The organism is Pseudoalteromonas sp. OOF1S-7, from assembly GCF_022347765.1.
GTDB lineage: Bacteria > Pseudomonadota > Gammaproteobacteria > Enterobacterales > Alteromonadaceae > Pseudoalteromonas.
The window spans coordinates 1-230686 of record NZ_JAKRFZ010000002.1 but is presented as its reverse complement, the minus strand read 5'-3'; the positions used below and the strand labels follow the sequence as shown (position 1 = coordinate 230686).

Here is a 230686-nt window from a genome sequence, read left to right as displayed (position 1 = left end):
ATTTAATAAGTCGAAACATTAAAATTAAAAAAAGGACCTTTGTATTACTCGGTTGTATCTCTGGCCTTGCCAATGCATTGGTGCTTGCCCTTATCAACAACGTGGCAGAAAATATATCTGATATCCACAAAGAGAACCATGTATTTTACTATCTGGTGCTGTTTACCCTGACTGTGCTGATCTACGGGTTAACTCAGCAGAGGCTGATGACCAAAGCCGCAAGAATGGTCGAAAAAGCCATTGATCATATGCGTGTTGAGCTGTTTGAATCGGTGCGACATACCGAGTTATCAACGCTTGAAAAGATCGGTAAGGAGCGCATTTTTAATACGCTCAGTAAAGAGCTGCAAACCATTTCTCAGTCTGCCCAGCTCTTTGTGATCATCGGTCAGTCGATAAGCCTGGTCTTTTTCACCTCATTGTACATTGCCTATCACTCGGTGATGGCGTTTGTGGTCCTGAGTGTGCTGATCATGCTGGGGGGCAGTATTCATCGGTTACGGGCCAATGAAATTCAACGCAATATGGCGCTGGCATTTCAGAGCGAAAACCAGCTTATCCAGCGATTGTCAGACTTGCTCGACGGTTTTAAGGAAGTAAAACTGAGCGCACCCAGAGCGGACGATCTGGAACATGAGTTTTCGCTCTCGTCGGGCAAAGCGCGGCGTGCGCAAACAGTAACTAAAACCTTGTTTGCAACCGACTTTGTGCTCTCTCAGATTACCTTTTTCGCTGCGACCGGTGCGATGGTGTTTTTTGTACCTGTGTTATCAGATGTTTACCCTGAAGTGGTGATTAAGGTTACCACAGCCTCCTTGTTTTTAATCGGTCCTATTACCAGTATTGTCGGTGGTATTCCGGTATTCACAACTGCCACCGAGGCGGCGCAAAATGTGCTGGCACTGGAAGCAGATCTAAAACGAGAACAAGCCGAAACCTCGCCACCGCGTAATACCCAGATACACCCTATTGATAGCTTTGAAGAATTGAGACTGGAAGGCGCGTACTATCAACACAATCGCAAACCCGGCGACCGACCGTTTTTTGTCGGACCTGTCGATTTGACGGTTAAGCGAGGGCAAATCACTTTTATTACCGGAGGGAACGGCAGCGGCAAAACCACCTTCATTCGCATGTTAACCGGCTTATATGAACTTCAGGCCGGGCAAATCTTTTTGGATGGACGACCGGTTCATGATGCCGACCGGGAGAGCTTCCGCAGCATTTTTACATCGGTTTTTGCAGATTTTCATCTGTTTAAACAACTCTATGGGATCAGGGCTACCTCCCAGGAAGAAATTGACGAATGGCTGGTCTTTTTAGAAATGAACGCTAAGGTCAGCGTTCATGATGGCGAATTCAGCACCATAGACCTCTCGTCAGGGCAAAGGAAGCGCCTGGCGTTGCTGAGTACCATACTGGAGAATCGGCCGATTTATATCTTTGATGAGTGGGCCGCCGATCAGGACCCAATATTCAGACGTAAATTCTATGAACAGGTACTGCCCAGGCTCAAGGCCCGTGGTAATACCGTGATCGCAATTACACATGACGACGCCTATTTCCACCTGGCGGACGTGCATTTGAAGATGGTAGAAGGACAACTAATGGAACATCATGAAGTAGAAACCGATGGAGTGCCGTCATGAATATAATCCTGCCTCCTGATCTGATGCTCATAGGGCTGGCCGGCGCCTGTCTGCTGATCCTCATTGCCAATCTGGTGATGCGGGTACTGCGCCGGTACAAACCGGCATGGCGTAAACGCATATTGTCCTGGCGGTTCAGAGCCGGCCTTACCCTGTTAATTTGTTTGTTCTTAATTGTGGCACTGGTCCCTTTTATTTTTGTCAGGGTCGACTCTGGTGAGGTTGCTGTATTGTGGAAACGTTTTGGTGGAGGTACGTATCTGGAGCAACACTTTAGCGAGGGTACAGTATTGGTGATGCCCTGGGATAAACTGATTATTTATAACGGACGCTTTCAAACTGCTCATGAAAACATTGATGCCATTACCAATGAGGGACTCAGGATCACACTCAATGTTACCGTCAGGTATCGCCCAGTCATCGAACATGTTCCGTATTTGCACCAGCTGGTGGGCCCAAAATATCTCGAAGAAATGGTGTTACCCGAGGTGGCGTCTGCGGTACGTATGATAGTGTCGCGGTATCGGGCTGAGCAGGTCTACAGTCATCAGCGGATCAAAGTGCAAAAGGAGTTGCTGGAAGAAGTGCTGCATGAGTTGCACCTGCAGGAAGAGACTATTTTAGAGCAAACAGGGCATATGAAAAATGGTCATACTCTGGTTAATCTGGACGATATGCTCATAAAGCGGGTAGATGTGCCGGATAAGGTGCACGAGGCAATCATCTCAAAGGTGAACCAAAGCTACCTGAATGAAGAGTATGCAATGCGCCTTGAAGTGGCTAAGAAAGAAGCGCAACGTAAGAAAACCGAAGCGCAAGGTATTGCTGATTTTCAGGAAACGGTAGCCGGCGGAATTTCCGAAACCTACCTGAGATGGCGCGGTATTGAAGCCACTATTGAACTGGCAAAATCAAATAATGCCAAAGTGGTGGTGATAGGCAGTGGCAAAGATGGACTACCCTTGATCCTAAATACCGAAAGCAGCCTGAATGGATCGGTACCCAGCCTGAGTCAGGAGACAACCAATTTGGTTATGGCGGAGGAAGTGACAAAACCTCAGCCTGACTATACTTACAGTGTGATCAAGCCAGGTGAACCTATGACCAAACACCATATGACCTCAGCAAAATCAGGTGAGCCATTACATAAATAACGCAATGGGACAGGCGGGTTAACTCAACGGCAAAGTGCCATTGAGGCCGTCTGCTTGGAGCGTCCGTGTTATATAAGGAGGCCTTTTATTCGAAAAGGCTTTCCTTGTTCACGGCGGCTCGATTGAATTGTATTCAATGACCAGGTTATCTCTGTCGCTATGCAGTATTTGATACAGGGGACAGCTAATCAGTACGATCAAAGTTCAAATGCACATGACGATTTCAAATTCACTTGCGTTTTTCCGTATTCGATACGCGAACAGCTAATCAGCACCATCGAGCTTCGGTTATACATGGTGCTCGCACCATCATTTGGGTCGTAAAGGGGGTTTACATTAATCTTGCACAGGAAGCTGTATGTCCCAGACCTACTTGCAATAGCAAGCACGAACTTACTTGGCAGACACTAAAAATGTGAGTCTGGGCGCCCGCAAAGAAGGACAATAAAGGAAATACACGGAGGAAGGCACATTGAGCAACCTGTGTAACCATTGGGCTGAATTGCGCCACGACAAAGGCTTGTGTGCTAGGAAAGAGCAAAGAGGCCTAATTAAAACATAGCCGGATTTAGCGAGCAATCTCGAACAAAATCAGGGCATCTGGCGTGTTCTGGGTGATACCTGTTTATGGTGGTAACCTTGCTGTTGGGTAAAAATAACCATTACACATCCATATTTTGTTCTTATTTATTGGTTAATCTTTCGGGACGGTCTGAGGGAGCACTGTCTGCTTATGAATCGAACTGTTGTCGGTGGGTAACCACCTGCACGGAGTTGTTCCGTGTGGCTGTATGAGTCCGGATAGGAACATTTCGCGTTTCTGTTCGCCCTAAAGCAAGGGTTCGATAGCTTATTTGGTCTTGATTGAGAGAGTAAATAGAGTAAACAGGTACAGTCTCTGGCCAGGGTAGCCTGAAAAGGTGGTCAGAGTGAAGCGACTGTAATTGAGAGTACTTGTATCAAGGCACATTGGATGTGCCTTTTTTCTTATATGAAGCTCATTCTTTTTAGTCAGTCACTCTTTCAGTAAAGGTCGTTGAGCTGCGAGTCAGACGCCGGGCTACCAAGTCCGCTGAAAGCGTTTGTCAAATTGTTATTCCTGTACTCACCTATTAATAAGCAATCAATTGTCTTTTGACGTTTCCCAAAACCAACCAGACCATCCGCAGGTAGGTCACTCACCTGTCGGTTCAGGCCCGCCATTTAATTTGTAATCAAAAGTTGAGCAATTGTATTAAAATCGCTAATAACAGCGGACAAAAAGCTACTCAACCAGACAAAAGTGTTGTAAATTATTTAGGTGTCTGCACCAAATGATGGCTCATTCGCTCTTGCGTTATAAACTCAAAGAGCATGCCGGCACAACTAACAAGCATAGTTTTATCGTGTCGCGCAAAGGAAGTTGTAACCGCCGAACAACAGGAAAGAGCCGGGTAAACACTCAGGCACTGCCACCTGTCCCATGCATCACCTCCTTACCAGCTGCACCACAGAGTAAACGGGTGAGTGATGTCAGACTCCACATTAGAATACTACAGCCGCAATGCTGTCAGCTTTGCCGAGGCAACTTTTGCGGTGAACATGCAGCCACTGTATGACGAGTTTTTACCCGCCATACCCAAAGGCGGTAAGATCCTTGATGCCGGCTGCGGCTCCGGCCGTGACGCACTGGCGTTTAAAAACCTCGGCTACCGGGTCGATGCCTTCGACGCCTGCGCAGAGCTGGCCAATATCGCCAGCTTCCATCTGGAACAAGCTGTAGGCTGTTTCAGTTTTGATGAACTCAGAGCAACCAGCACCTTTGATGCCATCTGGTGCTGCGCCAGCTTGTTACATGTCCCCATGGCAGAGCTTCCGGAGGTTTTTCAGCGCCTGCAAAACGCACTCAAACCAGAAGGCATCATTTATATTTCTTTCAAATACGGCGAGGGCGAACGCACCACAGATGGCCGCGCATTCACAGACCTCACAGAGCAAAACCTGAACGCCGTACTAGCCCAAAACACCGGCCTTAAAGCCCGCAAAATCTGGCAAACTGGCGACCAACGCCCCGGCCGCGAACACGAACGCTGGCTCAATGCGTTGTTAGAAAGGGTGGGTGGCGAGTCTGGTTAACGTGTAATGTGGTGTAACTTGGAATTTGACCTCAATCAGAACAACCAAACTTAACCTTATGATATAGTAGAAAAGTTTTAGTTATTAGGAACGCCAGTCGGCCCCACAAGCGAAACAATGGATAGGAAACTCTTAAAGACAGGAATTTTATGCGTTTAAAAGAAGCTTTAAGTATTTTATCAAAATCTTCGGCCTATGCGGTTTCAACGGAGAGAAGTAATCAAGAGCTGTCTCTTCTTGATGAAATAAAAGCCCACTTGTACATCAAAATGCCAATAGAAGATAAAGTGAAGAAAATCATTTCGTCATTTGGTGCCAATGATAAAAAATTACTGTTTTTGTGCGGAAGTAGTGGCGACGGTAAATCTGAGTTGCTGACCAAGGTTAAACGCAAAAAGAAATACAGCAAAGGGGTCCGATTTCATTTAGACGCAACTCATAGCTTTGACCCTCAAGGTAGTGCTATCGATACATTAAACCGCGTATTTGATGATTACCAAGCGGGCAGTTATCCATTGGTCGTCGGTATCAACACCGGGATGATAGGTAATTATGCCGAGGAAGGTCGCAATGCATATGTTCGCGAGGCTTTAAAAGCTTATCTAACCGATAAGCGCGCGGAGCTGGATGATATTTATTTCGTAAGTTTTGAAGACTATCCTAAATTCGAAATAAACGAAAATGAGTTCACTTCGGAGTTTGCCAACAGCCTATTAGCACGCATTACCGAAGCAGGTGGGGTAATTTGGAATTTGGTCGAAAAAGAGCGGCAACTAAATGATCCTGATTCGGCAATAGTCTTGGCTAACTACACACTTCTATGTCAGCCATCGGTGCAACAGGTAATCATTGACTTACTCTTCAAAGCGCGTTTGATGCGCGATCAGTTCTTGACAGCGCGCGCACTACTAGATTTTATTCACGAACTATTGCTTGGCGGAGATTACCTGTTTGACAACTTGTTCGCGGGTGGTACCAATGAGCTTGCAAACAAAATAGAACACTTTGATCCAGCTCACTTAAGGACAAAGCAAATAGATAGGTTCATTCTGTCATTTAACCTAAATTTGCCTAATCCAGACTTTGAGCAATTTAAGCAAGCTTTGAAAAGCCTAGGAGTTTCTGAGTTGCAAAGCGGTACTCAGTATCTAAGGCTCTTTTATGTTTTCAAATACGATGCTTTATCAAATAACTTTCATCAGCAGTTTGAAAGCGATTTTAATGAGAGCCTAATTGATAAATACATCGCTATATTCCAGCTGCATAAAGAGTATACAGGCAGTACAGAGCAAAAGTCTAAACTGAAAACCTTTTATCGAGACGTTCTGATCTCTGCTGTTAGGAATTACATTAATCGAAACGCGCCTAAGTTGGGGAAAAAGTATTTTTTACTGTCTGACTTTGGTGACTATCAGATTGCAGCTCCTGCTGAGCTATCTATGGATGTAGCAATGATTCAAAACAGCACAACCACGAGTAGCGCCTTTTTTAACGCCAGATTAAAGCTAAGAGATAAGCAGTTTTGCCTACCGATAAACATAAACTTGCTTGAATTGCTGATTAATATCAATAGTGGGTATCGTCCAAATAAACACGACAAAAACTCAGTGATTTTACTTGATGAGTTGGCGAATGAGGTTATTCAGGCGGCAAAAGCTTCAGAAGAGTTAGTGATTACCGGAGAAGGCAATAAGTATCTGCTAGAGCTGGAAGATGACGAAATCATGGTAAGTGAGGGATAATTCATGCCGCTACAAGACACTCTGAAACCCAAAAACAATAGCGCATCGAGCTTTTCCCCAGCTTCTACAAATAGCTCGAATAACAAATATGACTGGGATACAACAGTTGGCCTTTTCATAAAGTCTTTACACAATATAGAGCTTGCCAAAGGTGTTAAAGAGATTGAACACTTCAGGGATCTCTGCAAGGTACATTTGGCTGAACAACTAGATGGTGAGCCATTTTGGCATGTTATCGAAAAAATATATTTCGAAAATGGTCAAGTGATAAACATAGCACCAGAAATGCAGGCGTTGAAAGTATTAACCCCATCGGAAAGTAAAGCGGGGGATGAACGATTAGCATCAATGTTCGTTGGTCTATTGGGTGATTTCGAGTTAGAGATCAAGCCACAAAGCAACTTGAACTTTTTAGAAAGAAAAATCAAAGAAGTTTTTGACTCCCCGTTTGTCACGCAAGCAAGTCAAAGTAAAAAAGTAGTTAACTCGCCCTATATTCCTGAGCTTGCTGAGCAGTTTCAGAAAGACTTGAGCTTTCTAGTCGGCTACCCTGAACAATTCCAACAGAGTATTAAATCATTTTTAAAGCTGTATGGCTTTTTATATACCGCTCAGCTTGCTTTGAATGTAAATGGCTGGGGGCAAGTACCAGAAATAAAGCCATGTTACTTTATACTCGACAGCGAAAAAGCAAGTAAAGAGCGGACTAAAATACAGCTTCATGGCCTCAAGCAGGTTGTTGAATCAAGCTATGCGTTATTCCCGCTTCTGTCACTAAACGAGAGCTTACAAGATACAAAGCATGCGGTAAAACCATTATGGCAGATCTATCGAGAGCTAGAAGATCAGGATATAGATAAATTAAATAAGTACGCCCATGGATTTCATGAAGACCGAAAACTAACCAGTGAGCTAAAGCCTGCTAATACGCCTAAGGAAGCCATTGAGCTTTTGGTCAGGCTTTTCACTGAGCAGTTTAAAAAAGGGGCTTCTCGAGAAGCTGCGTTCAATAAATTTACATCTGCAACCAGAGAAACCTTTATCAAGCCATTTGAGCAGGGTCGTGGTCGTGCTGGTAGTTACTTGGTATTAAACCAGGATTACTTACTGCTTATTACGAATCTGGCAATTGGTCAGCGCAGCAGGCTACGACTACATGAGTTGTTGCTTGAGTTTCAAAAGCGGGGAATATTTTTTGATAAAAGTAGTGAAGAGTGCTTAATCGAGTTGTTTGAGCGTATGGGGAATGTTGAGCGAATGAGTGACAGCGGGGATGCAGTATATGTCAGAAAAACAATATGAAGACTTTTTAGTTGAACACTTTTGCAATTGGGCTAAAAAAGGTTTTGATGGCGAAACCCGTTTTCAATTTCGTTCGCCAGATGGCGCAAATAGCCAGAAGCTTTACCAAGCGCTAAAAAAGGCCTGCGATAGCTCCATTCGTGTTGTAACAAATGAAGTTGACCAAACATTTAATATAATTGATTTTGGAAGCGCTAAGCTTATTCCTGTTGTTCATAGTGAAGGCACAGATGGATACAGTGAGAATTTTATTTCTCACCTGCGAGACCTGGTATCTACTCAAAATGACAGCCTAAAAGATTGTGCCTTGTTAGTTGTCCATAATTCGTACTTAGATACCCTGATCAACTCTGCGAAAGACTTAGGCGCAAGTGGCGAGGTTTGGCACCCTTCTACCATCAAGCGGTCGTTGAGTGAATTGATCGACGCCAGAGATGAAACCGATAAGGTGTCGCAGTGTTTGTTAAACCACAGGTTTAAGCTCATTGTTGAAGATGGCGCTACTATGTTTGGGTTTGCTGAGCTATTTGATGCACTTGAAGACGGCGTGATCAACTTCGATGAACTTGGCATGTTCCGAGACCCAACTATCGTTGACTGGGACGATACCGCCCAGATAGATAAGCGTTTGTCACATAACCATCAGCTTTTTGAAAACATTAGTGATATTGTCGAAAAGTACCCCCAGGAACTTGTTGAAAAGATGGGGGATTTGGAGCTTAGTGAGAAGTTTGTAAATGATGTTTTTAACGAGACAGACACTTGGAAAGACATAGAGTTTGGTGAAATCCTGGCAGAGCAGCGGGCTAATAAAGAAAACTTATTAGCATTTGAAAAAGAGTCTGCTGGTGGTCTGAGCTTTATTGCAAGAGAAAATAAAAAAGAGCGCCATATCATTATCCAAATCCCTGCTGATAAGCAGGATTTCAGGTTCGAAGCTAGTTTTGTATGCGGCAAAATTCAAAAAAATGAACTGAAGTTACAACACACGAAAGAGCCAATTACATTAGATGTTAACAATCGCTCGGCTAAACGAAGTATCGTGGAGGTTGTTGGTACTTTCACTAATCAGCCTATGTACTTTAGTATTGACTTTAAACGAGAAAAGCCTAAAGAACGCTTCAAATATTGTATTTTGGTGATCCCAGAAGGAGCATTTTACCTCGACGACATAGCAGATACATTTTTATTAGCGCCAAGAAAAGACCTTATTACATTGCAAACCAACGCAGGTAAGTTACAAGTTGCCCAAACAGGAAAACAAGCAACAGTAACCAAACCAAATCAGACCTTTTTGGTGAGTGATGTTCAAACGGTCGACTTTGCACAGTTTGCCAACGAGACAGATACATTGACCTTTGCCATTCAAAGTGGTGAACATATCTTGAATTTTGAGGTCGATGGTGCGGTTTCTTCAGACACCCTAAGTTTGCCTTTTATTCTTGATACGAACTTGTTCAACCGTCTTTATAACGACGACTTTAACGGCTTATACAACAGGGCCAAAGAAAAAGTCGTACTTGATGGCAAGGACTTAACACCAAATGGGGCTCGCAAACATACTCTGAATTGGGAGGCGTGGCTGCAAGACCAGCGAATCCTGGCAAGCAAAGTGGGAAGCCGCCCGGAAGTTAAACTGGACGATCTGTTACCAAGTTTTGGTGCGTTACATACGGCCTACTCCAAGCTGTTTGATTACCTGGATGCAAGAAAATCACTACTGAGTATATGTTCATGGGGCCCCGAGTTACTCGAACTTAGCAGAGTAATTGCAGAATGTTACTTGGCTGAAGTTGAAAAGTTTGAAACCAAGTCACTCCTTAATCCAGAAGCCTCAATGCTGGTCAATATTGGTATTGCCGAGTTTGCTGAACGTGAGTATCTCACGCCTTATCATCCGCTTAACTTAGCCTATTTTGGGCAGCTGGTAGCTGCCTCAAGTGATGAAAATGATACAAGTTTTAGCACCTTACCCACAGCAACTATTAAGCGCTTAAATTCAGAAGGCTTGTTACCTTTTGTTTGGCATGCAAATCAGGGGTTTGCATATAATCAAGCGTTGCCAGAAAACCCAATGTGGTGTGAGTTTGTCACAAATAAAGACGCAAATCTGACCTATGTAAGACCGTTAGTTAGGCAAAAAGCGAACGAGTTTACCAAAGCCTTTGACGTGTTATTTAGTCAAGGTGCCAAAGAAACTCTATACATTAACTCAATCAACAATGGTGATAATACGGCGTTGTTTCTTGGTCTTGTTGACTATTTAAAGAGGCAACCACCAGAGCAGGCAAACCACATTCACGTTAACTTGTATGATAAATCGTTTCAACGTACCTACTTTGATGAGTTTGCAGATGCCCCCAGTTATGATGAGCTAAAAGATATCGCACAACTTGGCAGAGAGAAAGACAAAGCTGATGCTGTGGCGGACATGATAAAGAACCGAATTACTTACAGTAAGTTTAAGCTCAATGAAGAGCATACAGGTTTTAACTATGCGCACATCAGCTTTGTTAGGAACGATACCAAGGTTGAGCCAATCCCTGTCGATGTAATGACAGAGAAAACCGGTGTAGCCTGTCATGGTTTGTTGGCAGGTGAGACGACATACAACGAGCAAGATACCTACTTTACAACGTATGGACTGAGCGATATCAAGATTGACTCGCAAAACAGCCTCAAATTGAGTAGTCACTTTAATAATATGGCTAAGGCGGCATGGAGTGGCCAAAAATACGAAACCAATAATGGCTTGGCGCTGAAAGTAGCGGGGGAGCTATCTGAGTTACTTGAACATGTTTACGAAAATTCAGTTTGGACTGTGATCATAGACCCTAAAGTCACGCTCGACTTTTTTAAAGCGCAAAAAGATGCTGTGTTGATCCATTACTCTGATAATTTCTCCAACTCAGCCAATTACGATGCCATTACGGTAACCAAGCGCCGTGACCTTTACGATCAAGTCTTGTCGCAAGGTGTTAAAGGACTGATTGACGAGTTCAATGCGTTTAATGGCGAGTGGTTACTAAAAATGATCACCTGCAACGAAAATGAGCGAAAAGAGAAAAAGAGCATTATTGGTGCATACAAATTTGTAAATTGTTTACTGTATCAAAGTGATATTACTTGGGTACCAATGAGTGTTGCTGAAATGATCCGAGTAGCAGGCAATATTGGTCTTAAAATGAGAGGAAGTGACTTTTCTAGGCTTGAGCATGGGTTTACTAGTGGTGAAATCTCTGATGACGTTTTATTTGTAGGCTTTAAAGGCCAAGCCATGTACTTGCTCCCGCTAGAGGTGAAAATTGGCCAAAAGCGCACCCATAATAAAGGTATTCAACAAGCGAAAGAATTAAAGCGTTACTTAGTTGAAAGCCTGTTTGGTCGCAAAGACTTAGCAGGACACTTGTATCGTGGTTTATTTGTACGCCAAATCCTTATGCAAATTGATAAGTTTGAACTCTATAAGGTTTACAAAGAAAATGATTTCAAAAACATTCATAAGAACCGTGAATGGTGGTTACAAGGCGATTATCAAATAGAGAATATAAGTGATTACCCACAAGGCTTTATGATGGCATTTTTTGAAAATGCTGATTACGCGAAAGAAGAGTTCAGCCTTGAAGATGATATTCTGAAAATTAGTTTACCAAGTGCTAATTTAAATAAATTTATTAGTACGCCGCTACAACAGCTATTAGCTAATATCGAGAGCGCCAGTCTGTGTTATGTACCAGAAAAATATATTTTGACTGGTAAAACTCAGATAGTAATTTCGGAACCGGTGGAAGATGCTACTACTCCGACCCCACCAAAAAGCGTTTGTAACCTAGCAATAGAACAAGCCTTTAAAGGAGAAAGAGAACAAACTAAAGCCCCAGTTGTTAAAGTTGAACCAGCGAAAGATTTAGAAGTAGTTCTTGGTCATACCATACCTAATAACGAAATTGTAACTTGGCAACCGACGAACTCGGCTAAAACCAAAAATACAAACTTTGGTGTTATTGGCACTATGGGAACAGGTAAAACACAATGCGTGAAGTCCTTAGTAAGTCAGCTGATATTTAACCAAAATGATAATTTAGATAATAAGCCAATAGACTTATTGATATTTGATTACAATTCGGATTATGTGGATGAACAATTCACTAAAGCAGTTAACGCCGAAGTTTACGATCTATTAAAGTTGCCTTATAACCCTTTATCTTTATTCGGTGATACGCCTATGTTGCCGCTTTATACAGCAGGAGCATTTGCTGAGACAATCGATAAAGTTTTTCACTTAGGAAATAGACAAAAATTACGATTAGAAAATCTAATATTAGAGTGTTACGAATTGGCAGGTATACAACCTGAAGACAAATCTACATGGTTACGACCGGCCCCCACAATTGAAGATTTATGGCAGCTATTTTTAAGTCAAGAAAAGGTTGAAGAAGATACCTTATATGCTGCGCTTGCAAAATTAGCTCGGTTTAAAATTTTCGAGAGTGATCCGGCGAACACGATCAGCCTTTTCGAGTTTGTGAAGGGCGTTAAAGTAATAAAATTAGAGAGCCCTGCGAAAGAAGTACAGAACCTAGTGGTTGCGTTGACATTGGATCTGTTTTATAGCCAGATGCAGAAGTATGGTCATTCGAAAAGTCTGAATGGCAAGCGTCAAATTAATAAAATGATTCTAGTTGATGAGGCTGATAACTTTATGTCTCAAAACTTTAAGAGCTTAAAAAATATCTTAAAAGAAGGCCGAAAGTATGGTGTTGGTGTCATTTTGTCTACCCAAGACATTACCCACTTTAAAACGAAAGAGAATGACTATGCACTTTATATATTTGGGTGGGTTGTGCACCAGGTAGGCAAAATCTCAAATGAAGAAGTAAAGGCTATCTTCAACATATCAAAAAAAGAAGAACAAGAAGTGTTAATGAATACAATCAGGAAACTAGAAATACACACAAGTTTATATGTTGATGGTGGTAAACAAATCAAAAGGATCAGAGATAAAGCGTTTTGGGAGTGGTTAAATGACGCCCAATGAGTTACGTGCAGCAGTACTTGGTGTTAAACGTTGGAGCCGTGCTGATCAGCGTGCGCCCAACAAGCCACTTATGATGGCTTATGCGTTAGCAAACTACATTAATGGTCATGGCCAAATGTTCAGTTATGAAGATGAAGTAGATAAAGACTTATATCTTTTACTAAAACGCTTTGGCCCTGCTCGAAAAGTTGTTCATCCAGAATACCCGTTTTGGCGTTTAATCAACGATGGGTTTTGGCGCTTAGATAATGCCGAAGAGTGTTTGCCACGAAAAAGTAATACCGATCCACCTAAGTCTGAGTTAATCAAGTATGGGGTAACGGGTGGCTTTAACAATGCGGCTTATCAGCTACTGAAAAATGATACGCAATTAGCAATGGAGCTTTTGCAAACCATTTTAAGTGAAAGCTTTCCTGAAAGTATTATTCCAGAAATCACGGCGCAGCTTGGCTTAGAATTTACGTTTAGGCAAGTTCAAAAACGTGATCCAAATTTTAGGCGCGAAGTTCTAAATGCTTACAATGGCAAATGTGCAATTTGTGGCTTTGACGCTCGATTAAATGATGATTTATTTGCGCTTGAAGCTGCGCATATAAAGTGGAAGCAGTTTCATGGTCCTTGTTCGGTGAATAATGGTTTAGCACTGTGTTCAATTCATCATAAAGCACTAGATAAAGGGGTGATATCTTTTAATGATTCCTATGAGTTATTAATTTCAAGTTCTTTAAATGGAGGAGGGCTGATTGATAGGTACTTTTCTAATTTTGAGGGTAGTAGGCTAAATTTACCTAGAGCAGATAAACTTGCCCCACGTTCAAGTTTTATTGAGTGGCATAATAGTGAGGTATTCATAAAGTGATAATCGAGCTAAGCGCAAAGACTAAACATATTTTGAAAATTCATTCTAAATCATTTAATGAAGTTTTTTGGATGACCGTCGCGGCTTTGTCACCAGTTTTTTTGGCATGGTTATATTTAACTTTGAATGAAAATAAAGTGCCTTTTTCAAAGGTTGTTCTTGAAATTTTTCTTGGGGGACCTATTTTTGCTTATGTAGCAGCTTTGCTCGCTCCATTTTTATTTTTATTAAAGAATTATTTTTCAAATAAGAATAAAGATACTTTGAGTTTTGGTGGGGTTTCTTTAGTTTTAGCAATTCTTGTCACGATAATCTCAGTTTTTTTATTTTCGGATAAGCAAGAAAGCTTATTTGATGAAGCCTCAACCTCAGAAATTAATTCTTTAGTCGTTAAGATGATACCTGAAACTAAGTTATACAAATATGAAGTTCAAGCAAAAGCTAAAATTGAAAAAGAAAAGAAAGATGATCAAAACTTCACTTTCAGAGATATTCTAGCCTTAATTTGTTATGTATTGGCGCTCATTCTATTTTATTACTCAGTTTACATAAAATATAAAGAAGCACCGGATTTAGACCAAGATGCACGAGACAGAAATACATCACTTCAACAGGCGATAGACAAAGAATTTGGTGGTAAATAAGATGAAAATAGAATTAAGCGCATTTAAAATCACACAACAAATAGGTGAGTTCTTCGTCGCCAAGGTTAAAGCTGATGAGCTAGTGAATTTAACCTATTCAGATGTAAGAGAGTTGCAAGAAGAAAGAGAAGTTGAAACTTATCTAGGCATACAAAGGCCTTTAAACGAGAGACGAGCTAAAGAAATACAAGAGTACGTAAAAAATTACGATGCTGCTTTCCCTAGTAGTGTCATTCTTCATGTTGACGAAGAATATATTAACTGGGATCCCAAAGCTAATAAATTAACATTTGAGTTTGAAGAAGATTTAAGCCCTGCAAAAATTTTAGATGGGCAACATCGGATAGCTGGGTTTATGGATCTCAAAACGGGGAAACCAATTCCCGAAGTATGTAACTTTCGAGATGGTAATGAAGAATTACCCTTTGAGTTAATGATTACTGTTTTTGTTGGGTTAGATTTACCTGAGCAGGCGAATATATTTGCAACGGTTAATTTAAAGCAAACAAAAGTGAGTAAAAGCCTTGTTTATGACTTAGAAGCATATACAAAAACGAGAAGTCCACAAAAAACAGCTCATGATCTTGTTGTAGCGTTGGATTTAAATTCTAAAAGCCCTTTTTACGGCCGGATAAAGCGACTTGGTTACAAGAATGATTCAACGGAAAATTTGACACAATCAATGTTAGTTGAAGAATTTGTAAAACTAATATCAAAAGAGCCCATGAAAGACCGAGATGTTCTTATCAGGAAGGAGAAACGATCATTTTCTCAGTTTAGGAAAAGCGAGTTAGAAAAGTTTCCGATAAAAGATGGAAAAGTTTTTCGGGATATGTTTATTGAAGATAAAGATGAGTCTATCTTAATTTCTGCAATGTCATTCTTTAAAGCCGTTGAAGAGAAATGGAGTGCTTCATGGTTACCTACTTCAAGCTCTGTGTTGAATAAAACCGTAGGTGTAAAGGCATTATTCCGTGTCCTGCGTGACTTAATGCAAGAGTATTTAACTGAGAATAAAACGACGGAGCCTGTGAGGTTAAGTTTTTTTGAAAACGCACTTGAAAAAGTACATATCACCGACGAATACTTTTCGCAACTAGAGGCGGTCTCAACCTCAGAAGGGAAAATCTACAACAAAATTATGGAAAGCTATAAAAAGGTATAAATATTTTAAATGACGAGTTATTTTTTTAAAAATGACTCGTCAAAAGTTTAGGTTGTTAAATTAACAGGTTAGTAAAAGAGAGGGGTTCTTTGAGTCCTTTAAGTTTCGATATACCACTTTCAACATGCGCTGCCCAAGCCATCTGTAATTCTTTATCAGAGTACTCAGGGTAGCGCTGTTTAAGTAACAGCTCTGTCACTTGCTGGGTTTTGCCCAGCCAAGTGAATTTATCGAGTTTAAGGCTGCCAGAAAGTTTGTAATCTTGGGCTTTATCAAACACAAAACCATTTTCAACTGAGCGAAAAAAGGCAATGCGGGCGGCAACATTGGGTGTAATGCCTGTATTGGCCTTTAGGGTTTGCAGTTGCTCTTCAACTGATTTTTTAAGCCACATGGTTTGCGGTAGCATTATACGGCCTCCTTAACTTTACTTGCCCAAAAATAACCTTCAGAAAGCCTTGAGCACTTAGTGGTTTGGTCAAACTCAATTTCAAATGCATGCGATACTTTGCTCGCCATAATATCGAAGTAGTCTTTATCTACCTCGGTATCGGTCGAAAGTAAAATGACTTGCTCGCCAGCTTCTGGGAAGTAATGTTTAATCAGTTTATTACGGTGTTTTGAGTCTAAACGACCAAGTGGGGTATCAACCACCACTGGCAGCACTTTGCCTGAAAGTTTGCCAAGCGCCTCTAAAATAGCAAAAGCAAAAATTTGCTTTTCACCTGCCGACATTGATTTACGGTTAATGGTAATGCCATCTTGGTCAACCAAGTTAACATCGAAGGTGGTTGGGTCTATTTGTGCGCTTAGCTTTAAATCTTCTTTACGCGCTAGTTTACGATATGACTTGGCAAAGAGCTCTTCAAGTTGCGTAACACGCAATTGAGTTAACTCGTTAGCAAATTCTGTAAGCGCAGCATTCGTTGCATCAACACGGGTAACAGCTTTAGTAATTGAGCTTTCAGTTTTTTGGCTTACATAGAGTTTTTCTAGGCGTTTTGCATTTTCTAGTGCTTGCTCAACTAGCTTTTTCGCTTTTAAAAGCTGGTTTGTATATTTAGTTTTAAGTGCTGATTTTTGAGCATCTAATTCACGCAATGATGTATATAGGGCACTTAGCTCTTCTTCATCAGGTGCACGTTGAATATTTAAAGAAAGGTTTTCATATTCAGTGGTTGTTGCCTCAAGCTTTTCAGCAAGGTCAGCAATGGTATGTTTTGCGGTGTTTGAATTATCAAGCTGCGCTTTAATAACAGCAAAATCAGAATCTGATATATCAAGCTCTAACACCTCAAGCTCCGCACCTGCGTTTAATTGTGCAAAGTATTTATTTACCTCTTTGTATATACCAGGAGCACTGTTTGAAAATTGCTGTTTCAGTGCGGCTTCTAGGCCTTGCATATTTTGGCCAAGCTGCTCGTTAAACGCGCGTTTGGCTTTTATTTGCTGTTCGTTTTCAAGCTCGTCAATTAAACCTTGCATGGCAGTTGGTGCCAATGCCATTGGGAATTCGCTGTTAAGCTCGTTTAGTATTGAGGTCTTTAATTTGGTTTGCTGTTTTAATAACTCATCGGCACGGGCTTTTTCTTGCGACTTGGTTTTAGCCCAAGCGCCGCCACGCGACTCAATTTTATGCTCGAACAGTTCAATTTGTTTATTGATACCCGCAAGCTCGCTTTGAATACTTGCTTCAAGTTCGCGCTCAGCATTGGCTTGTTTAAGAAGTTGTTTTTTCTCTTCTTCAAGCTCGGCAATTTTACGTACCGTACTGGCCGATGCTTTGTCTTTGGTGATTTGTTTTATGTAAATATCTAAATCGTCACCAAGGCGATTGATTACATCTAGGCCCAGCAGTTTTTGTACAGCTTCTTTTAAATAAGTGCCGGTGTCGTCTTCTGCTAGCTCAGCAATTTTTTCACCGTCAAAAAAGAATAAGTCACCAATACCCGGTGGTACAAGCTCATGTAAAAAGCTTTGTACTTGCTCTGAATTAAGGGTTTGGTCTTGTTTGCCGTTTTCACTTAGCGTAACAATTTCATCGCCATTACTTGCCCAAGTGCGCTCAATAACATAAGCGTTATGTTGGCCTTGGTGTGTATGGGTAAACTCAAGCGTTACCTTGGCTTGGCTTTGATTGTTATCTTTAACTGCTTTTTTGTTTACTTGCTCACTTAAAAAGGCGGCGTAGTCTTTTTTATACACGACATTACCAAGTGCACGGCGACCCAGCAAGGCTAAACGAATGGCCGTTAAAATAGAGGTTTTACCTGCACCGTTTAAACCACCAAATAAAACTATGGGCTTATCGTTAAACTCATCTTTTTTTGGTGTGAGGTCTATATGTGTTGTTTGGTTAAATACACGGAAGTTGTGTAGTGTTAGGCTTTTAAAAATCATGATAAGCCCTCTTTAGCAAGTAACTTGTTGAGTGCTTCAAGCTCTTGTGAGATTTCTTTTACTTCTTTTGATTGGCGCATTTGGTTTTGGCGGCTTTCTAAATGTTCTTCAATAATTTCTTCGGCAGATTCCCAGTCTTGCTGTACTAATCGGCCAAGTTTATTAAATATGCCTGTGCGGCGGGTTAAGCCACTCATTGATGTTTCAAGGTCAATCAGCTTTTTAATCATATGCGGTGAAATACCGTGCTTTGGTGCAATGGTATTTAGTAGCTGGCTCTCTTCGCGGCTAAATTGTGTGGTGTCGTCCATTGTCCAATCAAGGTCATAGCCATACACTTCTTTAAAAATGGTGGGTAAGGAGTCATCCCAATCTGGCTCGTTAGGGTCGTTTAACCATTCGTGGCGCACTGCATGTAACTCTGGAATGGTGATCAGTGCCTGGCCGCTTAAATGCTTTTCGAGTTTTTTTTGAAGTTGCAGTAATACGCGCAACATAAAGCGGCGATATTTAAGCAAGTATGGTCCTGTTGTGTAGTCGTCTAGTAATACTTTTTTACCATCTTCTTTTAGTGTTTTAAACGCTAAACGGCCATTACGGCGAATATGGTTACGGTATTTCTTTTTAAGTGCGGGTGACGTACTACGCGATAAAATATTACGGTATTTAAGGAGAGGCTCCATCCATGTTTCGCCGTTAGCCACTAGGCTTTCCATCGCGCGGTCTTTTGTTACTACGGTACATGTCCAACAGCCAAAACGTGAGTTACCACACGAAGGTGTTGTTTCGTCGATGACTAACGGGCATTCACCTTGGCCAGAAGAGTCTTTGTAAAGGTTCCAAAGCAGTAGGTTTTTACCACCCCATGGGTTTTCCCATTCTAGGTCGTATTTATCTATCCACTTATTACGTGGGCCGTATGGTGTTTCTTCTTGTTTTAAGTGGCATAAGCGTAGAATTTTCCATACATCATCGACGTGCCATGTGTCGATAGGTGTATAAATAAATGCATTTGCAAGTGTGGTATGTACTGCGAGATCAGAGCCATCAATTTTGTGCTTTTTGATCACTTGCGCACGTGATGCACTTTCTTGTGAGCGAGAGCCTAACACAACAATTACTTCATCGTATTGGCTTACTTTTTCGGTAATAAAGGTGCTAACTGGGTCAATCTTCATGCGCTCAGTACACCAACGGAAATTACGTGTTGGTGCTGGGTAGCCTTTACCTAGTAAGTTCGACCAAAAGGTTTGGTCGGTTTTTGGTGTGACCTTGTGTGCTGTAATCGGTAAGTTATCACGCTTAGCGCCATCGTTGATTGCTTTTAGCGAGTTATTTACATGGTCTACAACCACAGGTGTTTCTACGAGTGTATCTGAAGCTACTACAAATACAGGTTTATGACGTTGCTCTTTCTCTAAACCTAATAGCGCCATATAAACGAGCGCCATCACAGCTGATGAGTCTTTACCACCACTGTAGCCAATAACCCATGGGCGAGTATCAGCAAGGTAAACCCGTTGTGTGTCTGCAATAAATTCACTTAAATAACGACCTGAAAACTTTTCACTTTCGATAAAATCTACGTACTCTTCTTCCAAGTCGTGTTGGTGTATTAACTTCATGCGTTTAGTAACTTGTTTTCTTTCTCTAATTCTTCGGGCGTAGGCGTAATTCCGACCTCGCGTTTGATCTGCATTGCTGTTAAGAAAATATTTGATACAGCTTTAGAGAGTCTACCGTGCTGCATTGCGCGGTTTGACCATGCAGAGTTTGATTTTAGCCAATTAATTTTGCCAAGCTTAGCTAATAATTGGTTTTGCTCATTTTCTTCTAGTTTTAAGATGTAGTGACCAACATTCGCTATAGCTTGAAGCCCAATACCGTGTGCACTTAAAAATTCTTGGCGAAACTCTGGTGCTGATAAAGTTTTATTTTGGACTTGTTGCCATTCGGGCATATTGTCGTTCACTTTGTTCCAAAAAGCGACCGCTTTTGTTTTTTCTTCTTCATTAAAGCCTTCTTTTGACCCTTTTCCGAACAGTGTGCGATTTGCTTGCTTTATGCCACTTAAAGTGAAGATCTTATTACTACGGACAGAGACAGATGAACGTTCAAACTCTGTGAAGCCAATAAAAGGTTTTGCATTCATAGCAAGGTAGCGGGCAATCTCTGAAGCTTGATCTCTGTGATCATAAAGCGTGGCTAGAGATGAACTGGGCCTTACCGCGTATTTATTAAGGTCAGCAAACATTTGTTGGCTACGTTTTAAGCCTTCATCGACAAAAAATAAAACCGCAATGTTGTCTTGGCCAAGTTCAGGGTTTTCTTTTATGGCTTCTTCAATAGCTGCACGGCGGTGTTGGCCATCGTTGATAAGTATTTGTGCATCCATAGGTACAGAAAGTGTGCCTAAATTGGGATTTTCTTGTGACTTTTTAAATTCTACTTCAGTACCAACCGACGCAGTAAGAGCTGAAAAAACGTAATCGTCAGGTGAATCTAAAAGGTATCTTGCCATTTCAGGAATGCGGCTTTTATTAAGCGTCCGTTGCGAGCGTAGCTCTGCCGGTACCTCTTCTTCGTCATACATGAAAATTTTTGGAATTATTCGAAGTGGGCAAGTAGCTATATAAAAAGGTTTACCTGCTTGCTGACCACGGACAGCCGGGAAGCTGTAGCAATAATTAGTATCTATTTTGCCCATTTTGCTTTACGTAACAATGAGTGGTACGTAATATTATTACGTACATTACGTTACTTGTCATCATGGATTCTAATTTTATTGATATTAAATCAATAATGGGCTGGTTTTATAGTTTACAAAACCTATTGCATCTAAACTCAACCCCCCAATACTCAAACACTTTTTGCAGAATGTCCCAGTTGGGCCATTCTGCTTTTGGTACGCCTTTGAGCATCTCTGCCAGCTTTTTATCAAAGCGTTGTTGGGCTTTGTGCTCTTTGGTGTCTGGCGTCAGAAAGTCAATTTTGTTGTACAAAGGTTGCAACGGATAGTCGGTGCCGTAGTTAAAGTAGTCTATGTCTTGCTCTAGTAGTTTTACTTTAATTCGCTCTGTGAGTAGCGGGAGTTTTTTGTTGTAGTCGTCGTACTTGAGTAGAGTGACTTTACCCGAGCGCATGTGGATTTTGATGAGGTCTATGTCGTCTAAATCGCCATACAGCTGGGCGGCGCAGCCAACATACACGCGCAAGATGGCGGGCAGTTGGTTTAGGTGGCTTCGTGGCAAAATATAACTATGGCTATCAATGAGTTCGCCTAATTGCAGCTCTGCATAGGCATCATGACAGGCTTGTCCTATTTGGTGTGTGTCAGATACAGAAAAGAGTAACGCTTTGGCTGCGTCAACTGCCTGATTAAAGCTTTCGAAATGGCTTTTAATGTCTCGCATTAATTGGGTTGGTAAGTGGCTTTTGGCCTGGCGTTTACCAAACAAGCTCAGTGCAAAGTACACAAGGAGATCTTGCTTGCGTTTGTCTTTGGCAAGCGCCATGTCTTGTTGGTCGTACTGAGATTGCAATAGTGCAAAGGCTTTGTTGTGACTGCCTATAATAGCGCGCAGTGCATCGCTTTGTTCAAATTCTTCGTTAGCTGGTATGCGGCCATAGTGTAGGCAGTGTTGCCAAAACTCTTCGAATAGTGGCTGGTGTTTTTCAAACAGCGATTGCTTTGTTGCGGTGGGTAAGCTCTTCGGGGTAGGGCGCTGGGTAATATGCTGCCAGTTATGGCTTTGAAATTGTAGCTCCGCGTGATGTTGCTCTTCAAGCTCTGGGCATTTGAATACCGCAATGATCCCTTGGCCAAAGGGCGTTGTTTTTACGTGTAAAGTATCTTCTATAAACTCGCGGATCTGCGCTTGGCTATAGTACTTTTGAAAGGTATTGCGTTTTGTGATCACACCATCCTTAAAAGGCTTGAACTGTTCAAGCACCGAGGAATTGGTTAGCATTACAGATACAACAAGGAGTTTGTTACAGTGCTCAAAGGCCTGGCGCAGGGTATCTACTCGCTCAGGGTAGTCTTCAATCACGTTTAAAACAAAGCCCAAGTTTACAATATCGCTTTTTACTTTATTGCCATTTGGCCGGTGAACCGGGTCCCAGGCGTTAATGTTTAGGCCATGCGCTTCAAGCTCTGTTGTATCATCGCCAAGACCACAACCATAATCTAAGATGCTGTGATCGCCAGCCAAATAGCCAAATTTGGCTAGTTTTTGGAAAGGAGCCGATAATCGATCTCGGTTAATCGCGGTTAGGTGGCGCTGAATGCCATTTGTAGGGGTTTTGGACGCTTGCTGCGCACATTCTTTTGGCTCTTGAACTGCTTGAAGTCTTCCTTGCTCGTCCAGCTTATAGCCTTTTCGCTTTATGAGTTTTTCCCACTGTTGCTTAAAGCCGATAGCTTTAGTGTTTTCATACAGACCAATCGCTTCACCTTCCGCCGTGATGGCTTTGAATGTATCAACATCAGGGTGCGATGGAAGCACGAAGGTTTCCTTACGGTGTAAAATGGGCGGATTTGCAGACTTGGTGTAGTCGGTGCACTTTACGGATTGTGCTATGACATCTACCGTTGTGCTGGCATACAGTGCCGGATAAGCGTAGCGCTCAAAGTCTGGATAATGTAACAAGGTGAACTTAAAGTCTCGTTTAAAGAGTTTGAGCACATTCCAGGGCTGATCCAACTGAAGGAATTCAATCGCCTCAAAAACTAAGCCTTTTACTGGTGCGGGTAAGGTAGTCTCTAACGTACTCTTATGGAGGTAAATAGCGCTGGGTAATATCTTGCCAGTTTTAAGCGTTTTGATTTGCGCCTTGTATTCAGGAAAGCTGAGAGAGGTCGACATGTTCAAAATAGTAATAATAAGCCCTGCCACGTTTTTCAAACTTCAGTTCACCACGCTCGCGGCGATGCATTAGTTCGCAGCCACTGATCTTTAAATGCTTTTGTGTTTGTTTGCTGGTGAGCCAGTGGCCTTTGTGTGTCATGGGTTGCTCCTATGTGTTTTAGCATCATAGCAAAGCCTGCTTAAATTAGTAGCGGGAATAGCGGCCATTTAAAAAGTGAGTGAAGGCGCGCAAACGCTTTGTTTAGGGCAACCGTTTATAGCTTTGCTTCTTTATCTGTTCTGAATTGTTTACCTCTGATCTCTTTACATATACATCACACAACAAGCACGACAGCCGTGCTCTATAAGACCAAAATCTAATGTTACCGGGCTTTTTCCTGTACCTTTTATGTGGTTATATTGTAACCAGCTGTAATTGTGTTGGTGTTGGGTTTGTGGAAACCCAGCTCAGGTCGAACATAAATCTGTCAGGAATATTGATGACTCTGAGCTGGCGAAACCGGTCGCTGAGCAGGTGCTGGATCGTCTGGTTAGCGCTATGTATACCCTTGTAAAAGACGGATGTTTGTTAAGTCCGTGACGATCTCATGTGAACCATCTGGATGGTCAGATGGCTTTTTGGCAATGTCAGGCACTGTGGATGGCATTGCTTTTTTTCATGTTTCAATTTTTGTGGTGATACAAGGCTAGCCATCTTTAATGCCGTTTAAGTGCATACTAAATGAGCGAATAACTGTTTTTTTTGTATAACAGCTGTTATTTAATGGTTAATGCCTTTACCTTCGCGCTGCTGGGCGGTATAACACACTAAACTTATGCAAAAACAAATTTCTATGTCTATTCAGTTGATTAAAAAAGCTGTAAAAGCCTTGTCGGCAAATAGTGAGCTCCAGCCAGATATTCTTTACATTGAAGGATATTTAATGGGGCTGGGTGTTGCGTTGCAGCCCCCTTTGCCAAGCGAATGGCTTGAGCACTTATTTGGTCACTATGAGCTTGAGCACGTCAAGCACCTGGAAGCGGTGATGGATTTTCATACCATCTGCTTTCGCAGGATGCTGCGTGACGAAAATGCTTTGCCTAAGCAATGTGCGATATCTAAAACCGCCCCTGAAGAAAGCCTGGGCGCTGATAAGCCACTGTCTATGTATTGTATGGGCATGTTGCGCGCGCTTACCTGGATCAATACAGAGCATATCAATGCTGAGCAGCGCCAGCAGCTACAGTGGCTTAAAGAGATTTTACGGGGTTTTACCAGCTATGAGCAGGCCAGGCGAGAGTTTGACGACGAGGGCCAGGACTTTGGTAAAGTACTGCTTAAGCAGCGTCGTATGATCCCAACTTATGTGGCCAATACCGCCTACGCAATGCGTTTTGCCGATGATATGGTCGAAGTGTTGGGCGAGTATGGCATCACTGACGAAGAAATGCTGGAGCAGGCGCACGAAGCTTTCAACGAGATGCTCGAAGAAGTCTTAGACCGTGACGATGAAGAGGCGATTGCAGATTACGACCGCCTGGTTATGCGGTTTGAAGAGAATATGATCACCCCCGACTTTGTGACAGAGAACATGGGGGTTTTCTGGAAAATGCACGAGACTCGGCCATACATGATGCTCCGCGCCAAGCGGGCACAACTTAACCTGTATTATGGCAAGCCAGAAATAGCCGCTGATGAGCTTGAGGATTTGCTGCGGTTGAATCCCAACGATAATCAGGGAAACCGGTATCTGCTACTTAATTGTTTTATTGTGATGCAAAACTGGACAAAGCTCAGAGACTTTCTTGGCCAGCTTAGCGAATACTCTACATTTACTCAGGCTGCACATGCACTTATGTTGTATGCCACGGAGGGAGACACAGTACACAGTCGCGAAGCGAAAAAAGCCCTTAAAGACCGAAACAGTTATTTTCATAAGATTGCAACCGGACAGAAAAAAACCAAGTTGTGTCTGGACTCATACTCACCAGGCAGCGAAGAAGAGGTGGAGTACTATCTTGAGGCGGGTGGTAAAAAAGCCTGGCTGAGTGTTGAAGGTAGTTTGTTCTGGTTACGCCAAAAGTAACGGGTTTTATCCATTATGGTTGCTTGGCTTGTTAGATTGCTTACCAAAAAGCCAAAGCCTAAGCGATGGGCCGACCAACCTTTTGAGTATGTTGAAGACAAAAAAATGCTTTGGTGTCCTTGTGTAAAAGGCCCACTTGAAAAAGGCAGCCCTATACTCAAAATGCTTGAAGAAGGGTCATTGACCATGGGGCATGTGCGCAAAGACCCTTATGCGGGCTTGTATGATGCCCGCAACTACGATTGGCGCGAAGACCCCAATAACCGACCTTAGTTTTTCAGTGCCTGCAAATTTAACTTAGTCTCAGGGTCGCCTGTAAGCAGATCCCGTGTCGGTGCACGGGATGACTGCGTGGGTTTTTTGGGCGGGCGAAATTCACCTACCGAATAATTTTGGCTGACCTGACAAACCAGTTTTATTCGTCAGCCTTAGGCAATTGTCTCAGTCTATGCCGTCATCCCGGCTTGTGGGGCAGGGACCTTCGACACAGCCACCACTTAAGGTTCTCATTATTCTTGGCTGTATTTACAGAGTTTCAGGCAACTGCGTGGCTATCGGATAACCGAGTGCCGGGTAATTATATGCTAGACTAGAATGTGAGTAGAGCTTTAACAAGGCATGGCTGTTGCATGGTTAAACGTTTTAATCCATTGATTACTTTGGTTATCACATCATATATGGTGCTGGTGAGTCATGCGTTATGGGCAAAAGAGTTAGTGGTGGCATTCGGGCTGAGTCGCCCACCCTATGTGGATGAGCGCAGCGAAACCGGGATCAGTGTTGAGCTGTTTAAGCAGGCTGCCGGGCAGCTGGATTGGCAATACAAAACGCTCTTTGTGTCCATCAAGCGGATGGAGCGTTTACTTGAGCGGGGCGATATCGATGTGGCGGTAGAAATGTCCCGCGCTCTGCCCGGACTGCACTATTCTGTTCCGTTTATTTCTTACAGCAATTATGCCATACACAGCCGTGATCCCCGGTTTGTGCTGAATTCAATGCAAGAGCTTGCCAGACACAGTATCTGCGCGTGGCAGAACGCATCTGAGCATCTAAAACTTAGTGAAATTGTGGCTGGTAAAGAAGATTATCTCGAATTTTCAAAGCAGCGAAATCAAGTGATTGAGTGGCTTAATGGTAAGTGTGATGTGATCCTGATTGACGATACACTGCTGCGTTGGCACCTGTCTGAACTCAATCAGTCGTCCTCTGTGTACATCAATAATCGATGGGGCAAAGTACTATTACCTTTTGAAAATAATCCGCTGTGGTTTTATGTCGCGTTTAATGATGCACAGCTCAGAGATGCGTTTAACACTAGCCTGAAAGAACTGATCCAGACGGGTCGTTACCAGCAAATTAGAGAATACTGGCATAACGCAGCAACAAAATGAGTGATACTGATATTGCGTGTTTTGCTGATATGATGCCGGTCTTCGACAAAAACACTTCAGTCGCCAAGGAGGCGGATAATGAGAGACTGGAAATCAAACTTGTTACTGACTGCGCTTATATTATTGGCTTTATACCTGAATCGGCAAGCGATTGCAGTGTGGTTGGGGAGCGATTCATTCACAGAACCTGGGATCACTGAACAGGCCGGCGTCAACCCCGGGCAGCCCATAAGTACAGATTCCGGAGCTGGGCATCGGGCCGGTGAGCTGGATGCCAATCACACTGAACACACGGCATGTGGTGCTCCAACGCAATATCGTTGTAACAGCGCAGCGTTGGGCAAGGTCAAAATACAAAGTGCTGCAGGCATTTATACCTGGCAAGATGATAAAGGTATTACGCACTTTGGAGACAGACCTCCGCAACAAGGAGCGACCGAATACCAGTTTAAGTCTAATCAGGCGCTGGACTATTTTGAGCTGGAATTAGACTCAGGTGCCCTGAGCCATGATTTTCGAAATCGTCTCGAAGCCAGGCTGAATGCCGTGTTTCGCACATACGCTGGGATAATTGGCCTGGAAGCAATGCGTAAGGTTAAGTTGCGAATAGTGATTGCCAATAACCGTCGCGCTTACAGCAAAATGCTCGACGTTTTGGGTTCCAGTGCAGCAGGAAATCAAGGAATTTACAAAGCTGCTCATAATATCGCGATGGTCGAGTATCGAAATGAGGCCCAAGCAATGCGCACAGCCATTCATGAAGCGGTGCATGCCATCAATCAGGCGGTGATTGGAAACACGCCGCGCTGGTTTAATGAAGGAACCGCGGAGTATTTTGAGTATATCGAAACCTCCATGAATCTGAGCCAGCTCAAGCCTAATGGTGCCTGGGTGCGAAATAGTTATCTGGTGGGCAGCCTGGTGCATCCACATGGTTTGTTTGAAGCGGCAGGATCCTGGAGGGGTAAGGCCCAAAGCCTGATGTACAGAAGTAGTTGGGTATTTATGTACTATCTAATGAGTTCGCAGCGTGGCCGTTCACAACTTAAACATTATATGCGTCTGGAACAGGAAAACCCCTGTGATCTGCTTGGGTTTGGCCCGGTCCAGTCAATTTTTGAAACCCGGGAAGAGCAGTTTGCCAATAGCTATGCCCAAGTTACGCGACAAAAACTCACCGGACACAGGTTTTAGGGCAGCTATCTGAAGCGCTTGGTTGTTTGAGTCGGTTTTGAGCTGCCGCTTCGTGTGTTTTCCAATTACCAACCCTTATCGCAGGGCGCCGCCTGGCAATCCGTGGGCAACAACTTGTATGTTGTCGGAGGAGTCTCTGAGTGTCAGGTCATGTTATTGTACTGCAAGCTTCTTTTCCGGCAAATCTGCGCCAGATCGTAATCCTGACGCAGATGGCCGGGTGTCAGAGTAACTCGCTTCGTATTATTCTGGCAATAGAGGTGAGATCGGTCTGGCGCTGCATGGCTTCGCTTTTACTGATCCCCTTTATCGCTTCGTAATCATCAAGAAAAAAAGCGGTATCATATCTATTTGAACGGTTGCATTTAACATAAACCAGCACATAGCAATATTGAAAAATTTGGTCTAATGAACGAAAGAAGTCAATGTCGTTGGCACTGATGTTTGGCTTTACCGTCTCGTTAAGTCGATTGAGATACACATGTTTTATGTACACCGAACGGCCATTGCGCGAGTACTTAGCAATATCATGAACCCCTTGATTAAATACAGTTTTAATTTGTACATCGCTCAACGGCACTAAGTTTGATGTAAACATGTCTGTGCCTGACTTATGTGCTGACGTTGCCCATGACTTAAACTGTTCAAACATGCCTTGGCTCCTTCAAGTATTGCTATTCAATAGGTTAGCTGATCAAGTTGCAACTACAGTGACCTCATCGTGATTGAGGCGAGTAAGTGCAACTGTTGTTATGGTGTTAAATAATAGCGTAACTGAATATTAATGTGTTCATCATTTGTAACTTTTTTAACGGGAAACTTACTACCCAACCCAAATTGGCCAGGATAAGCTTGGATTAAGTTATCAAAATGTTTCTTTTTTGAACAGGTATTCTGAATGGACGACCGTCTCTTAGTTTGGCTCTGCAAGGTTGATAAGCGGCTGACTGGCCGGTTTGGCGGGAAGCGGAGGGCTTTGGTGAGGCATGTCATAGTTACTGCGTTAAGGAAACGATGCTTTAAATTCAGTTTGTTCAGGTCCTCCACCGTCACCCTGTACTCATCAACACAAGAGCTGATCACCAACAATGCAACAGGACATCCTTATCCGGATACCCTGAGCCACGCAATTCATCAAACTCCTGCGTTTTGGAGAATTGTTTCTGTGGTCAAAAATTATCTGTGCCCTAAAATTAGTTTATTCATCAGGTGTTGAATTAACCGCCTGCGCTTGGCCTGGTGCATAAGTCATAGCGTCAGCGCAGATGTAAACAGGAGCATTATGAAAACCCGAGGTCGTCCCGATAAAAACGATGAAGATGGCAGAGCACGGCTAGTGCTGGCTGCCAGGCGCTGTTTTACAACGGCACCCTATTCTCATGTGACTACGCGTATGCTGGCACAAGAAGCAGGAGTCGATGCTGCGCTGATCCGCTATTACTTTGAAAACAAAGAAGGCCTTTACAAGGCTATGTTTATGGAGGTCACCGGTGAAGTGATCGCAGGTATTGAGCAAGCGATAGGACAGGATCAGCCGTTTGACTTGGAAGATATTTTTCATATTTTCTATGACGTAATCAAACAATCCCCGGCATTTCCCATTTTGATGTTTAAAGAAATTGTGCTGGAGCAGGGGATTTGCCGGGACTATCTGATAGACAAGCTGCAAAACACTCGCAAACCCTTTTTCTTTGGCATGCTTGCGCAGTTTAAACAGCAGGGGCTTATCAAAGAAGAATTGGATGACAGGTTGCTGATTTTAAACCTGATGGGTTTGTTGATTTTCCCCTGGTACATGCGCGAAGGCATGGCCAAAGCAATGGGTATAGAGTTTAACGATGAGCAGCTGACAAAGATGGCAACTCATAACGCCAATATGTTCAAATATGGCTGCTTTAAAGAGCGAGAATCGCATGAAGATTAACTGGCAACAAAGACGCTGGCTGTTGGTATTACCTGTGCTGGGGATCGTGATTTTAATCGCCCTGGCGTCGGGCAAAAAGCCGCCACAAAAACACAATAATGGTGCAGAGGCTTTGCTGGTCGACACAGCACAAGTCAAAACCACTCGGATAGCGCCCTATGTGACTGGGTTTGGTCGGGTGCGCCCCAAGGAGCGCTGGCAGGCGCTGTCTGAGGTTAGCGGCCGGGTAATTTATCGGCATCCCAAACTGGAAAAAGGCAAAGCACTGAAAGCGGGCACTGTGCTACTGAAAATCGACCCGATCGATTACGAGCTTAAACTGGCTCAGGCACGCTCTGATCTTAACTCGGCTGAGGCCGAATTGTCGCGCACCAGGCTGAACGACGAAAAGCTGTCTTTGTCTTTGCGCCTCGAAGAGCAGCGCCTGAGCGTGTTGCAAAAAGAGTTAAAACGAAAACAGGGGCTGCTTAAGTCGGGCTCTGTGTCGGTTTCTACGGTAGATGCCGAGCAGGCCAATGTCTGGGCACAGGAGCAAAAAGTACTGGATGTGCGTAATGCCGTAAACCAGCATCCCGACAACATGGCAGTGGCCGAGGCCAAAGTAAAACTGGCCCAGGCCCGTCTCAGTGAGGCCGAACGTAAACTGGCAAAAACCACTTTGACCTTGCCGTTTGACGCTCGCATTGCCGACGTAAGCGTTGAAATGCAGCAAGTGGTGGCCGAGCGTGAAAGCCTGGTGACGGCGCACCGTACCGATCTGATGGAGATCCCCGTTCAGGTGGCATTGAGTGACATGCGCCACTTTGGTCAGTACTTGTCGCCGCAACTTATCGAAGGCGAATTCCCGGATGTACAAACCTGGGATCTGGATGCCCAGATCAGTTTGTACATTGGTAACAAGCAGTTTAGCTGGCAGGGCAAACTGAGCAGTGTGGGTGAAAGTATCGACCCCGAAGGCAATACCGTCACTCTGATTGTGGATGTGGCCTTTGACTACAAAGCATTTGAGCCGGGTAAGCGGCCACCACTGATCAGCGACATGTATGTTGAAGCAAAGGTAAAAGGTGCGCCCCGGCCTTTATTGTCGGTGCCATCGCAAGCGCTGCATGGCGACAGGCTTTACCTGCTGGAAGACGGCAAGCTGGCTGTTCGTACTGTAGAAGTGGCATTTGAATCCAATGGTCGCACCGTGATCAGACAGGGCGTCAGCGAAGGTGATGTGGTGGTGCTCAGTGATGTGATCCCGGCTGTACCAGGCCGAGCGCTGCGCACGACTGCTGCCGGGGAGCCGGTGTTATGATTGCCTATTTTGCTCGTCATCCGACAGCGGCCAACCTGCTGATGCTGGCCATTATTGTGCTTGGGCTGAGTGCACTCCCTCAGCTTAAGCGAGAAACTTTTCCTGAGATCGCACCAAGCCAAATTCAGGTGAGCGTGCCATACCCAGGTGCCAACCCGGAAGAATCTGAGCTTGCATTATGTGTGCCGCTTGAAGAAGCCATGGACGGACTCAGTGATATTGAGCAGATCACCTGCGAAGCGCGCGAAAGCATGGCCAAAATGATTGTTGAGATACAAGAAGGTGGCGATATAACCCGGCTGATGTCGGATGTAAAAACCGAAGTCGACGCCATCGACACCTTTCCCGATAAAGCCGAAAGCCCGGTCATTAAAGAGCTTGGCCGCACTGAGTCGTTGATCACGCTGGCTATAAGTGCCGATTTACCTGCGGCTGAGCTAAAAGACTATGCCGAGTCGGTTAAGCGCAAATTACAGCGGCTGCCGGATATCTCTTTGGTAGAGATCCATGGCTTTTCTGACCGCCAGCTGAGAGTTGAATTGTCTCTGGCTTTGCTGCGCCAGTACGGTTTGTCGATTAACGATGTGGTCAGTCACATTGAGCGACAAAATATCAAGCTGCCCGCCGGTAATTTAGAAACCCAGGGTAAAACACTGCAAATTCGTTTTGATCAGCAGGGCGTAACGGCCGAAGAGCTGGGTGAGCTGGTAATAGCCAGCACTCAGTCGGGCGGGCAACTTAAGCTTAAAGACTTAGGTCAGGTGACCGAACGGTTTGAACTGGACGAGGCAAAAGTTGAGTTTAATGGCAAACCGGGTGCTTTGCTGAAAATCAAGAAAACCAAAGCGCAAGATGCACTGGACCTGGTTGAGCAGGTATATGAATTTGTTGAACTGGAACGCCAGCAGATCCCCGCTGGGATAGAGATGGCACTGACTTCCGATCAGGCCAAAATTGTCTCCGACCGGTTGGCTATGCTCACGACGAATTCCTGGCAGGGCTTTTTACTGGTATTTGCTGTGATGTGGCTGTTTTTTACCTGGCGTTATTCGTTCTGGGTATCTATGGGTCTGCCGATATCGTTTCTTGGCGCATTCTGGCTGATGACGGTACTGGGTGTGAGCATCAACATGATCTCTATGGTGGGCATGTTAATGGCCATCGGCATCTTGATGGACGATGCCATTGTGATTGCCGAAAGCATTGCCAGTCATGTTGAGCGTGGCGAAGGCGTGGAAGAGGGGGTGATCAAAGGCGTTAAGCAGGTTGCGCCCGGCGTATTGTCGTCGTTCTTAACCACCGCTTCTGTGTTTGTCGGGCTGGCATTTATTGCGGGCGATATCGGCCAGATCATGAAAGTATTTCCGCAAATGTTACTGGCCGTGCTGGTTGTGAGCCTGGTTGAGGCCTTCCTTATTCTGCCTAATCATTTGCTGCATTCACTGCATAAAAAACAGGATGCGCCGGCATCTGGCTTTAAGGCACGGTTTAACCAGCGCTTTGAACGTTTTCGCACTGAGGTGTTAGTCGACTGGGTGGAACGTGTAGTGACCTATCGCTATGCGGCAGTGGGTGGAGTGCTTGCGCTGTTCTTCCTGAGTATTTCTTTGATGGCAGGGGGCTTTTTGAAGTTTAAAGCCTTTCCTGAGCTGGAAGGCGATATTCTTGAAATGCGCCTGCTGATGCCACAGGGCACGCCTTTGTATGAAACCGAACAGCTGGTTGAGCGTGCCGTGAATGAGCTGAACAAATTGGATGAAGCGTTTACGCCGGAACAACCGGGTCAACAGGCGCTGGTGCAAAACGTGATTGTGGAATACAACAGCAATCAGGATGCCGGTGAGGACGGCACCCATGTGGCGACGGTGCGTGCCGATTTGCTGACGGCTGAAACACGCAATACCAGTTTGCTGTTGTTACAGGACCGCTGGCGCGAAGCGGTTGGTGAAATCCCCGGAGCCCTGGCATTGGCGTTTAAGCAGCCGGCAGTGGGGCCTGCTGGGCGCGCAATTGAGATCCGCTTGTATGGCGACGATCTGGCCATGTTGTCGAGTGCATCATTCGAAATTCAGCAGGCGCTGGCCGAATACGATGGGGTGCAAAACCTGATGGACGACCTGCGTCCGGGTAAAGAAGAATGGCTGGTGCGCCTTCTGCCCGGGGCAATGTCGCTGGGCGTCGATGGCGCAACTATCGCCAATCAGCTGAGAACTGCTTTCTTTGGTCAAAAGGCCGATGAGTTTCAGCGTGGTGATGAAACCATTGAGCTGGACGTCAGGCTGAGAAAAGCAGATAAGTCGTCCTGGTGGCAGTTACAGAATTACCCGATCACCCTGGCCGACGGCAGGCAGATCCCCCTGTCTGCAGTGGCAGAGCTGATCCCCGCGCGGGGCTATGCGCGGATTAACCGGGTTGATGGTCAGCGCTCGGTGACCATAATTGGTGACGTTGACGCGGCTATTGCCAATACCGGTGAGATCATCGCTGCGGTTGAAAAAACCGTGGTGGCGCCTTTACTGGCTAAATATCCGTCGCTGGCTGTAAGCTATGAAGGGGAAGTAAAAGAAGGTGGCAGTACCGGTTCGTCGATTGGCAAGAAGTTTCTGATGGGGCTGGTGGGGGTCTTTATTATTCTGAGCTTTCAGTTCAGAAGCTATATGGAGCCTGTGATGGTCATGCTGGCCATCCCGCTGGCGCTGATCGGTGCGCTGTGGGGCCATGTCTTGCTGGGTTATGATTTTACCATTCCCAGTATGATGGGGTTTGTTTCACTTGCCGGGATCGTTGTGAATGACTCCATTTTGCTGGTGACTTATATTAAAGAGCACCAAAAACAAGGGCTGGATGCACATCAGGCTGCGGTGCAGGCTGCACGGGAGCGATTCAGGGCAGTGTTTATCACTACAGCGACCACCGTAGCTGGTATGTTACCACTGCTTATGGAAACCAGCTTGCAGGCACAGATCTTACAGCCCCTGGTAGTAAGCCTGTTGTTTGGCATTGCGGCGTCGTCTTTGTTGGTGCTGTTTATCCTGCCATGCCTGTATGTGATCCTCGAAGACAGAGGCCTCGCAGCACAACACCATCTGAGTCAATCAGCGGCCAAAGCCTAGTCCGCTTGAGCGCCCCCGAATCTGTGGTTTCGGGAGTGCTTTGTCCTCTATCGTTTTTGGTGAGCTGTGCGTTCCAGACACTGACTTGCCAGGCCCCACTTCCGTCATCCCGTGCTCGACACGGGATCTGTTTACCGGCGACACGGTGAGGCAATTTTATCACAGAGCCTGAAAACCCGATTTTTATCTGCGGTAATTAAGTTGTCTTCTGAATGGTTCCCGGCTCGGAGGCCGGGATGACAAGGGGCTCGGAGGCCGGGATGACAAGGGGCTCGGAGGCCGGGATGACAGTGGTTAGGAACTCAAGATGGTGCATTGAGCTGAGTCAGGCACAACAGGGTCATTAGCACTATAGACAACGAATTTTGATGGGCAGCGTGTTTTAGACACTGACTTGCCAGGCCCCACTTGGGTCATCCCGTGCTCGACACTGGATCTGCTTACCGGCAACACGGTGAGGCAATTTTATCACATAGCCTGAAAACCCGTTTTTTATCTGCGGTAATTAAGTTGTCTTCTGAATGGTTCCCGGCTCGGAGGCCGGGATGACAAGGGGCTCGGAGGCCGGGATGACAAGGGGCTCGGAGGCCGGGATGACTGCGATTAGAAACCTTGAATGGCGCATGGAGCAGAGTCAGGTAAAAGGAATTCAGTAGCACTGTATACAACAAATTTTGTGGGCAGCGTGTTTTAGACACTGACTTGCCAGGCCCCACTTGGGTCATCCCGTGCTCGACACGGGATCTGCTTACCGGCAACACGGTGAGGCAATTTTATCACAGAGCCTGAAAACCCGTTTTTTATCTGCGGTAATTAAGTTGTCTTCTGAATGGTTCCCGGCTCGGAGGCCGGGATGACAAGGGGCTCGGAGGCCGGGATGACAAGGGGCTCGGAGGCCGGGATGACAAGGGGCTCGGAGGCCGGGATGACTGCGATTAGGAACCTTGAATGGCGCATGGAGTAGAGTCAGGTAAAAGGAATTCAGTAGCACTGTATACAACAAATTTTGTGGGCAGCGTGTTTTAGACACTGACTTGCCAGGCCCCACTTGGGTCATCCCGTGCTCGACACGGGATCTGCTTACCGGCAACACGGTGAGGCAATTTTATCACATAGCCTGAAAACCCGTTTTTTATCTGCGGTAATTAAGTTGTCTTCTGAATGGTTCCCGGCTCGGAGGCCGGGATGACAAGGGGCTCGGAGGCCGGGATGACTGCGATTAGGAACCTTGAATGGCGCATGGAGTAGAGTCAGGTAAAAGGAGTTCAGTAGCACTGTATACAACAAATTTTGTGGGCAGCGTGTTTTAGACACTGACTTGCCAGGCCCCACTTGGGTCATCCCGTGCTCGACACGGGATCTGCTTACCGGCAATACAGTGGGCAACTATAGCGTGTCTTAAGTATATTTAATAAGCCTGCATGTTTAATCTGGACTAAGATCCTATTTTGAGAAGAGGAAAAGGATTTTCTAATGCAAGCATATGTTTACATCATGGCTTCGGCTCCCTATGGGACTTTATACGTAGGTGTTACTACGCATCTGAAGAAAAGGGTCTGGCAGCACAAGACTAAAGTCGATTCAACATGTTTTACGGCCAAGTATGAGGTCTTTAACCTTGTATACTTCGAAATTAGCCAAAGCATTCAAAGTGCAATCAAGAGAGAGAAGCAGCTCAAGCGTTGGCGACGAAGTTGGAAAATTGAACTCATTGAAAAAGTGAACCTTGATTGGCGGGATATGTACTATTCAATTTAATCAATGAGTGAACTCTGGAGTTGGCTAGGGGAGTTCAATTGGTTGTTTTTCTATATGGCGATACAAACAAATTGAGACACAGATAAAAGTGATTTGTGTCAGCTTTGATTTTCAGATGTTGCACATACGTACCAACAATCAGCCTACTGAGCTCATTACTCGGTCATCCTGTGCTCGACACGGGATCTGCTTACCGGCGACACGGTGAGGCAACTTTATCTCATAACCTGAAAACCCGTTTTTTATCTGCGGTATTTATGTTGTCTTCTGGATGGTTCCCGGCTCGGAGGCCGGGATGACAAGGGGCTCGGAGGTCGGGATGACAAGGGGCTCGGAGGTCGGGATGACAAGGGGCTCGGAGGCCGGGATGGCGTAAGACTCACTGGCTGCAAAGTTCCACGCGGGGAATATCTTCATAAAATATAATTTCTAAAAAACATATTGACCTAAAGTTATCTTGAGGTTTTATCTTTGCCTTTCTTTCAGCGCAACATAGTGTTGCGACAACCACAAAGGAGAGAATATGAACTTAAATCAGGTTACTTTGAGCGTGAATGATATGGACGAAGCGGTTGAATTTTATCTTAAGCTAGGTTTTACGCAAATTGTCGACACGCCCCACTATGCACGCTTTGTGTGCCCGCATGGCAACGCAACCTTCTCGCTGTCAGTGTGTGAGGACGAGATCCTGCAAAACACCACCATTTATTTTGAACATGAAGCGCTCGAGCAGTGGATTGCAATGATAGAGTCTCGTGGCATTACTTTGTTGCAAGCCCCTACCGACGAGCCTTATCTGTGGCGTGAAGCCATAGTGGCCGATCCATCTGGGAATAAAATCAAGCTCTACTGGGCGGGTGACAACCGTCTGAATCCGCCATGGCGAGTTGAAAAGCGGTATACAGATGGTTAGGGCAGTCACATCATGAGGCTTGTATAAAAGTGAAAAATGTTTTCTACTGGCGCTTTAATGTATTGCCGTAAAAGGAAAAACAACCATGATAGATTTCAGATCCGATACCGTAACCAAACCGTGTAAACCCATGCTTCAGGCTATGGTTGAGGCAGAAGTTGGCGATGATGTCTATGGCGATGACCCAACGGTCAATCAGTTGGAGCAGTTTGCGGCGCAGCGTCATGGATTTGAGGCGGCGGTGTTTGTCAGCTCAGGCACACAAGCTAACTTACTGGCAATACTGGCTCACTGTGAGCGTGGCGATGAGTATTTGTGCGGACAAAGCGCCCATAACTATCGCTATGAAGCCGGTGGTGCGGCGGTACTGGGTTCAGTTCAGCCTCAGCCTGTAGAAAACGAACCGGATGGTAGCCTGGATCTGCAAAAACTGGCAACCTATATCAAACCCGATGACTTCCATTTTGCCCGTACTAAATTGCTAAGCCTGGAAAACACCATTGGCGGCAAAGTGTTGAGCCTGGATTACCTGGCCCAGGCACGCGCGTTTTGCGGTCAACACAAGCTGCAGCTGCATCTTGACGGTGCCCGGGTATATAACGCAGCAGTGGCACTGGAAGTCGACATCCGGGCCATTGCGCAACATTTTGATTCTATGACCATTTGCTTGTCTAAAGGATTGGGGGCACCGATTGGATCTTTGTTACTGGGCAGCGAAGCGCTTATCAGCAAGGCCCGCAGACTAAGAAAAATGTTGGGTGGCGGTATGCGTCAGGCAGGCATACTGGCTGCGGCAGGCAGGTACGCGCTGGAAAATAACGTCGAGCGTTTACGTGAAGATCACGATAATGCGCGTTATCTGGCCGAGCGACTGAACGAACTGACAGGGTTTGACACCTCGGCCTATCCGGTTCAGACCAATCTGGTTTATGTGGATGTTGCAAGTAAGGTGAACATTCATAAGATTGCTAAAGATCTGGTTGAGCAGGGGATCCAGATCACACCTGGATATCAGGGAATGCGCCTGGTGACGCATCTGGGAGTGAGTCGTGCAGATATTGATACGCTGATCAATGCGCTCAAATCGCAATAGCCACAGCCTCACCTATTTTTTCCTGCACAACCCAGCCCGGCTGTTCATCCTGCCTTATCTGTGAGAGTCTGGCAGTATAAGCATCAAAGCAAGGGGATAACAATGAAGACAATCGGATTGATAGGTGGCATGAGCTGGGAGTCAACTCTAAGCTACTACAGTTTGCTTAACGAAGGGGTAAAAGCTGCGCTGGGTGGACTACACTCAGCAAAAATTGTACTCGTCAGTGTTGATTTTGCCGAGATTGAGGCACAGCAACAGCGCGGAGACTGGCAAGGTGCTGCCACACTTTTGGCGGGGGCTGCCCAGTCTGTTGAAGCAGCAGGAGCTGACCTTATTCTGATCTGTACCAATACAATGCACAAGGTTGCCGATGAAATACAGCAGGCCATAGGGGTCCCACTTTTGCATATTGCCGACGCAACCGGACAGGCCCTGGCAAATGATGGGATCAGAAAGGTTGGATTGCTGGGAACACGATTCACTATGCAAGAGGATTTCTATCGCACCCGCCTGGCGGAAAAGTTTGGTTTGGAAGTCTGTGTGCCAGAGGAGTCCGATCAGCAACGCGTAAATGAAGTCATCTATCAGGAGCTATGTCTGGGCAAGGTAACTGACAGTGCACGACAGGATTATAAACGTATCATTCATGCCTTGAAGGAAACGGGCGTTGAGGCCGTTATTCTGGGCTGTACTGAAATCGCTTTGCTTATTGCCGATGCTGATGTAGACATTCCCCTTTATGATACAACCGAGATCCACGTGCAAAGTGCACTCAAAGCATCGCTTACATTGGCATAACAGCGCGTAAACGCTATTTTAAGGGTAAGTGATTGGTTATGTGAGAATAAAGGGATTGGTTATGGCATCTATAGAAAAACAAAAGCTAAGTTTTTATAAACAAAATGGCTTTGTGCGCTTTGAGCAGGCTTTGTCGCAAGATTTGCTACAGCGCCTGAGAGACCTGTCGACCAGATTAGAAATGTCGGCAAAAGAAGACCTGGCAAACGGTGCGCTGCGCAATCAGTACAATTTATCGACTGAATCACAAGAGCCCAGGCTGTTTCGCTACAATGATCTATTGTTTGACGATCCTGAACTGGTTCTGGCGCTACTCGCCAGTCCAACCATGATGGCGATATGCGAGCGCATGGTGGGTCTGGGCTGTGTGCCTATGCAGCTCGATCTGGTGTACAAATATCCACACCCTCACCCCCATATTGCCTGGCACCAAGGTGCACCTCATCCGAGAAATTATCCGTACCTGAATGTGGGTGTGTATCTGGATGATGCGGACCTGGATGATGGTTGTTTAAGGTATATTCCTGACTCTCAACACAAAATTGTGGATATCTACGCACTCTCCAGTGAGTATGGCTGGCATATTCCCGGTGTGGTTCAGCAGCCAGCTAACGCGGGTGACATTCTGGTACAGGATATGATGATACTACACAGCTCTGAGCCAAAAAGAAGTGAGGGCGCGCGTCGAACTATCTACATTGAACTACGCCCTATCGAGGGGATCGCTGAAAGCGCCAAACAAACCGAGCAATGGGCCGAGCTCAGAAAGCAATGGATGGCACATGTCATCAAGAAGGCCGATCCTAAAGATGTCCCCACGGACTGGCTGACTTTTTATGGCGAACCTGAGTACGACCTGGCCACTTTGGTGAACCTGATCAAAGAAAAATGGGAGTCTCCGATCCCGGCCGTCTGGTCTCATCGTAACGTTGAGCATCCGGATTACCCAACGCCAGCAGACTTGCGCTGAGCAGCTACTGTTTCAATCGGTTACACAATGTGGACTGGCCGGGCAAACTTTGTTCTTGTCAATCCGCAGGATTTGTTAACCCTTATCTCAATGGATCCTCTTTGCTTTGTCAGGTCTTCAAGATCTGAGTTTTACACCTAATCTGTTCCAAAACCTCAGAGTGGTGAATTTATATACTCCATAATTCATATTTGATTACTTAATATTCTAATCTATGTAAATTTGATGAATTTTTTATGTTTTATTAAAGATTTCATATTTCAGTTGTGTGACAATGCTTGGGCAAAATTAGTTAAGGAGTAATTATGAAGTTAAAACATCTCGCCTGTATTGTTGCAGTGGCGGCAAGCACGCAAGTCAGTGCTTTTACCCAGTTAGGTGGCGGCGGCGTTATGCCCATAGGCCATGAGTGGTTAACCAGAACCTCAGCCCTAGAGCTGCTGGCACAAGATACTAAGGTAGAAGATGCGAATGATCCTCGCTTAAGCTGGGAGCTGGGCCTTGCGAAGTCCACAGAGCTGAACATCGCGCAAACTGAAGTAGCAAATATTCTTGCCAATCGTCGTAATGACAATACCTATTACTCAGAATACGATGCGATTTTTGCCGCCATTGTCGGCGAGCGCTGGGTAGATATTGCTGGCTTTAACGTCACCAATGCCAGTATTGACCCGACCGGTCCGAATTGTTTTAACGCAGTGGCTCAGGAACCTGCTGAATTGCAGCAAGATCACTTTATGCGTCGTTACGACGATGTCGGCGGGACTGGTGGAGTCGATGCAGCCAGACGCGGACAGGCGCGTTTTATTGACCACTTTGTGAATGCCGCGATAGCGCAGAGCAAGCAGATTAAGGTCTGGGATGGCGGCGGTTATGCAAGCGCCGTAGAGGTCGACCACAACTACTTCCTGTTTGGTCGTGCGGTACACTTGTTCCAGGATTCATTCAGTCCGGAGCATACCGTGCGTCTGCCCGAAGACAATTACGAAAAAGTGTGGCAGGTTAAAGCTTATTTATGCTCTGAAGGTGCAGAGCAACACACGCATGCAACCGGCGATGCTATCAGTTATGAAAGTGGTGATGTGATCTGGCACCCGGGCACACGCACGGATGGCAGTTGGGATGGCTATCGCCCCAGTAATATGAAGCCTGTGGCTCTGGTGGCGCTGGAAGCCAGTAAAGATCTGTGGGCAGCGTTTATCCGCACTATGGCCATGCCGGTTGAGCAACGAGAAAGCTATGCACGTGTACAAGCTCAAATGCTGGTCGACGCCTGGTTATCCTTTGACGAAACGGCGATGCGCCAGTGGTATGACGATGAAAGTCGTCGCGATCACACCTATGTGTTGGCACCGGGTGAATCAGGCAAAGGAAAATCCCTCGAACAGTGTATGGCTGAGCTGAATGTGGGCACAGTGAGTCAACTTGAGCGTGTTGCGCAGCTGGACGAAGAACGTCGCCAGTGTCTTTATAATGTTGAGGCCGTAGAGGGTTATGAAGACGTCAACGATCCGCTGATGGACATGCCATACAACTGGAAATGGAAATCACCATTTTGGAAAACTGCACCTGACGGCTGGACGGCACCTGAGTTACCCGCCGATGCGTCTCAGGCGATGATCCTGAAAAGCGCCGAAACAGGTCTGGCTGTGTCGAGCGAGTCAGGGCTTGAAAATAATGCAAGGTTAAAAGCCAGTGGCGTACAACCGGTCGAGTTTTTGGTGGTTACGGGCAAAGATCAGCAGATGTATTTTCGCAGCCGTTACAATGCTGAATTGTTTCTGAGCTACAGCGCGTCATCAAGTGGTTACGTCAAATTGTGGGATTCTGCAAAAGAGTCCGGATTTACACTGATAGATCAAGGTGGCGTCTGGAATCTCAAGAATACCTATTGGGATCAGTATGTCTGGCTGGATACCAGTACACAACAGCTGCATCTGAACCGCCATGGTAAGGCAAGTAACGACAACGCGAAATGGATGATTGAATACCAATAGTGTTGATGAGTGAGTGCCTGAGTGTCAGGCACTTAAAATATCGTGGATAGTGGTAAAGCAAGCCAATTGCCTGGCTTGCCCAGACATAGCAACTTCTTTTCAGCTAGGGCGCCGCTTGTTCATTAATTGACACGGCAATTTGCGCGCAGGTATCGTCAATGATGTTATCCGTGTAGAGAATATTTGGGTAAAGCTTGGGTGTTGTATGTTGCGCTATTTGCGATGCCAGTTGCGCATTGGCTTGATCGGCGGCCTTACGTATTGAATTTGGATCACCGGGAAGCAGGCAGGCTAACACTTCCTCCGTACCTTGCGTGAGTGTCCATGACAGTAAAAAATACTCTGATTGGCCTCTCACTGTTTCCATTTTTGCGAATTGATCGTTCGCCATTTTTGTAAAGTCGCTGGTATCGGCATACTCGTTATAAACCTTGAAGTTGGCATTGGGGTAGAAGCCCTTGCCGAGATAAGGCCCAAGATTGACGTTATCAGGCTCAACGATCACTATGACTTTGGCCTTGCCATCACCAATCAGACTGTTCAATGTAGATTCGCAGAAGTTCTGATTTGGACTTGTAACATACAGGGCCTGGAGCTGTGCCAGCGTCTCAAACAGGCCATTCCACTGAGCCTGAGTGAATGAAGGGTAATTTTCATTGCCGCTGTCAGTGTCCATATCATGAGACAGATTTAAAATGACCAGCTCTGCATGCTGCGCCGTAAACGCATTTATTTCGTCAACAATATGCTCAATGAGCTGCCCCCTGGACCCTTGCATTGAAGGGCCATGCACCGGAATCGATATTTTGGAATAATGGCCGGTGTAATAGTCGCCACTGCCGATAACAGGGCGAATGTCGAAGTATCTGGCTCCAAATGCCAGTTGCTGACCTATGTTATAAGTTTGAGTCTGAGTATTACATGCATTAGATCCAATAGTACCATGTTGGACTATGCTCATTCCTGAGTCATGTGAGCCGGTAATGCAGATGTCAATGAGTTTTCGGTTGCCTGTCAGCGTTAAACTATCTTGCATCCAATCGGACGCGTTAAAGCTATTCATTGTATCTATTCCTTTATTTTAACGTGTGTTTTTATATATATCTTATTAATGATAATTAAAGGTACAACTTAGCGAGTGAGAAAGTGTCGTTAATAAATTACGAAAGCAAACCCGCGATTATTACTTTCATCACTGGATTGGAATTCATTTTATTGGCTATTGCTTAGCGTATGGGTAACTTATAAACGTAGCCATTATGGGTCACGGAACATAGTTTAAAGTTAAACGGGTACAACACTCTTAGCGTACTCTCCCAAATCTTTTCAACTTTAGAACAAAATCAATGCTTGTCCATTACAGCTTATTACAGCTGTGTCAGGTTAATGCCGATGGTTAGTAAGGGGGATAAAATTTCACTTTCATTGATTTTTAATTTTAATAATAAACTTTGAGCAATCATGGGTTTAGTTTTCTTTCCGGGAAGATTGATAAACGCCATATTAAATTTTTTTAATATTTTTATTTTTTTAACTGGCGGGGATTCAAGAACAGGCTATATTCAGTAACGCTAGGTTCACTTCCTGGCATTATTGAATTCAAATGTAAATCAAGTTAATAAGGAATGTAATCATGAAAAAAGTAATTGAACTTCAAAAGCTTAATGCAAAATCAGGTACTTGTCACCCTTCACAGATTAGTGCTTGGTAAGGCCTGAAATTAGATGCAAGCTAACCAAGCTTTAGTATTGTTTCTAATAAGTTAAGCATTACTAGGTACAGGTTGGATTACTCTAATTATTTACAACAAGGCTTCTTTAAATGAAGCTTTGTTGTATGTTTATATTTTTTTATTTTAAGCTGTATTTTTGTTTTAGGTGGTTTTAATTTAAGGAAGAACATGGGTGATGCAATTGATAAGCGTATATCTGCGAGTGATATGCCACACTTTTTATTCAGTAAATCTGATTTTTTCACTAAGATGCAGTCATATGAAGTAAATGACAATGGATATCTTGATATTGCTGAAGAGACATTAGGGGAAGGGTGGGTGATAAGACGAAGAGAGGCCTGGTATGTCGCTAAGCCTAACGCCGTTGAATTACCCAGGCATGGATTTAAAATTCATCTTTCTTTGATATCTGCCATTACCCCTGAAGCGCTAAAGTGCATTATTCCTGTTCTTGCTGAATTCGGCGTGGCATTTAAATTTCTGGTCGATGCCCATGTTCAGGATTTTTTTAATTCACAGGCTTGCAATAAGGTTGCATGTGGTAAGTTTTTAACAGTATATCCAGCAAATGAAGTTGATTTTAAAGCACTTCTTGAAGCACTCTACACTGTGACTGGCGCATATTATGGGCCTTATATCTTAAGTGATCGCGCGTATAAAGAGAGCCGATGTCTCTTCTATCGCTATGGTGCGTTTATTGGCAATAAAGATTGTGATGTTACCGGGGCTTCGACCCCTGTTGTCATAAATGAATCGACAGGAGAAACCGACCATCGCTTGCCATACTACCAGCTGCCCGAAGGAATTGCGGACCCATTCCCTTGTCATACTGAAGATTCTGGTTCTGAGCTGCTGAATCAGCGCTATGAGGTGATAGATGCGCTGGCAAGTCACTCCAGTAAAGGGGGCGTATATCTTGCCAGAGATACACAATCTGGTTTGACGGTCGTGATAAAAGAAGCACGCCCGCATATTAATCGGAGCCTGTTAAATACGCATGATGCCATTTCAGGCTTGACGCACGAGGCTTACATATTACAACGACTTGAACAAACCGGTGTTACACCAAGAGTTGTTGAGGTGTTCAAAGAATGGCAGCATCAGTTTTTAGTGCTGGAGCATATTCCTTTTGAGACCCTCAACTATAGTGACTGGGAAAACCATAATGTATTGATAAATGCTCACAAGGAGCAGGCGTATAAACTCTGTCAACGTTACCTGTTACTACTAACCAATATCATTAAAGCGGTTGAACAAGTTCACCGGGCTGGTGTAATCGTTGGCGATATTGCGCCTCAAAATATCCTGGTACACCCTGACACTCTGGAGATCAGGTTAATTGATCTGGAAGGGGCATATGATCAATTTGATGGAAAATTTTATGCCAGGATCTCGAGCCGGGGCTTTACCGAGTACGATAAGAACAAATCCAGAAAGCCCACTTTCGGTGAGGACTGGCAAGCTGTTAGTGTGTTGTGCATACATCTATTGCATCCGGTTTGTCCGCTTTTCGCTATGAATCCTGCTGTCAAAGATACGTATTTAGCCGCGCTAGTAAAAAGCCATGGTTTGCCCGAGTGCATTATCGACATTGCTGCGCTGTTGCAGTCTGCAAAAATCGATAAAGCAAAACAGGTAATAGAAGCCACTCTGGAGCAGTTAAATCGGCCAGCTTATCAGTCAGACTTATTTAAAGGAGAAAGGTTGAGTCTGGACGAAAGCGACTGTACGAAGTTGCTGAAAGAGATGGTAGATGGTCTGGCCTTTTTTATGGAAAACCCAGTTGGGGAAAGTATTTTCCCTGTTGACTACCGGGCATTAAATACGCACCACTTTAGCGTATCTTACGGTCTGTTTGGCATTATCTATTTTCTCAAAACGCGTACAAATATTGTCACTGAGCCAGTATTGAAAAAAGCCATCAATGGGTTAAAGGCTCAGGATATGGAAAATATGCCCCCGGGTCTTTATTCTGGTCTGTCAGGTATTGCCTGGGTAATGTATGAGTGTGGTAATCATTCAGATGCGATTGGTTTGATGAGGCAGGTACTTCAAAGTGAGCTTCGTAAACATGCCTGTGACTTGTTTTACGGTGCAGCCGGGTGGGGACTGGCATGTCTGCAATTTTACGGTAAAACTCAATTACCGGAGTTTTTAGCGGGGGCGATAGAGGCTGCGGATATAATCACCCGTCAGCTAAATGAGCATCAGGGCACTTTGTATTATAAGAATCTTGATGGTCAGCCGTACTCTGGTCTGCTCCATGGTAATGCGGGTATTGCTCTGTTCTTTTTACGTTTGTACCAAATCACACAAAATGAGGAAGACTTGCGACGTGCGACGTGCTGTCTGCAATTTGAAATTGACAGAGGTGAGCGCATTAATAACGAGCTGGTATGGCGAAAAAACTATAATGAAAAAACAACGTATCCCTACTTTCAGTTTGGCTCTGCCGGGCTGGGTTGTGTGCTGATTCGTTTTTATAGTGTGACTCAGGAGCAAAGATATCTGACACTTGCGAAAGAGATAGCGTTGGCAACGCAAGGCAAGTTTTGTATCTACCCTGGCGCCTTTATTGGCATGAGCGGTATAGGCACGTTTTTTCTGGATTTATATCAGGCAACCGGAGAAGCCCGGTACCATCAGGAGGCGCATTCAATTGCTTACCGGATAAGCCTTTATCAGTGCGCCGTTGGAGAAGGTGTTGCATTTCCCGGAGATAAACTAGCCGGGCTTACAACAGATTATGCAACCGGGACTGCTGGCGTGGGCTTGTTTCTATCCCGGCTGTTAGCGCAAGGACAAGGGGGCGAACTGTTTCTTGACCCTGATTTTTCATGTCAGGAAACCACGCAGAAGACGACTAAGACACAACTGGATCCAATATAACCATGCTTAATAACTATATTGATATTAGTCAGCAAGCGGGCTCGAAAGTGTTCGACTGTATGGTTGATGCATTGGACAGTGCGTTTGACTTTATGCACACCAAACAATCTCAGGATTTTACCGGTGGTGCATTTGTTCCACTGTATGATTTAACGACCCAGTTTTATCAAACTCATTTTCAGTGCATATATCAACACTACGTTCCATTGTACTTTTCACTGTGGAAGCTAAGAGTCAGGGATACGATCGGGCTGGACAACACCCATCAGGATGGTGGCATTCATTACTTTGCAAACAATGGTTATCAATCCAGAATGATCACGCTCTGGACTGCGCTCTATAAAGATTCTATGCCGAGCTTGTCTGCCAGTGATCTTGGGTTATTTGTGGTTGACAGTGAAAACCCTAAACATTTTCAAATCTATGAACAAATGGCAAGGACCAATACGCATTTTTACCGCAGTCGCGCTGGTGTACTAAGGGACATAAGGCAACTTGGCAATTTAACCGTTGGTTATGATGAAAATGCACTCGAGCGACAAGTTTATGACTATATGAAAGGGACGACGATACAATTTAATAGTCACCTGCTGCATGGGACGAATAGTATTGTTGAGCAGATGCCACTGAGCCTAAGTGAATATGACCGCTTCAGAGTTGCATTAACCAGCGTCTGGATCCACCAGGATGACTTCAATCACGCGATTTTAGATATGCATCAGGAAGACTATGCACAACTATACCTAGCTGGTATTGCGCAAAAGGAACGGGCTGAAATAAGGCGTCAGCAGGTACCGCTTTGCCAAAAGGAGATAGGGCGTTTGGAGGCCATCTCCCAGTTGGCGCGCCATCACTTAAGTAACAAGGTACCAGGGAGAATAGGCTGATGATCCCACTTAGTGCTGATATTACTGACGCATCTCACTTTTATGGAAATACCACTTTAACTGATTTATCTTGCTCGTATGATGGTCTTTATTATTTATTGAGCTCAGATCAGTCTGGCTGTGCGAATGTATACCGAGTTGCCACTGAAGCCAACGGTGTAGAACAGTTAACTCACTCAAGAGCTCAGCCAACCTTTGCCATAAGTTACTTTCCAAAAGACTATCGATTTTTATATCGTCAGGACCAAAGCGGTGATGAGCTTGATCACATCTGGGTGTGTGAGTGCGATGGGTATTGTCGGGATCTGACCCCTGGTGAAGGCCTCAAAGCCAGCTTCTTACAGTGGAGCGAAAGCGGTGACCATTTTTGGTTGTTGAATAATCAGCGAGAAGCCAGTGTATATGATGTTTACTGCTATTGTGTGGACGACTATACAAATCATCGTGTATTTACCAACGTCGACGAGGTAAACGTCTGTGGCATCAGTCGCGACGGTATGTGGCTGGCGTGTGAAAAAGAGTTAAGCAGTCGGGCAAATCAATTGGTGTTTTATTGTTTAAACACACCGGCAAGTCAGCGTTGTAATTACCAGCCCCGCTATCGGGTGGGCGAAATCGAAGCCCAGGCGCGGCACATGATAATGAGCTTTTCCCCGGATAGTCAAAGCGTGTTTTATACAAGCGATCAAGATTGTGAGTATAAGAACCTATGGATATTAGATTTGGTGACGGGAAAAACGGCTAACTATATGCAACTTGGCTGGGATGTGACGGCGTTTTATTTTTCGCCATCGGGCCATTATCAGATCTGTGAAGTGAACCGTGACGCTAACACCTATACCCGGGTAACAGACACCAACACGCAGACCCTCTGTGCTTTTCCCCGGACGGAGGGCTCCGCTTACGGATTGTGCTTTTCACCCGATGAAAGTCTGGTCGGCTATTATACTCAAAGCTGTACTTGCCCTGCCAGTTTGCATATCTGCCATATTGATGGAAGTCATAAACGCCTCATTCAGGCACAGAACCCTAAACTACCTCAGCAACGCCTTGTCCGTGCTCAAGTGGTTAATTATTCGAGTTTTGACGGATTATCGATTCCGGCTTTATTGTATCGCCCCTGTGAGGCCAGCGCAGATGCGCCCGTAGCAGCCATGCTCTGGATACATGGAGGACCCGGCGATCAGTCACAGCAGACGTTCGATCCAGTGATCCAACATTTGGTGAGTAACGGTTATGCCGTGTTAGCGGTAAACCATAGAGGTTCCAGTGGTTATGGAAAAACTTTTTTTCATATGGCAGACAGACAACACGGTAACCTTGATTTAGAAGATTGCCTGTACGCCAAACAGTATCTGAGTGGATTAGAGTGGGTGGACGGTGAGCGTGTTGGCATTATGGGTTGTAGCTATGGCGGCTTTTTAGCCCTTGCAGCATTGACCTTTAAGCCCGATGTTTTCGCGCTGGCGATTGATATATTTGGTGTAACAAATTGGTTGCGCACTTTAAACAGTATTCCGCCCTGGATGGGGGGCGTTCGTAAACGAATTTATGATGTGATGGGAAATCCTGATGAGGATCATCACAGGCTTAAGGGAGTCTCTCCCCTGTTCTATGCCTCTCAAATTTGTCGTCCCCTGCTGGTAGTGCAGGGCAAAAATGACCAGCGAGTATTGCAAGTTGAAAGTGACGAAATTGTTCAGGCTGTTAGCAATAATGGTGTGCCAGTAGAGTACGTACTGTTTGATGATGAAGGGCATGGGTTTAAGCGAAGAGCTAATTTAATTGCAGCATCTAATCACTATCTTAATTTTTTAAATCAGTATTTGTAGCGGCGATATTGCAATGGCCAGTCTATGAATTTGTGCAACCTCACTAAATCGAATGTGGATTAATATGTCTGCCTCAATATTAACTGACAATCACATCTATCCCAGATCGACCCTGTCCGGGCGTGAGCGTTGGCATATTGAGGGGATGTTGAATCAGCCTGTGCTTGCCAAACATCTGAGCAATTACCTGAGCAAACAGCCTGGTATGATACAAGTAACGGCCAACCCGATGACAGGCAGGATCTTATTGCTGTTTGATCCGTCTTGCTGGCAAACGAAAACAATACAGAGGCTACTTAAGCAAGCAATACAGCACTGTCAAATGCAAGGCGGTTGCGCTGCAAGCCTTTGTCCTTCCCGTAAAACAGGACTGGACGGATTCAAACAAAGGCTAAATGAAAACCACTTGTATAGCTTGGTGCAGCGAATTGAAGACGAACAATGTCGGGCAATGAGGCACACCGCTATGAGAGCCAGTGCCATAAACTCTTTCTTTAAGATACTGTCTCCCATTATGACGGGTCTGATGATCTCAAGTGTGTTGTCGCCCATTGCCGTACTGACAAAAATAGGTTTATCCCAAGGGGCACAACTGGCCTTCTTTACCGGGGCGTTCGGACTCTCCAAAGGTGCTGAGTCAGTCACTGCTCACTATAAAAACAAGCACTGGAGCAAGTACTCAAATGAAATAGACAAAAAAATGAGTGAGCGAGTATTTGCCCACATACAATCGCTGCCTATGCCTTATTTAGACAGTCAAAGCCCTGATAAACTTCAGCATCTGGTGAGCCATGATGTTGATATCATCAAGCGCTTTCTTAATTACACGCCGGCTGAGTTTACAGACAAAGCAACAACTATGGTGTTTAGCTCTGTGATTATACTTGCTATTTCTCCGATTGCTTTTGCGCTGTGCTTGCTTCCGGTGCCATTGATTACCAAACTCAATAAGCGTCATCAGGCCAGTGTTCGTGAACAGGCAAGTAAAGCGGGGGCACTGACAGACAACTACAGAAAGGTGCTGTCTAATAACTTAAATGGCCTGTCTACAGTCAAAAGTTTCACCGCTGAACGCATTGAGTTTGAGCGGTTTTGTAGCGCTAAAGACACGGCCTGCGAACACACAGTCAGACTGGATAAGGAAAACTCCTATTATTCCAGCACGAGCGAGCTTATCTTTGTAATGGGGATCATGGGGCCTGTTGTCTATGGGTGTATGAACGTACTGCGCGGAGGTATCGGCACTACAGAGTTCATGGTGCAGATTGGTATTGCACCGAGCATACTGAACTCAGCGACTGGGTTGGAGTACGGCAAGTCTTTATATCGAGATGCTAAGGCTGCGGCAACTCGCCTTAGTGCGGTGTTAAGTATTGAGCCTGAAATGATTTCGCGAGACGACCAGCAGCCGCTTACAGTGGGGGTCGGTGGTATAGAATTTAGCAATATTCATTTTGGTTATGATCAACACAAGGTGATTAAAGGGGTCTCATTTGAGGTCATGGCCAACAAGAAAGTCGCCTTTGTTGGGCCTACCGGATCAGGGAAAAGTACACTTATCAAGTTGTTGCTTGGCTTTTACCAGGCGCAGCAGGGGCAGGTTTATATTGATGGTAAGAACATAGAGCAGGTAAGTTTAAAAAGCCTGAGACAATCCATTGCTTTAGTGAGTCAGGAGCCATTTTTATTTAATGGATCCATCTATGACAATCTCGTCTATGGTCGGCCTGATGCAACATTCGACGAAGTGGTCGCGGCTTGTAAAATAGCACAAGCTTTTGAATTCATTGATGCTCACCCGGACGGCTTTAATGCGCAGATCGGCGAAAGAGGGCACAAACTATCAGGTGGTCAACGCCAGCGGCTTTCTATTGCGCGGGCCGTACTTAAAAATGCCGCAATACTGATTCTGGATGAGGCCACATCGGCAGTTGACAATAAAACGGAAGCCGCAATACGGCAAGCTGTTGATTTAATATCTCATACTTGCACTGTGATTATTATTGCCCACCGTTTATCGAGTATTCGTTATGTTGACACGATTTACCATATTAAGGATGGTGAGATCAGTGAAGCAGGCACACATGAACAGTTGCTGGCAAGGAACGGCGATTATGCTGCCTTGTGGCAATTACAGGTTTCTGAACAAGGAAATGTTCCAGCGATTAGGTAGCCCCAAAGAAGTTGTTGGATCTTTTTACCTGATTATTAAGGGCGATAGTCTAAGACGACTTGCTCTCATAATAGATATCTTCCACATCTTCAATTACGCTTTCGATTACTTGCTCTATGGGCTGTCCTTGCTCCAACGCTTCCGACACTTCTTGTCGCAAGCTCTGGTCACCAGCGCCTTTCGTGGTGGTGAACTGGGTGAGTAAACTCTGTCCTGTTTTGCTCAAACAGTAGGAGTTAGCGGCAACAAAAAGCATACCTACCGGCCCCAGCGCCAACTTGGCTGCCAGACCTGCTCCAGCATGAGCCAGGCCAAGTTTGCCTTTACCCTGGGCCAGCAGGCTGACACCGGGTGATAATAAAGTTTCGCCTGCGATACATGCGGCATCTTTTGCCATTTCTTTATTGGTCCGTTTGACAGTCATCTTGCCTATCCTTACTAAAGTATTGACTATTAAGTGTAATCACAGTTCGTAAAAAATCCAGACCAGCAGATACTTCGGGGTATCACGCAAGGATTCAAGTAGAGTACCTGAGCGCTTGCACTTAAAATGTTGTGAATTGCGGCAAAGATAACAGGGTTGTGTGTTTATGTACGCAGCGTTTATGGTGGCCGTGGTTTTGGCTGTGGTGCAAAAGGCTGTTTTGGTAGTGATGGCGGTTAAGGTCTGACACAGTGCACCGGGCAGATTTCCAAAGCCGTAAGTGCCCTCAAACAGGTTCTGCTAAAGAAAGTACATGGCAGGCCTTATTTGAAGGCACCTAGAATCAAAAATACAAATATGAGTCGCAGTGGCACTGTGGATCATCTTTCAGCTCGTCAATGTGGACGTCGACCTTGCTCTGCAAACGCGCATCATAAATTGTCACCATGTTGTGCTGTTTATCAATACTGAGCACTTCGACTGGATGTTTATGATATTCCACCCATTCTCCGTTGCGAACATCTTCAATATTCATGATATTTCCCCCATTTTTTAGCGAAACAGTGCAAAGAGTCATCATTATATTGTTGTGTTATAGAGTTTAGTGATAAAAGTGAAAAAAAGCACCTTAGCCATAAAGTGAGACAAGTAAACGGAAAAATATCCTACATCCAAATGTCAAACAATAGCCTCTATCTTGGTCATGTAAGATAGCCTTCGAGGGTTCCAAATCGAGGTATGCTTAGTAACAGATTCATTTTGCCTGGCCGCGAGGCCAACAGACAATATTCCCCTGGCTATATATCAAATAAAAAGAGAATCTTGTAAAATGAATCCACTTTATTTTAACAAGTCATACATAATGCAAAAAACAGCTACAGAACATCACGATAAAATGGGATCTGAGAACGATAGCCGGCTGGGCACTTGGTTAAAACGCTGTCAAGAAGCGCGTGATGGGCATTATAGGAGAGCGGAAAAGCTCTTTAATTTGTCGCAACTACTAGGCTTTGTGCTGGTCTACTCCACTGTGTTTGTAACAACGTTTTCATTTATTGCTCATGATCCTGCTAAAGTGTTTTGGGGCAGTATTAAGCATCAGCACATTGTCATTTTTATAGGGGGGATTGCAGCTGTCATCTCAGGCATAGTGAGTCAGGCCAGGTTTGGCGAAAGGGCTGAAATGCATCGCTCTTCAGCGGCTCGTTACGCCAATTTAGCTCGGGATATAGAAGAATTACTGTTTAAACAAGAAGAGAAACTATTGCTTGAAGGGGATTTACCTGCTCACATTAACACAATTATCAAGGAGTGGAATAACCTGTCCGAAGACTCTTTACTCACACCACATAGCAAAGCTCGAAGGTATTATTGCGGGCACGTTATCATAGCATTGTTATTTTTCATGATGTTTTTTTCTGTTTCGGGTGGCTAGCCAAAAGGAAGTTGAAAAAGCACATGCGCAGCGATACTGGTTTGCCGGGCCGTCGCTTATGAAAGCAGTAATAGGCACTATGTGTCATGTCAAACCGTGTTAAGTTTAAAAGCCCGGCAGTAGCGTCCGGGCTGGATGGTATTCACGGAGGAGTTATCCCCGTTTCACTCAACACTTGTTCAATGTGAAGGCACAATTAGGCATTAAAAACTATAGCTGACGCTGAGCTTAACACTGCGTGGCATAATATAACGGCCGTTTGGTGCGTCGGCATTGCGTGGATCTCCCTCGGTGATGCCTTGCTCATCGGTCAGGTTATCCACTGATACCATGAGTTTTACCTGCTCCGTTGGTTCCAGGGTAAAGCCCAGGTCAAACTTCTCGTAGCCATCAAGAACGACTGTGTTTTCATTGTTACCAAAACGGTCATCCACCGCTGAAATCGTCCCGTACACAGTGGCAAACATATCGCCCAGCTCGAATTCGTAGCTCGGGGTCACACGTACCTGCCAGCCAGGCTGACGTTGCGCTTCGTTACCGACATTGTTCGGACTTTCTGTGATTTCGGTTTTCTGCCATGTGGCATTCATATTGACACTAAAACCAGAGCTGTGATTGAAGTTATAATCGACCTCAATACCCATGGCTTCGTTGGTTAGGATCTCCGCAGGGTCGCCAGGTTTGCGCACAAAAGTGTCGCCCTGTACTTCATTGGCAAATAATGTGGCGAATACGTCGCTGCTTTCACCCATGTATTTATAGCCGATCTCAGCCTGGGTCACTTCTTTGATCAGACGCTCACCACCCTGATAGGCGCCGTAGTTGTCGCGAAAATCGTCAAAGTAAGGCATTTTGTAGCCTTTGTTCATACGCGCAAACACACCACTTTGGTCATTCAGTTTAAAGTCGGCACCCAGGGTCCAGGAGGTTTTGCGCTCATCATAGGTAACAAACTTGTCGATGGTGCCGTCCAGCCCTTCATCCACCGAGTAGTCAACTTCGTGCTTTTCGCTGCGCAGGCCTAAATCCAGCGTGAGAGAGTCGGTAGCACGATAGCTGTGGGTGGTGTAAAACGCCACTGTGGTTGCGTCGCCAGTACTGTTGATGTCGTAATTAAAGCCACAACCGTCTGCGCTGTTGTTACACTCAATACCAGTGAGCGCCTCGCCTCCAGCGGTGAGTACGTGATATGCAGAGTTGCCCAGGCTCCACCAGTCTTTTGCTGAAGTGGTTGCCGTGTAAATACCAAAGGCACTGTTCACTGATGAGAACGCTTTACTGATGGCTAAATCATTGGTGAATGCCTCAATCTCTTTAAGCACAACCCAGCGACCATAGTTCTGTACCCAGGTATCGCCGTCGTAAACAGTACCGGTCACAGCACCTGTTGCGCTGATACCGTCATCAGCCACGCTGGCTAAGGTTGTTGCTGCACCGTCAGGCACCAGACCATAGGTATTTGCGTCGCCGTTTGTCAGGCTAAAGCGGTCTATCAACTGCCAGCCATTAGCCAGTTCCAGTTTCAGACTACCGCCCGAAACATGGCCCTTCCAGCCGCGGCCTTCACCCAGGTCAATCTCCATGTCCTGACCGGCAACATGAATGACGGCCTGGCGGTTCAGGGTACCCAACTGTGTAAAGCCTGCATCAATGCCATCCACATTAAGCGGGGTTGGCAGGTACCAGGCGCCGGTGTCGTCGGTTTGACGGGTATAGACATTGAATTCGCCATTGTCGAATTCTTTGGTCAGGTTAATGGTGAACTGGTGGCCTTTTTCTGAGGTAAAGCCCGCATCACGGATCCCGGAAGAGCGTTTTGCATAGCCACCAATCATGTAGTAGAAATCATCGCTGAGTTCACCACTGAGTACGCCGTCGATACGCTGTAATCCGTAATCTGAGGTGGTGTATTTAACTGTGCCTTCGGTATCTTCTGAGCCACGCTTGAGGTGGAAGTTGGTTGTCAGGCCAGGCTGGCCGTTTGAAACAACCGGATTTGGTCCGCCACGCAGGCCTTCCATCCGGGCAATGGTTTCATCAAGTCGGAAAATAGACGAGTTTTCCAGGAACGACAAAGTCGGGGCTGGGTAGATAGGCGAACCCTGCAGGCTAACGGTCAAAAATGGTGCGTCACCACCGCCTGGAAAGCCGCGTACAAATACGTTGGCACCGGATTCACCACCTGAGCTCTCAACCCAGATCCCAGGTACAGATTTAAGCAGATCCGCCGTGCTTTTTGGCGCCAGGCGTTCAATTTGTACGGCATCGACGTTAGTCACTGCAAAACTGGCGTCCAGTTTACGGATACCGGCACCACCGGGTGTACCCGATACAATGATGGTTTCGACTTTTTTGTCTTGCTTTGTGGCTTGTTGCTGCGCCTGTGCAGCGCCCGATACGGTAATGGCTGCTGCCACCGCGGATGCGATTAAAGAGTATTTGTTGCCTAGGTTCACAGGAACTGCCCCCTTGGTTGTCATATGTGTTGTCAGTGTCTGCACAGCTCAGGCTGTGCTCATTGCTATTGTTATGCGCCGTCTGTCATGTTCGGTTTGTTAAAACACGACAGAGCAAAGGATGCACGCGGCGTCATTTTAAAATAGAACGTTATGCAAACGTTTGCAATAGGGTGTTTGCAACTTTTTTGGCCCACTTCAGCAAACCTGTTACTGGACCGATGAGTACTTAAATGCGTTCAGAAAAGGTAAGACAGGTGAGTAAACGCTGCGCTATAATGCAGTTTACGGACATTGACACTGTCTTTAAAATTAATATATTCAACTTGTTACAATAGTTCTTTGGTGGTGCGGTAAAGATGCAGTCAAAAAAAATGAAACTCGCGGACTTGGCAAAACTGGCTGGCGTGTCGACGTCTACCGCATCGCGGGCACTGAATAATAATCCGCTGATCAAAGAGGAAACCCGCAATAAGTTGCAGGCGCTGGCGAAAAAACACAACTTCAGTCTTAATGCTGCAGCCAGCCGTCTCAGATTACAAAAAACCAATGTTATTGCGGTGCTGATCAACTTCGATGCTGAGACGGAGCAATCAATTGATGACCCTTTTTTACTTAAAGTGGTGAGTGACATCAATCTGGCGGTCAATCAACAGGGCTATGAGCTGCTGCTGTCAAATTCTTATATGGCTGGGGATGACTGGCACGGCTATTTCATCGATGGCCGCCGCGCCGATGGGGTGATTGTGGTTGGCCAGGGTAAACAGCAGGCACGTATCGAACGGGCGGCAAGTGCGGGCACGCCTTTGGTAGTGTGGGGCGACCCTAAAACTGAAGGGGATTATCCAATTGTCGGCAGTGACAACTATCAGGCGGGCTGTACGGCAACCCAGCATTTACTGGATCAGGGCGCACGCCGATTGATGTTTATAGGCGACCCGGCCCATGCGGAGCTGGCAGAGCGCTATCGTGGCTATTGCCATCAGATAGATAAAACACCTGACGCAACGGCCTCGTTACTGAAAATCGACATTACCAGTCAGGCTGCGTATGACGTGATTAACCAGACTTTGCTTAGCGAAGGCCTGAGCTTTGATGGTATTTTTGCCTGTAGTGATATGGTTGCTCTGGGCGCAATGAAAGCTCTGAAAGAACGCTATGTCAGTATTCCCAATGATGTTCGCATTGTTGGGTTTGATGATATTGCGATGGCGGATATCAGCTCGCCGTCACTGACCACAATTAAACAAAATACCCGTCTGGCCGGGCAAGTGCTGGTCGACAAGTTACTGGCTCAATTGCATGGCGATAAGCCGCAGCCCACCCAGCTGGATGTGGAGCTGATTAAACGTCAGTCGAGCTGAGTGTTGCTGGGCCGGTTAGCACCGTAACTATCGGGTGCCCCCACGGCTGCCTCTGTAAACGAACCGAGCAAATTTTAAATTTTAAATTGCAAACGATTGCAAAAATAAATTGGCACGGCTAGACTGACTGTTATTGAATGGTTACAGAGTACCTTTATGAAGCACACCAGAGTCGTGGTGGCCATGGCGGCCTGCTACTTTTTGTTTGCGATTTTGCTCAACAGTGTCGGCACTGTCATATTGCAGGCGATCAACACCTTTGACGTGTCAAAAGCTCAGGCTGCCAGCCTGGAGGGCTTTAAAGACATACCCATCGCCATTGTATCTTTCCTTGTTGCCTCGTTTATTCCACGCATTGGTTATCGGCTGGCGCTGCTGGGGGCGCTATTTGTGGTCTCAGTTATGTGTCTGCTCACCCCTGTGCTTGGGGCATTCTGGGCATTAAAAGCCTTATTCGCCAGCGTTGGCTGTGCCTTTGCCATAGTCAAGGTGACAGTGTATGCGCTCATTGGCCAGGTCACAGAGGATGCAAAGGGGCACTCCAGCTTGCTCAACACCATTGAAGGCTTGTTTATGGTGGGCGTGCTCAGTGGTTACTGGATCTTTGCGGCGTTTATCGGTGAGCAGGCCGATTCGTTGTCCTGGCTTAATGTCTACTACCTGCTTGGCGCGCTGACGCTGGTCACGGCTCTGTTGGTGCTCAGTGCACCGATGAAAAAGCCACAACACAGTAACGAACTGCCTCTGAAAGACGAGTTTATGGGTATGCTGAGACTGGCATATCAGCCCCTGGTGCTGGTGTTTGTGCTGTCGGCATTCTTATACGTGCTCATAGAGCAGGGAGTAGGTACCTGGCTGCCCACATTCAACAATCAGGTTTTAAATTTACCGGTTGATATTGCGGTTCAGCTAACCAGTATTTTTGCTGCCAGTCTGGCGATAGGTCGCCTGCTGGCAGGTCAGTTACTCAAACATGTTCACTGGTACAGCCTACTGAATGTGTGCCTGATCGGCATGGCGGCACTGGTGTTGCTGACCTTACCTATGACTGAAAACCTTGAACCACGTGCGGTGAATAGCCTGTTTGATGCGCCGCTTGCGGCCTACCTGATGCCTTTGATTGGCCTGTTGATGGCACCCATTTACCCGGTGATTAACTCAGTGATGCTGAGCAGTCTGGCCGAGCGCCTGCATGCCCCAATGACCGGTCTGATAGTGGTTTTCTCGGCTCTGGGTGGCACCACTGGCTCGCTGATCACCGGGTTTGTATTTGAATACATCGGCGGCCAGCAGGCGTTTTATCTGTCTCTGATCCCCATGTTCGGCATTGCCATTACGTTATTTTTGTTTAAGCGACGCGCTCAGGCACAGACCAGCGCTTGCGCACTTTAGGAGTTCCCGATGCAGTTTGAACAGTCAAACTTGTTTAAAGCGGTGCAAATGCAGGCCATTTTTTCCGACAGTAAGCACTTTGCCGATGCCATTCCAAAAACCAGCTGGGAGCAGGCTTGCACTCTGTATGATCGCGAGATGCCAGAGGACCTGGCGGCCTTCGTTGCCCAACACTTTGAGTTTGCGCCGCAACCTGAGCTGGCGGCACTGCATGCGAAATCGGTTAAAGACTATATCAGCCAGTTATGGGTACGTCTTGAGCGTGCACCACAGGCGGGCAATGCCTCGTCATTACTGGATTTGCCTGCGAGCTATACTGTTCCCGGCGGTCGCTTTAATGAAATTTACTACTGGGACAGTTATTTTACCGCGCTGGGACTGTTGGATGCCGGTCGTACCGATCAAGTGTCTAACATGCTCGATAATTTTGTCAGCCTGATAGCGCGCATTGGTCATGTGCCCAATGGCAATCGCAGTTATTACACCAGTCGCTCGCAGCCGCCAGTGACCGCGCTGATGGTGTCTTTGCTGTGGCAAACGCATCATCAGGACCAGGCCTGGCTAAAAAAAGTAACCGAAGCGTTACAAGCCGAGCACGCTTTTTGGATGGCAGACAGTGAAAAACTCAACGACCAGCTGAGTGAAAGTCGACGGGTTGTGCGTATGCCCTGCGGTGGCGTGATGAACCGGTTCTGGGATGACTGTGCGCAGCCGAGACCTGAGTCTTATAAAGAGGACATTGAGGCCGCCGAGATGCTGGAGCCTGAGCATCGTGCTATGTTCTATCGAAATATTCGTGCCGCCTGCGAATCGGGCTGGGATTTCAGCAGCCGCTGGCTGGATGACCCCGAGCAACTGTGCAGTATCAATACGGTGCAACGTATCCCTGTCGATCTGAATGCGCTGTTGCAGCAACTGGAGTGGCAGCTCAGTGAGTGTTATGCCGCGCTCGGCCAGGCTCAGCAAAGTGCTTATTTCCTGCAACTGACTCAACAGCGCAAGCGTCTGATCCAGGCCTATTTATGGGACAAAGAGCAGGGCTGGTTTATGGACTATCATATTGCTTTGCAAACACGCAGTCAGGTAATGTCACTGGCTGGGGTTGTGCCACTGTTTTTGGGTATGGCCAGCCAACCGCAGGCCGAAGCTATGGTGCAGCGACTGGAGCAAGACTTTCTAAAAGCGGGCGGGCTTGTCACCACGCTGACCGATACCACACAGCAATGGGACAGTCCAAATGGCTGGGCACCACTGCAATGGTTTGCGGTCAATGGCTTGCTAAACTACGGGTATCAGAAGCTGGCAACCAGTATTGCCAGACGCTGGCTTGCGATGCTGGAGCGCGATTTTGAACAGCACGGTTGTTTGCTTGAAAAGTACAATGTGGTCGAGCCTGGTGTGCGAGCCGGTGGCGGTGAATACCTGGTTCAACAAGGCTTTGGCTGGACCAATGGCGTGACCAGTCGTTTATATCAGTTGCTGGAAAACTAACAGGCTTGCCATGCCACTTGCTGTGGCATGGCGCCTCACCCATCCATAAATACAAGCCGTACGATAATGGCTCCGAGTACGATAAAAAACAACACCAATTCGAGCCTGTAAACAACGGATCTGGCCTCTCTGTCAGCCTTGTTTTTGGCAATTTCCTTCTTTATATTGACTTCTTCAGGGTGCTTTTTCTCATACGCCTGATTGGCTTTTTGGGCAAATTGTTTGCGCTTGTCCGGACTGAGCGTTTTTTTCAGGGCTGAGCTATGGTCGGTAACATGACCTTTAGCTGAACGCTTTGGTGGGCTAGGCATAGGAACCTCCTGAACAGACACCTTAGACCAAGTATAGCGCCTAATGCAAAAGACTGGCAGCATACTCTGCTGCCAGGGGAAATAAGAGACGCTGCCTGATGAACCAGTTCTCGGCAAGCAGGTCAAAAGGTATACGTTTGGTTGATATTTGTACATTACAGCAGATTACATGAGAGACGGGAGGTGATCCGGGTGGCTCAATTTGCAACACATCTGTTTGTTGGCCTGGTTGTGCTGACCGTGGTTGGTTTAGGCGGTTGCGATGCCGCCCATCAGAACAATGACACTCAGCTGATTAATTTGCGACACAGTGCAGTACAGGGCCAGTTCTCAGTCGATGGCAATTATGTCGTTTTGCATAATCCGGGCGATAAGCTGGCCGTTTTTGATGTTGCAACTCAGACTCGCTTGTTTGAAAGAGTTGACCCTATTACTCAACCGGTCAATGCAAAAGGTAAAATACTGGCGTTCAGTCTTAGTGAAGATAACAGGCTGCTGGCGATAGGCTATCGCACATCGGTTGAATTGTGGGACGTCGAACAGGGTAAGCAGTTAGGAACTGTGACGGTTCACCCTACCTCAGAGCTGGCAAAAATATCGGTAATGCGTTTGTATAATCGCCCTCATTTATTACTGGTTGGCTTAAACGATGGCACCGTTAACGTGCTGGACCTGGATAATCAGTTGGTCAAAAAAGCCAGGTATCACGACAGCAAAGTGGTGCACATCGCAATGAGTGCACAAGGTCAGAGTGTACTCAGTGCGGGGCACGATGGTCAGATATTGCTTTACGATGCACACACTCTGGCAACAAAACGTCGTTTTACTTTTGACAGACGCATTACCAGTGTGGTTCAAAGTCCTGACGAAGCGCGACTGTTTGCATCTGATGCGCTCAATGAGCAACGCATTTTCTCTATTTACTCAGACGCTGAATACGATGTTAACTTGCGCTACCCGGAGCGATTTAGATGGTTCAGGGCCGCAGCCTTTAGCGCAGATCAGCGATATTTGGCGACGGGCTCAACTAAAGCCTGGTGGACTTTATGGGACACACAAAACGGTCAGGAAATTGGCGCTTATTACATAAAGGCCCAGAGTCGTGATGCAACCATTCTTGATATGTATACGAATTCTCAGGGCGAACTGCGCACTCTGAGCAGTGATGGTTTTATAGAGTTTTGGCAGATCAGCACCTTACTACAGCGTGATTAAGGGATGGTGTGGTTCTTGCTGCAGGTACCTCAGGTAGGGTGTAATTGAGATGTAATAGAAGCAGGTGCAACGGTTGGTTAAGCTAGTCAACCTCGTAGCCAGGTGAAAGCCGAGGCGTACTTTTTACTCTCAACGATTACACGTATAATGGCGGTTTTTAGTGGTGTCACGAGTAGAATTATGTGGTTAAGGGGAATGCTGGTCCTGATATGTGTGCTTGTATTAAGTGCATGTAATGAAGAGATCCAGCTTAGTAAGGGCAATGTTGGCAGACTGAATGACAGTGGCATTGTAATGGGCCATTTTTCAAAAGATGGTACAAAGCTAGTAACATTTGACAATCAAAAACAAATTCAGGTTTGGGATGTTGCTACTCAACAAACAGAGTTCACAGTGCCTGAAGATAAAACCCCTGAGTTTGTGCGAGATATTGCGCTGTCTGAAGACCTGCAGATGCTGGTGATTGCCAGCGAGACCGAACTGGCTTTTTGGTCACTGAGTAAAGGTAAGTTGGTCACCAAGGTGGCATTTGGCGGCGTGACCCCCGGTGCGGTGATCACAGCCATGGCTATATCCCCGAAAAATGATAAAGCCATTGTCGCTATGGCTGACGGCACGATTAATATGGCCGATTTGCATACCCAGATAAATAATCGTTTTGCGCCGCATTCCCGGCCGGTTCAACATGTGTTCTGGGATGATAAAGGCGAGTTATTTGTAACCGGGGCGCAGGACGGCAAACTGGCATTGTGGAAATTTGGCTCTGCTGAGCCTATTTTTATGAAAGAGTTTGATCACCGGGTGACCAGTGTGGCTGTGCGCGACGATTTTTCAGCCTTATTTGCTTCTGATGCATTGAACGAGCAGGTTGTTACATCACTGGCCGACGGACAAAGTATCAGCGAATTACAGTATATGTCGCGTTTTAAAGTATTTCGTAAAGCTCTGTTTATTAAGGGCAGTAAACTACTTGCAACCTCTTCGTCTAAATCGCATTTGAGTATCTGGAATACGCAAAGTGGTGAAGAGTTAGGAACCTGGCAAATTAGCTTTATTCACGATGGTGCGACCATAGTGGACATGTATGCTGCGGATAACCACACGCTCCTGACACTAAGTAGTGATGGTATATTGGAGGCGTGGACACTTAACGCACTGGCTCAACGCTAAAGAAGGTGAAGGCATGAATAGATGGATTTTGGCTTGCTTCTTGATTGTTTGCAGTGGTCTGGCGAACGCGCTGGCTATGCCTGATATTGCAGCAGCGGAAGACCTGAACGGACATTCGCTCAGTGCAGCGCATCAGGAAAATCAGTTGGTCGAGGCTGAAGTTACACAGTATGCTGTGTCAGACTTTACAGTGCTTAACCTGGTTGCATTGTGCTTTGTGACTTATCTGGCGTGGACAGTCGGTCGTTATGTGTTTTTACGTAAACGCGATGCCGATAAAGCTGCGGCAGACAGACTGAAATGGCAGGTTTATCAGAGCCTGACCACATCATTGGATGCGAAAAACTACACGATACTTAGCCGTCATCTATATCCCAATCAGCTTGATGCGTTATCTCTGGATTGTGTGGTGTTGTCGCCATTCGGCGTTTTTGTTGTCGTTGTGGCTGAACAAAGCGGCCTGGTAGTCGTTGAAACGGATAGCCAGGTCTGGCCTTGTCGGCATAAAAACAAAACACACTATCTTGCAAACCCACTGACGGCAGCAGCACAGCGAGCTTCAACACTGGCTGGCGTGTTAAACACGCCATTTGGTGTGCGTTGGGTCGTGGTGTTTCCGGATGATGCAGAGTTTAGCCCAACCCGACCAACGGATTGCTGTAAAGTGAGTGAAGTGTCTTTGGATATCCTCAGGTATACCCGTTGTCAGTTTAGCCATGAGCAGGTCCGCCTGTTTGAGCAGGCAGTGTTAAGTTATTCAGAGCTGCATAAACGACTGAGTGCCTGATTTATATTACCTGTTGCTGACATTTTTGATGCGCAGCTGTTGAAATCAGGGTACAATTGCGACTCTTTATCATTTCCCCAGCTGTATTTTATAAGGCATTAAACTGCTCGAATGACCGATCTGACAACACACCAAGCGTCTCGTAATCGACTTCTAATTGCACTTGCACTCACATGTACCTTTATGATAATTCAGGTTGTAGGTGCGTATTACGCCAATTCATTGGCGGTGCTAGCCGATGCCGGGCATTTATTTGTGCACAATAGTTCTCTGCTTATTGCGCTAATCGCTTCAGCTGTCGCAATTAAGTTAGCGAAAACCTACAATGACGGATATAAGAAAGCCGAGTATACCGGCGGTCTGTTCAATGGGTTACTGTATTTATCCATCGCAGCGATCATTTTGCTTGAAGGCGGCGAGCGACTTGGACATCACGCGCAAGGGCACGATCTCCATGTAAATGCCTTTGCTATGTCAAGCATTGCAGCCGTGGGATTTTTGTTTCACGGTGCATCGGCCTGGGTGTTATATAAAGGGCGTAAAGACAGTATCAATGTGTACGCTGTTTTTTTACATTCCTTTTTTGATTTACTGTCTACTATCTCCACCTTTGTGGCTGGCGTACTGATCCACCTCACTAATTGGCAGGTGATCGACATTGTTTCGAGTATGCTGATCTCCGTGTTTGTCTTGTTTACCGGTATCAAGGTCATTTATACCTGCATCCAGGGGCTGACAGAAAAGACGCAAATGTTACCGGCTGTCGACAAGCTGGAGCGGTTAATCTTGTCGACCGAGCATGTTGAGAGTGTACACAATGTCACGGTTACTATGCTGGACAGTCAGTTAACGGTTGGCGCGCACATTGTACTTAAACACCATTGTACGATTGAAATGCATGATGAAGCATGTCGTTTAGAGGTAGAACGGGCGTTGGTAAATACCTATGCCGTCAAACAATGTGTTTTACAAATAGAAAGTCACGATTGTCCCGACCACTAAACTTGGCAAAACTCAGTTTTTCCTTTACTTTTTAACAGTATCAATAAAATAAAAATTATCAGTCAGCGTAAATCTGGTGGCCTGAGTTTAAATAATGCAGGCAATGACCAGATAGCTGGCTGGAACACCAGAGCTTTGCTGCAGTGATATCGTGTCTTTGGGTTCTGTGAGTGTTGAGATAAAGAGGAGCCTGAGTATTGTTCGGGAAAATAGCTGCATTACCTAAGATCGCAATAGCGGTTGTGCTCGGGTTGTTGGGTGGTTTTGCTAACCTGCTCCCGTTATGGTTCCTGGATAGTTCCGAGTTTCTGCTGGGTCAGTTGTTCGTTATTCTCGCGCTGATGTCATTGGGTTGGCGCTATGCCTTATTGTGTGTGGCGATTGGTGCCGCGTTTATATTTTACCGTTGGGGCCACTGTTGGCCCTCTATGGTGTTTTTGCTGGAAATTGCCTGGTTACAGATCTTTTGTGTCAGGCCCAATAAGCCCTTGTTTATGCGGGGCCTGGCCTTTTGGGCATTGTTCGGGATCCCATTACTTTTCTTGTTTGGTAAGTTTGCCCTGGATCTCAACCTGCTGGTGATCATGACCGCACTGGCCAAATACTTTATCAATGCCGCCATTTGTCTGGTTATTGTCGATCTGTTGTCGTTATTCTTATTTAAGCAGTTGTGGCAAGCCAAGCCGCTCTATCGCATTTTGAATTATATGATCAGTCATCTCATTATTCTGGTAGTGCTGGTGACCACTATCATGCTGACCAACAGCCACTACGAGCGCATCGAATTTGAAGTGCGGGCGCAGCTAAGCGATGTGGCAAACACAACAGCGCAACGTATTGACAGCTTTTTGGGCAACCATCGCCGGGCGCTCGCGGACGCCGCGCACAATATCGAAGCCGGGCTGGACCCGCAGCAAACGATCACCCGGCTGGTTGAGTCATATCCGAATATTCGTACTGCTATTTCAGCAGATGCAAGTGGGCTGGTTAGCCATTTTTATCCCGATACACTGAGGACGAGCCTGGCCGGAGAAGTGCCGGCTGTATCTGATCGTCAGTATTTTATCCAGGCGCCGTATTACCCCAATGGCTTTGTGTCTGGTATTTTCCGTGGCAGAGGGTTTGGTGATGATTCAATTGTCGCCATCTCTGCACCAATTTATAATGAGGGAGACTTTGCCGGCATTGTAGAAGGCTCGGTATTTTTTAATACATTTGAGCAGTTTATTCCCCGGGTCTTGTCGCATATGGGGCACCTGATGATCCTCGACAGCGACAACAAGGTGGTATTTAGCTCCTTAAAGTCTGATTTTAATACCCTGGATGCGCTTGATGAAGCAACGTTGAATTCGCTCACGAATGACGATCTGAATCTGTATATTGGTAAAACGGAAGAGGTATTTTATCGTCGTAGTGTGCGTTCAGAGCAGTTTAGTTGGCAGGTAATTAGTCTCATCGAACGCAAGTATGTCAATATGGCGGTTGCGTCGGCCTGGGGACAGTCTTTTTTTCTTGCCCTGTTTATAATCGCACTTAGCAGCGTATTAGTGAGCAAACTAACCCGGATGCTGATCAATCCGATGCATGACTTAAGTAGCCGTTTGAACGGGTTTGATCCTGCCAGCCGTAATGATGATTTGTCACCCCGTGAGGAAGCGACTTTTCTTGAAGTGATCACGTTGCAACAGCAGTTTACCCAGCTTGCATTTAAACTCTCGATGAGTTTTAAAAAGTTACAAAAGGCGAACCAGGAAAACCAGTCTCTAAACGCACAGCTCAAGAATTTTAACGCCCAGTTAGAGAGCCAGGTTCAGGAAAAGACGGAAGAACTGATCGATGCGCTGGACAGGGCAAATAAAGCCAGTTCGGCAAAAAGCCTGTTCTTAGCAAATATGAGCCATGAAATTCGTACACCACTTAACGGTATTATTGGTATGACCGCAGATATGCAGCGTCAAACTCATGAACCATCGGTTGCAGAGTCTTTGCAGATTATCTATCAGTCGGCACATAACCTGTTGCTGATCCTGAACGATATCCTTGATTACTCTAAGATAGAGGCGGGCGCGCTGGCACTGGACCGACACGATGTGGAATTTCGTAGGATGTTACGGTCGCTGACAACGTCATTTTGCAAAACCGGCATGAAAACAGCCGTAGTTTTTAGTTATGAGGTGGCGGATGCTGTGCCGCAATATCTAAAACTGGATGAGCTGCGGGTAACACAAATTATCAACAATTTGCTCAGTAATGCAGGTAAGTTTACTGAGCGAGGTAGTATTAAACTCACTGCCAGTTACTATGACGAGGCTTTACACATAGCTATCGCTGACACCGGTGTAGGCATTGCGCAGGAAAAACAGAAACTGCTGTTTGGCGAATTTATTCAGGCAGATGTGTCAACAACGCGCAAATACGGTGGTACCGGCCTTGGATTGACAATATGTAAACGCCTGGCAGAAGCAATGGGTGGCTCCATTAAGCTTGATAGCGCCTGGGGGAAAGGCAGTACGTTTACGGTGATTATTCCTGCGCTGGCCGGAGAGGCTCAGCACGAAGAGACGCAACATGTCAGTGCACCTGACTTGAGCGGGCTGAATGTATTACTGGTCGAAGACAACCCAATAAACCAAATAGTTGCAGCAAAATTGATGGAGCATACCGGCTGCAGCCTGACCAAAGCCAATGATGGCCTGGACGCGTTAACCATTTTAGAAGGCGCACGGATCCCATTGATCCTGATGGATTGTCAGATGCCAAACATGGATGGTTTTGACTGTACGCGCCGGATCAGACAAAACCCCAACCTGTATGGCTCACCCTATATTGTCGCTATTACGGCTAATGCCTTTAACGAGGATAAAGTGAAATGTCTGCAAGTAGGAATGGATGACTTTGTTTCTAAACCCATAGAGCCTGACGCGCTGTACCAGTGCCTGATACGCTGGCAAAACCGTTAGCTCACTTCGGCTACATCAGGCGGATATTGTTCCGCTAACCCGCTGGCGTTCAAAGGCTTGGAAAAATAATACCCTTGCATGTATTCGCAGCCCAGATCCCGAAGAAAGCTGACTTGCTGGGCCGTTTCTACGCCTTCTGCAATACACGCCATATTAAGATTTTGCGCCAGCATATAGATGGTTTTCACAATGGAGCGGTTGTGTGGGTGGGTTTCCAAAGTACGAATAAAACTCTGATCGATTTTGATAATGTCGATGGGAAACTGGCTTAGGTAAGTGAGCGAAGAATAGCCTGTGCCAAAGTCATCTAACAGCAGTGTAAATCCAAACTTCTTTAATTCGATCAGGGTTTTTCCTGCTTTATACCTGTCTGCCAAAAAGCTGGTTTCTGTGATCTCAAGTTTAAGCTGATGATTACTTAGTCCGAATTCTGCCACAATGGAGTTCAGTGATGTAGCGAGATTGTCGCGCATAATATGCTGAGGTGAGAGGTTCAACGACAGATAAAACGACGCCTGCTGGCGGAAGAATGGTGCGAGCTCCTCAAGCGCATGACGCAGCGCCTGCGTCGTCATTTGCTCAATTAAGCCTACTTCTTCTGCGATGGGAATGAACTCAGCGGGAGAAACCGACGTTGCCCCCAGTTGCCAGCGCATGAGCAGTTCTACGCCCGTCAGGGTATGATTAGTGGTGTTCACAATTGGCTGATAATGGTTGTAGAACTGGTTATCAGCAACGGCTTCTTTAAGTGCAGCTTCAAGACTCAGTTTTCTGCTCAGGTGTGCGTTCATCTCACTGGTAAAAAACTTAAAGCTGTTTCTGCCGCTCTGTTTTGCGCTCAGCATCGCAATATCCGCGTTGCGTAATAACCCTTCGGCCGTTTGTTCGTCAAAGGGGAATATCGCCACTCCAATGCTGGCAGAAATACTCATGGAGATACCATCCACTTCGTATTTATCACACAAGGTGTTGATCATCTCCTGAACAAGAGTGGTGACCTGAGCAATGTCTTCGAAGTTTTTTACCAGCACAATGAACTCGTCGCCGCTCTGTCTGCCCAGAATGCAATGTTCATTGAGCACACTGTTGATCCGCTTGGTTACGGCGATCAGAAGTTGATCTCCTGCATAATGTCCGTAAGCATCATTGATGGGCTTAAATTTGTCGAGGTCAATAAACAACAGTGCGCAACCTGCGTTGTTCTTAGTTGCGTTATAAATTGCGAATTCAATGTGTTGTAGCATCAGGTTACGATTGGGCAAGTCGGTCAGAGCGTCAAAATTTGCAAGGTAGCGCAACTCACTTTGGGCTTGTTTTTGTTGCGACAAATCAGAGCCGACAATGACCAGAAACTCAATGTCACCTTGCTCATCAGCAACGGCATTGATACTGAGCTGCACTGTACTTTGACGCTGCTCATCAAAGATAATGTCGATTTCTTGTTTGATATTTTCTCTGGGCTGTATTTGCCTCAGCGCACCAAGCAATTGAGTGAGTTGTTGTCGTCCCAGAAGCTTTTTCAGTTTAGCCAGTGTCAGCTGCTCTTGAGGTTGCTGATTTCCCAGCCCTAAAGAGGCTGATAAACTCTGATTGACCGACAACAGTTGCAGGTTGCTGTCTAATATCAGTAGCCAGTCCTGGATTTGAGACAAGGCCTGAGCAAACATCGCAGCATTCAGCTGATGTGCTTTTTGCTCGGTAATATTGCTATAGATGCCGGACGCTCTGAGTGGGGAACCATGGGCATCCCATTCACTGACCTTGGCAATATCGTGATACCAGAGCCAGCCTTGCTGTTTTGAATGAATACGATAAGTGATAGAAAGCTGACTGTCAGGGGCTGCCAGAAAGCGTGCCCACTGCCGCTGCACCATCTCCAGGTCCTGAGGATGCACCTTATCAAAAAAAGCACTCAGACTGAGCTGCTTGCCCTGGTTAGCGCCCTGAGCATTGCCAAGCAAAGTGATTTGCTGAGTAGGTATATCCATACTCCACAACCCGCTTTGTGTTTTTTTAAGTGCCAGGTCGGTTTGGGCTTTGGCATGTGCCAGTTGTTCGTAGGTCTGGCGCAGAGCAAATTGCTTATGCTGGTGTTTACGGTACAAAGCTATCAGCAATCCAATCGCGAGCAAAACATAACTAACCATTGCCAGCGGTGTATTCCACCAGGCATGTTTGACCTCAAAATGTAGCTGGCTTTGTGCACGTGTTTCATCGCTGCCGGGTCTGAATTCAGACAGCGTCAGGGTATATTGTCCTGGTTTTAATGTATTAAAGAACAGGTAGTTATTCGGAACATGCTCAACCTCGACTGAAACTGGACCAGATAGGTGAGCGTGGACAAAATTACGCCGGACATTAAAAATATTGAACTGGCTGAATTCAAAGCGAAATCCCATATCGTTATATTCGAACTGCAAAGTCTGCCCCTGTAGCTGTGCCGGTGATGCCAGCATAGGTCTCGACATCAGTTGTACGTTAGAAAAGGCTAGTTGTTCTGTATCTGCCGGCAGGGTAAAAGCATTGGGGGCAAACTTCACTGCGCCGTTGGGGGTGCCAAATAGTAAATCGCCTGAATGCAGGACCTGGCTCGCTCCCAGGTTAAATTCATTGGTAACCAGTCCGTTGCGATGGTCAAAATGGGCAAGGCGCAATGTCTCTAAATCAAGTGAATAGAGTCCATTTTGACTGCTGATCCAAAGCTTGTTGTGTAAATCACGCTCCAATTCGTACAGGGTGTTGCTAGCCAGTCCCTGATTTTCAGTGATATGTATGATACGTTTGAAGTTGCCCGTTTCAAGTGCAATCAATCCCATTGAGTTGGTTGCCAGCCACAGTCGTCCCTGTCCATCCTGCATCCAGTCATTGACGAGTGGGTAGGCACTGTCAGGCGCTGTTTCTGCTTGCCATACGGGTGTGATCTGGTGACTACGTCGGTCGTAGCTGAGCAGTGCTGTGCTGCTGCTGAATAGTAACTCATAGGGCTTTTCTGGTCTGGCAGGCAGAAATAACAGGCTTTGCAGATCTTTGAGCTGTGCTTCAAGCTCTTCCACTCTGGTGACCGTTTGTAAAGCAAGGTCATACAGGAAAATATTGTGATGGGTGTGAAACAGCAGTGTCCGTTGATCCAGCATTAACGACCCAACCAGGTGGTCATCGCCCGTTATGGCCTCGTTTGTGTTGGAGACAATGATATCTGTGGTTTGCCCGGTCAATTTATCAAATTGCTTCAGCCCGGCTCTGGTATCGAGCAGGAGGATATTGTCGGCCAGATAGGGAGAGCTATAGATGCGGTAGACGGCATGGCTGCCGTAGGCTGGTTTGCGGTTTGGGTCACGGAAATAACTTTGTTGCAGGGTTGAGTGTGGTGTCACAGAAAAGCGATGCAGTCCGTCATCGCTGCCCAACCAGAGTGAGCCATCGTTGCCTTGATGCACAGCCCAGATATTGTTGTTAAAATTATTATCGTGGGAAGCAAGCAACTTAAAGCGATATGCAGACGTTGGCCAGACAAAGGCCCCATTATTGTTGGACCCAAGCCATAAGTTTGCATGTTTGTCTAATAGCATGACGGGGATGGTATTTTGCGGTGTTAAGTAGCGGCTTTCATTGAAAGAGAAAAGCTGACTGGCACTGTGACGACGGCGGTCAAGCAGATATAACCCGGTGTCTGTGGCCAGGTACTCCCCATAGGGACCACGTTCATGAGCCCAAATGTTGAGCTGCGGCACAAGTTGATAAGCCAGATCGGATTGTAGTTGGCGGTCATGGCTTGGAATGGCAAACAAGCCTTCCACTGTACCTACAAACAATCCCAGTGCTGGGTCTTGCTTTAGCAATTTCACATTGTTATTGAGCGCAGACTGTTTGGTTGAACCTAAGTGGTTTATCAGAGTCAGTTGCTCGTTTTCGAGCTGAAACAGCCCAGACTCAGAGCCAATGAGCAAAGTATCGTGCCATGTCAGTAAGGTTCGGATATAAGCTGTACGGGGAAGTGTCGCCAGGCGTTTAGATTCGAGAGTTTGTGCATTGACGGTATATAGCACGTTTTCTATTGCAATCACGTAATTGTGCTCAAACTGGGCAACGGCGTTAACCGCGGCATCAGGTGCTATGCCTTGACGCCCTCCCTGATCAAACAATTTAACCAGAGAAAAGGTGTGGGTGTCGATTAAAAAAGCACCCGACTGGGCTGTTGAGACAAAGAGCTGATTATCACTAAGCAACTTGATGAGTAAGATATCACTAGCGGAAAATAGCGCTTGCCCCTGAAAAGGACTAAACTGGTTGCCGTCGTAACGATTCAGTCCCTGATGGGTGGCAATCCAGATGTACCCTTGTTTGTCCTGCACCAAACCAGTTACACTCGACTGAGATAGTCCTTCTTGTGTTGATAGGCGGCTTATTTGGTTTGCATAATAAGGATCTGCAACCACCAGGTGATGGTATATCAGTAAAAAAGACAATAATGCTGCTTGTAGCCAGTTGTTCATTCACTCTTTCCCGGGCGCACAACAGAGAACAGTCCTTTGATGCTTTTGTGCTGTCATAGTTGCTGAGACAAGCGTTGCTCAGGTTATGCTAATTATATCAATTTATAAGCCGAGCTGAACGAGATTTCGTAAAAATGACTCAGGTGGCTATTTTTTAGGTGAAAAAAAGGCGGGTCGAGTAAAAAACTAAGCTCTTGAACTAAAAGGCGTATAAAAATCCAATTCAATGCAACTACGAATTATTCTCATTATTTCTGTTTTTGTTGTTGATAACCATTTTTGTTTAGATTAAACTTATCTGCAGTTAAGGTTATTGAGAATGGTTTTCAGTTATGTATATCTGCATTTGCCACGGTGTAACGGATAAAAAAATCGCCGAGTCTATTGATGATGGGGCAAGATCTATGCGTGATTTGAGCAAAGAGCTGGGTGTAGGTTCACAGTGCGGTAAATGCTGTAATTGTGCAAAGAAAATACTGAATGAAAAGCTGATCGACATCGTTGATGTAACAGAGCAGGTTGCTTAATTTATTATTGGGTTAAAACCTCATTCTCAAAAAAAGGGCTGTTAAGCCCTTTTTTAGTATCACATCTGAGTCTGTAAGTAGTTCTCGATGCCAGTCACCTTAATTAGGTGCTGCTGAGTTTCCAGCCAGTCAATTTGCTCTTCCTGCTCGTTGAGGATATTATCCAGTGCTTCACGACTGATGTAATCCTGCTTTTCCTCACACAAAGCAATGGCGTGAACCAGCTCCCCTAAGGAGGCCTGTTCAAAAGCCATATTGGCTGCAATCATTTCTTCGCAATTTTCACCAATTTTGAGTCTCCCCAGATCCTGCAAGTTAGGCAAGCCCTCCAGAAACAGAATACGTTCAATCAAGCGGTCTGCATTTTTCATTTTCTGGATTGAGGTTTTGTAGTCTGCTTTGTCCAGCAGAGTAAACCCAAAATCTTTGAACATCCGGGCATGCAGGAAATACTGGTTGATACCTACCAGCTCGTTTGCCAATACGGTGTTCAGTGCACTAATGACAGCTTTATCGCCTTTCATAATGACTCCTTATGCCAGCTGGGATTGCAAATAATTTTGGATGCCGATTTTATCGATCAGCCCGATTTGCTGCTCCAACCAGTAAACATGGTCTTCTTCTGTATCAAACAGCAGTTTTTCGAGTACGGCACGTGACTGGTAGTCCTGTTCCTGCTCGCAGATCTTGATGGCTTGCTTAACGCTTTCTACCACTTCCAGCTCCAGTTTAAGATCGTTTTCCATCATGGATTTAACGTCACTACCGATCAGCAGGTCGCGGCGCTTGGTCATGTTTGGGACACCTTCAAGGAACAAGATACGCTTGATGAGCCAATCTGCGTGCGTAGTTTCTTCTTCCATTTCGTGATTAAGACGCTCATAAAGCTTATTCAGACCCCAGTCGTCATACATACGGGAATGAATAAAGTACTGATCAATGGCAGCCAGCTCATTGGCCAGTAGTGCGTTAAATGCATCGATTACCTGTTGCTTGCCTTGCATAAGTGTCACCTCAATTCGTTCTAAATTGACGCCAGTGTACGTATTTAATTTTCCGTGTCAACAAAAAATCTTTATAAATCAACATATTAACAAGTGATTATTATTCTCATTTCAGTTCAGTTTTTGGACTTTAAATAACAATCAAATGCAATAGGAGAGTAAGCGGCTTAAAAATTACGCCAAGCGTGAGTTGAGGCTATGTTTGTTGTGCCCGGTCATCACTATAAATTGTGCGTCAATGCGCGCATAATATATGTGCAATCTGGTCACTCCTTTGTATTGGGTTCCGAATATGGCCAGTATCAGGTCCCGATTGAGTTACACTGAGTCCGGGTCACACACAAGAGTAAAGTATGTTTTCCTCAGAAATTTGCGAAAAGGCACGAAAAAGCAGAGACGCTCGGTTCGATGGGTTGTTTTATGTGGCAGTGAAAAGCACCGGCATTTACTGTCGCCCAATCTGTCCTGCACCGGCGGCAAAAGAACACAATGTGGTTTATTATCAGCACGCGCATGCAGCAGCCCAGGCAGGCTTCAGGCCCTGTATTCGTTGTCGGCCTGACAGCGCGCCGGGTAGTTATGCCTGGATGGGCACGCAGACGACTGTGGTTAGAGCCAAGCGTATGATAGACAATGGTTTCCTAAGCAGTGCAAGTGTCGCGGAGCTGGCCGAAAAACTGGGGATCACGCCTCGTTATTTGGGCAAGTTATTTCAGCAGTATTATGGCATCGCGCCCAAGCAATATGCTTTGTTCAAACAATGCGATCTGGCAAAGCAACTGTTGCAGCAAACTGCGTTGCCGATTACTCAGGTAGCTTATGCCTGCGGGTTTAATTCCCTGCGTCGATTTAATGATGCTTTTAGCCGGCTACATCAGATAACACCTTCCAGCTTACGCCGAGGTGCACAGGCCTGTCGCCAGATTGAACTAATGATGGCATTCCGCCCACCATATAACTGGCTTTTGCTCAGAGAGTTTTTAGCGCACCGCCTGGTCACTGGACTGGAATGGTTAGACGACACTTCGTATGGTCGTAATTTTACCCTGGATGAGTACCAGGGGCGCTTTAGCGCTTACTTTGAAAAAGAACACAACCGCTTCAGAGTACTGATTGAAATGAACGACCTGAAAGGCCTACCTTTGGTGGTAAGTAATATTCGCCGTATTCTGGACCTGGATGCTGACGCCGTGTTTATCAACGCGCATTTGCAACAGCATTGCGATGGAGTTGTGCTGCAAGAGGGACTTAGGTTGCCGGGGATATGGACGCCGTTTGAGGCTGGCGTACGTGCTATACTGGGGCAACAGATCAGCGTGGTTGCGGCTAAAAACCTGATGATCCAGCTTGTGGAAGCACTGGGTGAGCCACTGCAAGATGGCAGCTATCAGTTTCCCGGTCCCGCTGAGATAGCGGCATCCGAGCTGGCGTTTTTTAAAATGCCTGAGCGGCGTAAACAGGCTATCATCGCGCTGGCACAGCACTATGTCAATGAGCCGGATTGCACCCCACAGTCCTGGTTAACAATCAAAGGTATTGGCCCCTGGACCGTAGATTATGCAAAAATGCGCGGCCTGAGCGCCCCTGATATTTACCTGGGCGGCGATTTGGGCGTGCGAAAAGCGGTGGATAAAGTCGGGGAGATAAATGAACCCGGTTGCGCCCCATTCAGAAGCTATCTGACTTTTCACTTATGGCAGCAACTCGCATAGGCACGTATTTATACACAGGAGCAAATTATGAAAGTTCAAACCACTTTAGCGAGCCCGGTTGGCGACGTTACCCTACAGGCGACGGATAAAGGGCTGAGTTATGTAGGCTTTGCGCCTAAATCCCGGTATCCAGATGGCAGCAATACTCACCTTGAGCGTGCCTGTGAGCAGTTAACTGAATACTTTGCAGGGCAACGCACTTGCTTTGATGTGGCGTTGGACACTCAGGGCACGCCTTTTCAGCAAGCTGTGTGGCAGTTACTGTGTCAAATTCCTTTTGGGGAAACGAATACTTACGGCTGGATGGCGAATAAGCTTGAAAACCCAAAGGCCGTGCGGGCGGTTGGTTCTGCCAATGGCAAAAACCCAATCAGTATCATAGTACCTTGCCATCGGATTATTGGTGCAAACGGTAAGTTGACGGGTTACGCCGGCGGGTTGGCGCGCAAATCCTGGCTCTTAGCCCACGAAGGGATAAAAATTACCCAGTAATGCAGGCTCGTCATAGCCAAGCCTACAGGTGGGTTATATAATAAGAGAAAGCCCGACTAAAAGTCTGTTTTAATGCGATTTACTGTTATTTCTTTGATATTTTTGCTGGTCTGCTGCCAGGTGGCTGCAAATGTGTCAATTAGGCTGTGTTATGAGGACAAGCATATTCCGCCATTTTTTCTGGGTAACGGGCTTGATGTGCCACAGGAAAATCCCGGCGCGACAATAGAGATTTTAAGACAACTCGAAACTCAGGTCGATGACGTACAGTTTCAGTTTGTGCGTAAACCCTGGCAGCGTTGCCTCTATGAGATCAAACGCAATCGTGTGGATGCCGTTATCGCCAGCTACCGCCAGTCACGGCAGGCGTTTTTGTCATATCCACTTAACGAAGATGGTTCTCCAAACACGCTAAGCTCCATCAGTCGGTTGGGCACTTGTCTGGTGGGTATGACGCAACTGCAAACTGCCATTTCTGAGCACACCTATCCAATCGACCTGGCAGTGCCAAGAGGGTACTCGGTGGCCGATTCGGTAGGCAGTGATAAATATACGATCCTGAATACCGATTCTCAAAGTGATGCTTTTGAGTTGGTACTCAAGGGCAAAGTACAAGGTACATTCGGTTTATGCCAGGTGGATGGTAAGGCGGTTGCGGCATTTCCGTATCGCAGACAGCTAAAAGCGGTATACCCACCACTGGATATCAGCTTTGGTTATCTGACTTTTTCTAAACAGTTCAGGGAGGAGCATGCCTCAACGGCACAAGCCCTGTGGTCTTCCTTAAGTACCACCGAGCTGCATCATATTTATATTGCTTACATTAATCGTCAAAGTTATCCGGGTGATGCCCAGGACAGCAGCAGGCTTCCTGCGCCGGCGCCCTGGCTGGTATTTGACTAGGCTGGCTTATTCGGTTCAGTTTGGGTAGACTATCGCGAATTTTTTAGCGGCTGATACAAGCACATGGCGCAATTATATTTTTATTATTCAGCAATGAATGCGGGTAAATCTACCACTTTGTTGCAATCTGCATTTAATTATCGCGAACGGGGAATGAACCCATTTATTCTGACAGCTGCGCTTGATGATCGTGCCGGGGTTGGCAAAGTGGCATCGCGGATCGGACTTGAAGCCGATGCGCATACATATGAGAGTACAACGGATCTGTTAAGCTTGATTAATCAGTGCCATGACAAGCAATCTCTGGATTGTATTCTGGTCGATGAGAGCCAGTTTCTGAGCAAGCAGCAGGTATCGCAGTTAACCGATGTGGTCGATCTGTTGGGGATCCCGGTGCTATGTTACGGACTCAGAACCGATTTCCGCGGCGAGCTGTTCGAAGGTGCACAGTATTTACTGGCCTGGGCGGACAAGCTGATTGAACTGAAAACGGTATGCCACTGTGGTCGCAAGGCCAACCATGTATTAAGACTGGACGCGACAGGGCGCGCGATTGCGGACGGCGCTCAGGTCGAAATTGGTGGTAATGATCGCTATGTATCGGTATGCAGAAAGCACTATAAGGCAGAGCTCAATAAACTCTGAGCTCTGTATATTAGTTAAAAGCGCCAGGCGATAAAACGACTGGTTTTTTGGCCTTGCTGCATTTTAACCACCTTGATATCACGCGATTTGACCTTTTGCAGGGCTTGTTGCAATGCAGGCAGGTTATCTTTTTTAGAGACCAGTGAGGTGAACCAGCCAACCTGCTCAGCAAAATTCTGGCTTTCGTCGATCATAGATTTAATGAAGGCCAGCTCACCACCCGGGCACCAGAGTTCAGGGGCATGACCACCAAAATTCAACTTCTCGGATCGTTGTGATTTACCCAGATTGCGCCATTTTCGCGCTGTGCCAGCTTGTGCAGCCTCTTCACTTTCGTGGAAAGGCGGGTTACACATAGTCAGGTGATAACTGTCTTTTGCCCCTATGATGCCACTGAAAATGGCGTGCTGATTTTTTTGTTGTCTGATTTTGATCCCCAGCCCGTTGGCTTTGGCCAGCGTTTGCGCTACTGAAACTGCCATGGGGTTGATGTCTGAGCCGGTAAACTGCCAACCATACTCAGCCTGGCCGAGCAGCGGATAGATCAGGTTGGCACCGGTTCCAATGTCGAGACAGCGGATCTGCTTGCCGGTGGGGATTTCACCCTGATTGTCCTGGGCAAGTAAATCCGCCAGCGCGTGGATATAGTCGGCACGCCCGGGCACTGGCGGGCACAGAAATGGCTCAGGTAGTTGCCAGAACTGTATGCCGTAGTCGCTGGCAAGGAGCGCCTGGTTCAGTGCTACGATGGCATTTCGATCGCTAAAGTCTATGGTGTCATGACCATGAGGGTTGCTAAGTAAGTGTTGCTTTAATGCTGGACTTGCCTTGCAGAGGCGGACAAAGTCGTAGCCATGTAGGTGTTTGTTTCTGGGATGCATCGGTTGACTTTTTACTTACTACATTAATGCGCCATTATATCTAAATTATCCGCGTTACGCTGCGCCTTTATCATTATTGACTGGGTGGGTGCGCTTGCGATGGCTATGACTCACTGGTACGATGAGTTTAAAAAACAACTCTATACTTTGACATGATCAGACAAAACTCTCTCTATGTGCCTGTTAGCGAAGGTCATCAGCTACACCTGCGCCATATTTACCATGAACAAAAAGCAGGTCCGGCTGTGTTGTTCATACATGGTGCAGTTGAAAACGGAAGGATCTTTTACACCCAGAGCAATAAGGGGTTAGCGCCTTTTCTGGCAGATCAGGGATATCAGTGTTTTGTTGCTGATTTACGTGGCAGAGGGGACAGCAAACCTGCTATCAGTAAAGCGGATACACATGGTCAGACGGAGTCGATTGTTGAAGATATTCCGGCTATTTTGCACTTCATAACGACCAAAACGGGTAAACGCCCTCAATTCTGGGTTGCGCATTCATGGGGTGGGGTACTATTAAATAGTGTTTTGGCCAGGTTTCCTGAGGAAATTGAACATGTCAGTGCCAATGTGTACTTTGGTACAAAACGCAGTCTCTATAATCGTCATCCGGAGAAGCTGCTTAAAGCCAACCTTATCTGGTATACCCTGGCGTTCTGGCAGGTTAAAAAGCATGGTTACCTGCCTGCCAGACGGCTTAAATGGGGCTCAGACAATGAAACGCGCAAGTCTCATGCGCAGAGTGTTCAATGAGCAAAGCGCCTGCCGTGGGTAGACAGCGATGATGGTTTCGATTACGCCGCGGCGCTCAAAGAGCGAGCTTTGCCACCCACCTTACATATCGCCGGGGTCAAAGACAAAGCGCTGGCACAGCCGATTGACATCAAACAATTTATGGCTGAGTCGGGTATCGGCATTCAGGAAATAGTCGTCTATGGAAGGCGCTATGGACATCAGCATGATTATGATCATATCAATATGTTAACCCACAGCGCTGCAAGGCAGGACCAGTTTACTGACTTGCTGGCCTGGTTCGAGCGGTTCGGGCAGGTCCCGTCAGTGTGAGTCGGGCGAAGCCAGCTCTTTGGTGATCTGCGCCTCAAATTTTTTCCAGTTTACCAGCGGGGCTGTGTTAAGTGGTTTACGCACCTGTGCTTTGCTCAGGGTAGATACTACTTTGTGGCTCTTATAAAACTCCATACACTCCGGCTCGTATTTTTGGTACATAAAGTTGAGTGCCTTGCGGATCTCCCGCTCGGGCTCCTCAAGGAGCTTTTCGTAGCTCATTGTATGGATATTACGTGGCAACATGGCTTTAAAGTGTGCCATTACATCGTCTGTCATATCGCTGTAGAGCTGATATTCCTGCAAAGAGCAGAAATAGGGCTCGTCTTCAGCAAAGTGGTTGCTATATACGGACCATGCATTGGGCATAAAGTCCCGGGTCATATGAATAAAGCGCGCATCGGGGAACAGTTTGTAGATAAGGCCAATATTTTGGAAATTAGCCGGCAGCTTGTTGATCACTGCCTCTTCTGCAACGCGATGCCGTTTTATTTCATCGACGTATAAGTTACGGCAATGATCCAGCATAGAGGTACTGAGTGTTTTGGTACAATCCGGGAATGGTGCTTCGTTGCGCATACTCAGGTAGGGCACAATATCGTCGCTGATCACTGTGCTTTCGCCCATAGAGCCGACCTGAGAATGTTGGATAAGCATTTGCTCCAGCAAGGTCGAACCTGTGCGGGGCAGGCCAACGATAAACACGGGTGTAAAGGTGGCTTTGACCTTGTCTGCGGGCTTGGCAAAGTACGCTTCGTTAAAGCTAGTTTTTAAATAGTCGAAGAAAGGTTGCATGGCTGAGGTGTGGAAATCACAAAGCGCATGCTGAGCAGAATTTGCCTGCTGGTAATGACTAAAAGCAGCATCAATATTTGCTAGCTTTTCGTAGGCGTTTGCTTTGGCATAGTGAGTAACAATATGCAGCCTAGGGTTTTCCAGGTCGCCATCAAGCGTATCGAGTAACGCCAGATATTCATTGAGTTTTTCGCCTTCGGTGAGTTTGATCAATTCATGGATCATAAACACGGTGATGGCTGAGTGAGGGCAGGCAAGACCAGCCTCAAACACACTACGTGCGTTATCAATAAAACCGTAGTCGAGGTAAAACTGACCTAAATGGTAGTGGGCCTGAGCATTATGTCGGGCAACACTGAGCGTATACTCGAGCACCGTTTTAGCATCAACGGGAGAGCCAACTGCGACAAAAGCATCTGCCAGCGCATAGAGGGGATCGAGCATCTTAGGCAGGTGTTCACAGGCGCGTTTGAGATAATAAATGGCGTTGTCATACTGTTCGAGTCGCATACAGATCCTGCCAAGACCGAACAGGGCCTTGCCGTTTTTTGGGTTCTGTTTGAGGACTTGCTTGAACATAAACTCGGCTTCGCGTAGCCGGTTTTCTTCGAGTAATTCTGAGGCTCTTTCTAGCAGTAACATGTGGTTTTAAAAAAGTTTTGTATACATGATAGAAATAAAAAGGGGAAATAGCTATAGCTACTTCCCCCTTTGTTTCTGGGTTACAGTAAGTCGTTAGAATGTGTAGGTTGCTTTCACGTAGTAAAAGCCACCGTTTATCCCATATGGAGACGTCTCATAGTAGATACCACCCCAGGTATTAGAGGGGGTAAGCTCTGTATTACCATCTTCCAGGAAGTCGACAACTTTCTCTGCATCCTGATCGAAGATGTTGTTCGCACCGACAGTCAGGCTGATGTTTTCAGTTGCAAAGTAAGTTAACTCAGCATCAAATGTAAAGGACGGATCGGCCATGATTGCCGTTGCGTCATAATCTACGTGTACACCCTGATATTCACCATAGTAGTTGTAACGCAGGAAGCCTGAGAAGCTTTCCCATTGTTGCGTCCAGGTGTAAGTTGCGCGGTGCTGTGGTAGGTCTTTTTCCAGACGCGCCACTTTAAAATCACCGGTAATGTCGGAGAACTTGTCAACTTCAGTCTCATTCCAGTTATAGGCCGCACTGAAGGTGGCAAAACCGCCTAACAGGTCCATCGAGTAGTTGGCGACGATGTCGACACCCTGAGTTGTCGTATCAAAGTCGTTGGTGAAGAAAGAGACCTGCGCCAGGCTGTCTACGTTTGGCACACCATCGGCTTTTAACGCTGCCTTTTGCTCCAGTGTTAAATCAATTTTGTTCGACTGGCTCAGGCGGTCTTCCACCTCAATGTTGTAGTAGTCAATTGTCAGGAACAAGTCGCCCGACTGATAGACCGCACCAAAGGTATAACTTTGTGATTCTTCCGGCTGCAACTCGCTACCACCAAGCAGTTGTGATACGGGGTTAGTGGGTGGTAACAGTGCCGAGTCAACCAGTACACCGCTGCTCAGGTTTGTCTGAACGTTACTCACATTCGCCTGACCTACCGTAGGGGCGCGGAAGCCCGTGCTGAGTGACCCCCGCAGTGCAAGATCTTCAGTCACATGATATTGCCAGGTCACTTTGTAGTTGGTTGTCGAGCCAAAGGTGTCATAGTCTTCGTAACGCAGTGCCCAGCCCATCAGGAACTCTTCGGTAAACGGTGTTTCAATATCCACATAGGCTGCGTAGCTGCGACGTGAAAATTCCCCTCCCTGTGATGGTTTAAAGCCAGGGAAGCCGTTTGAGCCAATACCAAAGCCTTGCTGTGTTAACGGCCCGGCAATAAAGGAAGCTTCGTCACCCGGGATAACTTCGAATGTTTCTTCTTTCCACTCCAGGCCACCAGCAATGTTGACATCATAGGCCAGGTCAAAGTCATAACCCTTCGAGAAATCAGCATTAAAGTTCTTTTCAAGCTGGATGTATTTACCCGGGCTGAACTCCATAGGTGTATCAGGACCCATTGAAGCGTTAATGGTGTTGGTAATGAAGTAGCGTGATTCGTTACGACCTACTGAGCCGCTGAAATCATAATACGCCCCTTTCATGAAACCATCCGTAAACTCACCTTTAGTACCTATGGTCAGTGACGTATCAGTAATGTTACCACCGAAGAAAGGCGTGAAACCGGCCGGTAAAATATTGTTGAAGGCAAAACAGTTTGCAGCCGCCAGCGAATCCAGGGCGGCTTGATCTGGCAGGCCGTTTGACTGAAGTTCAACAACAGGGCAGTTTATTTGCTGGTCGTAGCCGTCAAGTGAGCCCACTAACACCGTCGGAGTCGCTGCGTCCCAAGCTGCTTGCTGTGCTTCATCTGTAGGGTGGCGTCTGGTCGGTTCACCATTCACGTTGCGGATCACACCACCATATACCTGAGGGCGTGTAGTCGGGTTACGATAATAGAAGCCACCTTTTACATCACGCTCTGAATAGTTACCGAACATGTAAAACTGTGAGTCGTTTGTCAGTTCAAGACCAACGTTACCAAACAGGGAAATATCGTCGTTGATCTCGGGTGCACCCCAAACCTGGGCCGGATCGCGTACACCCTCTAAGCCTGCATCCATAAATGCTTGCGCATCTGGGCGCTGAACACTGCGGCTGGTCGGATCGGCTTCTTTGTACTGAAAGCTCAGGTTGGCAAAGCCCTGATCAGTAAAGGGCAGGCCGATGTTACCTTCCACAGTCGTTGTGTCACCATCGCCTTCATAGTACTGACCTTGTTTGACAGAGATACTGCCGCCTTCAGAGGCATCTTTAAGTACAAAGTTTAGTACCCCCGCGATGGCATCTGAACCGTACTGTGCCGCTGCGCCATCACGCAGTACTTCAACTTGCTTGAGTGCAATACTGGGGATCACGGAAATGTCCGGGCCCTGAGCACCGTCGTTAATACCACCACCTAAGAAGGCGATAACGGAAGAGCGATGACGGCGTTTGCCGTTAAGTAAAATTAAGGTTGAGTCTGCTGGCAGGCCACGCAGGTTAGCGGGACGTACCAAAGAGGCCGCGTCACTAATAGGGTTAGCGTGAACGTTTAGCGAGGGCACTGAGCCTTTGAGCAATTCCAGCATGTCATCGCCACCAGCTTTGCTCAGATCATCACCGCCGATAATATCGATAGGGACCGGAGAGTCACCGACTGAGCGTGGCGCGGCGCGGGAACCAACGACCGCAATCTTTTCTATTTTTTTGTTTTCGGCACCGGCGTCAGCTTCTTCCGCCTGCACACTGGCCACCGCTAACCCCATTGTCGCTGTTGACGCCAATGCAAATTTAATCGCACGACTGAGCGCGTTTGTTTGTAGTTTCATCCTGTTTCCCCAGTTATTATATGTTGTCATTTTCACAATGCACACAAGTTACATATCTTTAATTAACTTGCTATGTACTCTTAATTAAAGATAATTGCAAATATGTTCACTGCAACATTAAAGGTAGCAGTGAATTTAACAAGGTCAAATTTTTCAATAACTTTTTGTTTGTGGTACAAAAAGTGTTCATTTTTGGTGTTTTAATGGGGACGTTTCGGAGGGGGAATTGGCAAACTGGAATATCATTATTGCGTACTACAGCAGGTTTTTGTGCAGAAGTGTTCAAAATGTGAACTGTTGTAATCTTCATTTAACCAACCCAGTGTCCAGGTTCGTGTAGTATTAGACTAATTAATTAGAGCCTGCTGATACAAACACGGTAGGCTAACGTCGAGTTGTTATTTCTGCTAGTATTGGCAGTACTGAGATTTCCCAAGTACGTGAATGCGATTAATTAAAGTAGTACATAAAGCGCCCATTCGAGTCGCACGGATCAGCAAAAAGCGCCAACAGTTAAGGCTAAAGCGCGCTCTGGTTGGTTTAAAAATAGCGCTGGCTCAGGAAAAGCAAGAAACCCGTACAATGCTGGATATTTATAAGCGTTATCCACATGGTGGGGTGTCTAAACAAGAGCTGGCGACGGCGAATCAGCAATTTGTTGATATATTAAAGGGACTTGGTCTGGGGGTTTTTGCCTTGCTGCCTTTTGCGCCTATTACGATTCCGCTCATTGTTAAACTTGGTCAGTGGTTAGGAGTCGATGTGTTACCCAGTTCGTTCTCGATAAGTAAAAAGCCTAAAAACAAAGATGAATCATCTGATTAAGTAGCTCTGGCGCGCTATTCCTGCATTATTACTTCGCTTTGTGCATCCAGTGAGTGAAATATTCTCCCCACCTTGGTATTCTCTTGTCAGGTTTATGTAATTCAAGAGGCATGTATGAGTCATTTACTTGTTCACTCATCACAAGGAATACCGGTACATTTTTTAAAGGAAAGCCAGCTAAGCGATTGGTTAGAGGAAAATGCGCCACAAGCTAAAAATATCACGTTGGCCACCAGACAAAAAGCACAAAAAACGCTGTTGATCCCAGATGTCCAGAGCGGTGAAATTAGCGCCGTACTTTGTCTGGCTGAGTCGCTGGATGATATGTGGTTGGCGGGTGACCTGCCATCCCAGCTGCCGCAAGGCACCTATCGTTTGCAAGGAGATGAGGCGTTTGTTGAACAGGCTGCACTTGGTTACTTGCTTGGCGCATATACATTCGATGCGTATAAGAAAGTATCTGCACCCAGTGCAAAGCTGGCGATTGCTTCAGAAACCACGTTGAAAAAACTGCAGGACCAGGCGAATGCAATCTATCTGGTCAGAGATTTAGTCAACACACCAGCCGCAGACATGATGCCGCAACACATGGCAGAGATCTGCACAGAAATGGCGGACCAGTTTGGTGCACAGTTTACTCAGATCGTTGGTGATGAATTACTGGAGCACAACTACCCAACCATTCATATGGTGGGCAGAGCAAGTGAAAACAAACCACGGTTGTTGGATCTGAGCTGGGGTGATGAAAGTGCACCTAAACTGACTTTGGTTGGTAAAGGTGTATGCTTTGACTCGGGTGGCCTGGATCTTAAACCGGCTTCCGGCATGCGTAATATGAAAAAAGACATGGGCGGAGCCGCACATGTTCTGGGTCTGGCGCATATGATCATGGCCGCCAATCTGCCAGTGCGGTTGCGGGTACTGATCCCCGCCGTGGAGAATGCGGTTTCGCGTAATGCGTTTCGTCCGGGCGATGTGATCCAAACGCGTAAAGGCTTGACGGTTGAGATTGATAACACAGACGCTGAGGGTCGACTGGTATTGTGTGATGCGCTGGCAGAGGCACAATCAGAGCAACCCGATCTGCTGATCGACTTCGCCACATTGACAGGCGCTTGCCGCATCGCGCTGGGCACGGAGTTGCCGGGTTTCTACAGTACCGATCAGGAAGTCGCCAATGCGATGATTGTCAAAGGTAATGCGCTTCAGGATCCTATCTGGCAATTACCTTTGTTCGATCAGTATAAGGCATTGTTTAAGAGCGATGTAGCTGATATGGCGAACTGTGGGTCAACCCCGTTTGGTGGTTCAATCACCGCCGCTTTGTACCTTAAAGAGTTTGTTGAGCCAGAGCAGACGCCCTGGGTGCATTTCGATGTGATGGCCTGGAACTTACGATCGCTGCCGGGCAGACCGGTAGGTGGCGAAGGACTAGGATTAAGAGCCACTTTTGCTTACCTTGAACAGCGCTATGCATCATAAGCTGTTAAATTGAAAAAAGGGCTGTAATGGCCCTTTTTCTATGTTTCTAAACGGGGAAATGCGCTCAGGCTAGCTTGCTAAATTTTTAAAAAGTTTTAGAGTGTCGCAGGATAGAGCCTGATTCTGAGTACTGTTTTGTCTGTATTTACACCGCAACAAGCTGAACTGGCACCGCTTGAGCCAGAGTCTTCTGCACTACCTCATTTGTCTAAACAATTCTGGAGCTTACAAATTGCTGGCTGGCTTGGTTATGCCGCTGTGGTGTTTCTGGCAATCATTCAGCCGCAGTTTGACTCGCCCGGGTTTAATCTCACCGGACAGGTGATCAATCTCGCAGTTGAGAGTCTCAGCGGCTTTGCATTGTCTCTTATACAGTGGTTGTTTATCCGCAGGATCATTCATCAGCCATTGCAGCGCACGCTCGTTATCAGTTTTCTTTCCGCGGCTTTGCTGGGCCTGATTTATAACATCATCAAGCTCGCCAGCTATAAGGTTATAGTACACGACCAGCGCTGGGATCAGGCCTGGAACATGCTGGAGTTTGGCGGCTGGTTGTTGTTTTCACTGACCACGATGTTTGTCTGGACATCGATATTTTTTATCATGCTCTATAACAGCCGATTGCAAAAAGAGCACGAACGCTTGCTAAGAGCCCAAACACAGGCAAAAGATGCACAGTTACAAATGCTGCGTTATCAGCTTAATCCGCATTTTATGTTTAACACCATGAATGCCATTTCAACTTTGATCCTCAAAGAAGATAACGACGCGGCGTCAGAAATGCTCGACAAGCTCTGTGATTTTTTCCGCCACTCGCTTGAAGCCACCGAGGACAGCCGGATCTCTTTGCAAGAGGAAATTCAGCTCATCGAGCTGTATCTGGCGATAGAAAAAGTGCGCTTTGGTGCACGTTTGTCAGTGCGCTATACACTCGACCCTGAGGCATTGAGGGCATTGGTACCGAATATGCTATGTCAGCCTGTGGTTGAAAATGCCATCAAGTATGCCATTGAGCCCAGTAAACAGGGAGGAGAAGTGAGCATCTCGGCCAAGCGGCGAGCGCAGCAACTCGTTATCGAAATTTCAGACAGCGGGACCGGCAATAATGGCCTGGCAGTAAAGGGGTTTGGCATCGGGCTGAACAATGCCAAATCCAGACTGGACGTTATGTACAGCGGGAATTTCACCATATCTTTGAATGAAAATGCAGCCGGGGGAAATACGGTGACCTTGGTGCTGCCGTACGAGGTTGACTAATTATGACAAAGCCACTCACAGCCCTCATTGTTGATGATGAACCTCTCGCGCTGGAGGGATTGAGTCTGAGACTGGCCAAGATCCCGGAAGTCGAAGTCATTGGTCAGGCCGAAAATGGCGATGACGCGATCCGCTTGTGTCATGAGTTATGCCCCGACGTGTTATTTCTTGACCTGCAACTGCCTGGGCTCAGTGGCATTGAAGTGGTGCAGGCTATACAGGCAGATGTACTGCCCATGGTGGTATTTGTCAGTGCCTACAGCGATTATGCATTAGACGCCTTTGAGCTTAATGCCATTGATTATGTCCTGAAACCCGCAAACCTCGGCCGGTTACAAAAAACAGTGACTCGGATCCTGGAGCGCCGCCAGCCTCATCAGGCCGAGCAGGAAAAATACCGGTTACTTCAGGCACTCACGCAAACGTCTGGCCTTGCGGTAACTGAGCTAGAGTCCTGGCTGGAAACAGACCGCCCATTACCTGCTAAGCAGGACAGAGAGTTGATCATTAAAAACAGCGATAATGAACAGGTATTGGTGCCCATGGATACCATTCGCTGGATTGATGCTGCTGGTGATTACATGTGTGTGCACACTGAGTCAGAAACCCATGTCCTGCGTATTACCATGAAAAAACTACAGACGTTGCTGGATGACAGCCTGTTTGCCCGGATCCATAAGTCGACCATAGTTAACTTAAGTTATGTCACTGCGATTAAACCTATGCGAAATAACGAGAGCCTGGTGACGCTTAAAGGACAGGTGGAGCTCAAAGTCAGTCGCAATTATAGTCAGGCATTACAGCAATTTGTTGCCAAAAAGAAAACACTGAGCTAGCTGATTCGCGTTACTACAAACAAGAAATATCAGTCGGCAGCCAGAAGTATTACCTCTTCTGGTGCAACGACTACAAGTTTTGGTGCAATATATTTGTACCCGATACCTTCCAAAAGCCAAGGAAAACATAAGGCTAACCTTTCATCCTATTTTTGTATCGTCTTGTCGTGCACTATTGTGGCCCACATTCTTGTGTCGCAGCAGTTGCCCGTGATGGCGCGTTTCCATTGTAACATTTCAGTTAATTTTACAGGATACCCTCAGGCGCAGTCCGAACCGGTCATCTGGTTCGCTGCTCATTCCCGGTAGTACGGACAGTGCAGGTTGCTAGCATTCCTATATGGCAGCGCGCACATAACAACAACAGCGGCCTTGTGCCAGACTGTGAAAAGAATACGTCTGTGCTGCGCAACAATCGGAACGATTAGTTGGAACACACATTATGATAAAAGTTGCAAAATCCCTCACCGCAGTGAGTGTCCTGCTTACACTGGCTGGTTTAACCGGCTGTGGCGGCGATGCTAAAACGCGCACCGATCTGAGCAAAACAGATCCCGCGGCGCCGGTCAGTGACTGGCAGCTTGTCTGGCAGGACGAGTTTGACGAGTCACAAATTAATAGCCAAAACTGGACGCACGAAGTGAACTGCCAGGGTGGTGGCAATGAAGAGCGCCAATGCTATACCGATGACCCGGCTAACTCATATGTTAGTGACGGGACATTGAAAATTGTCGCACTGAGCGCGCAGGACGGCGCCGAAAAGCCCTACACATCGGCGCGTTTGATTACTAAACACAAAGCGGATTTTAAATATGGCCGATTTGAGATGCGGGCAAAACTGCCAAGCGGGCAGGGCAGCTGGCCGGCATTTTGGATGCTGCCAACGGACGAAGTTTATGGTGGCTGGCCTAACTCTGGTGAAATAGACATTGTTGAAGCGGTCAATTTAAAAGCACAAGGGGCGGATGGCGCACCCGAGGCTCAGGTCTACGGCACTTTACATTATGGCAAAGACTGGCCGGACAATGTGCATTCTGGTAAAGCATATAGCCTGCCGGGCGGCGCTAATCCGGCCGATGATTTCCATACCTATGCTCTAGAGTGGCAGGAAGGTGAAATACGCTGGTACGTGGATGATTACCTGTACGCAACACAACGCCAGTCCGAACCTCTATACGACAGTGAAGGCAATGTCTTCAGCCTTAAACATCGGGGCTGGTTTGCCGAGTATCATGATCAGGGCAGCGGTGAGCTGGTAACGCACTGGGACAGCGCGCCGTTTGATCAAAATTTCTATCTGATCCTGAATCTTGCAGTAGGTGGTAACTGGCCGGAAGCCGTCAATGAGACGGGCGTAAATGCAGACGCTTTTGCCAATGGACAGACCTTTGAGGTGGATTATGTACGGGTCTATCAGTGTCAGCAAAACCCGCAAACCGGCAAAGGCTGCGACACTATTCGCAACGGGTGGGATTCCTTAGAGGATGCGCTGGTTGAAGGCAAAGCACCCAGCCCAGCCCCTCCTGCAACCTCAGGTGATAGCCTGCAAATCTTTGACGGTGAGCTCAATAAAGACTGGCCTGCGTGGGACTGCTGTGGTGGCAGCGTACCAGCGCTGGTGGAAGACGACGAAGCAGGTACAGTCATCGAGTTCAGCGTGGGCAATGAGCCCACGGTCAATGGGTTTATCTCGCGTGATCCGATGGCGTCGGACGCGGGAGGCAGCCCCAGCCCGTTCGATGCCTCTTCGTTGATTGAGTCAGGCGTTGTGCGTTTCGATTTGAAAGTGACTTCTGCGCCTGCGAATACAGACGCGCCATGGATGTTAAAAATAGAAAGCGCAAACGCAGAGAAAGCGGTTGAACTGACCTTGTCTGAAAGCTCAGAAGGGGCCATGCCAGAGGTTGGGCAATGGCAAACCTTTACGTTCTCGCTTCAGACATTGGCTGAGCAGGGGCTGGACATCAGTAGTATTGATGCATTGCTTATTTTCCCGGCGTGGGGCAGTGGCGAAGGCGCAATTTATCGTGTCGCAGATGTTGCGATTGTGACACCAGGCAAAACCACCGCTTTGACAGTGTTTGAAGAGAGCGAAAATCCGGCCTGGCCAATGTGGGATTGCTGTGGTGGAACCGTCCCTACGGTTGAGCCAGACGATGATGCCCATGGCAATGTGGCAGAGTTTAAAATCGGTGACGTGGCAACCGTGATGGGTTTTATTTCCAGACAAGAGTTTATTACGGCTGAAGGCGTCACAGCTGCGCCATTCGATGCGTCTTCTATCCTCTCTAACGGCGTGATTGAGTTTGACATGAAGGTGGTCAGTGCACCACAAGATGCCAGCGCAGCCTGGTTTTTTAAAGCGGAATCGGTGGGCGCGCAAAGTGCAGCCGAGCTGACTTTAGATACCAGTATCCAGCAAGCCGTACCTGAGGTTGGCAAGTGGCAAACATACACGTTTAAGTTAACCGAGTTGGTTGCAACTGGTCTGGACATCAGTGCAATTGACGTCTTAATGGTTTTTCCCAGCTGGGGCCAGGGCGCAGGTGCAATATACCGCATAGATAACGTGAAAATTTACGACCCGAATCAGGCCGATGATTTTGCGGGGGAAGTGTTATTTGCCGACGATGTGGCAGCCAAATGGTCGCTGTGGGACTGTTGTGGTGGTTCAACCCCTACACTTGAAAACGATGATATGACTCAGGGCATGGTGGCTGAATTTAAAGTAGGCGGGGAGCCTACGGTAATGGGCTTGTTTGCTGAAGATGGCCACTATCTGGATGCGTCTGCTTATCTTGAAAAAGGTGCAGTGCAGTTTGATCTCAAGGTTGTGACTGCGCCCAATGATAGCAGTGCGCCCTGGAAGTTTAAGATAGAAGCGCTGGATGCCAGTTTTGCACTGGAGCTTAATCTGACCGACAGTCTGGAGGCGGTGGCGCCTCAGGTTGGCCAGTGGCAGACCTATACTTTCCCACTTCAGACACTGCAAGATGGTGGGGTGAATATCAGCGGCATTGACATCATCATGATTTACCCAGCCTGGGGGCAGGGTGAAGGAGCTGTATATCGGCTCGATAATGTGATGGTAGCAGCGCAATAAAACCAAACCGATGGCGTGGCATTGCCACGCCCAGACAGCGAAAATTATTCAAGCAGGTCATTATGAATACAGTAAATTATAAACTCTCACATGTCGCGATTCTGATCGGTGCGGTACTTGGTACTTCTATGGTACAAGCTGAGGAAGCTGCGTCGCAGGTTGCTGAAGAAACGCCGGAGGTTATCGAGGTACGTGGGATCAAGGGCAGTTTGATCCGCTCTATGAACGTCAAACGGGATATGTCTGGCGTGGTGGATGCGATTTCAGCAGAAGAAATGGGTAAGTTTCCCGACACCAACCTGGCGGAGTCTTTGCAGCGTATTACCGGTGTGGCAGTGAGTCGCAGTAATGGTGAAGGCAGTCAGATCACCGTGCGTGGCTTCGGCCCCGACTTTAACTTGGTCACGCTCAATGGCAGACAAATGCCGGGAACGGGAAACAGTCGTTCCTATAATTTTGAAAACTTGTCATCCGACGGGGTAACGGCGCTGGAAGTCTATAAAACAGCGCGCGCAGATAACCCAACCGGTGGCCTGGGTGCCACGGTCAATATCGTCACAGCCCGCCCGCTCGACAGTGGCGCCGAGAAAATGTCCTTTTCTGCCAAGGCCATTCATGACTCCTCCAATGTGGCGGGTGACGACATCACGCCAGAGGTCTCTGCTTTATATTCCAATGCATTCTTGGATGAAACCATCGGGTTTGGTTTTAACATCAATCACCATCGGCGGGACTTTCAGCAGCAAAGTGCCAACATTCAGGGTTGGCAGGCAAATGTGGATTTACCCACCAACCTGGAGGCCGGTAACGTTATCGACAATCGCCCGCTGAATGAGCAAGGGGTGCCAGCTGGGGATTACTTCTTCCCACGGGATATGAATTATCAGATAAGCGATTTGCAGCGCGAAAGAACCAATGGTCAGGTGGTCTTTCAGTATGCGCCCAGTGACTTTCTGGTGATGACCCTGGACTATACCGGGACCAAATCCATAACCGGTAAAAATGGCATTTCATGGGGGATGTGGAACGACTACGGTGGCAACATTAATGGCTATGAGCTGGATGAAAACGGCACTGTGGTTTATGCCGATATCAGCGGTAACGATGGCTCTTTCAGTGCCTCACGTTCGACGACCGAAGTCAAAGAGCGCTCCATTGGCTTTAATGTTCAGTGGCAGGCCAGCGATGCGCTGAGCCTCACTTTGGATTATCACGATTCGCAAAGCGAAACCGATAATGGCGCAGACGTTGGTCTTGGCAGTGAAGGCACTTTGGTGCTTGGGTCGGATCAGTTAACAACCAAACGCTATGACTATCGCAGCGGCGAAATTCCCCATGCTGAGATTTTGTGGAAAAACGGCACCAACGAGCTGGCAGCCAGTGAAATTGACTCTCATTTTAGCCAGTTTGTACATTCACCCGGTAAAGCGACCGTTGAGCAGTTACAGCTTGATGGCGTATGGGAAAACCTCAGTGACCGTTGGGGACTGGTGAATATCAAGTTTGGTGTGGCACGTACAGAGCAGGAAATGAGTGGCTCCAACGCCTGGAGTGGCTTGATTGGAGGTTTCTTGTTTAATCCTGCCTGGCCGGAGTTGTTCCCCGACGGCATGTTTACTCAACATGACACCAGTGATTTTTTAAATGCATTTGACGGCGGTGGCAGTGCGCTGCAGCCACATTATTACTACACCTTTGACTTTGATGAGGTTGCCGCCCGCTCTGAAGCCTTTTTGACCAATGAATTACTCGGCGGCAAAGATTATTTTGCGACTACGGCATATCACGACATGGGCACTCTGTCGCGTGACAGCGTGACAGAAGAAACCAGCAGTATCTATCTGTCGAGCTTCTGGGAGTTCGAGGTTGCGAGCTATCCGGTACAGATAAACGCCGGTGTCCGCTACGAACAAACGGATGTGACCAGCAGTACTTTCCAGCCAACGCCTACGGCCGTATGGTGGAAAGGCGGCAGTGAATGGCATACCCAATATGTACCTGACGGAGATGCCTTCTTTACCCTTGAAGGTGAGCACGACGTGGTGTTACCTATGGTGGACTTACGCGTGGATGTTACCGATGAGCTGGTTGCCCGACTGTCCTGGGGTAAAACCATTTCCCGTGCGCCGCTTGGCGACCTGGTCGGTGGCCGAAGTCTTACCAATAGCCCTAAAATCGGTTCGCGCAATGCCAGCGAAGGTAATACCAACTTGCAACCGTTCGAGTCGACCAACTTTGACCTCAGCCTGGAGTACTACTACAGCGAGGGCAGCTATGCAGCCATTGGATACTTTGATAAGTCGGTGAAAAACTTCATCGGAAGTCAGGTGAATTCGACCACCGTAGATGGTTTTCACGATATTTATCAGGGGCCCAGATGGTTACAAGCGGTTGCCGACATCGAAAGCCGTGGCGAGCAGGCCACCAATGATGCCATTTTTGCACAAATGCAGGCCAATGGCGCAACACTCAATGAGCAGGGGTATATCACACCAAACGCCGAAGATCCGTTGATTGTGTGGGATTTTACCCGACCGTTTAATGCCCCGGACACCAAGTCGGTAGATGGTATTGAGGTTGCTGTGCAGCATCTGATTGGCGAGACCGGCTTCGGTGTTGGTGTCAACGCCACCTTTGTGAATGGGGATGTGGAGTTTGATGTGTCCAGCCTTAAGCAGCAAACTCCGCTGACCGGACTGAGTGATTCTGCCAACTTCCAGGTGTTTTATGAGCTGGACGGCTTGTCGGTGAAACTGACTTACGCCTGGCGCGATGAGTATTTGATAGGGGTTGGCCAGGATCAGGGGTCCTCGGATAACCCGCCACAGTTTGCCAGGGCCTTTGGCCAGTGGGACATGAGCATTAACTACGACTTGACGCAGCAGCTGACGGTATTCTTCGAAGGCGTGAACCTCAATGATGAAACCGAGCAGGGTTTTGGCCGTTATGAACGCCAGTTCCTGTTCGCCCGCCAATACGGGCCGCGCTATGCGCTGGGCTTTCGCTACACGTTTAATTAATTCTGAGTAAGCTCTGGTCGTCGCCCGGCGCGATGCCAGAGCCCGCTTGTCCTATTTTTTGTTGGAAATTCATTATGGCTAGTTCATCTGTGATGCTGGATACCCAGCATGAGGCGCAGCCGGGTAACGGGCATAGATTTGCCTTATTCACGCTGACCACTTTGTTTTTTATGTGGGGCTTTATCACCTGCTTAAACGACATCTTAATTCCCTATCTGAAAGGGGCTTTTTCCCTAACTTATACTCAGGCCATGCTGGTGCAGTTTTGCTTCTTTGGCGCCTATTTTATCGTCTCCATCCCGGCAGGCATATTGGTGGGCAGGATTGGATTTAAAAAGGGCATTATCACAGGTCTGAGTGTGGCCAGTGCAGGTTGCCTGTTGTTTTATCCCGCTGCTGAACTGGGGGTATATGGCTTGTTTTTGGGCGCCTTATTTGTACTGGCTTCGGGCATTACCGTGTTACAGGTTTCTGCTAACCCGTTTGTCAGTGCGCTGGGCCCGGCTAAAACCGCCTCGTCACGACTGACAATGACGCAGGCATTTAATTCACTGGGGACAACGGTTGCGCCCTTTTTTGGTGCCTGGCTAATTTTCTCCGGCAGTAGCGAACCGGCACATGCCGATGCCTCAGCGGTGCAATTTCCTTATCTGATGATTGCAGGCGCACTGGCCGCGTTGGCCATCGTATTTGCCTTTATCAGGCTACCGTCATTGGGGGCAGAGCCGCAGGGCGCGCCTTCGCTGAAAAAGGCCCTGCAATACAGACATCTCAAACTGGGTGCTGTGGCGATTTTCTTATATGTCGGTGCTGAGGTTGCGATTGGCAGCTTCCTGGTGAACTTTTTACATGATCCGCGCATTGCCGGATTAAACGAAGCGCAGGCAGCGCAACTCATTGCCTATTACTGGGGCGGCGCCATGGTTGGGCGTTTTGTCGGTGCACTGGTCATGCAAAAAATTGCAGCAGGCAAAGTGCTGGCATTCAACGCACTCATGGTGATTGTGTTGTTGTGTCTGGCAGTAGTGACCGAAGGCCCTGTGGCAATGTGGTCTGTGCTTGCTGTGGGTTTGTTTAATTCAATTATGTTCCCCACCATTTTCAGCCTCGCCATTGAGAAGTTGGGCGACAGCGCCAGCCATGGTGCAGGTGTATTGTGCCTGGCCATTGTGGGTGGCGCCATCGTGCCGCTGCTTCAGGGTATGATGGCAGATATCTCTGGTGTGCAACTGTCTTTCCTGCTTCCAGCAGTGTGTTACCTGTTTATCGGTTACTTTGGCCTTAAGGGACACCGACCTGCTTTGCTATCCACGGAGAAATAAAGTGAAGAAAAAAACAATTAAAATGTCACTGAGTGTATTGGCCGTCGCTGTGCTTAGCGCATGTAGCAGCCAGTCTGAACCTGGGGCAGTGAGCAAGGGGATTGAAATCTGGCCCACAATCCAGTCTGAAGTGGCCAAAGATCCCCACATTGAGCGTCAGGTAGCGGCTTTGCTCAGTAAGATGACGTTAGAGCAGAAGGTGGCTCAGATGATCCAGCCAGAAATTCGTGATATTACGGTGGAGGATATGCGCCGCTACGGATTTGGCTCTTACCTCAATGGTGGCGGGGCATTTCCGGGCAATAACAAACATGCCAGTGTTAAAGACTGGGTTGACCTCGCTGAAGCCATGTATCAGGCCTCTGTGGATGACTCGCTGGATGGCATCAACATTCCGACTATGTGGGGCACCGATGCGGTGCATGGTCACAACAATGTGATCGGTGCCACGTTATTTCCTCATAATATCGGCCTGGGGGCTGCGAATAATCCTGAACTGATTGAACAAATTGCCCAGGTAACGGCGAAAGAAGTGATGGCTACGGGCATTGACTGGGTCTTTGCGCCGACGGTTGCCACGGTACGTGATGATCGCTGGGGACGCACCTATGAAGGGTATTCGGAAGACCCCGAAATCGTAAAAGCCTATGCCGCAGCCATAGTACACGGCTTGCAGGGTCATGCTGATGAGGATTTCCTGGGTTATGATCGGGTGATAAGCACCGTGAAACATTTCCTTGGCGATGGCGGCACAGTTAAGGGCGACGATCAGGGCAATAATATCGACGCTGAACAAGCGCTGTTTGATATCCATGCTCAGGGTTATGTGGGCGGTCTGACGGCGGGCGCACAATCCGTGATGGCGTCATTCAACAGCTGGCAGGGTGAGAAGATCCACGGCCATCGCTACCTGCTGACCGACGTGCTGAAAAACACAATGGGATTCGATGGTTTTGTGGTGGGTGACTGGAATGGCCATGGTCAGATCCCCGGTTGCCAGAATGACAATTGTCCGCAGGCCGTCAATGCTGGTCTGGATGTGTATATGGTCCCAACCGATGCCTGGAAACCTTTGCTGGAAAACACCATCGCTCAGGTCAAAGCGGGGGTTATTCCCATGGCGCGTATCGACGATGCGGTAAGTCGTATTCTGCGGGTAAAATTCCGTGCAGGATTGTTCGATAAACCCAGCCCGGCACATCGCCCGCATGCTAACAATACGCAGTTAATTGGCCACGAGGCACATCGCGACATCGCCCGTCAGGCTGTGCGGGAGTCCCTGGTACTGCTTAAAAATAATCAGCAGCTGTTGCCGCTGGCCCCCAATCAGCGCATTTTGATTGCCGGTGACGCGGCGAACAATATTGGCAAGCAATCGGGGGGCTGGACCATTACCTGGCAGGGCACCAATAATCAGAACAGCGATTTTCCGGGTGGCCAGTCGATTTTCGATGGACTGGCAAACCAGATAAAACAGGCGGGGGGAGAGGTTGAACTAAGCGAAAACGGTGAGTTTGACACCAAACCGGATGTAGCCATTGTGGTATTTGGTGAGGAGCCCTATGCCGAAGGGCATGGCGACCGCGAAACGCTGATTTATCAGCATGGTAATAAACGCGACCTGGCCCTGTTGAAGTCACTCAGGGCGCAAGGCATTCCTGTGGTGTCGGTGTTTATCAGTGGCAGACCTATGTGGATTAATCCTGAACTTAATGCCAGTGATGCCTTTGTGGCAGCCTGGCTGCCGGGCTCTCAGGGTGAGGCCGTTGCCGATGTGTTACTGAGAAACGGCAAGGGTGAAATACAGTATGACTTTAGCGGTCGCCTGTCATTTTCCTGGCCAGTACATCCGAGTAAACCGGTTAACCGTGGTGATAAGGACTATGCGCCTTTGTTACCCTATGGGTTTGGTTTGAGTTATGGCGAACCTTCGGTGCTGAGTAATACCTTGCCGGAGCAAGTTGATACTGCGCTCAACACCTCAGACGTGTATGAGATATTCAATGGCAAAACACAGCAGCCGTGGCAGATGCGACTATTCTCGGGCCAGCAAAACCTTGCTGTCAGTGCCAGTAGTATGGCACTGGACGGCCTGAGTTTTCGAACCATCGATAAGGCTATCCAGGAAGATGCTTTCAGAGTCGACTGGCAAGGCCCGACAGCGGGTGTGCAGTTTGTCAGTGGCAACGGCTTCAGAGAGGATTTAGCCCGTTATCAGGCATCTGCGGGCGTGCTCAGTATGACAATAAAGCGCGGCAATGCGGTTGCAGACAAAACGTTTATTGGCATGCACTGTGAAAGTGACGGGGATAAGCCGGGAAGTTGCCGCTCTGATGTCGATATCACGGCTGAATTACAGGGCCTGACTGCTCAGCAGTGGCAAACACTGACGATTGATTTGCAATGTTTTGCCAGACAAGGGGTGGCATTTGATCAAATGGTGATGCCATTTGAACTTTCAGCCTCTGGTAATATGAGCTTGTCTTTCAGTGACATAAGTATCAAGCCTACAGGTGATACACATGCCTCTGTATCTTGTCAGGAGTAACTTTTTGCGCAGCCCAGGCGCAATAAAATCAGGCACCCTGAGGTGCCTGATTGACTCTGTCTACGATATTAATCGCGTTCAGGAATATTTTGCAGTAAGGCCTGCATTTGCTGCCAGTAAAGTCCGACCGACTCAATGTGCACTTTCTCATCCGGTGAGTGCGGGAACTTGATCGTCGGGCCGAACGAGATCATGTCCATGTCAGGATAGGGTTCTTTAAACAGGCCACATTCCAGTCCAGCGTGGATCACCATGATGTCTGGTTTGTTACCATAAATGCCCTCGTACATATCGCGGAAAATATGCACCAAAGCCGAGTCTGGATCGGGTTTCCAGCCAGGGTAGGCACCAGAGAATGCGATTTCGGCCCCAGCCAGTGCAGCCAGTGAACTCAGCGTGCCCTCTACATCGGTACGACCCGAATCAATCAAAGAGCGGATCAGGCAAAGTATTTCCACTTTGTCTGCGTCTGTGTTGATCACACCCAGATTCAGAGATGTCTCTACCACACCCTGAATATCATCACTCATACGGACAACGCCATTCGGGCAGGCATTAAGCAGAGCCAGCAAAGTATCCTGAGCCGGCGCTGACAACGCATCAAACGCACTGTCAGTATCACTGACCGCAAAGGCGAGGCTGGTTTCAATAGCACCCAGTTCATTGCTCAGCACCGCCTGGAAGTCGCTCAGGCGTTGCTCAAGCAGGCCACGCTGTCCAGGCGCAATAGCAATCGTGGCATAAGCTTCACGCGGAATGGCGTTACGCAGTGAGCCGCCTTTAAAGGCCATCAGGCTGAAGTCCACATCAGTGAGGTGATATTTCAACGCGCGTGCCAGTAATTTATTGGCGTTACCACGACCGGTATGGATATCAACGCCTGAGTGGCCACCTTTAAGACCTTTTAAGCTGATCTCGAGCAGCTGATGGCCTTCTGTGACAGGTTGACGTTCCAGTTTGAGTGTCATGCTGGCATCTACACCTCCGGCACAGCCCATGTAGATTTCACCTTCCTGCTCTGAGTCGGTATTAAGCAGGATCTCGCCTTCCAGCCAGCCGGCTTGCAGGCCAAATGCGCCAGACATACCGGCTTCTTCATCTACGGTTAGTAGCACTTCCAGTGGGCCATGAGGGAGATCCGAGGACGCCAGCACCGCAAGGCAAGACGCCATTCCCATACCATTGTCGGCACCCAGTGTAGTGCCCTCGGCCGTTACCCACTCACCGTCGATATAAGGACGAATAGGATCCTTGGTAAAGTCATGATCTGTGTCGTCGTTCTTCTGCGGCACCATGTCAATGTGCGCCTGCAGCACCACGGGCTTACGGTTTTCCATACCTGGTGTGGCGGGCTTTTTGATGAAGACATTGCCCGTTTCATCGCGGCGTACGGCCAGATTTTGAGACTTTGCCCAGTCAATAATGAAGGTGGCTAACGCTTCTTCATGTTTTGACGGGTGTGGAATGGCACAGATTTGGTCAAAGAACTGCCATACGATCTGTGGTGCCAAATTGGCAATGTCGGAATATGGTTTAAACACCGGGTTCCCCTTATTTGAGCTATTGTCTTCCAGCCTGCATGTTTATCGTTCAGATAGGAGCTGGTAAGCGGGTAAAAAGTAGCGAGAGTTTACCATCAGGGGGGATTAAGGGTCGAGTAGATGCGGCCAATTCAGCGTGAATGCTAAACTGGCCTTGTAAAGGAATGAGACCTTTACTGTTGGCATGCCTTGACGGCATCTGCGATTAACTCCATGCCTGTATGTTCACAAGCTGGCAGCGTTTCATCACAGTGCGCCAGTGGGGTTACGCGCTCACCCCATTTGATGTAGCTGGCAGCCCAGGTCAGACCGGCACCAAATGCAGCTGACATAATGTTTGCATGGGGCTTGATCAGACCCTGTTCAACGGCTTCACATAAGGCAATGGCAATGGTTGCTGCCGAAGTATTACCGTACTTATCGATATTGACCATGACTTTGTCATCGGCAATATCGAGCTTTTTCTGGATTGCCTGAATGATCCGCAGGTTTGCCTGGTGAGGCACCAGTACGTCGATGTCGGACAGCGATAAGTTCGCCTGCGCCAGTACATCATCGCATGCAACGCTCATTCCGGTGACGGCGCGTTTAAAAATCTCTCGTCCTTCAAAAGCTAAATCTGACGGGCCTGCAGGTTCATAACGGCTCAGATCTGTGCCATAATTCGAGATATGTAGAATACCCCGATCTTCACTGTCACATCCGGTTTTGGTGCCAAGTAAGCCACAAGGCTCGTCACTTGCCTCCAGAATGACTGCACCCGCACCATCTCCAAAGAGCACTGCGCTGTCGCGCTTGGCCCAGTTGACGTACCAGGTCATACGTTCGGCCGCAACGACAACCGCGCGTTTGATCATACCTGCCTGGATCTGTGCGGTGGCATTTTGCAGCGCATATAAAAAGCCTGAACAAGCGGCGTTCGTATCACAGGCTGCGGCGCCAATGGCACCGATATTTTTTTGCACCAGAGATGCGGTGTTAGCTACCATAGTGGAAGGCGTACAGGTGGCCAGCAGGACCAAATCAATGTCCGTGCCTTTCAGACCGGCGCAGGCGAGCGCCTGTTTACTGGCATAAGTAGCCAGCTCAGCGGTACTGACATGGCTAACCCGGCGAGATTTAATGCCAGTGCGGGTGCTGATCCATTCGTCATTGGTATCGACGATGTTGCTTAGTTCGTCATTACTGATAGAGGCGGGGGGAATGGCTTTTCCCCATCCGGTTATTTTTGCGTACTTCATTTCATCTCTTATTCAAATCCGACCAGTAGGCTACGGCAGAGTATACCGCAAAGCGTTGTATGTTACATCCAATTATCCCTTGTCGAAATCGACTTATTGACTAGACTGATAGAAGGTGATGGCGTTAATTGTTTGGTTTGTAATGCAAAAAATTAAATTTGATACGCTGGATACACTCATAAACCTGGAGCGGGAGTTATTAGACCCAGCGGTGCGCGAGAGCCCGAAACGGTTGGCTCAGCTGCTGGATGAGGACTTCTATGAGATTTCAGCGAACGGGCTGATGTTTAATAAGTCTCATGTGCTGGCCAGGTTACCCCGTGAAAAAGTCCCGCAGTTTTATAATCAGGATTTTCAGGGCCAAATGTTGGCCGAAAACTTAGCGCAAATTACTTATCATGCTGCATATCGCCGAAATGCCTATTCTAATTTAAATTATTCAGTCAGAATGTCTATCTGGCGCAACAGGGCGTCTGGCTGGCAACTGCTGTTCCATCAGGGAACACCTTGCCCTGAATTTAAGCTCAAGTACGAGTAATCGCCATCCCGCAAAACAGATGTCCACTGGGCGGGTGAGTGGCCAAGAATCGAAAGAGGTGTGTATTGTTTTACCTGGATAAACTGATCGAATTATTGAATTTTCCGCTATTCACCTATGCTGAACGCTCCTTTACGTTAGGGAAATTGCTACTCGTCCCGGTGCTCTTATTGTTCGGGATTTGGCTGACCCGTTATCTGGTTGGTAAGTTGACCAATCGGCTTAAAGCGGGTAATACCGACCCGAATATGGTGCACCTGATACAAAGGCTGTGTTATGTCCTCGCAATCGCCATTACAGTGATCACCATATTGGATGTGATCAATGTGCCCATTACGGCGTTTGCCTTTTTGTCTGGTGCAATTGCCATTGGTTTTGGTTTTGGTGCCCAGAACATCATCAACAACTTCATCAGTGGCTGGATTTTGATGTGGGAAAAACCCATTCGCATTGGTGATTTTCTCGAGGTGGAGGGGACTAAGGGCATAGTTGAAAAAATCAATACGCGCTCAACCCGCCTGCGTCGGGTGGATGGGGTACATATGTTGATCCCCAACAGTAAACTGCTGGAAAACACAGTTATCAACTGGACGCTGGTCGATAAACTCATGCGTACGTCGGTACGGGTCGGCGTAGCATACGGCTCGCCTGCAAAACAGGTTGCCGCGTTGATCTTGCAGGCAACCGAGGAGCAGTCAGAGGTACTGAACGACCCAAAACCTCAGGTTACGTTCGAAGACTTTGGCGACAATGCGCTGATATTTGAGGTCAATTTTTGGCTTAATTCCACTGTTGAGGGCGGCCTCAGACAGGCGCGAAGCAAAGTGCGCTTTCGCCTCGATGAGTTGTTTGCCGAACATGATATTGTGGTGGCCTTTCCGCAACGTGATGTTCACATTGATGGACAACTTGCCATTGTCAGGCAACCTAAGCGCACTGGCTGATAGCCGCTTTGTGGGTCGGCATAATCAATAATATGCCGACGCTTTTTTTAGATTAAAACGTAGCACATCATGTTGATTAACTTTTCACCGAACTCGGCCCTTGGTCAGTTACTGTTACTGCGCTCCATTGCCATTGTATTGCAACTAGTACTGGTGCTTATCTCGTTGTGGTTCTTAGACAAAAACCTCCCGGAGCAGCCTATTTTTACTGTGATTGCACTGGAGTCGGTGTTTCAGCTGGCGAGCATTTATGCCTATCGCAAAGTCAGTGATGTGTCTCCGGGTGCAATGGTGATGCAGCTGGTGGCAGATATATTGTTTCTGACTGTGTTACTGTCTTTTCTTGGCGGCGCCAGCAACGCATTTGTCTCTTTACTGCTATTGCCTTGCATCATTGCTGCGGTCACTGTGCCACCAAGGTTTGTGGTGTTTATCTCTGGCGCAGCGCTGGCCGCCTATGGCTATTTGTATACGGTCGTGCCGATGCATCATCATGGTATGCATATGGGTCAGCACTTGCTTGGCATGCTGGTGAATTTTATTTTTATGGTGATTGTGACTGTAACGATTGTCACCTATCTGGCTAGCCGTATTCAGCAGCGCGAACTGGCGCTGGCCAAGAGCCGTGAAAAGCAGCTACAACAGGAACAGGTACTGGCGCTCGGCAGCGCAGCAGCTCAGGTTACCCATCAACTGGCAACCCCTATTGCGCATCTGAACTTACTGTTTGAGGAACTGAGTGAAGACTTTCCCCAACATCCAGCGGTGCAGGACATGCAGGCACCACTTGCTCAGTGCAAAACCCAGCTGGATGGTTTCAGGGCACAGACTGAGCTGCTTAAGCCCCATGCCCAGGTCAGCACGCAAGCGTTTGATATGCTCTGGCAGCAGCTCCATGAGCTCATGACTTTGCAATTTCCTGAGCAATCGATCACCTGTCAGTTACCAGCGCAGTCATTTTATGTCAGTGGTGATCCTATGCTGATCCCGGCGTTGTTCAACCTCTTTGTGAATGCCGCCAAGGCCAATGAAAAGTGTTCTGCGTCGCAACTGGCAGTCGACGTGACATTGTCTGAGAATGTCGCAGCGGGGAGCCGTCAAACCTGGTCCTTATCGATCCGCGATTGGGGGCCGGGTATTGAATTGGACAAGCTGGCGCTGATAGGTAAGTCAGTGGTTGATAGTTCGTCTGGTATGGGCATGGCACTGCTGCTTTCTCATGCTACAATCGAGCGACTCGAAGGGACCTTGCATTTGTCTAACCACCAGACGCACGGCGCCGTATCTGTAGTGACTTTACCTGTTATATAAATTATGAAGTTAATGATTATTGAGGACGATGTGCCATTTGCGACGACGTTGTCGCGCAGAATGAACAAACTCGGGTTTGAGTGTCAGAGTGTGCACGATGAGGCTAACATAGCAGCCCAGTGCCAGCAGTTCCTGCCGGATTATGTACTACTGGATATGAAGTTGACAGCGAGTTCCGGGTTACAACATATTGCAGTGATCCGCCAGATTGTCCCGGATGCTAAAATTGTACTTCTGACCGGATTTGCCAGTATCGCCACCGCTGTTGAGGCAATTAAGCTGGGTGCAGATGAGTATTTGACGAAACCTGCTGACACCCAGTTGATAGCAAAAACTTTGCTGGGAACACTGACACCACTCGCCATAACTGCCGAAACTACGATGTCACCCGAGCGGCTGGAATGGGAGCATATTCAGCAAACTCTTAAATCTAATAATGGCAATATTTCTGAAACCGCCAGGCAATTGAATATGCATAGACGAACATTGCAAAGAAAACTTCAGAAACGCCCTGTACTTAAATAATTCATGCAAAGCCAGGTTTGCTCTTCCAAAGGTTATTAACTAAATTGAAATTAGTGAAATAATTGAGGTAAGTGCTGTGACTGTGTTTGATGTAGATGTGGTTGCCGTTGTCATTGCGGCGATCTCCTCCTTTGCTTTGGGAGGAATATGGTACTCACCTTTGTTGTTTCATAAATCCTGGCTTGAAGAAGCTGGCTTGACAGAGCTTGATATCCAAAACGCGGACCATAAGTTGATCTTCAGCGGTGCAATGTTTTTGTCTATATTGGCAGCATTGCTCATGGCTGCATTATTGGGGAAAAGCCCGGCCATAATGGATAGTGTACTGCTGGGACTGGCGGTAGGGATCTGCTTTGTTGCCAGTACGCTTGGCACGAGTTACTTGTTTGAGCAACGCCCCCTCAAGCTATTCCTCATTAATGCGGGGTATCACACCGCGCAATTTTGTTTGATTGGTTTTGTACTTGCCATACTGAGTTAACATTTTACGTGTTTACCTGTATGTCATCACACTGCCATAGTTGATGGCCAATCTGAATATTTTTTTGACGACAAAAAAGCGGACAAATATCCTGTATTGCGTTGGTCTGGCACCATATTATAGGAGGGTTTGTGCTGTTTCAAAGACTGAAAATCACCCTACCCATGGATCCGGGCCAGCGTGTTTGGGTGAGCCTATTTTATATGGACAAAAACATGATAGATATAGTGTTTGATATTATTGGTATGATGGGTACTTTCCTGGTGGTTGGTGCATTCTTTTTACTTCAGCTGGACAAAGTCAGCCCCGACGGTATTAAGTACAATGTGATGAATCTCAGTGGTGCTATTTTACTACTTATCAGTCTCTGCTATAACTTTAACCTTGCAAGTTTTGTGATTGAGTTGTTCTGGATAGCGGCTTCGCTGATTGGTCTGTACAAGTACTTCAAAAAGCGCAGACTTGTGACAGCCTAATGTCGGATCAGGGCAGTGCGTCAGATGATGTACTGCTCGATATCAGTACTCCACACTGTACTTTGTTTTTTATGCAATAAATCGTCATATTTAATTATCATTTCTCACGCTTTTTGACTAACCTTTCTCAATAACTTACTAAAAAGTCACAAAAAACTTGCGAACTGTCCCTGTCTGCGTAATATTAAAATTGAAATATAAAATCGCTATTTGGGACTTGTTTTACAAGAAAGTACCAGTTTGCTTAATTAAGTGTTCTACTTTGAGGCGAGAAAATATCGTCGATAACCAGGCAAAAATTTGCGCACTCATACCTTAGGCAAAGGTTCTAAATGAGAAATTTTTAACGCCGTTAGCGTCATATTTGCTACTTCAAATTGAACAAGTATTAAGTGAAATTGGTATAACCGTTTAGCTGTAATTGCGTCGTTGAGCGAATGAGTATGATAAAAAGCCTGCTACCTGTAAGTATAGTTTTGCTCAGCTTGCCTCTGTGTGCCCGCCAGGAAGCGTTGTTCGAACTGACGTTCGAAGAATTGATGGATGTGACGGTAGAGCTCGCCAGTAAGACCTCAGAGACTGCCCAATCCGTCCCGTCAAGTGTGACATCGTTTTCTCAGCAGCAGATAGCTTTGCTCGGCATTCGTAACGTCTACGAACTCATGAATTTTGTGCCCGGCTTTCAGTCTACGCGAGGTGACTGGGTCGGCAGTGTGCCCAAAGAGCATGCTCGGGGTGTGTATCTGGACAATGGCAATATCCTGGTGATGCTAAACGGTCAAAGGCTGAACGATGCTTCATTCGGTAAAGCATCGGTATACGCGCCGTTTATTCCGGTTGACGTGGTTGATAAGGTCGAATTCATTCGTGGTCCGGGCTCTGCTCTGTATGGCAGCAATGCCTTCCTTGGTGTTATGAACATTGTGACGCGTCAGTCGGTGCGCCAGATTCAGGTTGGCGTAGGGTTACATCAGAGCCGCCAGGCTTCGCTAAGTTATAGCAATAGCCCTGATGCTGAACGAACCTTCTATGCAAATATCAGTGGCTATAAAACGGATGGCGAACTCTATACAGCGCACCAGGTCAGAGATCCGCAGTCGAATATTTTTATTGAGCTTGGCGGCCGCTGGAATGCGTTCAGCGCATCGCTTCACCTGACCAGGACAACGTTGGATGAGTTTATGAACTTATCCAGCTACAGCACAGACAATTTTCACACCAGTCGCAATGTTGGAGCAAAACTCAGCCACAGAACCAGGTTGTCAGACAAACTGGACAGCGATTTAACACTCAGTTTTATTCGTCATGATATCGACAGTGCTGGGTTGATCGCCACGGCTGAAGAGCTGGGGCAGCAGCACAGCTTTTTTAACGGGCCAAAGTGGCGCTCAGAAGATCTCACCCTGAACTGGGATCTGGCTTATCAATATGATGCACAGGTGGCGCTACACTGGGGGCTTGAATATTCACTAGAAACGCAGTCAAAAGCGGGTACCTATACGTCACATTTTGACCCCGTAAGTGGGCAAATTATTTTGCAAGATCAGTATTATCTGGGTGACATTAAGCCGCTGGATGAGTTTGCTGCGTTCGATAGTCTGAAGCAGGATTTTGATTCATACGCAACTTACCTGCAGCTGAAATACTCACTAACTGAACAACTGACGGTGTTTACCGGGTTGCGATTTGATGAGTTTATCGATATCGACAGTAAGCTGTCGCCTCGGATAGCCGCCATCTATGAGTTTAATTCGCACTATGCATTCAAGCTGCAATATGGTGAATCTTTTCGCATCCCGGTCAGCAATGAACTCAACTCTAATGATGATATCACCCGGGGCAATCCGCAGCTGAAATCAGAAAACATTAAAACTACTGAGCTGGTCTGGCACATGGCTTATACACAATGGCAGCTGGACCTGGTGTTGTTTGAAAACCAACTGGATGATTTTATCACGCTGGAACCGGTCGATATGGCGCAAAGCCGATTTACGTTTAGTAACGTGTATTCCACGACTATGCAGGGGCTTGAAGTCAGTGCTTCTTTTGAACTAAGCGATGCCAGCTGGTTTAAATTTAATTACACCCAGCATTTTGATGATCCATTCAGTGCCAGCTACAAGCGTTTTGGCTCATGGCAACTCAATCATCAGTTTGGTCACTGGCAAGTGGGTCTGAATGGGGTTTGGCGTGCGCAGGTTAAAGCGTTTCCTGAATTTGTACCTGATGAACCGGGCTTTCGGCACTATGAACAGGAGGCACACTGGCTGATCGGAGGCACATTGACCTGGCATCTTGATCCAAATACGCAGATTAGAATCAAGGCGCAAAATTTGTTTGATAAACAAACAAACGCATTTGACCCCAGAGTTTACGATGGCCGCGTTCCGCAGCGTGGTCAGCAACTACTGTTACAGTACTCTCAGTCATTTTAAGGCGCCACCAGTGGGGGTTACTGCTTGTATTGCTACCGCAAGTTGTTTGGCAAAATAGCTGACTGTACCGGTTATGTTGAGAGGCGTTGCTATAAAAGTCCTGTGTTTTGCGAGCAAACAAAATATTTCTTCTCATGCCACGACCCGGTGTTAATTTTCCGTTATTGCCAGATGCCTGCAAATGAGGAACGATTTGGCTATGCAGCGTTTCTGATCCCCCCTATAATACGCAGCACCTAAATTAATCTTTCTTTACTATTTGAAATGAAACCATTTATTTACGTGATCTTGCTTACTTTGCTCAGTGCCTGTTCATCGGTGCCCCACACTCCTGTTGTAAAGCAGGCGCTGCCAGATGTTACTTATGAAGGGAGAGGAAGCGCCGCTGGTCCTATGCTGGTGGGGGCCATGGGTCCTGTCGGCATTGCGATAGGATTCGCAATTGATGAAGGAATTGGTAAGGACATTGGCTCGGCCATGGAAAAATCGAAAGAGCAGGGGTTATCTGAGGTGGCAAGTGCCATTGCAGAGCAATATCCCGATACCGTATCGGTGGTCCTGCAAAAGTTGGCGTTTAAAGCGCAACCGGGTGATGATGATTCGGCGTTTGCAATGGTTGAGCTAGAGCTTGGAGCTGTGGGGCATACAGTATCATTGTGCTTACAGACAGACCCCGGTAATTTGTCCGCTCTCAAAGAGACATCACTTGGCTGGCAACTTATGGTTAAAGCCGTGTTAGCGGACCAAACATGTGTTAGTGATTAAACAGACACCTACATCAGGATGTTTTGTTATAGTATATCGTTTGGGGTTTGACAACCTGCAATATTAATCATTAAATGCCAATATCACCTTGTCTGTAACAAAATCCTTACACTTAGTGCGTGGCGCACACGCTTGCGTGTTCGGGTTTTGTATTCAAGTAAATGTAAACAAAGCTAATTTTAAATTTTAAGCTTTGGTAAACTTTAAAATAACCAAAAGTTAATAAAAGTTTATTTTTTTAGCTTTGTTACTAATCTCTATGTTGCGTGTTCGTTAACTAAACGCGTTGCGAGTGGGGTTTCTATACCTCCGCCGCACACAAAACAACAAGTAATCATGGAGCAAATCAAGTGAAACTATCAAAAATCGCATTGGCAACGGTTACTGGACTGATGCTGGTGTCAGGTACCGCGAATGCCGCTCAAAAGCGCTTCCTAAACACCCATAATACCATTTCTGCAATGCTAGAATCTGCCGCCCCAGCCGTGTTATCTGCACAGCCGGAGCAGTTAATTGGCCTTGGTGCGGACAGCACCTTGGTTGAGTTGAAGTCCTATCCGCATGACAGTGGAGCGGTTACCAAGCGCTATCAGCAAATGTATAAGGGGCTGCCGGTCATTGGAGACACCGTTAGCCTGACTTACAATAGCGCCGGCGCGTTAAAGCGGGCACATGGGGCTGCTGTATATGAGATTGCAGCTGATCTAGACACTGTGACGCCAAAATTGACCATGCAGACATTGCAGAACAATCTGGAAGCGCAATTTATGGCGCAACAAAATGGCGAGGAAGTCGTGCTGGCAAAGCATAATGAAACCAGTCGACTGGGCATCTGGCTTGATGATCAGTCTACGGCCAGGCTGGTCTATGAGGTGACTTATGTCACCTATGGTAAATCGCCATCACGTCCCTATAAAATTATTGATGCCAACAGTGGTGAACTGCTGATGGAATTCGATAATATTCAGCATGCAAATGCAACCGGCCCGGGCGGCAACCAGAAAACGGGTCGTTATCAGTATGGGACTGACTATGGCCACTTAGATGTGGGCCAATCGGGTAATACCTGTACCATGAATAACGCCAATGTAAAAACCATTAATCTCAATCATGGCAGCAGCGGATCTACAGCGCACAGCTTTACCTGCCCAGAAAACACGGTTAAAGAAATCAATGGAGCATATTCTCCTTTGAATGACGCGCATTACTTTGGCAATGTTGTTTTCAATATGTATAACGACTGGTTAGGTACGGCTCCCTTAACTTTTCAGCTTAAAATGCGCGTTCATTATGGTAACAGCTATGAGAATGCATTCTGGGATGGCAGCGCGATGACCTTTGGCGATGGTCAGAATCGTTTCTACCCCTTAGTCAGCCTCGATGTGTCGGCACACGAAGTCAGCCATGGGTTCACAGAGCAAAACTCCGGACTGGTTTATCGTTATAAATCAGGTGGCCTGAATGAAGCATTTTCAGACATGGCAGGTGAAGCTGCAGAGTTTTACATGAAGGGCAGTAATGACTGGATGGTTGGTGAGGAGATCTTCAAATCTACCGGTGCACTGCGTTATATGGATGATCCGACTAAAGACGGCAACTCTATTGGTCATCAATCAGATTATACCTCCAGCATGGATGTACATCATAGTTCCGGGGTATTCAATAAGGCCTTTTACACACTGGCAAACAAAGCCGGCTGGGATACTAAAAAAGCCTTCATCGTCATGGCTAAAGCAAACCAGCTTTACTGGACGGCGAATACTGATTGGGATACGGCGGGCAATGGTGTAATGGACGCAGCATGTGATCTGGGCTACAGCCATGAAGATGTGAAAGATGCTTTAGCGGTTGTGGGGGTTACTTCTCAGCTAAGTCCGGGCAGTTCGTGTGGCACGACTGAGCCTCCGCAGGATGAGCTGCTGACTAACGGTGTCGCCCGTACCGGGATTAGTGGTGCATCAAAGGCGCAAAATTTCTTCCGCCTGGAAGTGCCAGCTGATGCCACTAACCTGTCATTTGTAACTACCGGGGGCAGCGGTGATGCGGATCTGTATGTTAAGTTTGGCAGTCGCCCGACTTTACAAGCTTTTGACTGCAAGAGTACGTCATCCAGTAGCAATGAGACTTGCAACATCGCCAACGTGCAGGCGGGTACCTATTACATCATGGTCGAAGCATGGAATGCGATTTCCGGTGTATCACTAACCGGTTCTTATAGTTCAGGAGGAACAGGCACGCCCCCGATTGACCGTACCGAGAGCAATGTCAACGTGGGCTCCGGACAATGGACGCGATTCACGCAAGAGCTGACCGCTGGCTACTCTAATCTCACCGTTACCATTAATGGTGGCAGTGGCGATGCCGATTTGTATGTGAGATACGGTAGCGAATCGACTCTCTCAACATATGATTGTCGTCCATATCGTAATGGCAATACGGAGAGCTGTACCTTTGATAACCCTCAAGCGGGTACCTGGCATATTGACTTACGTGGCTACTCTGCAGCGAGTGATGTCACAGTGAGTATTCAGGCTAACTAGTGATTGAATAGGGGAGCATGACGCTCCCTTCTTGCTTGTACATTGACTTATAAAGGGGTGTTGCGATGACAGCTCAACGATCAGCTCGTGTGCCTGCCAGATTAATGGCCGCGAACTTAATATTTTTTTCTCATGGTGTCGCATTTGCCAATGCTGCGCCACAATCGGATCAGTCCTGGATCACGATAGATACGATGGCTGGACAGCATTACCAGTTACAGAATTTACTGACAGGCAGGCATATTGATGCTCAGGTCAGTGCAATACCGGGTGTCAGCATAGCGCAGATAGATGGTGCGGAACATGGTGAGTTAAGCCATTTTATGCATGAAAACTACCATCGCTGCGGTGGATTTGTTGCGCATGCATCAAAAAGCGACGCTGAGCTCTACCTGTCTCAGCTGAACCTGGTACATAACAATCAGCCACTGCAAACCTACACCATAGATAATCCGGCCATGGTCAATGCTATGATGAATGAAGTGAGTACGACCAGCCTGGATAACACGGTAGCCAGCCTGACCGCGTTTCACAACCGTTACTATACCCAGCAAAGCGGTGTTGATGCGGCGCAGTGGATTAAACAAAAATGGCAGACCATCACTCAGTCTCGCAGTGACATAAGCGTAGATTACTATGATCATAGCTGGTCTCAGTCATCGGTGGTTGTGACTATAAACGGGGCTGAAAATGCCAATGAAATTGTCGTGATAGGTGGGCACCTGGACTCGATTAACCAATCGAATCCGTCTGGAGGAAGAGCACCAGGGGCCGACGACAACGCATCGGGTATTGCTGTACTTACCGAGGCGTTAAAGGCATTGGTTGCTGCCGATTACAAACCACAACGGACCATTCAGATCATGGGCTTTGCCGCAGAGGAGGTGGGTCTGCGGGGCTCAAAAGCGATTGCGCAGGACTACCAGTCTCAGGGGAAAAATGTTGTCGGTATGGTGCAGTTTGATATGACCGGAAACAATGGCAGTGCACAGGATATCACAATGATGACAGACTACACCAACAGTGGTCAGAATCAATTTTTGTCGCAGCTACTTGATGCCTACTTAGCCAATTTAAGCTATGGCTATGATCAGTGTGGCTATGGTTGCTCAGATCATGCCTCCTGGTATCAGCAAGGGTTTGCTGCTTCGATGCCGTTTGAGTCCCGTATGTCTGAGATCAACCGTAAGATACATACCAGCAACGATACTGCTTTTGATGCCACGCATGCCAGTAAGTTTGCCAAGCTAGCGGTCGCGTATCTGGCTGAAATGGGCAAAAATGCCGGAGATTTGCCACCACCGGATCCCGGCAAGCTGCAAAATGGTGTGCCAAAAACGGGGATCAGCGGTGTGGCCAAGTCCCAACATGATTTCTCACTTGAAGTACCTGCGGGGAGTAGCAGCTTGGTTTTTAAAACCTCAGGCGGCTCCGGCGATGCTGATCTGTACGTCAAATACGGCTCCAAACCAACGTTGCAAAGCTTTGACTGTAAGAGCACAACGTCCAGCAGCACTGAAACCTGCACCATGAATACTGTCAATGAGGGTACTTACTATGTCATGGTAGAAGCCTGGAATGAAATTCAAAACGTAACTCTTGTGGGTGAGTATCAACAAGGGGGCACAACACCGACACCAATTAACCGTACAGAAGTCGACCTTTCGGTGGCGCAAGGGGACTGGATTAATTTCTCACAATCACTGGAAAGTGGCTACCAGACTCTGAGCGTAACTTTATCTGGCGGAGTAGGAGATGGCGACCTATATGTCAAACAGGGTTCTGAGGTAGGTGACAATCATTATGATTGCCGCCCCTATAAAAGTGGTAACGAAGAAACCTGTACCTTCAGTACCCCGAGTGCAGGCAACTGGTATATCGGGGTAAAAGGCTATCAAAGTGCCAGTGGGATGACGTTGTTGATAACAGCACAGTAGCAAGATTTTCCATACTCTGTACTTATTTTACTGGCATAATACCCATAGAGTGTTAAATCCAGGTAAAAAAATAAGTAATGGATAATTTGAAAAAGTCAAAACTCTGGACCGACCGGTTATGTCTGCTGCTCGGTCCTGCTTTTATGCTGCTAACGTGCTTTATCGCCCCTCCCGAAGAGATGAGTGTTGAAGCCTGGCGCACTGCCGGACTTGCAGTGTGGCTGGGTATCTGGTGGGTCAGTGAAGTTGTCCCCATACCTGTTACTTCTTTGGTTCCTCTGCTGGTGGTGCCCCTGGCCGGGATCAACGACATTAAATCCGCATCAAGTTTGTATGCACACCCTCTGATCTTCTTGTTTCTGGGCGGCTTCCTGATCTCCATTGCCATGGAAAGGTGGCAGCTGCACAAACGTATCGCACTGCATACAATGCTACGCAGTGGCAACAACCCCAAGACCCAAATTCTGGCAATGATGCTGGTAAGTGGGTTTTTATCTATGTGGATCAACAACACGGCAACCACTTTAATGATGTTGCCAATTGCCTTGTCGGTCATCCATGTACTCAAGGACAATCAGTCTCAGGATAATAACTATGGTATTGCACTGTTGCTGGCGATCGCCTACAGCGCGAGTCTGGGCGGTGTAGGTACTATCATTGGCACAGCCCCGAACGCACTGATGGTTGCCTACCTGTGGGAAAACTATGAGATTAAAATTGGCTTTGCTCAGTGGATGGTGATGGCAGTGCCTTTCACATTTGGTATGATTTTGTTGTGCTGGGTGTGGCTGACACGGTTTGCGTTTAAGGTGCAGGCTACGAATAGTGACACAAACCTTACTCAGATTTTTACAAAACAACTGGGTGAACTGGGCTCTATGAACCTGGCTGAAAAAAATGTCCTGCTGGTCTTTGTCTTTGCTGCCGTGAGTTGGATTGGCCGACCATACCTGGCAGACTGGACGGGTCTGGACATCACAGACACAGGTATTGCGATGGCAGCTGCTTTACTGTTATTCGTGCTCCCGGCAAAGCAGGGGAGTGATGTGAGATTAATGGATTGGCAGGCCGCGCAGCAGGTACCCTGGGGGATCTTATTATTGTTCGGTGGTGGGTTAACACTGGCATCACAAATTAAAGGCTCTGGACTGGCTGAGTACATCGCCAACATGCTGGCTGGTGCCAGTGCCATACCTTTGGTACTGGGTGTGCTGGCAGTCGCGGCACTTATTACCTTTTTAACAGAGCTGACCAGTAACACAGCAACAGCAGCTGGCTTTTTGCCTCTTTTGGGCCCGGTCGCTGAGCAAATCGCGGGTACACCACTCATCTGGGTAATACCTGCAGCAATGGCCGCAAGCTGCGCCTTTATGATGCCGGTGGCCACACCGCCTAACGCAATCGTATTTGGCTCGGGAGAGATAAAAATCCGCGATATGATAAAAGCTGGGTTTGTTATGAACCTGTTTGCGATTGTGGTGATAACGACGCTGACTGTAACAGTCGGTAGTTACATGTTTGGCTATTAGTGTGGCTAAATAGGAAGAAATAAAAAGGTCAGGCCCTGCACTGATAAACTCAGGCAGGGCCATATATCGTATTAGTCGATAGAGAGTGTTTTAACCCCGGTTGAGATATCAGTATCAGAACCCGGTAAACGGTAAGTAATATCGACATCTACGCTGTTTTCCGCGTTATCGGCATGGTCCATGAATTGCGCCGTCCCTGCATAGTGCCCATCTTGGTCAGACTGGCCTATGTAGTCAAAACAAATAGAACGGTAGTAACCATTTGGTTGAGCTGAGCGCGTATTTAGGTATACGTTGGAATCTAGCTGCTCATTGTCAGCTAGTGCATAGAAATAAGTGTTAGAATCCCCATAATAGTGGTGGTCGGCTGTGTATTTAACACCATTGGTTGTGACCGCACTGATACGTGCTGCAACAAGTGTCACTTCTTTTGGTGCAATGATACACAGCTGGTACGAGACAGTATCGCTGTTAGTACCACTTTGTTCGCCGGCTGTGTTCTTGGGTGTGATGAGTGCACCACCGCTGCGATAGTTCATGTTGTCTGCTTTGAATTGAGATTCATCGAACTCAAATGGTGTGTCGATTGAAAATGAAACTGAACGGTTGACGTAACCATATGAGTCTGTTTCTTTTCGAGCGACATTGTCAAGCTCGTAACGGTACATATAACCCGCTTCAAGTGGTGCAGCCGGGGTAATAGAGAGCTTGGTATCATTGAATGACAGCGCGCGGTTTACCTCGACAGAGTGGTTACTACGGTGTATAGAGGTTGTTCCTGCAGCGACGTCGTCACTGTCAGAGTCATTGCCTTTTACAACGGTGATTACACCTTGCTTGTATAACCGGACAGAGTCTTGCTGTAGTGAAACAGGGGCATTAAAGTAGTAAGTTAAGCCGTGTGTCTCTGCAACGGTGTCTTCTGTAGACTCGATGATCTCCAGTCCCAGGTAAGGCGCCGAAACTTGTTCTTCGAGTGGTATGGTGATCGCCAAGGTGTTGTTGCTTAATTCAGACTGATACAAGCTCTCCCGGTGGCTGTGATTGTGATGTCGGCTTATATTAAAGGTGCCCCTTTGATCACGAGAAATGCCAATATTGTCGGCCTTATACGTACGACCGTTAACTGAGAACTCATGAGTGATGAATTGCAGATCGCCGTAGTACTTAGCTGATAAATTGTAATGTCCTTGCGCTTCATTAAATGTAAAGCTGCTGTCACCTTTATCATTGTTGATTGCAAATACAGTATCAGGATAAAGCTGCTCACCTGATGCGCTGACAAAGTTAACCATTAAGTCGTACTCATTCATACTCTCAACGGTTGCATATAACGCTGTTTGTTGCTCGGCATTAAAGTTGTACAAGCTCACGATGCCATTGCCTGAGTCAATGGAGTAGTCTGATCTATAGATGGTGTACTCGTCATGGCCATCGTTGTCTACGTCTACATCAATCTCCAGATCGAAATCAATGCCTTGAGGCACGATGAGTTCATACTGGTTTGTATCAGTGTTATAGGTTGCGCCAATCTTATTTTGTTCCAGCATATGTTCCAGTTCATATCGCGCACTGGTATGAGTGTTAATTTCTGGTTCAGCCGTAATTTGCAAATCGGAAATGGCTTCAAAAGTGTTCCGATTGAGAATACTAAAGGTAACAGTATGCGGTTTGGATACCGTCAATGTTTGTACAGCGCTGACTACTTCAGTACGGCTACCGGCACTGCGTGTTGCATGGTCGAACAGCTGAGTAATAATCGCGTTGCTTGGACTGCTTACTTTGAGTAAAATATTGCTGTACTGAGGGACCTTAGGAATTGAGTAGCTGCCATCTTCGGCAACGTCGACAGGCTCGTGCCACATGCCGTCATAGTATGCAGTCACTTGCACATCAGACAGATCAACGCCTTCCACTGCTGCAACAATGCCACCTTTCAGAACAAATGGTGTTTCGAGCGCTTTGTCTTTAACGGCCTGATCTTCGCTTTGCTTTTTGTTTTCATCAAGCTGGTTTTGTAAAATTTGATTTTGCTGTTCAAGTTTGTTGACCAGTTCATCATTGTTGTTATTGTCTTCAACGTCAAGACATCCACTCAGAGCAAAACATGCTGCTAAACCCATTGCAATTTTTGAATATTTAAACATCCATATGACCTTTAATTTATGTACAAAATGTCCCCGTTTTGGGATGGGGGGATTAAATCATATCGGAAAGTAGAAATCTTCACAGGGTTACAAAAAGAGACAATGAAATTCTTTTTTTTACACTTTGTTGTCGTATATTTAAATTTTAATATCACTAAATTTTCATGGTTAATCTGGCAGGAGTTTAAACGTAAGGTGGGTATTCTTCAGGTGTTGGTTACACTGAGAGTGTAAAAATGATGGGCAATATTATCCCTTAAACCCGCACAATGAAGCCTTATTTGTGCGGGTTGTGCAAACTCCAGACTAGTCTTCTGTAATTTGCGACCCTGCAATATAGGTTCTGGCCTGAATTTTGTGATAAATGGTATCGGCGATTTCCTGTGCATCTTCACGTTGAGAGCGTGACATACTCTTTTCATCAAGTCTGCGGCTGGTCGACGCTGGGCGGTAACCATTATATTCGGCCAGTGTATTCCAGATATATGAGCGCTGAATGTTTTTTTCGCCCCCGAGACCTTGATAATAAAGCAGTGCGAGATTAAACATGGCCAGTGTGTAATTATTGGCAGCCGCACGCTCATACCAGAATTTGGCCTGGCTGTAATCCTGCGTCACACCATCTCCGTTGGCATACATTACACCCAGGTTAAACTGGGCGGCAGGTAAGTTCTTTTTGGCTGCTGACATAAATAGATCAACGGCTTTTTGTTTATCAATTTTAACACCCTGGCCTTGCTCATACATTACGGCCAATGAAAACATGGCATCAGCACTGCCCAATTTTACTGCCTGCTGCATTAGCTCGGCTGCTTTGTGTGGGCTTCTGGGTACGCCATATCCACCCTCATGCATTTTGGCCAGTTCATAGATACCCGGTGCGTATCCCATATCAGCAAGGTATCTGAACTCTTTCAGGGCGACATCAAATTGCCCGGCATTGGCTGCCGCAATACCTTCTTCGAGCCCGGCTTGCGCAGCGGGTGTGTTGGCAAGCAGACCCGCAAAGGCCAGTGCGTAAGTAAGTTTTTGCCACATGTGCGTTCTCCTTCAAAACCGATGTTGTGTGTCACCAGATCAAGTGCTGAGTATAGCACTGTGGTGCGATTCTGGTTTTGCTTAGTAATCATGCCAAATGAGTAGTATAAGCGATTGAAGCGAAATAAAAAAAGCCCTTTCGGGCTTTTCTGTTACATATCAACCGTCACTGATATGAGCAATGTAGCAAGTAAATGAGTACGTGAGCCAATTTCCCCTGTGAAAAGTCCTTGGCAGATCAACGTTAATGAAGCCGGAAACGGAGAATAGAGCAACGAGGTGTCCTGGTCTTCATTGAGAATGATTATCACTAACGAGATTTGAAAAGTCAACAGTAAATGATAATTAATTGCGTTTAGGTGGTTTTATAACTTTTCTGTTTTGCTTGTCATCAAAGTATCTTTTCTTTTTTACTGTAGAGTCAGTATATTGGGGTGAGTGAAAATTGTTCAGGGAGCATGTTATGCAACAGCAATATACAGAATTGAAACGAAACGTGAGCCTGCTGGGTGAGCTGCTGGGCACCACCATAGCCCACTCACAGGGGCCAGAAGTACTCGAAAAAGTGGAGTTGATCCGGCATCTCGCCAAATCATCACGAAGTGGTGATGCCGAGGCAAGAGAGACGTTAATTGAAACTCTGCAGTCCTTGCCTGACGAAGAGTTACTGCCGGTGTGTCGCGCGTTCAGTCATTTCCTTAACCTCGCTAATGTTGCTGAGCAACAGCATACTATTTCTGACTCTGGATGCCCGCAAGGTCCGTTTGACACCTTGCAAGCCACTTTGTCTGACATCACCAGAAAAGTGAGTCAGGGCGAAACAGATCAGTACAAAGTCGCCCAGGTGATCGAAAATCTGTCTGTCGAGTTGGTGTTAACAGCGCATCCGACAGAAGTTACGCGCCGTACGCTGATCAGCAAGCACGTAGAGCTGAGTGATTGTTTGACAGAGCTTGCGGCATGCCAAGATAGCAGCCTTTGTCGCAATGAGGTGATAGCGCGGATTGAGCAATTGATCTGCCAGGCATGGCACACCAACGAAATCAGAAATAAGCGACCTACGCCACTGGAGGAGGCGAAGTGGGGGTTTGCGGTGATTGAAAATAGCTTGTGGGATGCGGTGCCTAAATTTACCCGAACGCTTACTCAGCTCGCTGAAGGGCAACTTGGTCTTACCCTGCCGGAGGATTATGCGCCCATCAGTCTGGCTTCCTGGATGGGCGGCGACAGGGATGGCAACCCCAATGTGACAGCTGAAGTTACTCAAAGCGTATTGGATCATGGCCGCTGGATGGCATTAGATTTATATTATCGTGACCTTGATATATTGAGCTCTGAACTGTCAATGGCCCCCGCCAATGGGGAGCTGAAAGAACTAACCGGGGACCATTCTGAACCTTATCGTGCGCTACTTAAGCAGCTTAAAGCTGATATCAATGAAACAATTATGTTTTTGGAACACAAGATTAAATCCCAGCCAAGTTCCTGCCAGGATAAGATCCGCTTAACGGCACAACTAATGAAGCCATTAAGTATCTGTTATCGTTCACTCACAGAATGCGGAATGGAAGTGGTGGCCAATGGCATGTTGCTGGATGTAATGCACAGGCTCAGATGCTTTGGTGTACAGCTGTGTAAACTGGATATTCGTCAGGATTCAGGGCGCCATGGTGACGTATTGTCTGAAGTGACGCGCTATCTGGGGCTGGGAGATTACGCGCAATGGTCTGAGCAAGATAAACAGGCTTTTTTGCTGTCGGAGCTATCGTCACGGCGTCCTTTGTTACCCAAACATTGGCAACCCAGCGAAGAAGTGCAGGAAGTGCTAGATACTTTCGCTGTTATTGCAAATCAAGACAGGGCAGCGCTGGGGATCTATATCATCTCAATGGCCAGAGAAGCATCGGATGTACTCGCCGTTGAGCTGTTGTTGCAAGAAAGTGGTTGTCCTTTCAAGCTGCCTGTCGCGCCGCTCTTTGAAACACTGGATGACCTGAACAACGCTCAGCAAGTAATACAGCAATTGTTCGACTCCAGTTGGTATAAAGGCCATGTAGGGCAACAACAGTATGTCATGATTGGCTATTCGGACTCAGCCAAAGATGCCGGTATGATGGCGGCTGGTTGGGCACAATACCTTGCTATGGAACAGCTCATTGAAGTCGGGGAAAAATATCAGGTTGAAATGCACCTGTTTCACGGCCGTGGTGGCACCATAGGGCGGGGAGGGGCACCAGCGGCACAGGCGCTGCGTTCTCAACCTCCCGGCTCATTGAGCCATGGCTTACGCGTGACAGAGCAAGGAGAAATGATCCGCTTTAAGTTTGGTCTGACTCCGGTGGCGATACAAAGCCTGTCTCTGTACGCCAGCGCAATTATCGAAAATAACCTTTATCCACCGCCGCAGCCTAAATCAGACTGGCGTGAAGCCATGGCACTGCTGAGCGAGCATTCTTGCAAACAGTACCGGGATTTTGTTCGCGGCAATGCCGACTTTGTCTCTTATTTCAGAGCGGCCACGCCGGAAATTGAGCTGGCTAAGCTACCTTTGGGTTCTCGTCCGGCTAAACGTAAGCCGCAGGGTGGGATAGAAAGCCTCAGGGCAATCCCCTGGATTTTCGCCTGGAGTCAGAATCGTCTGATGCTGCCGGCATGGTTGGGAGCACTCGCGGGTATTCAAAGTGTAGTGAAGACACACGGAGAGGCATTACTGGGAGAGATGAGTGAACAGTGGCCATTTTTCAGAACGCGTCTTGAAATGCTGGAAATGGTGTTTTGTAAAACCGATGTGTGGCTGAGCGAATATTACGATGCACGCCTGGTGCCGGCAGAGTTGAGGCCTTTGGGTGAGTCACTGCGCAGTGAATTAAAAGAAGCGACGTTGTTTATCGAAAAGTATGCACCAAAAGGTTCTCTTTTGTCTGCACAGCCCTGGATCAGAGAGTCAATCGAATTGCGCAACCCTTATACTGATCCCCTCAACGTACTACAAGTAGAGCTGCTCAAAAGAACCCGAGCGAAAGCTAATCAGGAACTCGACAGTGCGCTGATGATTACGATGATGGGCATTGCTGCTGGGATAAGAAATACAGGTTAATTTTATTTATTACAATAATAAGTTTATTCTGCAATAACAAAAACCAATCCTATAGGGTTGGTTTTTTGTTTTTATCTGGTTTTTTATGGTTGGTTTGTTGACATCAATTCTTAATTAACTAGAATGCCCTGCTACCTTGTAAACGCGCTTAACTTTAACAAAAGCAATAGTCAGAGGCTGAAATGTCAACGCTTTCAACCAGTATCACTTACGATGAAACCACAACCCTGATCATGATGACCCTCAGAGGGAAGGCCGGGGTGGATGATGTTGTTAATGCTTACAGAGCTGCTAACAATTATGCTTCCAAACACCAAAGTAGCAAATTGCTGGTGGATGTGTCTGAGCTGGAGCACAGATTTGCAGCGATTGACGTGGTCAACATCATGCCTAAAGTCGCACATCATGTTAAAAACATGAAAATTGCCCGAGTGGTGGGGATAGAGGGGTTTATGCATGATCTATTTTTGCAAAAGGTACAGCGCTTTGGCATTAATGCGGAGAATTTCGAGTGCTTTAAAAGTGCTAAGGAATGGTTGAGTAAAAGCTGATTCGGGCGTAAACTGGTCTGCCATGAAACAAGCGCAAAACAGCGCTGCGCAGGCCTTTGCTTGTGCAAATAATAACGATATATGGTAGATACTGACAACAAGCTAAACCTTTCCGTACTGGAAGTGTGTAAAACCGCCAAAGGCGTATTAAACCTTGATCTTCAAAATCACGTTCAAACTTTATTAGGCTGTAGCAAAACACAGTTAGGGCAAGCGCTCTTGCCATATGCTGCCAGCTTTGCTCAGGCACCAATCTCCTCTTTTCTGGTCGGCGCTGTGGCGTATGATAAGCTCAGCGAACAGTACTTTTTGGGTGCTAACCTGGAGTTTTCACACCAAGCGTTGTCTTTGGTGGTACATGCTGAACAGGCCGCCATCAACAATGCCTGGCTAAATGGGGCTAAAGAAATTAGTAGCCTGGATATTACCGCTGCACCATGTGGTTACTGTCGTCAGTTTATGAATGAACTGAGTAACGCAAAACAGCTCAAAATTACACTGCCAACAGGTGAAACCTCGCTGTCTCAGCTATTACCCGGAGACTTTGGGCCGACCGATTTGGGCAATCAGGAATCACTATTTGACAGCGCGCCAGTCAAAGTAGTTAATACGGATGGCCTGTCTGGTGAGCTTATTGGCCACTTGACCCAAGTCTATGCGCCTTATACTAACAATATTGCCGCTGCTGAGCTGGTGATGACCAATGGCGAGCGTTTTTATGGTCGTTATGTGGAAAACGCGGCATATAGCCCGAGTTTGTCACCTATGCAAAGTGCATTGAGTCAGCTGGCAATGAGCGGTGAAATATTGGCAGAGGCTAAGCTTGAGAGGGCCACTTTGGTGGAAACAAAGGGAAAAGAAAATCAGCGCGCGGTTACAGAAGCTGTAATAAACAGCTTTAACAAAGCGCTAAAGCTGCAGTATTATTTGATAGACGTAAAGCAGGCTTAAGCCTGCTTTGCTTTATCCAATACCAGCTCAGCGGCCTTGATAACCACAGATACTGCATTTTTTTCAACCAATTGATGATCGACGTTTGGAATTTCCTGGCGGGTACGATTAACCAATACACCGGCAACACAGGCCGCTTTTAAGCCCAGAGCTGCACACATAGTGAACAGGGTGGCAGATTCCATTTCATAGTTCATGACATTGAGCTTTTGCCACTCTTCGCATGAACCCTGAAACGCTTTTGGTACATAGCCAGAGAACGTATCGTATCGCTCCTGACCAGGGTAAAACGTATCGCTCGATGCTGTAATTCCTGTATGATAAGTGACATCTAACTGCTCACAAGCCTCGACCATAGCAGCAGTACAATGAAAATCCGAAACCGCCGGATAGGCAAGCGGCGCGAAGTGCTGGCTGGCACCGTCAAGACGCACTGAAGCTGTGCTAACCAGGATATCACCTTCATTAATATGTGGCTGGATTGCGCCGGTCGTACCGATACGCAGAAAAGTATTCACACCCAGTTGAGCCAGCTCTTCGACGGCTATTGAGGTCGAGGGTCCACCAATTCCAGTTGAGCAAATGACGATGGATTGGCCCTTGATATCGCCCAGATAGACGTGAAACTCACGTGTCTGAGCCAAGCATTTAGGGTTATCGAGTTGCGAAGCAATGCGTTCTGAACGTTTTGGATCGCCAGGTACGATAGCCAGTGTTGCACCGTTAAGATCTGCCTTTGAGAGACCTAGGTGAAATACTTTGTCCATAAATAAACCTTGTATAGTTCTAAAGCCCAATGGTCAATTTTACCCGCATTTAAGTACAGGACGAATGTCCTTATGATGGCCTGTGAGCGTTACAATTATGTATTTTGAACCAGAATATCATGAATGCCGGAAAAAATGCTGGAAATTAAATGTAATGCTATCTTAAACAAAGGGTTGCTCATCAATTGTCAGTAAGATAGCTGCGCCGATAGGGGGCCGTTTGTAACGCCTGACACCATTCAAATTAACCGATTGCTTGCAACATTGTCGACTGTCTTCTAAACCTTAATAAGGAGAAGCAAAAGGGGAATACCTACTATGCCTGCAACACAATCAATAGACAAGCACACCGAGTTTGCCCGCTGTTTTGAAAGTAACAAGTTAAGCCCTTTTGTGGCGTTTCACTGGCTTGCACTCGCATTCAAAGACATTGCTAGAGCGCCTTTACTCAGCCTAATATACGGACTGGTTTTCACAACTATTCCTGCGGCCATCATGTGGCTTGCGTTTGAAGTTGAATCCCACCTGGTTATCTTGCCTGCGGCGGTTGCATTTGCACTCATTGGTCCTGCATTTGCTGCCGGTTTGTACGATGTGGCCTGGGAGCTTGAAAAAGGCCATAAACCAACGCTTAGCCATAGCCTAAAATCTATGTTTAGAAATCCGGCAGGCGAGTGGGGCTTTGCTATCTTGCTGATGGTGATTATGATCGTCTGGATGAGATTGGCTGCACTAATCCATGCGCTTTACCCTAATGTGCCAAACCCAAACTTTGAACAGCTGTCGGCCTTCTTAGGGCTAGGGACCTTAGTAGGCGGTATCCTGGTCGTGACCGTATTTGCCATTTCAGCGTTTACACCTCAGATCATGATGGAGCGGCGTGTTGATATTATGACGGCTGTGGTGTCCTCGATTCATGCGGTGAGATCTAATATTGCCGCTATGATAGTGTGGGGCGCAACCATAGGTGTGCTGGTGATTGTGGGTTTCTTGACGGGGACAGCCGGGTTTATTGTGATTATGCCGTTACTGGCCTACGCAAGTTGGCATGGTTACATAGCGACAATTAAAACCAAAAAACCGAGGAAATACGAATAAGCAAACACTTAGCCTGCATATTCAACCGCTCTTGCTACGCCAGACAATGTCAGAGCGGTTGACTTATCCCCCAGCCATGTTATACCGACTTCAGCAAAGTATATTTTTATGTTTTAAAGTCCACTTTATTTCCGTAACCATTTGAAAAGTAAAAGTTAGATTGGTTTGCTGATTAGCTGCACTTGATGCTTTGGATAAGTATATCCAAAAAAAGGGGCGAACCCGATAATAAATCTTTGTGTAACGGTGTGGCATGTTTATGCAGTTGACTGAGGAGGTCTCAATGAGTGATAGCAAAGCAAAATTTCATCAGAAAATAGAAAACTGTCTGTGTCCGCCGGGCGATGGTGTATTTACCGTCAATACAGCAAAGGAAAGAAAAGCGGCGCTGCGTGAAAAGCTTTATGGACAAACTGAGAACATTGAACCTCTTTGGAAAGCATCATTAAACACATTAGGCGACAGTAAGCACAAGGCGGCTATTTTAGGGATCAGTTCTGATTGTGGGGGCGGGATCCTCAGAGGCGCTAACTGGGGGCCATTATTTCTTCGCTCGACTTTGTTGACCGAGCAACCACAAGTCAGTGCATTTGATTTAGGTGATGTGCGCGTTATTCCTCATTTGCTTCATGATAAGTATTTAAACGAGGGAACGATCAGCAATTGTCAGAAGGCGCTGTACCAGGATGAAAACAGTGAGTATCACGTTTCTCCGCTGTCTATCACTGAAGATGTGTGTGATGGTTTTTATGCTCATTACCCTGAAAAAGGTATCTTCGGTATTGGTGGAGACCATTCAATCAGCTACCCGCTTACCAAAGCCTATCTGAAGGCGAAACGTGAGCAGGGTAAGCGCACGGCTATCATTCATTTCGATGCACATACCGATCTGTTGGTTGAGCGTTTAGGTATTGATCTGTGTTTTGGCTCTTGGTGCACGCATATTCTGGAGTTTCTGCCAGCACCCCACCACCTGATCCAGTTTGGGATCCGTTCCAGCGGTAAGAGCAAGCAACATTGGGAGTCAACGTTTGGTGTTAAGCAACACTGGGCTAATGAAATTCGTGAACAGGGAGCCGACGTTATCGTTGCGCAGGTAATTAAACAGCTTAAAGAAGACAAAGTTGATGAACTTTATGTGAGCTTTGACATTGATGCACTGGATGAGCAGTTTGCCGCTGCAACTGGTACACCAGAGTCTGGTGGTATGACACCGGACGAGGCAATGACAATTCTGACGGCGCTGAACAAAGAGTTTCCGATCACGGGTGCTGATATGATGGAGATCGCACCATTTACCGATAGCTCTTTGGCAGGCCAGTCTAGTTCTGAAACAACACTGCGTGAAGGGGCTAAGCTATCAGCCTTCCTGATTGATGCGATGAATAAAGGCTAAACTCCTCACCAGAAAGAGGGGTCCGCCCCTCTTTCTTTGTTTTATCTCACCTGTTTTACCTAACTCATAAAAAATTTAACTATCCTTTGTATTCACAGTATTCGAATATTTTCCTATATTAAAAATTGCAGTCTGAATAATTCATAAGGAGCGATATTTGGTACGCTGGTTTGTTTATGTGTGGCTGATGCTGAGTAACGCAGGTGCGTATGCCTATACACTGACTCTGGTTACTGAGAATTTCGCACACTATCAGTATGTGAATGGAGAGGGTGAGTTAGTCGGGTATGCTGCTGAAAAAGTGGTCGCTGTTCTCAATGAAGCACAGGTTGATTACCAGTTATCCATCGATAACTGGAGTATCTCTTACAACAGCGCTAAACGTGATCCAAATACCTGCATTTTTTCCATCGCTAAAAGCGAGCAACGTAATGCGTTATTTTCCTGGGTATTTCCGATTGGCGCCTTTACAACCTCATTTTATGCACTAAAGACTGCGAATATTCGTATCGACACACTCGAGCAGGCGAGGCAGTATAAAATTGCTGTGATCCGGGACAATTTCAGTCACCAATACCTTAAAAGTCAAGGGTTTGTTGAGGGTCAACAACTGTTACTGATCCAGTCTTTTGACAAGATATTTCAGCTGCTTGCTACGCGCAGAAATATTGTTGACCTGGTGATTTTGAGCGATGCTCAGTTTGAGCATAAGAGCAAAAGTGAACCTATGAGCAGCGAACTTGAACCGGTGATGACCATCAATAATATGAACTCTCAGCTCTATTTTGCTTGCAACAAAAAAGTGCCTGAGCGGATCATTGATCGCATTCAGGCTGCATATCAACGCTTATATTAAGGTTTTTTAATTTCCGGCCAACTAAAACCATGGAAAGTATCCAGATAGAGTTGCTCTACTTTCTCTCTTGCCCAGGGGGTTTTGCGAAGAAATTTCAGACTTGATTTTACTGACGGGTCCTGTTTGAAACAATTGATATTGACTGCTTCAGCCATGGCTTCCCACCCAAGTTGTTCGACCAGGCGCTCGACTATATCCTGAAGCTTAACACCATGTAGCGGATTATTAGGTTGTGATTCGCTCATACTGCCTATATTCGTTGATTTAAAGTCGCTAGTGTACCCTGATTTTGCCTTTCATTTCTACTCTGACGGGCTCTCCGTTTTTATCGAGTTTTAGCCACATTAATGGGCTTTGTGGTTGGTTCTGATAGCGGTATGAGCAGACATAGAGTTTGTCAGCCTGCTTGATAACAGACCCTTCTGTATAACGTAGATCCTGATACCAGCATACAGGTTGTAGCTGTTCAAGGTAGAGGTTCGTCTCATTGCCAAAGGCTGTCCCTTTGAGTGGAATCAATAAAATTGTAAATAAAAAGCAAATTAGCTTATTTTTCATGGCATAACTCCAGGTTCCAGCTAAATTTAAGGGGTAAAGCTAATGTACTATACACCTTAGCTATTGGTAATGTGCTGGCAAAGCGCTTTTGGCTGGCCAGTGGCGGTAATACATGCAGAAGTTGGGCCTATTTTAAGGTCTCAGGAGGGAATATGGCATTTGATGAAAAACTAATGGCTGAGCTGGAACTACTGGTGAAATTTCCACGTAGTAGCTTGCATCAGGGGATAAAAATACACAAGAATGCAGATCAGGACATATTGTCGGCGGCAGAACGGCTATATGCTAAAGGCGTTATCGATCAGCCTGATGGTGGATATTTAACCGATTTGGGACACGATCTATTGGTGCATATAGATCAAGTGCATAGCGCACTTAAGTAGTGAGTGCAAGGGGTGGTCAGGAGCGCATTTAAAGCGCTCCTGAGTTTTATTTTTATTTGGGCGCGTCCGGTTGATTTTCCGGTGCTGCATCTGAAAACGCAGCCATTGTGTTGCAATGCTCATAAATACGCGCAATTTTTGGAAACTCGCTCATGTCTACCTTAAAGCGTAAGGCATTATAGACCTGAGGGACCAGGCAAACATCTGCAAGCGTAGGTTTATCACCAAAGCAAAACGCACTGTTGTTATCCAGCATTGCTTCCAGTTTTTTAAACCCTTCAATTACCCAATGGCGATACCAGGTATTCTTTTGCTCGTCGGTAACAGCCAGTTCATTACTCAGGTATTTTAATACCCTAAGGTTATCGATAGGGTGAATATCGCAGGCAATGGCATAACAAAAGTTACGTACTTGCGCTTTTTGCCAGGCATCAGCTGGTAACAATGGGGTTGCTTCGAATGCTTCTTCGAGCCATTCTAAAATGGCTAAAGACTGCGCCAGTACACCCTGATCTGTCTCTAGCGCAGGCAGAAGACCTTGTCCATTTTTATGGAGGTAGTCAGCGCCTTGTTGTTCAGATTTGAGTAAGTTCACTGGTACCAGCTCATGATCCAATGCCTTTAGGTTGAGTGCAATCCGCACACGGTACGCAGCAGAGGAGCGAAAATAAGTATACAGTTTCATGGTTGTTCCTTTTGTTCACGACGTAGATTTAGTTTTATATTACCAGTTAAGTATTCAGGGTGAATAAGACACGATGAAAAGCGGGCATATCAGCCCGCTTAATTTACTCTGAACTTTTCCCTAATTGATTAAGCACCCTTGTAGTACTTCTTGATACCTTTCCAGCAATCAAGGTAGTTTGGCTGGCGCTCTTTACCCTCCAGGGCGTACTTGGTCGGTGAAATCACATATCGCGATTCGAACATAAAGGCTAGTGTATTTTCATAACGCTGCGGTTCGAGTTCTGCATTCGATGCCTTCTCAAAAACGTCTGCTTCGGGACCATGTGGCGACATACAGTTGTGTAAACTCATGCCGCCTGGCACAAAACCATGCTCTTTGGCGTCGTAAACACCTTCAATAAGGCCCATAAACTCACTCATGATATTACGATGGTAGTAAGGTGGGCGGAAAGTATCTTCTGCAACCATCCAGCGAGGCGGGAAGATAACAAAGTCGACGTTGGCTACACCGGGAGTACCGGACGGAGAAGTCAGTACGGTGAAAATCGACGGGTCCGGGTGATCAAAGCTGACGGTATTCATAACATTGAAGCGGGCCAGATCATATTTATAAGGCGCGCTGTTACCTGTCCAGGCCACCACATCAAGTGGAGAATGTCCGATATCACAACGGAACAGATTACCGTTGAACTTGGCAACCAATTCAAAATCGCCTTCAATGTCTTCGAATGCAGCCACCGGATAAAGGAAGTCACGTTCATTGGTATAGCCATTTGCGCCAACAGGGCCGCGCTCAGGTAAAATATAAGGGTTGCCATAGTTTTCACAGATGTAACCACGAACTTGCTCACTCAGTAGCTCGACACGAAACTTGATGCCACGCGGGATCACCGCGATTTCACCTGGCTTAACTGCCAGCTTACCGCACTCAGTGTGCAGCACCAGCTCGCCAAGCTGAGGTACAAAAAGTAATTCACCATCGGCATTGTAGAAGTAACGGCCTTCCATAGAGGCATTTGCCACATAGACGTGAATGCCAATACCCGCCTGACCGTTTGCGCTGCCGTTAGCGGCCATAGTCACCAAGCCATCGACGAAATCAGTCTTATCTGAAGGTACTTCCACTGGGTTCCAGCGCAGCATGGTTGGCGGCGTAGGCACTTCAGTGATTGGAGCTGTACGCAGCAGGCCGTTGTCCATTACCTGATAATCGCCCTGTACCACCGACGGACGAATTCGGTAGAACCAGTTTCTGCGATTTTCAGCGCGCGGTGCCGTGAAAGCGGTGGTGTTGTATTGCTCCGCGTAAAGGTCATATTTTACTTTTTGTGGCGAAAACTGGCCAACTGGCAGGGCGCCGGGCAGGGCTTCGGTCTCAAATTCATTGCCAAAACCACTCATGTACTCGAATTCTGCACTCATTTTGCATAGACTCCGTTGATGTTTTTTGTAAAGATACTCTCATGTGAGAGTATTTTCAATCTTTGACGAATATTTATGTGTAAATTTTTATATACAGAAATGGAGCTGGTGTACCCGGAGCTTGATAATGGCATTTGATATTAATGAATTTCTTCCTTATCGCATGGTGAGACTGGCGAATGCCATGAGTGAGGCCTTTTCTGAAGTGTATGAGCGCGCCGGGTTGACCATACCCCAGTGGCGAGTACTGGTTCATCTGGCTCAGCATCCGGGGGCAACCGCAAAGCAGTTGTGTGATCTTGCAAGCATGGATAAATCTACGGTGTCACGGGCCATTAAACAATTGCAGCAACAGGACCTGCTCGTAGCCAGACAAAGCAAGACAGATAAACGAGCGACTGAAATGTCGCTTACCTCCAAAGGGGGAGTGTTGTATGAAACGCTGACACCACAAGCGTTGGCTTGGGAAAGCCAGCTGCTGAATCAGCTAAATTCTGATGAAAAGCAAGCATTACTGGCGATGATGAAAAAACTGGAGGGCCACTTTCTTTCACTGTGAGCCATTAGCCATGGCGCCGAGCAAGCGTCTTGTCATAAAAAAGGTCAACCGAAGTTGACCTTTGAGATTATCTAATTACGTGTGTTAGATATTAGAAAGTGTATTTAACGCCTACGCGCATTTCCCAAACAGATACATCTTCTTCAATTGATGGAGCTACCAGGTCTTTGTTGAAGTCAGAGAATACATACTTGCCATCAACCAATGCTGCTTTAACAACGTTGTTACCAACGAACTTACCTTTGCGCATTGTGCCCCAATCAGAGTTAAGTAGATTAGTTAAGTTATCAATCACGAAGAACACTTCACCTTTGTGGCCGTCCATAAACCCAGGCAATTCTTGCGTAACTTTGAAGTCAAACTTAACGAACCAGTCTGCATTCGCTGAGTTACGGCCTACGATTGAACCGCGCTCCAGGCCTTCAGCTGCGATGAAATCGTTAAACTCTTTCAGCTCGTCAGGGGTCATGTCATATTCAACGTTCGGATCGTTTTCTAGTGGCACATACATTAGCTGACGACCATTACGGTTCCAGCTACTGTCGCCCCAGTTACGATCTGAACCGCTGAACAGGAAGCTGTATGGCTGACCTTCGCTCGCCTGACCGAACAGATTGAACTTAGTGGCATAGCCATCTACGAATTCGTGCTTATAGCCAAATTGTAGAGTGAAGCGGTGCGGTACTTCGTAGTCAGATGTCGCCAGACCTGGGTTCCACGGGTTGCTGGTTGCCAGGTTACCGTAGTTTGACCCTGCTGTAGAACTGGTCATAGGGTTTACATCTTTAGAATCGGTGTAAGCGTATGACAACGTGAAATCAATGCCATTGTCGTAGCGTTTAGCTACAGAGAAAGACAATGTTTGTGCTTCGCCATCAGGACCTGAAACATTAGTTAGCAGGTATTCGCCGCTGCGTGAGTCATTCGGGTTATGCGCTTCCAGGACAGGACGACCATCAAAAGTAGTCTTATCGCTTGGTGTTAGACCAATGTCCTTGATAAGCGCAGAGTTCTGCTTGTCTGTGAATAACCAGTCTACGCTAAATACATATTCGTCCTCAGTCGTGTATGTGGCACCAAGGGCAAGCTTCCACTCAGAAGGTAGCTCAAAGTTAGGGGCAATCGCGTTTACGCTACCGTCACCTGCACCAACCGCTTTGTTGCCGATTTCGTCAAACATTTCCTGTGGCACGTCAAAACCTGGTGTGCCGCCGTCAAAGTTAGTCATCGGATTTGCAAACAGGTCAAATGGAGAACGGAATGCACCTACCTGTGTCACACCATCGTTTGAGTATGAGTTTGAAACCCAAACATTCGGGTTACCACCTGAATACAGACCGATACCACCACGTACTTCTAATGCGTCATCAACATACCAGTTGAAACCTACGCGTGGTTGTAGCAGGTCAATACCATCCATGTTCTTGGTGTTGGCGAAACCGTAACGAGTTTGATAAGCATCGTTCATTGTCGGTTGGTCGTCACTGGTGTATTTGTCGTAACGCAGACCAAAGGTCAATGTTGCATCGATGTCAGTGAAGCTATACTCATCCTGAATGTAGAATGTGTGCTGCTGATAAGAGAAAGAAGCTGCAACGTCATTTTGGTTGTTTGTGCCAGCTGCGTTGTTGTAGTAGATGCGATTCGCATTACCAGCTTCCAGATCTTCAATTGACTTGAATCGGAACTCACCCTGTGTGTGCTGTACAAACAGGTTGAATACATTCAGGTCTTCATATTCATAACCCGCGGTGATTGTGTGCTGGTCAAGGTAGTAAGTACCGGCTAGTTTAAGGGTGAAGTTATCCCAATCAAGGTCATTCGCTTGACGAGAGTCATCCGGACCAAAGTAAACTGTACCGCCACCGACAGTTTCAACCTGGAATTCACCAAAGCCACTTGCTGCATCCAGAGATTTCTGACGAGCGTCAAGGTCTGATTTACCAACGCGTATTTCTGTAGAGAAATCGTCATTCCAGTCTGAGTAAATAGACGCAACAACTGAAGTAAACTCCGCACCTTGCTCATAATAGTGACTGTCCAGAGGTAGTTCATCACTGGCCTGGTCAGACTGGTCAAGCCTGAAACCATCATTGTAGTTATATACTAAATTAGCACGGTGAGAATCATTGATGTTCCAGTCAAGTTTTACAAGTAGTTTCTCATCTTCTACCGGCATACTTGGGATCATACCGCCAGCATTGTAGCCGTACTTGTCTTTTGCGATTTGTGTAATTTTGTTGATATCGTCTTGAGTTACAGTTGCTCCCAGTGCTGAATACTGGAATTGCTCAACGCCTTCCAGCTTCTCGTAAGACGTGAAAAGGAATAGCTGATCTTTCAAGATTGGCAGGCCAACGTTGAAGCCGTAACGTTTCTCGGTGTATTCACCTGGATCTACGTCTCTGTCTTCTGCCTTGTCACCTTTCATTGAATCGTTGGTGTAGTCATAGAATACGCCACCGTGGATTTCGTTTGAACCAGTTTTAGTAACAGCATTAATGTTACAAGACGTGAAACCACCATATTGAACATCAAAAGGTGCCAGTTCTACTGCAACTTGCTCGATTGAGTCGAAAGAAAAGGGTGCACGTACAGTTGGGTAACCGTTTGAGCTCAGACCGAAGTTGTCGTTCATACGAACGCCATCAAGTGTCAGGCTGTTGAAGCGGGGGTGACCACCACCACACTGGATAGCGCCGCGGCTTTCGTCAACGTAAACACGCGGATCTGCGCGTACAATGTCTTTCAGGTCGCGGTTGATAGCAGGTGCTTCTTGTAGGTTTTCAAGCGTGAAGGTTGCTGCGGGACCCGTACCACCAGACATCTGGCTGATAGGACGACCAGTTACAACGATCTGTTCCATGCTTGATTGTGGCTGAAGTTGAACGTTTACTGGGTACTCAGAGCCCAGAGAAAGATAAACGTTTTCCAGCAATTGATCTTCATATTTGTTTGAATCAACGATAATTTGGTAAGGACCACCAACGCGCAGACCCTTGGCACTGAAGTAACCTGCATCGTTAACACTTGTGACTTTAGTAGAGCCAGTAGGTAAGTGCATGATCGTAATAGTTGTACCTACGGCAGGGTTGCCGTTAGGGCCAACGATCTGACCTTTAACAGATGAAGATGTTTCGTTAGCGAATGCAGCACCACTAGCGCCAATACCTGCAATAACTGCAAGCGATAGAGCCGTTTTGCGTAGTTGCGTTTTCATTATGTTGTTTCCCGTGTTATAGGTTTATTAAATAATCATCGTCAAGTTCACTTGGCTGCTTTTAAAGCAGTGTCAAGAGGCCTTGAATTTTTGTCAAAAATTTGATTTAGCAATCCTGCCAGTCTAATCCCACCATGAAGTAGTCGAGACTTCACGACTGGGGTGTACCTGTAAATATACCCCCAACTGATGTCAGTTTCATTGCTGTCATAAATCTTTTCAGCTATTTGATTTGACTCCAAAAGCCAGTCGGTAGGGCGGCTGTTTAACATCTGAGCTATCTTCTGTTTGTCGCGGGTAAGAATAAAGTCACTGAGCTCGCGATATGATAAAGACTGGTGCTCGATGAGTTTTGTATCGAATACGGAATGCAGATTAGTTTCTTCTTTAAAGAAGGTGACTTTAATTAAATTACCACCGCGGTCTTCGCTACGTCCTGCGTGAAATGGCTGATGTGCGTCGCCAACTAAATGAACCAGGAACTTTAAAGCAAATTGCTTGTCTTCTCTAACGGCTTTTGGATTAAGTAAAGTGGAAACAGAATAGTTGATCCCATCAAGGATGTGTGACACTTGATGTTTGTGCTCAACAGACGGCGTATCGTGTTGTGCCATTTTGCTGGGGTCTTCGATATTGATGTAATGCCATTTACCGGATTGCTTTTTCCAGAAATCATCGGGATTGGAACGCATTTCGTCTGCCCAGGTAGACACTTCGGCAAGTGAATCTTCAGCTAACAGGGCTTTAACTGCTTTTTCTGTCGCCGGGGTCAGGTGCTGTTGGGCCAGTTCGCCAACCACTCTGTGACCATTCATACCCCAGGACCAGGCGCTGGTGCTTAAAAGCAGTGCAGATAGCGCTAAACCCATTATAGAAGCTCGTAACATCAAAATCTCTCATTACCCAAACTGGGTATTGTTTACACGTTTGGAATGCGGCCAATTGTCCGGATTTTTCAGAAAAAGAAAAGGACTCAATGGGATTCATAATTTCTTGTTAATAAAGCAATGAAAACATGGGTTTAAATCTTTTTAGTAAGGTTACCTATTGCAATAAGTAATAAAAATTGATCTAATATAGGGGCGCGCAACCTAAGAAATACGATGTTTTGAAATATAATCACTCTCTAAGCAATAAAACAACTATTGTTACAGTTTTGTTTCTCTCTGTCTGGTGCTGTTGGTTACTTGCCAGTAACCTCACTGGCAGGCCTGTTGGTGAGCTGCCAAAACTGGTTGAAAGCAGCGTCTCTTGTAAGACGCGTTCAACCAGTAATATGGCTGTTTTCAGAGTTCATGTCCCGGTGGAACCGCTGGCTCGCAGGCTGGCGCCTGCTCTATGTCAGGACGATGTTGTCGCCAAGCAATATGGTCGTGTTGAAGTTCGCTACAGTGGTGAATTGGCAGAGCAAATAGACTATATCGCAAAGGGGCTTGCAGATCTGACGTTGTCTAAAGATAACGTCATGGCAGCACTGAAAGCACAATCGACTTATAACTATATGCCGGTCGTTGGTTATCCGACTTATACTGCTTTTTTCATTTCTAATCGAGAGAAACCAAGATTAGATAAAGCCTATTTTCTGGATAAAAAAATTGGCCTGCTGGATTACCCCACCAGCCGTTCGGGACATATCATACCAAAACAAATGTTCAAACGGCTTGACTTGGATATGCGCGTACTGGATATCCAATATGTCAGCTCTCATCAGGTACTCAGAGAAAAGCTCTCATCCGGTGAGCTAGACATTATCGCAACCTATTGGCAAGAGAGTGACGAAAGTCGTTTTTCTGCCAATTACATAACCCCTATTGGCGAAAACATCAGTGGTAGCCGCTGGTATGTAAAAATGGATGTAGACAATACTGATTTGGCCTGTGCGTTACAGCAGCAACTACAGGAAGTGGCTAAGAATAACGGATCAAGTTATTTCGATGAGCTCGACTTGTACTGGCAATGTGACGCATTACCTGTTTATTTTCTTGGAGAAAGAGATGAATCGTAAAACAGGTATGCTTGCACTGCTTGTGTACAGTGTCATTTTCTCGCTGATTTTTATCATTGCCCATGAACATGCAATTCGATACACCATAGAGCAGGATCTGAACAGTATTAAGCTCAGAGTAGCGCTGGATAAGAACCGCCTTCCTATTGCTGATCCATTGCTGAATTATGCGGGAGACGCGACGCGCGTTAAGGCATATATCGATGCGCTTAATGAAAACTTGCAAAAGAAAACCAGCCGGATCCGAATCCTCAGCATCTCCACCGGTAAGGGGGGCGCGCCTGAAGGTCAGTTGCTGCTATCTGGTCCCGATGGCATTACTGCAATAGACTATCGGGCAAATACCAGTCACAACCAGTGGCTTTACATTATTCCGCTGTTAATTGCGCTGCTTAATTTGGCCTTTTACAAGTCAGTGTCTAAAAAAAGAGAGCAGGCAAAGCGACATACTGCTACAACGATGACGACAAAACCTCAACCACAACATCTGGTTGTTGATTTGTATTCCAAGACATTGTGCTTAAGTGGTGACAAAACGTGTCAGGTTCAGCTGGCTAACAAGCCGCTGTGTTTCTACCTCGCTTTACTTGAGTTTTGTTTGCAAAATCCAGACGTTTCATTAAACCAGAATAAAGATGTACCAGATGACTTACTGGATATTGCTGATAAATATTTCCATCGCTTAATTGCGCTCGGACACACCATCAGAAAGCGGCCTAATTTCTCAAACAGCCTGGAAAAAACATTGAGTGAGATCCGTGCTGCGTTAGATGAGCTACTGACCCATCACCCCGACCTGAAAATAAAACTCTATCCACCCAAAGCACATGGCGAAGGGTCACGCTCTAAATTACATAGCTATGGTTTGAAAGCGCTGTGTTTGGATGATGTTGAAATAATCGGTAAGTAATGACGTGGCGGATGCATATCAGATGCTCCGCCACCTACTAAGCCGTTATAGGTTATAGAGAGGAGCGTTTGATCGGTGAGTGCCGTTCAATGTAGTCTTTGAGAACCTGTGCATCTGTGCTGTCTGTCGCAGTAAATCCGGGTAAATCTGATAGTACTGGGTAACCATCTCCACCGGCTGCATTATAGCTATTGATGCTCATGCGATAAGTTTTGCCAGGCTCAACGGGGACTCCCTGAATTCTCAAGTTCGTCAGCTTATCATCCTGTATTTCGAATTCGACGCCGTGATATTGTAAGTAGGCGCCCGAATCTGGCGGAAAGCGACTGACTACAGACAGGTAGTCATGCAGTTGCTCACCACGCCAGTCGATATACGTAATGCGGTTTCTGAAAGGGTGAACTTTCAGAATATCCTTGTAGCTAACTTCTCCGGCTTTGATACTGGCGCGCAGTCCACCTCCACTGATAAGACCAAAATCAGCACCAACGGCGGCCATTTGGGCTTTGATCACTAAGTCACCCAGTGGGCTTTGTTTGAAACGTACTGTGCTTCTGCGGCCGTCCAGAAAGGCGTCCACTTCGCCAACGGCACCCGAGATTTTGCTTTCACCCGCTTTTTGGTAAGGCGCGAGAAAGGCTTTTATTTTCGGGTCATGTGCGATGTAGTTGGCTGCCCACTGCCCTTGTTCATTTTTAAGATTAACTGGTAACAACTCATAGCTCTGTAGTGTTTTCTTGCCTCCTGAAATCTTAAATACGGCTTTTCCAACGTATTTGCCCCACTCATGCGCCTGCATGATCCAAATGCCGTTTTGCTGGTCTGGTTTACAGGCCTTTCCGGGCACATAAGTGCGGTCTTCAGTGCCATTTTCGTTAATACAAACGGGCTCCTGTGAATGGCCTCCAATGATCATATCCAGTGTGCCAGCCGGGACATTGCGGGCAAGCGTGACATCGCCTGGTGCATTTATTCCATAGGAGGCGTCGTGATAATGACCCATATGAGTCACAGCGACGATGACATCCGGGCTATATTTTGTTTTTATCTGCCTGGACAGTTGGGCGGTGACAGGTGCTGGATCCACAAAATCCAGACCACCGACGAATTCAGGATTAGCAATTTTCACTGTATCAACTGTAGTTAACCCAATAATCGCGATTTTAAGCCCTTGTTTCTCGATAATAGTGTAAGGCTGATAGGCTGGCTGGCCATTATGTTTATGTAAAATGTTGGCAGACAACAGCGGAAAGTTAGACCAGGTGATTTGTTTATCCAGCACATCCAAAGGGTTGTCAAACTCGTGGTTGCCAATGGCCATAGCATCATAACCGAGCAGGCTCATGCCCTTAAAATCAGGTTCAGCATGTTGCAGATCGGATTCAGGCACACCCGTGTTTATATCGCCTCCCGATAGCAATACCACACTATGGCCTTTCGCGTGGGCTTGTGCTCTTAGTTGATCGAGCAAGGTTTTCCTTGCCGCCATGCCGTATTCACCATCTTCATTGTGCCAGAAGCGACCGTGGTGATCATTGGTGTGCAACACTGTCAGATAGCGAGTTGTGTTGTCGGCAGATTGGTTTAGTGATTGTTGTATTGAGTAGCAGGCTGTCAGCGACAGCGTTAACAGCGAAGGTATGATAAAGCGCATAAGTTTACTTCAGTGGGGACGAACTATGCGCTCTATTTTAAACTAAAAGCTCTACGTAAACCTAGCTGATTATTGAACTTTTGATTTCATTCTTGAGTCACAGACTGCGTTATGCCTGCGGCTGAGCTCTTCTTTGGCAAGCGACTGCTTAGCATGACCGGTCGCAACCATCCAGTTTAAAAAGCTTGCTGGTAATTTGCAGTAGGGCTCACCACTGTGTAGCCCAAAATCGCAGATCGGTTGATTCGTTTCCATTGTTTGCCCCTGATGACCTGTAGTTGTGATTATATTTCACAGTCAATGTTATCAAATGGATAAACTTATGTGATAAAAAATTCTTTTAGTTTTTCCTTTTATTATTACGAATTGCTATAAGGGAAGGTTCTGGACGCTTTCCGATAGAGATGGTGGACAAGTCCACTTAGAGCGTAAGTCACTAAAATGTTTGATGGTGATTGAATTGTACCGAGGTTAGATGGTAGCGTTTGAGTGTTTGAATATGGTCTCAGGTTAATAAGGGGCCAGACTACTTATTTGAGATGGACAGATAATGAAAAAAACTATGATAGTGGCCAGTATTGCACTGGCATTGTTATCCGGATGTACGGCGACGCATTACGGGGCAGGGAAAGCGTCGACTGTTGCCGAAGCAAAAAAACTCGTTGTTAGCCCGAATGATAATCGGCAATATAAAACGCTGACATTGTCAAATGGCATTGAAGTTATTCTGGTCTCAGATCCTGAAATCGAGAAGTCAGCAGCAGCGTTAAGTGTCGGGGTTGGCTTGCTGCAGGACCCCATGTCGCAACAGGGGATGGCGCACTATCTTGAGCATATGTTGTTTTTGGGAACGGAGCGTTTTCCTGACACTCAGGGTTATAAAGACTTTATGAGCCGTAATGGAGGCGCTCATAATGCCTACACCTGGTTAGATATCACCAACTACATGTTTAAAATTAATAACCAGGCTTACGATGAGGCGCTTGATCGCTTTTCCGATTTTTTTAAGGCACCGAAACTGTACCCTGAGTATACAGAAAAAGAAAAGAGTGCGGTTAATGCAGAGTGGTCAATGCGCCGTGAAATGGATTTTTTTGGGCAATATAAGTTGTCTCGCAGTATGATGGGCACACATCCGGCCAACCGATTTTTGATAGGCAACCTTGAAACGTTAGGAGATAAACCGGGTAGCAACTTACACCAGGAAACAGTCGCTTTTTATAATCAATATTATTCATCAAACATTATGAAGTTGGCGATGATATCTAACCTACCGCTATCAGAAATGGCAGAAAAGGCACAGCATCACTTTGCTACGATAGAAAACAAGCAAATTGAAAAGCCTCGGGTCGATGCCTCGTTAGACTTTTCGAAATTGGGTAACAAGCGTATACATTACGTGCCCAATGAAGATGTGAAAACATTGAAGCTGGATTTCACCATAACCAACAATCGCGATGAATTCGCGTTTAAGCCGAATTATTTTGTAACCTATCTGCTGAGTAATGAAATGCAGGGCAGTCCGGCACAAGTGCTCAAACAAAAAGGCTGGATCTCTGAGCTGACAGCCAGTGCATCACCAGATTTATATGGTAACTTTGGCACCTTATCTGTCGATATTCAACTGACAGATCAGGGTATGCAACACCGCGAGCAGGCTGTTGCTATCGTGATGCAATATATCCAGCTGATCAAAGAGCAGGGGATCGACAGTAAGTACTTTAAAGAAATAAAAACCTCTCTGGCCAATCAGTTTCGTTTCTTAGAGCGTGGTGATGAATTTGGCTACGTTTCAAACCTTGCCGACAGTATGCAGAAGTATCCGCTGAATAATGCGATTAACGCGCCATATTATTTTGCTGATTTTAATGAGCAAGCAGTTAAAAATGTACTGGCGCAACTAAATGCCCAGCACCTGCGTGTCTGGTACATCAGCAAACAAGAACCACACGACAAGCAGCTGCACTTTTATGACGGTCGTTATAAGGTCGTAGATATCTCACAACAAGAAATTGCGTCCTGGCAAGCAGGGCCAGCCTCAGAGCTGGCATTACCGAGTGTAAACCGCTTGTTACCGGAGCAATTTGATATTGTCACTCAGTCAGAAGCATCAGCAGCCGTCAACAAGATTTATCAGGATAGTTCAGTGGCCGTTTGGCAGAAAACCAGTGACAAATACAGTGAGCAACCAAAAGGTCGTCTGCAGATCCATATTAACTCCCCGCTCACTTTAGATAGTGTGCAGGTTCAGGTGGCCGCAGCACTCTGGGCCGATTTATACGCCATAGAAAAAGCTAAGCTACAAACTGAAGCGGCGGTTGCGGGTATGGGAATGCGAATGAGTGTTAACAATGGCTTATTACTGACCTTGTCCGGATTTACCGACAAGCAGGGAGCACTGCTGTCTCAATCATTAGAGGGGTTGCAAGTGCAGCCTACGGCCAAGCAGCTTGAACAAGCGGTCGATCGATTTGTCCGGGATATTCAAAATCAACGCCAACAGTTTCCTTTTTATCAAGCATTTGGCCGTTATCAATCACTGGTCCGCTCCGGCAATTTCGATGAAGATGTTCAGATTGAAGCCGCCACTAAGATGACCTTAGAAAACTTTCTTAAAGCGCAGAATGATCTTTTGAATCATCATACTGTGCGGATTTTTGGGTATGGTAACTACAACAAAGATTTCCTGGCAAAGGTGGTACACAAGGTGAAGGGCACATTGGCCAAGCCAGCTAAAAGCAACGAATATGTGCGAGCCCGCTTTTTACAGCCACGGGCTGGAGAGGCACTGGTTTGGCAACAAGATAGCGAGACGGCAGATGTGGCTATTGTTGATATGTTTGTCCACCCGAAGCCTGGGTATGCACAAAAAGGGGCTGCATTGATCTTGAAGTCGCATTTGAGCAGCCACCTTTTCAATGCATTGAGAACGGAAGAACAGCTTGCCTACGCTGTTGGGGCCGTTGCGCAGAGTATTGATGCACACTCGGCATTGGGCTTTTATATTCAGACACCAGTGTTAGATGTACAATCAATGCAGGCGAGGTTTGACCGTTATCGCCGGGAGTATGCCCAGGCTCTGCAAGAGCTGGATGAAGAAACCTTTACACAACTTAAGCAGGCAGCACTACTGTCTCTTAAAGAGGTGCCAAAAAATCTGGCGGAAGAGTCCCAGCCAATACTGATTGACTGGTATCGCGATAACTTGGAGTTTGATTCAAAAGCCAAATTAATTGCAGCGACTGAGCAAGTAACACTGGCAGATATTCAGTCTTATTATAAACAAAGTATGCTCAATGCAGATGCCGCAAGACTGAATGTGCAGATCCGGGGTAAGGCGTTTGCCGATAAACCTTTTGCGACCCTGGAAAACGAAGTGAAAGTTAACTCTCTGCTTGAGCTATATAAAAAAGCGCATTTTGAGTAAATAGTTGTAACCCATGGGGCAAATTGCCCCATTTTTAAGGATGTACTTTAATGTCAGATATCGTAACGCATACACAGCGGCTGATTATTCGCAGGGCGCAAATTACCGACGCGGAGTTAATTTTTGAATTGCTCAACCAAAAAAGCTTCATTGAAAACGTTGCTGATAAACAGATCCGAACCCTGGCTGATGCTCAAAAATATATTGAAAGTGCGTTTTTCGCACCTTACGATTTAGCTGCGCCAAGCCCATATATTGTAGCACTGAATGATGGTACGGCCATTGGTATATGTGGGCTTTATCAGCGACCCTACCTGGCGTTTCCGGATTTAGGCTATGCATTTCTGGATAGCTATTCTGGTAAAGGCTACGCCTTTGAAGCAGCCGATGCATTATTGTCGTTTATTCGCAACTGTGGTAAGCATAAGGCTCTCGGAGCTATCACAACACCGACTAATACGGCGAGTAACAAGTTGTTGAACAAATTGAACTTTATTTTAGTAGGTACGTTTGAATTGGTGCCTGGCATGGGGCAGACTAACCTGTACGTCAATCTGCTGCGTGACTAGGGCCTTGTGCATCGATCTCCAGGTGTAATTGTGCCATTAACTGCTGCCAGTTTTGCTGGTGAGCAACGATCAACGCATTGAAACCATCTTGTGATAGTGGAGACCGGTATTCAAAATGTCTTACATCAAGTAACTCATTACCTTGCTCCGTTATTCGATATAAATGCCAGGCCCCTTTTAAGAGAGCACCTTGCTGGTAGTGACCAGCCAGGTCGGACACTTCAATAAGCAGCTTGTAGTCGCCAGGCTTGATATCGCTGGCATGGGCCGAAAGCACAGGCGAGAAGCCTGCGTTATCCAGATATCTAAGCGTTGCTTTTGTAAGTAGCAGCTTGGGGTGCTCTGCCCAGTAGTGGTAGTTAGCAATATGCACTTTGTGTGCTTCGATGTACTGAACAAGCGCTTGCTGATCAGCAACACCAACTATATTCACCTGGTCAACGTACACCCTGTGATCATGTGTAGTAAGCGCATTGTTGTTTTGGCTTACTGGTGCGTCAGGCACTGAGCCAAATCGGTAGTACTGATACTGGGCAGGATCAGAGCCTGCACACCCTGCTAATGCGATAGCTAATAATGCAATGACGGCTTTCACTAGCGTTGCTTCCTGGGTTCAGGATCTGCCTGCGTCTCTTTATCGAACAATAACATATTGGGTTGTTCATTAAGCCCCTTTGACACCGGCTTCAGAGAGTTGCTCAAGCTTTCCAGCTCTTGCAGTGTATCTGTCAACTGTTCGACCATACCTGAACCTTTTTGATAGTTGTTCAGCGTTTTCTCAAATTGTTTCAGGCTGGCTGTCAGCTGCGCCAGTGTTCCCTGTAATTGTGTTAAGTTCTTTTCCACTTTTTCTGATACTTTCGTTGTGTTGAAACTGTTTACCAGTGCCTGCGTTTCATTTGCTAACGCAGTGAACGCCTGCATTGTTCTTTGCGCCTCAACGAGCGAGTTGTCCAGTGGCAATTTATTGAGCTTGTTCAACAAAGCCATTACTTGCTCAGACAAGGCGGTAAATCCACTGGGCACACTCGGCAACACCGGGTACGCGTAATTCATCCCTAAACTGGTCGGAGGGGTCGAGTTGTAAAAATCTAGTTCTATATATACCGCACCTGTTAAAATATTGCCACTTTTTAGTGAGGCTCTTAGGCCATTTTTAACCCATTGTTCTATATTTTCTTGCCAATATTGTTTGGCTTTCGCATCAACTTCATAGATGCGTCCGTACTCAATTTTGATTAATACGGGGATGGATGTGTTGCCTTGCTGGAAGTACAAAGGCTGCCCGTCACGTTCTAGTCTTGCAGGTACTTGCTCTACCGTTCCGACCCGCATGCCACGGTATTCCACCGGGGCGCCTGGTTTTAGACCACGAATTGACTGCTCAAACTCAACCAGATAATGGTCAAACAAATCAAAACGTCGTTCCAATGCAACAGCAAAATTCTGGTGCAATGTAAACGAACGACCCTCAGCTGAGACTTCTCCACTCCCTTGGTCAGGTGGATAGTCGATTGATATGCCACCTTTAATCATTTTCGCCAAAGAGCCGGTATTCAGGTTTATCCCTTCACTGGTTAATGAGAGTTCAACTCCTGAGTTGATCCAAAAAATGGCATTATGAGTAATGAGTTTGTCATATGGAGAATCGATAAAGATACCGTATTCCATTTGTAGTGACTCTGTATTAAACACGGCGCTTTCAATCTGACCTATATGATAGTTGCGAAAGAAAATGCCAGTCCCTACATCCAACACTTCACCGCTGGTAGAGCTGAGTCGATACCGCAGGCCCTCCACGTCAGTGGATATAAGTGCGGGCTGGTCCTGAAGCGTGTAAAGGCTAGTGCGCAGTTTGCTTTCGCCTGGTAACAGCTCGATGTAAACGCCGGATAACAGAGTATTGAGCCCACTGATCCCGGACTGGTCAATTCGGGGCTTTACAATCCAGAATTTGGCATCTTCGGTCAGTAAGCTATCATAGTGCTTATCAATTCGGACGGTAGCAACCACAGCTTTTTGTTCAACTTGCAGGCGCAAAGATTCCACCACGCCAATTTTAACGCTTCTTACTCTAATTTCTGTCTTGCCCGCGATGACACCATCTGCATTCTTCATCTTGATGTATATTTGATGGCCTTTATTCTGCTGATGCTGGTAGAGCATCCAGCCGGTGATCAACACAGCCAATAAGGGCACAATCCAGATGACTGAAAGCCTGGGCTTGGGCTCGATATGCGCTTCTTTATTCATGTTTTTTTAAGGAGTCCCAAAGTAGTCGAGGGTCAAAATTGTTTACAGCAAAAATCTGGCAAATAACCATAGCAGTAAAAAATACAATGCCTGGCTGCGGCTCAACGCTCAGTACAGTACCAAGCTGAACCAGAGAAACCAAGAGGATCACGACGAAAACGTCTATCATTGACCATTTTCCAACCGCTTCCAGCGCGCGATAGAACTTGGCCGTCACTTTTGGGTTAACTGGGCGTCTGACACGATACAGTAAATAGAACAGAGTACCCGCTTTGAGCAGGGGAATGCATATGCTGGCAATGAAGATCACAATTGCGATAGGGTACGAGCCATTTCGCCATAATACTTCAACACCGCCATATATTGTCGCAGGGGTGTGTAAGCCGAGATTGATTGTATCCATAATAGGAAACGACAGAGCAGGGACCATAAAAACCAGAGAGGTTAGCATCCAGGCTGCGCTGCGTGTAACCGAGTTACTTTTTCGATAGCTTAGTTTTGCAAGGCAGCGAGGGCAGTGTTCACTGCGGCTAATCTGCTGGCAGACATGGCACTGCTTTAACTTCTGCGAGCTTGCGCGTTTGGCACAGTGTTCAATCGTGGGGGTGAAATGTGCTTGTTGTAACTGCCACAGCTGATGTTGGCTCAATAAAGACAGGGTTTCGATAAAGCAGAGCACAAACAGTATGTACGCCCAGAAGCCAAGCCCTACCTCTATTTCCGCAAATGCAGTTAGTTTAAACGCACTGATTAACACCGCGACCAAAAATATATCAGCAAGGTTGAGTGGTCTGAGGGCCATAATGAATTTTGCGACAGCACGAGCATTATGCGGATTTAGCTTTTGCCATATCGGAGTGTGGACCAACAGGATAAGCGTGCTGGCGACAAGGGGTAAAATAACAATACTGGTGCAAAGCAATGCGGCTAAAAATACGCTGTAGTTTTGTGCAAGCTGCATGATCGCAGCCATCAAACTGATAGTTTGCTTAAGACCATGTTGTGCGTACGAAATAAAGTGAGGTTGTAAGCTCAACAGAAGAAATATGATAGATGACAGGCTGAAAGCGGCTATCCATTGTGTATAGTTGTGCTGAGTAGTGGCTAATACATTACCACAGTGTGGACAAACAGCTCTTTGCTGCTCGCCCAATTCTCTGATAGATACTAAATAATCACAATGCTGACAGGCGACTATCACTGTTTAACCAATACTTTAACTGACTCCTGCCTATAGTGTGATTGACTTACCTGTATTTATCAACTGTCAAATACCGCAACGGTTTGTCTGCTCAGTGCCAGTAATTTGCCGTCTTGTGAAAAGAGTTTCGCGTCTTCGATAGCGTAACCATGCTCCGCCTGGTGTGTGACGGCCTCCATCGCAAACCATTCAGAGCTCGTTAACTCAATTTCGTTGAGAAACTCAATATACCATGACATGCTACTTGCCGGAGTTGGTCCCGTGCAAAGTTGCAGCAAAGTGGGTGGCCAGGCATCAGCAAGCGCAAGTAAGTGCAGCACAGACAGATGAGATTCAGCGGGTGTTTTGAACTTCATCCAACCACCAAGGTGGCTTGAGTCGGCGCCACTGAAGGGTAAAGCACCCTGTTGAAGATTTAAGTCGATATGTTGAATAAAATCGGGCATTACACCTTCTATATAGGGCAGGGTTTGTTCGTGGTTCACTTTAGTTAAAGTACAAGCGTCACCAGCGGGCACTGTAATTACAGAATCACGCGGTTTACCAAAGCAGGCCAGGGCAACGAGACAAACCTGGTCATTTTGCGTGATGGTCGTTTGCATTTGAGTGGCATTTTTACCTGACCTCAGTAATTTCGTATCAAGCTCAAAAGGCTGTTCGCTCAACAGCGGACCAACAAAATTACAGCTAAAAGAAAGTAGGCGCCTGTTTTGTTCACCAAGCTGATGCAACATGCTTTGTAACATTAAGGCTGCGGACAGGCCGCCAAACACCGTTCTGCCCTGGCCCCAGCTTGCTGGTAACGTCAGTTGTGCCTGTGCGTTTTTTAAAACAGGTAAAGAAATAAGTTGATCGAATGTCATCACGGTTTACTTTTGGTTAGTTCTTTAAGTCATCTATCTGGTCATACCAGAATGGAAATGTCAAATTGCCGTGTTTTTTGATGAAAAAAACGGCATAGCGAAAAAAAATAAAAAAAAACCACATTTTTTTTGTTGTGACGCTTGAATTACAAATTGCCGCCCCTATTTATCAAGTCATCTAACAGAACAACGAATTTTTGAAGTCGGAGAAGATTCACATGGGTAAAATTATTGGAATCGATTTAGGTACTACTAACTCTTGCGTAGCGGTACTTGATGGTGATAAGACACGCGTTATTGAAAACGCTGAAGGGGATCGTACAACGCCATCGGTTATTGCATTTACCGAAGAGGGCGAAACGTTAGTAGGTCAACCGGCAAAACGTCAGGCTGTGACTAACCCTCAAAATACACTGTATGCAATCAAGCGTTTGATCGGTCGTCGTTTTGAAGATGAAGAGGTTCAGCGTGACATCGGCATCATGCCATTTAAGATTGTAAAAGCTGACAATGGTGATGCCTGGGTTGAAGTACGCGGCGAAAAGCGTGCCGCACCTCAGATTTCTGCTGAAGTCCTGAAGAAAATGAAAAAGACTGCCGAGGATTTCCTGGGTGAAGAAGTAACAGAAGCAGTAATCACTGTTCCAGCTTACTTCAACGATTCTCAACGTCAGGCAACCAAAGACGCTGGCCGTATTGCGGGTCTTGATGTAAAACGTATCATCAACGAGCCAACTGCTGCGGCACTTGCCTACGGTATGGACAAGAAGCAAGGCGATAACGTTGTTGCAGTTTATGACTTAGGTGGTGGTACATTCGATATCTCAATCATCGAGATTGATGAAGTTGAAGGCGAGCACACATTCGAAGTACTTGCGACTAACGGTGATACACACTTAGGTGGTGAAGATTTCGATAACCGCGTAATCAACTACCTGGTTGCTGAATTCAAGAAAGATCAGGGTATTGACCTGAAAACTGACCCACTGGCAATGCAGCGTGTGAAAGAAGCCGCTGAAAAAGCGAAAATCGAGCTTTCATCTGCGCAGCAAACAGAGGTGAACCTGCCTTATGTTACTGCTGATGCAACAGGTCCTAAGCACATGAACGTGAAGTTAACTCGTGCAAAACTTGAGTCTTTAGTTGAAGATCTGGTTGCACAGTCAATTGAGCCGCTTAAGCGTGCACTGGCCGATGCAGATCTGTCTGTAGGTGACGTAAATGACATCATCCTGGTGGGTGGTCAAACACGTATGCCTCTGGTCCAGAAGAAAGTGGCTGAGTTCTTTGGTAAAGAGCCTCGCAAAGACGTAAACCCTGATGAAGCAGTAGCAGTAGGTGCTGCGGTTCAAGGTGGTGTACTTGCAGGTGACGTTAAAGACGTACTACTGCTTGACGTTTGTCCTCTGTCTCTGGGTATTGAGACTATGGGACAGGTGATGACTGCGTTGATTGAGAAAAACACGACTATCCCTACTAAGAAGTCACAAACTTTCTCTACAGCAGAAGACAACCAGTCTGCGGTAACGATTCATGTATTGCAAGGTGAGCGTAAGCGTTCAAGCGACAATAAGTCTCTCGGCCAGTTCAATCTGGAGGGGATTCGCCCTGCACAGCGTGGTGTACCACAAATCGAAGTCACGTTTGATGTTGACGCGGATGGTATCTTGCATGTATCTGCGAAAGATAAAGATACAGGCAAGGAGCAGAAGATCACTATTCAGGCATCTTCAGGTTTGAGCGACGATGAAATTGAAAACATGGTGCGTGATGCAGAAGCGAATGCTGAAGAAGACAAGAAGTTCGAAGAGCTGGTAGGCGCTCGTAACCAGGCTGATGCTTTGGTTCACGCTACTCGTAAGCAAGTAGAAGAAGCGGGTGATGACCTGCCAGCAGATGACAAAACTGCGATTGAAGCAGCTCTGTCTGACCTTGAAGCAGCCATCAAAGGTGACAGCAAAGAAGAAATCGATGCTAAGACACAGGCGCTTGCAGAGAAGTCTCAAAAGCTGATGGAAATTGCTCAGGCGAAAGCTCAGGCACAACAGGCTGGCGGCGCTGATGCTGGTGCACAGCAGTCAACTAAGGCTGATGACGATGTAGTTGACGCCGAGTTTGAAGAAGTGAAAGACGACAAGTAATTGTTGACTTGCAAGAGCACACAGGCATGACCTGCTGTGCTCAACAGGGCCTGTTTATCCTTCAAGTTCTAAAGAATGGCAGAGGTAAACAGGCTCTGACGTATTTAAATTTTGGCGATAAATGGATTGTAAACCGAGGTCAAAAACCTCTTGAGTAACGCAATGAACCAACCTTCGCCAGGCGGTCATCACAATGGCTGATCGCTCAGTAAGAATTGTGTGAGAACTATGTCAAAACAAGACTATTACGACGTTCTTGGGGTATCTAAAGACGCCGGTGAACGTGATATTAAAAAGGCCTATAAGCGCTTAGCAATGAAGTATCACCCAGACAGAACGGCGGGCGATGCAGAATTAGAAGCAAAGTTTAAGGAAGTAAAAGAAGCCTACGAAGTCTTAACGGATAGTCAAAAACGCCAGATGTATGATCAATACGGCCATGCTGCCTTTGAACAAAACGGTGGTGCAGGCCATGGTGGATTTGGCGGCGGTGCTGATTTTGGTGACATTTTCGGGGACGTATTCGGTGATATTTTTGGAGGCGGTCGACGTCAGTCACGCCAGCAGCGTGGGGCAGATCTGCGATACAATTTAGATCTGAGTCTTGAGGATGCGGTACGAGGCAAAGAAGTCGAGATCCAGGTGCCAACCTGGGTTTCCTGTAAGCCGTGCGATGGCAGTGGTGCAAAATCCGGGTCCAAGCCTAAAACCTGTTCAACCTGTCATGGTGCAGGTCAGGTGCAAATGCGGCAAGGTTTCTTTGCGGTTCAGCAAACTTGTCCTACATGTCAGGGGACCGGACAGGTTATTTCAGATCCTTGCGATAGTTGTCATGGCCAGGGTCGAGTTGAGAAAACCAAGACTCTGTCTGTAAAGATCCCTGCGGGTGTTGATACGGGTGACCGCATCAGACTTTCTGGCGAGGGTGAAGCAGGCATGCACGGAGCGCCAGCGGGTGACTTATATGTTCAGGTGAGTGTACGAGAACACCCTATTTTTGTTCGCGATGGTAATAATTTATATTGTGAAGTGCCTATCAGCTACACGACAGCAGCATTAGGTGGTGAAATTGAAGTACCTACCCTGGATGGTCGAGCAAATCTAAAAGTACCTACCGAGAGCCAGACTGGCAAAATGTTCAGAATGCGTGGAAAAGGTGTAAAATCAGTGCGCAGCGGCGCTGTGGGTGACTTGATCTGTAAAGTCGTGATTGAAACTCCGGTTAACCTCAATGAAAGACAAAAAGAACTATTAAAAGAGCTTGAAGAGAGCATGGGCAGTGATGCGGGTAAAAACCGACCGAAAGCCCAGGGATTCTTTGATGGTGTAAAGAAATTCTTTGATGATCTGACCAAGTAAGTCGACACACGTCGTGTACTGAGTCAATCGCTCGAAAAATAAACGGCGCTTATATTGCGCCGTTTTCTCTCAGTTTAACAGCATGAGATAGTCCATATCTCCAGTGCATTTGCATGCCAGCACCGTTCGACTGTGTCCTGTTAAGAGAAGTCCATCGCTGCAACCTAATCGTTTACACTTGGACGCACAGGCCACACTGCTTTCCCAAAAGTGGTATTCACTGGTCAAAAAAGATAGAGCAACGTAGCTAACCGCACATACGACCACGATACGAACAAGATGCCTGCTCATAACGACTCCAAGCTGTATTAATACAGTGCGTGTAGAGTTAATAAGACTTTAGTCTAAATTGACGTTTTGTCTACCTTAAAATAGGGTTATTCTTGACGACACGCGTTTGAATCATTTAAGACAGCCAGTAAGACTATGACACCGGCAATACAGCTACTTAAAAAGTATGAGATCAGCCACGAAATACTCAAGTTTGAACATGATCCGGATATCACTGACTTTGCACAGGAAGTCACAGACGTGTTGGCGCTTGCACCTCAGCAAGTGTTTAAAACTTTGGTGATATGCGTTGATGGTCGACTCGTTGTTGCCGTCACACCCTCTACTCAGCTTGTTGATTTAAAGGCGTTTGCTAAAAGTTGTAAGGGTAAAAAAGCACAGCTTGCAACACAGCAGCAGGCTGAAAACGCAACCGGTTACCAGCTGGGTGGGATCAGCCCGTTTGCGCATAAAAAACGCTTACCGGTGCGATTACATATTTCAGCGCTCAGTTATAAAACGATTTATGTCAGTGGCGGTCGGCGGGGCTTGGAGCTGGCGGTTAGCCCGGATGCGCTCAAAGCACTATGTTTAGCTGAGGTCGCTGATTTTTAGGCTTTCAGATTGTTAATACCAATTTTCTTAATACCTGGTCAATTTGAGGAGCAAATATAGTGCTAACGGTGTTAAAAATTTCTCATTTAGAACCTTTTACCTAAGGTATTCGTTCGCAATTTTTTGCCTCGCCTATATGGATGTGTGCCTCACCGGTAGCAGGACGCGGGAGCAGTGTTATCGACCCTATTTTCTCGCCTCAAAATAGAACACTTAATTAAGCAGATTGGTAGTACTTTAAAATGCCTGTTTGACTCAGAGTGACGCAATCGTTCAATTTGACACTTCAATAGTATAAAAAACACCCAAAAAATTCAATTCAGCGAACACTTGTAAGCTATTAATTATTTAGAAATTTTTTAAACAACTCAGACCTTACAGTAAAAAAGCCGTTAAAAAATGACATAGAGTAATTGATCTAAACGAGATTTTGTGCCGTAATGTAACCATATCAATCTGGTCGGATGAGTTTATTATGAGTTTAAGAACACAACTAAGAAAAATATTGCCAAGCATTTCGGTGACTGAACAAGAAGCACTCGATGCGGGTGATGTATGGCTTGAAGGCTCTATCTATCGCGGGAAACCAGACTTCGACGCATTGCGCGCGGTACCGGAAGCCAAATTGAGCAGTGAAGAGCAAGCGTTTTTGGACGGTCCTGTGCAAGAACTAATGGCGATGATTGACGATTCTGTGATACAGAACGAAAAGCATTTGCCAGAGCATATCCTTGAGTTTTTGAAAAAAGAGCGCTTTTTCTCTTTGATCATTCCTAAAGAGTACGGCGGCAGAGAGTTCAGCCCGTATGCAAATTCAACCATCGTGGGCACAATTGCAACTAAGTCTTCGGCTGTTGCTGTGACTGTGATGGTCCCAAACTCGCTTGGTCCCGGCGAGCTGCTCATGCACTACGGCACCAAAGAGCAGCAAGCACACTATTTGCCGCGCCTTGCTAATGGTACGGATATCCCGTGTTTTGCATTGACCAGCCCTGAGGCAGGTTCGGATGCCGGTGGTATTCCTGACCAAGGTATTGTTACCAAAGGTCAGTATAACGGCGAAGAGGTGCTGGGTCTGGAAGTCACCTGGGATAAGCGTTACATCACACTTGCGCCTATCGCGACCGTACTGGGTCTGGCATTTAAAGTTTTCGATCCGCAAGGTTTACTCGGCGGCAAAGAATCATTGGGGATAACCTGTGCCTTGATCCCTAAATCGCATCCAGGTGTCGAGCTTGGCAATCGTCATGATCCTATGGGGATCCGTTTTTACAACGGCACAACACGCGGCGAAAAAGTCTTTATTCCAATGGACTTCATTATTGGCGGCCAACAGAACATAGGCCGTGGCTGGCAAATGCTGGTTAGTTGTCTGGGCGCGGGTCGTGGTATTTCACTGCCTGCACTGGGTGTATCCACCAGCCAGGTTGCACTGAAATCGGCATCTGAGTACGCGGCGGTTCGCGAACAGTTTGGCCTTGCCATCGGTCAGTTCGAAGGTATTCAGGAAAAGCTGGCTGATATTGCTGGTAAAACTTACCTGCAGGAAGCTATGCGCGTATTGACCACAGAAGGTTTGGGTATGGGCTTGAAGCCTTCCGTTGTGACCGCGATTGCGAAATACCACATGACAGAAACGGGCCGTGACGTACTGGATTCGGCAATGGATATTCTGGCAGGTAAAGCAATCCAGAATGGTCCTCAGAATACGCTGGCAAGTGGTTATGTTGCTCAACCTATCGCAATTACGGTAGAAGGTGCCAACATTCTTACCCGTAACCTGATGATTTTTGGTCAGGGTGTGATGCGTTGTCATCCATACCTGCAGTCAATGGTCGAAGCAATCCACAGCGAAGAAGCGAATGCCGACAAAACCTTCAATAAGATTTTGCGCCAAACAGTGGGTTACAGTGTGGCAAACAGCTTGCGTGCATTCAAACTCGGTGTGCTGCCATTTACCGCAAGCAGTAAATCGAGTCTGCCTGAAGTACAGCCTTATGAGAAGGCGGCACAGCGTCTGTCCGCTAAGCTGGCTGTTTATGCTGATTTCTCCTTGCTGATCTTGGGCGGTAAGCTTAAGCAAGCTGAGATGTTATCTGCGCGTTTGGGCGATGTAATGAGCTATCTTTATGCGGCTATGGCTTCAATCAAATATTACGAGCAGAAAGTAGCTGTAACCGACCGTGAAGCCGCAGCACCTTATTTTCATTACGCGACACGCTATGCCTTGGTTGAAGCAGAGCAAGCGCTGCATAAGTTCCTGGATAATTTCCCGGCACCGGGCACGCGTAAGTTTATGCGGGTGCTGACAATGCAGTTTAGCCATTCAATGCCACAGATCAACGACGACATGGTACGTGAGCTGGCGACAGCGGCACAGTTAGATACAGCGTTTAAAGCGCAACTGACACACCTGGTTAAGCCTCAAGCGGGTGACGGACACGACATTAACGAGCAGGCTTATAAAGCCAAGATCGCGTGTCTGGACTTACTGAGTAAAGTTAAAAAAGCACTTAAAAAGCGTGAAATCAAAGCGGGTGTACGCTTCTACGAAACGCTGGACAATGCACTGATAGCCAAGGTTATCAACGAGACCGAATACGCACAATTGATCGATTACAATCGCAAGCGGGAGAAAGCGATCCGCGTTGACGAGTTTGATTTTGACTTGAACTTACTGGACGAGAAAGCCGAATCTGACACAGTCAAATCGGTCGTAAATCAATAACGCTGATTGTTAGTTATCTCTTTAAAACCTCGTTTATTCGGGGTTTTTTTGTAATTATGCTTTGCTTGCACGCCTGGGTAGAATAAGGCAGACATGTTACACTGGTAAAAAGTATCGGCTTAATGCCACTAAGATTTGAGGGAGTGTAATGGCAACCTGTGCACTTATTTCGCATGTTATGACCTTGCTGCCAGATTCACAACACAGCCAGGTGCTATGGAGCGGATGTGGTCACATCTATAAGTTCACTTATCAGGACACGTTGCTTGTTGCAAAAGTCGCGACAGTTCCCGAACAGCTGGCACACCCTCATATCACGCAAAGCCAACACTCATTACGTCGTAAATATCATTCTTATCAGAAAGAGCTGAACTTTTATCAGCACAGAGCACAATGGTATATTGATGCTTGCCCCATGCCTGAAGTAGTGGTGTTGGCAGAGCAGAATGCGGTTTTTATCGTGGTTTTTAAGGATTTTGAGTCACAGGGATATCACAATGTCAGTAATGCGACGCCTGAGCATGTTGCACAAATGCTGGAGTGGCTTGCGCGTTTCCACGCCATCGGGTTAGTTCGCCCTGTACTGACGGAAACAGAAGTGCAGGGTAACTACTGGCACCTGGACACTCGCCCGGATGAATTCGCCCGTATGGCGACTGGTAAATTAAAGCAGTGCGCGTCTGCCATAAATCAAAGACTGATGGCGTGTCCCTTTCAGACTTTGATCCATGGTGATGCAAAACTCGCAAATTTTGCTTTGTCCAGTCAGGGGGTAGGGGTACTGGGTTACGATTTTCAGCATATCGGCAAGGGAGTGGGCGTAAGCGATGTGATGTTGCTACTGACCAGTTTGTATTGCTCACGCGAACTGCAGGCAAATGTACAAATATGTCTTGATGGATATTTTGCTCACCTGGCACAGGCGTTGGCAGGGCACTGGCCGGTGACAAAAATAATTGCACTTGAAAAAAGCTGGCGAGCACTATGGCCATTCGTTTGGGCTGACTTTCAGCGTTTCTTACTGGGCTGGAAGCCAGACCACCAAAAACTGACACCATATATGCTTCACCAAAGTGAATTGTGCCTTGAACAGCTCAGTGACGTATCATGCTGAGTGCATTTTTTAGCGCGCTATGTTGGGCGTGTTTTGATTTTCTGCGTAAGCAATTGGCACGAGAATTTAGCGCGCCTCTGATGTCAGTTATGTTCAGCTTACTGGTATTACCCGGGTATCTGGTTTACTGGGTGTTGCAGCAAGCGCCTGTGCCCGACATTGCTTACTTTGTTCCGGGCACTATCAGTGGGTTGCTCGCGGCAATTGGCAGTGTGTGTTTTATTCGCGGTCTGGCAATTGGCAAAATTGCTGTGATGTTGCCCTTGTTGTCTGTTACCCCTGTCGTGTCAGGTGCTTTTGCCTGGCTCTGGTTAGATGAGCCGCTTGGTGATATTCAAATGTTAGCGCTCGGGGCCATTACTCTGGGTTCTTTTATCCTGCAAGGCGGCAGATTTTCAATCCGCGAAAAGGGGGCAGGGTATGTGCTGATAACCGCGTTGTGCTGGGGAATGTGTATAGTATTTGATAAACAAGCTTTGCAACATAGTGAAGTCAGCTTTCACTTAGTCTATCTAACCGCGTCAGTGGTTGTGATCAATAGCCTGGTGTTTAGACCTGAGTTGTCGTTTAAACTGTTATTGCACTCAAAGTGGTTATGGGCTTGTGCTGCGCTGGTTTTTGCCTTTGCTGTAGTTGGTCAGCTGTTCGCTCTGCAGCAGCTGCAGCCGGGAGTGATGGAAGCCGTAAAACGTGCAATTGGGATTTCCAGTGCCGCTCTGCTTGGTGTCTATTTTTACAAAGAAGCGCTTAAAGGCTATCAATGGTTCAGTATTGCCGTCATTCTGGCAGGAACTTTAGCTTTGTGTTAATGGAGCAAACAGTTAGCTTGCTCCACAAGCGACTACCTCATCCGTGAGCGCGGTCTTCATTTTGATTTATTGGCATTGTGCGCCTTTGCGCCATACATTGCTGAAAATATCAGGGCGTGCAGCCAGTGACCACCAGGTCGCCTGATACTCATAACCGCTGTAAGATACTTTGTCGCCAGTGTTATAATAGGTGCCAGCATTCCACGCCTCAACACCACTACAACCGCCTCCGTTGCCGCCATCTGTAACCGTAACATTCAGGCTCTTTGATGCGGTTTTGTTGTTCGCACCTGTAACCGTCAGGGTGACGTTGTAGGTGCCAGCTTGTGCATATGTGTGGCTTGGACTGGTCTGCGAGCTAGAACTACCATCTCCGAAGCTCCAGCTGTAAGTGCCGGCACTTGACTTGTTGCTAAACTGAACGCTCAGGCCATTCGCCGTGGCACTGAAATCTGCAACCAAAACAGGCTGATCACTACATCCGGCGTCAACCAGATAATCATAAGCGGCTTTTGCCTGTACGATGCCATGCCCGTAGTAGTTATCGCGCCCAGCTGCACCTTTATCTTTTGCTGTAGCATTCAGGGCTGAGCGGATCTGGTCAGCACTACATTGCGGAAAATTACTCCAAACAAGGGCTGCAACGCCTGAGACGTGAGGCGTTGCCATCGAAGTACCACTGATGCTCTTATAGCGGTTGTCATTCCATGTTGAGTTGACGCCTACACCTGGTCCGGCAATTTCAACCTGACTATTGTACTGTGAGAATGATGCTACACTCTCTGAGCTATCTACGGCTGCAACGGAAACCACAGCATCGTAAGATGCTGGGTAACTGAACGAGCTGTTTGAACCATTACCTGCGGCGGCAATGTGGAGCATGCCGCGCTGCGCACTTGAAGCAAAGGCGTTACGCTCTGCTGCAGAGCTGCCGCTGCCACCCAAGCTCATGCTGGTCACATCGGCACCGGCTGCTTCACACTGTTCAATCGCCTTAATTAGATCTGAACCATACGCCCAACGGCCCTGGTCATTGAAGACCTTAACGATATGTAAACCAAGTTGACCCGACGGGTTGACACCTACAACGCCCTGGCCATTGCCACCAAGAGCGGCAATTGTACCAGCTACGTGTGTACCGTGACCGTTTCCATCCTGATACCAGTTACCTGTGTCATTCGAACCATGGCCATCATTTCCGGTTATACCTGTACTGGGCAGATCAGGGTGACCACGAGTATAACCTGTGTCCATAATACACACTTTTTTATTACCCGAGCTGGCGTCACTGACCTGATTAGCCTGGACCATGTTAATTCCATAAGGGACAGACTCCGCATATGGGACAACCGACTCGCTGAGCACCTCTGGCAGATACCGCTTAGGGTCGACTTCAATTGACTCGATGTTGCCACCTGCTTCAAGAGCAGCGAGTTGTTCAGGGGTCAGCTCCATGACAACGGCATTGACACTCGGCAGTGTTTCTATGGCGTGGGCATTGGCTTGTGTCGCAATGCTGGCAAGCCCTTGTGCTTTAAACTGAGTAAGCTCAGCACCTGAAATTCGCATCGGCAAGGTTTTGGCGACTGCCGAATCCTTAACTGTGACAATGACACGCTGTGTATCTGCGGCCTGAGCTGTGCCGAGTGCCGCAGTGACACCCAATGCAAGTAAAGAGTATTTTACGCTTGTTAGAACTTTGGTTTTCATAAGTTTACCTATATTACATGTTGTTAACCCTTATAACTAAAACAGGGAATGCTAGCGCTGTCAATAATGAAAAAATCAGGAAAATTTAGCAGGGGAAATTTTATACTATATGTGGATGTTTCGTAGATTGAAGTTTGTTGCAAATGCAACTTGAGTGGTATTTTATTTTCCAGACTCAGAATAAAAAAATTAAAATTTTAATTGCTGATTCAGTGTCTTAATATTGTAACTTTGGCCGCTGCCGGTGAATAGTTTAAAGTCAATGTCATTTAAATTGGCTCCATGGATAGCTCGATACAAAGGTCTGAAATTTTCAGAATATGGCTGAAAAATAGCAATTTTCTGTTCTCCGATTGCACTGATTTTACGGTTGTGGAATTTCCTGATTTCTGTCAGTAAGTAACCGCCCAGCAGCACATGTCCACCCAGTGAAACGTCAATGATATCTTCATGGCCTTGATCCCAGTTAATGCCTCCGACACGTAACTGCTCCCTGAGGTTGAGATCTGTAGCAGCACGCGCTGCACCCCGAGCGATGGCGTCATTCGCGCACCAGATAAGCCGTGTATCGGGAAATCGTTGTAGCAGCCCGGTTGCCAATTCGTAGGCATTTTGCTCGGACCATTGCGCATCGACACGCTCAACCAGGTTTACACCATAAGTCCGGTTGGTATAGCCAAGCAGGCCTTGCTCGCGCTCAATGGCGGCATTAGTGGCGACATCTCCGAGCAGAGCAAGCATAACATGACGATCAGCGCCCTGACTGTTGTCGTCAGGTAATGATTCATGTAATAGTTTTGCGAGCATTCTGCCGGCCTGGTAATTATCAGGCGTAACCGAGCCGAGCACGCCAATGCCTTTGGCTGCTATCCGTTTTAGTGCGAGTTTATCCGGACTATTGAGTAAAAATGCAACGCGTTTATGCTCACCTGGCACTGTCAGCAGAGCATCAGTTATTACGCCTTTTTCGTCAACAAGGATTAAATAATCGGCAGAAGAGCTGAGTGCTTCCTGCGCCAGTTTCTTCATGTGAATATGATTTCTCTCGGCGTACACTGTAGTGAGTGCTATGTCGAGATCTTGCGCGGCGGCTTCCATGATCTTTGTAACGTTATGCCAGAACGCACCAGTCGGATTAACTTGCTTATTACCCGGGTTAACAAAGGTGACAGTGATCGTTTGTGCAAAACCTGTGAAGGTGACAAAGAACAGCAGCACAATCGGTGAGATTAAATGTTTCATTGTGCTCCTCTATGTCTGGTCGAACAGTTTGTTTGCGACGCATTTACTTATATACTAGCCCATTGTTGATTAAGGGGGGAAAATGAGTCGCTTGATAATATTTCTTTTTTCTATGTGCTTTGCTCAAGCTGTCGTTGCGCAGCCGGGGCAGGATCTCAATCAGACGATGAAGAATATGGGACATGCTTACAAACAGGCAATGGAAGCTCAACAAGCAGAAGAGGTCAACAAGCATCTTGAAACTATGTTGCTTTTGATCCAGCAGAGTAAGCAACATAATTTCAAAGCTGATGTAAAAGCACAGTCACTGCAAGGGCTGAATAAGGTATCAGAAGTGATCAGTCAGGCGCAAAGCTTGCTGGCTCAGGCACAAGTACAACAAGCCAAGCACTTGCTTAAACAGGTAGACGGATTGAGGAAGGAATACCATGCGTTTCATGAGCCACCAGGTTTCTGGGAGCTTCTGTTTGGCAAATAGTCAGCCGAAAAGATGAGTTAAAGTGGAGAGTTGCGTGTTTTAGCGCAACCCTCAGGTCGAAAGGGTTAGATTTGCCAGCTAAGGTCAAACTTAATTGTACGCTCGGCATGAAACGGAGCGTCTTCGTCTGCGGTGGTTTTGTGAAGGCGGTTGAACAGGTTTAATATGCCAGCACGCAGTGTCCAGTTTTCATCCATATACCAGTTCAAGTTCAGGTCTACCACAAGGCTTTTGTCCAGATCTGCTTCACCTGAGCCTGGTTGATGCTTTGCCAGTTGATAGTTTAATGCGCTCTTGAATTCAAAAGACTGCCATGCATAGTGGCCTGATAAGCTGAATTTACGCGGGGCGATATCTGAAAGGGGCTCACCAGAGTCGCTTTCACCTTGCTGATGTGTGTATCCGAGCGTATAAGACAGTGCATCGCTCACCTCAATATGAGTTGAAATTTCAGCACCAGAAATGGTTGCCTGCTCAAGGTTGAGATAGGTTCTGTCACCTGAGGTTAGTTTTACTCGTTCAATATAGTCATCCAGACGGGTATGGAACAGATTCAGGGTAGTCTCTGTGCGTTTGCCATCAAGGCGATAGGTGAACTCGACTCCCTGGCTGGTTTCCGGGTCAAGCTGTGGGTTGCCCACTGTATTTCCTCGCGGTGTCACACCATTAAAGTATAATTCTGTCAGCGTTGGAAATCTGAATGCACTGGCATAGCTCAGTGACACACTGTGTGCTTGCCATTGTCTGGTCAAGCTAAGACTGTGGCTGAGATGGTTATCGGATTTACTGACACCGAAGTTGTCGGCCGAAAAGTGATCAAAGCGTGCGCCAAAGTCTGCCCGCCAGTTTTGTCGCTCCCAGATACCATTCATAAATGCAGCCAAGTTATCTTGCTGACCATCCAGCAAGGTATTGATGGCCGGGTCAGCCATTGTTTTGAGGTTAGATTCCTGATCTGTGATCGAAACCCCACGCCTGGCTGTCCAGTCAAGACCAGCGCGCATGGGCAGGTTATTCCAGTTAAATTCATGATACAGGTTAGCGCCGAGTGTGTGAGACTGATACTCGGTCAGATTATGCCGCTTGCTAACGCGCAGCACATCGCTGTCCCAGTTCTGATAGTGATGGAACACGTTAACCAACCATTGCTCAGATTTGACTGACACTTGTGCCAGGCTGTGTAAGTCCTCCGGATATATGGCAACCTGGCTCTCAGGATACGTTATACTGTTTTTCCCAACATTTTTACTAATAGAGGGAAGCCACGACATATTCAGCTCAATGCCATCCGTTAGCTGGTGTTTGTATCTGACACTGGAAGAGAACTGTTCATAGCCATTGTTGAGCTGATCGCCATTGGGCGCATAGCTGCGGTCTTTTTTCCTGTAAGCGAATGCCAGGTTGTAATTATCTTCACCTGTAATCGCAAGGATACGACGCCCACTTCCCGTGTCTTCGAAGCCCAGTTCCAGCGTGTCTTGCTCACCCTGAACTGAGTTCATTGCTATCACACCGCCGATCGCTTCTGATCCATACAGCATAGCAGCAGGGCCCTTTTGTACACTCGCAAGTTGTAACAGACCAGGGTCGATAAAAGACGCAGAATTGCCAGCGCGTCGATCGGTTAGCAAAACAATCCCATTGACTTGCGTTCTTACCCGCCAGCGACTGAGGCCACGAATGCTATAGCTTTGATATAGCCCACCCTGACCATTCAGAGAGACGCCGGGAACCTGAACAATCCAATCTGCAATCGTGTTGCTCGCACCATGCAGATCGTCCTTGCCAATATGACTAATGTTAACGTTTGTAAATGGCTCAGATGCAAGTAAATTTTTCCCGCCAATGACTTCAATTGTTTCAATGGCGCTGCCTTGCGCCGCGATAGTGGATAAAAGTAAAAACTGGATCATGTACTGCTAACCCTAAATTAACTGCTTTGACTCGTTAAGAAACCATTCATGTTTGATGAATTTCTGTTATTGTTACAGTTAAATGTACCTTTAATTGATAATGCAGTTAAGAGAAATGCGGTGAAATGATGGTGTTTGTAACTTTACGCATTTGTGCTTAACTTTGTTGATGTTTTTAAGGGGTGAACGGCTTGCGGTTAAATTTGCATATCTGTTCGCTTACATTCAATTAAAACTATAACTACTTAAGAAGGGATAAATATGAAACTCTTACATCCTGTGAGCCTCGCAGTTGCAGTTGCGCTAGGCGGTGCCAGTTACCTGGCCTATCAAAATGCGCAACCAAGTATGTACGAACAAAAAGCGGATTACCTGGCTGCCAAGGCAGAGAAAAAAGCCAATTCACCAAAGCGCTATGACAAACCTAAAGAAGCGCAAGAGTTTTATATTTCTCAGCGTCTGCCTAAAGGCGCTGAAACATTGCCGACTGAGAAATACTCTAAAGCATTAGCTCACATTAAAACGATGCAGCGCTACTCACTGGCTGATAGCAAAGTCGTTTTTGATTACACGCCTCGTATGAACTCTTTTGATGGCATCAATCGTGAGCTGGGTCAGTGGGAAGAGCTGGGACCTGGCAATATCGGTGGCCGTACAAGAACTTTGATCATCCACCCAACAGAACATGACATCATGTATACGGCGGGCGTTGCTGGTGGCGTGTGGAAAACAACCGATGCCGGTCAATCCTGGCAGCCGCTGAGCGATTTAGCGACTAACCTCGCGGTTACAACGTTGACATTCGCTCCGAATGATCCCAATACCATTTATGCCGGAACGGGTGAAGGTTTCTTCAATGCTGATGCTATCCGTGGTGATGGTATTTTTAGATCTACAGATGGTGGTGCAACCTGGGAGCAGCTTGAGGCAACCGCCAGTAACGAGCTATTCCACTACACAAATAAAATCGTGTTCAGCAAAAATGACCCAGCCACCCTTTATGCGGCAACGCGTGGCGGTGTGCAGCGTTCAAAAGACAGTGGCGTGAGCTGGGAAACGGTGTTTGTCGCTGAGGGCGCTGCGGTTGGATGTACTGACTTAACTCTGGTTGACGATGGTGATAAAGATGTATTAGTCACTGCCTGTGGTTCGTTTGACACCGGCGGTATCCATCGCAGTGCGGACAGCGGTGACAGCTGGGCAACAGTATTGGCAGTACCAAATCAGGGTCGCTCTACCATTGCTGCAGCCCCGTCAGACAGCAACATCATGTACGCCTTACTGGCTAACATCAATGATCACGGTATGGAAGCTGTTTATAAATCTGAAGATATGGGTTTAACCTGGAATACGACAGTGACCCGTGATTCGGCAGACGCCTATAGCAGACTGCTGTTGAGTAACACGGTTTATGGTTTATTCCCTCAGTGTGGTTACGGTCCTGAGCCCCAGTATTACAACCAGGGTTGGTACGACAACATCATCGCAGTTGACCCTGTAAACCCTGACGTAGTCTGGACTGGTGGTATTGATTTATTCCGCTCTGACGATGGTGGCCAATCATTCGTGCCGACCAGTATCTGGTGGTTTGATATGACGCACCCGCTGTATGCGCACGCTGATCAGCACACGCTGGTATTCCACCCGGCTTATGACGGTGTTAATAACACGACCTTGTTTGCGGGTAACGACGGCGGTATCCAACGTACAGACAATGCACTGGATGCAAGGCTTGACTTGTCTCAGGTGTGTGGTGCAACGAATGACCCTACAGGTAAGGTGAACTGGCAGACGCTAAACAATGGCTATGCGGTAACGCAATTCTATCATGGTACTGTGATGCCAGACGGCACAGCCTACTTTGGCGGTACTCAGGATAATGGTACTTTGCTTGGAAGCGATGGCGGCTTTAATGAATGGCGTGAAATCACCGGTGGTGACGGCGGCTGGACTGCGGTTGATCCAACCAACCCGGACGTGATGTTCTCTGAGTATACTCGTCTGTCGCTACAGAAATCGACCGATGGCGGTGTAACATTTGCTAATTCAGTCAATGGTATTACCGGTGACGGTTTCCCGTTTATCACCCGTTTCGAAATGGCGCCATCTAATCCTCAGGTTCTGTGGATAGGTGGTGCTCAGCTATGGCGTACAACCGATCAGGCTGAAAACTGGGTTGCTGGTAGCCCTGTTCTGGACAGTTCAGTGTATGCAATTGGCATCGCACCGCAGGATGAAAATATCGTTGCAGCCGGTACACGAGAAGGCTACATCTACATTAATTACGCAGCGGGCGCAGCGGATGCTGAGCAACCCTGGCACAGTTTCAAGATTGGTGCTGAGGACGAACGTGCTACGATAAGTGCTATCGCGTTTGACCCATCCGATGCCCAAATAGCTTATGCAACTGTGTCTACATTCGATCAGGCGCATGTCTGGAAAACCACAGATGGTGGTAAGAGCTGGTTGCCTATCGATAAAGATATTCCAAACGTACCTGCGACTTCGGTAGCTGTTGATCCAAATAATCCACAGCGCGTTATCATTGGTACGGATCTGGGCGTATTTATTTCTGTTGACGGTGGTGAAAACTGGTTTGCCGATGGTTCAGGCTTGGCGAATACCAATATTGCTAAAGTTGCTTTCCACAATAACGAAGTGTTTGCATTTACTCATGGGCGTAGTGCATACAAGGTGCCGTTAGCGACCTTTGGTAAGGTTGAGCTTAATACCCTGGAGGACACGGAACTGAGTGTGACTCCTGCCTTTGTAAGCCGGTTCTCCAAAGAGGCTTTTGCAACGGTAGAAATCATTGTTGCACCGGAGTCTGGTGCACTTATGTTAGAAGGTGACGTGCTTACTGCTGGTTCCGTAGTGGCAGCAGATAAATTTGCCCAGGTTGTCTATTTACCACACGCTGATTACAGTGGTGAGGACAACTTCACACTGAACGGCACGCCTGAAGGTTCAGACGTAGCCGAAGAGGTAATGGTTGATTTGACAATTGAAGCGGTGAATGATGCGCCTGTCTTCGATGAGTTAGACGACATTATCTTAACTCTGGGTGATAAGATTGGCATGAACTTTAATGACAAAGTGTCTGATGTCGATAGCGAATCGATTAAGTTGTCCATGGAGCCTAAAATCTCTGGACTGACTCTGGTTAATGGCGTATTAATTGGCACGGCAGAGGAAGCATTTAGCGGAGACGTTAAGCTAATCGCGAGTGATGGTGAAGCAGAAACCACAACAAGTTTTGTCATTGACATTGCTGAGCGTGCGCCCGTCATTGAGCTGCAACAGAGATTCGAGGTGTTTGAAAATACAGCTGTAGGCACAATCATTGGCCAGCTGGCATTTAGTGATCCGGATGCAGATGTTTCTCCGGTGACTGCATTCCATGTATATGGCGATGATTCATTCACGATTGACGTTGAAGGTAACATCACCGTTGCCAGAGAGCTTGATTTTGAGTACCAGGAGTTGGCTGTTTTAGGAGTTCAGGCTGAAGATACCTTTGGTCATATGTCTAAACACACAACGGTCAATGTAAAAATCAAAGACCTGCGTGGCGATGATGACGATGATAACGACGGTGATTCAGGGTCGTTCTCGTGGCTCGCATTGCTGAGCTTGCCGTTGGCAATGCTTCGCAGAAGACGTAAATAAGTAATTCCTGAAATTGACAAAGAGCGAGTTGGTGAAAACTGACTCGCTTTTTTGTCTCTGGTATGTGTCCTAAGAAAAGGGTATTTGAGCTGTTTTCTGCGCAATAGATTACTTTTTATAACGAATTGTTGATAGATTGAGCGAACAGCATACAAAGCACTGGATATTCCAAACTAGGCTGATATAACTAGCTATGGATTGAGAAACAGGAATTCGTTATGATGGACAAAACACAACAATTGGATAATAGCGTCATCGCTGAATTACAAAATAAAGATCATTCAGAGCAATTGAAACAACTGGACAATCTAAGCTGCACACATGGCGATATTATTGAGCTATTGGCACAGTATCTCGCTTTGAGCGAGCAGGATGATGACAGTCAGTTTGATACCTGGTACGACGCTCTATGCCAGGATCAGCTTAGAGTCTTGAAGGCGTTTGAAATCTTCAGAGCCCACTATGAGCAGGCTCACTAAAGAATAAGCTGAACATTGAGAGGTCTTCAGACCTCCCGACAATCAGCGAATAGATAAGTCGTACTTAGCTATCAGGCTCTCAATGTATTTGAAACGTATGGACATGGGTTTTTCGTGTTCCATATGGTGGCTGAGTGCACGATTTAGGAGTTTGAGTGCGCCAAGCAACTCAGCTCTGCGTTCCGCCGGGATATGGCTGGCTGTGCGCTCTTCAGTCAATGCATCAACCAGTGCCCGGCCCAAGTCTATGTACACCACTTCTTCAATCAGCCCGTTTTGACTGATTACACCGTATTTGCTGCACAGGAACTGCTGCCAGCTCTGCTGTATATGTTCTGGTAAATCTTCGTTAAAGCGGTCGTCCTGACTTATCAGGCCCTGCTGCGCGCACTTGCTGAGTACTTGAACGTACTTTTGCTGAAATAACTCATAAGCATGTGTTGATTGCTCAACCTGATGCTTCAGGAGTAGCTGTCCCCATAGTTCAGCGCCTCTTGGGTAATAATCTGTATGCTCAACACATTCATAGAGGCCCAGGTAAGAACTGCACTTGATCTGGTTTTCCAGGCTATAACTGGCATTAGGGAAAATACACATCTCCTGCCAATGCATAAGTTGATCAGGCGTAACGCCAAGTGCGCTACATAGTTCATCAGCGCTGAAAAAGTGTGTACTGAGATGGTGTGTCAGACGCATAAATTTAATGACTGGTTATATATACAGTGTTTTTATTCTGGCCGAAACACTTCGGATAGGCAAGCTGTTTTAGAAATTTTCTACTTGCCCCTCGGATCTGGCATTTATTTGTGTTAAAACTTAGCGCCAAACAATGAATCAATCGATATCTGTATGCGCAACATAGAAAAGATAAAAAAAGCCAGTTTAATTACGGCTATCAAAACACCTTATGATTTAAACGGCAATATTGACCTTGGCGGTTTTGACGCGCTTGTTGAGGCACAAATTGCGGCGGGCGTTGATGGGATTGTCGTCGGTGGTACGACGGGTGAAGGCCAGCTAATGAACTGGGAAGAGCATCTGATGCTCATTGCCCACAGTGTTAATCGGTTTTCCGACAAGCTGGTGATCATCGGCAACACGGGCAGTAATAACACCCGTGAAGCAGTGAAGGCAACGGAGTACGGTTTTGCCTCCGGAATGGATGCCGCACTGCAGATCAACCCATATTATGGCCGCACTTCAGAAGCGGGACTGACAGAGCACTTTACACGCGTCCTTGATATCGGCCCTGCGTTTATTTATAACGTGCCTGGGCGGACGGGCCAGGATCTGACCCCGGAAATCATCGAACCTTTGGCGGGGCATGCTAATTTTGTCGGCATGAAAGAGTGTGCAGGACATGAGCGAATCGCCTATTATGAGCAAAAAGGCATAGCCTGTTGGTCTGGTAATGATGATCAGGCCCATGACAGCCGTCACTTACATCGGTCTCACGGTGTTATCTCGGTCACTTCAAACCTGGTTCCGCAGCTGTTTCGTGCACTGATGGACAGTCCAAATGAGTCACTGAATGTGCAGTTACAGCCGTTGATGAATTGGTTGTTTTGCGAGCCAAACCCAATTGCAATTAACACAGCACTGGCCATGACAGGCGCTGCATTACCAGTGTTTCGTCTGCCATACGTACCACTGAATGATTCCCAGCAAAGAGCTGGCGTTGAGTTGATCAATCAGCTTAATGCCGAAACCGTGGTTGGTGGCGTTGCCGATGTGATTAATCCTGCTGATGTAAAGCTATATTAACCACATGCAGGTGACACCGGGTAATTAAATAGCGTATAATCTGCGGCCCTTCATTATTGGTCGCAGGTTTTTGCAATGAATTTTAAGTCTTTCAGTTTTCCCGATGCCTTACTACAGTCGCTAGATGAATTAAATTTCCATACCCTGACACCGATACAGCAGGCGGCTATCCCCGTCGTAAGGCGCGGTCATGACGTATTAGCAACTGCGCAAACCGGAACCGGTAAAACAGCGGCGTTTGCGCTGCCAGTGATCCACCGTTTGCTGGAGGGAGCATCACTGAAGTCGCCGCGCGCACTGATCCTTGCGCCAACCAGAGAGCTGGCAGAGCAAATAGCCAATAATTGTCAGGCGTTTTGCCAATATACTCCACTGACCGTGCAAGCTGTGTTTGGTGGGGTGAACGTTGAAGGGCAGACACAGCGCCTGGCTCAGGGCGTTGATATTCTGGTTGCCACACCTGGTCGTCTGTTAGATTTGATCCGCCTGGGTGTTGTGAGCCTGGCACAGGTAAAGTACCTGGTGTTGGATGAGGCAGACCGCATGCTGGATATGGGCTTTGTTGCAGATATGCAAAAGGTCATAGATATGGTCAGTGAAGAAAGACAGTTGTTGTTATTCTCAGCAACCTTTCCAACCGCAGTTAAGCAATTTGCCAAGCAAGTACTTCACGAACCTAAACTGGTGCAGGCTACCAAAGAGAATACTACCGCAGAAACGGTACGGCATGTTGTATACCCGGTTGAACAAAAGCGTAAACAGGAGCTGCTGTCTGAACTCATAGGCAAGAAAAACTGGTTGCAGGTACTGGTTTTCGTCAATATGAAAGACGATGCGGATCAGCTGGTCAAAGAGCTGGAGCTGGATGGTATTAGCGCCACTGTGTGTCACGGCGATAAAAGCCAGGGGGCGCGTCGTCGTGCGCTGCGAGAGTTTAAGGAAGGCAAAGTACGGGTGCTAGTTGCCACCGAGGTTGCGGCACGGGGAATCGACATCGACGGGCTTCCTCGAGTCATTAATTACGATTTACCGTATCTTGCTGAGGACTATGTTCACCGCATCGGTCGAACTGGCCGGGCTGGTAATTCGGGTCAGGCAATTTCTTTTGTGGCACGAGAAGAAGAGCAGACCTTGATCCACATCGAAACCCTGATTGGTCAAAAGATAAAGCGTTACTATCTGCCGGGTTATGAGGTTGCCAACCGCGAGAACCTGATAGAAAACCTTGCCAAAAAACCGTCTCACCAGCGTCGTAAAGCGCGTACGAATCGTCCGAGTAATCAGGCAAGTGGTGAGGCGCGGGCTAAAAACCGTGCCAAAATCAGTAATGTTCGTCAGAGACTGAAAGGCGCTCAACTGAAACTACAGAAGTAATCAAATCTCTCAGGTCTGGTTAAAGCAACCAGACCTGAATCATCACCGATACATCCCTAATTCAGTCCCTTCCTTCTTACACACTGCTTCAATAGCGGGATGCCTTGAGATACCACTTAAGTAACGCCCAAGGTGCTCAAACTGCAGCGGGGGTTTAGCAAGCTCGTCAGCCCAGATACACAGCATAAACAAATAGCAGTCACAGACTGTAAACTGCTCGCCAACCATATAGGTTTTGTCTGCCAGATGTCTGTCGAGCAGGGTCAGCATTTCTTGTACGCGCGATTGCTGTGTTCTGACAATGTCGTCGTACATGAGTGCGCTTTGTGTGTGGCGCTCCGGGTAGAAATAGATCATCAACTCGGCCTGAACCGTGGTCGTCAGATACATCAGCCACTGGTAGAACTCTGCTTTTTGTTTTGGCTCAGCTGGGATTAAATGGCCCTCGGGATGTTTTTCACACAAGTAAAGGCAAATTGCAGCACTTTCGAACAGAACAAATTCGTCATCAACTAAGGTTGGGATCCGTCCTGTGGGGTTGAGTTGTAGATATTGTGCTGAACGTTGCACATTTTTTTTTCTGTCGACCAGCTCCAGCTGGTATGGGACCTGAAGGGCTTCGAGAACAAAATGAGGCGCTAAACTCGCGTTGCGTGGATAGTAGAACAGTGTATACATGGTTAGCCTTAAATAGTTTATGTCGTAGGTTTAAACTCCTTTTCGGCGATTCCTATAGGACTGTAGGACAGCATCAACCATTAAACAAATGGAACCTTGCATATTCGCCAAAAAAAATGCCAGCTTGCGCTGGCATAATCTGATTAGGGTTGATAATAAATCGGGGAGTTTGGCCCGACTGGTAAGCCGAAACCGAATACCCAGATATAGAACAGAGCCACCCAGCCGACAAAGAAACACATGCTGTAAGGCAGCATAGTTGCGACCAGAGTGCCGATCCCCATATCTTTTTTATACTTGGTAGCCACAGCTAAAATCAAACCAAAATAACTCATCATGGGTGTGATCAAGTTAGTTACTGAGTCACCAATTCGATATGCGGCCTGAATGGTTTCTGGTGCATAGCCAACTAACATGAGCATAGGCACGAAGATAGGTGCAGTCACCGCCCATTGCGCAGAGGATGAACCCAGGCTTAGGTTCACGACGGCACACATTAAAATAAACAGGACGAAGACTTCCGGGCCTGTCAGGTTCAACGCTTGCAACATAGCCGCGCCGTTAATCGCCAGGATAGTACCTAAATTTGTCCACTTAAAGAAAGCAACGAACTGAGCTGCAAAGAACACCAGCACTATGTACATGCCCATTGAACTCATACTCTTACTCATGGCGTCGATAACATCACGGTCGTTACGCATAGTGCCTACTACGCGTCCATAGACAAAACCGGGAATCGCGAATGTCACAAAGATGAATACGACGATGCCTTTGAGAAAAGGAGAGCCGGCGACGGCGCCTGTTTCAGGGTGACGCAGTATGCCGTTTTCAGGCACTATGGTTAATGCCAGCAGGGCCGATACAACCAGTAAAGCAACACCGGCCCATTTCAGGCCAGACTTTTCTTTGTCTGTCAGGTGCTCAATGTTGTTACTGGACAGGTCAACACTGGCTTCGTCCGGGTTGTATTTACCAAGGCGAGGCTCAACAATGGCTTCTGTTACCCAGGTACCTACGATGGCAATCAGGAATACAGAGATCATCATGAAGTACCAGTTTGCTTCAGGGCCGACCTGGTAGGTTGGATCAATCATCTGGGCTGCTGGAGTGGTGATACCGGCAAGCAGGGGGTCTATGGTGCCAAGCAACAGGTTTGCACTGTAACCACCGGACACCCCAGCAAACGCTGCAGCGAGCCCCGCGAGTGGGTGACGCCCCAGGCTATGGAAAATCATGGCTGCGAGTGGGATCAACACAACATAACCGAGCTCAGAAGCTGTATTAGATAGAATGGCAGCGAATACGACCATAAAAGTAACTAACCGCTTAGACGCGCCCATGACCATGCCGCGCATAGCCGCTGAGAGCATGCCAGAGTGTTCCGCTACACTCACACCCAGTAGCGCAACTAGCACGGTCCCCAGTGGCGCGAAGCCTGTAAAGTTAGTAACGAGACCAGTGACGATACGCTGCAGACCTTCTGCACTCATCAGGCTGACGACCTCGATCACACCGTCTGGCGCTCTGCCTTTTGCACCCTCTGGGCGCGGGTCTATGGCACTGAGCCCCATCCAGTCTGCAATACCACTGAAAATAACAATGGCGATACAAAACATGGCAAACAGGGTGATAGGGTGGGGCAGCATGTTGCCCAGAAACTCAACCGTTGCTAGAAAGCGGTTAAACAGGCCGCCTTGCTTTTGCTGGTTGGATTGATCAGCTGACGTCTCTACAGCATTCGACATAGCAAATTTCTCGATTATAAAAAATGCCGTTACTCTACCACCAATTGCGCATTTGTTTTATAGCTACGCGTTAATTTTGAAAGAATCTGAGACAAAATGAGTAAAACACCTACTTGTACCCAGGAACACAGGTTACTCTTTAGCCTCATTAGCCATTTGATAGATAAAATTAAGCTTGTTAATAAAGTCCTCTTTGTTCTTTTCGTGCTGGTAATCCAGGTGGTAGGTATTGTGAAAACCAAACCTGAGCAACAGGGCACTGCCCTCAAGGTAGATAGTGTAACCGTCTGGATCAGAGTAGGCCCGGATCCCTTCGAATAATTTTCCATTTTCGTCGGCTTCACCATGTTGCTGAATATATTCATAAACGGCGAGGATCTGGCGACTATCGATATCATTTTTCATGGTATGCTCCTGTTTCTGGACTGAGGTGCAACTTCCTATAAACGGCTTGTAAATCAGTCCGCTTAGCACAAATCAACCGGACTAGTTCCACTGTAACTTAAGCCGTGGCAGGATCAATGGCTAAAACCGTATTTTTGGAGTTGTTTTGCAAATACATTTTTTAGGGACCTCTTCAGGTTGTCCCAGTCTGAGCAGAAATATGTCTGCAACCGGGGTTAGTTTTGAAAAAACCAAATCCTGGTTGCTGGTGGATTGCGGCGAAGCCACTCAGCATCAGCTGCTTAAATCTGGTTTGTCTCCTTATCACCTGAGTGTGATTTGTATCACTCATTTACATGGTGATCATTGTTATGGTCTGCCAGGTTTGCTGGCGTCAATGGCTATGTCTGGCCGAACTGACCCTGTTTATTTGATTGCGCCACAGGCAGTGGTTCAGTTTGTTATGTCAACGCTGGGACTGACTCAGGTCACCCTGTCTTTTGACTTACATACGATGGCAATTGAGCTAAGTGATCAGTTCGCTTCTTTTGAATTTTGCCATATCGAGATCATCCCTTTGAAGCACCGGGTGCCCAGCTTTGGATTCAAAATCACCGAAGCGCAGATCCCACGCAAGCTGAGAATTAAACAATTGCACATGGAGGGTATAGCAAGCGGGCCGCATTACAATTTGCTGCAAAAAGGGCAGGATGTGATTTACCAGGGGCAGCAACTTACAGCCAAGACGTATACATTCCCCAGCTGGCGACCCAGAATTGTGATTATTTGCGGGGACAATGAAAAACCCTCGCTGTTGTCGTCATACTGCGACGATATAGATATGCTGGTGCACGAGGCGACATTTACTCACCCAGATCTGATGCGTGTCGGCATCCATACTGGCCACAGCGACGCCAAGCGGGTTGCACAGTTTGCCCAGCAATATCAGATCCCAGCACTCATACTGACCCACTTTAGTGTGCGTTATCATGGTGAGGGCATGATTGATGCATTAGCGCTTGAAGCCAGTACACATTTTCACGGGAGTTTGCGCCTGGCTTACGATTCTTTGGTTTTAACAGTGCCTAAACAACTACTTTCTGAGTGAGCAGAAAAGCTCCCAGTCTTGTTCGACCAGGCTGGCATAATCATTTGCTGTGTCAATCAGCTCATCTCTGGCCCCCGGCAAGACATCTGTAACGACCTGTTGAAACATCAACGAGCGACGGTCGCCACGCATGTGCGCATAAGCCAGTGCAATAGCACAGGCCTCAGCATATTGACATAAGCCATCCCGCTGGGCAGCGCGCTTGCCAAGCACAATGTGCTCCGGGTCAATGCCAACGCGTGCGTGATGACGAGATCGCACCAGCCAGTGTGTACCTTGCCATAATGCATCATCTAAGACCAGATCGGGTCGGCGCTGCATTTTGCGCTGGCAATTAACGGTCAGGTGCGCATGGTTAAGGCGGTTGGTTGGGCTCAGGTCAGTGTAATAATGTAATGGTGCGGCCAGTTGCTGTTGTTTGACTTCGACTATGTGATACAGCTCGGCAGAAGAGCAAAATTTAGGACCAACCAGCAGGTAATAACGTTTCAGGTTGTTGGACCCTGTCCCGGCATCCAGGCGTTCAATGCAGTCGATGATCTCATCATCGACATAAGGGCGGAAATACTCGATCAGCGCATTGCTCAGATCTTCATGCAAACGAGAAAACTTTTCATCATGGTCTTTAAACTTAAGCGGTGTATTGTTCAGCTCTACTTCTTTTGCGAGGCTACTTTTAAGATTAAAGGCCGCGCCTCCGACCAGGCGTTGTAAGCCTTTTTGCCAGCGTTTATGTAAAATATGTTCCTGGCTAAATTGGGTCAGGGCGCTTTGATTATTGTTCTCACCGCGTAAAGACGCTCCGCAGGTGGCCACATAACTGTCGATGAAAGTGCGCTGTGCCCGAAGAACTTGTGCCATGTCAGCCAGCGGTTTTTGTCGAAGCTTCATATCTTCGCTGTTGCTTTGTAACAAGGCACCTTCTTGCTGCGCCAGAGGCAGACTGTTCAGAAAACGCAGTAAATCCCATACAGCATGGCCAACGCAGGCATCATCAAAGTCGTTAGGTGAAAAAACCAATGTGCCGCCGTGTGAGCCTTCCTCGCTCAGAAAACCAAAGTTACTGGCATGGCAATCACCCAGCACATTAGTCAGAGGTAGTTCAAATAACGTCGTTGGCAAATCAATAACACGATGCGTTAAATCCCGGTACATCAAGGGAGCACTGCCACGGAAAAAGCGAAATGCGCTGGAGGCCATCTTGGTGTGCTTGGCTAAAGCCATGCTCGGGTATGTACCATCATGGTGGTCGAAATACTGACCAAGTACGTCTGCTCTTTCCATTAGTCCTTCCTCTTGTGTTTAATACCTAAGTGCTCTTTTGCCAATCTGACCACGTTTGTGTCCACCGGTGGGGGAGTCGTGTCTACTCCGTCGCTGAGTGTTCTTACCAGGGTCTTGAGTACCTCTACCCGGGTATACCACTTATGCTCTCCAAGAACCAGGTTCCAGGGAGCTTGCTGGGTATCGGTCCGGGCAAACATGTCGTCAATGGCTTGTTCATAATCGTCACGTCTGTTGCGGTTGCGGATATCTTCTTCTGTGAGTTTCCAGCGCTTGTAAGGGTTGTTGAGACGCTCCTCGAAGCGTTTAAGTTGTTCCTCAGCACTGATATGCAAAAACAATTTCACCACTTTCACGTTGTCATCATGCAGCAGGCGTTCAAATTCGTTGATTTCCTGATAAGCCCGTTGCCATTCACTTTGTGCTGCGAATTTTTCAACGCGTTCAACCAGAACGCGGCCATAGTAGGAGCGGTCAAAAATCGTAAGGGTGCCTGCCTTTGGTAGTTTATTGTAAAAACGATAGAGATAATGCCTGCCTTGTTCTTCATCTTTTGGTGCGCTGATGGGAAAAACCTGGTAACCCCTCGGGTCCAGCCGTTCAGTGATACGGCGAATAGCACCCCCTTTGCCGGCCGCATCCCAACCTTCAAAGACGATCAGCGCACGGCGCCCCTGGTGATAGTAGGCTTGCTGCACGTGCAGCAACTCGTTTTGCCAGTACTTCAGCGCCCGCCGATAGGCTTTTTTGTCATCCAGTGCCGGATGCTCAAGCGGTGCTTTGACCGTGATCTGACGGTTTAATAATACACTAAGCTTAGGTTCAATATTCACAGCTCTACCTCGTTGGCAGTGATCACTGTCATGGTCGCGCTTTTTGCCAGCTTGATATCTCTACGCTAGCTCAGAACAATGACAGTTTTGTTAAGACTGTTTTGTGACAGTTGAAAACTTAACCGTCATTGCTTTTCAAAACAACCAGAATGTTGCCACATACTGACAGAGTTTTTGCTTTACAAGGTTGATCTCGCCATAGAATCGATTCAATCAGGCAATAAAAAAGCAGCCGGATGGCTGCTTTGACAAGTTACTGTGATAGCGCGATTAGCGCGCGTTAGTACTTTCGAAAATTTTGTCGGCAGATGCCGCAACAAATCCCGTGTAGATTTCGCCATCTGGCTTGTTATAGCGCAGCGCAAACTCGTAGAAACAGCTTGGAATGCTGAACTCGCCATCGCTGAATGCCACAGCCTGATGGTCAGCGAGTGTTGATGATTGCTCAAGCAACACTTCCGGTGAGCCTTTGATTTCACCACCAGAAGCGTTCAGTTCAAATCCAGCGTCTTTCAGTGTCTGGTTAACGGCTTCGATGGTTTCAAAGTTACCCAGGTGGTTGATGCTCACTGTGAAGTGGTTAGCACGGTAGCCCCATGCTGCCATCCAGGCTGCGTATTCAGACTCGGCCAGCAATTGCTTGTAGGTTTCGTGGCTGACTTGCCAGTGCGTACCTGAGTACAGGAAGTTTTCCGCAGTAACGGCGCTCTCGTCAATTTGCTCAACCAGCTCGTTAACGATGGCTTGCAGTTCAGGTGAGCATTTTTCTACCAACAGCTCAGAAATAAACACTTTTGGTTTGGTTGGATCACTGTGCTCAAAGTGCTTGGCATAGAGTTTTTTGGCTTCGAAGTGGTATTCACCGCACTCTGTATAGCCAACCGCTTTGAAATGCGCTGCCAGTTTTTCCAGGCCAATTTTTTCGTGATTAAAGGTGCGCAGTGCAATATGATCGTTGATCACATCATCCTGTTGCGTAGAACCAAGTAGTTCGTGGACTTTAACAGCTGAAGGAGTAACTTCCAGGTAGTTACTCCATAGTTTTTCAAATAAGCTATCTACATTGTTGTGCATAATGACAATCCTTAAAATGGCGGCCCAGCCGCGTTAAATGTTACGACTAAGCACGACGCAAACTTTTAATTCGATTTTTACCTACCGCTTAAGCGTTGTTGCTCTAAGCGCCAGAGTTAATGTGTTTGTTACAGGACGAACCCGCTAATCTCGTCGCCTTCAGATACTTGCAGTGCCGAGGCGATGTCTGCCGTCACTTTGAAAGCGGCGGTTTTACCACACCAGTTAACCTGAGTGTCAAAGGTGGCTCTGAAATTCGCTAAACCACAGTTAGAGACGGACCAGGTTTGCGCTTCGGTCAGGTTTAATTCTTCGGGCTTGACGATGCGCACAGCGCCACGCTTGGTTTCACGGACCGTTTTGATATTCTGCAGTCTCGACTCAACAGTCGGGCCTGCATCAAACAAGTCCACATAACCACGGTGTTCAAACCCTTCTTTTTGCAACAGGCGCAGCGCAGGCTTGGTTTTTTCATGCACCTGGCCTATCACGGCTTGCGCTTTTTTGCTCAGTAAGTTGGCGTAAATTGGGTATTTAGGCATCAGCTCACTGATAAATACCTTATCGCCCAGGCCAACCAGGTGATCGGCCTGAGGAAACTCAATACTGAAAAAATGTTCCTGCAACCACTGCCAGAAAGGGGAGTGTCCGTCTTCGTCACTCACGCCGCGCATCTCCGCGATAACTGTTTCGCTAAAGCGATCTGCGTGCAGCGCCATAAAGTTAAAGCGCGAACGCGACAGGAAGCGGCCTGCCAGTCCCTTGCGGAAGGGTTCTCTGAGAAACAAGGTACAGATCTCGGATGCGCCGGTGTAGTCATTACACATGCTCAGAATGTCGACCGTATTGTATACATTCAGGGTGCGAGAATGGTGTACCGTTTTGCCCAGATGATAGTGGTATAAAGGGGTCTGCATGCCAACCGCGGCTTCAATCGCGGTGGTGCCTAAAATTTCGCCGCTGTCGCTGTCTTCCAGCACAAATAAATAGCCTTCATCTTTTGGCTGCGCAACGGCTTTTGCAAAACTTTGCTCTGAGCGTGCAATTTTACTGCTCAGCAAGTCGTCATCTACCGGCAATGAGGTAAACCCATGGCCCGATTCGATGGCGATGGTTTTGAGCGCCGCAAAGTCTTTTTCTGAAATGGGTCTGAGTACTTGCATAGTTTAAACAGGGCGCTTGCGCGCCCCTCACGATTAACCGTTAACTACGTCTGCTACAGCCAGCTCAAAGCGAGCCAGACCTGCCTGGATATCTTCATCAGGAATAACCAGAGAAGGTGTAAAGCGAACAACATTGGTACCTGCAACCAGGGCCATCAGGCCATGTTTACCACTTGCTACCAGGAAGTCACGAGCGCGACCGTTAAATTGTTCGTTTAACACGGCGCCCAGCAGTAACCCTTTACCACGTACTTCACTAAATACGTTGTACTTTTCGTTAATGGCAGCCAGTCCGTCGCGGAACAATTGCTCTTTGCGCTTTACATCAGCCAGTAATTGCGCATCGTTAACAGTATCAAATGCAGCTTCGGCTACAGCACACGCCAGCGGGTTACCGCCGTAAGTAGAGCCATGAGTACCAATTTTAAGGTGCTTAGCAATCTCTTTGGTTGTCAGCATTGCACCAATCGGGAAACCACCACCCAGCGCTTTTGCGGTCGTCAGGATATCCGGAGTCACATTCAGGCCCTGGTAGGCATACAGTTCGCCAGTACGACCAACACCTGTTTGTACTTCGTCAAAGATCAGTAATGCGTTGTGTTTGTCACACAGCTCGCGCACGCCCTGAATAAATTCGCTTGTTGGAGGAATGATACCGCCTTCGCCCTGAAGAGGCTCCATCATCACTGCACAGGTCTTGTCGGAGATAAGTTTGGCGAAGGCTTCAAGATCGTTGTAATCAACGTGTGTTACGTCCTGAGGCTTAGGACCGAAACCATCTGAGTATGCTGCCTGACCACCTACGGTCACAGTGAAAAAGGTTCGGCCGTGGAAGCCTTTGTTGAAGGCAATGATCTGGGTCTTTTCTTCTGAGTAGTTATCAATAGCCCAGCGTCGTGCCAGTTTCAGTGCCGCTTCGTTTGCTTCTGCGCCTGAGTTTGCAAAGTAAACTTGTTCGCCAAAGGTCGCATCGGTGAGTTTCTTTGCCAGGCGAAGGGCCGGCTCATTGGTCATTACGTTAGACAGGTGCCAGATTTTCTCACCTTGCTCTTTCAGCGCGTTAACCAGGGCTGGGTGACAATGACCCAGACAGTTTACGGCAATACCGCCAGCGAAGTCGATGTACTCGTCGCCTTTTTGGTCCCAAACACGTGAGCCCTTGCCTTTAACCGGGATCACTTCAGACGGATTGTAGTTTGGTACCATTACCTCATTAAACAACTCGCGATTCACTTGCATGACGACTTCCTCTTTAAAATCTTTACAACTTAGGGACCGTTCCGGCTATTGATTGCAATAGACGATGTCGCTTTCCCCGCTTTTTGTCATTATTACGCGTTGCGTTGTCAATTTGCAGTGCAAAAATAAATAAAATGATTAAAATAACAGTCAAAATGACGATTTAAGTTTTCACAATGATCCATTCACAAGACGAACGTTTACTTTCTGAGCTTAGGAAAAATGCCCGTGCCAGCATCTCTGAACTGGCCAGAACCCTGGATATGTCCAGAACGACGGTCCAAAGTCGATTGCAAAAACTCGAACAAAATGGTGTGATCCAGGGGTACAGTGTTGAGTTGGGCAGGCAGTATCAGGAATCTCAGGTTGCAGCGCATGTTTCTATCAAGGTCCGGCAGAAGCTGACCGCACAAACCAATAATGCACTGAAGCAGATCAACAACATTTCGGCTTTGTATGCTATTAGTGGCGAATACGACATGATTGCAGAAGTAGAGGCACAAAGCCTTGAACAGCTCAGTCAGCTGCTTGATGATATCGGCAATCTGGAAGGGGTTGAGCGGACCACTTCCTCGGTGATTTTAGAAACCAAGTTCAAACGCTGACAGTTGTCGGTGTTCAGTTAACTGGAGGACTCAGGTAACCAAACGCTGGTGCCGGTGGATGCGATATGGTTCATATTGCTTTTCAGCACTTTGTTGCCAACCCGGCTGGAGGTTTCCGGACGACTCACCAGATACCCCTGCACACACCGTATTCCCATCTGTTTAACTAACTCAAACTGGTCGACCTGCTCAACCCCTTCAGCAACAATTTTGAGGTCGAGTTGTGCGCCCAGCTCGCTGATGGAGTTGAGGATTTTGTAGTATTTGGGGTTGTCTTTGGCCTGAGAGATAAACAGTTTGTCGATTTTAATCACATCGATTGGCAAGTCGGCCAGGGTGCTGAGCGAGCTAAACCCGGTGCCAAAATCGTCAATGGCGATGGTGACGCCAGCAGAGCGGCAACGCTCAAGCTGTGCAATGATTTCATCACTGGCGGTGATAAGCGTTGATTCCGTGATCTCCAGCATCAGTGACGTTGGCGGTAAGCCGGTTTTTTCTAAGGCAGCCATTACCCAGTCAAAAATTGCGCGGTGCTTGAGTTGGATCCCGGATACATTCACCGAGATGCGCACTCGCTTCATACCTGCGTTGTGCCAGGCGGACATTTGCCGACAAGACTCGAGCAAGATCCAGTCCCCCAGGTCCAGGATCAGGTTCGACTCTTCCGCAATGGGAATAAACTCAGACGGGGGGATCAGGCCCTCAATCGGGTGGTGCCAGCGTGCCAGTGCTTCAAAATAGTCAATAGAGCAGTCTTCAACATGTACTATGGGCTGAAATGATAAATGGAAGTTTTGTGAGGCAATGGCCAGACGTAGTTCTTCTAACAGGTAATGATAGCGCCTGATTTTATTGCCCATTTCAGGCGAGTAAACCCGAAAGATCCCACGACCATCCGTTTTGGCGCGATACATAGCAACGTCTGACATTTGTAACAACGCATTGGGCGTTGCGGCGCTGTCGGGATAAACGGCAATACCTATACTGGCACTGATCTTTACCAGCTTATTACCCAGCACAAAGTCACGCTCAATCTCGCCAAGTATGGTCTGAGCCACTTCGGTACAAAACCCAGTATCTTTCAGGTCGGGAATGAAAATGGAAAACTCGTCACCGCCAAGTCGCGAGAGGTTTTGATCAAGCCCGTGTACGGCATGCAATGCCTGCAATTGATACTGGCGGACAACCTGGCATAAACGTTCTGCAACCTGGATCAGTATCTCATCGCCAAAGCTATGTCCAAATGAATCGTTTACTTGCTTAAAACCATCAAGGTCAATAAAAAGCAGGCCGCACTTGCTTTGCTGTTGTTCAGCCATAGCCAGCTCATTGCTGATGTGCTCTATATAGGCATGACGGTCTATCAGTTTCGTGAGCTTATCCTGAAAGACATGGCTATCGGTGTTGATCTTAATGCGCTGAATGTTGCTCGCTATGGCGTGCACTGCATGGCTGATCTGGGCAACGGAGCCACCAATCGGCAATGCTTTGTAATCAATTTCCAGACCGCTAATAATATCTTTGAGGTCCCGGTCAATATCTGTCAGCGCTTTTGCACGGGTGTGTTGTTGCCTTAACTCACGCAGTCGGGTCAGTGTCAGTATTAGCATCACCATCACCAGTAACAACAAGACTGGTGAAGAAAACACGCGAGTCATTACGTGTTCTACGGAGGCTGAGGTGGCTTCAGTTTGGCTGCGCTGTAGCAGTACATGGGTTTCTTCGTCAACCTGCAAAAAGCGCTGGTCTGCCAGCAAGAAAGCATACCAGGGGATATATTCTGACTGGGCGCTGATGGGTTGCTTGTGTAATGGTATGATGGTACGACCAGTTTGTAGGTCAACCACATGTTTTGTAAACAGCAAGCTAACAACAATGCTAATCACGACAAAACAGACAATACAGGTTGCTATATTTTTAAAAACACTTTGCATGATTGAGCGTATCCACCTACCTAAAGAAAATCGTCCCTGCCAGGAGCAGTAAGTATACTATAAATAAGCCCTAAGTATGACATGTTTTACACCTAATTCAGGGTGCTATCAATCGCAGCTCAGTGCCTCAAGGTATTCTAATTTATTAATATCGCTTTGCTGTGTTTAAGATCAAGTATCAATTAAATTCACTTTACACGAGAATAGTTCTCACCTAACTTTTTAACAAGTTTTGGCGCGCTTATTGCCCGTATACTAATATACAGTCAGCTGCGCCAGCTTTCTAAGTGAAAATCACCACATTAGTGCAAGGCTGGACTGTCATTGCACTGTAATGAAGCGTACACACTGTACGTAGACAATGAGCAATTATGCTTTGAAGTTTCACAGCAACCGTTAGTCTAGCTGTAACGGGCACGGCACTGTGGCAAAGATAAACAACCTAGCGGTTTTTTGGAGCCCACAATGTTAACTAAGCGTTTTTTCAAAACAAAAAACGAAGCAGAAGTCACGTTTGAAATCACTCATCCTGAAGCGATCAAAGTTGAGCTAGTCGCAGAGTTCAACGATTGGCAACCTTTAACGATGAAGTTTAATAAAAGGGACAAACGATTCAAGCTTAAGCATCGCTTACCGACGGGGCATGAATATCATTTCAGGTATTTAATTGATGGGGCGCACTGGGATAACGATGATCAGGCCGATGGCTATGTGCCTAATGGTTTTGGTACGCAAAATAGCGTCGTAGACACCCATAAGCAGGCCTGATAATAATGCAAGGGCTGGAACAGTTGTTCTACTTGCATGGCATAGGCTTTGACTATACCAAATATAATGGTGAGCACGTCTATTTTGACCATGCGACGCGGGTCGATGCATTGCGTTGTTGTGGCATTGATACAGACGATGGCTCCCAGATTGCCGAGCTAAATTTTTTACTGGATGTTAAACCCTGGCTTGAGGTTGTCGATGAGGTCGTACTTGCCGAGGCTGAAACCGGGGGTTTTTCGTTAAAAGTGCCGCAAACCGCTCGTCATTCGTCGGTGGTAATTCAAATACCAGACCTCGCTTTGAGCACCAGCTTTGCGCTATCTCAGGCCGAAGTGTGTGGTGATTATCATTACAATGGACAGATTTATCTGGACCTGAAAGTCAGCGTAGGGGAGCTACCTGCTGGGTATTTTAACGCCCAAATCGAAGGGGTGTTTGGCACTAAAACGACTGAACTATGGTCGGTACCTAAACGTTGTTATGCCATAGAGCAAGACGATGTTAAGCGCACAGGCTTATCACTCCAGCTTTATACATTACGCAGCGAGCGCAACGCAGGTGTGGGGGACTTTCGCGATCTACATCAGGTGATCTCCAGCGCCGCAATCTCGCATTGCGACTTCATTTTGCTTAATCCTTTGCACTTACTGTTTGAATCAGAGCCGGAACGCGCGAGCCCTTACAGTCCGTCACACCGTTGTCTGATTAATCCTTTATATATTGCATTAGATTGGGCAATCGACACATTACGCGAAGACTTTCAACTGAACATAGATGAAGCACTTGGCTCTGTACAAAACGAGTGTGCTCAAAACTACATTGATTACAGTGCGGTTGCGAAAGCGAAATATGCTGCATTAACGGGTTTGTTTGATAAATGCGAAGGTGTTCCGGCTGTGCGCCAGGCTCTGAGCGAGTTCAAGCACGACAAGGAGCAAACTCTGAGCCACAGTGAACTCACTGAGCGTGAGTGGTTTATGCAGTGGCTTGCGCATCAACAGCTTCGAGCCTGTCAGTTACATGCCAGAAACGCCGGTATGGCTATTGGTCTGATCAACGACCTGGCCGTTGGCTGCGCACAAGAAGGCGATGAGTTTACTCAAAATGAATCCTTGTTTGCGAACGGCGCAAACATTGGTGCACCACCAGACCCATGGGCCGAATCCGGTCAGAATTGGGGGCTGCCAGCGCTGAACCCGATTAAAATCAAACAGCACAACTACGCGTATTTTCGCTCTCTGGTGCGCAGCAACATGGCGTCATTTGGTGCGCTGCGCATTGATCATGTAATGGCAATACGGCGCTTATGGTGGTGTTTTGAGTCGCAGGGCAAGCAGGACGGGTGCTATATCTATTATCCCTTTGAGCACTTGCTGGCGATTTTAAAGATTGAATCTCACCTGAACCGGGCTATGGTAATAGGTGAAGATCTAGGCATAGTACCACCGGAAGTCTCTGCTGCTATGAATGACGCCAACCTCTACGGCAATATTTTGATGTATTTTGCCAAAGATCAGCAGGGTCATTTTAAACCGGTCGAGCAATATCGTCCTGATACGTTACTGATGGTTGCCAACCATGATGTGGCACCGTTTAGCGCCTGGTGGTGCCAAACTGACATTAGTCTCAAACAAGATTACCAGCTTTGCAGTGAACAAGAAGCGGCAGAGATGATAAGGGATAGGGAAGAGGATAAGGCCAGGTTGCTAACATGGCTGGGGCTGGATGGTACACATAATGGGCAGCAGCTCAATGACGCACACCATATCTATACTGCCATTGTTAAAAAACTTGCGGCCAGTCCGAGTAAATTGCTGGCTATCCAATTGGATGACCTGGAGCAACAACAACTGCCTGTCAATATTCCTGGCACTGACCGTGAATATCCCAACTGGCGTCGGCGTCTGGCAATCCCGGCCGAGCAAACTTTAGAGCAAAACAATCAGTTAATGACAGAGATAAAAAGGATCAGAGAGCAGGCATGAATTCAGCAAGTAAATCGCCCATAATTACCCACGACTACGCGGCACAAATTTCGGCCCTGGATACAGGATGTTTTCGTGATCCTTTCTCTTTTCTTGGTTTACATCGCACTGAACAGGGCTCCATTATCCGGGTGTACATGCCTGGCGCACAGGCGTTATCTGTTAATGTTGCACAGCAAACTACAGCCATGCAACGTATTGGTGAGTCGGCCTTGTTTGTGCTCGAATTCAACAGCCATATCGCTTCGGGTTATCATCTGATCATTGAATTTCCCGATAGTGTTATCACCACCCGCGACGCCTATGACTTTAGCAGTGCGCTGGACGAGTCTGCCATGTACTTGTTCAATGAAGGGTCGCTTGAGCATGGTTATCACCATTTTGGCGCACGGTCGCTGACTCACCAGGGTTGCCACGGCACGCAGTTTTGCGTCTGGGCACCGAATGCGCGCAGTGTCTCCGTGATTGGGGAATTTAATCATTGGCAATCATGTCAGCATTTTATGCGCTTTCATCCTGCCAGCGGTGTGTGGGACTTATTTGTGCCGCACCTGACAGCCGAACAAGGTTACAAGTACGCCATTGTTGGCGTGGATGGAGAGGTGACTGAACGAGCCGACCCTTTTGCGGTTAAAATGCAGCAAGCCCCCGGTACCGCCAGTGTGATTCAGCCAGCTCAGCAGAGCATGCCGCTGAGTGATGCCGAGCAGACACGGCGTCGCCGGCGCAATGCGATTGATGCGCCCATTGCCATTTATGAGGTGCATTTGGGCTCGTGGAAACGTCGGGAAAAAGAGGATAATCGCTACCTGACTTATCGCGAGCTGGCTGATGATTTATTACCTTATGTTAAAGCACTGGGTTTTACTCATGTACAGCTTATGCCAATTAGCGAATATCCTTTTGATGGCTCATGGGGATATCAGCCTGTGGGGCTTTTTGCGCCGACCAGCCGTTTCGGCTCTGTGGATGATTTTCGCTACTTTGTCGCCCAATGTGCTGTATTAGATTTGGGTATCCTGATTGACTGGGTGCCAGGGCACTTCCCGTCAGATCCCCATGGCTTACATCGTTTTGACGGTACACATCTGTATGAACATGCGGACAGTCGTCAGGGGTATCACCCCGACTGGAACACTTATATCTACAATTATGAGCGCCCGGAAGTAAAAAGTTACCTGCTCTCCAATGCAAACTACTGGCTTGAAGTGTTTAAACTGGATGGGTTAAGGGTCGATGCGGTTGCCTCTATGCTGTATCTGGATTACTCGCGTAATGATGGTGAGTGGATCCCGAACCTGTTTGGCGGCAGAGAAAACCTTGGCGCGATAGACTGCATCAGAGCAGTCAATTCCCGCAGCTATGGTCGGCATCCTCACATTATGATGGTTGCTGAGGAATCTACCGCCTGGCCAGGGGTGACTCAAGCGGTGGACCACAATGGTTTGGGATTTGGCTACAAATGGAACATGGGGTGGATGAATGACAGTCTGAGTTACATGCAAAGAGATCCCATTCACAGAAAATACCATCATCATGAAATGACCTTTTCTATGGCCTATGCTTACTCAGAAAATTATATTTTGCCACTGAGTCACGACGAAGTTGTGCATGGCAAAGGGGCATTACTGAGTAAAATGCCAGGCGACGACTGGCAACAGTTTGCAAACCTGCGTGCTTACTATGGTTTTATGTATGCGCACCCTGGCAAAAAATTACTGTTTATGGGCAGTGAACTGGCGCCACGCACGGAGTGGGATCATAACCGTGGACTGGATTGGAGTTTACTGGAGTCGCCCGCACATCAGGGGGTTTATCAGACAATTAAGTCGCTTAATCACCTGTACTGCAATACACCCGCTCTGCATGAGCTGGATAATTCTCCGTGTGGGTTTCAATGGATAGACTGCCACAACGGCGAGCAGTCAGTATTGAGTTTTGCACGTTTTGGCAAATCCAGTACTGACTTGATGGTGGTCGTGAGTCATTTTACCCCGCAGGTCCTGCATTGCTATCGTATCGGGGTGCCCCGTGGCGGCATTTATCGAGTGGTGTTTAACTCCGACGACACCAGCTTGTACGGCAGTGGCACAACACCAGTTGCACATCAACAGCAAATGATACAGAGCAAAGCTATCGCCAGCCATGGCTTTGAGCACAGTATCGAAATCACCATAGGGCCATTGAGCACTGTCTATTTGCAATACATGAGTGCAGACGCCTGATGTTAACGTCACACCGGGGTCAACCTTCACCTCTGGGTAGCTCACTGCACGATCAGGGAGTCAACTTTGCTGTCTATGCCCCAGGGGCAACTGAGGTGCAGCTGTGTTTGTTCGATCAAAGTGGTCATAGTGAAATAGCCAGGATCACTATGTATCGCCATGAAGGTGGGCTGTGGTCTGTGTTTGTCTCGCCATTGTGCGCAGGAGCATTGTACGGCTTTCGCGCTGCAGGCCGGTATGCACCCGAAAAGGGGATGTTATTCAACCACCACAAGTTGCTGTTAGACCCCTATTGCAAAGATTTTCATGGGGAGTTTACCTGGAGTGAACGGCATTTTTGCCATTTACCAGTAGGAATACTCAATCAAAGTGATAATGCTGTCGATATGCCCAAATCTTGCGTTACGGGTATTGAGCCATATGAAGGAGCCAGGCCGGCTATTCCCTGGTCAAAAACCCTGATTTATGAGTGTCATGTTCGCGGTGCGACGAAACACTGCGAGTTTGTACCAAAGCCTCTGCGTGGCAAGTTTTTGGGTCTGAGCCACAGCAACTTCATTGCACACCTGGCCAGTTTGGGTGTGACGACAATAGAGTTACTGCCTTGTCATGCCTTTATTTCAGAGCAATTTTTAACAACCAAGGGGTTAAAAAACTACTGGGGCTATAACTCGTTAAGCTTTTTTGTACCTCACAAAGACTTTCTGGTAGACGGGGATATTTGCGAGTTTCAGCAAATGGTTCGGGAGTTTCATCGCGCGGGCATAGAGGTGATCCTGGACGTCGTGTACAACCATACTGCAGAAGGGGGGCTGGATGGACCAACCCTGTCGCTCAAAGGGCTTAACAATACTGGCTACTATCGTATGGTGGGTGAGCAAGCCCATTATATTAATGACACCGGATGCGGTAACACCCTCAATATTGATGACCCCTATACTCTGAAACTGGTGATGGACAGTCTAAGGTACTGGGTCGAATTTATGGGCGTTGATGGTTTCAGGTTTGACCTGGCAACCATACTGGCCCGTACTGAGCGTGGCTTTAGTCCGCAACACAGTTTCTTGCAGGCAGTAGCGCAAGATCCCGTGCTTAGCAAGGTTAAGTTAATTGCCGAGCCCTGGGATGTTGGTCCCGGTGGCTATCAGTTGGGTGGCTTTCCATCTCCCTGGCGAGAGTGGAACGACAAGTACCGGGATACGGTAAGACGTTTTTGGCGTGGTGACGCAGGTACCTTGTCAGAGCTCGCGAAGCGTGTCCATGGTTCTCATGAATTATTTGAACACAATCAACGCGGGCCACTCAATTCAGTTAATTTTATCACCAGCCATGATGGCTTTACGCTTGCTGATTGGGTTAGCTATGAGCAAAAACACAATTTTGCCAATGGTGAAGACAACCGCGATGGCCATAGCGAAAACATTTCATTCAATTGCGGCGTAGAAGGTCAAACCGAGCATGAGCATATACAGGCATTAAGGCATCAAATTCAAAAAAGTGCGCTCATTACATTAATGATGTCTAAAGGGGTACCTATGCTCGCGGCCGGTACGGAAATAGCTCACTCGCAACAGGGCAATAACAATGCTTATTGTCAGGATAATGACATTAATTGGTTGAGCTGGCCTCAGAGTATCACTGAGCGTTGCAGTCAAAACCGAAGTTCAAAAGGAAACCGGAGCAGTGATGAAGTCTGCGACTTATGTGACTTGATTGCGCGGCTCCAGGGAATACGCTGCCAGTATGCGATATTTCATCACCCGTTTTATATTCACACCCAGGATGAGCGGTTCAATATCAGCTGGTTCAACAAAGACGCGTGCCCGATGGCGGAGGGAGATTGGCACGACAGCCACAATAAGACGCTGATCTATATGTTAACAGACACGCTGAGAAAGCAAAATTTGCTGGTGATATTGCATGCCGGCAGCGACGATGTGGCGGTGAAATTACCCGCAGTTTCGGGTGTTGTCTGGAAGCTAATGCTCAGCTCTGTGCACCCCACAGAAACCATTGAAAAGGGGCATCAGACCCAATCCCTGAGTGCACACAGTGCCTGGGTATATCAATCTCATAACGAGGATCTCAATAATGACTAAGAAAACGTCAAATGTATGTGTCGTAAAGCATTGGCAGGAAGCACCAAAACTGGATGAAAGCACGCTGGCTGATGATTTGATGCGACACTTTTACTATACCCTGGGGCGTGACAAAGTTGGAGATTCTAAACATTATTTGTTTCAGGCACTGGCGTTGACCGTCAGGGACCGGCTGGTGGCAAGATGCAGGGCGACAAACCAATACCTGGCCGACAATCAATGTAAACGTGCAGCCTATTTGTCATTGGAGTTCTTAATGGGCAGAGCGCTGGGTAATGCGGTGCTCAGTCTGGATTTAGAAAAGCAAACCCGTGAAGCACTCAAAGAATATTGTACTGAATTTGAATACGTTGAACAGGCTGAACATGATGCGGGCCTGGGTAATGGTGGTTTGGGTCGTCTGGCAGCCTGCTTTTTGGATAGCTGTGCGACACTGGCATTGCCCGTCATTGGCTATGGGATCCGCTATGAATACGGGATGTTCAATCAGTCACTGGATCAGGGCTTTCAGGTCGAACACCCTGACAACTGGCTGCGTGAGGGCCACCCCTGGGAAATGCCGGCACCGGAGCAGGCCAGGGTGATCAAGTTTTTTGGTCATGTTGAGCCCCATCAGGACAGACAAGGCCGCACTCATCGCGTATGGGTGAATACGCAGGATGTACTGGCGGTACCCTATGATGTGCCCATTCCCGGATACCGAAATGGTGTCGTGAATACATTAAGGTTATGGAAATCCGAGGCGACGGATGAGTTTAATTTGAAGGAATTCAATGCCGGAAGTTATTCCGAAGCCGTTGCAAAGAAAAATCTGGCCGAGCAGATCACTATGGTGCTATACCCGAATGACAGCAGTGAAAACGGCAAAGAGTTAAGACTCAGGCAGCAGTATTTTTTGTCCAGTGCCAGTTTGCAGGACATACTACATCAATGGGTGGAACAACACGGTACAGACTTCAGCGAATTTGCTGATCTGCATGTTTTTCAGCTTAATGATACGCACCCGAGCATTGCGGTAGCGGAACTGATGAGGCTGCTGGTTGACGAGTATGAGCTTGAGTGGGAACTGGCCTGGTCGATCACCACATCAACTATGGCGTATACCAACCATACCTTGTTGCCAGAAGCGCTGGAAAAATGGTCGGTGTCTTTATTTGCTCGTCTGCTACCGAGATTATTAGAAGTTATTTACGAAATTAATGCGCGCTTTTTGTCTGAAGTCGCACTGATGTGGCCCGGTGATATGGAAAAGCAACGTGCACTGTCCCTCATCGAAGAAGGCGATCACCCACAGATCCGTATGGCCTACCTGGCGATAGTAGGGAGTTTCTCGGTTAATGGCGTGGCAGCGCTGCACACTGAGCTACTTAAATCGGGGTTGTTTCATGACTTTTATCAGCTCTGGCCTGCTAAATTTAACAACAAAACTAATGGTGTTACCCCCAGACGCTGGCTTGCCTATTGTAACCCATCTCTGGCAAAGCTCATTACCAGCAAAATTGGCGAACAGTGGCAAGCAGATTATGCCGAAATCAAATCGCTGCGCCGTTATTACGATGACAGAGCTTTCCAGAGTCAATGGCAAGCGGTCAAGCAGGGCAATAAAGAAAAACTCGCGAAACTGGTACAGGCACGCTGCGGCGTTGAGTTCGACGCCAGTATGATGTTTGATGTGCAGGTTAAGCGCATCCACGAATACAAACGTCAGTTGCTCAACATCCTGCATGTGATCTCATTGTACGACCGTATTCGCCGTGGTGAGACCCACGGCATGGTGCCACGCTGCGTATTGTTTGGCGGCAAGGCAGCCCCTGGCTATGCGATGGCCAAGCTGGTGATCAAACTTATCAATAATGTGGCCAATGTGGTCAATAAAGATGCTCAGGCCAGGCCGCTTTTGAGAGTTGCGTTTTTCCCTAATTATAATGTCACCGCTATGGAAACCATTTGTGCCGCGACTGATCTGTCTCAACAAATCTCGACGGCAGGCAAAGAAGCTTCGGGCACGGGTAACATGAAGTTCATGATGAACGGCGCGCTGACCATAGGTACGCTGGATGGTGCCAATATCGAGATTAGGGAGCAGGTGGGAGCAGATAACTTTTTCCTGTTTGGTGCCACCGCACAACAAGCCGATGAAGTACGTCAGCATTATGATCCCAATGCCATTATCCAATCCAGCCAGGCACTGAGTAATACCATGGCGTTACTGGAAAGTGGCCACTTTAACTTATTTGAACCCGGAATATTCAACGACATCATCGCCGCTATTCGTAGCCCTCACGATCCCTGGTTGGTTGCACACGACTTTGACAGCTATCTCGAAGCGCAACAACGTGCCGCAGAAACCTATCAGGATCAGTCGCAGTGGTTACGTATGAGCATACTTAACACGGCCGCTAGTGGCAGTTTTTCTAGCGATCGCACTATTCAACAATATTGTGACGATATTTGGCGCTTAACCCCAATGCAGTAGATCGTAGATAGACTTTTTAATGGAGATAATGAATGCCCAGTTATGCAAACCGATATATTAGTAACCTGACCAGAGAAACATATGCACTGATCCTGGCGGGTGGTCGTGGTAGCAGGCTGCATGAGCTGACCGACTGGAGAGCAAAGCCCGCGGTGTATTTTGGAGGCAAACACAGAATAATTGACTTTCCGTTATCAAATTGTATTAACTCGGGTATTCGCCGGGTTGGCATAGCGACACAGTACAAGTCACACTCTTTGATCCGCCATGTTAATCGCGCCTGGGGTCACTTTAAGAAAGAGCTTGGAGAGTCGGTCGAGATTTTGCCAGCCTCTCAGCGTTATGGAGACGAATGGTACTGTGGCACCGCAGATGCGGTGTTCCAGAACATGGATATCATTCGTCACGAGCTACCTAAATATGTCATGATCTTATCTGGTGACCATGTCTATAGGATGGACTATGGTGCGCTATTAGCGAAGCATGTAGAAACCGGCGCGGATATGACGGTGTGTTGTATCGAAGTGCCCTGTGAAGGTGCGGCCAATACCTTCGGAGTTATGACCGTTGATGGAAACAAACGGGTTCGTCGTTTTGATGAAAAACCAGCGGCCCCCAGTGAAATCCCGGGTAAACCTGGTGTATGTCTGGCCTCAATGGGAAACTATGTCTTTAATACCGAGTTTCTGTTTGAACAATTAAAAGAAGACGCTGAGCGCGAAGGCTCCGGTCGTGATTTTGGCCACGATATCATTCCGGCAATTATCGAAGAGCATAATGTATTTGCATTTCCGTTTCGTGACCCCAGCCATCCGGGTCAGCCTTACTGGCGTGATGTGGGCACAATCGATTCATTCTGGGAAGCAAATATGGAGTTGGTGTCTCCGCAGCCTCAGCTTGATTTGTACGATCCGAGCTGGCCAATTTGGACCTACCAGGAGCAGTTACCGCCTGCTAAATTTATCTTTGATGACGATGAGCGTCGTGGCATGGCCGTCGATTCTACCGTCTCGGGAGGTTGTATTATCTCAGGCTCCGTAGTCCGGAAATCTCTGCTGTTTTCAAATGTTCACGTACATTCGTACTGTGAAATTGAAGGGGCTGTGGTGCTGCCTGGTGTGGTGATCGAGCGTCATTGTCGGATCAGAAATGCCATTATTGATCGCAGCTGTCATATTCCTGAAGGAATGGAAATTGGCTACGATCAGGCGAAAGATAAAAGAAATGGTTTCAGAGTCTCCAAAAACGGCATCGTGCTGGTGACCCGTGATATGCTTGTCGCATTAGAAAAGCAACAGCAGCTGTTGGCAGGTAAAAACCAGGAAACGGCGTAAAGGGACAAACATGCATGTAGTTATGGTGGCAGCGGAAAATGATCGCCTGCCAAATTGTAAAGTAGGAGGCGTTGCGGATGTGATCCGCGACATTCCCTATGCACTGGCAGCGCGGCAGATCCGCTGCTCTGTGATTGTACCGGATTATGGTCAGTTTGCACTGAATCGGGAGTTTGTCGCAGACATTGCGGTGCCTTTTAAGCAACACCTGGAAACCGCGACTCTTTGGCGGGTGTCCAGCGACTCGGGAGTCGAGCAATATGTGGTGTCCCATTCGCTGTTTTCAGAGCATGGCGGGGCTATATATTGTAACGATGGCAACCAGCCATTTGCGACTGATGCCAATAAGTTTGCGCTGTTTTGCGCCGCGGTGAGTGAGTTGCTGGAGCATCAGATAATAGGGCCAGTTGATATACTGCACTTACATGACTGGCATGCGGCTGTGGTGGCGGTACTTAAAACATTCAGTCCCCGATTTGTCAATTTAAAACAAATTAAAACTGTTTATACGGTGCATAATCTGGCTTTGCAGGGGATCCGCCCGTTTAAGCATGATGAATCCAGCCTGGAATCCTGGTTTCCCACCTTAAGTTATGACGGCAGCCGGATCTGTGACCATATTTATCCGCATTGTTTTAATCCAATGCGCGCCGCAATTAGCCTTGTCGATAAAGTACATCTGGTGTCACCCACCTATTGTCAGGAGGTGCAGCACAGTAGTGACCATGAAAGTGGCTTCTTTGGCGGCGAAGGACTGGAAAACGATATGCAGGCAGCAGACAGAGCGGGCAGGTTGGCAGGGATCCTCAATGGCTGTATCTATCCAAGCCACGACGAACAAAAGCAAGACCTCACTCTGAGCCAGTATTGTGATTTGGCTGAGCAGTCTCTTTTTGTCTGGATGTCCAATGGGGGAGAGCTTAAGCCTGCCCACTACATTGCGCACCAACGCGTCATCCAGTGGAGACAGCATGCGGCTTTTCGTCGCCCGCTGGTGACGAGTGTGGGTCGCCTGACGGATCAAAAGGCCTTGTTATTAAGACAACCAAATGATGGTCAGCTCATTCTGGATAGCGTCGCGACTTTGATTAATGAGTACGGCGGGGTGCTGATTATTTTGGGCTCTGGCGATCCACACCTTGAGTACTTGTTTACTCAGGTTATGGCACGAAACGATAATGTCTTGTATTTACAAGGGTATGGACAGGCACTGGGCGATCATTTGTATGACCTTGGTGATTTGTTTTTGATGCCCAGCTCATTTGAGCCTTGCGGGATCAGTCAGATGTTGGCCATGCGGGCAGGTCAACCTTGTTTGGCCCACCAGGTAGGTGGACTAAAAGACACCATTGAGCATGAACACACCGGGTTTTTATTTGGTGGCAGTACTTTGCCTGAGCAGGCACAGCAGTTACTGGCGCGGTTAAAACAGGCGCTAGATGTTCATCGTAACGACCCGCAAAGATACCTCGAAATCAAGGCTAACGCTGGAGCACAGCGTTTCAGTTGGGATAACATTGCCAGTCAGTATATCGAAAAATTGTATGAGTAGGCGTTTGCCTGCTCGCTCTGCTATCGACTATTCTAATACATTAATGTTTTAGTTTGATTTTTTTTCTAATGAAATGGGGTTAAAATATTCCCCATTAAGACAAACTAATAAAACAAAAGTGCTATTATTTGAGCAGTAGATAGCTGGGAGCAGTGATTTGAAAGTGTTTGTGGCAAGGCAGGCCATCTTTAATCGGAAAAAACAGGTGGTTGCGTATGAATTGCTGTTTCGAGATGGTAAACAAAATTGCTTCCCTAACATTGCTGATGATGCTGCAACGGCGCGGCTCATTATGGATAACCAGCTTAATCTGGGTACGCGCTATCTGACATCTGGTAAAAAAGCGCTGATCAACATTGGCGAGGAGTCGCTTAATCAGGAGCTGGCACAGTTTTTACCCAGCAGTGATGTGATCCTGGAGCTGCTAGAAACAATTCCCCCGACAAAAGACAATTATGAGCGAGTCAGGGCGTTATTTCATAATAACTATCGCCTGGCGCTGGATGATTTTACTTATTCAAAAGATTGGGAGCCCTTTCTCAAACTAGTTCGCCTAATTAAATTCGACTTAGTTGAAAGCCCGCTGGATACAATCGCGCCACTGGTAGAGCAGTTAAAGAAGCGCAAAAACCTTAAACTGTTGGCAGAAAAAGTAGAAACAGAAGACGAGTTTATCGAAGCTAAGAAGATGGGGTTTACTTTTTTTCAGGGATACTTTTTTGCCAAGCCTACTATGATCACCCAGCAAGACATCGAAATAAACTACGCCATCGTCATGCTGATTTACGCTGAGGTGTTGAAGCCACACATGAACCTTGGGCGGATTTCTGAATTGTTCGCTCAGGACACTGCGCTCGCTTATAAACTATTGCGCTTGATTAATTCCGGGGTTTTCCCCATTAAAAGCCGTATTGAGTCCCTCAAACAGGCGCTGGTCTATCTGGGGAATGAGCGCGTGCTGAAGTTCGTTAATTTAATCATGACAGCCCATGTAGCGACCAATAAACCGACTGAACTGACACGCCTTAGTATTGTACGCTCTCGATTTTGTGAGTTAATTGCGCAGCAAATTGCACCTGGGGTTGCCAGTATGAGTTTTTTGACCGGGCTGTTTTCATTGTTGGATGCCATTTTGGATAAACCCATGGAGCTGCTGGTAGGCCGGTTGCCATTTCCAGAAATCATCCATGACGCGCTACTGGGTAAATCCAATACTTTACATTATATCTTAAATGTAGTGAGGGCTTATGAAAGTGGAAGTTGGTGGGCACTGCAAGAAGCTTGTGCCATGTTGAATATGAAGGATGACAATTTACCTGAGTTTCACGCGTCGGCCGTAACCTGGGCTGATATGTATCGTGACCACGTCTATTAATGGCAAGAAATTCCTATATTGACAGCATAAGGGGGTTTGCATTACTCGGCCTTAGCCTGACAAATCTGTTTTTTATGGCTAATTTCGCCTATGGTTATGTCCCTCCGGTTAGCCAGAATTGGCTAGAGTCTGGCTTATCACTCGCTACCACCATGTTTGCGGATGGCCGTTTTCGCACCCTATTCTGCTTGGTGTTTGGTGCTGCGTTGTTGATTCAATATAAGCAACAGAAAACGAATGACGACGCGCTCTTTCAGATAAAGTCCCGGCTGTGTGTGTTGGCCGTATTTGGTGTATTGCACGGGTATTTACTCTGGCCTGGAGATATTTTGCTGAATTATGCTTTATCCGGTTTGCTGGCGCTGCTGTGGCTCAATGCAAAGAACAGGCTATTTGCAGCGGCCATACTGACAATCCTGCCTGTGGGTTTGTTGGTAATACTCAGCGCTCTCGTTCGTGAGCCGAACATTGACCGCGCCAGCGCTGAGTATGCCACGTTACTCAATTCAATGCCGGTCAGTTATGCAGATCTGCTGAGCCAGAATATCAGTCATTTCAATATGATGATTATTCTTATTCCACTTGCTACTTTGTGGAATACGCTGGGCTTGATGTTGCTGGGGATGGAGCTCTATGAGCGCGGCTGGCTTAGTGGTCAACATACTTTACCTGCACAGTGGCTGTGGACCCTATGGTGGGGGAGTGCTTTTGTGTCACTGCTCCTTTGGTTGAGTCAAGATACGACCGCAGGTCAGGTGTTGGAAACAATGAACTGGCTGGCTGCAATGCCAATGGCCTTGTGTTATTTGATGCTGTTACAGGCCCTGGGTACACAACTGCCGAGATTCAGCAAGGTACTGGCCATTGTCGGACGCTACTCTTTGTCGCTCTATCTGTTTCAGTCATTGATTGGTATTGGTGTTTTTCATTTTATTTTTCCTGCTGCCCGGGTTTCATTTACTCGCCTTGAGTACTTTGAGTTTTTCCTGACTTTGACCCTAAGCCAGGTGATTTTGGCTATACTGCTTAACAGGGCAAAGAGAACAGGCCCTGCAGAGTTTATATTGAAACGTTGCGTGCGGCACCTCAGCCGTCTGTGACATAACGAAAGGCTGTGTGTTGTGAAGTTGTTGCAGTGTATGTTATTGGGCTGTGTGTTGCTTTTTGCCCCCCAAAGTTGGGCAAAGGCCGATTTTTCAGTTTTACTGGTTAATCCATCCGTTTCCGGAGAGCCTTTCTGGCAAAAAGTTGAGGCGATTGCGCAGGCTGCCAGTAAACAGCTTAATGTTAAACTCGACGTGATATACGGTGACGGTAGTCGCTATATTCAACTGGCAGAGTTGCAAAAATATTTGGAATATCGCGCGACACCGGATTATGTTGTTTTGATGCTCTATCCGGGAAATGCTGAGCAACATCTGGATCTGCTGGAAAAGTACGGGATCCAGTATCTGACCTTAGAGCAAACTATTAGCGGCCCGGAGCAGTCTGAGATTGGCAGGCCCGCACAGAGATACAAAAACTGGCTGGGTGAGATTTATTTTGATAATTTTCGGGCCGGCGCTGACCTGGCACAGGCGTTAACAGAGTCATTACAAGCGAGCAATCCTGCCGATAAGCCCCAGGCTATTGCAATCAATGGCCACTATGGCAGTGAGTCTGATGCGCGCAATCAGGGGGCACAATCGTATTTTGGTAGTCAGGGTGTTGCTCTGCAACAGTCAATTTATGCCAGCTGGTCCAAAACACAGGCGATGGAGAAAACGCAGCGCCTGCTGAAGCGATACCCGGATACCAATATTATCTGGAGTGCGTCAGATCTTATGGCCATGGGTGCGCTCAGTGCAGTAAAACAGCGAGCTAAAAAGGGCCGGACCTTTGTTGCGATAGGAGGCTTCGACTGGCTGAGTGACACGCTCAGACTTATCGAGCAAGGCGAGTTACAGGCGTCTGTTGGCGGGCATTTTATTATGGGCGGCCTGGCCATTTTATCTCTTTACGACAGATTTCACGGCCATTCCTACTGGCAGACTCACCAGTCTATTACTTACCCACTGGAGGTCATCAGTCAGCAAAATGTGCACCGCTACATCTGGCTGGCCGACAAAACAGACTGGACAGGGGTGGACTTTAGTCAATTCAGTTTGCTCAAAAACAAACAGTCGCAATATCTGGTGTCACCGGCATTTTTAGCCAAAGACACTCCCCAGATTAACGCCGTAGACTGAGCATTGCCCTGGTCTAGCTAAGTCAATCGTGTCAGGCGACTATGAAACATTTCTACTGGCGCAGAAAGTTTGTTACCATGCGCCACCTGTAAACTTGCCTGGTAGATAAGCACACCGCGCTTTAAGCCTGAGTGCAGGGTATCAGGCCGTTGATTATATGCACAGGAACAGATAACTGCCCCTTTATGAATGAACTTAAGCGATTAAACAAATACATCAGCGAAACCGGGTTTTGCAGCCGCAGAGAAGCCGACACCCTGATCAGCGACGGTCGGGTCTCAGTCAACGGGCAAGTTGCCGAAATGGGTCTGAAAGTAAGTGATGCAGACACTATTTTGGTGGACAATAAACCGCTCAAAGCTAAGCCAAAGCGGGTTTATATCGCTTACAACAAACCGGTTGGCGTAACCTGTACGACAGAGCGAAAAATTAAAAGTAACATTGTCAGTGCTATTCAGTATCCTGAGCGCATCTTTCCTATTGGCCGACTCGACAGGCCCTCAGAAGGACTGATATTTCTGACCAATGAAGGCGATATCGTTAACAAAATACTGCGTGCCGGTAATAATCACGAAAAAGAATACGTCGTCACTGTCGACAAGCCCGTTACTGATGCATTTATTAACGGTATGCGTTCTGGGGTGCCAATATTAGGTACGGTGACTAAAAAGTGTTTTGTTAAGAAAACCGCTGCGAAGCAATTTACCATTATTCTGACGCAGGGTCTGAACCGTCAGATACGACGTATGTGCGAGTACTTTGATTATGAAGTACAAACACTAAAGCGTGTGCGGATCATGAATGTTAATCTCAATGGTTTACGTCCGGGGCAGTGGCGTCATCTCAGCGAGTCGGAAATGGCTGAGATTAACGCCTCGATAGAAGGCTCTTCGAAAACAGAAGAAGCCTCTGTGGATACGAAGAAGCGCCCACAACACCTCATCGCAAAGCCTCGCCGACATGAAGGTGACTCTTGGGACGGAAGATCGAGCAGAAAATCTGCGCCCGAGCATAAGCGCAAGCACGGGAATAAGTCCCAGGCGGATAAAACCACGCAACGTAATAAACCGAAAAATCACTCCGGCGTTAAGCCCGGGAGCAGGGTAAAAGGGACACTGTCTTTGAAAAAATAGCGAAGAAAAAGGGCCGCTCTTAATGCGGCCCTTTTACTATTTGGGTGTTTTTACTTTAAAGAACAGACAATATATCACCGGCAATACTATCAGTGTCAGCACGGTCGCAAAACCGAGACCAAACATAATTGTCACGGCCATGGATTTGAAGAACACATCGAACAGGAGCGGGATCATACCTAAAATTGTCGTTACGGCTGCCATAGACACGGGTCGTACACGGCTTACACCGGAATCAAACACGGCCTGATAAGGTTCTTTTCCGCTATCCAGTTCCAGGTTAATTTGATCCATCAGGACAATTCCATTCTTAATTAACATGCCAGAGAGGCTCAATAACCCTAGCAGTGCCATAAAGCTGAAAGGGGCCTGAAAAACCACCAAACCAGCGGTTACCCCAATGATGGCAAGTGGTACTGTGCTCCAGATAACCAGCGGCTTGCGTACAGAGTTAAATAGCAACACAGTGATCATAAACATGGACAAGTAACCCAGAGGTAATGAACCAAAAATGGCTTTTTGCGCTTTACTGGACGATTCAAATTCTCCACCCCACTGCATTTCATAGCCCTGAGGCAGCTCGATTGCTTCGATGTCGGCGCGTACCCGGTTAAACAGCTTGGCCGGGGTTTCGTTGCCGATCACGTCATGGTCTGCCATTACTGTGATGGTGCGTTTTCGGTCCCGGCGCATGATCAGGCTATCTTCCCAGACTACGTCAACGTCATCAAGTATCTGGCCGAGCGGCACATACACATTGAGTACAGGACTAAAGATTTGCAGGTCAACCAGGTTTTCAACGCTGCGTCGTTCAACTTCCGGTGCTTTGGCTACGATAGGCAGCATTTTGGTGCCATCCCGATATAAACCCACAGTGTTTCCCGACACACTGGTCAGTAATAACTGGTCAAGATCGGATTTACTGATCCCAAGTCGGCGTGCCTTTTGCTCATTAAAAACCGGCTCCAGTACTTTGGCGCGCTGACGCCAGTTGTCGCGAATATTAAACGCGCCCGGGTCCTGTGCCAGAATGTTTTTGGCATGATCTGCCAGCTGTCGCAGTACAACCGGATCAGGTCCTGAGAAGCGTGCTTCGATTTTTGCATCGGTTGAGGGGCCGATTTCCATACGCTTTACCTTGAGTTTGCCATCTAGCTCATTGTGTGTAGCAAAGTCCCTTACTTTCGCAATCATTGTGGCCACTGCATCCCGGTCGCTAACACGAATGATCAGCTGACCATAAGAGGCGTACTGCTTTTCCGGACTATATGTGAGCATAAACCGCGGCGCACCTTGCCCTATGGTTGTGGTGATCTCTTCAACCAGCTCGTCCGCTTGTAAAAAGGCCTCTAGCTTTTCCAGATTATCCGCGGTGCTGCGAATGTCGGCACCCTGATAATGCCAGTAGTCGACATAAAACATAGGCGTATTAGACGCCGGGAAGAAGGATTGCTTAACTGATTTAAACCCAACCATTGCACATCCCAGCAATGCCAGCATGGCGATGATGGTGGTCCAGCGGAATCTCAAACACAGGCTGAGCAGAGCCTTGTACCCGGTAAAAATAATGCCCTGATAGGGGTCGTCTGTTTTTTTGCCTTGCTGAATTTGCTCTTTGAACAACATATTGGCAAAGAAAGGGGTCAAGGTTATGGCGGTAACCCAGCTGAGTAGTAACGAGATCAGTAGCACCCAGAACAAAGACCCGGCAAACTCACCACTGGCATCGGAGCTCAAGCCAATCGGTGCAAAGGCAGTAATGCCAATAACCGTGGCGCCTAACAGGGGCCATTTAGTTTGTTCTACAATATTGACGGCAGCCTTGATTTTGCTTTGTCCGCGCTTGAGGTTGATCAGAATCCCCTCAGTAACAACAATCGCGTTGTCGACCAACATACCGAGTGCGATGATCAGCGCACCGAGGGAAATGCGTTGTAAGTCAATAGCGAACATTTTCATAAAAATGAAGGTACCGAGCACGGTGAGTAATAAGATACCGCCGATAAGAATGCCACTTTTCACACCCATGAAGATCAGCAGTACGATAATCACGATAGCTACGGCTTCCAGCAGACTGACAATAAACCCGTCAACAGACTTTTCGACTTCCTTAGGCTGGTTGTAAACTGTGTGAACAGACATGCCATGGGGGCGCTGATACTCAAGTGACGCTAGGTGGCTGTCTATCGCCTTACCGACTTCCACTACATTTACGCCTGAGCTAAATGAGATACCAAGTAGCAAAGACTGGTCGCGGTTAAAACGCGTAATATGTGTAGGGATCTCGGCGTACTCACGCTTAACTGTGGCCACATCACCAAGGTAAATCAGCTCTTTGGCACCGGGTTTAGAAATCAGCAAGTCTTCCAACTCAGATACCTGATTAAACTCGCCCGTAGGATGAATTCGGATGGATTCATCACCAACACGAATTTTGCCTGCATTGGAGACACTATTTTGGGTTTGCAGTAGCGAGAAAATGCGATTATGTGAGATGCCCAGCTGTGACAATTTCTGACTGGAGATTTCCACTGTGACCTGGGCCTGTTGTTCACCTGCTATGGTGACTTTGCTGACGCCATCGACCAATACCAGCTCGCGTTTGAGATAATCGACGTATTCTTTGAGCTCTTCATAGGAATAACCATCACCGGTTACAGCATACAACACACCATATACGTCGGCGAAGTCATCCATTACTTTGGGCGTATAGACGCCGGGTGGAAGATTGGGTTTTAGATCGTTGATTTTGCGTCTGAGTTCATCCCAGATCTGCTTTAGATCTTCTTTACGGTAAGTGCTTTTCATCTCGACGGTGATCTGCGACTGACCGGGCGAAGAAATAGACGTGACATAATCAACGTACGGCAGGCTTTGGATGGCGTTTTCGATGGGGTAGGTTACTTCCTCTTCAACTTGTTGCGGAGAAGCGCCGGGATAGACTGTGATCACCATGGCTTTTTTGAGTGTAAACTCAGGGTCTTCCAGTTGTCCAAGTCCAAAGTACGACACAGTGCCCGCCAAAAACAGCAGCAAAGCGAACATCGCACTGATCACTTTATTTTCAATAGACCATTTGGCAAGACTCATTATTACAGGCCTCGCTCTTTAGTCCATGGGCGTACCTTCAGACCTTCTTTTAGGTGGTGAACCCCGGCAGAGACAATGATATCGCCAGGTTTTAGGCCACTTCGGATCTCAAAACCCTGCTGGCGTAGCTGGCCTGGCTGAACCGCGCGTTTTGAAACCTGCTGAGTTTCCGGGTTATAGACCCAAACATAGTGGTTGCCATCGGTAGCCTGAGTTTGTTCTGAAAAGACGGCTTCATTGGGCACGATGATGGCCGAAGTACTTTGATTAGTGATCTTACTCGGGTCGACATAGACATGGCCAGTCATACCGGCCAGCAGGTTAAAGTCTTGCGGAATTGGCAGCGAGAAAACCACTTTGTAGGTAAGCGTAACCGGATCGGCTTGTGTATCCCACTCTTTAATGTTCAACAGATAAGACTTATCGGGATAGCCGTCAAAAACCACTGTGGGGTGATAGTCGAGATCTTTGTTTACACGGGCAACCAGTTTTTCCGGCACCTGAATGACCACGTCCATGCGGTCGCGTGTCTCAAGACGTAAGATATTTTGCTTGGCGACGATGTTCTCAAAATTCTTCACAAACACCTTGGCAATCGTGCCATCGAACGGTGCTCTGAGTTCACTGTTCTCAAGGTTGGTCTGGGCGATTTTGAATGCAGATTCGGCAACCTGCTCGTTCGCCAGCGCCTGATCATATTCGGCTTTACTGGCAATTGACTTTTTATACAAAGACTCGATCCGGTTAAGCTGAGCAACCGCCAGTTCGAATTGGGCTTTACGCTGCTGATACTGAAGCTCAAAATCTTCCGGGTCGAGTTTTGCCAGAAGCTGCCCTTTTTCCACTTCCTGACCGGCCAGTACCGGGAATTCCATGAGTTCGCCGTTGACCCGAAAGGCAAGGTAAGATCCCTGGTTTGCCACGACTTCGGCAGGAAAACTGCGTAACTGACCGGCCTGTGGATCAGCAACGGTATGCAGTTTTACCGGGCGGATGACCTGGTTTGTTGGGGTTTGCTGCGCCGCGTCCTGACAAGCTGACAATAACAACAAAGCTGGAAAAAAGAGTGCGAGTTTATTCACCAAAATTACTCCCTCAGACTAAAATTTAGTGCAGGATAATGAATTTGGTCATAAAATAAAAATTATTAAAACTTTGGTATAAAATAAATTTTATTTATGAAGTTGGCAGATATACAGGTACTTGATGCCGTAGCAAATGCACAAAGCCTGAGTGCCGCGGCAAAACGATTATATAAGTCACAGCCGGCAGTCACGCAAGCTTTAAAAAGGTTGTCCGATGAACTGGGCTTTGCCCTGGTTACACGTGAGGATTACCGCATCCGCCTGACTGAGCAGGGAAAACGTTTTCATCAGCACGCTCAGAAGCTACTGGAACAGCATAACCATCTTAAAATCCTGGCGGACGAATTTTCACAGGGCAATGAGGCAAAATTTCGCATTTGTTATGAACCTATGTGCCACCAGGAAACGTATAACACGCAGATTAGCAGCACTTTTAAGCAATTTCCTTCTACTGAGCTGGTTATCTCCAGCGGTAGGCGCTTTGTGGCGTTGGAGCAAGTGAATGCCGGCGCGGCCGACTTGGGGATAGGCCCGTGGTTTGATTTATTTCACGCCACCGGCGAGCTGGAATCAATTGCCATCGGAGAAACCAAACTGGGTGTCGTTGCTAAGCGTGGTTTGTTGCCTAAGCGCATGTATTATGACGAATTGAGTTTATATCCTTGTCTGGCAATGGTGGAAAGTGGGTTCGACTTTGACAGCGAAAGGCTGGCCTATTCCCGAGGGCTCCATGTCATGAAATTGGATGATGTCAGTACCATTAAGCTATTCTTATCTCAAGGTGTCGGGTTTGCGCTGACCAGTCTTAATACTTGTCGACAGGAACTGGAAAGTGGTGAGCTGGAGCGAATTGAGATCATAGATCGGCAGCATGAGTTCACGGCAGCCATTCACGCTTTTCGCCGTCACCAGAGCCATTACGGACCGGTGGCACGGCATTTGTGGCAACAATTCACAGCATTAGGAGTTCAGTTTGCAAGAGGAAGCTAAAGAAGCGTTTAGGGTCAGGGTTTTTACCCTGATAGGGGCTATTCCAGCAGGATATGTCGCCACTTACGGTCAAATTGCGGGGCTTGCCGGTGCGCCGAAGCACGCGCGAGCCGTAGGTTACTTGTTAAAGCACTTGCCGGCAGGCTCCAGTCTGCCCTGGCACAGGGTGATCAACAGTCAGGGAAAAATTTCGTTTCCGCCCAAGAGTGATAAATTCAAGCAGCAAAGTGACTTATTGCGTTCGGAAGGGGTGCAGGTACTGGGTGGCAAAATTGCCTTACGTCAGTATCAGTGGTGCTAAATCTATCCGTTATTTTTAAGTTATGGAGAGAGCAATGGTAGAGCAAGCTTTTAACTTCAATTCCGCTATTAAAATAGGCATCAGTGCCTGTCTTGCTGGTGACAAAGTGCGTTTTGATTCAGGGCACAAGCGCAGCAACTTTTGTATGGACGAACTGGCCGACTATGTAGAATACGTGCGTTTTTGTCCTGAGGTGGCAATAGGCTTGCCCATTCCCAGAAAAACTATTCGCCAGGTCAGGGTCGAGGATGTCATTAAGGTTGGGCCGGCGCACAGTGATGAAGATTACGCACCGGACCTTGCCGAATACGGCAAGAAAATATCAGATGAGCATGGTGAGCAGTTATCCGGTTATGTTTTTTGCGCGAAAAGTCCCAGCTGCGGCATGGAGCGGGTAAAAATCTATAATGAGTCCGAAACAGGCAATACCTCAGAAGGCGTGGGTATATTTGCAGAGCAGATCATGGCACGCAACCCTTTGTTGCCATGCGAGGAAAATGGTCGCCTGAACGATATGCACCTGAGAGAAAACTTTGTTATGCGTGTGTATGTTTACAAGAGCTGGCAGGAGCTAGTCGTGACCGCGCCTGGGTTGCATGAGCTAACCTGCTTTCATGCTCGTCATAAGTACTTACTAATGAGTCATAATTATCAGGCTTATCGTGATCTTGGCAGACTACTTGCCGAGGGCAAAGCGGTACCACTGGAAGACCTCAGAGTGCATTACATCCGTGGCCTGATGGATGCATTGTCTCGCCCTGCCAGACGTAAAGATCAGGCGAATACATTGTCGCACTTGCAGGGGTATTTTAAGAAAGTACTGGGAAAGGTTGAGAAGCAGGAGTTATGCAGGGCAATTGATGACTATCGGGTAGGTCAAGTGCCTTTGCAGGTTCCGCTCACCTTATTACGTCATCACCTGATCATGCACCCAAACGACTATCTGATGCAGCAAGTTTACTTTCATCCTTACCCTAACGAACTCAAGCTGAGGTACGCAATTTAATGTCTGCTTTATTTTGGTTTCGCCGCGATTTAAGGATCTATGGCAACGAAGCGCTCATCGAAGCGGTTGAAAGCGGAGCGCGTGATGCGCTCTTTATACTGTGTAAGCAGCAGTGGCAGCAGCACAATGCGGCGCCTGCGCAGATTGATTTACTTAAACGCCGGGTTAGCTGGTTGGGTCACAAACTGGCAGAGTTGGGGGTTTGTTTACATGTGCTTGATGCTGGTAATTTTACGAAGGTACCGCCAATGCTGGCTCAGTTTTGCCAGACCAACGGGGTTGAACAGGTCTACGCCAATCGGGAATATGAAGTGAATGAGCAGGCCAGAGACCGGGCGTGTCAGGAGGCAGGGATTCAGCTGCAACTCTTCGATGGCGATGTAATTGCACCACCCGGGAGTGTCACAACGGGTAGCAACGAAATGTACAAAGTGTTTACGCCGTTTAAAAAGGCCTGGCTCAAGCAGTATGAGCAACAACATTTTTATTTACCGGGCTGGCCAGAGTTAGCTTTCACTCCACGCGAGTGGGAAGCACCGGAGGCGCTTATGGGTGACGGAAGCTCAGATAAATGGCCAGTTGATGATGACACTCTGGTAAAAGTCGTTCAAGTATTTATCCGGGAAAAAATGACAGACTACAAGGAAAGTCGAGATTTTCCGGGAATTAAAGGTACCTCCGGACTCAGCCCTTATCTGGCATTGGGGATAGTGTCGGTGAAGCAGTTGCTGGCCGAAATCCAGCTGCATTTTCCTGATCTGTTACAGGTGACCAGTGCACCCGCGTTTAGCTGGGTCAATGAGTTGATCTGGAGAGAATTTTACCGACACCTTATCTGCGCCTATCCAAAACTGTGCAAAGGATTTAACTTCAATGAAAAGTATAATGATGTTCGCTGGCGCCAGGACGAGATGCAGTTTAAGGCCTGGTGTGAAGGCAAAACTGGTTATCCGATAGTCGATGCGGCAATGCGTCAGCTCAATCAGACAGGGTGGATGCATAATCGTTTACGTATGATAGTGGCAAGTTTTTTAACTAAACACCTGCTCATAGACTGGCGTCAGGGTGAGCACTATTTCATGAGCAAACTGATAGATGGCGATTTGGCCAGCAATAATGGCGGCTGGCAATGGGCGGCCAGCACCGGTTGTGATGCTCAGCCATATTTCCGGATTTTTAATCCGATCAGCCAAAGTGAAAAGTTCGATCCGCAGGGAGACTTTATTCGTAAATTTGTGCCTGAGCTAAGTGATGTCCCCGCGAAGTCAATCCATTTTCCCCATGATTATTTACAGGCATTTGCTATTGATGGTTACGTGGAACCGATTGTGGAACATAAAGCCGCACGTGCAAGAGCCCTTGGAGCGTTTAAGGTTTAACCTGTGTCTGGCCTTTTCTTCCCGGGTCAGGGCTGACGCGGGCTGGGGCGCGGTGGGTGAAAAGTAAACAATTGGTGTGTGTTTTTGTGCCTGTTATGCTTACACCCGCGCCAGATAAGGCGAAATAGCGTAAATATTTTAGTTAAAAGGGGATTTTAGGCTTGCACAAAGAAAAAAAATGGATAACCATAGAATCCGCTTCGGCAAATTATAAAAACATAGGAATTATACAATGAATAAAGCTCAACTAGTTGAAAAGATGGCGGCTGACGCTGAGATCTCAAAAGCTGCAGCGACACGCGCGCTGGAAGCATTCACTGGTGCTGTAACTCAGTCTCTTAAAGATGGTAACTCAGTGGCACTGGTTGGTTTTGGCACTTTCTCTGTAAAAGAGCGTGCAGCGCGTACGGGTCGTAACCCGCAAACTGGCGCTGAAATCCAAATTCCAGCGGCAAATATCCCTTCATTCAAAGCGGGTAAAGGTCTTAAAGATCAGGTTAATCCTTAATAAAAAAAGGGGCTTAAGCCCCTTTTTTTACCCACCTATTATCATCCTCTGAGTGCCTTATCGCCTCGCCCAATTCCCACAGTACCAGAACGCACCATCTCAATGATATCGCTCTCATGCCTGAGCATATCCAGAAAAGACGCGATTTTATCGCTACTGCTGGCCAGCTGAACCGTATAGCTACGTTTACCCATATCGAGTATAGTGCCACCGAACACATCGGTAACACGCGTCACTGAAGCTCTGGTTTGTTCGTTGCCAGCAAACACCTTGACCAGTAACAGCTCCCGCTCAATATGACTGGTTTCTGTGAGGTCTATGATCTTAAGGACATCGACCAGCTTATTAACCTGTTTGGTGATCTGCTCAACGACTCGGTCGTCACCCTGTGTGGTAATAGTGATCCGCGACAGGGTCGTGTCATCTGTTGTGCCTACCGTCAGACTATCAATGTTATAGGCTCGCTGGGAAAATAAACCCACAATACGTGACAAAGCACCCGGTTCGTTTTCAAGTAAAATGGCCAGTATTCTGCGCATTATGCTTTCACTCCTTTTTTCAGCCACATATCATCAATGGCGCCTAGTTTAATTTGCATCGGGTAAACGTGTTCTTTTTCGTCAACACGGATATCCAGAAACACCAGCCTGTCAGTGATGGCAAATGCGCGCAATAGCGCTTCGTCCAATTCATCAGGGTGATCGACCCGGATCCCAACATGGCCATAACTTTCTGCCAATGCCACAAAATCGGGCAGTGACTCCATATAGGAGCTCGAATGACGACCGCCATACATCATGTCCTGCCACTGGCGTACCATGCCTAGAGAACGGTTATTCAGAGAAATAATTTTGACATTTAAGCCATACTGAAGGCAGGTAGATAGTTCCTGAATATTCATCTGTATTGACCCATCACCAGTCACGCAAACCACGTCTGCATCAGGATAAGCCACTTTTACGCCCATCGCCGCGGGTAGGCCAAAACCCATTGTTCCCAGGCCACCAGAGTTGATCCATTGTCTTGGGTGTTTAAAGGGATAGTACTGTGCCGCAAACATCTGATGCTGGCCGACATCCGAGCTGATATAAGCGTTACCCTGAGTAACCTCGTAGAGCCTCTCTATGACCGTTTGTGGTTTAATTAAGTCACCTTGCGCTTGGTAAGCCAAACAGCGCTGTTCGCGCCATGCCGTAATCTGTTGCCACCAAGTTTCTTGCGCGGCGCGGTCTATTCGCAAAGCGCTTTTCTCTATGGCGTTTTGCAGTTGCGTCAGTACTGTTTCCAGACTCCCTACAACCGGAATGTGCGCCTGAATTGTCTTGGAGATCGAAGTGGGATCAACATCAACATGGACTATGGTGGCATTCGGACAAAACTTTTTGACGTTATTGGTTACCCGATCATCAAATCGTGCACCCAAAGCCAGTATTACGTCTGCGTTTGCCATGGCTTTATTGGCTTCCAAAGAGCCGTGCATGCCCAACATGCCAACAAAATTTGGATGCGTGCCACTGATCCCCCCAAGACCCATTAACGTGTTGGTGATAGGCGCGTTTAGAGTTTCTACCAGTTCTGTGAGCTGCTCAGAGGTATTGGAAAGAATGATGCCCCCTCCTGAGTAGACGATCAGTCGTTTGGCACCCAAAATGGCATCAACCGCTTTTTTGATCTGCCGTGAGTGGCCTTTGGAACTGGGGTTATAAGTGCGCATCTCGATGCGAGCTGGCATTTCATAATGATATTTGAGTTGTGGGTTAAGAATGTCTTTAGGCAACTCAACCACCACCGGGCCCGGTCTGCCTGAGTTGGCCAGATAGAATGCTTTAGCCAGTACGGTCGGAATTTGCCGTGCATCACGACAGTTAAAACTGTGTTTAACTATAGGTCGCGAGCAGCCGACAATGTCGGTTTCCTGAAAGGCATCATCACCGATCAAATTTGATGGGACCTGACCTGAGAGGACGACCATGGGAATACTGTCCATGTACGCGGTGGCGATACCTGTGACACAGTTGGTGGCACCAGGGCCTGACGTTGCCAGCACAACCCCTGTTTTCCCAGTACTTCTGGCATAGCCATCTGCCATGTGGGTAGCGGCTTGCTCATGCCTGACCAGAATATGTTCAATATCATTTTGTGCAAACAGCGCGTCATAAAGATCCAGTACAGAGCCGCCAGGGTAGCCAAATATATACTCGACATTTAGCTCGGTCAGCGCCTTTACTACCAGCTCCGAGCCATTAAATTGCTCATTCATTACCTCATTCCTCAGCAAAATTTAAAATTAAAGGCAAAAAAAAACCCCGCTGGTGCGGGGTCTGTGCAAACGTTCGCTCACAACGGCCCCGCCGGACTTACCACTAAGACCAGTACGAGTACCACAAGTGTGAAGGATAGTGTTTGCATGTTTAATATCTGCGTAAAAAGTTCAATCTGATGCTCTTTATTTAAAGGGTAATCCGGGGCAGTGTCAAGGCTCAAAAATGGCCAATCTGCATTAATATGCCTTTTTTGTGTTTCAAATATTGAAATGTAGTATTTCATGGCGTTTATTTTTTAGTGTGGTGAATAGTTAATGCATTTTTTGTGGTTTGAGAATGTTTAGATGTGTTTAGAAAAATACTTATCAACCTGCTACTATCGTCGGGACAATCAAATCGGGTAAATCAGCATGAAATTCAGCTTTTTAGTTTTTCTTTTTGCCGTTATTGCAAACCCAGTCGTGGCCTTGCAACTGGATCAACAGCAACTGCGTTTCTGGCTTGAAAAGCATGCCGGGCGGAGCTTTTCTGATTATGAGGCTAGACAGCGTATCTCAGCGTATTTATCCGGCACACACGAACCAGCCCTTAGGTCTCCATACACGGGGAAACCCGCCATGCAGCCGGTGTCATTCAGAGGCAATCAGGCTGCGTCAGCAAGGCCGATGCAAGGTGCAAAAATACTGGCAATTCTGATTGATTTTCCTGATCTGCCCTATGACGATAATCGTCTGAAACAGGGCGATTCGGATATGTATTACCTCCAGTACCCGAGCAGTCATTATCAGCAGCTGATTTTCTCGGAGCAAGGCTTTGACGCACCAGATGGCGAGATACTTAACAGCGCGAATCAGTATTATCTGCAGGCATCTGGTGGGAGCTTTGCCCTTTCGGGTGAGGTTTTCGGCTGGATCACCGCTGAACAGAACGCAAGTTATTATGGGCAGAGAATCGGCGCTCGGCGCGATAGCAAGGTAGCAGACTTGGTCAAAGAAGCGGTTGATCTGGCAGTGAAACGCTATGCTATAGACCTCAGTGACTATGACCTGACTGATCTAAATGATCGCGATGGCGATGGTGTTTTGAACGAGCCAGACGGCGTGGTTGACCATATTATGCTGTTTCATTCAAGTATTGGGGAAGAAGCGGGTGGTGGTGTTTTGGGGACTGATGCTATCTGGTCACACCGATTTGTGGTCGCGGAAGACGGCTACACACCTGTTGCCTTAGCTAACAGTGACATACGTATTCACAATTATACCATTAACCCTCTTGATGCGAGCATGGGGGTGGTCGCGCACGAGTTCGGCCATGAGCTGGGTTTGATAGACGAATATGATCTCAATAACGGTACAATTGGTGAACCTGTTGCAAACTGGTCGGTGATGTCCAGTGGTAATTGGCTGGGCTCGCTGCGTGGCTCTCAGCCGGTCTCTTTCTCACCCCGTAATCTTGTGAAGTTACAAAATCAGTTTGGTGGGAACTGGGTCAAGCAGGTTCAAATCGATCTCACGCAGTTACGTCAAGGTTATCAGGCCAGTCTCAGCCGTGCTGGTGAACACACCGGGCAAACCGATCAACTTAAAGTTATTTTGCCTAGCAGCCTGGAGTATGTGGGGGAGCCGATATCAGGGCAATACCAGTATTATTCCGGGCACGGGAACGGCAAACAGAATCAGGCGAGCATGACACTGACACTGCCAGAATCAGAAGCACTGATCCTGACTATGCGCGCCCGTTTTGATATTGAGCGCGGCTATGATTTTTTCCAGGTTAAAGTAAATCAGCAGCCGCTTGCCGGTAATGAAACCAAGCCACAACATCCGCTTTACCCTGCAGTAACACACTATGTTGATGGCCACAGCGGACAGGCCACTGGTGGCTCAAACGGTAGCCTGGTTACTGAACTCAGATATTCGCTCACAGCGTTCGCCGGCGAGACGATCACCCTGGAATTTCTCTACCAAACCGACAGTCTGGAATATGGATTTGGTATTTTACTGGATGATATCGCCATTTCGGATGGTGAAAACATCGTCGCTATAGCAGATGCCGAATTGGCAGAACAATTGTCTTTGAGCGGTTTCGACAGAATTAGCCGCTACCGTGAAGGGTTGGAGCAGGCCTACTATCTGCAACTCAGGTCGCACCATGGCATAGACGCAGGGCTGCAAGGCGCCAGCTATATGCCAGGCGTACTAGTTTGGTATGCCAATGAGAATATCGACGATAATTCAACATCATTACATCCGGGCGAAGGTAAAATATTGGTGGTGGATACTGATCAGGGCATCATACCCAGGACTACCAGTGAGACTCCTGCTGCTACCCGGATCCAGCTCAGAGACGCAGCGCTCAGGTTAGAGGATCAGAATCCCGGGCTTGGTGATACCCAGCTGCAGGCTGTTTATGAGTTTAGTGATGCACAGGATTACAGCCATCCTCAGCAGCCTGTCTCGGGTGTGGTTTTGCCGCAACATGGCGTGACCATTGAGTTACTCAAGATTACAGAGCAGTACAGGCAGGCGCAATTACAATTGACGGCCTCGCCCAAAGCAAAAATTCGTGCAGCTGTAGATGGGCTTACCGTGAGCTTCTCTGTTTCAGGACTAACCTTAAATACTTCTGATACCTTTGAGTGGCAATTTGGTGACGGCAATCGCAGTGAGTTACTGGCGCCTTCTCATCAATACAATAGTCGGGGGACTTACACGGTGACATTTACCCGCAAAAACTCCGCCGGTGAAACGCAATCGGTTGAACAGCAATTCACGCTGGCCGCGCCATTAAAGCTGCTAGATACCAGCATCAAGGGTGAAGACGGTAATATTATTGCCAGTGTACAGTATCAGGGTGGAGCTGCGCCTGTGACCGTACGCTGGAAGATGGGAGACGGGACTGAACTAGAAGGGGCAAAGGTCCAGCATCAGTATAATTTATCTGGCTTTTACCAGATAGTGGTGTCACTGGAGGATGCCAGTGGCAGCAAAGTAAGTGACACTTTTGAGAGAAGTGTAACTGTCCCTTTGAGCGGCGAGATCACAGCTTCACAAAGTGGTTTGACTGCCAATCTGAGCCTGTCGATGCGCGGTGGCTCGGGCAATTACGCGGTTAGCTGGGCGTTTGGGGATGGTCAGAGCGCAAATGGTGAATCCGTCAGTCATACCTATCAGGGCGCCGGGCCCTATCAGGTGACGGCAACGATGTCTGACTTGAATGACAATCAGCAGGTGACGGTGATCAAGGATATTTCAGTGTCTGAAACAGCGAGCTCAGGGCAGGAGGGATCTGCAGGCAGTTTGTTTGGGCTAAGTATATTGCTAATGATGTTAATCAGGATAAGAAAACGCCCTGCATAAGCAGGGCGTTGGTATTCAATCAGACTGATTGATCTTACAGGCGCTCGATAACTGCTTGTGTAAAGTCAGTCGTGCCGTGGTTACCGCCTAAGTCGCGTGTAGTGCGGTCACCTGATTTGATTACGTCAGCAACGGCGTTGCGGATCTTGTCTGCGGTCTCACCCATATCAAGGTATTCAAGCATCTGGATAGAAGCCAGGATCACAGACGTTGGGTTTGCCAGGTTTTTACCAGCGATGTCTGGTGCACTGCCGTGTACAGCTTCGAAGATCGCTGCGTTTTCACCGATGTTTGCACCTGGCGCCATGCCCAGGCCACCGACCAGACCTGCACACAGATCAGAAATAATGTCACCAAACAGGTTGGTTGTTACTACCACGTCAAATTCTTCAGGTGTCATAACCAGTTTCATACACGTTGCATCTACGATCATTTCCGCAGACTCGATGTCTGGAAAACGCTCGCCAACTTCGCGCGCTACTTTCAGGAAAAGGCCGGAAGTTGACTTCAGGATATTCGCTTTGTGTACCGCAGTTACTTTCTTACGGCCTTCACGCTGTGCCAGTTCGTATGCAAACGTGACGATCTTTTCTGCACCTTCACGTGTGATTTTAGACATAGCTTCTGCTTCGCTGCCATCTTCAGAGACAACCTGACCCAGACCTGAGTACATGCCCTGCGTGTTTTCACGTACAGTGATGATGTCGATATCGTCGTAACGCGCTTTCGTGCCTTCGAAAGATTTAACCGGACGCACGTTTGCGTACAGGCCAAAGTGCTTACGCAGTGTTACGTTAATAGACGTGAAACCTTCGCCAACGGGGGTTGTAAGTGGGCCTTTAAGCGTGATTTTGTTGCGTTCAATGGCTTCTAACGTCTCAGGAGGCAGTAGCTCACCGGTTTTTTCCAGTGCTGCCAGTCCTGCGTCAACGTACTCATAGTCGAATTCGCAGCCAGCTGCATTCAAAATTTCAATTGCTGAGTCGATGATGCTTGGACCGATGCCGTCGCCACGGATCACCGTGATAGTTTGCTTAGCCATTTATGTTTCCTTTATCAAAAGTAAATTCACATCTAAGAACAATTCTAATCAAGTGTAGTCGAGCTGTTCTGGTGATGTTGGATCGCTTGAAAATTTAAGCGCGTTTTATAGCAATTTATTCCTTCATATTCCAGTCAGGAATGAATAAAAGGCATAAATGCAGTGAATGCTCGGTATGTACAATATTTATTGTGTAAATATCACTCAATTAAATTATACAAACCAAGAGATTGCAGATGCGCCTGCAGCGCGTTAAGGTTCGCCCAGTCATGCAACCTGGCTTGTTCATCCAAAACCTGCCGTTGCCAGGCTGAGGTTTGGAAGTTGGCATCACAGATCTGCAGTGTCAGGACTTTTACTGCCGTAAAGGTCAGCGACAGGCCCTTTAATTTTGATTTACGGTTTAGTTCTGACTGTTCAAAAGCCTGGTGAGCGTCGCTATTGGCAAAATGGTTGTGGAAGTAGTGTTTAAACGCGTCCTCTTCAAAAGCGTTAAAGCCATACAAGTTTGCCAGAGAAACGGGGTATGGGTTATCTGCACATTCACTCGCGTACACAAACCGTTTTATGTCTACGCTGTGATGTTTAAGCATAAAAGCGATGGCTGCACTGACGGGTGAAAGGACATGCTCATAGTGGTGGCCATAGTTTTGCTGCACAAGTGCGGCAAGCACCTGAGAAAATAATTGGTATTTGTGCCAGATGTCTTTAGCGAAAGGGTGCTTCAGTTGCACAATGAGTTGCTCAACCAGTACGCGCTGACATAATAATGCGGCGGCATCCAGACCAACCATAGTCAGGCAGTGGCGCAAGTTCGCGCCTTTTTGGGCTTCTCGGTTATAAAGTCTTGCAGCTTGAGACAGGGCTGCTTCAATTTCCCCAAATGGTGCGATTGTTTTCTCTATAGCTCTGAAGCTACTAAAGTTCTCACCCCCCAGTTGTTCGACCACATGCAGTGCTTCGTTCATCTGATCTGACGCCGTGGCAAGTGGCTGCGGTGGGATACGTGACCATACACCGTATAACAATTGGGTGTCTGAGACCCGAAATGCTTGATAGTGTTGCGGAGATCGTCTTTGTGTTTTGATTAAACGGGTGATTTTACCCGACTGTATAATTGCGAGAATTGCATGCTTGTTTTCTTCACAGAGCAACAACGTCTGATGCTCAGGATGGTGTTGTACTGCACCAGCCGGGTAGGCATTAAGTTGTCGCGCCAGCAATTGTAAACTGGTTTGTAGAAAAGTATGGGTATTGTTCAGGTACAACTGTTTAATGGTCGCCGGAAGGGAGGCCCGGTGATGCTTTTTCATCAAAGCATTGGCGATGTGAGTCGCAATAGCGACCAACAGTGTCACATTGTCATAAAGAGGTTTGTTGCTTTTGCGGCAAATTGATAACTCATAGCCACTAAGCCGGGCGAGGATCCGGGTCACCTGTGGTGACTTTAGTTGACCTGCACTAAGCACCTTGACTGCCAATTGATGGCGTAGCCTGAGCTTTTGCGATTCGACTTTTGACAAGGCGCTGTCGGCTGCTATTTTGTCATATTCGCGACTGGCACAGAGTACGCTTGCAAAGCTTGCTATCAGAAGCTCATGGATCATTTGCTCGGTATAACCATGGGCATAACCTAGCATACAAAGTAATATTGATTGTTTTACAAGAACGTTGGTAGAGTGACGGTACGGCACAGAGATGAAGTGCAGGTGTGCGTGTAAGGCACTTGGGGCAAGTCGATATAGCCGGGTATACTGCTCAGCGAGCTGAGACAGCGTCACGTCAATTTTAGGCCAGCTGCGCTTATCATAATATAGCGATAACACTGACTCAGACTGAGTCAGGAGTTTATGCAGTTGTCTTGCAATATCCTCATTGACTGTCATTCAAAAGCCTTGTCGTAGGCAACAATTGCGCCAGCACCCCAAAGTGTTAGGTTGCCATTTTCAAACAGCAGGCCAGTGCACTCATCCTGAGTGGTTATTCCATCCGGTTTTACCAGTTGTGTTCTGTAAAACACGATTTGCACTACGCGCTCACCTTCAGATTTCACATAAGTCAGATCCGGGCTGCCGAGTATCTCCAATACTTCGTCAAGTTCGACCACCATATCTGGTTTTAGCTTACTGATATAACGTTTGTTAAAGGCTTCTCTGTCTTGCCAGATCATAGCCTGAGGGTCATCTTTATAAAAGTTAATGACCAGGTAAACTATGACCCCATACACGGCAAGGCCAAGAAAAACGTATTGTAAAACCTTTTTAATCATTGAAATACACCAAATACTCCCGAAGCTAGCGTAACGGAAGCGCTGCAACACAACAAGCTATTTGCGCTCAATCACCCTGAGTTGACTTAAATTAAAGCCAAGATTAATGTCAGTTTGTAATGAAACGAGTGTTTTGCTCAAAATAAAGTTATCTAGATCCTGTTCCAGTTTTCGTCGTGTCGTGGCTGCAAGTGCCGTATCATTGAGTGCATTCTCGACCTTTCCAAACTCTGAGATTAATTCTATGGCGGTTTTTTTCCCTATGCCTTTTACACCTGGAATGTCATTCGTTTTATCACCCATAAGTGCCCACAGCTCAGTCAGGGCGTGATGGGGCACCGAGAACTTCTCTTCGATTTCATTGTGACCGGTGTAAGACTGTGAAAAATAATTGTAAATGCCGATATTGTCTGAACATAGAGGTAAAAAACCTTTATCGGTTGATACAATCACTGAGTGCACCTGGTTATTGCTGGCTTTGCTTGCCAATGTGGCAATGATGTCATCAGCTTCATCCTGCTCTGGAAAAAATGCGGTGATGCCGCAGTCCTTAAATCCCTCAGCGATCAGTGGCAAGTTTTGCTTGAGTGGTTCCGGCATTGGTTTTCTGCTGTGCTTATAGTCAGCGTAATAATGATAGCGCCAGCTACGCTCACCGTCGAAAACGGCAATCGCATGGCTGGGTTCAATACGCCTGAGCAGTTTTTTGCAGGCATTATGGACTCGGGCTTTGCATGATTGCATGACTTGTTGTTCGCTAACGCCTTGCTGGTCAACGTCAATTGCATAGATCCGGCGGATCAGGTTTAGTGCATCAATAAGAAGTAATTTTGCCATGTATGTTTTTAGCAGTATGTCATAGAAGTTAGAACGAGACAGGGTAAGGGCGACACCTTACCCAACAGGTTAAGACTTGATTTTGTAGCAGGGAACGTAAGTACTACCGGGCAACTTCATTCTGCCTTGTGAGACGAAAGCGCGTAGTAGTTTGTCCATATCACTCATTAACGACGCATCGCCGCTCAATATGTACGGTCCTTGCTGTTTAATGGCTGTAATGCCTTGTTCTTTTACATTACCGGCCACAATCCCTGAAAAAGCTCTGCGCAAATTGGCCGCCAGGTCTTGTTTGGGCTGTGCCAGATGAAGGTCCAACTCCGCCATATTCTTGTGCGTTGGCTCAAACGGCTGTTGAAATTGGTCTTCAATTTCTAATGTCCAGTTGAAGTAATAGGCATCACCCTGAGCCTTGCGGTATTCACGCACCTTGTCCATACCCTGACTTAGTCTCTTAGCAACCAATTCGGGTTGGTCAACCAGCACCTCGAATTTACTCAGAGCCTCTTTTCCCAGCGTTTTCTCAACAAAGTCACTCAGTTCGTCGAAGTATGCTTTCGCCGAACCAGGACCTGTCAAAATCACCGGCAGCTGTTGTTTGGCATTGTCTGGATGCAACAGGATCCCCAACAAATATAGCAACTCTTCAGCAGTACCTGCACCGCCAGGAAAAATAATGATAGCATGAGCGGTTCTGACGAAAGCTTCGAGACGTTTTTCAATATCCGGCAAGATCACCAGTTCGTTGACAATTGGATTAGGAGGCTCTGCCGCAATAATACTGGGCTCGGTGAGGCCGAGGTATCGATTACTGGTTATTCGCTGTTTAGCATGTCCAATCGTTGCGCCTTTCATTGGGCCCTTCATTGCTCCAGGCCCGCATCCCGTACAAATATTTAAGCCTCGCAAGCCAAGTTGGTAGCCCACTTCTTTAGTATATTTATATTCTTCTTCATTGATTGAGTGACCGCCCCAACAGACTACCATATTTGGGTCTGTATTAACTTCAAGCGCCCCGGCGTTACGCAACATATCGAAGACCATGTGGGTAATTTGTCTGGGATCGGTGAGTTGTTCTTCATGCCGCTGGCAAATAAACAAGATATCTCGGATCACCGAAAAAATATGTTCGTGTATCCCGGCGATAATTTTACCATCGACAAACGCGGATTCCGGAGGGTTTGTTAGCTCTATTTTTATGCCGCGTTCCCGTGCCAGTAATTTGATATCAAAATCCTGGTACTTGTTGTATATCTCATAGCTTGAGTCGGTATGACTGCCTACATTAAGCACTGCTAACACACAATTTCTGAAGAGCCGGTATTTTTCTATGGTTGACGTCTGTTGCAGCAGGTCAACTTCCAGCTTAGAAAGTAAATTAAGTACGCCTGTTGGGTTTAACTGTACATGCATAGGCAATCTCCATGTTATTCACGCAAGCAAAGTTTATCTCTGCCGCTGTTTTTAGCCTCATACAGAGCTTCATCGGCACGGTCGAAGGCAGTCAGTTTAGAATCACCTTCTTTGAGCTGTGTTGCTCCTAACGAGATTGTGATCCGGACGTCTTTATCTTTAAAGCGAAATGGGATCGATTTAACCGTTGCGCGTATTTTTTCAAGTGGTGCATAAGCTGCCTCAATGGGCATACCAGGCATCAGAATCACGAATTCCTCACCGCCGTAGCGCGCAATGAAATCAGATTTACGGATGGATTTTTTCAGTGCTCTGGCGATAACCTGAAGCGTTTTATCTCCCGCGCTGTGGCCATATTTGTCGTTGATCGATTTAAAATGATCAACATCAACGACCACCAAAGTGACATCATTGCCCTGGATTTCGAATAAATGAAACTCCTGGCTGTAACGATCATCAAAGGCTGAGCGGTTGGGCAGCTTTGTCAGGCCGTCTAAGAGGCTTTTAAACCTTTGCTCATTTAGCCGCTTCTTATACGTATTTACTTTGTTTTCAAGCACATTAATACGGCTGTTGATGGTATCAAAGCTCTCTAGCAGGGCTTCTTTATCGCGCCGCTCAATGTTTTCTCGTTCTACCAGGTCTTTGCTGATTTGCGCTAGCTCGTCGTCTACTAACCCTTTTAGCTCAGCTATTGAAGATGCTTTTTGGGTGTTTTCTGTCAGTCGTTTTATTTTAGCTTCAATTCGCACATTTAATGCATTGAGCTCTTTGTTAATAGACTTTGAATGACTGGTTGTATCAACAATGGATTTGTGTAGCTCTTCGAGCGTCTGGTTTAACGATACCAAAAAGCCCTGGGCGGATTGTCTTTCCCGAGCGATAGACTTGGCGAAAATACGAATGACGGCGATGGCATTTGCCAGCAACGAATCTATGTTCGAATTGGTTGAAATACTATGCTTAATGGTCTTTACTTCGTCAGCGACATCATCCTCAAAAACCAGCTCGTTAGTCAGGCCCAGCAATTCCGTCGCCAGCTCTGGATCACTATGCTGTGCTTCGTTATCAATTTCGTATCTGGCGTCAAATACTTGCAGATAAAATTGCAGTAATTTGTCGAGTAAGGGCACGAATTCGGGTATAGCGTCAATATCACCGAGCTCATGATCCAATAAATGGCGTAGTTTACGACGGGTATCTTCAGGAACGCCACGCAGTTTTTGTAATTGCTTTCCGGCACTTTGTATGTGTGTCACCAAGTTGCGGTGATTGGCAGAATTGGTGCTATCAAGTTGCTTTAACTGAGCACTGGTATTGTCAATTAAAGGGGCAAGATGTTCAAAGTCCATGCCTTTTGCCAGTGCGCTGCGATACTTTGCCAGCAGGTTATCCAAAGAGACGTCTTGCCCCTTGCAGCCTAGCGTGAGTTTAGCAGCAAACTCTGACAGGGTGTCGACCTGCTGCTTTCGCGCTTCTTCCAGCGCCTTTCTCGCTTCAATCGCTTGTGATAGTTTTTTCTCTAATCGCGCAGTTTTATCAGTCACAGAAACCTAACATCTTTTGTTTTAACCTATTCATTAGCAAGTTTACATCAAATTACTGATAAATGTGGAAGATTTTAGGCTGTGTATCTACCTATTTTGACCGTTGACTCATCGTGTTTGGTGGCCAAGTGTCAGACTTTTTTGTTAGTTTAACCTCATATTTGCAATTTTACCGATCCATTATGAAAAAAATCTTTTCCCTGCTTATCGCATTGAATGTGTTGCCTGCATTTGCAGACGTCGCATATACCCTGAAAATTACCCAGCCAGAACACCATCTGGGTGAGGTAGAAGTCACCTTTCCTAAAAGTGCTCAGTCACATATGGATATTAAACTGGCCGACTGGCGAACAGGACGCTATGAAATGCTGGATCTGGCAAATGGGATACGCGCTTTTGATGCAACTGATGCTGAGGGGCGCGATTTGAAATGGCATAAAATAGATAAAAGTACCTGGCGTGTTCATCTCGACAACCCGACCCGGGTCACTGTTAATTATCAGGTCTATGCCAATGAGCTCGGACTCAGGGCAAGGCACATTGACGATAGTCACGCTTTCGTTGATGCCTCAGGTTTTTTTATGTTCAGCGAGTCTTTTCGCAATGATCCCGTAACCGTAGAAATGCAAGTACCCGGACAATGGCGCTCAGTTTCAGGGATGGATTTTGCAGGCAGTGAGCACCGTTTCACCGCCGCTAATTTTGACGTGCTGGTCGATTCACCCATCGAATCCGGGGTGAATCAACTTCATAAGTTCCGTGTCGATGGACGGGATTATGAACTGGTGATCTGGGGAGAAGGCAATTATGACGTAGACTTGATGATAAGTGACCTCAAAAAGCTGGTTAAGACTGGCAGCCTAATCTGGCAAGATTATCCTTATGACAGATACGTCTTTATGGTGCATGCGACCAGTGGTGCCAGAGGTGCCACTGAACACCTGAATTCTACTATTATTCAGCGTCACAGAGATGCATTTGCCAAACGAGATGACTACATCGGATTTATTTCGACTGCGGCACATGAGTTTATCCATACCTGGAATGTAAAAAATTATCGGCCTGCCGGGTTAGTTCCATATGACTATGTTAACCCTAACTACAGTGACTTACTTTGGCTGGCGGAAGGGTCGACTAGTTACTTAGAGGACTTTCTACTGTTAAGTGCCGGGATCATCTCCCACGAGGAATATTATACAGGCCTAAGCAAGCGCATTAACCGCCACCTGGAGACGCCAGGAAAGGATATTCAGAGTGTTGCACAAACAAGCTTTGATAAATGGATTAATCAGGGCGGCGACCATGGCAAAAACTTCAGTACTAATATTTATTCAGAAGGGGCATTAGTTTCTATGATGCTGGACATTAAGTTGCTGGACGACAGTGATGGCCAGGTCAGCTATCGTGATGTTCACACCATACTTGCACAACGACACCACCTGCCTGGCACTTTTAACAGCCAGGATGTTATTAATATCCTCAATGAAATCAGTGGTCAGGATTACGCCCAGTGGTGGTCACACAACATTGAGAAGCCGTTTATACTGGATGTTGATCCCCTGTTCGAAAAAGTAGGACTGACTTATCATTATCCATCAGGCAGCCAAGCAGTGGCCGGCTTTGACGGTCAGGCACAATCACATGGTGAGTTATTAGAGTTAAGTCATGTAGCGCGTAACGGCAACGCATGGCAGGCTGGATTAACAAGTGGCGATAAACTGGTGGCGTTTAACAAGCACCAGGTGCGAGACACGCTGAACAAAACGATGGCACTGTTTGAGCCTGGGCAAAAGGTCATCGTTGATTTTATTCGTCGGGATAAACTCATGTCCACAGAAATGACGCTGAGCGAAGTACAATCAAAACCAAAACAGGTGGCAGCAGTCTCGCAGCCGACGCCGCGTCAGCAGCAACTGTATCGAGCCTGGATGGGTGTGTCGCATCCTAATGCGGGACAAACAAGCCAATAAGCACCACACAAAAAAGGGAGCTTTAGCTCCCTTTTTTAAAAACGATTACATTACATAATTCGCGAAAAGAAGCGTGACTTCTTCGTGGTTGAGCGGTTGCGGCGCATAGAAGAGCGGATCTGAGAGCGTGTGCCAGCCAACCAGCTTTCACGATCCACTTTAGCAGCATCCCCCCGGCGGGCTTCCTCTGTCGCACGGAAGCCACAGAATTGACGATAAGCGCTTAAATCCAGAGACAGTTCCTGAAGCACCAACTCGATCATAATGGCGTCATCAATGTAACCCAGCACAGGGACATTATCTGGCACTATGTCTTCAGGCTCACTAAAATACGCCAGAGACAGCATGATTTCGCGCTTTTCATCTTCAGGCATTTGCCATTCTTCGTCCTGCACTGCATCAATCAGTGCAGCAAGTGACATCATACGCGTGCGCACGAACTCAGGTAAGCTCGACTTTTCCATATTGTTGACCAGCTCTTTGGCCTTGCTGATGATTTCGTCGTCGCTCAAGCCATGGCTCTTTTCGATGGTTGCATTCATCATGCTACGAAAGTGCGCCAGGTCGGCATCGGATAATTCAAAGTTGATTTCAATTGACACTGGGTTCTCCCTGAGGATTTTGGTTTTTATTGTGATGTCTGAAGTTAGGTGGTTATTGATAAGTTGTCAAACTCACCTTAACTACTAACAACACTATGCCACTTTAGGTACTAATATTTAAGGGCTGATCAAACATTTATTGAATAATGATATGTGATTGTCGCCAAATTAAACAAAAACCGGGCAGATGATGAACATCTGCCTTTTGTGATACTAATTGGAGATGTTTATTGCGATAACCCAGGGTGTTTGGCGGTCCAGACCGGTCCCCTGGCTGAGTGTAATTTTTGCTGCCGAGGCGTTACTGGTATAAAGCTGGGTTTGGTTTTTTATTTCACGACTTTGCCATGAAGCTCCCAGACAGGTGTTCAACTGCTGCGCTACAGTGTCAAATAGTACGGTAGCTTGTGCTTTGGTACTGAACAATTTTGTACATTCGTAGGCGACACGCCCGCTGTTGTACTGGTTGATCTGGCAACTGTTGGCTATCAAGTGGGCCTTTGGTTGCCATGCGCTCATCAGTGGTGAGCTGACTTCGCTGCCTTTAAGTTGGGCAAAGTCATCCTGAGTTCCGCGTGTCAGAGCAAGTACTTTGTCACAGTCACTCATTGTGTCGACGCGGTTTTGTACGTCGGCAGGCAATTGTTGGCATGCGGTGAGTGATATCAGCGCAATAGGGAGAATAAACTGGCGATGATTCATGGCTATGTCCTTCATCTTAATTGTGGAGCCAGTCGAGCCTGAAATGACTCAACTGGCCTGAGCATAGCATGAAGCAGGCTGAGTTCGCAGAAAACTCAGCGTTATTTATGACGTTCGCTCAGTGTTTCTACGACTTGCTCAAGGGATAAACCACTGCGTTGCAGTAATACAATCAGGTGGTAGAGTAGATCCGCAGATTCGTTGCGCAATTCGAGTTGATCTTGCTTCATGGCCGCCAGTGCCACCTCAACGCCTTCTTCACCCACTTTTTGGCAGCTGCGGCTGAGATCTTTGGCAAACAAAGAAGCAGTGTAACTTTGTTCTGGATCGGCGTCTTTACGCTCGCAAATGACGCGTTCCAGCTCAGACAAGAAGCTAATTGCCGGACGCGCGTCGGCAAAACAACTTTGCGTGCCGAGGTGACAGGTTGGTCCGACAGGGTTTGCAAGCAGCAGCAGGCTGTCGCTATCGCAATCGGTGTGGGCTGAAACCAGCTTTAACACATTGCCAGACTCTTCACCTTTGGTCCACAGCCGCTGTTTTGAGCGAGAGTAGAAGGTGACAAGGCCTTTTTCAAAGGTTGCGTTGAGTGCAGCCTGATCCACAAAGCCCTGCATCAGGATAACGCCGCTTTGTGCGTCCTGAACGATGGCGGGGATCAGCGCCATTTTATCAAAATCTAGAATTGTGAGGTTGTCCGGAGTGAGTTTCATAATCTGCAAGGTACCTTGTTAGCCGCTAAATATTGTTTAAGCGCATCAATTTCAATGAGCTGTTTGTGAAAGACACTGGCTGCCAGCGCGCCATCGACGTCGGCTTGCTGAAATACATCGACAAAGTCCTGCATAGTACCAGCACCGCCAGAGGCAATCAGTGGTACGTCACATTGTTTGCGAATGTTACTCAGTTGTTCAATGTCATAGCCCTTTCGCACACCATCCTGGTTCATGCAGTTGAGGACAATTTCTCCTGCTCCAAGTTCCTGAACACGCTGTACCCATTCACTGGTTTTATAGCGTGTCTGGCTCGCGCTGTTAGGGTCGCCGGTTAACTGGTACACCAGATATTCGCCGGTGTTGGCATCAAAAAAGCTGTCGATACCTACGACCACGCATTGTTTGCCAAATTCATCGTGCAGCTCTTTAATGAGTTCGGGCCGCGCGATTGCCGGGCTGTTAATGGAAATTTTATCCGCACCTTGCTCTAGCACCTTTGCGGCATCTGCCACCGACTTAATGCCACCTGCGACGCAAAAAGGAATATCAATATGGCGGGCTATGTCCCTGACCCAGTTAACATCCAGCAAGCGTTTCTCAACGCTGGCACTGATCTCATAGAACACCAGTTCGTCAGCTCCGGCCTGACTGTACAGCGCGGCAAGCTCAAGGATCTCGCCAACGATTTCGTGTTGTTTAAACTTAACGCCTTTAACAACCTGACCATTTTTGACATCGAGGCAGGGGATTATGCGCTTTGATAACATGCGATTGCCTCCTCAACAGTAAATGCGCCATCCAGTAACGACTTACCCAGAATAATTCCACTTACGCCCAGTTCAATCAACTGACGAATATCATCTAAACTGCTGACCCCACCCGAAGCCTGAACTCGCACGCCTGGACTGTGCGCGACGATTTCCTGATAGAGTGCAAAAGAGGGGCCTGTCATAGTGCCATCTTTACTGATGTCCGTACATAAAAAGTCATACACGCCCAGCGCCAGGTAAAAATCAATGAGTTCAAACAGGCTTAACTGAGACTCCTCGAGCCAGCCATGGGTGGCAACTGCCCAGCCCGATGCGCTGCGTTTTACATCCAGTGCGATGACAAAGCGCTCGGCACCAAATTCTTCAATCCATGCGGCGACTTCTTCTTTGCTATCTACGGCCATGGAACCAATCACAACTTGTTGTGCACCCGCTTTAAGCCATTGCTTCACGTCTTCATAACGACGGATCCCACCGCCGACCTGATAAGGGGCCGTCAGTTCAGCAGTGGCTTGCTGGATTTGTTGCCATTGCTTCTTTTGTGGGTCGCGCGCGCCTTCCAGGTCAACCAGGTGTAATTTAGCGGCACCCGCATCCTGATAGGCTTTTAAGCGACTTGCCAGTTCGAAGGGGTAGAACTGTGCGGTGTCATACTTGCCCTGATACAGGCGTACAATCTGGTTTTGTAATACATCTAATGCAGGAATGATCATTATCTTGTCCTTATAATTGCCAGTTCAGGAAGTTATTCAGTAAGGCTGCACCTACTTTGGCGCTTTTCTCCGGGTGAAACTGCATACCGGCATAATTGTCTTTGGCAACCACGGCAGAAAAACGTGTGCCATATTCACTTTCGACCACTGTACTTGCATTGCTGGCGTGGGCAAAACTATGGACAAAATACACCTGATCGTCTGGGTTAAGCCCTTGTGTCAGCGGGTGTGCCTTGCACACAGACAAGGTATTCCAGCCCATGTGCGGACTGGTTAACTGACCGGTTTCAAGATAGCTGACTTTGCCGGGAATTTGGCCCAGACACTGAACGTTCCCTTCTTCGGTTTCGTCGCACAGCAGCTGCATGCCAAGACAAATGCCCATGAGCGGATTCTGATACTCAGCGATGGCGGTGTCCCAACCCTGGTCGCGAAGGCGTTTCATTGCCACAGAGGCGTGTCCGACGCCGGGTAACACCGCTCTGTCAAATTGCTTTAGCTTTGCCGGGTCGCGGATCACTTCCGGATTCACACCCAGACGTTCAAAGGCAAAGCGTACCGAGTTGATATTGGCACAGCCCGTGTTAATGATGGCAATCATAAGCACCCCTTAGAGCTTGCAGTTTGCTGGCTGGTATCTTTGGCGATGGCCGTACGCAGCGCTCGCGCAAAGACTTTAAACAAACCTTCGACCTGGTGGTGGCAGTTGCCTTCGCTGACTGACAGGATCAGACTGATGTTGGCATTATCTGCCAGCGACTTAAAGAAGTGCTCAACCATTTGCACATCCAGGTCACCCACTTTTTCACGACTAAAGTCGGCGTTTAGCACAAATGATGCCCGGCCAGATAAGTCCAGCTGACACTCAGCTTTGCATTCATCCATTGGCAGCGCAAAGCCATAACGGGCGATCTGCGACTTAGTACCGAGCGCCTGTTTAAGTGCCTGCCCAAGGGCAATGCCAATGTCTTCTACCAGGTGGTGCTCATCAATGTGCAGGTCGCCACTGGCTTCTATCGTCAGGCCGATGTTCGCGTGAGTGCGAATTTGATCCAGCATGTGGTCAAAAAAGCCCAGGCCTGTGCTGATAGACCCGACACTGTTTTGGTCCAGGTTAAGTGCCAGATTGATTTGCGTTTCTTTGGTATTACGTTGTACTGATGCCTGACGGTTTTGGGTCGTCAAGCGGGTGACAATTTCTGGCCAGTTATCGTCATAAAGAATCCCTTCAATACACAGGTTATTAGCCAGCTCGATATCGGTTTGTCTGTCACCAATCACATAGGAGTTCGCAAGATCAACTTTACCCGAGCGCATCAGGTTGGTTAGCAAACCCGTTTTAGGTTTTCGGCACTGACAGTTGTCTTCGTCAAAGTGTGGACAAATCAACACGTCTTCAAATCGGATCCCCTGACTGGTAAAAATCGCCATCATTTGATTGTGGGGCAGGGCGAAGTCTTCCTCTGGAAAGCTGTCGGTGCCCAGTCCGTCCTGATTTGAGACCATGATCAGCTTGTAGCCGGCGGCCTGTAGCGATAGTAAAGCCGGGATCACGTTGGGCAGCAAGGCCAGTTTTTCCAGACTGTCTACCTGTTTGTCCGAAATGGGTTCTTCAATTAACGTGCCATCCCGGTCGATGAATAAATAAGGTGTGCTCATTGTTATTGTTCTGCCTGTGGTTGTGTCAGCCAGCGTCTGACTTGTTCTAATTCCTGCTCGCTACCAATTGAAATGCGTAACCAATTATCCTCACCGAAGAGGGTAAAGGGACGCATGATAAGACCTGATTGCATCGCCTGTTTAATATCGTTTACCTGCCGTACCTGGACTGTAATAAAGTTGCCTTCGCCAATCATGACGTTGGCAATTTTTTCGGACCCTCCAAGTACCTCAGTGAGCTTTTCCTTTGCTTTATTGAGAATACTGACCTGACGGCGCATCTGGGTAATGGCATCCGGGGTCAACGCTTCCTGTGCAATTTGCGCTACCACCGCAGACACCGGATAAGGGGCGATAACCTTGCGTACTGGTGCAAGTACGTTGGGTGAAGCCAGGGTAAACCCGGTTCTGAGCCCGGCCAGGGCAAATGCCTTTGACAGGGTGCGCAGTACCACCAGGTTTTCGAAATCCGATAACAGGTTCGCTGCGGTGAGTTGTTCACAAAACTCAATATAAGCTTCATCGACGATGACCAGTGCCTTGTCTTTGAGTGCCGCTGCAATCGCAGCAATTTTATCTGTACTTACCGTCGCGCCGGTCGGGTTATTGGGGTTACAGATAAATACCAGCTTGGCGTTGCCAACAGCGCCTGCAATTTCTGCTGCGCTGCCTTGTTGCAACAGGCTCTGCTCAAGTGCTGTGATCCCGACATTGTGGGTATCTGCCGTTACTTTATACATGCCGTACGTGGGCAGGAATAAAGCGATTTTGTCTTGTCCGGGTGTACAATAAGTACGTACCAACAGCTCGATGCCTTCATCAGCGCCACGCGTCATCAACACCTGTTCCGGGTTAAGGCCCGCATAACTGGCGTAAGCGTTTATTACCGCTTCGGGTTGTGGATCCGGATAGCGGTTGAGTGCTTCAAAGTTGAGGCTCACACGCCGTGAATAAGGGCTTTCGTTGGCATTAAGCCAGGTTGTGCCGGTGAGCTTTTCGCTCTTCGCCGAGCTGTATGCGCTCAATGACGCAATATTCTCTGGTAATTCAATTTGACTCATGCGTTGTTCTCCAGCCTGATCTTGACAGCATTGGCGTGGGCATTCAGGCCTTCCGCCTCAGCCAGGGGGAAAATGGCCTTGCTTAGCAACTGTAAACCCCCTTTACTGATTGTCTGTTGCGTATAGGTACGATAAAAATCGAGCAGGTTGAGGCTCGAATAGCAGCGACTGTAACCATATGTTGGCAATACATGGTTGGTACCTGACGCGTAATCACCTGCGGATTCAGGCGTGTAGTCACCAACAAATACCGAGCCGGCATTTTTCACTAAAGGCAGATAGGGCTCTGGTTCACCGAGCTGTAAGATCAGGTGCTCAGGTCCGTACTCTGCGCTAACCGCAAATGCTTGTTCCATATCTTCGACCAGAATAAGCGTGCTATTTTCAAGCGCCTGTTTGGCGATGTCTGCGCGGCTTAGTTGCAACAACTGACGATCCAGTTCGCCCTGGACCTCTTTAATAAGCTGTTTGCTGTTACTGAGCAGCAGTACCTGAGAGTCGGGGCCGTGTTCGGCTTGCGAGAGCAGATCAGCAGCAACGTAAGCCGGGTTAGCGCGTTCATCGGCAATGACCAATACTTCTGAAGGTCCTGCGGGCATATCAATGGCAAATCCTGGAAGCGATTGCGACAGTAGCTGTTTGGCCATAGTCACAAAGGCATTTCCCGGTCCAAACACTTTGTCTACTTTAGGTACGCTTTGGGTACCCAGTGCCATCGCTGCAATTGCACCGGCGCCGCCGCTTTCAACGATTGTGGTGATACCGCATTTTTTGGCCGCATATAAAATTGCAGGATCAATGCTTTGTTCACCGTTAACTGGCGTGCACAATACAATTGTTTGTGCCCCTGCCAGTTGGGCACAGACTCCTTGCATAAGTACAGAAGACGGCAGTGGTGCACTGCCTCCCGGGACATACAGACCAACCGCTTCAATAGCTTGATACTTAAGCTCGCATATCACACCAGGTTGTGTTTCAAGACGTTTTTCTACGGGCACTTGTAGTGCGTGAAAAGTGCGAATATTACTGTAAGCCTGGTCGATGGCCTGTTTAAGTTCTGCTGAAATAACGCCTTCACTGGCCTGAATTTCTTCAGCGGATACCAATAACCGAGGCTGAGCACGTTTATCGAACTTACGGGCATATTCCAGCAATGCTTCATCACCGTTTAGCTCGACTTCTGCAATGATTGTTGCAACAACTTTTTCCAGCTCATCACTGATAGTCACGGCCGGGCGTTCAAGTGCAGCCTTTTGCTGAGCCCGGTCCGCCTCATTCCAGATAAACATGCGTGGTTACTCCATCATTTTTTCGATTGGCATAACTAGAATAGAGTTTGCGCCGAGCGCTTTGAGCTCTTCCATGGTTTCCCAGAACAGGGTTTCGCTGCTGACCATGTGCAGAGCAACATATTCTTCGCTTCCGGCCAGAGCAAGCAGGGTTGGTTGACCTGTCCCCGGCAACAACGCACAGATCTCATCAAGTTTCGCTTTTGGCGCGTGCAACATAATGTATTTGCTTTCTTTTGCCTGTTTTACACCGCGCAAACGGGGCATCAGTTTGTTGATAAGTGAGAGCTTATCGTCGTCACTGAGGTTAGCGTTTTGGATAAGGCAGGCGTTCGATTCTAAAATGGTGTCGCCCTGCATCAGGCCGTTTGCTTCGAGCGTTGCGCCGGTTGATACCAAATCGCAGATTGCATCGGCAAGGCCAGCACGAGGTGCAACTTCTACCGAGCCCGTTAGCATAACGACACTGGCATCAATCTGCTCTTGTTCGAGGTACTGCTTCAAAATTTCTGGGTATGTGGTTGCGATGCGTTTGCCGTTGAACCAGCTTTTATCCTGCATACCCAGTTCCTGCGGCCAGGCCAGTGCCAGACGGCAATAGCCAAAGTCGAGTTTTGCGAGCTTGCTGACTTCGCTGGGCTGCCCGTTGCGCTGGCGTTCAGCCTGCGTTTCAACCAGCACGTTTTCACCTACAATGCCCAGGTCGCACACACCATCCATGACCAAACCCGGAATATCGTCATCACGGACTCTCAGGACATCGATTGGCATATTGGTAGAGTGGGCGATCAGGCGCTGTTCGCGCAGATTTAATTTAATTCCAAGCTGTTTGAGCAGTGACTGACAATCCTTAGAAAGGCGGCCAGATTTTTGAATTGCAATTCGTAAACGGTTGTTGGTGTTCATAATTTATTTCCTAAGTTTAAAAACTAAAAGCCCCGAGGGAACCTCAGGGCGAAAATAAATTATGTTGAGTGCTAGTTCGCCGGAGGTTCCTTGAAGGAATAACCCACCAGCGAAATACCTGACAGGTTATCCCGGTGTATGATGGTGATGATGGATAGCTGTCAGTGTAATAAGCATGTCAGATTCTCTTGTTGTTTATCTTAAATGTGACGCGCATCAGGCGCTCAAAATGTATCTATAGATAAACACAGGAGAGGAATTGCGTGCAAGTACTTTTTTGCATAAATTAAAGAATAAATTATAACTGTCGATAATAAAGGCATGAAATACCACGAAATGAGGTGGATTATGGATGCATTTAAGCCGTTCCTGGCGCCGATAGTTCGGTTGCAAGTGAGTCATGATGGCCCGTTTAAAGTTGCGGGAGTGCTCGACAATCGAACAGAAAGGATTAAGCGTAAAAAGCACTTACTGGAGATGGCGCAGCAAAAGCATAAAGAGGAAGATGCCCGCAAAAAAGACGAAGATGACAGTGAGATCGACGACGAAGAGCAACACTTAGATACCTGGGCCTAAAATTCTCTCAGGCCCGGGTATGGTGACTTATTTGCGCTTGCCACGTTTTTATCTTGGGGGATCTATCTTACCCGCAATGGAGGTATTTACCCTGAACCAGCCTGCGATAGAATATCTGTCTCGTTTAGCCGGGAGTACTTCATGAGGAAACTCTTCACTTAAAAACAGGGCAAGCGTGCCGTGTAAAGGGACTACTTTTATCCCGTCAAGGTCATGGTCATCCCGGTAGAGCACCATTTCCCCCCCATCATTATGTGCCCACCCAGGATTCAGATAGGTAACCAGTGACAGGATGCGGTTGGTTTCACCTCTGAACGCGTCGTAATGGCGCTTGTAGTAACTGCCGCTGGCGTAATGAGCAAAATGACTTTCGAATGAGAACAATCCCATAAACAAGCGACGGTTCAAAAATTGCTGTAACCGCCTGGTCCAGTCAAGCCAGCGCTGTCCGGGCTCTGACTCGCCGTTTATCCAGCAAATTTCGTCTGTACGCACAAAATCGTTATGTAAGAAATCATCGCCACGGCCAATGCCGGCATGTTCATACTTTTGCGTACTTAAACTGTGCTGATAGGCCAGTAAATCGTCTGCCAGGTCGCACGGGAGTGCGCCCGGGCGAATGCTATAACCCTGGCTCAGTAAATCATCAGCAATGAGTGAAAACAGTGTGTCATCTGTTGTTGAGTCGTCGTGCCTTGCACGAAAATGAACTAAAGCGGCCAACCTGATTTCCTATATTTAGTCGTATCAAAATCAAAAAGTGTGTCATTAAAGCAAAAGAGAAGAAGTAATCTTAACCTCGTGGCTCTGGGCTTTATGGCTTGCTGCCTGCTTTGCAGGACGCATCATAGTCATTTTTTGTCCGCTGGCAAGCAAAAATATCTCAGCCTGTGTTTAAAGGGTATAATGCTTTAAAAGTGATTGCGGAGTTGAATGATGAGTGTAAACAAAGAGGCGAAATCTGCCCAAAATAACGCAGTGCAGGTCGCATCACCCTGTATTCGACATTGTTGTCTTGATGAGAACGATATCTGTGTTGGATGCTATCGTACTTTAAAAGAAATTATGAACTGGCAGTCATGTGATAACGAGCAAAAAAGGGCGGTACTACGAGCTTGTCATCAGAGGAAAACGCGCTGATGTGATGAAGATCGCATATTATTTCAAGTTGGCAGGTATATGCATGTTTAAAAAGCTAGGTGTTTTTTACGGTAATGTTAAGAGTTGACGGTGCGCTGGCTGTTTAATATCCACTTTGGTTAAGTTTACCTTGTTATCCTTTATATCTATGCATTAATTTGGTTAAGCTATTTATAAAATAGGAACAAGCATGATATAATAAGATATTATATTTTACATATTTTATTTTTTACCAGATGGACTTCATAAAAAATGATGTTTTGGCTCGCTTATTCGTGCGTTATTTAGCCGGTGGTTCGAGTCTGAGGCAGACAAGAGGTGTCACGAGAGCGCAGATTGCGCTTTTTGAATCACAAGCAGGTTTTCGCAATCAGGCCGTACTTCAGCAAGCTCATTTTAACCAGGTTTTTAATAAAGCAATAAGTGTCTTTATTGAGCACGGGGTGAGTGTAAACTCTCTATGTCGCGCCAATGCTATTTTATTAAACAGTCAGCCTGACGATACAATAAGAAAGGTTGAGTGCAAGGTTTCAGCCCCAAACGGTGAACGCTTATACATTCCACCGCCACCGGAGCGTATACACGCTTTAATGAATGAATATGTAAGTGATGTAAAATGTCAAGAGTCAAGCTTATTCAACACAATAATTAACTATTCAAGACTGGTTAATATTCATCCATTCTACGATGCCAATGGCCGTACAGCGCGGGCCATGGCTTTTGCTCAGTTACACCAAGAGCCACGCCTTCTTCTAAGCTTTTTATATCGCCTCTCGGCCGATAAAAACAACTACTTTAACGCGTTACATCAGTATGGCGTAACCTCGAAGGAGTATGTTGATTGTGATTATTGGACACATGCAATGACTTGGGCTGAAGCTACGGGGTCGCAATGCTTGAGTCTAATAGAGTCAACGAATAAAAAACTGACCGCACCATTTATTCTGATGCCTCAGGCACATGTACACCTTTTGGTCATCAGGTTTCTCTGGTCTCAGCCAATCGTTTTCCTGCCAAGCCTGGCCAAAAAATTGAAGATCAGAGTGGGTTATTTGCAAAGTGTTATTAAATCACTATGTGATAATAAGATATTGGTACCACGGGCCATGCGTTATCCAGAGGGGACAATCGTCTTCGAGTGCCCACAAATACTCGCCACTTTTGAGCAAATTGATTCTCTACTAAAAAATAATCTTTGAAGGAGTATAAATGAAGATTAGTGTCAAAAAGTCAGCGCTATATATGGCGTTGTTCACGACAAACTTAACACTCACCACGCACACCTATATAGATGATGAGACATCGGAAGATGTTCAAACGCTAGAATGGGGTTGGGGCCTAAACTCAGTTGCGGCATATGAAACTGATGACTGTACTGATTGCACAGATGGAAACGGCGGCGGCGGTGGCGGTGGCGGCGGCGGTGGCGGCGGTGGCGGC

At 47.0% G+C, this 230686-nt stretch carries 174 protein-coding genes and 2 pseudogenes (1 of these 176 cut by a window edge); 107 read left to right on the top strand and 69 right to left on the bottom strand.

Annotation, left to right across the window (positions count from 1 at the left end; translation table 11 throughout):
* From MHN33_RS03895 to MHN33_RS03855, 9 genes are all read left to right on the top strand, one after another.
* Window positions 1-1649: the 3' portion of a cyclic peptide export ABC transporter gene (locus MHN33_RS03895; RefSeq protein ID WP_239395802.1), read on the top strand. The gene continues 13 nt to the left of window position 1, outside the view; the window shows 1649 of its 1662 coding nt (coding positions 14-1662); the start codon falls outside the window, past its left edge; its stop codon occupies window positions 1647-1649.
* Window positions 1646-2803 carry a prohibitin family protein gene (locus MHN33_RS03890; RefSeq protein WP_239395791.1) on the top strand — a complete coding sequence of 386 codons (1158 nt, stop codon included), beginning with the start codon at window positions 1646-1648 and terminating at the stop codon, window positions 2801-2803. Before MHN33_RS03895 ends, MHN33_RS03890 begins: the two co-directional genes overlap by 4 nt.
* Window positions 2804-4312: 1509 nt before the next feature.
* Entirely contained in the window at window positions 4313-4918 is a 606-nt protein-coding gene (locus MHN33_RS03885) for a class I SAM-dependent methyltransferase (RefSeq protein ID WP_239395789.1), read from the top strand.
* 149 nt (window positions 4919-5067) lie between these two features.
* Window positions 5068-6660 carry a DNA phosphorothioation-dependent restriction protein DptF gene (gene dptF, locus MHN33_RS03880; protein ID WP_239395787.1) on the top strand — a complete coding sequence of 531 codons (1593 nt, stop codon included), beginning with the start codon at window positions 5068-5070 and terminating at the stop codon, window positions 6658-6660.
* A 3-nt stretch (window positions 6661-6663) separates the two neighbouring features.
* A complete protein-coding gene (gene dptG, locus MHN33_RS03875) occupies window positions 6664-7962 on the top strand; it encodes a DNA phosphorothioation-dependent restriction protein DptG (protein WP_239395777.1) in 1299 nt (432 codons plus the stop codon).
* A complete protein-coding gene (dptH, locus tag MHN33_RS03870) occupies window positions 7943-13000 on the top strand; it encodes a DNA phosphorothioation-dependent restriction protein DptH (RefSeq protein ID WP_239395766.1) in 5058 nt (1685 codons plus the stop codon). Before dptG ends, dptH begins: the two co-directional genes overlap by 20 nt.
* Window positions 12987-13859: a phosphorothioated DNA-binding restriction endonuclease gene (locus MHN33_RS03865; RefSeq protein ID WP_239395754.1), complete on the top strand. Its 873-nt coding sequence runs from the start codon at window positions 12987-12989 to the stop codon at window positions 13857-13859. The genes dptH and MHN33_RS03865 overlap by 14 nt, the downstream gene beginning before the upstream one ends.
* Window positions 13856-14503, top strand: coding sequence for a hypothetical protein (locus MHN33_RS03860; RefSeq protein WP_239395743.1), 648 nt, complete (start codon window positions 13856-13858; stop codon window positions 14501-14503). The genes MHN33_RS03865 and MHN33_RS03860 overlap by 4 nt, the downstream gene beginning before the upstream one ends.
* Before the next feature lies 1 nt (window position 14504).
* The gene (locus tag MHN33_RS03855; protein ID WP_239395741.1) at window positions 14505-15668 is read left to right on the top strand and encodes a DGQHR domain-containing protein; all 1164 of its coding nucleotides are present in this window, start codon (window positions 14505-14507) and stop codon (window positions 15666-15668) included.
* A gap of 55 nt (window positions 15669-15723) precedes the next feature.
* Here the strand turns inward: MHN33_RS03855 and dndE are convergent, their stop codons facing one another.
* The 6 genes from dndE to MHN33_RS03825 all read right to left on the bottom strand — a co-directional run bounded on the left by dndE (window position 15724) and on the right by MHN33_RS03825 (window position 23078).
* Entirely contained in the window at window positions 15724-16077 is a 354-nt protein-coding gene (gene dndE, locus MHN33_RS03850) for a DNA sulfur modification protein DndE (protein ID WP_239395731.1), read from the bottom strand.
* On the bottom strand, window positions 16077-18068 hold the full coding sequence (gene dndD, locus MHN33_RS03845) for a DNA sulfur modification protein DndD (protein ID WP_239395719.1): 1992 nt from the start codon (window positions 18066-18068) through the stop codon (window positions 16077-16079). The genes dndE and dndD overlap by 1 nt, the downstream gene beginning before the upstream one ends.
* Window positions 18065-19693: a DNA phosphorothioation system sulfurtransferase DndC gene (locus MHN33_RS03840; RefSeq protein WP_239395700.1), complete on the bottom strand. Its 1629-nt coding sequence runs from the start codon at window positions 19691-19693 to the stop codon at window positions 18065-18067. Before MHN33_RS03840 ends, dndD begins: the two co-directional genes overlap by 4 nt.
* On the bottom strand, window positions 19690-20775 hold the full coding sequence (dndB, locus tag MHN33_RS03835) for a DNA sulfur modification protein DndB (RefSeq protein WP_239395698.1): 1086 nt from the start codon (window positions 20773-20775) through the stop codon (window positions 19690-19692). Before dndB ends, MHN33_RS03840 begins: the two co-directional genes overlap by 4 nt.
* 106 nt (window positions 20776-20881) lie before the next feature.
* Complete coding sequence (locus MHN33_RS03830; RefSeq protein ID WP_239395685.1) at window positions 20882-22936, bottom strand: DNA phosphorothioation-associated putative methyltransferase; 2055 nt, start codon at window positions 22934-22936, stop codon at window positions 20882-20884.
* Window positions 22911-23078 (bottom strand): hypothetical protein, encoded by a 168-nt coding sequence (locus tag MHN33_RS03825; RefSeq protein WP_010380898.1) that lies wholly within the window; start codon window positions 23076-23078, stop codon window positions 22911-22913. Before MHN33_RS03825 ends, MHN33_RS03830 begins: the two co-directional genes overlap by 26 nt.
* Window positions 23079-23772: 694 nt before the next feature.
* Between MHN33_RS03825 and MHN33_RS03820 the strand changes: the two genes are divergently transcribed.
* From MHN33_RS03820 to MHN33_RS03805, 4 genes are all read left to right on the top strand, one after another.
* The gene (locus MHN33_RS03820) at window positions 23773-25005 is read left to right on the top strand and encodes a hypothetical protein (protein ID WP_239395683.1); all 1233 of its coding nucleotides are present in this window, start codon (window positions 23773-23775) and stop codon (window positions 25003-25005) included.
* A 105-nt stretch (window positions 25006-25110) separates the two neighbouring features.
* The gene (locus tag MHN33_RS03815) at window positions 25111-25278 is read left to right on the top strand and encodes a hypothetical protein (protein ID WP_239395681.1); all 168 of its coding nucleotides are present in this window, start codon (window positions 25111-25113) and stop codon (window positions 25276-25278) included.
* 356 nt (window positions 25279-25634) lie between these two features.
* Window positions 25635-26396 carry a transporter substrate-binding domain-containing protein gene (locus tag MHN33_RS03810; protein ID WP_239395679.1) on the top strand — a complete coding sequence of 254 codons (762 nt, stop codon included), beginning with the start codon at window positions 25635-25637 and terminating at the stop codon, window positions 26394-26396.
* Window positions 26397-26474: 78 nt separating this feature from the next.
* Window positions 26475-27590: a DUF4124 domain-containing protein gene (locus MHN33_RS03805; RefSeq protein WP_239395677.1), complete on the top strand. Its 1116-nt coding sequence runs from the start codon at window positions 26475-26477 to the stop codon at window positions 27588-27590.
* Between the two features lie 223 nt (window positions 27591-27813).
* On the opposite strand, the gene MHN33_RS03800 is transcribed toward MHN33_RS03805, so the two are convergent.
* Entirely contained in the window at window positions 27814-28242 is a 429-nt protein-coding gene (locus MHN33_RS03800; protein WP_239395675.1) for a hypothetical protein, read from the bottom strand.
* A gap of 630 nt (window positions 28243-28872) precedes the next feature.
* Here MHN33_RS03800 and MHN33_RS03795 point away from each other — a divergent pair.
* From MHN33_RS03795 to MHN33_RS03755, 9 genes are all read left to right on the top strand, one after another.
* Window positions 28873-29514, top strand: coding sequence for a TetR/AcrR family transcriptional regulator (locus tag MHN33_RS03795; protein WP_239395673.1), 642 nt, complete (start codon window positions 28873-28875; stop codon window positions 29512-29514).
* Complete coding sequence (locus tag MHN33_RS03790; protein ID WP_239395671.1) at window positions 29504-30814, top strand: hypothetical protein; 1311 nt, start codon at window positions 29504-29506, stop codon at window positions 30812-30814. The genes MHN33_RS03795 and MHN33_RS03790 overlap by 11 nt, the downstream gene beginning before the upstream one ends.
* Entirely contained in the window at window positions 30811-33927 is a 3117-nt protein-coding gene (locus MHN33_RS03785; protein WP_239395669.1) for an efflux RND transporter permease subunit, read from the top strand. Before MHN33_RS03790 ends, MHN33_RS03785 begins: the two co-directional genes overlap by 4 nt.
* Window positions 33928-35400: 1473 nt before the next feature.
* A complete protein-coding gene (locus MHN33_RS03780; protein WP_209054260.1) occupies window positions 35401-35685 on the top strand; it encodes a GIY-YIG nuclease family protein in 285 nt (94 codons plus the stop codon).
* Between the two features lie 523 nt (window positions 35686-36208).
* Complete coding sequence (locus tag MHN33_RS03775; RefSeq protein ID WP_239395667.1) at window positions 36209-36598, top strand: VOC family protein; 390 nt, start codon at window positions 36209-36211, stop codon at window positions 36596-36598.
* A gap of 85 nt (window positions 36599-36683) precedes the next feature.
* Entirely contained in the window at window positions 36684-37691 is a 1008-nt protein-coding gene (gene ltaE / locus MHN33_RS03770; RefSeq protein WP_239395657.1) for a low-specificity L-threonine aldolase, read from the top strand.
* A 102-nt stretch (window positions 37692-37793) separates the two neighbouring features.
* Window positions 37794-38492, top strand: a complete 699-nt coding sequence (locus tag MHN33_RS03765; RefSeq protein ID WP_239395655.1) for an aspartate/glutamate racemase family protein — start codon at window positions 37794-37796, stop codon at window positions 38490-38492.
* A gap of 61 nt (window positions 38493-38553) precedes the next feature.
* Window positions 38554-39462 (top strand): phytanoyl-CoA dioxygenase family protein, encoded by a 909-nt coding sequence (locus tag MHN33_RS03760; protein WP_239395654.1) that lies wholly within the window; start codon window positions 38554-38556, stop codon window positions 39460-39462.
* Between the two features lie 305 nt (window positions 39463-39767).
* Window positions 39768-41459, top strand: coding sequence for a hemolysin D (locus MHN33_RS03755; RefSeq protein ID WP_239395652.1), 1692 nt, complete (start codon window positions 39768-39770; stop codon window positions 41457-41459).
* 103 nt (window positions 41460-41562) lie between these two features.
* Here MHN33_RS03755 and MHN33_RS03750 read toward each other — a convergent pair whose 3' ends face one another.
* On the bottom strand, window positions 41563-42522 hold the full coding sequence (locus MHN33_RS03750; protein ID WP_239395650.1) for a hypothetical protein: 960 nt from the start codon (window positions 42520-42522) through the stop codon (window positions 41563-41565).
* Window positions 42523-43359: 837 nt separating this feature from the next.
* Here MHN33_RS03750 and lanKC point away from each other — a divergent pair.
* The 4 genes from lanKC (at window position 43360) to MHN33_RS03730 (ending at window position 50972) form a co-directional block, all read left to right on the top strand.
* Window positions 43360-46080: a class III lanthionine synthetase LanKC gene (gene lanKC, locus MHN33_RS03745; protein WP_239395639.1), complete on the top strand. Its 2721-nt coding sequence runs from the start codon at window positions 43360-43362 to the stop codon at window positions 46078-46080.
* A 2-nt stretch (window positions 46081-46082) separates the two neighbouring features.
* Window positions 46083-46967 (top strand): hypothetical protein, encoded by an 885-nt coding sequence (locus tag MHN33_RS03740; protein ID WP_239395627.1) that lies wholly within the window; start codon window positions 46083-46085, stop codon window positions 46965-46967.
* Window positions 46967-48799 carry an alpha/beta fold hydrolase gene (locus MHN33_RS03735; protein WP_239395625.1) on the top strand — a complete coding sequence of 611 codons (1833 nt, stop codon included), beginning with the start codon at window positions 46967-46969 and terminating at the stop codon, window positions 48797-48799. Before MHN33_RS03740 ends, MHN33_RS03735 begins: the two co-directional genes overlap by 1 nt.
* 64 nt (window positions 48800-48863) lie before the next feature.
* Window positions 48864-50972 carry an ABC transporter ATP-binding protein/permease gene (locus tag MHN33_RS03730; RefSeq protein WP_239395614.1) on the top strand — a complete coding sequence of 703 codons (2109 nt, stop codon included), beginning with the start codon at window positions 48864-48866 and terminating at the stop codon, window positions 50970-50972.
* Window positions 50973-51021: 49 nt separating this feature from the next.
* Here MHN33_RS03730 and MHN33_RS03725 read toward each other — a convergent pair whose 3' ends face one another.
* Together MHN33_RS03725 and MHN33_RS03720 are read right to left on the bottom strand one after the other, a co-directional pair.
* Window positions 51022-51396: a DUF6072 family protein gene (locus tag MHN33_RS03725; protein WP_239395612.1), complete on the bottom strand. Its 375-nt coding sequence runs from the start codon at window positions 51394-51396 to the stop codon at window positions 51022-51024.
* 343 nt (window positions 51397-51739) lie between these two features.
* Window positions 51740-51931: a hypothetical protein gene (locus MHN33_RS03720; RefSeq protein WP_239395610.1), complete on the bottom strand. Its 192-nt coding sequence runs from the start codon at window positions 51929-51931 to the stop codon at window positions 51740-51742.
* Between the two features lie 294 nt (window positions 51932-52225).
* Between MHN33_RS03720 and MHN33_RS03715 the strand changes: the two genes are divergently transcribed.
* Window positions 52226-52831, top strand: a complete 606-nt coding sequence (locus MHN33_RS03715; RefSeq protein ID WP_239395608.1) for an SLATT domain-containing protein — start codon at window positions 52226-52228, stop codon at window positions 52829-52831.
* 203 nt (window positions 52832-53034) lie between these two features.
* On the opposite strand, the gene MHN33_RS03710 is transcribed toward MHN33_RS03715, so the two are convergent.
* The gene (locus MHN33_RS03710; RefSeq protein WP_239395597.1) at window positions 53035-55287 is read right to left on the bottom strand and encodes a TonB-dependent receptor; all 2253 of its coding nucleotides are present in this window, start codon (window positions 55285-55287) and stop codon (window positions 53035-53037) included.
* 359 nt (window positions 55288-55646) lie between these two features.
* Between MHN33_RS03710 and MHN33_RS03705 the strand changes: the two genes are divergently transcribed.
* The 3 genes from MHN33_RS03705 to MHN33_RS03695 all read left to right on the top strand — a co-directional run bounded on the left by MHN33_RS03705 (window position 55647) and on the right by MHN33_RS03695 (window position 59534).
* The gene (locus tag MHN33_RS03705) at window positions 55647-56651 is read left to right on the top strand and encodes a substrate-binding domain-containing protein (protein ID WP_239395587.1); all 1005 of its coding nucleotides are present in this window, start codon (window positions 55647-55649) and stop codon (window positions 56649-56651) included.
* Between the two features lie 156 nt (window positions 56652-56807).
* Window positions 56808-58043 (top strand): MFS transporter, encoded by a 1236-nt coding sequence (locus MHN33_RS03700; RefSeq protein ID WP_239395577.1) that lies wholly within the window; start codon window positions 56808-56810, stop codon window positions 58041-58043.
* Between the two features lie 9 nt (window positions 58044-58052).
* Entirely contained in the window at window positions 58053-59534 is a 1482-nt protein-coding gene (locus MHN33_RS03695) for a trehalase family glycosidase (protein WP_239395575.1), read from the top strand.
* A 35-nt stretch (window positions 59535-59569) separates the two neighbouring features.
* Here the strand turns inward: MHN33_RS03695 and MHN33_RS03690 are convergent, their stop codons facing one another.
* Window positions 59570-59845 (bottom strand): hypothetical protein, encoded by a 276-nt coding sequence (locus MHN33_RS03690; protein WP_239395573.1) that lies wholly within the window; start codon window positions 59843-59845, stop codon window positions 59570-59572.
* Window positions 59846-60037: 192 nt separating this feature from the next.
* Between MHN33_RS03690 and MHN33_RS03685 the strand changes: the two genes are divergently transcribed.
* The 5 genes from MHN33_RS03685 to MHN33_RS03665 all read left to right on the top strand — a co-directional run bounded on the left by MHN33_RS03685 (window position 60038) and on the right by MHN33_RS03665 (window position 66979).
* Window positions 60038-61060 carry a WD40 repeat domain-containing protein gene (locus MHN33_RS03685; RefSeq protein WP_239395571.1) on the top strand — a complete coding sequence of 341 codons (1023 nt, stop codon included), beginning with the start codon at window positions 60038-60040 and terminating at the stop codon, window positions 61058-61060.
* Window positions 61061-61240: 180 nt separating this feature from the next.
* Window positions 61241-62230, top strand: a complete 990-nt coding sequence (locus MHN33_RS03680) for a hypothetical protein (RefSeq protein ID WP_239395569.1) — start codon at window positions 61241-61243, stop codon at window positions 62228-62230.
* 13 nt (window positions 62231-62243) lie between these two features.
* Complete coding sequence (locus MHN33_RS03675; RefSeq protein ID WP_239395567.1) at window positions 62244-63017, top strand: nuclease-related domain-containing protein; 774 nt, start codon at window positions 62244-62246, stop codon at window positions 63015-63017.
* 111 nt (window positions 63018-63128) lie between these two features.
* Window positions 63129-64019: a cation diffusion facilitator family transporter gene (locus MHN33_RS03670; RefSeq protein ID WP_239395565.1), complete on the top strand. Its 891-nt coding sequence runs from the start codon at window positions 63129-63131 to the stop codon at window positions 64017-64019.
* Window positions 64020-64216: 197 nt separating this feature from the next.
* Window positions 64217-66979: a hybrid sensor histidine kinase/response regulator gene (locus MHN33_RS03665; protein WP_239395563.1), complete on the top strand. Its 2763-nt coding sequence runs from the start codon at window positions 64217-64219 to the stop codon at window positions 66977-66979.
* Here the strand turns inward: MHN33_RS03665 and MHN33_RS03660 are convergent.
* Complete coding sequence (locus tag MHN33_RS03660) at window positions 66976-71472, bottom strand: EAL domain-containing protein (protein WP_239395554.1); 4497 nt, start codon at window positions 71470-71472, stop codon at window positions 66976-66978. The genes MHN33_RS03665 and MHN33_RS03660 overlap by 4 nt on opposite strands.
* A 332-nt stretch (window positions 71473-71804) precedes the next feature.
* On the opposite strand from MHN33_RS03660, the gene MHN33_RS03655 reads away from it, so the two are divergent.
* Window positions 71805-71999, top strand: coding sequence for a (2Fe-2S)-binding protein (locus MHN33_RS03655; RefSeq protein WP_010380974.1), 195 nt, complete (start codon window positions 71805-71807; stop codon window positions 71997-71999).
* A gap of 59 nt (window positions 72000-72058) precedes the next feature.
* Here the strand turns inward: MHN33_RS03655 and bfr (MHN33_RS03650) are convergent, their stop codons facing one another.
* Window positions 72059-72523, bottom strand: a complete 465-nt coding sequence (gene bfr, locus MHN33_RS03650; RefSeq protein WP_239395543.1) for a bacterioferritin — start codon at window positions 72521-72523, stop codon at window positions 72059-72061.
* A gap of 9 nt (window positions 72524-72532) precedes the next feature.
* Window positions 72533-73003 (bottom strand): bacterioferritin, encoded by a 471-nt coding sequence (gene bfr / locus MHN33_RS03645; RefSeq protein ID WP_010380979.1) that lies wholly within the window; start codon window positions 73001-73003, stop codon window positions 72533-72535.
* 353 nt (window positions 73004-73356) lie between these two features.
* On the opposite strand from bfr (MHN33_RS03645), the gene MHN33_RS03640 reads away from it, so the two are divergent.
* From MHN33_RS03640 to MHN33_RS03625, 4 genes are all read left to right on the top strand, one after another.
* Window positions 73357-74715 (top strand): AlkA N-terminal domain-containing protein, encoded by a 1359-nt coding sequence (locus MHN33_RS03640; protein WP_239395532.1) that lies wholly within the window; start codon window positions 73357-73359, stop codon window positions 74713-74715.
* 27 nt (window positions 74716-74742) lie between these two features.
* Window positions 74743-75207, top strand: a complete 465-nt coding sequence (locus tag MHN33_RS03635) for a methylated-DNA--[protein]-cysteine S-methyltransferase (RefSeq protein WP_239395530.1) — start codon at window positions 74743-74745, stop codon at window positions 75205-75207.
* Window positions 75208-75339: 132 nt separating this feature from the next.
* Window positions 75340-76110 carry an amino acid ABC transporter substrate-binding protein gene (locus MHN33_RS03630; protein ID WP_239395528.1) on the top strand — a complete coding sequence of 257 codons (771 nt, stop codon included), beginning with the start codon at window positions 75340-75342 and terminating at the stop codon, window positions 76108-76110.
* A 63-nt stretch (window positions 76111-76173) separates the two neighbouring features.
* Window positions 76174-76755: a thymidine kinase gene (locus MHN33_RS03625; protein ID WP_239395526.1), complete on the top strand. Its 582-nt coding sequence runs from the start codon at window positions 76174-76176 to the stop codon at window positions 76753-76755.
* A 14-nt stretch (window positions 76756-76769) separates the two neighbouring features.
* Here MHN33_RS03625 and rlmF read toward each other — a convergent pair whose 3' ends face one another.
* Complete coding sequence (gene rlmF, locus MHN33_RS03620) at window positions 76770-77636, bottom strand: 23S rRNA (adenine(1618)-N(6))-methyltransferase RlmF (RefSeq protein ID WP_239395524.1); 867 nt, start codon at window positions 77634-77636, stop codon at window positions 76770-76772.
* 152 nt (window positions 77637-77788) lie between these two features.
* Here rlmF and MHN33_RS03615 point away from each other — a divergent pair.
* A pseudogene (locus MHN33_RS03615) lies at window positions 77789-78703 on the top strand (alpha/beta fold hydrolase).
* On the opposite strand, the gene MHN33_RS03610 reads toward MHN33_RS03615, so the two are convergent.
* Window positions 78695-80140, bottom strand: a complete 1446-nt coding sequence (locus MHN33_RS03610) for a sulfotransferase (protein ID WP_239395522.1) — start codon at window positions 80138-80140, stop codon at window positions 78695-78697. The pseudogene MHN33_RS03615 and the gene MHN33_RS03610 sit on opposite strands and share 9 nt — an antisense overlap.
* A 93-nt stretch (window positions 80141-80233) precedes the next feature.
* The gene (locus tag MHN33_RS03605; protein WP_239395519.1) at window positions 80234-82894 is read right to left on the bottom strand and encodes a TonB-dependent receptor; all 2661 of its coding nucleotides are present in this window, start codon (window positions 82892-82894) and stop codon (window positions 80234-80236) included.
* Between the two features lie 444 nt (window positions 82895-83338).
* On the opposite strand from MHN33_RS03605, the gene MHN33_RS03600 reads away from it, so the two are divergent.
* From MHN33_RS03600 to MHN33_RS03565, 8 genes are all read left to right on the top strand, one after another.
* Entirely contained in the window at window positions 83339-83719 is a 381-nt protein-coding gene (locus MHN33_RS03600; protein ID WP_239395508.1) for a hypothetical protein, read from the top strand.
* Between the two features lie 114 nt (window positions 83720-83833).
* Window positions 83834-85201, top strand: coding sequence for a leucyl aminopeptidase family protein (locus tag MHN33_RS03595; protein WP_239395506.1), 1368 nt, complete (start codon window positions 83834-83836; stop codon window positions 85199-85201).
* Window positions 85202-85336: 135 nt separating this feature from the next.
* Window positions 85337-86458 carry a histidine kinase gene (locus MHN33_RS03590; RefSeq protein ID WP_239395504.1) on the top strand — a complete coding sequence of 374 codons (1122 nt, stop codon included), beginning with the start codon at window positions 85337-85339 and terminating at the stop codon, window positions 86456-86458.
* Between the two features lie 2 nt (window positions 86459-86460).
* On the top strand, window positions 86461-87294 hold the full coding sequence (locus MHN33_RS03585; RefSeq protein WP_239395502.1) for a LytTR family DNA-binding domain-containing protein: 834 nt from the start codon (window positions 86461-86463) through the stop codon (window positions 87292-87294).
* Between the two features lie 442 nt (window positions 87295-87736).
* Window positions 87737-90397, top strand: coding sequence for a glycoside hydrolase family 16 protein (locus MHN33_RS03580; protein ID WP_239395500.1), 2661 nt, complete (start codon window positions 87737-87739; stop codon window positions 90395-90397).
* A 62-nt stretch (window positions 90398-90459) separates the two neighbouring features.
* Window positions 90460-93417 carry a TonB-dependent receptor gene (locus tag MHN33_RS03575; protein WP_239395498.1) on the top strand — a complete coding sequence of 986 codons (2958 nt, stop codon included), beginning with the start codon at window positions 90460-90462 and terminating at the stop codon, window positions 93415-93417.
* 74 nt (window positions 93418-93491) lie between these two features.
* The gene (locus MHN33_RS03570) at window positions 93492-94739 is read left to right on the top strand and encodes a sugar MFS transporter (protein ID WP_239395496.1); all 1248 of its coding nucleotides are present in this window, start codon (window positions 93492-93494) and stop codon (window positions 94737-94739) included.
* Window position 94740: 1 nt separating this feature from the next.
* Window positions 94741-97287: an exo 1,3/1,4-beta-D-glucan glucohydrolase gene (locus MHN33_RS03565; RefSeq protein ID WP_343224806.1), complete on the top strand. Its 2547-nt coding sequence runs from the start codon at window positions 94741-94743 to the stop codon at window positions 97285-97287.
* Window positions 97288-97355: 68 nt separating this feature from the next.
* Here the strand turns inward: MHN33_RS03565 and MHN33_RS03560 are convergent, their stop codons facing one another.
* The gene (locus tag MHN33_RS03560) at window positions 97356-98828 is read right to left on the bottom strand and encodes an aminoacyl-histidine dipeptidase (RefSeq protein WP_239395494.1); all 1473 of its coding nucleotides are present in this window, start codon (window positions 98826-98828) and stop codon (window positions 97356-97358) included.
* 173 nt (window positions 98829-99001) lie between these two features.
* On the bottom strand, window positions 99002-100069 hold the full coding sequence (locus MHN33_RS03555; protein ID WP_239395493.1) for a ketoacyl-ACP synthase III: 1068 nt from the start codon (window positions 100067-100069) through the stop codon (window positions 99002-99004).
* Window positions 100070-100211: 142 nt separating this feature from the next.
* On the opposite strand from MHN33_RS03555, the gene MHN33_RS03550 reads away from it, so the two are divergent.
* From MHN33_RS03550 to MHN33_RS03500, 11 genes are all read left to right on the top strand, one after another.
* Window positions 100212-100607, top strand: coding sequence for a DUF4440 domain-containing protein (locus MHN33_RS03550; protein WP_239395491.1), 396 nt, complete (start codon window positions 100212-100214; stop codon window positions 100605-100607).
* A 38-nt stretch (window positions 100608-100645) separates the two neighbouring features.
* On the top strand, window positions 100646-101551 hold the full coding sequence (locus MHN33_RS03545) for a mechanosensitive ion channel domain-containing protein (protein ID WP_239395489.1): 906 nt from the start codon (window positions 100646-100648) through the stop codon (window positions 101549-101551).
* A gap of 69 nt (window positions 101552-101620) precedes the next feature.
* Window positions 101621-102862: a HAMP domain-containing sensor histidine kinase gene (locus MHN33_RS03540; protein WP_239395475.1), complete on the top strand. Its 1242-nt coding sequence runs from the start codon at window positions 101621-101623 to the stop codon at window positions 102860-102862.
* A gap of 3 nt (window positions 102863-102865) precedes the next feature.
* Entirely contained in the window at window positions 102866-103387 is a 522-nt protein-coding gene (locus MHN33_RS03535) for a response regulator (RefSeq protein ID WP_239395464.1), read from the top strand.
* Window positions 103388-103463: 76 nt separating this feature from the next.
* The gene (locus MHN33_RS03530; RefSeq protein ID WP_239395462.1) at window positions 103464-103868 is read left to right on the top strand and encodes a DUF1761 domain-containing protein; all 405 of its coding nucleotides are present in this window, start codon (window positions 103464-103466) and stop codon (window positions 103866-103868) included.
* A 215-nt stretch (window positions 103869-104083) separates the two neighbouring features.
* Window positions 104084-104344 (top strand): hypothetical protein, encoded by a 261-nt coding sequence (locus MHN33_RS03525; RefSeq protein ID WP_239396655.1) that lies wholly within the window; start codon window positions 104084-104086, stop codon window positions 104342-104344.
* 443 nt (window positions 104345-104787) lie between these two features.
* Window positions 104788-106779 (top strand): TonB-dependent receptor, encoded by a 1992-nt coding sequence (locus MHN33_RS03520; protein WP_239395460.1) that lies wholly within the window; start codon window positions 104788-104790, stop codon window positions 106777-106779.
* A 264-nt stretch (window positions 106780-107043) separates the two neighbouring features.
* Window positions 107044-107544 carry a hypothetical protein gene (locus MHN33_RS03515; RefSeq protein ID WP_239395450.1) on the top strand — a complete coding sequence of 167 codons (501 nt, stop codon included), beginning with the start codon at window positions 107044-107046 and terminating at the stop codon, window positions 107542-107544.
* Window positions 107545-107894: 350 nt separating this feature from the next.
* Window positions 107895-110084, top strand: a complete 2190-nt coding sequence (locus MHN33_RS03510) for a pre-peptidase C-terminal domain-containing protein (RefSeq protein WP_239395448.1) — start codon at window positions 107895-107897, stop codon at window positions 110082-110084.
* A gap of 104 nt (window positions 110085-110188) precedes the next feature.
* Window positions 110189-112021, top strand: coding sequence for a M28 family metallopeptidase (locus tag MHN33_RS03505; protein WP_239396653.1), 1833 nt, complete (start codon window positions 110189-110191; stop codon window positions 112019-112021).
* Window positions 112022-112098: 77 nt separating this feature from the next.
* Window positions 112099-113550 carry an SLC13 family permease gene (locus MHN33_RS03500; protein WP_239395436.1) on the top strand — a complete coding sequence of 484 codons (1452 nt, stop codon included), beginning with the start codon at window positions 112099-112101 and terminating at the stop codon, window positions 113548-113550.
* Window positions 113551-113621: 71 nt separating this feature from the next.
* Here MHN33_RS03500 and MHN33_RS03495 read toward each other — a convergent pair whose 3' ends face one another.
* Together MHN33_RS03495 and MHN33_RS03490 are read right to left on the bottom strand one after the other, a co-directional pair.
* Window positions 113622-115697 carry a hypothetical protein gene (locus MHN33_RS03495; protein WP_239395433.1) on the bottom strand — a complete coding sequence of 692 codons (2076 nt, stop codon included), beginning with the start codon at window positions 115695-115697 and terminating at the stop codon, window positions 113622-113624.
* A gap of 306 nt (window positions 115698-116003) precedes the next feature.
* Window positions 116004-116735, bottom strand: coding sequence for a tetratricopeptide repeat protein (locus MHN33_RS03490; RefSeq protein ID WP_239395430.1), 732 nt, complete (start codon window positions 116733-116735; stop codon window positions 116004-116006).
* 463 nt (window positions 116736-117198) lie between these two features.
* Between MHN33_RS03490 and ppc the strand changes: the two genes are divergently transcribed.
* From ppc to cdd, 3 genes are all read left to right on the top strand, one after another.
* On the top strand, window positions 117199-119832 hold the full coding sequence (ppc, locus tag MHN33_RS03485; RefSeq protein ID WP_239395428.1) for a phosphoenolpyruvate carboxylase: 2634 nt from the start codon (window positions 117199-117201) through the stop codon (window positions 119830-119832).
* A gap of 182 nt (window positions 119833-120014) precedes the next feature.
* On the top strand, window positions 120015-120383 hold the full coding sequence (locus MHN33_RS03480; RefSeq protein ID WP_239395425.1) for a hypothetical protein: 369 nt from the start codon (window positions 120015-120017) through the stop codon (window positions 120381-120383).
* 81 nt (window positions 120384-120464) lie between these two features.
* A complete protein-coding gene (cdd, locus tag MHN33_RS03475) occupies window positions 120465-121334 on the top strand; it encodes a cytidine deaminase (protein WP_239395422.1) in 870 nt (289 codons plus the stop codon).
* On the opposite strand, the gene udp is transcribed toward cdd, so the two are convergent.
* Window positions 121331-122101: a uridine phosphorylase gene (gene udp / locus MHN33_RS03470; RefSeq protein ID WP_239395420.1), complete on the bottom strand. Its 771-nt coding sequence runs from the start codon at window positions 122099-122101 to the stop codon at window positions 121331-121333. The genes cdd and udp overlap by 4 nt on opposite strands.
* Before the next feature lie 318 nt (window positions 122102-122419).
* Between udp and MHN33_RS03465 the strand changes: the two genes are divergently transcribed.
* The 3 genes from MHN33_RS03465 to MHN33_RS03455 all read left to right on the top strand — a co-directional run bounded on the left by MHN33_RS03465 (window position 122420) and on the right by MHN33_RS03455 (window position 125451).
* Window positions 122420-123199, top strand: coding sequence for a DUF2189 domain-containing protein (locus MHN33_RS03465; RefSeq protein ID WP_239395417.1), 780 nt, complete (start codon window positions 122420-122422; stop codon window positions 123197-123199).
* Window positions 123200-123482: 283 nt separating this feature from the next.
* Window positions 123483-124595, top strand: a complete 1113-nt coding sequence (locus tag MHN33_RS03460) for an arginase family protein (RefSeq protein ID WP_239395414.1) — start codon at window positions 123483-123485, stop codon at window positions 124593-124595.
* Between the two features lie 157 nt (window positions 124596-124752).
* Window positions 124753-125451 carry a transporter substrate-binding domain-containing protein gene (locus tag MHN33_RS03455; protein WP_239395412.1) on the top strand — a complete coding sequence of 233 codons (699 nt, stop codon included), beginning with the start codon at window positions 124753-124755 and terminating at the stop codon, window positions 125449-125451.
* Here the strand turns inward: MHN33_RS03455 and MHN33_RS03450 are convergent.
* Together MHN33_RS03450 and MHN33_RS03445 are read right to left on the bottom strand one after the other, a co-directional pair.
* On the bottom strand, window positions 125448-125696 hold the full coding sequence (locus MHN33_RS03450; protein ID WP_239395409.1) for a VF530 family protein: 249 nt from the start codon (window positions 125694-125696) through the stop codon (window positions 125448-125450). The two genes, MHN33_RS03455 and MHN33_RS03450, sit on opposite strands and share 4 nt — an antisense overlap.
* 28 nt (window positions 125697-125724) lie before the next feature.
* Window positions 125725-126009 (bottom strand): DUF1496 domain-containing protein, encoded by a 285-nt coding sequence (locus MHN33_RS03445; protein ID WP_239395407.1) that lies wholly within the window; start codon window positions 126007-126009, stop codon window positions 125725-125727.
* A gap of 152 nt (window positions 126010-126161) precedes the next feature.
* Here MHN33_RS03445 and MHN33_RS03440 point away from each other — a divergent pair, with 152 nt between their 5' ends.
* The gene (locus MHN33_RS03440) at window positions 126162-126392 is read left to right on the top strand and encodes a TIGR02647 family protein (protein WP_239395405.1); all 231 of its coding nucleotides are present in this window, start codon (window positions 126162-126164) and stop codon (window positions 126390-126392) included.
* A 52-nt stretch (window positions 126393-126444) separates the two neighbouring features.
* Here the strand turns inward: MHN33_RS03440 and maiA are convergent, their stop codons facing one another.
* Both maiA and hmgA read right to left on the bottom strand, forming a co-directional pair.
* Window positions 126445-127077, bottom strand: coding sequence for a maleylacetoacetate isomerase (gene maiA, locus MHN33_RS03435; RefSeq protein WP_239395403.1), 633 nt, complete (start codon window positions 127075-127077; stop codon window positions 126445-126447).
* A gap of 128 nt (window positions 127078-127205) precedes the next feature.
* A complete protein-coding gene (gene hmgA, locus MHN33_RS03430; RefSeq protein ID WP_239395401.1) occupies window positions 127206-128501 on the bottom strand; it encodes a homogentisate 1,2-dioxygenase in 1296 nt (431 codons plus the stop codon).
* Between the two features lie 127 nt (window positions 128502-128628).
* On the opposite strand from hmgA, the gene MHN33_RS03425 reads away from it, so the two are divergent.
* The gene (locus MHN33_RS03425) at window positions 128629-129060 is read left to right on the top strand and encodes a MarR family transcriptional regulator (protein WP_239395388.1); all 432 of its coding nucleotides are present in this window, start codon (window positions 128629-128631) and stop codon (window positions 129058-129060) included.
* 91 nt (window positions 129061-129151) lie between these two features.
* On the opposite strand, the gene MHN33_RS03420 is transcribed toward MHN33_RS03425, so the two are convergent.
* Together MHN33_RS03420 and MHN33_RS03415 are read right to left on the bottom strand one after the other, a co-directional pair.
* On the bottom strand, window positions 129152-132280 hold the full coding sequence (locus MHN33_RS03420; RefSeq protein WP_239395386.1) for a TonB-dependent receptor: 3129 nt from the start codon (window positions 132278-132280) through the stop codon (window positions 129152-129154).
* Between the two features lie 47 nt (window positions 132281-132327).
* Window positions 132328-133167 (bottom strand): S1/P1 nuclease, encoded by an 840-nt coding sequence (locus MHN33_RS03415; RefSeq protein ID WP_239396651.1) that lies wholly within the window; start codon window positions 133165-133167, stop codon window positions 132328-132330.
* 389 nt (window positions 133168-133556) lie between these two features.
* Between MHN33_RS03415 and MHN33_RS03410 the strand changes: the two genes are divergently transcribed.
* Entirely contained in the window at window positions 133557-134285 is a 729-nt protein-coding gene (locus MHN33_RS03410) for a PhnD/SsuA/transferrin family substrate-binding protein (protein ID WP_343224805.1), read from the top strand.
* A complete protein-coding gene (locus tag MHN33_RS03405) occupies window positions 134275-135195 on the top strand; it encodes a hypothetical protein (RefSeq protein WP_239395380.1) in 921 nt (306 codons plus the stop codon). The genes MHN33_RS03410 and MHN33_RS03405 overlap by 11 nt, the downstream gene beginning before the upstream one ends.
* Window positions 135196-135247: 52 nt before the next feature.
* Here MHN33_RS03405 and ushA read toward each other — a convergent pair whose 3' ends face one another.
* Both ushA and MHN33_RS03395 read right to left on the bottom strand, forming a co-directional pair.
* Entirely contained in the window at window positions 135248-136849 is a 1602-nt protein-coding gene (ushA, locus tag MHN33_RS03400; protein WP_239395377.1) for a bifunctional UDP-sugar hydrolase/5'-nucleotidase UshA, read from the bottom strand.
* 69 nt (window positions 136850-136918) lie between these two features.
* Complete coding sequence (locus MHN33_RS03395; RefSeq protein ID WP_239395363.1) at window positions 136919-137104, bottom strand: hypothetical protein; 186 nt, start codon at window positions 137102-137104, stop codon at window positions 136919-136921.
* Between the two features lie 295 nt (window positions 137105-137399).
* Between MHN33_RS03395 and MHN33_RS03390 the strand changes: the two genes are divergently transcribed.
* The gene (locus MHN33_RS03390; protein ID WP_239395361.1) at window positions 137400-140276 is read left to right on the top strand and encodes an insulinase family protein; all 2877 of its coding nucleotides are present in this window, start codon (window positions 137400-137402) and stop codon (window positions 140274-140276) included.
* A gap of 50 nt (window positions 140277-140326) precedes the next feature.
* Entirely contained in the window at window positions 140327-140845 is a 519-nt protein-coding gene (locus tag MHN33_RS03385) for a GNAT family N-acetyltransferase (protein WP_239395345.1), read from the top strand.
* On the opposite strand, the gene MHN33_RS03380 is transcribed toward MHN33_RS03385, so the two are convergent.
* Genes MHN33_RS03380 through MHN33_RS03365 form a run of 4 tightly spaced genes read right to left on the bottom strand, consistent with a single transcriptional unit; the run spans window position 140826 to window position 145162 of the window.
* Window positions 140826-141440, bottom strand: a complete 615-nt coding sequence (locus tag MHN33_RS03380) for a PqiC family protein (RefSeq protein ID WP_239395343.1) — start codon at window positions 141438-141440, stop codon at window positions 140826-140828. The genes MHN33_RS03385 and MHN33_RS03380 overlap by 20 nt on opposite strands.
* On the bottom strand, window positions 141440-143098 hold the full coding sequence (gene pqiB, locus MHN33_RS03375; RefSeq protein WP_239395341.1) for an intermembrane transport protein PqiB: 1659 nt from the start codon (window positions 143096-143098) through the stop codon (window positions 141440-141442). The genes MHN33_RS03380 and pqiB overlap by 1 nt, the downstream gene beginning before the upstream one ends.
* Window positions 143091-144299, bottom strand: a complete 1209-nt coding sequence (locus tag MHN33_RS03370; RefSeq protein ID WP_239395333.1) for a paraquat-inducible protein A — start codon at window positions 144297-144299, stop codon at window positions 143091-143093. The genes pqiB and MHN33_RS03370 overlap by 8 nt, the downstream gene beginning before the upstream one ends.
* 59 nt (window positions 144300-144358) lie before the next feature.
* Window positions 144359-145162, bottom strand: a complete 804-nt coding sequence (locus tag MHN33_RS03365) for a thioesterase family protein (RefSeq protein ID WP_239395331.1) — start codon at window positions 145160-145162, stop codon at window positions 144359-144361.
* A gap of 218 nt (window positions 145163-145380) precedes the next feature.
* Here MHN33_RS03365 and dnaK point away from each other — a divergent pair, with 218 nt between their 5' ends.
* From dnaK to MHN33_RS03335, 6 genes are all read left to right on the top strand, one after another.
* Window positions 145381-147303 (top strand): molecular chaperone DnaK, encoded by a 1923-nt coding sequence (gene dnaK, locus MHN33_RS03360; protein ID WP_239395329.1) that lies wholly within the window; start codon window positions 145381-145383, stop codon window positions 147301-147303.
* A gap of 228 nt (window positions 147304-147531) precedes the next feature.
* Complete coding sequence (dnaJ, locus tag MHN33_RS03355) at window positions 147532-148662, top strand: molecular chaperone DnaJ (RefSeq protein ID WP_239395311.1); 1131 nt, start codon at window positions 147532-147534, stop codon at window positions 148660-148662.
* A gap of 426 nt (window positions 148663-149088) precedes the next feature.
* Window positions 149089-149547, top strand: a complete 459-nt coding sequence (locus MHN33_RS03350) for an aminoacyl-tRNA deacylase (protein WP_239395308.1) — start codon at window positions 149089-149091, stop codon at window positions 149545-149547.
* 475 nt (window positions 149548-150022) lie between these two features.
* Window positions 150023-152275: an acyl-CoA dehydrogenase gene (locus MHN33_RS03345; RefSeq protein ID WP_239395306.1), complete on the top strand. Its 2253-nt coding sequence runs from the start codon at window positions 150023-150025 to the stop codon at window positions 152273-152275.
* Window positions 152276-152423: 148 nt separating this feature from the next.
* Complete coding sequence (locus MHN33_RS03340; protein ID WP_239395304.1) at window positions 152424-153389, top strand: ecdysteroid 22-kinase family protein; 966 nt, start codon at window positions 152424-152426, stop codon at window positions 153387-153389.
* On the top strand, window positions 153383-154198 hold the full coding sequence (locus MHN33_RS03335) for a DMT family transporter (RefSeq protein ID WP_239395302.1): 816 nt from the start codon (window positions 153383-153385) through the stop codon (window positions 154196-154198). Before MHN33_RS03340 ends, MHN33_RS03335 begins: the two co-directional genes overlap by 7 nt.
* 66 nt (window positions 154199-154264) lie before the next feature.
* On the opposite strand, the gene MHN33_RS03330 is transcribed toward MHN33_RS03335, so the two are convergent.
* Window positions 154265-155908 (bottom strand): S8 family serine peptidase, encoded by a 1644-nt coding sequence (locus MHN33_RS03330; protein WP_239395300.1) that lies wholly within the window; start codon window positions 155906-155908, stop codon window positions 154265-154267.
* A gap of 189 nt (window positions 155909-156097) precedes the next feature.
* Window positions 156098-157150 carry an ABC transporter substrate-binding protein gene (locus MHN33_RS03325; protein WP_239395298.1) on the bottom strand — a complete coding sequence of 351 codons (1053 nt, stop codon included), beginning with the start codon at window positions 157148-157150 and terminating at the stop codon, window positions 156098-156100.
* An 82-nt stretch (window positions 157151-157232) separates the two neighbouring features.
* On the opposite strand from MHN33_RS03325, the gene MHN33_RS03320 reads away from it, so the two are divergent.
* On the top strand, window positions 157233-157628 hold the full coding sequence (locus tag MHN33_RS03320) for a cytochrome b562 (protein WP_239395295.1): 396 nt from the start codon (window positions 157233-157235) through the stop codon (window positions 157626-157628).
* Window positions 157629-157693: 65 nt separating this feature from the next.
* Here MHN33_RS03320 and MHN33_RS03315 read toward each other — a convergent pair whose 3' ends face one another.
* Entirely contained in the window at window positions 157694-159541 is a 1848-nt protein-coding gene (locus tag MHN33_RS03315) for a TonB-dependent receptor (protein ID WP_239395293.1), read from the bottom strand.
* 261 nt (window positions 159542-159802) lie between these two features.
* On the opposite strand from MHN33_RS03315, the gene MHN33_RS03310 reads away from it, so the two are divergent.
* Window positions 159803-163210 (top strand): rhombosortase-dependent cadherin domain-containing protein, encoded by a 3408-nt coding sequence (locus MHN33_RS03310; protein WP_239395291.1) that lies wholly within the window; start codon window positions 159803-159805, stop codon window positions 163208-163210.
* Between the two features lie 221 nt (window positions 163211-163431).
* Window positions 163432-163689: a hypothetical protein gene (locus MHN33_RS03305; RefSeq protein WP_239396649.1), complete on the top strand. Its 258-nt coding sequence runs from the start codon at window positions 163432-163434 to the stop codon at window positions 163687-163689.
* A 42-nt stretch (window positions 163690-163731) separates the two neighbouring features.
* Here the strand turns inward: MHN33_RS03305 and MHN33_RS03300 are convergent, their stop codons facing one another.
* Complete coding sequence (locus tag MHN33_RS03300) at window positions 163732-164385, bottom strand: DUF6058 family natural product biosynthesis protein (protein WP_239395279.1); 654 nt, start codon at window positions 164383-164385, stop codon at window positions 163732-163734.
* Between the two features lie 153 nt (window positions 164386-164538).
* Between MHN33_RS03300 and dapA the strand changes: the two genes are divergently transcribed.
* Window positions 164539-165453, top strand: coding sequence for a 4-hydroxy-tetrahydrodipicolinate synthase (dapA, locus tag MHN33_RS03295; RefSeq protein ID WP_239395266.1), 915 nt, complete (start codon window positions 164539-164541; stop codon window positions 165451-165453).
* Between the two features lie 75 nt (window positions 165454-165528).
* On the top strand, window positions 165529-166827 hold the full coding sequence (locus MHN33_RS03290; RefSeq protein WP_239395255.1) for a DEAD/DEAH box helicase: 1299 nt from the start codon (window positions 165529-165531) through the stop codon (window positions 166825-166827).
* 42 nt (window positions 166828-166869) lie between these two features.
* On the opposite strand, the gene MHN33_RS03285 is transcribed toward MHN33_RS03290, so the two are convergent.
* The 3 genes from MHN33_RS03285 to MHN33_RS03275 form a co-directional block, all read right to left on the bottom strand.
* Complete coding sequence (locus MHN33_RS03285) at window positions 166870-167505, bottom strand: glutathione S-transferase family protein (protein WP_239395253.1); 636 nt, start codon at window positions 167503-167505, stop codon at window positions 166870-166872.
* 143 nt (window positions 167506-167648) lie between these two features.
* Complete coding sequence (locus MHN33_RS03280) at window positions 167649-169250, bottom strand: AbgT family transporter (protein WP_239395251.1); 1602 nt, start codon at window positions 169248-169250, stop codon at window positions 167649-167651.
* A 132-nt stretch (window positions 169251-169382) separates the two neighbouring features.
* Window positions 169383-169655: a DUF3081 domain-containing protein gene (locus MHN33_RS03275; protein ID WP_125718221.1), complete on the bottom strand. Its 273-nt coding sequence runs from the start codon at window positions 169653-169655 to the stop codon at window positions 169383-169385.
* 199 nt (window positions 169656-169854) lie between these two features.
* Between MHN33_RS03275 and MHN33_RS03270 the strand changes: the two genes are divergently transcribed.
* Window positions 169855-170742: a ribonuclease Z gene (locus tag MHN33_RS03270; protein ID WP_343224802.1), complete on the top strand. Its 888-nt coding sequence runs from the start codon at window positions 169855-169857 to the stop codon at window positions 170740-170742.
* Here MHN33_RS03270 and MHN33_RS03265 read toward each other — a convergent pair.
* The 5 genes from MHN33_RS03265 to MHN33_RS03245 all read right to left on the bottom strand — a co-directional run bounded on the left by MHN33_RS03265 (window position 170728) and on the right by MHN33_RS03245 (window position 176335).
* Entirely contained in the window at window positions 170728-172026 is a 1299-nt protein-coding gene (locus MHN33_RS03265; protein WP_239395247.1) for a DUF2252 family protein, read from the bottom strand. The two genes, MHN33_RS03270 and MHN33_RS03265, sit on opposite strands and share 15 nt — an antisense overlap.
* A complete protein-coding gene (locus MHN33_RS03260; protein WP_239395245.1) occupies window positions 172026-172859 on the bottom strand; it encodes a polyphosphate kinase in 834 nt (277 codons plus the stop codon). Before MHN33_RS03260 ends, MHN33_RS03265 begins: the two co-directional genes overlap by 1 nt.
* A 270-nt stretch (window positions 172860-173129) precedes the next feature.
* Entirely contained in the window at window positions 173130-173933 is an 804-nt protein-coding gene (locus MHN33_RS03255) for a DUF1338 domain-containing protein (RefSeq protein WP_239395243.1), read from the bottom strand.
* Window positions 173934-174061: 128 nt separating this feature from the next.
* Entirely contained in the window at window positions 174062-175096 is a 1035-nt protein-coding gene (gene astA / locus MHN33_RS03250; protein ID WP_239395241.1) for an arginine N-succinyltransferase, read from the bottom strand.
* Between the two features lie 33 nt (window positions 175097-175129).
* Window positions 175130-176335, bottom strand: coding sequence for an aspartate aminotransferase family protein (locus tag MHN33_RS03245; RefSeq protein ID WP_239395239.1), 1206 nt, complete (start codon window positions 176333-176335; stop codon window positions 175130-175132).
* Between the two features lie 176 nt (window positions 176336-176511).
* Here MHN33_RS03245 and MHN33_RS03240 point away from each other — a divergent pair, with 176 nt between their 5' ends.
* Complete coding sequence (locus MHN33_RS03240) at window positions 176512-176940, top strand: Lrp/AsnC family transcriptional regulator (RefSeq protein ID WP_046005267.1); 429 nt, start codon at window positions 176512-176514, stop codon at window positions 176938-176940.
* 17 nt (window positions 176941-176957) lie between these two features.
* On the opposite strand, the gene MHN33_RS03235 is transcribed toward MHN33_RS03240, so the two are convergent.
* A complete protein-coding gene (locus MHN33_RS03235) occupies window positions 176958-178874 on the bottom strand; it encodes an EAL domain-containing protein (protein ID WP_239395237.1) in 1917 nt (638 codons plus the stop codon).
* Between the two features lie 465 nt (window positions 178875-179339).
* Between MHN33_RS03235 and MHN33_RS03230 the strand changes: the two genes are divergently transcribed.
* From MHN33_RS03230 to rluF, 11 genes are all read left to right on the top strand, one after another.
* Entirely contained in the window at window positions 179340-179642 is a 303-nt protein-coding gene (locus MHN33_RS03230) for an isoamylase early set domain-containing protein (protein WP_239395235.1), read from the top strand.
* Window positions 179643-179647: 5 nt separating this feature from the next.
* Window positions 179648-181630 carry a 4-alpha-glucanotransferase gene (malQ, locus tag MHN33_RS03225; RefSeq protein ID WP_239395233.1) on the top strand — a complete coding sequence of 661 codons (1983 nt, stop codon included), beginning with the start codon at window positions 179648-179650 and terminating at the stop codon, window positions 181628-181630.
* Complete coding sequence (gene glgB / locus MHN33_RS03220) at window positions 181627-183855, top strand: 1,4-alpha-glucan branching protein GlgB (protein WP_239395231.1); 2229 nt, start codon at window positions 181627-181629, stop codon at window positions 183853-183855. The genes malQ and glgB overlap by 4 nt, the downstream gene beginning before the upstream one ends.
* A complete protein-coding gene (gene glgX / locus MHN33_RS03215) occupies window positions 183855-185954 on the top strand; it encodes a glycogen debranching protein GlgX (RefSeq protein WP_239395221.1) in 2100 nt (699 codons plus the stop codon). The genes glgB and glgX overlap by 1 nt, the downstream gene beginning before the upstream one ends.
* Window positions 185947-188430: a glycogen/starch/alpha-glucan phosphorylase gene (locus MHN33_RS03210; RefSeq protein ID WP_239395219.1), complete on the top strand. Its 2484-nt coding sequence runs from the start codon at window positions 185947-185949 to the stop codon at window positions 188428-188430. The genes glgX and MHN33_RS03210 overlap by 8 nt, the downstream gene beginning before the upstream one ends.
* 32 nt (window positions 188431-188462) lie before the next feature.
* Complete coding sequence (gene glgC, locus MHN33_RS03205) at window positions 188463-189764, top strand: glucose-1-phosphate adenylyltransferase (protein ID WP_239395217.1); 1302 nt, start codon at window positions 188463-188465, stop codon at window positions 189762-189764.
* 10 nt (window positions 189765-189774) lie between these two features.
* Window positions 189775-191316 carry a glycogen/starch synthase gene (locus MHN33_RS03200; protein ID WP_239395215.1) on the top strand — a complete coding sequence of 514 codons (1542 nt, stop codon included), beginning with the start codon at window positions 189775-189777 and terminating at the stop codon, window positions 191314-191316.
* A gap of 157 nt (window positions 191317-191473) precedes the next feature.
* On the top strand, window positions 191474-192691 hold the full coding sequence (locus MHN33_RS03195) for an HDOD domain-containing protein (RefSeq protein ID WP_239395213.1): 1218 nt from the start codon (window positions 191474-191476) through the stop codon (window positions 192689-192691).
* A gap of 74 nt (window positions 192692-192765) precedes the next feature.
* The gene (locus MHN33_RS03190; RefSeq protein ID WP_239395211.1) at window positions 192766-193791 is read left to right on the top strand and encodes a DUF418 domain-containing protein; all 1026 of its coding nucleotides are present in this window, start codon (window positions 192766-192768) and stop codon (window positions 193789-193791) included.
* A gap of 21 nt (window positions 193792-193812) precedes the next feature.
* A complete protein-coding gene (locus MHN33_RS03185; protein WP_239395209.1) occupies window positions 193813-194919 on the top strand; it encodes an ABC transporter substrate-binding protein in 1107 nt (368 codons plus the stop codon).
* 185 nt (window positions 194920-195104) lie between these two features.
* Window positions 195105-196052, top strand: coding sequence for a 23S rRNA pseudouridine(2604) synthase RluF (gene rluF, locus MHN33_RS03180; protein WP_239395207.1), 948 nt, complete (start codon window positions 195105-195107; stop codon window positions 196050-196052).
* 36 nt (window positions 196053-196088) lie between these two features.
* On the opposite strand, the gene MHN33_RS03175 is transcribed toward rluF, so the two are convergent.
* Together MHN33_RS03175 and MHN33_RS03170 are read right to left on the bottom strand one after the other, a co-directional pair.
* Window positions 196089-199142, bottom strand: coding sequence for an efflux RND transporter permease subunit (locus MHN33_RS03175; protein ID WP_239395196.1), 3054 nt, complete (start codon window positions 199140-199142; stop codon window positions 196089-196091).
* A gap of 2 nt (window positions 199143-199144) precedes the next feature.
* A complete protein-coding gene (locus tag MHN33_RS03170) occupies window positions 199145-200224 on the bottom strand; it encodes an efflux RND transporter periplasmic adaptor subunit (RefSeq protein WP_239395194.1) in 1080 nt (359 codons plus the stop codon).
* A 96-nt stretch (window positions 200225-200320) separates the two neighbouring features.
* Here MHN33_RS03170 and MHN33_RS03165 point away from each other — a divergent pair, with 96 nt between their 5' ends.
* The 5 genes from MHN33_RS03165 to MHN33_RS03145 all read left to right on the top strand — a co-directional run bounded on the left by MHN33_RS03165 (window position 200321) and on the right by MHN33_RS03145 (window position 204411).
* Window positions 200321-201217: a LysR family transcriptional regulator gene (locus tag MHN33_RS03165; RefSeq protein WP_239395192.1), complete on the top strand. Its 897-nt coding sequence runs from the start codon at window positions 200321-200323 to the stop codon at window positions 201215-201217.
* On the top strand, window positions 201201-201518 hold the full coding sequence (locus MHN33_RS03160) for an MGMT family protein (RefSeq protein ID WP_239395179.1): 318 nt from the start codon (window positions 201201-201203) through the stop codon (window positions 201516-201518). Before MHN33_RS03165 ends, MHN33_RS03160 begins: the two co-directional genes overlap by 17 nt.
* A gap of 34 nt (window positions 201519-201552) precedes the next feature.
* On the top strand, window positions 201553-202524 hold the full coding sequence (locus MHN33_RS03155) for a DUF523 and DUF1722 domain-containing protein (protein ID WP_239395177.1): 972 nt from the start codon (window positions 201553-201555) through the stop codon (window positions 202522-202524).
* On the top strand, window positions 202524-203903 hold the full coding sequence (phrB, locus tag MHN33_RS03150) for a deoxyribodipyrimidine photo-lyase (protein ID WP_239395175.1): 1380 nt from the start codon (window positions 202524-202526) through the stop codon (window positions 203901-203903). The genes MHN33_RS03155 and phrB overlap by 1 nt, the downstream gene beginning before the upstream one ends.
* Window positions 203904-204135: 232 nt before the next feature.
* The gene (locus MHN33_RS03145) at window positions 204136-204411 is read left to right on the top strand and encodes an HU family DNA-binding protein (protein ID WP_010381157.1); all 276 of its coding nucleotides are present in this window, start codon (window positions 204136-204138) and stop codon (window positions 204409-204411) included.
* A 41-nt stretch (window positions 204412-204452) separates the two neighbouring features.
* Here the strand turns inward: MHN33_RS03145 and ilvN are convergent, their stop codons facing one another.
* Together ilvN and MHN33_RS03135 are read right to left on the bottom strand one after the other, a co-directional pair.
* The gene (gene ilvN / locus MHN33_RS03140) at window positions 204453-204950 is read right to left on the bottom strand and encodes an acetolactate synthase small subunit (RefSeq protein WP_239395173.1); all 498 of its coding nucleotides are present in this window, start codon (window positions 204948-204950) and stop codon (window positions 204453-204455) included.
* A complete protein-coding gene (locus tag MHN33_RS03135) occupies window positions 204950-206671 on the bottom strand; it encodes an acetolactate synthase 3 large subunit (RefSeq protein ID WP_239395160.1) in 1722 nt (573 codons plus the stop codon). The genes ilvN and MHN33_RS03135 overlap by 1 nt, the downstream gene beginning before the upstream one ends.
* Window positions 206672-207085: 414 nt before the next feature.
* Between MHN33_RS03135 and MHN33_RS03130 the strand changes: the two genes are divergently transcribed.
* Window positions 207086-210034, top strand: coding sequence for an immune inhibitor A domain-containing protein (locus MHN33_RS03130; RefSeq protein ID WP_239395158.1), 2949 nt, complete (start codon window positions 207086-207088; stop codon window positions 210032-210034).
* Between the two features lie 34 nt (window positions 210035-210068).
* Here MHN33_RS03130 and MHN33_RS03125 read toward each other — a convergent pair whose 3' ends face one another.
* From MHN33_RS03125 to MHN33_RS03100, 6 genes are all read right to left on the bottom strand, one after another.
* Entirely contained in the window at window positions 210069-211076 is a 1008-nt protein-coding gene (locus tag MHN33_RS03125) for an isocitrate dehydrogenase (protein ID WP_239395146.1), read from the bottom strand.
* Between the two features lie 200 nt (window positions 211077-211276).
* The gene (locus MHN33_RS03120; protein WP_239395144.1) at window positions 211277-212962 is read right to left on the bottom strand and encodes a hypothetical protein; all 1686 of its coding nucleotides are present in this window, start codon (window positions 212960-212962) and stop codon (window positions 211277-211279) included.
* Window positions 212959-213345, bottom strand: a complete 387-nt coding sequence (locus MHN33_RS03115; protein WP_239395142.1) for a DUF3192 domain-containing protein — start codon at window positions 213343-213345, stop codon at window positions 212959-212961. Before MHN33_RS03115 ends, MHN33_RS03120 begins: the two co-directional genes overlap by 4 nt.
* Window positions 213346-213402: 57 nt before the next feature.
* Window positions 213403-214182 (bottom strand): flap endonuclease Xni, encoded by a 780-nt coding sequence (xni, locus tag MHN33_RS03110; RefSeq protein WP_239395140.1) that lies wholly within the window; start codon window positions 214180-214182, stop codon window positions 213403-213405.
* 69 nt (window positions 214183-214251) lie between these two features.
* Window positions 214252-215595 (bottom strand): nucleotide 5'-monophosphate nucleosidase PpnN, encoded by a 1344-nt coding sequence (ppnN, locus tag MHN33_RS03105; protein WP_239395127.1) that lies wholly within the window; start codon window positions 215593-215595, stop codon window positions 214252-214254.
* A 14-nt stretch (window positions 215596-215609) separates the two neighbouring features.
* Window positions 215610-217142, bottom strand: coding sequence for a GGDEF domain-containing protein (locus MHN33_RS03100; RefSeq protein WP_239395105.1), 1533 nt, complete (start codon window positions 217140-217142; stop codon window positions 215610-215612).
* A 182-nt stretch (window positions 217143-217324) separates the two neighbouring features.
* Here MHN33_RS03100 and MHN33_RS03095 point away from each other — a divergent pair, with 182 nt between their 5' ends.
* Window positions 217325-219112 (top strand): M61 family peptidase, encoded by a 1788-nt coding sequence (locus MHN33_RS03095; RefSeq protein ID WP_239395090.1) that lies wholly within the window; start codon window positions 217325-217327, stop codon window positions 219110-219112.
* Window positions 219113-219162: 50 nt separating this feature from the next.
* Here MHN33_RS03095 and MHN33_RS03090 read toward each other — a convergent pair whose 3' ends face one another.
* The 10 genes from MHN33_RS03090 to hisG form a co-directional block, all read right to left on the bottom strand.
* Window positions 219163-219714 carry a YkvA family protein gene (locus MHN33_RS03090; protein WP_239395088.1) on the bottom strand — a complete coding sequence of 184 codons (552 nt, stop codon included), beginning with the start codon at window positions 219712-219714 and terminating at the stop codon, window positions 219163-219165.
* 213 nt (window positions 219715-219927) lie between these two features.
* Window positions 219928-220416 carry a hypothetical protein gene (locus MHN33_RS03085; RefSeq protein WP_239395075.1) on the bottom strand — a complete coding sequence of 163 codons (489 nt, stop codon included), beginning with the start codon at window positions 220414-220416 and terminating at the stop codon, window positions 219928-219930.
* Between the two features lie 101 nt (window positions 220417-220517).
* A complete protein-coding gene (hisIE, locus tag MHN33_RS03080; RefSeq protein WP_239395073.1) occupies window positions 220518-221129 on the bottom strand; it encodes a bifunctional phosphoribosyl-AMP cyclohydrolase/phosphoribosyl-ATP diphosphatase HisIE in 612 nt (203 codons plus the stop codon).
* Window positions 221126-221899, bottom strand: a complete 774-nt coding sequence (gene hisF, locus MHN33_RS03075; protein WP_239395072.1) for an imidazole glycerol phosphate synthase subunit HisF — start codon at window positions 221897-221899, stop codon at window positions 221126-221128. Before hisF ends, hisIE begins: the two co-directional genes overlap by 4 nt.
* The gene (hisA, locus tag MHN33_RS03070) at window positions 221881-222615 is read right to left on the bottom strand and encodes a 1-(5-phosphoribosyl)-5-[(5-phosphoribosylamino)methylideneamino]imidazole-4-carboxamide isomerase (RefSeq protein ID WP_209054169.1); all 735 of its coding nucleotides are present in this window, start codon (window positions 222613-222615) and stop codon (window positions 221881-221883) included. The genes hisF and hisA overlap by 19 nt, the downstream gene beginning before the upstream one ends.
* A 10-nt stretch (window positions 222616-222625) precedes the next feature.
* Entirely contained in the window at window positions 222626-223216 is a 591-nt protein-coding gene (gene hisH / locus MHN33_RS03065) for an imidazole glycerol phosphate synthase subunit HisH (RefSeq protein ID WP_239395059.1), read from the bottom strand.
* Window positions 223213-224274, bottom strand: a complete 1062-nt coding sequence (gene hisB, locus MHN33_RS03060) for a bifunctional histidinol-phosphatase/imidazoleglycerol-phosphate dehydratase HisB (protein WP_239395045.1) — start codon at window positions 224272-224274, stop codon at window positions 223213-223215. Before hisB ends, hisH begins: the two co-directional genes overlap by 4 nt.
* Window positions 224275-224276: 2 nt before the next feature.
* A complete protein-coding gene (hisC, locus tag MHN33_RS03055) occupies window positions 224277-225335 on the bottom strand; it encodes a histidinol-phosphate transaminase (protein WP_239395043.1) in 1059 nt (352 codons plus the stop codon).
* On the bottom strand, window positions 225332-226624 hold the full coding sequence (gene hisD, locus MHN33_RS03050) for a histidinol dehydrogenase (RefSeq protein WP_239395041.1): 1293 nt from the start codon (window positions 226622-226624) through the stop codon (window positions 225332-225334). The genes hisC and hisD overlap by 4 nt, the downstream gene beginning before the upstream one ends.
* Before the next feature lie 6 nt (window positions 226625-226630).
* Window positions 226631-227530 (bottom strand): ATP phosphoribosyltransferase, encoded by a 900-nt coding sequence (gene hisG / locus MHN33_RS03045; RefSeq protein WP_239395039.1) that lies wholly within the window; start codon window positions 227528-227530, stop codon window positions 226631-226633.
* A gap of 348 nt (window positions 227531-227878) precedes the next feature.
* On the opposite strand from hisG, the gene MHN33_RS03040 reads away from it, so the two are divergent.
* Complete coding sequence (locus MHN33_RS03040; protein WP_209054163.1) at window positions 227879-228106, top strand: hypothetical protein; 228 nt, start codon at window positions 227879-227881, stop codon at window positions 228104-228106.
* Between the two features lie 48 nt (window positions 228107-228154).
* Here MHN33_RS03040 and MHN33_RS03035 read toward each other — a convergent pair whose 3' ends face one another.
* Window positions 228155-228829 carry a 2OG-Fe(II) oxygenase gene (locus MHN33_RS03035; protein ID WP_239395028.1) on the bottom strand — a complete coding sequence of 225 codons (675 nt, stop codon included), beginning with the start codon at window positions 228827-228829 and terminating at the stop codon, window positions 228155-228157.
* A 210-nt stretch (window positions 228830-229039) separates the two neighbouring features.
* On the opposite strand from MHN33_RS03035, the gene MHN33_RS03030 reads away from it, so the two are divergent.
* The 3 genes and pseudogenes from MHN33_RS03030 to MHN33_RS03020 all read left to right on the top strand — a co-directional run.
* Complete coding sequence (locus MHN33_RS03030; protein WP_343224795.1) at window positions 229040-229246, top strand: DUF1289 domain-containing protein; 207 nt, start codon at window positions 229040-229042, stop codon at window positions 229244-229246.
* A 236-nt stretch (window positions 229247-229482) separates the two neighbouring features.
* Complete coding sequence (locus MHN33_RS03025; protein ID WP_239395026.1) at window positions 229483-230445, top strand: Fic family protein; 963 nt, start codon at window positions 229483-229485, stop codon at window positions 230443-230445.
* A gap of 10 nt (window positions 230446-230455) precedes the next feature.
* Window positions 230456-230686, top strand: a pseudogene (locus tag MHN33_RS03020) (hypothetical protein); the annotation flags it as partial.

Bases quoted from the DNA above. Each gene is read 5' to 3' on its own strand.
- MHN33_RS03890 (WP_239395791.1), top strand. From the start codon at position 1,646: ATGAATATAATCCTGCCTCCTGATCTGATGCTCATAGGGCTGGCCGGC.
- MHN33_RS03885 (WP_239395789.1), top strand. From the start codon at position 4,313: ATGTCAGACTCCACATTAGAATACTACAGCCGCAATGCTGTCAGCTTT.
- dptF (WP_239395787.1), top strand. From the start codon at position 5,068: ATGCGTTTAAAAGAAGCTTTAAGTATTTTATCAAAATCTTCGGCCTAT.
- dptG (WP_239395777.1), top strand. From the start codon at position 6,664: ATGCCGCTACAAGACACTCTGAAACCCAAAAACAATAGCGCATCGAGC.
- dptH (WP_239395766.1), top strand. From the start codon at position 7,943: ATGTCAGAAAAACAATATGAAGACTTTTTAGTTGAACACTTTTGCAAT.
- MHN33_RS03865 (WP_239395754.1), top strand. From the start codon at position 12,987: ATGACGCCCAATGAGTTACGTGCAGCAGTACTTGGTGTTAAACGTTGG.
- MHN33_RS03855 (WP_239395741.1), top strand. From the start codon at position 14,505: ATGAAAATAGAATTAAGCGCATTTAAAATCACACAACAAATAGGTGAG.
- dndE (WP_239395731.1), bottom strand. From the start codon at position 16,077: ATGCTACCGCAAACCATGTGGCTTAAAAAATCAGTTGAAGAGCAACTG.
- dndD (WP_239395719.1), bottom strand. From the start codon at position 18,068: ATGATTTTTAAAAGCCTAACACTACACAACTTCCGTGTATTTAACCAA.
- MHN33_RS03840 (WP_239395700.1), bottom strand. From the start codon at position 19,693: ATGAAGTTAATACACCAACACGACTTGGAAGAAGAGTACGTAGATTTT.
- dndB (WP_239395698.1), bottom strand. From the start codon at position 20,775: ATGGGCAAAATAGATACTAATTATTGCTACAGCTTCCCGGCTGTCCGT.
- MHN33_RS03830 (WP_239395685.1), bottom strand. From the start codon at position 22,936: ATGTCGACCTCTCTCAGCTTTCCTGAATACAAGGCGCAAATCAAAACG.
- MHN33_RS03825 (WP_010380898.1), bottom strand. From the start codon at position 23,078: ATGACACACAAAGGCCACTGGCTCACCAGCAAACAAACACAAAAGCAT.
- MHN33_RS03820 (WP_239395683.1), top strand. From the start codon at position 23,773: ATGTCTATTCAGTTGATTAAAAAAGCTGTAAAAGCCTTGTCGGCAAAT.
- MHN33_RS03815 (WP_239395681.1), top strand. From the start codon at position 25,111: ATGCTTTGGTGTCCTTGTGTAAAAGGCCCACTTGAAAAAGGCAGCCCT.
- MHN33_RS03810 (WP_239395679.1), top strand. From the start codon at position 25,635: ATGGTTAAACGTTTTAATCCATTGATTACTTTGGTTATCACATCATAT.
- MHN33_RS03805 (WP_239395677.1), top strand. From the start codon at position 26,475: ATGAGAGACTGGAAATCAAACTTGTTACTGACTGCGCTTATATTATTG.
- MHN33_RS03800 (WP_239395675.1), bottom strand. From the start codon at position 28,242: ATGTTTGAACAGTTTAAGTCATGGGCAACGTCAGCACATAAGTCAGGC.
- MHN33_RS03795 (WP_239395673.1), top strand. From the start codon at position 28,873: ATGAAAACCCGAGGTCGTCCCGATAAAAACGATGAAGATGGCAGAGCA.
- MHN33_RS03790 (WP_239395671.1), top strand. From the start codon at position 29,504: ATGAAGATTAACTGGCAACAAAGACGCTGGCTGTTGGTATTACCTGTG.
- MHN33_RS03785 (WP_239395669.1), top strand. From the start codon at position 30,811: ATGATTGCCTATTTTGCTCGTCATCCGACAGCGGCCAACCTGCTGATG.
- MHN33_RS03780 (WP_209054260.1), top strand. From the start codon at position 35,401: ATGCAAGCATATGTTTACATCATGGCTTCGGCTCCCTATGGGACTTTA.
- MHN33_RS03775 (WP_239395667.1), top strand. From the start codon at position 36,209: ATGAACTTAAATCAGGTTACTTTGAGCGTGAATGATATGGACGAAGCG.
- ltaE (WP_239395657.1), top strand. From the start codon at position 36,684: ATGATAGATTTCAGATCCGATACCGTAACCAAACCGTGTAAACCCATG.
- MHN33_RS03765 (WP_239395655.1), top strand. From the start codon at position 37,794: ATGAAGACAATCGGATTGATAGGTGGCATGAGCTGGGAGTCAACTCTA.
- MHN33_RS03760 (WP_239395654.1), top strand. From the start codon at position 38,554: ATGGCATCTATAGAAAAACAAAAGCTAAGTTTTTATAAACAAAATGGC.
- MHN33_RS03755 (WP_239395652.1), top strand. From the start codon at position 39,768: ATGAAGTTAAAACATCTCGCCTGTATTGTTGCAGTGGCGGCAAGCACG.
- MHN33_RS03750 (WP_239395650.1), bottom strand. From the start codon at position 42,522: ATGAATAGCTTTAACGCGTCCGATTGGATGCAAGATAGTTTAACGCTG.
- lanKC (WP_239395639.1), top strand. From the start codon at position 43,360: ATGGGTGATGCAATTGATAAGCGTATATCTGCGAGTGATATGCCACAC.
- MHN33_RS03740 (WP_239395627.1), top strand. From the start codon at position 46,083: ATGCTTAATAACTATATTGATATTAGTCAGCAAGCGGGCTCGAAAGTG.
- MHN33_RS03735 (WP_239395625.1), top strand. From the start codon at position 46,967: ATGATCCCACTTAGTGCTGATATTACTGACGCATCTCACTTTTATGGA.
- MHN33_RS03730 (WP_239395614.1), top strand. From the start codon at position 48,864: ATGTCTGCCTCAATATTAACTGACAATCACATCTATCCCAGATCGACC.
- MHN33_RS03725 (WP_239395612.1), bottom strand. From the start codon at position 51,396: ATGACTGTCAAACGGACCAATAAAGAAATGGCAAAAGATGCCGCATGT.
- MHN33_RS03720 (WP_239395610.1), bottom strand. From the start codon at position 51,931: ATGAATATTGAAGATGTTCGCAACGGAGAATGGGTGGAATATCATAAA.
- MHN33_RS03715 (WP_239395608.1), top strand. From the start codon at position 52,226: ATGAATCCACTTTATTTTAACAAGTCATACATAATGCAAAAAACAGCT.
- MHN33_RS03705 (WP_239395587.1), top strand. From the start codon at position 55,647: ATGCAGTCAAAAAAAATGAAACTCGCGGACTTGGCAAAACTGGCTGGC.
- MHN33_RS03700 (WP_239395577.1), top strand. From the start codon at position 56,808: ATGAAGCACACCAGAGTCGTGGTGGCCATGGCGGCCTGCTACTTTTTG.
- MHN33_RS03695 (WP_239395575.1), top strand. From the start codon at position 58,053: ATGCAGTTTGAACAGTCAAACTTGTTTAAAGCGGTGCAAATGCAGGCC.
- MHN33_RS03690 (WP_239395573.1), bottom strand. From the start codon at position 59,845: ATGCCTAGCCCACCAAAGCGTTCAGCTAAAGGTCATGTTACCGACCAT.
- MHN33_RS03680 (WP_239395569.1), top strand. From the start codon at position 61,241: ATGTGGTTAAGGGGAATGCTGGTCCTGATATGTGTGCTTGTATTAAGT.
- MHN33_RS03675 (WP_239395567.1), top strand. From the start codon at position 62,244: ATGAATAGATGGATTTTGGCTTGCTTCTTGATTGTTTGCAGTGGTCTG.
- MHN33_RS03670 (WP_239395565.1), top strand. From the start codon at position 63,129: ATGACCGATCTGACAACACACCAAGCGTCTCGTAATCGACTTCTAATT.
- MHN33_RS03660 (WP_239395554.1), bottom strand. From the start codon at position 71,472: ATGAACAACTGGCTACAAGCAGCATTATTGTCTTTTTTACTGATATAC.
- MHN33_RS03655 (WP_010380974.1), top strand. From the start codon at position 71,805: ATGTATATCTGCATTTGCCACGGTGTAACGGATAAAAAAATCGCCGAG.
- bfr (WP_239395543.1), bottom strand. From the start codon at position 72,523: ATGAAAGGCGATAAAGCTGTCATTAGTGCACTGAACACCGTATTGGCA.
- bfr (WP_010380979.1), bottom strand. From the start codon at position 73,003: ATGCAAGGCAAGCAACAGGTAATCGATGCATTTAACGCACTACTGGCC.
- MHN33_RS03640 (WP_239395532.1), top strand. From the start codon at position 73,357: ATGTTTTCCTCAGAAATTTGCGAAAAGGCACGAAAAAGCAGAGACGCT.
- MHN33_RS03635 (WP_239395530.1), top strand. From the start codon at position 74,743: ATGAAAGTTCAAACCACTTTAGCGAGCCCGGTTGGCGACGTTACCCTA.
- MHN33_RS03625 (WP_239395526.1), top strand. From the start codon at position 76,174: ATGGCGCAATTATATTTTTATTATTCAGCAATGAATGCGGGTAAATCT.
- rlmF (WP_239395524.1), bottom strand. From the start codon at position 77,636: ATGCATCCCAGAAACAAACACCTACATGGCTACGACTTTGTCCGCCTC.
- MHN33_RS03610 (WP_239395522.1), bottom strand. From the start codon at position 80,140: ATGTTACTGCTAGAAAGAGCCTCAGAATTACTCGAAGAAAACCGGCTA.
- MHN33_RS03605 (WP_239395519.1), bottom strand. From the start codon at position 82,894: ATGAAACTACAAACAAACGCGCTCAGTCGTGCGATTAAATTTGCATTG.
- MHN33_RS03600 (WP_239395508.1), top strand. From the start codon at position 83,339: ATGCGATTAATTAAAGTAGTACATAAAGCGCCCATTCGAGTCGCACGG.
- MHN33_RS03595 (WP_239395506.1), top strand. From the start codon at position 83,834: ATGAGTCATTTACTTGTTCACTCATCACAAGGAATACCGGTACATTTT.
- MHN33_RS03585 (WP_239395502.1), top strand. From the start codon at position 86,461: ATGACAAAGCCACTCACAGCCCTCATTGTTGATGATGAACCTCTCGCG.
- MHN33_RS03580 (WP_239395500.1), top strand. From the start codon at position 87,737: ATGATAAAAGTTGCAAAATCCCTCACCGCAGTGAGTGTCCTGCTTACA.
- MHN33_RS03575 (WP_239395498.1), top strand. From the start codon at position 90,460: ATGAATACAGTAAATTATAAACTCTCACATGTCGCGATTCTGATCGGT.
- MHN33_RS03570 (WP_239395496.1), top strand. From the start codon at position 93,492: ATGGCTAGTTCATCTGTGATGCTGGATACCCAGCATGAGGCGCAGCCG.
- MHN33_RS03555 (WP_239395493.1), bottom strand. From the start codon at position 100,069: ATGAAGTACGCAAAAATAACCGGATGGGGAAAAGCCATTCCCCCCGCC.
- MHN33_RS03550 (WP_239395491.1), top strand. From the start codon at position 100,212: ATGCAAAAAATTAAATTTGATACGCTGGATACACTCATAAACCTGGAG.
- MHN33_RS03540 (WP_239395475.1), top strand. From the start codon at position 101,621: ATGTTGATTAACTTTTCACCGAACTCGGCCCTTGGTCAGTTACTGTTA.
- MHN33_RS03535 (WP_239395464.1), top strand. From the start codon at position 102,866: ATGAAGTTAATGATTATTGAGGACGATGTGCCATTTGCGACGACGTTG.
- MHN33_RS03525 (WP_239396655.1), top strand. From the start codon at position 104,084: ATGATAGATATAGTGTTTGATATTATTGGTATGATGGGTACTTTCCTG.
- MHN33_RS03520 (WP_239395460.1), top strand. From the start codon at position 104,788: ATGATAAAAAGCCTGCTACCTGTAAGTATAGTTTTGCTCAGCTTGCCT.
- MHN33_RS03515 (WP_239395450.1), top strand. From the start codon at position 107,044: ATGAAACCATTTATTTACGTGATCTTGCTTACTTTGCTCAGTGCCTGT.
- MHN33_RS03505 (WP_239396653.1), top strand. From the start codon at position 110,189: ATGGCCGCGAACTTAATATTTTTTTCTCATGGTGTCGCATTTGCCAAT.
- MHN33_RS03500 (WP_239395436.1), top strand. From the start codon at position 112,099: ATGGATAATTTGAAAAAGTCAAAACTCTGGACCGACCGGTTATGTCTG.
- MHN33_RS03495 (WP_239395433.1), bottom strand. From the start codon at position 115,697: ATGTTTAAATATTCAAAAATTGCAATGGGTTTAGCAGCATGTTTTGCT.
- MHN33_RS03490 (WP_239395430.1), bottom strand. From the start codon at position 116,735: ATGTGGCAAAAACTTACTTACGCACTGGCCTTTGCGGGTCTGCTTGCC.
- ppc (WP_239395428.1), top strand. From the start codon at position 117,199: ATGCAACAGCAATATACAGAATTGAAACGAAACGTGAGCCTGCTGGGT.
- MHN33_RS03480 (WP_239395425.1), top strand. From the start codon at position 120,015: ATGTCAACGCTTTCAACCAGTATCACTTACGATGAAACCACAACCCTG.
- cdd (WP_239395422.1), top strand. From the start codon at position 120,465: ATGGTAGATACTGACAACAAGCTAAACCTTTCCGTACTGGAAGTGTGT.
- udp (WP_239395420.1), bottom strand. From the start codon at position 122,101: ATGGACAAAGTATTTCACCTAGGTCTCTCAAAGGCAGATCTTAACGGT.
- MHN33_RS03465 (WP_239395417.1), top strand. From the start codon at position 122,420: ATGCCTGCAACACAATCAATAGACAAGCACACCGAGTTTGCCCGCTGT.
- MHN33_RS03460 (WP_239395414.1), top strand. From the start codon at position 123,483: ATGAGTGATAGCAAAGCAAAATTTCATCAGAAAATAGAAAACTGTCTG.
- MHN33_RS03450 (WP_239395409.1), bottom strand. From the start codon at position 125,696: ATGAGCGAATCACAACCTAATAATCCGCTACATGGTGTTAAGCTTCAG.
- MHN33_RS03445 (WP_239395407.1), bottom strand. From the start codon at position 126,009: ATGAAAAATAAGCTAATTTGCTTTTTATTTACAATTTTATTGATTCCA.
- MHN33_RS03440 (WP_239395405.1), top strand. From the start codon at position 126,162: ATGGCATTTGATGAAAAACTAATGGCTGAGCTGGAACTACTGGTGAAA.
- maiA (WP_239395403.1), bottom strand. From the start codon at position 127,077: ATGAAACTGTATACTTATTTTCGCTCCTCTGCTGCGTACCGTGTGCGG.
- hmgA (WP_239395401.1), bottom strand. From the start codon at position 128,501: ATGAGTGCAGAATTCGAGTACATGAGTGGTTTTGGCAATGAATTTGAG.
- MHN33_RS03425 (WP_239395388.1), top strand. From the start codon at position 128,629: ATGGCATTTGATATTAATGAATTTCTTCCTTATCGCATGGTGAGACTG.
- MHN33_RS03420 (WP_239395386.1), bottom strand. From the start codon at position 132,280: ATGAAAACGCAACTACGCAAAACGGCTCTATCGCTTGCAGTTATTGCA.
- MHN33_RS03415 (WP_239396651.1), bottom strand. From the start codon at position 133,167: ATGTTACGAGCTTCTATAATGGGTTTAGCGCTATCTGCACTGCTTTTA.
- MHN33_RS03410 (WP_343224805.1), top strand. From the start codon at position 133,557: ATGGCTGTTTTCAGAGTTCATGTCCCGGTGGAACCGCTGGCTCGCAGG.
- MHN33_RS03405 (WP_239395380.1), top strand. From the start codon at position 134,275: ATGAATCGTAAAACAGGTATGCTTGCACTGCTTGTGTACAGTGTCATT.
- ushA (WP_239395377.1), bottom strand. From the start codon at position 136,849: ATGCGCTTTATCATACCTTCGCTGTTAACGCTGTCGCTGACAGCCTGC.
- MHN33_RS03395 (WP_239395363.1), bottom strand. From the start codon at position 137,104: ATGGAAACGAATCAACCGATCTGCGATTTTGGGCTACACAGTGGTGAG.
- MHN33_RS03390 (WP_239395361.1), top strand. From the start codon at position 137,400: ATGAAAAAAACTATGATAGTGGCCAGTATTGCACTGGCATTGTTATCC.
- MHN33_RS03385 (WP_239395345.1), top strand. From the start codon at position 140,327: ATGTCAGATATCGTAACGCATACACAGCGGCTGATTATTCGCAGGGCG.
- pqiB (WP_239395341.1), bottom strand. From the start codon at position 143,098: ATGAATAAAGAAGCGCATATCGAGCCCAAGCCCAGGCTTTCAGTCATC.
- MHN33_RS03365 (WP_239395331.1), bottom strand. From the start codon at position 145,162: ATGACATTCGATCAACTTATTTCTTTACCTGTTTTAAAAAACGCACAG.
- dnaK (WP_239395329.1), top strand. From the start codon at position 145,381: ATGGGTAAAATTATTGGAATCGATTTAGGTACTACTAACTCTTGCGTA.
- dnaJ (WP_239395311.1), top strand. From the start codon at position 147,532: ATGTCAAAACAAGACTATTACGACGTTCTTGGGGTATCTAAAGACGCC.
- MHN33_RS03350 (WP_239395308.1), top strand. From the start codon at position 149,089: ATGACACCGGCAATACAGCTACTTAAAAAGTATGAGATCAGCCACGAA.
- MHN33_RS03345 (WP_239395306.1), top strand. From the start codon at position 150,023: ATGAGTTTAAGAACACAACTAAGAAAAATATTGCCAAGCATTTCGGTG.
- MHN33_RS03340 (WP_239395304.1), top strand. From the start codon at position 152,424: ATGGCAACCTGTGCACTTATTTCGCATGTTATGACCTTGCTGCCAGAT.
- MHN33_RS03335 (WP_239395302.1), top strand. From the start codon at position 153,383: ATGCTGAGTGCATTTTTTAGCGCGCTATGTTGGGCGTGTTTTGATTTT.
- MHN33_RS03330 (WP_239395300.1), bottom strand. From the start codon at position 155,908: ATGAAAACCAAAGTTCTAACAAGCGTAAAATACTCTTTACTTGCATTG.
- MHN33_RS03325 (WP_239395298.1), bottom strand. From the start codon at position 157,150: ATGAAACATTTAATCTCACCGATTGTGCTGCTGTTCTTTGTCACCTTC.
- MHN33_RS03320 (WP_239395295.1), top strand. From the start codon at position 157,233: ATGAGTCGCTTGATAATATTTCTTTTTTCTATGTGCTTTGCTCAAGCT.
- MHN33_RS03315 (WP_239395293.1), bottom strand. From the start codon at position 159,541: ATGATCCAGTTTTTACTTTTATCCACTATCGCGGCGCAAGGCAGCGCC.
- MHN33_RS03310 (WP_239395291.1), top strand. From the start codon at position 159,803: ATGAAACTCTTACATCCTGTGAGCCTCGCAGTTGCAGTTGCGCTAGGC.
- MHN33_RS03305 (WP_239396649.1), top strand. From the start codon at position 163,432: ATGGACAAAACACAACAATTGGATAATAGCGTCATCGCTGAATTACAA.
- MHN33_RS03300 (WP_239395279.1), bottom strand. From the start codon at position 164,385: ATGCGTCTGACACACCATCTCAGTACACACTTTTTCAGCGCTGATGAA.
- dapA (WP_239395266.1), top strand. From the start codon at position 164,539: ATGCGCAACATAGAAAAGATAAAAAAAGCCAGTTTAATTACGGCTATC.
- MHN33_RS03290 (WP_239395255.1), top strand. From the start codon at position 165,529: ATGAATTTTAAGTCTTTCAGTTTTCCCGATGCCTTACTACAGTCGCTA.
- MHN33_RS03285 (WP_239395253.1), bottom strand. From the start codon at position 167,505: ATGTATACACTGTTCTACTATCCACGCAACGCGAGTTTAGCGCCTCAT.
- MHN33_RS03280 (WP_239395251.1), bottom strand. From the start codon at position 169,250: ATGTCGAATGCTGTAGAGACGTCAGCTGATCAATCCAACCAGCAAAAG.
- MHN33_RS03275 (WP_125718221.1), bottom strand. From the start codon at position 169,655: ATGAAAAATGATATCGATAGTCGCCAGATCCTCGCCGTTTATGAATAT.
- MHN33_RS03270 (WP_343224802.1), top strand. From the start codon at position 169,855: ATGTCTGCAACCGGGGTTAGTTTTGAAAAAACCAAATCCTGGTTGCTG.
- MHN33_RS03265 (WP_239395247.1), bottom strand. From the start codon at position 172,026: ATGGAAAGAGCAGACGTACTTGGTCAGTATTTCGACCACCATGATGGT.
- MHN33_RS03255 (WP_239395243.1), bottom strand. From the start codon at position 173,933: ATGCACAACAATGTAGATAGCTTATTTGAAAAACTATGGAGTAACTAC.
- astA (WP_239395241.1), bottom strand. From the start codon at position 175,096: ATGCAAGTACTCAGACCCATTTCAGAAAAAGACTTTGCGGCGCTCAAA.
- MHN33_RS03245 (WP_239395239.1), bottom strand. From the start codon at position 176,335: ATGCAAGTGAATCGCGAGTTGTTTAATGAGGTAATGGTACCAAACTAC.
- MHN33_RS03240 (WP_046005267.1), top strand. From the start codon at position 176,512: ATGATCCATTCACAAGACGAACGTTTACTTTCTGAGCTTAGGAAAAAT.
- MHN33_RS03235 (WP_239395237.1), bottom strand. From the start codon at position 178,874: ATGCAAAGTGTTTTTAAAAATATAGCAACCTGTATTGTCTGTTTTGTC.
- MHN33_RS03230 (WP_239395235.1), top strand. From the start codon at position 179,340: ATGTTAACTAAGCGTTTTTTCAAAACAAAAAACGAAGCAGAAGTCACG.
- malQ (WP_239395233.1), top strand. From the start codon at position 179,648: ATGCAAGGGCTGGAACAGTTGTTCTACTTGCATGGCATAGGCTTTGAC.
- glgB (WP_239395231.1), top strand. From the start codon at position 181,627: ATGAATTCAGCAAGTAAATCGCCCATAATTACCCACGACTACGCGGCA.
- glgX (WP_239395221.1), top strand. From the start codon at position 183,855: ATGTTAACGTCACACCGGGGTCAACCTTCACCTCTGGGTAGCTCACTG.
- MHN33_RS03210 (WP_239395219.1), top strand. From the start codon at position 185,947: ATGACTAAGAAAACGTCAAATGTATGTGTCGTAAAGCATTGGCAGGAA.
- glgC (WP_239395217.1), top strand. From the start codon at position 188,463: ATGCCCAGTTATGCAAACCGATATATTAGTAACCTGACCAGAGAAACA.
- MHN33_RS03200 (WP_239395215.1), top strand. From the start codon at position 189,775: ATGCATGTAGTTATGGTGGCAGCGGAAAATGATCGCCTGCCAAATTGT.
- MHN33_RS03190 (WP_239395211.1), top strand. From the start codon at position 192,766: ATGGCTAATTTCGCCTATGGTTATGTCCCTCCGGTTAGCCAGAATTGG.
- rluF (WP_239395207.1), top strand. From the start codon at position 195,105: ATGAATGAACTTAAGCGATTAAACAAATACATCAGCGAAACCGGGTTT.
- MHN33_RS03175 (WP_239395196.1), bottom strand. From the start codon at position 199,142: ATGAGTCTTGCCAAATGGTCTATTGAAAATAAAGTGATCAGTGCGATG.
- MHN33_RS03165 (WP_239395192.1), top strand. From the start codon at position 200,321: ATGAAGTTGGCAGATATACAGGTACTTGATGCCGTAGCAAATGCACAA.
- MHN33_RS03155 (WP_239395177.1), top strand. From the start codon at position 201,553: ATGGTAGAGCAAGCTTTTAACTTCAATTCCGCTATTAAAATAGGCATC.
- phrB (WP_239395175.1), top strand. From the start codon at position 202,524: ATGTCTGCTTTATTTTGGTTTCGCCGCGATTTAAGGATCTATGGCAAC.
- MHN33_RS03145 (WP_010381157.1), top strand. From the start codon at position 204,136: ATGAATAAAGCTCAACTAGTTGAAAAGATGGCGGCTGACGCTGAGATC.
- ilvN (WP_239395173.1), bottom strand. From the start codon at position 204,950: ATGCGCAGAATACTGGCCATTTTACTTGAAAACGAACCGGGTGCTTTG.
- MHN33_RS03135 (WP_239395160.1), bottom strand. From the start codon at position 206,671: ATGAATGAGCAATTTAATGGCTCGGAGCTGGTAGTAAAGGCGCTGACC.
- MHN33_RS03130 (WP_239395158.1), top strand. From the start codon at position 207,086: ATGAAATTCAGCTTTTTAGTTTTTCTTTTTGCCGTTATTGCAAACCCA.
- MHN33_RS03125 (WP_239395146.1), bottom strand. From the start codon at position 211,076: ATGGCTAAGCAAACTATCACGGTGATCCGTGGCGACGGCATCGGTCCA.
- MHN33_RS03120 (WP_239395144.1), bottom strand. From the start codon at position 212,962: ATGACAGTCAATGAGGATATTGCAAGACAACTGCATAAACTCCTGACT.
- MHN33_RS03115 (WP_239395142.1), bottom strand. From the start codon at position 213,345: ATGATTAAAAAGGTTTTACAATACGTTTTTCTTGGCCTTGCCGTGTAT.
- xni (WP_239395140.1), bottom strand. From the start codon at position 214,182: ATGGCAAAATTACTTCTTATTGATGCACTAAACCTGATCCGCCGGATC.
- ppnN (WP_239395127.1), bottom strand. From the start codon at position 215,595: ATGCATGTACAGTTAAACCCAACAGGCGTACTTAATTTACTTTCTAAG.
- MHN33_RS03095 (WP_239395090.1), top strand. From the start codon at position 217,325: ATGAAAAAAATCTTTTCCCTGCTTATCGCATTGAATGTGTTGCCTGCA.
- MHN33_RS03085 (WP_239395075.1), bottom strand. From the start codon at position 220,416: ATGAATCATCGCCAGTTTATTCTCCCTATTGCGCTGATATCACTCACC.
- hisIE (WP_239395073.1), bottom strand. From the start codon at position 221,129: ATGAAACTCACTCCGGACAACCTCACAATTCTAGATTTTGATAAAATG.
- hisF (WP_239395072.1), bottom strand. From the start codon at position 221,899: ATGTTATCAAAGCGCATAATCCCCTGCCTCGATGTCAAAAATGGTCAG.
- hisA (WP_209054169.1), bottom strand. From the start codon at position 222,615: ATGATCATTCCTGCATTAGATGTATTACAAAACCAGATTGTACGCCTG.
- hisH (WP_239395059.1), bottom strand. From the start codon at position 223,216: ATGATTGCCATCATTAACACGGGCTGTGCCAATATCAACTCGGTACGC.
- hisB (WP_239395045.1), bottom strand. From the start codon at position 224,274: ATGAGCACACCTTATTTATTCATCGACCGGGATGGCACGTTAATTGAA.
- hisC (WP_239395043.1), bottom strand. From the start codon at position 225,335: ATGAGTCAAATTGAATTACCAGAGAATATTGCGTCATTGAGCGCATAC.
- hisD (WP_239395041.1), bottom strand. From the start codon at position 226,624: ATGTTTATCTGGAATGAGGCGGACCGGGCTCAGCAAAAGGCTGCACTT.
- hisG (WP_239395039.1), bottom strand. From the start codon at position 227,530: ATGAACACCAACAACCGTTTACGAATTGCAATTCAAAAATCTGGCCGC.
- MHN33_RS03040 (WP_209054163.1), top strand. From the start codon at position 227,879: ATGGATGCATTTAAGCCGTTCCTGGCGCCGATAGTTCGGTTGCAAGTG.
- MHN33_RS03030 (WP_343224795.1), top strand. From the start codon at position 229,040: ATGATGAGTGTAAACAAAGAGGCGAAATCTGCCCAAAATAACGCAGTG.
- MHN33_RS03025 (WP_239395026.1), top strand. From the start codon at position 229,483: ATGGACTTCATAAAAAATGATGTTTTGGCTCGCTTATTCGTGCGTTAT.